Source organism: Klebsiella sp. Q2, assembly GCF_009900705.1.
Lineage (GTDB): Bacteria > Pseudomonadota > Gammaproteobacteria > Enterobacterales > Enterobacteriaceae > Klebsiella > Klebsiella quasipneumoniae.
On the sequence record NZ_JAAABE010000003.1, the window covers coordinates 563,191 to 758,163 of the forward strand.

The 194,973-nt window shown below is 58.6% G+C and carries 183 protein-coding genes, 5 tRNA genes, 1 other RNA gene, 5 pseudogenes and 1 other annotated feature (1 of these 195 only partly in view); of the genes and pseudogenes, 96 read left to right on the forward strand and 98 right to left on the reverse strand.

Annotated elements, in window-relative coordinates; translation table 11 throughout:
- The 6 genes from mutS to GT756_RS14495 form a co-directional block, all read right to left on the reverse strand.
- Positions 1–1,340, reverse strand: partial view of a DNA mismatch repair protein MutS gene (gene mutS, locus GT756_RS14470; RefSeq protein WP_023290813.1) — the 5' portion only. Its footprint begins 1,222 nt before the window's first position; 1,340 of the gene's 2,562 nt are visible here — the first part of the coding sequence; it begins with the start codon at positions 1,338–1,340; its stop codon lies off the left edge, out of view.
- Positions 1,341–1,493: 153 nt separating this feature from the next.
- Positions 1,494–2,273 (reverse strand): heme ABC transporter ATP-binding protein, encoded by a 780-nt coding sequence (locus GT756_RS14475; protein ID WP_160124859.1) that lies wholly within the window; start codon positions 2,271–2,273, stop codon positions 1,494–1,496.
- A complete protein-coding gene (locus GT756_RS14480; protein WP_160124860.1) occupies positions 2,266–3,198 on the reverse strand; it encodes an iron ABC transporter permease in 933 nt (310 codons plus the stop codon). Before GT756_RS14480 ends, GT756_RS14475 begins: the two co-directional genes overlap by 8 nt.
- Positions 3,198–4,016 carry a hemin ABC transporter substrate-binding protein gene (locus GT756_RS14485; RefSeq protein ID WP_080936008.1) on the reverse strand — a complete coding sequence of 273 codons (819 nt, stop codon included), beginning with the start codon at positions 4,014–4,016 and terminating at the stop codon, positions 3,198–3,200. The genes GT756_RS14480 and GT756_RS14485 overlap by 1 nt, the downstream gene beginning before the upstream one ends.
- A complete protein-coding gene (locus tag GT756_RS14490; protein ID WP_160124861.1) occupies positions 4,013–5,044 on the reverse strand; it encodes a hemin-degrading factor in 1,032 nt (343 codons plus the stop codon). Before GT756_RS14490 ends, GT756_RS14485 begins: the two co-directional genes overlap by 4 nt.
- A gap of 70 nt (positions 5,045–5,114) precedes the next feature.
- Complete coding sequence (locus GT756_RS14495; protein ID WP_160124862.1) at positions 5,115–7,478, reverse strand: TonB-dependent receptor; 2,364 nt, start codon at positions 7,476–7,478, stop codon at positions 5,115–5,117.
- A gap of 215 nt (positions 7,479–7,693) precedes the next feature.
- On the opposite strand from GT756_RS14495, the gene GT756_RS14500 reads away from it, so the two are divergent.
- Both GT756_RS14500 and GT756_RS14505 read left to right on the forward strand, forming a co-directional pair.
- Positions 7,694–7,987, forward strand: a complete 294-nt coding sequence (locus GT756_RS14500) for a SelT/SelW/SelH family protein (protein WP_048295863.1) — start codon at positions 7,694–7,696, stop codon at positions 7,985–7,987.
- Between the two features lie 77 nt (positions 7,988–8,064).
- Positions 8,065–8,406 carry a nitrous oxide-stimulated promoter family protein gene (locus GT756_RS14505; RefSeq protein ID WP_072500823.1) on the forward strand — a complete coding sequence of 114 codons (342 nt, stop codon included), beginning with the start codon at positions 8,065–8,067 and terminating at the stop codon, positions 8,404–8,406.
- Positions 8,407–8,475: 69 nt separating this feature from the next.
- Here GT756_RS14505 and GT756_RS14510 read toward each other — a convergent pair whose 3' ends face one another.
- The 9 genes from GT756_RS14510 to GT756_RS14550 form a co-directional block, all read right to left on the reverse strand.
- Positions 8,476–9,330, reverse strand: a complete 855-nt coding sequence (locus GT756_RS14510) for a metal ABC transporter permease (RefSeq protein ID WP_109938203.1) — start codon at positions 9,328–9,330, stop codon at positions 8,476–8,478.
- The gene (gene sitC / locus GT756_RS14515; protein ID WP_032456515.1) at positions 9,324–10,172 is read right to left on the reverse strand and encodes an iron/manganese ABC transporter permease subunit SitC; all 849 of its coding nucleotides are present in this window, start codon (positions 10,170–10,172) and stop codon (positions 9,324–9,326) included. The genes GT756_RS14510 and sitC overlap by 7 nt, the downstream gene beginning before the upstream one ends.
- On the reverse strand, positions 10,169–10,990 hold the full coding sequence (locus GT756_RS14520; RefSeq protein ID WP_023318999.1) for a manganese/iron ABC transporter ATP-binding protein: 822 nt from the start codon (positions 10,988–10,990) through the stop codon (positions 10,169–10,171). The genes sitC and GT756_RS14520 overlap by 4 nt, the downstream gene beginning before the upstream one ends.
- Positions 10,987–11,904 carry a metal ABC transporter substrate-binding protein gene (locus GT756_RS14525; protein WP_004205632.1) on the reverse strand — a complete coding sequence of 306 codons (918 nt, stop codon included), beginning with the start codon at positions 11,902–11,904 and terminating at the stop codon, positions 10,987–10,989. The genes GT756_RS14520 and GT756_RS14525 overlap by 4 nt, the downstream gene beginning before the upstream one ends.
- Positions 11,905–12,084: 180 nt before the next feature.
- A complete protein-coding gene (locus tag GT756_RS14530) occupies positions 12,085–13,047 on the reverse strand; it encodes a LacI family DNA-binding transcriptional regulator (protein ID WP_004205633.1) in 963 nt (320 codons plus the stop codon).
- Positions 13,048–13,103: 56 nt separating this feature from the next.
- Positions 13,104–14,018 (reverse strand): ROK family protein, encoded by a 915-nt coding sequence (locus tag GT756_RS14535; RefSeq protein WP_004205634.1) that lies wholly within the window; start codon positions 14,016–14,018, stop codon positions 13,104–13,106.
- Between the two features lie 50 nt (positions 14,019–14,068).
- Positions 14,069–14,383, reverse strand: a complete 315-nt coding sequence (locus GT756_RS14540) for a PTS lactose/cellobiose transporter subunit IIA (RefSeq protein WP_048325500.1) — start codon at positions 14,381–14,383, stop codon at positions 14,069–14,071.
- Between the two features lie 23 nt (positions 14,384–14,406).
- The gene (locus tag GT756_RS14545) at positions 14,407–15,729 is read right to left on the reverse strand and encodes a PTS sugar transporter subunit IIC (protein ID WP_004205635.1); all 1,323 of its coding nucleotides are present in this window, start codon (positions 15,727–15,729) and stop codon (positions 14,407–14,409) included.
- 9 nt (positions 15,730–15,738) lie between these two features.
- Positions 15,739–16,053: a PTS sugar transporter subunit IIB gene (locus tag GT756_RS14550; protein WP_002914979.1), complete on the reverse strand. Its 315-nt coding sequence runs from the start codon at positions 16,051–16,053 to the stop codon at positions 15,739–15,741.
- 177 nt (positions 16,054–16,230) lie between these two features.
- Here GT756_RS14550 and GT756_RS14555 point away from each other — a divergent pair, with 177 nt between their 5' ends.
- The 4 genes from GT756_RS14555 (at position 16,231) to GT756_RS14570 (ending at position 22,759) form a co-directional block, all read left to right on the forward strand.
- The gene (locus tag GT756_RS14555; protein ID WP_160124863.1) at positions 16,231–17,502 is read left to right on the forward strand and encodes a PTS sugar transporter subunit IIC; all 1,272 of its coding nucleotides are present in this window, start codon (positions 16,231–16,233) and stop codon (positions 17,500–17,502) included.
- A 262-nt stretch (positions 17,503–17,764) separates the two neighbouring features.
- Entirely contained in the window at positions 17,765–19,102 is a 1,338-nt protein-coding gene (locus GT756_RS14560) for a carbohydrate porin (protein WP_160124864.1), read from the forward strand.
- A 12-nt stretch (positions 19,103–19,114) separates the two neighbouring features.
- Positions 19,115–21,307: a CBM35 domain-containing protein gene (locus GT756_RS14565; RefSeq protein ID WP_043520719.1), complete on the forward strand. Its 2,193-nt coding sequence runs from the start codon at positions 19,115–19,117 to the stop codon at positions 21,305–21,307.
- Positions 21,308–21,358: 51 nt separating this feature from the next.
- Complete coding sequence (locus GT756_RS14570; RefSeq protein ID WP_048325496.1) at positions 21,359–22,759, forward strand: glycoside hydrolase family 1 protein; 1,401 nt, start codon at positions 21,359–21,361, stop codon at positions 22,757–22,759.
- Positions 22,760–22,812: 53 nt separating this feature from the next.
- On the opposite strand, the gene flhA is transcribed toward GT756_RS14570, so the two are convergent.
- The 6 genes from flhA to hypA all read right to left on the reverse strand — a co-directional run bounded on the left by flhA (position 22,813) and on the right by hypA (position 28,732).
- Positions 22,813–24,885: a formate hydrogenlyase transcriptional activator FlhA gene (flhA, locus tag GT756_RS14575; RefSeq protein WP_004205639.1), complete on the reverse strand. Its 2,073-nt coding sequence runs from the start codon at positions 24,883–24,885 to the stop codon at positions 22,813–22,815.
- Between the two features lie 235 nt (positions 24,886–25,120).
- The gene (hypE, locus tag GT756_RS14580; protein ID WP_043520715.1) at positions 25,121–26,131 is read right to left on the reverse strand and encodes a hydrogenase expression/formation protein HypE; all 1,011 of its coding nucleotides are present in this window, start codon (positions 26,129–26,131) and stop codon (positions 25,121–25,123) included.
- Entirely contained in the window at positions 26,128–27,249 is a 1,122-nt protein-coding gene (hypD, locus tag GT756_RS14585) for a hydrogenase formation protein HypD (RefSeq protein ID WP_023318991.1), read from the reverse strand. The genes hypE and hypD overlap by 4 nt, the downstream gene beginning before the upstream one ends.
- The gene (locus GT756_RS14590; RefSeq protein ID WP_062913540.1) at positions 27,249–27,521 is read right to left on the reverse strand and encodes a HypC/HybG/HupF family hydrogenase formation chaperone; all 273 of its coding nucleotides are present in this window, start codon (positions 27,519–27,521) and stop codon (positions 27,249–27,251) included. The genes hypD and GT756_RS14590 overlap by 1 nt, the downstream gene beginning before the upstream one ends.
- Entirely contained in the window at positions 27,512–28,384 is an 873-nt protein-coding gene (gene hypB, locus GT756_RS14595) for a hydrogenase nickel incorporation protein HypB (protein ID WP_065878711.1), read from the reverse strand. The genes GT756_RS14590 and hypB overlap by 10 nt, the downstream gene beginning before the upstream one ends.
- Positions 28,385–28,387: 3 nt before the next feature.
- Positions 28,388–28,732 (reverse strand): hydrogenase maturation nickel metallochaperone HypA, encoded by a 345-nt coding sequence (gene hypA / locus GT756_RS14600; RefSeq protein WP_004205644.1) that lies wholly within the window; start codon positions 28,730–28,732, stop codon positions 28,388–28,390.
- A gap of 210 nt (positions 28,733–28,942) precedes the next feature.
- Between hypA and hycA the strand changes: the two genes are divergently transcribed.
- The 9 genes from hycA (at position 28,943) to hycI (ending at position 36,908) form a co-directional block, all read left to right on the forward strand.
- A complete protein-coding gene (gene hycA, locus GT756_RS14605; RefSeq protein WP_004205645.1) occupies positions 28,943–29,392 on the forward strand; it encodes a formate hydrogenlyase regulator HycA in 450 nt (149 codons plus the stop codon).
- Between the two features lie 82 nt (positions 29,393–29,474).
- On the forward strand, positions 29,475–30,083 hold the full coding sequence (locus GT756_RS14610) for a 4Fe-4S dicluster domain-containing protein (protein ID WP_004205646.1): 609 nt from the start codon (positions 29,475–29,477) through the stop codon (positions 30,081–30,083).
- Positions 30,080–31,906 carry a formate hydrogenlyase subunit 3 gene (hycC, locus tag GT756_RS14615; RefSeq protein WP_004205647.1) on the forward strand — a complete coding sequence of 609 codons (1,827 nt, stop codon included), beginning with the start codon at positions 30,080–30,082 and terminating at the stop codon, positions 31,904–31,906. The genes GT756_RS14610 and hycC overlap by 4 nt, the downstream gene beginning before the upstream one ends.
- 2 nt (positions 31,907–31,908) lie before the next feature.
- Positions 31,909–32,832 (forward strand): respiratory chain complex I subunit 1 family protein, encoded by a 924-nt coding sequence (locus tag GT756_RS14620; RefSeq protein ID WP_096833459.1) that lies wholly within the window; start codon positions 31,909–31,911, stop codon positions 32,830–32,832.
- 17 nt (positions 32,833–32,849) lie between these two features.
- The gene (gene hycE, locus GT756_RS14625; RefSeq protein WP_004205649.1) at positions 32,850–34,559 is read left to right on the forward strand and encodes a formate hydrogenlyase subunit HycE; all 1,710 of its coding nucleotides are present in this window, start codon (positions 32,850–32,852) and stop codon (positions 34,557–34,559) included.
- Between the two features lie 169 nt (positions 34,560–34,728).
- A complete protein-coding gene (locus tag GT756_RS14630; protein ID WP_048325491.1) occupies positions 34,729–35,271 on the forward strand; it encodes a formate hydrogenlyase complex iron-sulfur subunit in 543 nt (180 codons plus the stop codon).
- A complete protein-coding gene (locus tag GT756_RS14635) occupies positions 35,271–36,038 on the forward strand; it encodes an NADH-quinone oxidoreductase subunit B family protein (RefSeq protein WP_002914891.1) in 768 nt (255 codons plus the stop codon). The genes GT756_RS14630 and GT756_RS14635 overlap by 1 nt, the downstream gene beginning before the upstream one ends.
- Complete coding sequence (locus GT756_RS14640; RefSeq protein ID WP_023318987.1) at positions 36,035–36,445, forward strand: formate hydrogenlyase maturation HycH family protein; 411 nt, start codon at positions 36,035–36,037, stop codon at positions 36,443–36,445. The genes GT756_RS14635 and GT756_RS14640 overlap by 4 nt, the downstream gene beginning before the upstream one ends.
- A complete protein-coding gene (gene hycI / locus GT756_RS14645) occupies positions 36,438–36,908 on the forward strand; it encodes a hydrogenase maturation peptidase HycI (RefSeq protein ID WP_023298125.1) in 471 nt (156 codons plus the stop codon). The genes GT756_RS14640 and hycI overlap by 8 nt, the downstream gene beginning before the upstream one ends.
- Positions 36,909–36,919: 11 nt before the next feature.
- Here hycI and GT756_RS14650 read toward each other — a convergent pair whose 3' ends face one another.
- From GT756_RS14650 to ascF, 3 genes are all read right to left on the reverse strand, one after another.
- Positions 36,920–37,213, reverse strand: coding sequence for a SymE family type I addiction module toxin (locus tag GT756_RS14650; RefSeq protein WP_065696872.1), 294 nt, complete (start codon positions 37,211–37,213; stop codon positions 36,920–36,922).
- A 181-nt stretch (positions 37,214–37,394) separates the two neighbouring features.
- The gene (locus GT756_RS14655; RefSeq protein ID WP_064178263.1) at positions 37,395–38,819 is read right to left on the reverse strand and encodes a 6-phospho-beta-glucosidase; all 1,425 of its coding nucleotides are present in this window, start codon (positions 38,817–38,819) and stop codon (positions 37,395–37,397) included.
- A 26-nt stretch (positions 38,820–38,845) separates the two neighbouring features.
- Positions 38,846–40,288 carry a PTS cellobiose/arbutin/salicin transporter subunit IIBC gene (ascF, locus tag GT756_RS14660; RefSeq protein WP_048295440.1) on the reverse strand — a complete coding sequence of 481 codons (1,443 nt, stop codon included), beginning with the start codon at positions 40,286–40,288 and terminating at the stop codon, positions 38,846–38,848.
- Between the two features lie 248 nt (positions 40,289–40,536).
- Here ascF and GT756_RS14665 point away from each other — a divergent pair, with 248 nt between their 5' ends.
- The 7 genes from GT756_RS14665 to GT756_RS14695 all read left to right on the forward strand — a co-directional run bounded on the left by GT756_RS14665 (position 40,537) and on the right by GT756_RS14695 (position 49,491).
- On the forward strand, positions 40,537–41,550 hold the full coding sequence (locus GT756_RS14665) for a LacI family DNA-binding transcriptional regulator (protein ID WP_135699174.1): 1,014 nt from the start codon (positions 40,537–40,539) through the stop codon (positions 41,548–41,550).
- 135 nt (positions 41,551–41,685) lie between these two features.
- The gene (gene hydN, locus GT756_RS14670; protein WP_004205658.1) at positions 41,686–42,213 is read left to right on the forward strand and encodes an electron transport protein HydN; all 528 of its coding nucleotides are present in this window, start codon (positions 41,686–41,688) and stop codon (positions 42,211–42,213) included.
- Between the two features lie 8 nt (positions 42,214–42,221).
- Positions 42,222–44,456 carry a carbamoyltransferase HypF gene (gene hypF, locus GT756_RS14675; protein ID WP_048295436.1) on the forward strand — a complete coding sequence of 745 codons (2,235 nt, stop codon included), beginning with the start codon at positions 42,222–42,224 and terminating at the stop codon, positions 44,454–44,456.
- On the forward strand, positions 44,453–45,466 hold the full coding sequence (locus GT756_RS14680) for a HoxN/HupN/NixA family nickel/cobalt transporter (protein ID WP_017899641.1): 1,014 nt from the start codon (positions 44,453–44,455) through the stop codon (positions 45,464–45,466). Before hypF ends, GT756_RS14680 begins: the two co-directional genes overlap by 4 nt.
- Positions 45,467–45,784: 318 nt before the next feature.
- A complete protein-coding gene (locus GT756_RS14685; protein WP_053810030.1) occupies positions 45,785–46,840 on the forward strand; it encodes an amidohydrolase in 1,056 nt (351 codons plus the stop codon).
- Positions 46,830–48,098, forward strand: coding sequence for an MFS transporter (locus GT756_RS14690; RefSeq protein ID WP_043520692.1), 1,269 nt, complete (start codon positions 46,830–46,832; stop codon positions 48,096–48,098). The genes GT756_RS14685 and GT756_RS14690 overlap by 11 nt, the downstream gene beginning before the upstream one ends.
- A gap of 58 nt (positions 48,099–48,156) precedes the next feature.
- Positions 48,157–49,491: an MFS transporter gene (locus GT756_RS14695; protein WP_032456500.1), complete on the forward strand. Its 1,335-nt coding sequence runs from the start codon at positions 48,157–48,159 to the stop codon at positions 49,489–49,491.
- A 38-nt stretch (positions 49,492–49,529) separates the two neighbouring features.
- On the opposite strand, the gene GT756_RS14700 is transcribed toward GT756_RS14695, so the two are convergent.
- The gene (locus GT756_RS14700) at positions 49,530–50,246 is read right to left on the reverse strand and encodes an IclR family transcriptional regulator (protein ID WP_135683273.1); all 717 of its coding nucleotides are present in this window, start codon (positions 50,244–50,246) and stop codon (positions 49,530–49,532) included.
- A gap of 166 nt (positions 50,247–50,412) precedes the next feature.
- Here GT756_RS14700 and GT756_RS14705 point away from each other — a divergent pair, with 166 nt between their 5' ends.
- Together GT756_RS14705 and GT756_RS14710 are read left to right on the forward strand one after the other, a co-directional pair.
- Positions 50,413–51,108 (forward strand): RraA family protein, encoded by a 696-nt coding sequence (locus tag GT756_RS14705; protein WP_117263531.1) that lies wholly within the window; start codon positions 50,413–50,415, stop codon positions 51,106–51,108.
- Positions 51,105–52,052: a hydroxyacid dehydrogenase gene (locus tag GT756_RS14710; protein ID WP_004205666.1), complete on the forward strand. Its 948-nt coding sequence runs from the start codon at positions 51,105–51,107 to the stop codon at positions 52,050–52,052. The genes GT756_RS14705 and GT756_RS14710 overlap by 4 nt, the downstream gene beginning before the upstream one ends.
- 842 nt (positions 52,053–52,894) lie before the next feature.
- On the opposite strand, the gene norW is transcribed toward GT756_RS14710, so the two are convergent.
- Both norW and norV read right to left on the reverse strand, forming a co-directional pair.
- Entirely contained in the window at positions 52,895–54,028 is a 1,134-nt protein-coding gene (gene norW / locus GT756_RS14715; RefSeq protein ID WP_064795130.1) for an NADH:flavorubredoxin reductase NorW, read from the reverse strand.
- Complete coding sequence (norV, locus tag GT756_RS14720; RefSeq protein ID WP_017901376.1) at positions 54,025–55,473, reverse strand: anaerobic nitric oxide reductase flavorubredoxin; 1,449 nt, start codon at positions 55,471–55,473, stop codon at positions 54,025–54,027. Before norV ends, norW begins: the two co-directional genes overlap by 4 nt.
- 187 nt (positions 55,474–55,660) lie before the next feature.
- On the opposite strand from norV, the gene norR reads away from it, so the two are divergent.
- On the forward strand, positions 55,661–57,211 hold the full coding sequence (norR, locus tag GT756_RS14725; protein WP_048295430.1) for a nitric oxide reductase transcriptional regulator NorR: 1,551 nt from the start codon (positions 55,661–55,663) through the stop codon (positions 57,209–57,211).
- Here the strand turns inward: norR and gutQ are convergent.
- From gutQ to GT756_RS14760, 7 genes are all read right to left on the reverse strand, one after another.
- Positions 57,174–58,139: an arabinose-5-phosphate isomerase GutQ gene (gene gutQ, locus GT756_RS14730; protein ID WP_048295428.1), complete on the reverse strand. Its 966-nt coding sequence runs from the start codon at positions 58,137–58,139 to the stop codon at positions 57,174–57,176. The genes norR and gutQ overlap by 38 nt on opposite strands.
- The gene (locus GT756_RS14735) at positions 58,132–58,905 is read right to left on the reverse strand and encodes a DNA-binding transcriptional repressor (protein WP_004205671.1); all 774 of its coding nucleotides are present in this window, start codon (positions 58,903–58,905) and stop codon (positions 58,132–58,134) included. The genes gutQ and GT756_RS14735 overlap by 8 nt, the downstream gene beginning before the upstream one ends.
- Before the next feature lie 66 nt (positions 58,906–58,971).
- Positions 58,972–59,331, reverse strand: coding sequence for a transcriptional regulator GutM (gutM, locus tag GT756_RS14740; RefSeq protein ID WP_048325461.1), 360 nt, complete (start codon positions 59,329–59,331; stop codon positions 58,972–58,974).
- A 154-nt stretch (positions 59,332–59,485) separates the two neighbouring features.
- Complete coding sequence (gene srlD, locus GT756_RS14745; RefSeq protein WP_002914815.1) at positions 59,486–60,265, reverse strand: sorbitol-6-phosphate dehydrogenase; 780 nt, start codon at positions 60,263–60,265, stop codon at positions 59,486–59,488.
- 12 nt (positions 60,266–60,277) lie between these two features.
- Positions 60,278–60,640 (reverse strand): PTS glucitol/sorbitol transporter subunit IIA, encoded by a 363-nt coding sequence (srlB, locus tag GT756_RS14750; RefSeq protein ID WP_004205674.1) that lies wholly within the window; start codon positions 60,638–60,640, stop codon positions 60,278–60,280.
- A gap of 13 nt (positions 60,641–60,653) precedes the next feature.
- Positions 60,654–61,634: a PTS glucitol/sorbitol transporter subunit IIB gene (locus GT756_RS14755; RefSeq protein WP_004205675.1), complete on the reverse strand. Its 981-nt coding sequence runs from the start codon at positions 61,632–61,634 to the stop codon at positions 60,654–60,656.
- Entirely contained in the window at positions 61,631–62,194 is a 564-nt protein-coding gene (locus GT756_RS14760; RefSeq protein ID WP_004205677.1) for a PTS glucitol/sorbitol transporter subunit IIC, read from the reverse strand. The genes GT756_RS14755 and GT756_RS14760 overlap by 4 nt, the downstream gene beginning before the upstream one ends.
- Before the next feature lie 277 nt (positions 62,195–62,471).
- On the opposite strand from GT756_RS14760, the gene mltB reads away from it, so the two are divergent.
- The 20 genes from mltB (at position 62,472) to GT756_RS14865 (ending at position 78,074) form a co-directional block, all read left to right on the forward strand.
- A complete protein-coding gene (mltB, locus tag GT756_RS14765) occupies positions 62,472–63,551 on the forward strand; it encodes a lytic murein transglycosylase B (RefSeq protein ID WP_135699172.1) in 1,080 nt (359 codons plus the stop codon).
- Positions 63,552–63,889: 338 nt separating this feature from the next.
- Entirely contained in the window at positions 63,890–64,600 is a 711-nt protein-coding gene (locus GT756_RS14775; protein ID WP_072140381.1) for a metal ABC transporter ATP-binding protein, read from the forward strand.
- Positions 64,597–65,460: a metal ABC transporter permease gene (locus tag GT756_RS14780; protein ID WP_004205682.1), complete on the forward strand. Its 864-nt coding sequence runs from the start codon at positions 64,597–64,599 to the stop codon at positions 65,458–65,460. The genes GT756_RS14775 and GT756_RS14780 overlap by 4 nt, the downstream gene beginning before the upstream one ends.
- Positions 65,461–65,467: 7 nt before the next feature.
- Positions 65,468–66,346, forward strand: a complete 879-nt coding sequence (locus tag GT756_RS14785; protein ID WP_004205683.1) for a metal ABC transporter substrate-binding protein — start codon at positions 65,468–65,470, stop codon at positions 66,344–66,346.
- A gap of 138 nt (positions 66,347–66,484) precedes the next feature.
- Positions 66,485–66,982: a nicotinamide-nucleotide amidase gene (pncC, locus tag GT756_RS14790; protein WP_160124865.1), complete on the forward strand. Its 498-nt coding sequence runs from the start codon at positions 66,485–66,487 to the stop codon at positions 66,980–66,982.
- A gap of 90 nt (positions 66,983–67,072) precedes the next feature.
- Positions 67,073–68,131, forward strand: a complete 1,059-nt coding sequence (gene recA, locus GT756_RS14795) for a recombinase RecA (RefSeq protein WP_004205686.1) — start codon at positions 67,073–67,075, stop codon at positions 68,129–68,131.
- 70 nt (positions 68,132–68,201) lie between these two features.
- Positions 68,202–68,702 carry a recombination regulator RecX gene (gene recX, locus GT756_RS14800; protein WP_004205687.1) on the forward strand — a complete coding sequence of 167 codons (501 nt, stop codon included), beginning with the start codon at positions 68,202–68,204 and terminating at the stop codon, positions 68,700–68,702.
- A 250-nt stretch (positions 68,703–68,952) separates the two neighbouring features.
- Positions 68,953–71,580 carry an alanine--tRNA ligase gene (gene alaS / locus GT756_RS14805; RefSeq protein WP_048325458.1) on the forward strand — a complete coding sequence of 876 codons (2,628 nt, stop codon included), beginning with the start codon at positions 68,953–68,955 and terminating at the stop codon, positions 71,578–71,580.
- Between the two features lie 363 nt (positions 71,581–71,943).
- Positions 71,944–72,129, forward strand: coding sequence for a carbon storage regulator CsrA (gene csrA, locus GT756_RS14810; protein WP_000906486.1), 186 nt, complete (start codon positions 71,944–71,946; stop codon positions 72,127–72,129).
- A gap of 322 nt (positions 72,130–72,451) precedes the next feature.
- Positions 72,452–72,544 (forward strand) — tRNA-Ser (locus GT756_RS14815).
- Between the two features lie 4 nt (positions 72,545–72,548).
- A tRNA-Arg gene (locus tag GT756_RS14820) sits at positions 72,549–72,625 on the forward strand.
- A 150-nt stretch (positions 72,626–72,775) separates the two neighbouring features.
- Positions 72,776–72,852 (forward strand) — tRNA-Arg (locus tag GT756_RS14825).
- Positions 72,853–72,913: 61 nt separating this feature from the next.
- Positions 72,914–72,990 (forward strand) — tRNA-Arg (locus GT756_RS14830).
- 96 nt (positions 72,991–73,086) lie between these two features.
- A tRNA-Arg gene (locus GT756_RS14835) sits at positions 73,087–73,163 on the forward strand.
- Between the two features lie 355 nt (positions 73,164–73,518).
- On the forward strand, positions 73,519–73,833 hold the full coding sequence (locus GT756_RS14840; RefSeq protein ID WP_004205689.1) for a BON domain-containing protein: 315 nt from the start codon (positions 73,519–73,521) through the stop codon (positions 73,831–73,833).
- Between the two features lie 125 nt (positions 73,834–73,958).
- Positions 73,959–74,525, forward strand: coding sequence for a fructose-1-phosphate/6-phosphogluconate phosphatase (yqaB, locus tag GT756_RS14845; RefSeq protein ID WP_004205690.1), 567 nt, complete (start codon positions 73,959–73,961; stop codon positions 74,523–74,525).
- The gene (locus tag GT756_RS14850) at positions 74,522–74,950 is read left to right on the forward strand and encodes a YqaA family protein (protein ID WP_023290761.1); all 429 of its coding nucleotides are present in this window, start codon (positions 74,522–74,524) and stop codon (positions 74,948–74,950) included. Before yqaB ends, GT756_RS14850 begins: the two co-directional genes overlap by 4 nt.
- Before the next feature lie 66 nt (positions 74,951–75,016).
- Positions 75,017–76,573 carry a glutamate--cysteine ligase gene (gene gshA / locus GT756_RS14855; RefSeq protein WP_004205693.1) on the forward strand — a complete coding sequence of 519 codons (1,557 nt, stop codon included), beginning with the start codon at positions 75,017–75,019 and terminating at the stop codon, positions 76,571–76,573.
- A 165-nt stretch (positions 76,574–76,738) separates the two neighbouring features.
- The gene (gene luxS, locus GT756_RS14860) at positions 76,739–77,254 is read left to right on the forward strand and encodes an S-ribosylhomocysteine lyase (RefSeq protein ID WP_004205694.1); all 516 of its coding nucleotides are present in this window, start codon (positions 76,739–76,741) and stop codon (positions 77,252–77,254) included.
- Positions 77,255–77,306: 52 nt separating this feature from the next.
- Positions 77,307–78,074, forward strand: coding sequence for a helix-turn-helix transcriptional regulator (locus GT756_RS14865; protein WP_109882480.1), 768 nt, complete (start codon positions 77,307–77,309; stop codon positions 78,072–78,074).
- Here GT756_RS14865 and leuA read toward each other — a convergent pair.
- From leuA to GT756_RS14935, 14 genes are all read right to left on the reverse strand, one after another.
- Positions 78,053–79,729 (reverse strand): 2-isopropylmalate synthase, encoded by a 1,677-nt coding sequence (gene leuA, locus GT756_RS14870; protein ID WP_160124866.1) that lies wholly within the window; start codon positions 79,727–79,729, stop codon positions 78,053–78,055. The two genes, GT756_RS14865 and leuA, sit on opposite strands and share 22 nt — an antisense overlap.
- 136 nt (positions 79,730–79,865) lie before the next feature.
- The gene (gene emrB, locus GT756_RS14875; RefSeq protein WP_002914342.1) at positions 79,866–81,404 is read right to left on the reverse strand and encodes a multidrug efflux MFS transporter permease subunit EmrB; all 1,539 of its coding nucleotides are present in this window, start codon (positions 81,402–81,404) and stop codon (positions 79,866–79,868) included.
- A 15-nt stretch (positions 81,405–81,419) separates the two neighbouring features.
- The gene (emrA, locus tag GT756_RS14880; protein WP_160124867.1) at positions 81,420–82,592 is read right to left on the reverse strand and encodes a multidrug efflux MFS transporter periplasmic adaptor subunit EmrA; all 1,173 of its coding nucleotides are present in this window, start codon (positions 82,590–82,592) and stop codon (positions 81,420–81,422) included.
- A gap of 125 nt (positions 82,593–82,717) precedes the next feature.
- Positions 82,718–83,248, reverse strand: a complete 531-nt coding sequence (mprA, locus tag GT756_RS14885; RefSeq protein WP_002914337.1) for a transcriptional repressor MprA — start codon at positions 83,246–83,248, stop codon at positions 82,718–82,720.
- 90 nt (positions 83,249–83,338) lie between these two features.
- Positions 83,339–83,674 (reverse strand): L-valine transporter subunit YgaH, encoded by a 336-nt coding sequence (ygaH, locus tag GT756_RS14890; RefSeq protein ID WP_004205699.1) that lies wholly within the window; start codon positions 83,672–83,674, stop codon positions 83,339–83,341.
- Positions 83,664–84,410, reverse strand: coding sequence for an AzlC family ABC transporter permease (locus tag GT756_RS14895; RefSeq protein ID WP_017900616.1), 747 nt, complete (start codon positions 84,408–84,410; stop codon positions 83,664–83,666). The genes ygaH and GT756_RS14895 overlap by 11 nt, the downstream gene beginning before the upstream one ends.
- Before the next feature lie 181 nt (positions 84,411–84,591).
- The gene (proX, locus tag GT756_RS14900) at positions 84,592–85,590 is read right to left on the reverse strand and encodes a glycine betaine/L-proline ABC transporter substrate-binding protein ProX (protein ID WP_017900617.1); all 999 of its coding nucleotides are present in this window, start codon (positions 85,588–85,590) and stop codon (positions 84,592–84,594) included.
- 78 nt (positions 85,591–85,668) lie between these two features.
- A complete protein-coding gene (gene proW, locus GT756_RS14905) occupies positions 85,669–86,736 on the reverse strand; it encodes a glycine betaine/L-proline ABC transporter permease ProW (RefSeq protein ID WP_004205702.1) in 1,068 nt (355 codons plus the stop codon).
- Complete coding sequence (gene proV / locus GT756_RS14910; RefSeq protein WP_080841364.1) at positions 86,729–87,931, reverse strand: glycine betaine/L-proline ABC transporter ATP-binding protein ProV; 1,203 nt, start codon at positions 87,929–87,931, stop codon at positions 86,729–86,731. The genes proW and proV overlap by 8 nt, the downstream gene beginning before the upstream one ends.
- 357 nt (positions 87,932–88,288) lie before the next feature.
- Positions 88,289–89,251, reverse strand: a complete 963-nt coding sequence (gene nrdF / locus GT756_RS14915) for a class 1b ribonucleoside-diphosphate reductase subunit beta (protein ID WP_004205704.1) — start codon at positions 89,249–89,251, stop codon at positions 88,289–88,291.
- Positions 89,252–89,261: 10 nt separating this feature from the next.
- Positions 89,262–91,403: a class 1b ribonucleoside-diphosphate reductase subunit alpha gene (nrdE, locus tag GT756_RS14920; RefSeq protein WP_080847586.1), complete on the reverse strand. Its 2,142-nt coding sequence runs from the start codon at positions 91,401–91,403 to the stop codon at positions 89,262–89,264.
- Positions 91,376–91,786, reverse strand: a complete 411-nt coding sequence (gene nrdI / locus GT756_RS14925) for a class Ib ribonucleoside-diphosphate reductase assembly flavoprotein NrdI (RefSeq protein ID WP_004205706.1) — start codon at positions 91,784–91,786, stop codon at positions 91,376–91,378. Before nrdI ends, nrdE begins: the two co-directional genes overlap by 28 nt.
- Positions 91,783–92,028, reverse strand: coding sequence for a glutaredoxin-like protein NrdH (gene nrdH / locus GT756_RS14930; RefSeq protein ID WP_004205709.1), 246 nt, complete (start codon positions 92,026–92,028; stop codon positions 91,783–91,785). The genes nrdI and nrdH overlap by 4 nt, the downstream gene beginning before the upstream one ends.
- Before the next feature lie 183 nt (positions 92,029–92,211).
- Complete coding sequence (locus tag GT756_RS14935) at positions 92,212–92,643, reverse strand: carboxymuconolactone decarboxylase family protein (protein WP_004205714.1); 432 nt, start codon at positions 92,641–92,643, stop codon at positions 92,212–92,214.
- 88 nt (positions 92,644–92,731) lie between these two features.
- On the opposite strand from GT756_RS14935, the gene GT756_RS14940 reads away from it, so the two are divergent.
- Entirely contained in the window at positions 92,732–94,105 is a 1,374-nt protein-coding gene (locus tag GT756_RS14940; RefSeq protein ID WP_004205715.1) for a PLP-dependent aminotransferase family protein, read from the forward strand.
- A gap of 119 nt (positions 94,106–94,224) precedes the next feature.
- On the opposite strand, the gene GT756_RS14945 is transcribed toward GT756_RS14940, so the two are convergent.
- Positions 94,225–94,572 (reverse strand): DUF883 family protein, encoded by a 348-nt coding sequence (locus GT756_RS14945; protein WP_080847587.1) that lies wholly within the window; start codon positions 94,570–94,572, stop codon positions 94,225–94,227.
- A 149-nt stretch (positions 94,573–94,721) separates the two neighbouring features.
- Here GT756_RS14945 and GT756_RS14950 point away from each other — a divergent pair, with 149 nt between their 5' ends.
- Complete coding sequence (locus tag GT756_RS14950) at positions 94,722–95,084, forward strand: DUF2002 family protein (RefSeq protein ID WP_002914291.1); 363 nt, start codon at positions 94,722–94,724, stop codon at positions 95,082–95,084.
- Between the two features lie 78 nt (positions 95,085–95,162).
- Here GT756_RS14950 and alaE read toward each other — a convergent pair whose 3' ends face one another.
- Complete coding sequence (gene alaE / locus GT756_RS14955; protein ID WP_004205719.1) at positions 95,163–95,612, reverse strand: L-alanine exporter AlaE; 450 nt, start codon at positions 95,610–95,612, stop codon at positions 95,163–95,165.
- A gap of 728 nt (positions 95,613–96,340) precedes the next feature.
- Between alaE and stpA the strand changes: the two genes are divergently transcribed.
- Complete coding sequence (gene stpA, locus GT756_RS14960) at positions 96,341–96,742, forward strand: DNA-binding protein StpA (RefSeq protein ID WP_023290746.1); 402 nt, start codon at positions 96,341–96,343, stop codon at positions 96,740–96,742.
- Between the two features lie 77 nt (positions 96,743–96,819).
- On the opposite strand, the gene GT756_RS14965 is transcribed toward stpA, so the two are convergent.
- Complete coding sequence (locus tag GT756_RS14965) at positions 96,820–96,999, reverse strand: hypothetical protein (protein ID WP_004205721.1); 180 nt, start codon at positions 96,997–96,999, stop codon at positions 96,820–96,822.
- Positions 97,000–97,204: 205 nt separating this feature from the next.
- Between GT756_RS14965 and lpxO the strand changes: the two genes are divergently transcribed.
- A complete protein-coding gene (gene lpxO / locus GT756_RS14970) occupies positions 97,205–98,107 on the forward strand; it encodes a lipid A hydroxylase LpxO (RefSeq protein WP_004205722.1) in 903 nt (300 codons plus the stop codon).
- Here lpxO and GT756_RS14975 read toward each other — a convergent pair.
- The 3 genes and pseudogenes from GT756_RS14975 to GT756_RS14985 all read right to left on the reverse strand — a co-directional run bounded on the left by GT756_RS14975 (position 98,088) and on the right by GT756_RS14985 (position 99,621).
- A pseudogene (locus GT756_RS14975) lies at positions 98,088–98,634 on the reverse strand (rhodanese family protein). The gene lpxO and the pseudogene GT756_RS14975 overlap by 20 nt on opposite strands.
- A 7-nt stretch (positions 98,635–98,641) precedes the next feature.
- Positions 98,642–98,941, reverse strand: coding sequence for a helix-turn-helix transcriptional regulator (locus tag GT756_RS14980; protein ID WP_049115872.1), 300 nt, complete (start codon positions 98,939–98,941; stop codon positions 98,642–98,644).
- A gap of 74 nt (positions 98,942–99,015) precedes the next feature.
- On the reverse strand, positions 99,016–99,621 hold the full coding sequence (locus GT756_RS14985; RefSeq protein ID WP_004205724.1) for an FMN-dependent NADH-azoreductase: 606 nt from the start codon (positions 99,619–99,621) through the stop codon (positions 99,016–99,018).
- Between the two features lie 103 nt (positions 99,622–99,724).
- On the opposite strand from GT756_RS14985, the gene GT756_RS14990 reads away from it, so the two are divergent.
- Complete coding sequence (locus GT756_RS14990) at positions 99,725–100,642, forward strand: LysR family transcriptional regulator (RefSeq protein ID WP_017900622.1); 918 nt, start codon at positions 99,725–99,727, stop codon at positions 100,640–100,642.
- Between the two features lie 59 nt (positions 100,643–100,701).
- Positions 100,702–101,298 (forward strand): undecaprenyl-diphosphatase, encoded by a 597-nt coding sequence (locus GT756_RS14995; RefSeq protein ID WP_004205726.1) that lies wholly within the window; start codon positions 100,702–100,704, stop codon positions 101,296–101,298.
- Between the two features lie 2 nt (positions 101,299–101,300).
- On the opposite strand, the gene GT756_RS15000 is transcribed toward GT756_RS14995, so the two are convergent.
- Complete coding sequence (locus GT756_RS15000; protein WP_004205727.1) at positions 101,301–103,088, reverse strand: sigma-54-dependent Fis family transcriptional regulator; 1,788 nt, start codon at positions 103,086–103,088, stop codon at positions 101,301–101,303.
- Between the two features lie 263 nt (positions 103,089–103,351).
- Here GT756_RS15000 and GT756_RS15005 point away from each other — a divergent pair, with 263 nt between their 5' ends.
- From GT756_RS15005 to GT756_RS15025, 5 genes are all read left to right on the forward strand, one after another.
- Positions 103,352–104,872, forward strand: coding sequence for an aldehyde dehydrogenase family protein (locus tag GT756_RS15005; protein ID WP_004205728.1), 1,521 nt, complete (start codon positions 103,352–103,354; stop codon positions 104,870–104,872).
- A 699-nt stretch (positions 104,873–105,571) separates the two neighbouring features.
- A complete protein-coding gene (locus GT756_RS15010; protein WP_160124868.1) occupies positions 105,572–106,156 on the forward strand; it encodes a fimbrial protein in 585 nt (194 codons plus the stop codon).
- Between the two features lie 194 nt (positions 106,157–106,350).
- A complete protein-coding gene (locus GT756_RS15015) occupies positions 106,351–107,013 on the forward strand; it encodes a molecular chaperone (RefSeq protein ID WP_160124869.1) in 663 nt (220 codons plus the stop codon).
- A gap of 36 nt (positions 107,014–107,049) precedes the next feature.
- Positions 107,050–109,605 (forward strand): fimbria/pilus outer membrane usher protein, encoded by a 2,556-nt coding sequence (locus tag GT756_RS15020; RefSeq protein ID WP_160124870.1) that lies wholly within the window; start codon positions 107,050–107,052, stop codon positions 109,603–109,605.
- 7 nt (positions 109,606–109,612) lie between these two features.
- Positions 109,613–110,707: a fimbrial protein gene (locus tag GT756_RS15025; protein WP_032456492.1), complete on the forward strand. Its 1,095-nt coding sequence runs from the start codon at positions 109,613–109,615 to the stop codon at positions 110,705–110,707.
- Here GT756_RS15025 and GT756_RS15030 read toward each other — a convergent pair.
- Positions 110,704–111,393, reverse strand: coding sequence for a molecular chaperone (locus tag GT756_RS15030; RefSeq protein ID WP_094311703.1), 690 nt, complete (start codon positions 111,391–111,393; stop codon positions 110,704–110,706). The two genes, GT756_RS15025 and GT756_RS15030, sit on opposite strands and share 4 nt — an antisense overlap.
- A gap of 42 nt (positions 111,394–111,435) precedes the next feature.
- Positions 111,436–111,987 (reverse strand): fimbrial protein, encoded by a 552-nt coding sequence (locus tag GT756_RS15035; RefSeq protein WP_048295413.1) that lies wholly within the window; start codon positions 111,985–111,987, stop codon positions 111,436–111,438.
- Positions 111,988–112,445: 458 nt separating this feature from the next.
- On the opposite strand from GT756_RS15035, the pseudogene GT756_RS15040 reads away from it, so the two are divergent.
- Positions 112,446–113,298: pseudogene (locus tag GT756_RS15040) on the forward strand (transporter substrate-binding domain-containing protein).
- A gap of 54 nt (positions 113,299–113,352) precedes the next feature.
- Here the strand turns inward: GT756_RS15040 and GT756_RS15045 are convergent.
- The 9 genes from GT756_RS15045 to speB all read right to left on the reverse strand — a co-directional run bounded on the left by GT756_RS15045 (position 113,353) and on the right by speB (position 121,912).
- Positions 113,353–113,973, reverse strand: a complete 621-nt coding sequence (locus tag GT756_RS15045; protein ID WP_064150744.1) for a hypothetical protein — start codon at positions 113,971–113,973, stop codon at positions 113,353–113,355.
- 155 nt (positions 113,974–114,128) lie between these two features.
- The gene (locus GT756_RS15050) at positions 114,129–114,923 is read right to left on the reverse strand and encodes an SDR family NAD(P)-dependent oxidoreductase (protein ID WP_043521343.1); all 795 of its coding nucleotides are present in this window, start codon (positions 114,921–114,923) and stop codon (positions 114,129–114,131) included.
- 60 nt (positions 114,924–114,983) lie between these two features.
- A complete protein-coding gene (locus GT756_RS15055) occupies positions 114,984–115,916 on the reverse strand; it encodes a glyoxylate/hydroxypyruvate reductase A (protein ID WP_064178270.1) in 933 nt (310 codons plus the stop codon).
- Positions 115,917–115,921: 5 nt separating this feature from the next.
- Positions 115,922–116,650 carry a class II aldolase/adducin family protein gene (locus GT756_RS15060; RefSeq protein ID WP_048264779.1) on the reverse strand — a complete coding sequence of 243 codons (729 nt, stop codon included), beginning with the start codon at positions 116,648–116,650 and terminating at the stop codon, positions 115,922–115,924.
- Positions 116,651–118,171 carry an amino acid ABC transporter permease/ATP-binding protein gene (locus GT756_RS15065; protein ID WP_023318955.1) on the reverse strand — a complete coding sequence of 507 codons (1,521 nt, stop codon included), beginning with the start codon at positions 118,169–118,171 and terminating at the stop codon, positions 116,651–116,653.
- A gap of 30 nt (positions 118,172–118,201) precedes the next feature.
- Positions 118,202–119,005, reverse strand: a complete 804-nt coding sequence (locus GT756_RS15070) for an ABC transporter substrate-binding protein (protein ID WP_064150742.1) — start codon at positions 119,003–119,005, stop codon at positions 118,202–118,204.
- Positions 119,006–119,014: 9 nt separating this feature from the next.
- Positions 119,015–120,091 (reverse strand): isopenicillin N synthase family oxygenase, encoded by a 1,077-nt coding sequence (locus GT756_RS15075; protein ID WP_135699167.1) that lies wholly within the window; start codon positions 120,089–120,091, stop codon positions 119,015–119,017.
- On the reverse strand, positions 120,088–120,951 hold the full coding sequence (locus GT756_RS15080; protein ID WP_160124871.1) for a sugar phosphate isomerase/epimerase: 864 nt from the start codon (positions 120,949–120,951) through the stop codon (positions 120,088–120,090). The genes GT756_RS15075 and GT756_RS15080 overlap by 4 nt, the downstream gene beginning before the upstream one ends.
- Positions 120,952–120,961: 10 nt before the next feature.
- Positions 120,962–121,912: an agmatinase gene (gene speB, locus GT756_RS15085; protein WP_004145693.1), complete on the reverse strand. Its 951-nt coding sequence runs from the start codon at positions 121,910–121,912 to the stop codon at positions 120,962–120,964.
- Positions 121,913–122,027: 115 nt separating this feature from the next.
- Between speB and GT756_RS15090 the strand changes: the two genes are divergently transcribed.
- The gene (locus GT756_RS15090; protein ID WP_004205760.1) at positions 122,028–122,939 is read left to right on the forward strand and encodes a LysR family transcriptional regulator; all 912 of its coding nucleotides are present in this window, start codon (positions 122,028–122,030) and stop codon (positions 122,937–122,939) included.
- 161 nt (positions 122,940–123,100) lie between these two features.
- Here the strand turns inward: GT756_RS15090 and GT756_RS15095 are convergent, their stop codons facing one another.
- Together GT756_RS15095 and GT756_RS15100 are read right to left on the reverse strand one after the other, a co-directional pair.
- The gene (locus GT756_RS15095) at positions 123,101–123,724 is read right to left on the reverse strand and encodes a hypothetical protein (RefSeq protein ID WP_108433322.1); all 624 of its coding nucleotides are present in this window, start codon (positions 123,722–123,724) and stop codon (positions 123,101–123,103) included.
- A gap of 198 nt (positions 123,725–123,922) precedes the next feature.
- A complete protein-coding gene (locus GT756_RS15100) occupies positions 123,923–125,044 on the reverse strand; it encodes an FAD-dependent oxidoreductase (protein WP_126494161.1) in 1,122 nt (373 codons plus the stop codon).
- A gap of 185 nt (positions 125,045–125,229) precedes the next feature.
- On the opposite strand from GT756_RS15100, the gene GT756_RS15105 reads away from it, so the two are divergent.
- From GT756_RS15105 to GT756_RS15140, 8 genes are all read left to right on the forward strand, one after another.
- Entirely contained in the window at positions 125,230–126,129 is a 900-nt protein-coding gene (locus GT756_RS15105) for a LysR family transcriptional regulator (RefSeq protein WP_043521365.1), read from the forward strand.
- A gap of 120 nt (positions 126,130–126,249) precedes the next feature.
- Positions 126,250–127,407, forward strand: coding sequence for a S9 family peptidase (locus GT756_RS15110; protein WP_043521368.1), 1,158 nt, complete (start codon positions 126,250–126,252; stop codon positions 127,405–127,407).
- A 22-nt stretch (positions 127,408–127,429) separates the two neighbouring features.
- Positions 127,430–128,350, forward strand: a complete 921-nt coding sequence (locus tag GT756_RS15115; protein WP_043521370.1) for a VOC family protein — start codon at positions 127,430–127,432, stop codon at positions 128,348–128,350.
- Positions 128,350–128,709 (forward strand): Rieske 2Fe-2S domain-containing protein, encoded by a 360-nt coding sequence (locus GT756_RS15120; protein WP_108433323.1) that lies wholly within the window; start codon positions 128,350–128,352, stop codon positions 128,707–128,709. The genes GT756_RS15115 and GT756_RS15120 overlap by 1 nt, the downstream gene beginning before the upstream one ends.
- Positions 128,687–129,670 (forward strand): fumarylacetoacetate hydrolase family protein, encoded by a 984-nt coding sequence (locus GT756_RS15125; protein ID WP_048325418.1) that lies wholly within the window; start codon positions 128,687–128,689, stop codon positions 129,668–129,670. Before GT756_RS15120 ends, GT756_RS15125 begins: the two co-directional genes overlap by 23 nt.
- 3 nt (positions 129,671–129,673) lie before the next feature.
- Complete coding sequence (locus tag GT756_RS15130) at positions 129,674–130,465, forward strand: cyclase family protein (RefSeq protein ID WP_043521374.1); 792 nt, start codon at positions 129,674–129,676, stop codon at positions 130,463–130,465.
- A 228-nt stretch (positions 130,466–130,693) separates the two neighbouring features.
- Entirely contained in the window at positions 130,694–131,896 is a 1,203-nt protein-coding gene (locus GT756_RS15135; RefSeq protein WP_224051453.1) for an MFS transporter, read from the forward strand.
- Between the two features lie 197 nt (positions 131,897–132,093).
- Positions 132,094–133,404, forward strand: coding sequence for a carbohydrate porin (locus tag GT756_RS15140; protein WP_043521376.1), 1,311 nt, complete (start codon positions 132,094–132,096; stop codon positions 133,402–133,404).
- A gap of 137 nt (positions 133,405–133,541) precedes the next feature.
- On the opposite strand, the gene GT756_RS15145 is transcribed toward GT756_RS15140, so the two are convergent.
- From GT756_RS15145 to GT756_RS15155, 3 genes are read right to left on the reverse strand one after another with little or no spacing between them, the layout of a single operon-like run.
- Entirely contained in the window at positions 133,542–135,986 is a 2,445-nt protein-coding gene (locus GT756_RS15145; protein WP_160124872.1) for a glycoside hydrolase family 3 protein, read from the reverse strand.
- Positions 135,961–136,584, reverse strand: a complete 624-nt coding sequence (locus GT756_RS15150; RefSeq protein ID WP_043521378.1) for an NADPH-dependent FMN reductase — start codon at positions 136,582–136,584, stop codon at positions 135,961–135,963. Before GT756_RS15150 ends, GT756_RS15145 begins: the two co-directional genes overlap by 26 nt.
- A 20-nt stretch (positions 136,585–136,604) precedes the next feature.
- Complete coding sequence (locus GT756_RS15155; protein WP_114465753.1) at positions 136,605–137,699, reverse strand: LLM class flavin-dependent oxidoreductase; 1,095 nt, start codon at positions 137,697–137,699, stop codon at positions 136,605–136,607.
- Positions 137,700–137,901: 202 nt separating this feature from the next.
- On the opposite strand from GT756_RS15155, the gene GT756_RS15160 reads away from it, so the two are divergent.
- Positions 137,902–138,546, forward strand: coding sequence for a TetR/AcrR family transcriptional regulator (locus tag GT756_RS15160; protein WP_048325409.1), 645 nt, complete (start codon positions 137,902–137,904; stop codon positions 138,544–138,546).
- A gap of 11 nt (positions 138,547–138,557) precedes the next feature.
- Here GT756_RS15160 and GT756_RS15165 read toward each other — a convergent pair whose 3' ends face one another.
- The 3 genes from GT756_RS15165 to GT756_RS15175 form a co-directional block, all read right to left on the reverse strand.
- Complete coding sequence (locus GT756_RS15165) at positions 138,558–139,805, reverse strand: MFS transporter (RefSeq protein WP_023290709.1); 1,248 nt, start codon at positions 139,803–139,805, stop codon at positions 138,558–138,560.
- 269 nt (positions 139,806–140,074) lie between these two features.
- Complete coding sequence (locus tag GT756_RS15170; RefSeq protein WP_114465750.1) at positions 140,075–141,574, reverse strand: GMC oxidoreductase; 1,500 nt, start codon at positions 141,572–141,574, stop codon at positions 140,075–140,077.
- 127 nt (positions 141,575–141,701) lie between these two features.
- On the reverse strand, positions 141,702–143,159 hold the full coding sequence (locus GT756_RS15175; RefSeq protein ID WP_160124873.1) for an MFS transporter: 1,458 nt from the start codon (positions 143,157–143,159) through the stop codon (positions 141,702–141,704).
- 220 nt (positions 143,160–143,379) lie between these two features.
- Here GT756_RS15175 and GT756_RS15180 point away from each other — a divergent pair, with 220 nt between their 5' ends.
- The 4 genes from GT756_RS15180 to GT756_RS15195 all read left to right on the forward strand — a co-directional run bounded on the left by GT756_RS15180 (position 143,380) and on the right by GT756_RS15195 (position 146,345).
- Positions 143,380–144,153 carry a TIM barrel protein gene (locus GT756_RS15180; RefSeq protein WP_049093560.1) on the forward strand — a complete coding sequence of 258 codons (774 nt, stop codon included), beginning with the start codon at positions 143,380–143,382 and terminating at the stop codon, positions 144,151–144,153.
- Between the two features lie 20 nt (positions 144,154–144,173).
- Positions 144,174–145,187, forward strand: a complete 1,014-nt coding sequence (locus tag GT756_RS15185; protein ID WP_023290705.1) for a sugar phosphate isomerase/epimerase — start codon at positions 144,174–144,176, stop codon at positions 145,185–145,187.
- An 11-nt stretch (positions 145,188–145,198) separates the two neighbouring features.
- The gene (locus tag GT756_RS15190; protein WP_048325404.1) at positions 145,199–145,591 is read left to right on the forward strand and encodes a DUF6379 domain-containing protein; all 393 of its coding nucleotides are present in this window, start codon (positions 145,199–145,201) and stop codon (positions 145,589–145,591) included.
- Between the two features lie 274 nt (positions 145,592–145,865).
- A complete protein-coding gene (locus GT756_RS15195) occupies positions 145,866–146,345 on the forward strand; it encodes an Rrf2 family transcriptional regulator (RefSeq protein ID WP_004205761.1) in 480 nt (159 codons plus the stop codon).
- A 68-nt stretch (positions 146,346–146,413) separates the two neighbouring features.
- On the opposite strand, the gene oqxB is transcribed toward GT756_RS15195, so the two are convergent.
- Positions 146,414–149,566, reverse strand: a complete 3,153-nt coding sequence (gene oqxB / locus GT756_RS15200; protein WP_004205762.1) for a multidrug efflux RND transporter permease subunit OqxB — start codon at positions 149,564–149,566, stop codon at positions 146,414–146,416.
- A 23-nt stretch (positions 149,567–149,589) separates the two neighbouring features.
- Entirely contained in the window at positions 149,590–150,765 is a 1,176-nt protein-coding gene (gene oqxA / locus GT756_RS15205) for a multidrug efflux RND transporter periplasmic adaptor subunit OqxA (RefSeq protein ID WP_053810055.1), read from the reverse strand.
- Between the two features lie 333 nt (positions 150,766–151,098).
- Between oqxA and GT756_RS15210 the strand changes: the two genes are divergently transcribed.
- Positions 151,099–151,452, forward strand: a complete 354-nt coding sequence (locus GT756_RS15210; protein ID WP_004205765.1) for a helix-turn-helix domain-containing protein — start codon at positions 151,099–151,101, stop codon at positions 151,450–151,452.
- Between the two features lie 19 nt (positions 151,453–151,471).
- Here GT756_RS15210 and GT756_RS15215 read toward each other — a convergent pair whose 3' ends face one another.
- Positions 151,472–152,044 carry a flavin reductase family protein gene (locus tag GT756_RS15215; RefSeq protein ID WP_100050923.1) on the reverse strand — a complete coding sequence of 191 codons (573 nt, stop codon included), beginning with the start codon at positions 152,042–152,044 and terminating at the stop codon, positions 151,472–151,474.
- Positions 152,045–152,255: 211 nt separating this feature from the next.
- On the opposite strand from GT756_RS15215, the gene GT756_RS15220 reads away from it, so the two are divergent.
- Together GT756_RS15220 and GT756_RS15225 are read left to right on the forward strand one after the other, a co-directional pair.
- Complete coding sequence (locus GT756_RS15220; protein WP_114465747.1) at positions 152,256–153,140, forward strand: LysR family transcriptional regulator; 885 nt, start codon at positions 152,256–152,258, stop codon at positions 153,138–153,140.
- A gap of 124 nt (positions 153,141–153,264) precedes the next feature.
- On the forward strand, positions 153,265–154,065 hold the full coding sequence (locus GT756_RS15225) for a hypothetical protein (RefSeq protein ID WP_004180956.1): 801 nt from the start codon (positions 153,265–153,267) through the stop codon (positions 154,063–154,065).
- A 187-nt stretch (positions 154,066–154,252) separates the two neighbouring features.
- Here the strand turns inward: GT756_RS15225 and GT756_RS26235 are convergent.
- From GT756_RS26235 to aroA, 6 genes and pseudogenes are all read right to left on the reverse strand, one after another.
- Positions 154,253–154,731 (reverse strand): annotated as a pseudogene (locus tag GT756_RS26235) (MFS transporter); the annotation flags it as partial.
- Between the two features lie 136 nt (positions 154,732–154,867).
- A complete protein-coding gene (locus tag GT756_RS15235) occupies positions 154,868–155,656 on the reverse strand; it encodes an SDR family oxidoreductase (protein WP_065800066.1) in 789 nt (262 codons plus the stop codon).
- A 12-nt stretch (positions 155,657–155,668) separates the two neighbouring features.
- Positions 155,669–156,874, reverse strand: a complete 1,206-nt coding sequence (locus tag GT756_RS15240; RefSeq protein ID WP_160124874.1) for a multidrug effflux MFS transporter — start codon at positions 156,872–156,874, stop codon at positions 155,669–155,671.
- Positions 156,875–156,887: 13 nt separating this feature from the next.
- Positions 156,888–158,618: a thiamine pyrophosphate-binding protein gene (locus GT756_RS15245; RefSeq protein WP_160124875.1), complete on the reverse strand. Its 1,731-nt coding sequence runs from the start codon at positions 158,616–158,618 to the stop codon at positions 156,888–156,890.
- 3 nt (positions 158,619–158,621) lie between these two features.
- On the reverse strand, positions 158,622–159,401 hold the full coding sequence (locus tag GT756_RS15250) for a phytanoyl-CoA dioxygenase family protein (RefSeq protein WP_101839409.1): 780 nt from the start codon (positions 159,399–159,401) through the stop codon (positions 158,622–158,624).
- 39 nt (positions 159,402–159,440) lie between these two features.
- Positions 159,441–160,790, reverse strand: a complete 1,350-nt coding sequence (gene aroA, locus GT756_RS15255) for a 3-phosphoshikimate 1-carboxyvinyltransferase (RefSeq protein WP_160124876.1) — start codon at positions 160,788–160,790, stop codon at positions 159,441–159,443.
- Positions 160,791–161,509: 719 nt separating this feature from the next.
- Between aroA and GT756_RS15260 the strand changes: the two genes are divergently transcribed.
- The 6 genes and pseudogenes from GT756_RS15260 to GT756_RS15285 all read left to right on the forward strand — a co-directional run.
- On the forward strand, positions 161,510–162,085 hold the full coding sequence (locus GT756_RS15260) for a TetR/AcrR family transcriptional regulator (protein ID WP_043521391.1): 576 nt from the start codon (positions 161,510–161,512) through the stop codon (positions 162,083–162,085).
- Positions 162,086–162,266: 181 nt separating this feature from the next.
- Complete coding sequence (locus tag GT756_RS15265) at positions 162,267–163,331, forward strand: iron-containing redox enzyme family protein (RefSeq protein WP_043521392.1); 1,065 nt, start codon at positions 162,267–162,269, stop codon at positions 163,329–163,331.
- A gap of 596 nt (positions 163,332–163,927) precedes the next feature.
- Positions 163,928–164,785: a phytanoyl-CoA dioxygenase family protein gene (locus tag GT756_RS15270; protein WP_043521393.1), complete on the forward strand. Its 858-nt coding sequence runs from the start codon at positions 163,928–163,930 to the stop codon at positions 164,783–164,785.
- A gap of 1 nt (position 164,786) precedes the next feature.
- Entirely contained in the window at positions 164,787–166,166 is a 1,380-nt protein-coding gene (locus GT756_RS15275) for an MFS transporter (RefSeq protein ID WP_069135458.1), read from the forward strand.
- A gap of 44 nt (positions 166,167–166,210) precedes the next feature.
- Positions 166,211–166,906: an alpha/beta fold hydrolase gene (locus tag GT756_RS15280; RefSeq protein WP_043521400.1), complete on the forward strand. Its 696-nt coding sequence runs from the start codon at positions 166,211–166,213 to the stop codon at positions 166,904–166,906.
- Positions 166,907–166,932: 26 nt separating this feature from the next.
- A pseudogene (locus GT756_RS15285) lies at positions 166,933–167,191 on the forward strand (transposase); the annotation flags it as partial.
- 123 nt (positions 167,192–167,314) lie between these two features.
- Here GT756_RS15285 and GT756_RS15290 read toward each other — a convergent pair.
- The 3 genes and pseudogenes from GT756_RS15290 to smpB form a co-directional block, all read right to left on the reverse strand.
- Positions 167,315–167,506: pseudogene (locus tag GT756_RS15290) on the reverse strand (integrase arm-type DNA-binding domain-containing protein); the annotation flags it as partial.
- Between the two features lie 203 nt (positions 167,507–167,709).
- Positions 167,710–168,072: a transfer-messenger RNA gene (gene ssrA / locus GT756_RS15295) on the reverse strand.
- A gap of 144 nt (positions 168,073–168,216) precedes the next feature.
- Entirely contained in the window at positions 168,217–168,699 is a 483-nt protein-coding gene (smpB, locus tag GT756_RS15300; protein ID WP_002914164.1) for an SsrA-binding protein SmpB, read from the reverse strand.
- Between the two features lie 149 nt (positions 168,700–168,848).
- On the opposite strand from smpB, the gene GT756_RS15305 reads away from it, so the two are divergent.
- Together GT756_RS15305 and GT756_RS15310 are read left to right on the forward strand one after the other, a co-directional pair.
- A complete protein-coding gene (locus tag GT756_RS15305; RefSeq protein WP_004174798.1) occupies positions 168,849–169,286 on the forward strand; it encodes a type II toxin-antitoxin system RatA family toxin in 438 nt (145 codons plus the stop codon).
- Complete coding sequence (locus tag GT756_RS15310; RefSeq protein WP_004206851.1) at positions 169,276–169,566, forward strand: RnfH family protein; 291 nt, start codon at positions 169,276–169,278, stop codon at positions 169,564–169,566. Before GT756_RS15305 ends, GT756_RS15310 begins: the two co-directional genes overlap by 11 nt.
- 69 nt (positions 169,567–169,635) lie before the next feature.
- Here the strand turns inward: GT756_RS15310 and bamE are convergent, their stop codons facing one another.
- From bamE to nadK, 3 genes are all read right to left on the reverse strand, one after another.
- The gene (gene bamE / locus GT756_RS15315) at positions 169,636–169,977 is read right to left on the reverse strand and encodes an outer membrane protein assembly factor BamE (RefSeq protein WP_135699155.1); all 342 of its coding nucleotides are present in this window, start codon (positions 169,975–169,977) and stop codon (positions 169,636–169,638) included.
- Positions 169,978–170,124: 147 nt separating this feature from the next.
- Positions 170,125–171,786, reverse strand: a complete 1,662-nt coding sequence (recN, locus tag GT756_RS15320) for a DNA repair protein RecN (RefSeq protein ID WP_004206849.1) — start codon at positions 171,784–171,786, stop codon at positions 170,125–170,127.
- 86 nt (positions 171,787–171,872) lie between these two features.
- Complete coding sequence (gene nadK / locus GT756_RS15325; RefSeq protein WP_002914158.1) at positions 171,873–172,751, reverse strand: NAD(+) kinase; 879 nt, start codon at positions 172,749–172,751, stop codon at positions 171,873–171,875.
- 124 nt (positions 172,752–172,875) lie between these two features.
- Between nadK and grpE the strand changes: the two genes are divergently transcribed.
- The gene (gene grpE, locus GT756_RS15330) at positions 172,876–173,466 is read left to right on the forward strand and encodes a nucleotide exchange factor GrpE (RefSeq protein WP_004174800.1); all 591 of its coding nucleotides are present in this window, start codon (positions 172,876–172,878) and stop codon (positions 173,464–173,466) included.
- A gap of 120 nt (positions 173,467–173,586) precedes the next feature.
- Here the strand turns inward: grpE and GT756_RS15335 are convergent, their stop codons facing one another.
- Both GT756_RS15335 and GT756_RS15340 read right to left on the reverse strand, forming a co-directional pair.
- Positions 173,587–174,873, reverse strand: coding sequence for an HlyC/CorC family transporter (locus GT756_RS15335; protein WP_023318900.1), 1,287 nt, complete (start codon positions 174,871–174,873; stop codon positions 173,587–173,589).
- A gap of 19 nt (positions 174,874–174,892) precedes the next feature.
- Positions 174,893–175,684, reverse strand: a complete 792-nt coding sequence (locus tag GT756_RS15340) for an inner membrane protein YpjD (protein ID WP_002914153.1) — start codon at positions 175,682–175,684, stop codon at positions 174,893–174,895.
- Between the two features lie 163 nt (positions 175,685–175,847).
- Between GT756_RS15340 and ffh the strand changes: the two genes are divergently transcribed.
- The 7 genes from ffh to GT756_RS15375 all read left to right on the forward strand — a co-directional run bounded on the left by ffh (position 175,848) and on the right by GT756_RS15375 (position 181,445).
- Positions 175,848–177,212, forward strand: a complete 1,365-nt coding sequence (gene ffh / locus GT756_RS15345) for a signal recognition particle protein (protein WP_002914152.1) — start codon at positions 175,848–175,850, stop codon at positions 177,210–177,212.
- 238 nt (positions 177,213–177,450) lie between these two features.
- Positions 177,451–177,699, forward strand: a complete 249-nt coding sequence (gene rpsP / locus GT756_RS15350) for a 30S ribosomal protein S16 (RefSeq protein ID WP_002914149.1) — start codon at positions 177,451–177,453, stop codon at positions 177,697–177,699.
- An 18-nt stretch (positions 177,700–177,717) separates the two neighbouring features.
- Positions 177,718–178,266, forward strand: a complete 549-nt coding sequence (gene rimM / locus GT756_RS15355; RefSeq protein WP_004150977.1) for a ribosome maturation factor RimM — start codon at positions 177,718–177,720, stop codon at positions 178,264–178,266.
- Positions 178,267–178,297: 31 nt separating this feature from the next.
- On the forward strand, positions 178,298–179,065 hold the full coding sequence (gene trmD / locus GT756_RS15360; protein WP_002914147.1) for a tRNA (guanosine(37)-N1)-methyltransferase TrmD: 768 nt from the start codon (positions 178,298–178,300) through the stop codon (positions 179,063–179,065).
- A 39-nt stretch (positions 179,066–179,104) separates the two neighbouring features.
- Positions 179,105–179,452, forward strand: a complete 348-nt coding sequence (gene rplS / locus GT756_RS15365; protein ID WP_002914145.1) for a 50S ribosomal protein L19 — start codon at positions 179,105–179,107, stop codon at positions 179,450–179,452.
- Between the two features lie 119 nt (positions 179,453–179,571).
- The gene (locus tag GT756_RS15370) at positions 179,572–180,033 is read left to right on the forward strand and encodes a DUF2946 domain-containing protein (protein WP_004206848.1); all 462 of its coding nucleotides are present in this window, start codon (positions 179,572–179,574) and stop codon (positions 180,031–180,033) included.
- Between the two features lie 53 nt (positions 180,034–180,086).
- Positions 180,087–181,445, forward strand: coding sequence for a PepSY domain-containing protein (locus GT756_RS15375; RefSeq protein ID WP_004206847.1), 1,359 nt, complete (start codon positions 180,087–180,089; stop codon positions 181,443–181,445).
- An 8-nt stretch (positions 181,446–181,453) separates the two neighbouring features.
- On the opposite strand, the gene GT756_RS15380 is transcribed toward GT756_RS15375, so the two are convergent.
- Genes GT756_RS15380 through GT756_RS15390 form a run of 3 tightly spaced genes read right to left on the reverse strand, consistent with a single transcriptional unit; the run spans position 181,454 to position 183,675 of the window.
- Positions 181,454–181,936, reverse strand: coding sequence for an OmpA family protein (locus GT756_RS15380; RefSeq protein ID WP_017900643.1), 483 nt, complete (start codon positions 181,934–181,936; stop codon positions 181,454–181,456).
- Positions 181,937–181,949: 13 nt separating this feature from the next.
- Positions 181,950–183,173 (reverse strand): diguanylate cyclase DgcN, encoded by a 1,224-nt coding sequence (gene dgcN, locus GT756_RS15385; protein ID WP_064183133.1) that lies wholly within the window; start codon positions 183,171–183,173, stop codon positions 181,950–181,952.
- The gene (locus GT756_RS15390) at positions 183,166–183,675 is read right to left on the reverse strand and encodes a YfiR family protein (RefSeq protein WP_017900644.1); all 510 of its coding nucleotides are present in this window, start codon (positions 183,673–183,675) and stop codon (positions 183,166–183,168) included. The genes dgcN and GT756_RS15390 overlap by 8 nt, the downstream gene beginning before the upstream one ends.
- Positions 183,676–184,017: 342 nt before the next feature.
- Here GT756_RS15390 and aroF point away from each other — a divergent pair, with 342 nt between their 5' ends.
- From aroF to GT756_RS15405, 3 genes are all read left to right on the forward strand, one after another.
- A complete protein-coding gene (gene aroF / locus GT756_RS15395; RefSeq protein WP_004206844.1) occupies positions 184,018–185,088 on the forward strand; it encodes a 3-deoxy-7-phosphoheptulonate synthase AroF in 1,071 nt (356 codons plus the stop codon).
- A 9-nt stretch (positions 185,089–185,097) separates the two neighbouring features.
- Positions 185,098–186,219: a bifunctional chorismate mutase/prephenate dehydrogenase gene (tyrA, locus tag GT756_RS15400; RefSeq protein WP_004206843.1), complete on the forward strand. Its 1,122-nt coding sequence runs from the start codon at positions 185,098–185,100 to the stop codon at positions 186,217–186,219.
- Positions 186,220–186,281: 62 nt separating this feature from the next.
- Positions 186,282–187,154 (forward strand): SMP-30/gluconolactonase/LRE family protein, encoded by an 873-nt coding sequence (locus tag GT756_RS15405; protein ID WP_048295345.1) that lies wholly within the window; start codon positions 186,282–186,284, stop codon positions 187,152–187,154.
- Here the strand turns inward: GT756_RS15405 and pheA are convergent.
- From pheA to bamD, 4 genes are all read right to left on the reverse strand, one after another.
- Positions 187,151–188,311, reverse strand: coding sequence for a bifunctional chorismate mutase/prephenate dehydratase (pheA, locus tag GT756_RS15410; RefSeq protein ID WP_023318895.1), 1,161 nt, complete (start codon positions 188,309–188,311; stop codon positions 187,151–187,153). The genes GT756_RS15405 and pheA overlap by 4 nt on opposite strands.
- A gap of 24 nt (positions 188,312–188,335) precedes the next feature.
- Positions 188,336–188,460, reverse strand: a sequence feature (Phe leader region).
- A complete protein-coding gene (gene pheL / locus GT756_RS15415; RefSeq protein ID WP_100250063.1) occupies positions 188,412–188,459 on the reverse strand; it encodes a pheA operon leader peptide PheL in 48 nt (15 codons plus the stop codon). Its footprint overlaps the feature before it by 48 nt.
- A 105-nt stretch (positions 188,461–188,565) precedes the next feature.
- Positions 188,566–188,901 carry a ribosome-associated translation inhibitor RaiA gene (raiA, locus tag GT756_RS15420; protein ID WP_002914111.1) on the reverse strand — a complete coding sequence of 112 codons (336 nt, stop codon included), beginning with the start codon at positions 188,899–188,901 and terminating at the stop codon, positions 188,566–188,568.
- A gap of 271 nt (positions 188,902–189,172) precedes the next feature.
- Complete coding sequence (bamD, locus tag GT756_RS15425; RefSeq protein ID WP_004145664.1) at positions 189,173–189,910, reverse strand: outer membrane protein assembly factor BamD; 738 nt, start codon at positions 189,908–189,910, stop codon at positions 189,173–189,175.
- Between the two features lie 131 nt (positions 189,911–190,041).
- On the opposite strand from bamD, the gene rluD reads away from it, so the two are divergent.
- From rluD to clpB, 3 genes are all read left to right on the forward strand, one after another.
- Positions 190,042–191,022, forward strand: coding sequence for a 23S rRNA pseudouridine(1911/1915/1917) synthase RluD (gene rluD / locus GT756_RS15430; RefSeq protein WP_004206840.1), 981 nt, complete (start codon positions 190,042–190,044; stop codon positions 191,020–191,022).
- Positions 191,019–191,750: a purine nucleoside phosphorylase YfiH gene (gene yfiH, locus GT756_RS15435; protein WP_160124877.1), complete on the forward strand. Its 732-nt coding sequence runs from the start codon at positions 191,019–191,021 to the stop codon at positions 191,748–191,750. The genes rluD and yfiH overlap by 4 nt, the downstream gene beginning before the upstream one ends.
- 128 nt (positions 191,751–191,878) lie before the next feature.
- Positions 191,879–194,452: an ATP-dependent chaperone ClpB gene (gene clpB, locus GT756_RS15440; RefSeq protein WP_004206837.1), complete on the forward strand. Its 2,574-nt coding sequence runs from the start codon at positions 191,879–191,881 to the stop codon at positions 194,450–194,452.
- The last annotated feature ends 521 nt before the right edge of the window (positions 194,453–194,973 follow it).

Consider the following 194,973-nt stretch of genomic DNA (forward strand, 5'->3'; position numbering starts at 1 on the left):
AGATAATCAGTGGCGCCATCGGCCAGCGCCCGCCACTCGTCCAGCTCTTCGCTGTAGCCCGGGGCGATAACCCCGCCGTCGCGGACCAGCACCGGCGGCGCGTCGATCACCGCGCGCTCCAGCAGTTCGCGCAGTTCGCTAAACTCGCCCATTTTCTCGCGCAATTTTTGCACCGGCTGACTGTCAACGTCAGCCAGCTGCTCGCGCAGCAGAGGCAACTGCTGCAGGGCATGACGCATACGGGCTAAATCGCGTGGTCGGGCGGTACGCAGCGCCAGACGCGCCAGAATACGTTCCAGATCGCCGACCTGGCGCAGCACCGGCTGCAGCTCGGTATAGCGCTCCTGCAGCGCGCCGATGGTCTGCTGGCGCTCCACCAGCACGGCGGTATCGCGGACCGGCATATGTAGCCAGCGCTTGAGCATCCGGCTGCCCATCGGCGTCACCGTGCAGTCGAGCACCGAGGCCAGCGTGTTATCGGTGCCGCCGGCGAGATTCTGGGTGATCTCCAGATTACGGCGGGTGGCGGCATCCATAATGATGCTGTCCTGCTGGCGCTCCATGGTGATGGAGCGAATATGCGGTAGCGAGGTGCGCTGGGTGTCTTTGACATACTGCAGCAGGCAGCCGGCGGCGCACAGGCCGCGGGGGGCGTTTTCCACGCCGAAGCCAACCAGATCGCGGGTGCCGAACTGCAGGTTAAGCTGCTGGCGCGCGGTGTCGATTTCAAATTCCCACAGCGGGCGACGGCGCAGACCGCGGCGGCCTTCGATCAGCGACGATTCGGCAAAATCTTCCGCATACAGCAGCTCCGCTGGATTAGTGCGCTGCAGCTCTGCCGCCATGGTTTCGCGGTCGGCCGGTTCGCTCAGGCGGAAGCGGCCGGAGCTGATGTCCAGCGTCGCGTAGCCAAAGCCTTTGCTGTCCTGCCAGATGGCGGCCAGCAGGTTGTCCTGGCGCTCCTGCAGCAGCGCTTCATCGCTGATGGTGCCCGGCGTGACGATACGCACCACTTTACGCTCGACCGGCCCTTTGGTGGTGGCCGGGTCGCCTATCTGCTCGCAAATGGCTACCGACTCGCCCTGATTAACCAGTTTCGCAAGATAGTTTTCCACCGCGTGGTGGGGGATGCCGGCCATGGGAATGGGTTCGCCCGCGGAGGCGCCGCGCTTGGTCAGCGAGATATCGAGCAGCTGCGACGCGCGTTTCGCATCGTCATAAAACAGCTCGTAAAAATCCCCCATCCGGTAAAACAGCAGAATGTCAGGATGTTGCGCCTTCAGCTTGAGATACTGCTGCATCATTGGGGTGTGGGCGTCGAGATTGTCAATTGTGCTCATGGGGTGTTATCCAGATCCCTGATTTGAAATGGCTGCGATTTTGTTGTTTTCGTCGTTATCACATGGATGAGACATGATAACGGAGATGGGCTGGCGAGGGAAACTGACGAACGCGCGCGGCGCGATCCGGATTCCGGTTGCGCCGCGCGGGGGTTACGGCGCCAGATAGACCTGGGGGGCCGCGTTGTCCGGATGCTGGCCGAGGCGGACATCCGCCCCGTACCAGCGATGGATAACTGGCTGCTGGATCACCTCCTGCGGCGTGCCCTGGGCGACCAGATGGCCCTGGTGAAGCAGCAGGATGCGGTCGGCCCACAGGGCGGCGAGGTTAAGGTCATGCAGCACCACGCACACGTGCAGTTGCCCGCCGGCGGTGAGCCGTTTGAGCAAGCGCAGCAGATGCTGTTGATAGTAAAGGTCCAGCGCCGAGGTGGGTTCATCAAGAAACAGCCAGCCCTGCGGCGCGCCGTCGCGCCACAGCTGCGCCAGACAGCGGGCGAGCTGTACCCGCTGCTGCTCGCCACCGGAGAGGCCGGGATAGCGGCGGCCGGCAAGTTCATCGCAGCCGGTGACGGCCATTACCGCCGCCAGCACCGCCGGGTCCGCGGTCGGACCCCACGGCGAGCGCCCCATGGCGATGACCGTTTCCACCGTCCAGTCAGCCTGCAGGGCCGTGCGCTGAAGCATGACCGCCCGCCGGCGCGCCAGCGCCTCGGGTGACCATTCCTCCAGCGGCGTGCCCGCCAGATGGCGAGTGCCGCTATCCGGAGTCAGGTACCCGGTAAGCAGCCGCAGCAGCGTGGATTTGCCTGCGCCGTTCGGTCCGATAAGCGCCGTCATCTCGCCGCCGCGCAGCGCGACGGAGACGTTGTCGATAATCTGTCGTTTACCAAGGCGAAGTGACAGACCCTGGGCGCAGTATGCATTAGCCATGTCTGGAGTTCTCCCGACGAAAGACCAGCCACAGAAACCAGGGGGCGCCCAGCAGGCTGGTGAGCAGACCGACCGGCATCTCCGCTGGCGCCGCTACGGTGCGGGCCAGGGTATCGGCCAGCAGAAGCAGGATGGCGCCGGCCAGCAGCGAGCCGGGGATCAGCCCGCGATGATCCGGCCCCAGCCACAGGCGCATCAGGTGCGGCACCACCAGGCCGATAAAGCCGATGACTCCGCTGATGGCCACCGCCGCGGCCACCAGCACCGCGCTGCACAGCAGCAGCAGATTCAGATGGGAGGCCATCCACCACACCTCCAGCGCCGCCGGGATGATCAGGGTCGTAGCCACCAGCAGGGTCGGCCACTCGGCCTGGCCCAGGCTGCCCATGCCCCACAGCGACAGCTGGCGCAGCTGGGCGTCGTTGCTCAGCCAGGCCAGCACGCCGACCAGCGCCCCGCACAGCGCGTTGATGGCGATCCCTACCAGCAGCAGGCGCGACAGCGAACCCTCCTCCGCCCGGCTGAGGATAAAAATCACCACCATCACTGCCAGGCTACCAATAAACGCCGCCAGCATCGGCATATACAGGGCGATCAGCCCCGATGCGGAAAGCGGGAGCACCAGCCAGCAGGCAACCGCCAGCGCGGCGCCGCTGCTGATGCCCAGCAGGCCCGGGTCGGCAAGCGGGTTGCGAAACAGCCCCTGCATCACGCAGCCGGAGAGGGCCAGCGCCGCGCCCACCAGCAGGGCCAGCAGCACCCGCGGCAGACGGATGGTCAGCCAGATGTGGCGCAGCATCTCATCCCCGGCGGGCAGCAGGCTGGCCAGCGGCAAACGCATCGCGCCAAGGGTGGTGGCGAACAGCGTCAGCGAAACCAGCAGTAGCGTCATCATCAGCAAACGGCGGGTGAGGGCAGGGCGCATCAGGGCAGTTGCTCCGCTTTTTCACGCAGCGCGATAATTGCCTGCGGGGTGCGCGGCCCAAAGCCGAGCAGGGCCATGTCGTCGATCGTCAGCAGCTGTTTATGGCGACCCGCCGGGGTCTGCGCCAGGCCGGGCAGGCTCCACAGCCCGGTTTCGCCGCCCATCCCTTTGAGACCATCGGCGGAGATCACCACCAGATCCGCCTGGCTGGCGGCCACTCCCTCCTGCGACATCGCCCGATAGTGGTCGAAGCCCTGCATCGCGTTCTGCAGACCGGCGGCGCGAATGGCGCCATCGGCCGCGGTGTGTTGCCCGGCCACCAGGGTATTCATTCCGCCGTGGCTGAGAATAAACAGCACCCGCCTGGCAATCGGCTGCGTTGGAATGGCGGCGATCTGCTGCTGAAGCTGCTGGCGCAGCGCGTCGCCTGCCGGGGTTTTGCCTAATGCTTCGGCAATGACGGCCACTTTTTTATCGATCGCGGCCAGGTTTTCGCCGCCAGGCACGTTAACCACCTTCACGCCGCTCGCCTGCACCTTGTGTAAGACCAGCGAGGGCTGCGCCTGGGCGCTCGCTAACACCAGCTGCGGACGTAATGCGAGGATCCCCTCAGCGTTCAGCTGCCGCAGGTAGCCGACATCCGGCAGTTTTTGCGCCGCCGGGGGCCAGCTGCTGGTGCTGTCCCGGGCGACCAGGCTCTGTTGCGCGCCAAGGGCATAGACGATCTCAGTGACATCTCCGCCGAGGGTGACGAGCCGCTCCACAGCGGCGTGGCTCAGCAGCGGGAAGGCGATGAGAAGCAGTAACCAGCGCATCATGCGGGCAGTCCTTCGCGGGTCAGACGATCCACCTGCTGGCGCCATTGCGCCTGCTCGGGGTGGCCCTCGCTGCGCTGGCCATAGAGCTGGGCAATCTGGGTGCCGTCTTTGGCGAACAGCTCGACGCTGGTGACGTGTCCGTCTGAGGTCGGCTTACGGGTCACCCACACTTCATCGATGCTCTCTTCGCGCAGATGGAGGGTAAAGGTGGGATTGAAGATATTCAGCCAGCCGCGCATCGGCGCCAGCTTTTCCAGGGCACCGGTGAAAATCTGCACGCAGCCGCGATTGCCGACGAAGATCATGATTTCATTGCCCTCCTGGCGCACCGTCTCCAGTAACGCTGGCAGCGCATGGCGATCAACGCGGCAGGCGAGGTCGTCGCTCACCAGACGGAAGGCCTGCTGGCGGGAAAGCTGATATTTACGCAGCAGACCGAAGAACTGGTGTACGTCGGTCATCGCGCGCCAGTCGTTCTCCAGCGCGGCTCCATCGGTGCTCTCGGCATATTTCACCGGCTCCAGCGGGCGCAGGGTCAGCGGTGCCGGGGCCGCCACCCGATACTCCGCGATCAGGGTGTCCCAGGCCGCCATGTCGGTCTGCGTGGTCGCATAGACTTTCAGCAGGGCGTCACCGTGGTGGTCGAAAAACTGAATGCTCTGGCGACCGTTATCGTTCAGATGGAAGGCGCTGGCCCACTGGCTGAGGAACAGACGCAGGTCGAGCGCGCGCGGGTTGAGCACCAGCCCGGCGTGGCCGCTGAGGTGCTGGTGCGTGAACTGGCCGACCTGCTCATGCACGGCATACTCGTTGCGGCAGATGCATTTGGTTTCACCGACGCGCTCCAGGGCGGCAATCAGCGCCCGGGCGTCATCGCTCAGGCGTACGGCATCATGGCCGAGGCGGGCGGCGGTCAGTTCGGCTTCGCTGATCCCCATTTCCGCGGCGATATCGCGGGCATATTTCGCGGCGCTGGCCGCTTTGGTGGCCTGGTAGCGCTGCCACAAATCGGGGTGGGCATTGGGCATAATTATATCCTTCTCGATGATCAATATCCCCGGCCGGTGGGCCGGGGCAGGTGAGTGGTTATTCGGGCAATCAGAAGTCGACGTTGACTCCGAGCTGCCAGGTGCGGCCCGGCATCACCGCCAGCGCTTTATCGTTGGCGTCCTGGTTGGTGCCGGTCTCGATATTGCGGCTGCTCAGGTAATCCCAGTATTTACGATCGGTGAGGTTGTAGACCCCGCCATTGAGGCGCACGTTTTTCGCTACCTGCCAGTACGCGGTCCAGTCCAGCATGCCGTAGCCCGGCACGCGCATATAGTCGCTGCTGGCATCGGTGATGGCGGATCCGCTGTTGCTGTAGCTTTCGCGATTGGTGGCGGTCGCCTGTTTCCCTTTGACGAAGGTCGCCGTCAGGGCGGTGCCGTAGCGTTTCGCCGGATCGTCCCACGCCACGCCGACGATGGCTTTCATCGGCGCTACGCTGTCGAGGTCGACGTATTTATCGCCGCTGTAGCTGGATTTCGATTTCCCTTCGCTATAGCCGAGGGCGAGGGTGGCGCTCAGGCCGTCCACCTGCTCATACCAGGTGCCAAAGTTAAATTTAGTGCTGATTTCGCCGCCGTAGATATAGGCTTTATCGCGGTTTTCCGCCTGATAAATGGTGTAGATATTCGACGGCACGTTGGTGAACTGGCCCGGATTATTCGCCCGGGTATAGCGGGTATAGGCGATAAAGTTTTTATAGCTGTTGTAGAACAGCGCCGTGCGCAGAGTGATGCCTTCGGTAACTTCCCCCTTCAGTCCCCACTCAAGATTATCGCTGGTTTCCGTCTTCAGATCGGTATTGCCGATCAGGGCATACTGCTGGCTGCCGGCGTAGCTGGAGCCAAGGTTCCAGGAGCCATACAGCTGGCTGGCGTTGGGGAACTGCGCCCCGCGCTGGTACTGCAGGTAGGTCATCAGACGCGGGGTGAGGTCGTACTGGAAGGTCAACGACGGCAGAACCTGGGTATCGCTGTTTTTACCATACAGCCTGGCCACTGACGATTCGGTCAGCGCGCTGCTGTTGGCAGCGAGGTCGGACAGATTTTCCGGCTTCGTCGATTGATGTACCACACGCACGCCGGGAATAATGGCGAAATTGTGGCTATCGAGATCGAAGTTGATCTTATCCTGAACAAAACCGCCGAGGGTGTAGCTGCGGCTATCCGCCTCCGGCTGCATGATCTCGCTGTAAACGCTGGGGATTGGCGACTGGCTGAACGGCCGCTGGGTTTTGCTGGTGCTGGCGTTAAAGCCGGCGCTCAGATCGTGGCGGCCCAGGGTTTTCGCCAGTGCGGTCTGCAGGCCCCAGGTGTCGGTGTCGTAGTTGGAGTTCACCGTCTGCATTCTGCGGGTGACGCTGTCCGGCATATACGTCCAGTCATGGGCTTCGGTATGCTGGTAATAGATTTTACTGGAGACGCTGTCGGGGTAGTCATTCATCGGCGTCCAGTCATCCTTCAGGCTCAGGCCCCAGCGCCGGGTCTGGCTGGTCTGGCTGGCGGTGCCGATGGTGCTGTTGCCGCTGGAGTCCCAGGTATCGTAGTGGGTGTGGTTGGTTTTATGGTAATAGTCGAAGGTGCTGGTTAGCTTGTGCTCGTCGTTGGGCTGCCAGATCCCGGAGGCCAGAAAGGCATCGGAGTGCCAGTTCGCCGGGTAGGCATCGACGGTGCCGCTGTAATTTTCGGTTTCCTGGCCGTCACGGCGGCTATAGACCAAAATCCCGCGCAGGAACTCATCGCCGCCGGCGACGGTCACCCCGTTGTGCCAGCTGCGATCCGCAGAGTCGTAACCGCTGCGGTAGCCGAAGGCGCTGGTCTTGCCCGGGCGCAGGTAATCATCCGCTGATTTCGGGCGGAAGGAGACATTCCCCCCGATAGCGCTGTTGGCCGTTTCCGTCGAGGTGGCGCCGGACTGGATATCCACGCTGCCGTACATATACGGGTCGATATAATCGCGGCCGATGCCGAAGGTGTTGAGCCCGGCGCGGCCGACGTAGCCGCGGCCGGTGGCGTTGGGTTGCGCGATACCGTCCACGTCGATGCCGACGCGGTTGCTCTCCATACCGCGAATGTTGTAGCCGGTGTAACCTCCGCGGTCGAAGCCGCTTTTGCCGTTGCCGGAGCCGCCGCTGGCCCCGGTGGCGCTGATGAGCGGCTCATAGCGCATGATTGAGCCGAAATCGTTAGCGCCTTTATTCTCCAGCTCCCGGGCGCTGATGCTGTGTTCGCTACCGGCTTTCTGCACCGGCGCGGGAGCGGTGACGGTCATTTGTTCCGAGGTGTCATCCACCGCCTCGCCGCTAACGGCGGAAGTGTCTGCTGCGATGGCAGAAGTCTGATAAATTGCTGCAAACAAAGAGGTCACCAGCAGGCGTTTTTTACACCCTGCTGCTGACGGAGTCGATTTGTACATAGTCGCCACGCCTTGATCGTTATTAGTATCGGCTCACGCGTTACTTCCAGAGTTGCAGGTTGCTCCGTCTTTTCCGTTGCGGATAGGGTCTAACTCCATTTGTTGATTGCGAATGGTAATGATAGGTATTATCGTTTGCAACAAAATATTGATGTATTCCTCATTTAAACTGCACTTTGTTTACACTGTGCCCTTTCAGCCTGAGCGAGATGACGATGAATTCAAAAGCGGCTATCACCATCACCTATTGTTCCCAGTGCAACTGGATGCTGCGCGCCAGCTGGATGGCGCAGGAGTTGTTACACACCTTCAGCACCGATATCGCCTCGGTGACGCTGGTGCCGGGCACCGGCGGGATCTTCACTATCGATATCGACGGCCAGCAGATCTGGGAGCGCAAGCAGGATGGCGGCTTTCCGGATGCGGCAGAGCTGAAACGCCGGGTGCGCGATCTCTGCTTCCCGGAAAAAGCATTGGGGCATGTTGATAAACCCGCTAACCCGACCTGATCGTTAGGAAAGCGGCTGCGTGGCCGGCTTAAAAGGTGTATTATTGATGCATCTTTTTGTGGGGAGGGAAATTGACGGTGGGCAAACGCATCGAACGTGAAAAGCAGACGATCGGTCGGATGATTGGGCTTTATCAGCGCCACTGTCCGGAGGCCCGCGACGACGCCGAACACTATCAGGCGCTGAACGCCTACGCCGATAAGCGCCTTGATAAGTGCGTGTTTGGCGACAATAAACCGGCCTGCAAGCAGTGTCCGGTGCATTGCTACCAGCCGGCGAAGCGCGAAGAGATGAAGCAGATTATGCGCTGGGCCGGGCCGCGAATGCTCTGGCGCCACCCGATCCTGACCCTTCGCCATCTGCTGGATGACAGGCGGCCGGTGCCGCCGCTGCCGGAAAAATACCGACCGAAAAAATAGCGGCCTTCCCCGGCCTGCGCGGCGCGCAGCCGGCGGACAACTCGCGTTTTTTGTAGCCCCGGTAAGGCGTTAGCCGCCGCCGGGGATGGTTGCTGAAGTTTTCTGTTTCCGGCTATCCCGGATCGTGCTTGCCACAAAGGCGACCACAAACAGCGCGGTGAACAGCACCACGATAGTCGGCGCCGGCGCGCTATCGAGATAAAACGCCAGCCACACCCCTCCCGCCGAGCAGCAGACCGCCACTGCCACCGCCAGCAGCAGGGCGTGGATAAAGCGCCGTACCAGCAGGAGCGCGATCGCCCCGGGGGCAATCAGCAGCGAAATCGACAGAATAATCCCTACCGACTGCAGCGTCGCGACGATGGTCAGGGCGATCATGCACAGCAGGCCGTAGTGCAGCAGCCCCACGCGCAGGCCGCTGGCTTTGGCCTGCGTCGGATCGAAGGCGTGTAGCAAAAAATCCCGCCATTTCAGCCCGATAATCAGCGCAATCACCAGCGCGATAGCCGCCGTTTGTCCAATATCGCTGAGGGAGATCCCCAGCATATCGCCGAACAGAATATGGTCGAGATGGACGTCGGACTGGATCGCTACGTACAGCACCAGCCCGGCGCCAAACATACCGGAGAAGACAATTCCCATAATGGTATCGCGTTTGAGGCGGCTGTTATCGTCAAGAAAACCGGTCGTTACGGCGCACAGCAGCCCGGCGATAAACGCGCCGATGGCGAAGGGGATGCCGATAATGTAGGCCAGCACCACGCCGGGAAAGACCGCGTGGCTCATGGCGTCGCCCATCAGCGCCCAGCCTTTAAGCACCAGAAAGACCGACAGCAGCGCGCAGGGCACGGCGACGACCATCGATACCGTTATCGCGTTGACCATAAATGGAAACTGAAACGGAGCCAGGAACAGATTCAGCATGCAGCCTCCCTGGCGCGGCGGCGGTTGGCCAGCAGGCCATGCTTCGGCGCAAAGATAAAGGTGATGAGGAACAGCAGCGTTTGCGCCACCACGATAATGCCGCCGGTGGCGCCGTCGAGATAGAAGCTGAGCCAGGCGCCGAAGAAGCTGGTCAGGCTGCCGATGGCGACGGCGATGGCCAGCAGGCGCGGGAAGCGGTCGGTTAACAGCCAGGCGGTGGCCCCGGGAGTGACCACCAGGCAGATGACCAGAAAGGCGCCGACGGTCTGCAGCGCCGCTACGGTGCAGGCCGCCAGCAGGGTAAAGAACAGCAGCTTCAGGCCGCGGGTGTTCAGACCAATCGAGCGGGCGTGGTTTTCATCGAAGAAGGTCACCATCAGATCTTTCCACTTCAGCAGCAGGATCGCCATCGAGATAAAGCCGATCGCCGCCAGCTGGATAATATCCTCCGGGGCGATGGCCAGAATATTGCCGAGGATAATGGTCTGGATATTCACCGACGTCGGGTTCAGCGACACCATAAACAGCCCGATACCGAAGAAGGAGGAGAAGATCAGGCCGATAATCGCATCCTCTTTTAGCCGCGATCGCTGCTGCAAAAACAGCATACTGCCCGCCGCCAGGCCGCCGGAGAGAAACGCGCCGAGGGCAAACGGCAGGCCGAGCATATAGGCCCCGGCGACGCCGGGCACAATCGAGTGGGAAAGGGCGTCGCCAATCAGCGACCAGCCTTTGAGCATCAGGTAGCAGGAGAGAAAGGCGCAGACGCCGCCCACCAGCGCCGATACCCACATCGCATTGAGCATATAGTGATAGCCAAACGGCTCCAGCAGCCAGCTCATCGTGGTCCTCCCGCCGCGCGCCGGCTGATAAACGGCCGCTCGTCATCGGTGATAATCTGCGCTTCCGCGCCGGTGAGGGCGACGTGGCGCAGCACGCCGCTGAAAGCCCGCTCCAGATTCTCGGCGGTGAAGGTGGTTTCTGTCGGGCCGCTGGCCAGCACGGTGCCTTTTACCATCACCGTATAATCGCAAAACTCACTTACGGACCCGAGGTTATGGGTGGAGACCAGCATGGTGCAGCCCTCATCGCGTAGCTCGCGCAGCAGGCTGATGATCCGCGCTTCGGTCTGCACATCGACGCCGGTAAAAGGCTCATCCAGCAGGATCACCTGACCCTGCTGAGCGATGGCGCGGGCAAGGAAGACGCGCTTTTTCTGCCCACCGGAGAGCTCGCCAATTTGCCGATGGCGGTACTCGCTCATGCCCACGCGGGCCAGCGCGGCATCGACGATTTCGCGATCGCGCGGCTTTGCCCGCCGCAGCCAGCCCATATGGCCGTAGCGGCCCATCATCACCACATCCTCCACCAGCACCGGGAAGGACCAGTCCACCTCTTCCGACTGCGGGACATAGGCGACCAGATTCTGGCGCAGCGCGCGATTGACCGGCTGGCCGAGTATGGCGATCTCGCCGTGACCGATGCGCACAAAGCCCATCAGCGCTTTAAACAGCGTGGATTTACCCGAGCCGTTAACCCCCACCAGCGCGGCAATGGCGCCGCGTGGTACGCTGAACGAGGCGTCGCGCAGGGCGGTGTGGCCGTTGCGCCAGGTAACGGTGAGCTGGTCGACATACAGACCCGCTTGCGCTGTATTCATGGCTGTTTCCTCATCCCGTCCTGGATACCGTTGACGATGGTTTCGGTGGTGACGCGCAGCAGGTCGAGCCAGGTCGGCACCGGGCCGTCGGCGGCGCTCAGCGAATCGACATACAGCACGCCGCCGTAGTGGGCGCCGGCTTCGCGCGCCACCTGACGCGCCGGTTTATCGGAGATGGTGCTTTCGCTGAAGATGGTCGGGATCTGTTCTCTCTTCATGGTGTCGATAACCTTGCGCACCTGTTGCGGGGTACCCTGCTGGTCGGCGTTAATCGGCCACAGATACAGTTCGCGCAGGCCATAGTCGCGGGCCAGATAGGAGAAGGCTCCCTCGCTGGTGACCAGCCAGCGCTTATCCTCCGGCAGCTGCGCCAGTCTGGCCTGCAGCGGCGCCATCGTCTGGCGGATCTTCTCTTTGTAGGCCTCGGCGTTGCGGCGATAGGTGTCGGCGTGAGGCGGATCGTATTTCACCAGCGCGTCGCGAATATTATCGACATAGATCAGGGCGTTATCTGCCGACATCCAGGCATGGGGATTGGGCTTCCCGCTATAGGGGCCCGCGCTGATGCCCATCGGCTGGATCCCCTCGCTGACCACCACCTCCGGGACGCCCTGCAAGTGCTGATAAAAGCGGGCAAACCACCGTTCGAGATTGAGACCATTGCTGAGGATCAGCTGCGCCCCCTGCGCGCGTTTGATATCGCCGGGGGTGGGCTGGTAGTCGTGGATCTCCGCGCCCGGTTTGGTGATGGAGCTGACGACGGCGGCATCGCCGGCCACGTTCTGCGCCATATCGGCGATAACCGTGAAGGTGGTGATAACCCTGAATTTCTCCTGCGCCGAGGCCGGCGCCGCGGCCAGCAGGGCCAGCGCGCTGGCCAGCAGCAATGATTTCAGCGGTGTCAGATGCAGCATAGGATCCCTCGCAATGGTGTGGTTAATTTCTCAGCGTTTATAGCCATTGCTATGTTATATAGCACAAGCTATTTATAAATGAAAATAATTCTTATTTGCGTGCGGGGGATAATAATGAGCCGGGAAACGAAAGCGCGAGAAAGGGGAGGCAAGGTTGGCCCGGCGCGAACCGGGCGGAGATCAAGAGATATCGGCGACCGACTGGCGCGGGATCAGGCGGCCGGCCAGCGAGCGGCCCTCGGCGGTGAACGTTGGCCGGTCGTCTATCAGGCTGCGAATACGCTGAATACAGTTATCCAGCAGCGCCTCCAGTGGCCATGAGATGCAGGTCAGCGGCGGATAGAGCAGCGAGGCGAGGGGGGAATCCTCAAGGCTCAGCAGGGAGACCTCCTGCGGGACGGCGATGGTGAATTCGCGCAGCAGGCGCATTGCTTCAGCCGCGTAGCGGTCGCGTTTAACGATAATGACTGAGTATTTACTGAAGCTGTTAATTAAGGTCAGCAGCGCCTGCTCGACATCATCGTTGGCCGTCAGCACCAGCTGGCGGTTAAAAGGAATGGAGTAGTTCTGCAGGACGTTGCGGTAGCCTTCCAGCATCTGTCGGCTGGCATCGTCGCTATCGCTGTCCACCAGCAGGGCGATGTTGCGGTGTCCCTTGCCAATCACATAGCGGCAGGCGCTTTCGGTGGCGAAGGCGAAGTCATAGCCCTGGCTGTTGCTTCCAGCGACGCCGAAGCGGTCAAAGGCGATAACGTTGCGCGGCGCGTCGGCGGCAACGGCGCCCAGCACCACCACCGCCACGCACTGGCGCTGCAGATCGTCGATCGCCGCCGCCTGCTCTACCGGGTCGCTGACGTACTGGACCAGCAGGCTTTTATTCAGCCCTTTCAGCGCCTGCGAGAGGAGCGGCAACAGACGCGCGCCGTGGCTCTCGTCCTGCGCGGAAATCACCAGGCCAACGTGGCTGGATGTCTGACTGGCGAGGTTTTGCGCGGCAAAGCTCGGGCGATAGTTGAGTTCTTCAACGGCCCGCAGCACAGCTTCCCGGCTCTCTTCGCGCACGCCCCGGGTGCCGGTCAGCACGCGGGAAACCGTCGCTCTTGAGACATTCGCTAATCTTGAAACATCATCAATCGTTGGCATGGCTTTTTCTGTCTGGACATTTTCGCCTAGCTTAACATACCTGCTGAAAAAAGTGTCTACCGAGGCCCGTCCGCGGCGCCGGGCAACCGGGGCAGCCAGGCCGCGCCGCGCACGCCGCTGGCGTCGCCGAAGCGGGCCGGTTTGATCTGCGTGCGGCAGCTGTCGGAGAAGATCCACGGCACGATGGCGGCAGGCAGATCGCGATAGATCTGGCTGACGTTGGACAAACCGCCGCCCAGCACAATCACCTGCGGGTCGAGAATGTTGATCACTGACGCCAGGCTGCGGGCAAAGGCGTCGATAAAATGACGCCAGTGGGCCAGCGCGTGCGGATCGCCGTTTTGCGCTGCGGCGACAATGGCTTCCGCACGCGCTTGTTCCCCGTAGCGGCGGGCGAAGCCGGTGCCGGAAACAAAGCTTTCGATGCAGTTCGTTTTGCCGCAGTAGCAGGGCTGCGGCGGGCCATCGCGCTCAGGAGTATAGCCCGGCAGCGGATTATGTCCCCACTCTCCGGCGATAGCGTTGGGGCCGCTGAGCAGCTGTTGATGAACGGCGATCCCGCCGCCGCAGCCGGTACCGATAATCACCCCGAAGACGGTGGTGGCGCCGGCGCCGGCGCCATCGACCGCCTCGGAAAGGGTGAAGCAGTCGGCATCGTTTGCCATCCACACCGGTTGGCCAAGCTGCTGCATGATATCCCGGCGCAGATCGTGGCCGTTGAGCACCAGGCAGTTGCAGTTTTTAATGCGTCCGCTTTGCGGATCGATAGCCCCGGGCAGGCCGATCCCCAGAGTGAACGGCTGCGGGCTGACCGCGCGCATATCGGCAATCAGGGTCAGCAGTTGACGCATAAAGGCGTCATAGCTCTCTTTGTGGGTTGGCCGACGCAGGCGCTGGACGCATTCGCCTGCGGGATCCAGCAGTACGGCCTCCATTTTGGTGCCGCCAATATCTATTCCAAGATGTAACATAGTGACCTCGGGGAATCAGACCCGGCCAGCACGTCTGGCCGGGCAAGGCGCTAGGCGTGAAGCGGTTGCGCGCGGTAAATCGCAATCAGTTCGGCAATCAGCTCTTTCGCCAGAATGGAGGTCATCAGGTGATCCTGAGCATGGACCATCACCAGCGTCATTTTGGTTTTTCCCTCGCCTTCGTCAGCTTCGATAAGCTGGGTCTGCACAAGGTGAGCTTCGCGGGAATAGTGCGTCGCTTCCTGCATTTTGGCGTCGGCGGTGGCGAAATCACCCGCTTTAGCGGCGTGCAGCGCTTCGTAACACAGGCTACGGGACTGGCCGGCGTTGATGATGATCCCCATCACCTGTTCTTCTAATTCCATGATTATCCTCTGAATCGTTAGCGTTAAGCGGTTTGCGCCGCGTTATCAGCCTGGTCGACGGCGTTTTCACGCTCCTGGGCCAGCAGCTGTTTTTCGTAAGCTTTGAGAAATGGCAGGTACATCACCATGGCGGTGGCCATACAAATAAGGCACAGGATCACCGGGCTAAAGCTCCAGTTCGCCGCCCACGAGGCGCCGATAGGGGCCGGCGTCGTCCACGGCGTCATCGACACTACGCGGCTGACCAGGTCCAGCTTCAGCGCAAAGTACGCCAGGGTCGCGTTGACCATCGGCACCAGCACGAACGGCAGGAAGAACAGCGGGTTCATGATGATCGGCGCGCCGAACAGAATCGGTTCGTTGATGTTAAATACGCCCGGCACCACGCCCATCCGGCCAATCGTCCGCAGATGCACGGCCTTGCTGCGCAGCAGCATCAGCGCCAGCGGCAGGGTTGAGCCGACGCCGCCGATCAGCAGATAGTGATCCCAGAAGCCCTGGACATAGATGTGCGGGATAGCGGTGCCAGCGGCCATCGCCGCCTGATTGACCGACAGGTTGGCCATCCAGAACGGGTTCATGATCCCGGTGACGATCAGCGCGCCGTGGATCCCGGCGAACCACAGTACCTGACAGACCAGCACTGACAGCAGGATCGCCGGCAGCGTATCGGAAGCTGCGACCAGCGGTTTCACCAGCGACATGATCGCTTCCGGAATGATCATCCCCAGCTGGGCCTCGATAAACAGGTTCAGCGGATGTAGCGTCAGAATGATCGCCAGCACCGGGATCAGGATCTCGAACGAGCGCGCTACCCCGGCAGGCACTTCCGGCGGCAGGCGAATGGTGATGTTATGTCGCTTGAGGAAGGCGTACAGCTCGGTGGAATAGATAGCCACCAGAATGGCGGTAAAGATCCCCTGGCCGGAGAAGTAGGCAGTAGAGATCTGGCCATCTTTCAGCGGCGCGGCGACCAGCAGAAACGACATCAGCGACAGCATCCCGGCGGTCAATGAGTCCAGGTGATGGTGCTTGGCGAGGCTGGCGGCGATCCCGACGGCGATAAACAGGGTCATCACCCCCATGCTGAAGTTGAACGGCAGCATCAGCGCCTCGCGATGATCGAGCGAAAATTGCAGCCAGGCGCGGGCAAAGCCCCACGTCGTATCCGGAGAAAACGGCGGGAAGATAAACACCAGCAAAAACGAGCCGACGATCATAAAGGGCAGGGCGGTAATAAAACCGTCGCGGATGGAGGTAACGTATTTTTGCTGGCCGATCGCCCCCGCCATAGGCGTGATCTGCCGTTCGATCACATCGATCAATTTAGCGTACAGAGAGCTCATGATCTTTCCTTAGTTCTTGTTTTCGATGAGGGAAAGGGCGAAATCAAGGACTGCGGCGCCTTTTTGCATGCCGTAGTCCATCATATTGATGGGTTCGACGCGGATACCGTATTTATCCGCCTGCTTTTGCAAATCCTGCTGCATGTATTTCACCTGCGGCCCCAGCAGCACCACCTGATAATGGCCAACCTGTTCGGCGAACTCTGCTACGCCATAGGCGTTGATCTCTACCGGCAGGCCCCGCTGTTCGGCTTCCGCAATCATTTTTTTCATCAGCAGGCTGGTGGACATGCCTGCCGAACAACACAACATAATTTTTTTCATAAGTACCGCTCCTGATGAGGTTGGATGTGCGGACTATAGTCAAAATGGATGCATTGCGGAAAGCGCTTTCCGTTTATGGATTTATTTATTGTGACCATGATCACCTATGGCAGGCTTTCACTTTCCGGTGTTGTGGGCGATCATCCCGGCGAGACAATCATTCGCAAAGGTAGGAGTATGAACATTCAGTTAATGAATGTGGCCGTGGACATCATCGAGCAGCGGCTGGCGCCGCTGGCGAATGTTCTGACGCGCAACAACCACATTACGGCGATGCGCGATAGCTTTGCGCTGGCGATGCCATTTGTGATTGTTGGCAGCCTGTTGGTTCCCATTTTGTTTCCGCCCGTTTCCATCGACGGCGCCTCGCGTTTCGGCCAGGTCTATTTGCTGCTGCGGCCTATCCTGCTGCCGACCTTTCAGCTAACCATTGGCCTGGTGGCGCTGATTGTCGCTTTCGGCGCCAGCGCCAGTCTCGCCAAGCAGTACCGTCTGCCGGAACGGCTCTGTGGTTTAACCGGGTGTCTGGCTTTTCTGCTGTTTATCGGCTTTCGCGAGACTGCGGTGAGCAACGTTTATCTCGGCGGCATGGGGATATTTACCGCCCTGATATCCAGTGCCTATTCCATTGAAATCATTCGTTTTTTCTACAAAAAAGGTTGGTGTATCCGCCTGCCTGATGAAGTGCCGCTGATGACTCGCAATGGCTTTCAACTGCTGATCCCGCTGCTGGTGGTGATGCTGTCGATAAGCGTGATGAATGCCATACTGCTGCAGACCACCGGGCGTATCGTACCGGAGCTAATCAGCGAAGCGGTGCGGCCGCTGGTGCTGGCGTCCGACACGTTGATGGCGGTACTTATCTCTTTGTTTATCTGTAACTTACTCTGGTTTATCGGTATCCACGGCGCGCTGATTATCACCGGGATTATGAACCCCTTCTGGATGACCTATCTGTTTGAAAATCAGCAGGCTTTGGCGGCGGGTTCGCCAACGCTGCCGCATATTTATCTGCAGGGATTCTGGGATTTTTACCTGCTGATCGGCGGTATCGGCTCCACTCTGCCGCTGGTATTGATGGCGATGCGCAGCCGCTCACGGCAGCTGAAAAGCGTGGCCAAAATTGGCCTGCTGCCGTCGCTGTTTAATATCAACGAGCCGATACTGTTTGGTTTTCCGGTGATCATGAACCCGGTTTTTTTACTGCCGTTTCTCTTTGTTCCGCTGATAAATGCCTGTATTGCATGGTATTTTACTCAGCTGGGCATCCTCGATCGCGCGGTGGCGATGCTACCCTGGTCGATGCCTTCTCCGCTGGGGGCGGCATGGTCGGCGAACGGCAGCTGGAAAAATTTGTGCATGAGCCTGTTCGCGATGTTTAACGCCTGGATGCTTTATCGCCCCTTCTTCAAAGTTTACGAACGCCAGCTCGCGGAAACCGAGCGCTGATCCCCTCGCCGTCGGCGGCTTCTCCCCCGACGGCACCTGTTCACTTTCTCTTTCTTCCGCTCTGCTGCCGGCTTCCGGCGGTATTCTTGTTATTTTATGTGATCAGTCTCACGAATATTTTCGTCGCAGAGCGAATTTTGTGAACCAGATAGGCAATTATGGAAAGCGCTTTCCATTGGTGGATGTACATTTCCATTTTTGATCCGTAAATTTCCCCTCCGTTATCGGTTCGTGTTAACAAACATAACGTGGGAAAAAAATAATGATAAAGCTGAAACACTCAATACCTCTGGCTCTCCTCTCGCTGGCCGGGACCAGCAGCCTGGCCTGCGCCGATCCGAAGTATGATTTTGCGCTGCATGGCTATATTCGCTCCGGGATCCTTGCCAATTCTGATGGCAACCGCGCGGACTCCGTCGGCCTGATGCCGGACGGCAAGTGGCGACTGGGCAACGAAGAAGACACCAAGATTGAATTGATCCCCACCGTAACGCTGACGGCGGACAGCGGCGTGGTGGCGAAAGTGCAGGCCAACCTCACTCACCAGTCGAAATGCACCTCCGACTGGAACTGTCAGGATGACGATGGCCATGATGTGCAGTTTCGTGAAGGGTTCGCCGAGCTGAGCAATCTGGATTTTGCGCCGGAGATGACCTTCTGGGCCGGTAAGCGCTACAGCAGCTCCAACACTTCCAGCCATCAGTTTGACTGGGAGTACATTCAATACAATGGCACCGGCGGCGGCTTCGATAACATGGATCTGGGCTTCGCCCGCTTCGACGCCGGGGTCTACGCCTTTTCGCCCACCGATGAAACCAAAGCCTACCCGGTGGATAAGGGAGATCAGGGCTACCCGGATGATTACTCCCTCAACCTGTGGCTGAAAAAGATCGCCGGGACAGGCTTCGATCTGGAGCTGATCGGCCACCACATGAACCGTAACGAAAAGCATCCGACTTCCGCCGAAAAGGGCTATGGCGTGACCGGTATTTATAACTTTGACGGTTTCTATGGCCTCACCGGGGGGTACTCCCGCCTCGCATTGCAGTACGGCAAAGGGCTGGCGGCGGGCGACTCGCTGGGTAAAAACGGCTGGGGCTGGGCCAATCTGGAAAACACCCAGTCCTGGCGGGTGGTGCTGGATAGCGTGGCCTCGATGGGCGATCTGGAAATCTCCACCTTCGCCTTCTGGCAGAAGGATAAAAACTACCGCTGGTGGACGGAAGATGACAATGGCTGGGGACGCTCGATGTGGGCCGCCGGTATCCGCCCCTATCATCAGATCACCCGCAACTTTGCCATGCAGTACGAGCTGGGCTACGAATACCTGGATGACAAAAACTACAAAGGGGTTAACGGCAAAGGCAAAGGCGGCCTGACCAAAGTCACCGTTGCGCCAACGCTGACCTTTGACTCCGGCTTCTGGGCGCGCCCGCAGCTGCGTTTCTTCGTCACCTACGCGAAGTGGGACAAAGGTGTCTCCGATGCGCTGGACGGCAACTACAACTGGGATACCAATACCATCACCGCCGGCGGTTATTCCCGCAGTGGCTCAACCGACACCGTTAACTTCGGCGTACAGGCCGAAGTCTGGTTCTAAGGAGAGACAGCGATGAAGCCGATGAAAAACCTGCTGCTAATGGGGCTGCTGTCCGCGCTGGGGGCCGGCGGGGCGCTGGCCGCCGAGCGCTCGCATTTTGAACACTTTATCACTCGCGACGGCGCCGCTCTCAAGGATGGCGATAAGGTGTTTCGCTTCGCCGGGATCCACGCGCCGGAGCTGCACCGCATTGAAGACGACGCCCGCGGCCCCTGCAGGGCAGACCCGCGCGGCTGGGGGCAATACTTTAAATGGCCGACGGCCCAGGAGCAGCAAAACTGGATCCAGGCGATGGTGCAAACCGGGGCAAAAGCCCAGCGCGTCTACGTGCTGTCGGTGCAGCAGGAGTTTGACAAGGCCTGCGGCCGCGAGACCCATATTCTCGCGCCGGAAACGGCGGACGGCATGCCGCGGCTGAATGAGAAAGCCATGCGGGTGTATGACAACATGATTGCCGAAGCGGATAAACAGGGATTGCGACTGATCCTGCCCTTTATCGACCACTGGTGGTGGTGGGGCGGGCGCGAGCAGCTGGCGGCGTTCTACCACGAAAAAGCGGAAGACTTTTATCGTACCGATAGCAAGACCTTCAAAGCCTATCTGGATGTGATCCGTCAGGTCATCACTCGGACAAATACCGTCACCGGCCGCGCCTATTTTGATGAGAAGGCGATCATGGCCTGGGAGACCGGTAACGAGCTGGAGGATACCAATGCCGATTTTCTGCAGCAGACCGCGGCGTGGATTAAAAAGTGGGCTCCCAACCAGCTGGTGATGGATGGCACCTATAAGAAAATCAATTCTTTTGCGTTGACTGACCCCAATGTGGATATCGTCAGCAATCACTATTACACCAACGCCGATAATAACCATCCCGGGCAGGTGACGCAGGATCTACGCGCCGTCGGCGGGCAAAAAGTCTATCTCGTCGGCGAGTTTGGCTTGCTGCCGGCGGATCAGCTGAACGCCATTATGCAGTCGATTGTTCACAGCGAGGTCAACGGGGCGCAAGCCGCCGGGGGGCTTATCTGGGGCTTCCGCGGCCATCGTCACGACGGCGGCTTCTACTGGCATAAGGAGTCGACCGGACACTACAGCTACCACCTGCCGGGGTTTGCAAAAGAAGGCGAAGCGAACCAGGAGCAGGCGGTGGTCGATCTGGTGCGCACCGCCGCAGCGCAGATGGCCGGACAGCAGAGGATGGCGCCGCTGCCGAAGCCGGACGCGCCTCTGCTGCGCGAGACCACCTCGCCCTTCGCGATCAACTGGATGGGTGCCGCGGTAGGACGTAGCTACGATGTCGAACGCGCTGGCTCGCCGACCGGGCCGTGGACGGTGGTGGGCCGGGATATATCCGATGGCGTTAACGAATGGAACCCGGAAACCATGGTTCTGTTCCGCGACGATTATCGTCAGCTTCAGCTCGGGCGGACGTACTACTACCGGGTGACGGCGAAAAACGAGAGCGGTCGTTCTGCCCCTTCCAATGTGATTAGCGTGAAGCATAGTGAGGTGAATCAGCCGCCGGCTATCACGCTGGAACCCGCCTTAACTACCACTCAGGATCAGGGCGTCGAGCTTACGGCCAACTGGCAGGACGATGGCCTGCCGTCGCGAGAGGTGAAAGTGGGCTGGCAGCACGCCGGCGACGGACAGGTACATTTCTGCCATGCCGATCGGCCGCAAACCCGGGCCTGGTTCACGGCGCCAGGCACCTATGCGCTGACGTTCACTGCCGACGATGGGCTGCTGAAAAGCAGCAAAACCGTGACCGTGACGGTGGGCGAGGCGACGGGGAAGGCGCCGGCGGATTTCTGTCGTTATCACGGCAAAGTCTATGGCGTGGCTGAGGGGCGCCTGACGGTAATGAAGAGTGATAAAGACGCGCTGGCAGTTGGCGAGGACGGTTTTCTCGGCCCATTTGCCAGCGAGGGGGATAAGATCAGCTGGCAGGTGCAGGCGCCGTGGAGCGGTCAGTTCCAGCTCAACGTAACCTTCAACGGCAAATGGGGCGGCAAGCAGAACTCCTTTGTCGTCAACGGGGGCGCTCCGCAGGCCGTGGCCTTCCCGCAGACGGATGAGCAGGGCCAGCAGCTGCGGATACCCGTAACGCTGAAAGCGGGGAGCAATCAGGTTGACTTCGGCCGCTTCGCCGGCGACTGGGGCTATATGTTTATTAAATCGATCGAAGTGGTCGCGGAGTAGTACGCTCAGGCTGCGCCAGACGGGCGCAGCCTTTTTTCGAAAGGAGAGGTTATGCAGCAGTATCAGTTTCCGCAAGGGTTTCTGTGGGGGGCGGCGGCGTCCGGCCCGCAAACGGAAGGGGTCACCAATAAGCGCCATCGTTCCATCTGGGACAGCTGGTTTGCTGAACAGCCGGAGCGATTTTATCAACAGGTAGGGCCGCAAACCGTGTGTGATACTTATCATCAGTATCCGCAGGACGTGGCGCTGATGAAACAGACCGGCTTCAACTCGTTTCGAACCTCGATTCAGTGGTCACGACTGATCGCGGATTTTGAAACCGGCGCGCCGGACCCGGACGCGGTGCGTTTTTATCACGCCTATCTTGATGAGATGATCGCCAACGGCATTGAGCCGATGATCAATCTCTACCATTTTGATATGCCGGAGGTGCTGCAGAAACAGTACGGTGGCTTTGAATCGGCGCACGTAGCAGAGCTGTTTGCCCGCTTTGCCCGCACCGCCTTTAACCTGTTTGGCCATAAGGTTAAATACTGGATAACCTTCAACGAGCCGATTGTACCGGTTGAGGGAGGCTACCTGTACGACTTCCACTATCCGTGTAAGAAAGATGGCCGTCTGGCGGCGCAGGTGGCGTTTAACATTATGCTGGCGCATGCCAAAGCGGTAACGGCTTATCGTGAACTGGCGCTGGCGGGCGAGATCGGCGTGGTGCTCAACCTGACTCCGAGCTATACGCTCACCGACAGCGACGCGGATAAAAAGGCCGCCTGGTATGCCGACCTGTTTTTTAACCGCAGCTTCCTTGACCCGCTGGTAAAACATGAATTCCCTAAAGCGCTGTGCGAGATCCTCGCCGCCCACGACTGCCTGCCGACGACCAGCAAAGACGACGTGGCGTTGATCCTCAGCGCGGAGATCGATTTTCTTGGGGTGAACTATTACGTGCCGCGGCGGGTAAAAGCGCGTGAGAGCGAATATGACCTCGATTATTTCACCCCGGAATACTATTTCGAAAACGCGGTGAACCCGCAGGGCCGCTTTAACCCCTATCGTGATAACAACGAGATCCTGCCGCAGGCTATTTACGACATTGCCGCCAATATTCGTGAAAACTACGGCAATATTAAGTGGTATCTCGCGGAAATCGGTATCGCGATGGATCGACAATCAGAGGGAGAGCCCGGGGCGGACGGGGTCATAGACGATACTTTCCGCATTCAACTGATGGAAGAGCATCTGGTGCAGCTGCACCGCGCTATTGCCGACGGCGCGAACTGCTTTGGCGTGCATCAGTGGACGTTTATCGACAACTGGTCGTGGATCAATGCCTTCAAACGGCGCTACGGCTTCTGGCGACTGGATCTGGATACCGGCGAGCGACAGATAAAACGCAATGCGCTGTGGTTTGCCGAACTGGCGACCAGCAACGGTTTTACCCGCGACAAATAGCGCGCTGCGCCAGCGCTCCCTCCTGGCGGCGCGCAAAGAGGGAGCGTGCGAGGCTACACCAGTTCGTCTTTATTAATGCCCAGCCGCTTCATGCGCGACAGGAGCGTGGTGCGCTTCAGCCCCAGCCGCTGGGCGGCGCCCTTCGGCCCGGCCACCACGCCGTTGCTCTCCTTCAGCACCCGGACAATCAGTTGATATTCATCTTCGCCTTCCTCAGGCAGGACCTCTGGCGACCGCGGAGGCTCGACGATATCCCGCTCCGGCAGGGAGAGCTGCAGCACGTTGCCGCGGGTCAGCAGGACCGCCCGTTCGATGACGTTTTCCAGCTCGCGCACGTTGCCCGGCCACTCCATGCGCGTCAGGGTGCGCAGGGTTTCCGCCGGGATGCTGTCGATATTGCGTCCCATGCGGCGGGCGATTTTGAAGGTAAACGCCTTCACCAGCAGCGGGATGTCGTCGGGACGCTCGCGCAGCGGCGGCAGGTGGATCGGGAACACGTTGAGCCGGTAGTAGAGATCGCTGCGGAATTCCCTGTCGATAACCATTTGCTTGAGATCGCGGTTGGTGGCGGCGATCAGTCGGACGTCGGTCTGGATCAGCTTGTTGCTCCCCAGGCGTTCGAACTCCTGCTCCTGGAGGACGCGCAGCAGCTTGGGCTGCAGCTCCAGCGGCATATCGCCCACTTCATCAAGGAACAGGGAGCTTTTGTCCGCCAGTTCGAAGCGGCCGATACGCTGGGCGCTGGCCCCGGTAAACGCGCCGCGTTCGTGGCCGAACAGATCGCTCTCCAGCAGCCCGGCGGGCATCGCGGCGCAGTTCATCTTCACCATCCGCCGACTGTTTCGTCCGCTGAGGTTATGAATGGCGCGGGCGATAAGCTCTTTACCGGTGCCGGTTTCGCCGAGGATCAGCACGGTGCTGTCGCTGTGGGCCACCATCTCGACCTGCTTGAGCACATTGTTCATCGCCTCGCTGCGGCCGATGATCTCCCCGAATTCGCTCTCGACATTGTTGAGCTGCTCGGTGAGGGCGAGGTTCTCATCCACCAGTCGCTCTTTCAGGCGCTGAATTTCGCGGTAGGCGAGGGCGTTATCGATAGCGATCGACACCCGCTCGGCGATCTGCCGCAGCAGCTTGAGATTGGTGGTGGTAAACACCTGTTCGTCGCACTGCGCCAGCTTCAGCACGCCGAGCAGGGTGTTGCCGGACATCAGCGGCAGCAGGCACAGGGTCTGGATCTTGTTGCCCCACATCTCGAAGAGCATTTTCTCGTACGGCGCGAGAGTGTCATGCTCGTGCAGGTTAAGCAGCAGCATCTCTTTGCTTTTGAACACCCGCTCGGTGAGGGTGCCGGCTTCATCCACCTCGCTCTGGTCGTGAACCGGATGGCTGGCGTCAAGATAGTGGGTGGAATAGATGTTGAGCTTCCCTTTGCGGTTGCTGCGCAGCACTACGCTGATGGCATCGATCCGGAAGTAGCGATGGATCTCTTTCGCCACCTCGCTGACCAGCTCGTCGATATCCAGACGCGAGAGGACCGCGTTGGTGATCGCCACCAGGATGCGAAAGTTGTCGCGCTCGTGGCACAGCAGATCGTAATCGACGTTGTTGCTGACCCGGTTCTGAATCTGCTCGGTGACCACGGCGACGATCTGCGCGAAGGTATGCAGCCGCTGGAACTCTTTCTCGCTCCATGGCCGGTTGTCACGACGCAGAAATTCGCAACCGCCGAAGATCCGCCCGTCGGCCGCCAGCGGCAGCAGCGAGTAGTACCCGAACGGGCGATAGATCCCGCTGCGGATAAGCTGCGGCCAGGTGTCGGCAAAGGTCTCATGATCGCAATGCAGGGCATCCGGCCGGGAGAGTAAGCGGCGTACAGGGCCGTGGGCGAGCACGGTTTCATCTTCGTAGCTCACCGGCTGGCCTGCCTCATCGCAGGCGTATCTGGCCGCGCGGTGGTTGCCTGCGTTCCACAGGATAATGGCCGCTTCGTCGGCCAGCGCGGACTGTTGCACCAGGCGGGTCAGGGTTTCGCTCAGCGCAGCCAGATCGGGCTGCTGTAATAAAAGCCGGGTGATATCAAACAGACCCTGCTGGCCGAGATCGCTCATCGGTGTATACGACATGGCTTACATCCAAAACGCGCCGGCAACGCGGCGCATAAGAAAATGATGGTACAAATAATAGTATGTTAATAAGGCGGTTGTGACCGCCGTTAACCCATCCGTGGGCGCCCGCTGGTTTGGGCGGGATACTCATGCTGGCTTTTCCCGGCTTACGCTGCGCTTAGCCGGGCTACAAGTGCGCGGAGTTTTGTAGCCGGATAAGGCGCCAGCCGCTATCCGGGCCCCGACGCCGTCGTTAACAAATTCTCGGCAGCGGCTCGGCGTGGGGAAGATCGAGCGTCCGCTTCACGCCGTACAGCCCGACGGAACGCACGCCCGGTCGGGCGACCACCTCGCCGATTATCGCCGCCTCGCATCCCAGGGCGTGAGACCGTAGATGCGTCAGCACATTTTCCGCTTCTTCGCGGGCGACGGCGATCACCAGCTTGCCTTCATTGGCGAAGTTCAGGGCGTCCAGCCCGAGCAGCTCGCAGACCCCGCGCACGGTGTCGTTGACCGGCAGCTTCGCCTCGTGCAGTTCAATGCCGCAGCCGCTGGCGACGGCGAACTCATGGGCGACGGCGTTGACGCCGCCGCGGGTGGCGTCGCGCAGGGCTTTTACGCCGCGCAGCGGCCGCAGGGTTTGGATCAGCGGCGTCAGCACCGCGCAGTCGCTGGACAGCGCGCCGTCGAGCCCCATCTGCTCACGCAGATTAAGGATGGTGGCGCCATGATCCCCCAGCGTGCCGCTGACCAGCAGCACATCGCCGGCGCTGATCTGCTGCGTCCCCCAGCGAACGTCCGCCGGGATGGCGCCGATGCCGGCGGTGTTGATAAACAGCTTATCCGCCGCGCCGCGCGGCACCACTTTGGTATCGCCGGTGACGATGGCGATCCCTGCCGCCCGAGCGGTATCGGCCATGCTGGCGACCACCGCTTCCAGGGTAGTCATCTCCAGCCCCTCTTCGAGAATAAACCCGCAGGAGAGATAGCGCGGGATGGCGCCGCTGACCGCCACGTCGTTGGCGGTACCGCAGACGGCCAGCTTGCCGATATTGCCGCCGGGAAAGAACAGTGGGTCAATTACATAGCTGTCGGTGGAGAAGGCGAGGCGATCCCCCTGAGCGGCAAGCGCCGCCAGATCGAGGCGCGCCTGATCCTCCTGCTCCGCCAGCCAGGGGTTGGCGAAAGCCTGCATAAACAGGTCGCCGATCAGCTGCTGCATTGCCTGACCGCCGCTACCGTGGGCTAACTGGACGCTTTTCATGCTTCATATTCCTGACTGCGATATTGATACCAGGCGGCGCAGGCCCCTTCCGAGGAGACCATCAGCGCGCCAAAGGCGCTTTGCGGATTGCAGGTGCTGGCGAAGAGCGGGCACTGGTGCGGTTTACAGCGACCGGTCAACACCTCGCCGCAGCGGGCGCGCGGGTCGTCGCACACGCGCTGCGGCGCCGGGCGGAAATGGGCCTCGGCATCGAAGCGCTGATAGGCCGGCGTGAGGTGCACGCCGGAGTCGCTGATGACCCCCAGACCGCGCCATTCGCTGTCGCCATCAAGGCAAAACACGTCGGCCATCGCCGCCTGCGCCAGCGGGTTGCCTGCATCCGGCACCACGCGACGGTACTGATTTTCCACTTCGCTACGCTGCGCTATTGTCTGCTCAACCAGCATCACCGCGCCTTGCAGTAGATCAAGCGGTTCGAAACCGGCGACCACTAACGGGCGATGATAGTCGCTGGCGATAAAGCCGTAGGCTTCGGTGCCGATCACCATACTGACGTGGCCGGGGGCGAGAAAGGCGTCGATACCGTTGTCCGGCTGATCCAGCAGACTGCGCAGGGTCGGCAGCAGGGTGATGTGCTGACAGAAAAAGAAGAAGTTTTCGACGTTGCGCTCCCGCGCCTGACGCAGGGTGAGGGCGGTGGCGGGCATGGTGGTTTCGAAACCGAGACCGAAAAAGACCACCTCACGCTGCGGGTTTTGCTGCGCCAGCCGCAGGGCGTCCATCGGCGAGTAAACGATGCGAACATCGGCGCCGCTGGCTTTCGCCTGCAGCAGTGAGCCGTTTTTGCCCGGCACGCGCATGGCGTCGCCGAAGGTACAGAAGATCACCCCCGGGCGGCTGGCAATCTCAATGCAGGCGTCGATGCGCCCCATCGGCAGGACGCATACCGGGCAGCCGGGCCCATGAATAAATTCAATATTCTCCGGCAACAGCTGGTCGAGACCGAACTTAAATATGGCATGGGTATGGCCGCCGCAGACCTCCATAATGCGCAGCGGACGCTGCGCGGTGTGCGGCAGCAGATGGGCACGCTGCTGAAGATGGGCCACCAGCTGCATGACCTGCTCGGGGGCGCGGTATTCGTCAACGTAACGCATTATCGCTCCTCGCCGTACAGCAGGGCGCCGACGTCCGGCTCCACGTCAAACATATTTTGCAGCGCCTCGAGCGTATCGAGCGCTTCGTCTTCATTAATCACGCTCATGGCGAACCCGACGTGCACCAGCACCCACTGGCCGAGACGCGGCTGACCCTGGTCGTCAACGGCGCCCACCAGCGTCAGGTCAACGTCGCGCTGAATGCCACAGACTTCCACCTTCGCCAGCACGCCGTCGATGGCGCAAATTTGTCCCGGAATGCCTATGCACATCGTTGCGTCTCCAGCCAGGTGAGCCACTGGTCCATGCCTTCGCCGCTGGTGGCGGAGAGGAGGATAATTTCAATATGCGGATTGACCTCGCGGGCGCAGGCCAGGCATTTATCCACGTCAAAGTTGAGATACGGCAGCAGGTCGACTTTGTTGAGCAGCATCAGGCTGGCGGCGGCGAACATATGCGGATACTTCAGCGGCTTGTCTTCGCCTTCGGTGACCGACAGCACCGCCACCTTATGGCGTTCGCCGAGATCAAAGCTCGCCGGGCAGACCAGGTTGCCGACGTTTTCAATAAACAGAATGCCGTGGTCAGCCAGCGGCAGGCGCGGGGCGGCGTCGGCGATCATCTGGGCGTCGAGATGGCAGCCTTTCCCGGTGTTGACCTGGATCGCCGGAGTGCCGGTGGCGCGAATGCGGGCGGCGTCATTGACCGTTTGCTGGTCCCCTTCGATCACCGCGCAGTCGGCACGCCCTTTCAGCCGGGTGAGGGTTTCGGTGAGCAGGGTGGTTTTGCCGGAGCCGGGGCTGGAAACCAGATTCAGCACCAGCTGACTTTTAGCGGCGAAGCGCGCGCGGTTGCGCGCCGCCAGGCGGTTGTTTTTATCCAGCACGTCGATTTCCACTTCCAGCATCCGCCGCTGGCTCTGGCCCGGGGCGTGAGTCCCCGCTTCGCCATGGCCGTAATGCAGATCGCCCTCTGTCGTGCGGGTGGGGGCGAAGTGGTCAGTTTTGACGCCGGTGATGGTCATCGTCTGGCGTGGGGCGGGCGCGAAGGGGGCGCTGCGGAACGCGGAATGCGGGTTTCGTTCGTCTCCTTCAATATAGAGGTTGCCTTCGCCACAGCCGCATGTCGTACACATAATTTACTCCAATTCTAAACGCTGAATCTGTAAGCCGTCATCCGCCACGATCTGTAGCTGGTCGTTATTGCAGTGCGGGCAGCGGCGGACGTGCTGCGAGACAAGATGGACGTACTGCTGACAGCGTTCGCACCAGCATTCAGCCTGTTGTTCGGCGATATGCAGTTCACACCCCTCCGCCAGCGTGCCGCGGCAGACCAGCTCAAAGCAGAAGGTCAGGGCGCTGGCTTCGACGCAGGAAAATGCCCCGACCTTAAGCCACACGCCGGTCACCCGTCGCGCGCCGGCCTGCTGCGCCTGTTGTTCAATAATTTCCAGCGCCCGCTGGCTGAGGGTGATTTCGTGCATAGTCGCCTCCGTATCGCGATGCGCCTTTTATGCAATAACGATGCCAGAACAGACTCATGGCGGTGGGAAATGTCGATGACGACGCGCCGGGGCTGTCATCGACATGTCGCGTCGGCAGGATATAAATATAAAAACATAATTAAATCAAATAAATAAAATGTGGCACGGAAAATGCTTAAACGGTGCATCTCATGCTACGGAGAAACCGATATGACTATTTGGGAAATAAGTGAAAAGGCGGATTACATCGCCGACCGTCACCGGCAGCAGCAGGAGCAGTGGCATATCTACTGTAACTCGCTGGTTCAGGGGATCACCCTGTCGAAAGCCCGCCTGCATCACGCGATGAGCTGCGCGCCGGACAAAGAGCTGTGCTTCGTGCTGTTCGGCCATTTTCAGGTGTTCGTCGCCCTGGCGGAAGGCTTCAACAGCCACACCATCGAATACTACGTCGAAAACAAAGGCGGCGGTGATAAGTATCTGATTGCTCAGGCCACGCTCGCCGCGGATGGCACGGTGGACGGGCGGATCAGCAACCGCTCCCGCGACCAGGTGCTGGAGCACTATCTGGCGATTATCGCCACCGTCTATGACCGTCTGTACGACGCCATGGAGCAAGACCAACCGGTGGACTTAAGCCATCTGGCTCTGACCCACTGATCGCAAGGTGTCGACATGTGTCGAAAATGACACCTGCGCAACCTGATTTCGTCAAAAGTGACTTTCACCCGAGGATGACCCGGTGAACCGTTTTGTAATTGCTGACTCCACTGTCTGTATCGGCTGCCGCACCTGCGAAGCCGCCTGCTCTGAGACGCATCGCCAACATGGCCTGCAGGCGATGCCGCGGCTGCAGGTGATGCGTAATGAAAAAGAATCGGCACCGCAGATGTGCCACCACTGCGAAGACGCCCCCTGCGCCGCTGTCTGTCCGGTTAACGCCATCCAGCGCGTCGATGGCGCTGTCCAGCTCAACGAGAGCCTGTGCGTAAGCTGCAAACTGTGCGGCATCGCCTGCCCGTTTGGCGCGATCGAATTTTCTGGCAGCCGTCCGCTGGATATTCCGGCCAATGCCAATACCCGACTGGCGCCCCCCGCGCCGCCGGCGCCGGCCCGCGTCAGCTCGCTGCTCGACTGGGTGCCTGGGGTGCGCGCCATTGCCGTGAAATGCGACCTCTGCCACTTCGATGACCAGGGTCCGGCCTGCGTGCGGACCTGTCCGACCAAAGCGCTGATGCTGGTGGATAGCCGTGATATCGCCCTGGCCAGCAAGCGTAAACGCCAGCTGACCTTTAATACCGACCTTGGCGACTTGTCGCTGTTCCAGGCGCAACAGGGGGAGAGGGAATGAGTGTAATTGGATTAGTCAATCAGGCGGTGACATGGTACGCCGCCAGCGCCGTGCTGGCCTTTGTGTTTGCCATGCGTAAACCGCTCAGCGGCGCCATTGCCGGGATCGGCGGCGCGGTGGCCAGCGCCATGCTGGTGGTTGCCGGCGGCGCCGCGCTGTTGATGCCGGATCGGATCCACGGCGGCATGCTGCAGTTTCTCCATCTGACGATGCGGGTGGGCGGCGTGAACGCCCTGTGGCTGCTGGCCATTGGCCTGTCGGCGCTGCCGGTGTCGCTGTTTAACATTAGCTGGCATCGCCACCCGCAGGTGAAGGCCAACGGCCTGCTGGTCAACCTGCTGCTGGCCGCCGCCACCTGTGCGGTGGTGGTGACCAATATCGGCTCGCTGGTGGTGATGGCGGAGATCATGGCGCTCTGCGCGGCGTTTCTCACGGGCTGCGCCGCCTCCGGCAAGCTGTGGTTTGCCCTGGGTCGTCTCGGCACGTTGCTGATGGCCTGGACCTGCTGGCTGGTGTGGTCGACCTACGGCACCCTCGAGCTGGCGCAGATCAATCTTCAGGCGGTGGATATGATGCAGAGCCCGCTGCTGTGGCTGCCGGGGCTGGCGGGGTTCGCCCTGCTGGCGGGGGCTATCCCGCTGCACGGCTGGGCGCCGCAGGCGCACGCCGGGGCCAGCGCGCCGGCCGCCGCGCTGTTTTCCACTGTGGTCATGAAGGTCGGTCTGTACGGCATGTTAACCGTTTCGCTGGCCGGCGGCGTGCCGCCGCTGTGGTGGGGCGTGATGCTGCTGGTGCTGGGGATGATCACCGCCTTTATCGGCGGGCTGTATGCGTTGATGGAACATAACATTCAGCGCCTGCTGGCCTATCACACCCTGGAGAACATCGGCATTATCCTGCTGGGGCTGGGCGCCTTCGTCACCGGCGTGGCCACCCGCAACAGCACGCTGATGGTGCTGGGTTTCATCGGTGGCATGTATCACCTGATTAACCACAGCCTGTTCAAAACTACGCTGTTCCTCGGCGCCGGGGCGGTGTGGTTCCGCACCGGCCATCGCGATATCGAGAAGCTGGGCGGCATCGGTAAAAAAATGCCGCTGATCTCCCTCGCCATGCTGGTGGGGCTGATGGCGATGGCGGCCCTGCCACCGCTGAACGGCTTCGCCGGCGAGTGGGTTATCTACCAGTCCTTCTTCAAAATGAGCACCAGCGACCTGTTTATTGGCCGTCTTCTGGGGCCGCTGCTGGCGGTCGGCCTGGCGATCACCGGCGCGCTGGCGGTGATGTGTATGGCCAAAGTCTATGGCGTCACCTTCCTCGGCGCGCCGCGGAGCAAAGAGGCGGAAAACGCCACCTGCGCCCCCTGGCTGATGACCCTGAGCGTGGTCATGGCGGCGGTCTTCTGCCTCGTTGGCGGCATCGCCGCGCCGTGGCTGCTGCCGCTGGTGAGCGGTGCCTTCCCGCTGCAGGCCCAGGTGTCGAGCGTGGTGTCGCAGCCGATGATCGCGCTGCTGCTTATCGCCTGCCCGCTGCTGCCGTTCTTGCTGATGATCTTCTTTAAAGGCGATCGCCTGGCGGCGCGCTCGCGCGGCGCGGCCTGGGTCTGCGGCTACGATCACGAACAGTCGATGGTGGTCACTGCCCACGGTTTCGCCATGCCGGTGAAAGAGGCCTTTGCGCCGCTGCTGAAGCTGCGTCACTGGCTGAATCCGGTGCGTCTGGTGCCGGGCTGGCAATCGGCCTCGGCGCCAGCGCTGCTGCGCGGAATGGCGCTGGTTGAGCTGGCGGTGCTGGTGGTGATTGTCATTTCGCGAGGAGCCTGAGAATGAGTTTGTTAATTGCATTGCTACAGGCGCTGGCGCTGTTTGCCGTCGCGCCGCTGTTATCCGGGATCGTTCGCGTCGCCCGCGCGCGGCTGCATAACCGCCGCGGTCCGGGCGTGCTGCAGGAGTATCGGGATATCCTGAAACTGCTGGGCCGCCAGAGCGTTGGTCCCGACGCCTCGGGCTGGGTGTTCCGCCTGACGCCGTACGTCATGGTGGGCGTGATGCTGACCATCGCCACCGCCTTGCCGGTGGTGACGGTGGACTCTCCGCTGCCGGTGCTTGGGGATCTCATCACCTTGATCTACCTGTTCGCCATCGCCCGTTTCTTCTTCGCGATTTCCGGTCTGGACACCGGCAGCCCATTTACCGCGCTGGGCAGCAGCCGCGAAGCGATGCTCGGCGTGCTGGTGGAGCCGATCCTCCTGCTGGGCCTGTGGGTCGCCGCGCAGGTCGCCGGCTCGACGCACATCAGCACCATTACCGATACCCTTTATCACTGGTCGGCAGCGCGCAGCATTCCCTTGATTCTGGCGCTGTGCGCCTGCGCCTTCGCCACCTTTATCGAGATGGGCAAACTGCCGTTCGATCTGGCGGAAGCGGAGCAGGAGCTGCAGGAGGGGCCGCTTTCCGAGTACAGCGGTAGCGGCTTTGGCATCCTGAAGTGGGGCATCAGTCTCAAACAGCTGGTGGTGCTGCAGATGTTTGTCGGGGTCTTTTTCCCGTGGGGCCAGATGACCAGCTTCAGCGTCGGCGGCCTGCTGCTGGCGCTGGTGGTGGCCGTCGTCAAGCTGGTGGTGGGCGTGCTGATCATCGCGCTGTTCGAGAACAGCATGGCGCGTCTGCGTTTTTGTGCCACCTCCCGCGTCACCTGGGCCGGGTTTGGTTTTGCCTTTTTAGCCTTCGTCTCCTTGCTGGTGGCGTGATTTAAGAGAGTTTGAGCATGTCTGAAGAAAAAATCGGTCAACACTATCTTGCGGCGCTGCACCAGGCCTTTCCGGGCGTGGTGCTGGACGAAGCCTGGCAGACCAAAGACCAGTTAACCATCACCGTGAAGGTCAATTACCTGCCGGAAGTGGTGGAGTTTCTCTACTACCAGCAGGGCGGCTGGCTGTCGGTGCTGTTCGGCAACGATGAACGTAAGCTGAACGGCCACTACGCGGTCTATTACGTACTGTCGATGGAGCAGGGCACCAAATGCTGGATCACCGTGCGCGTGGAAGTGGACGCCAACAAACCGGAATACCCGTCGGTGACGCCGCGCGTGCCGGCGGCGGTGTGGGGCGAGCGCGAAGTACGCGACATGTACGGCCTGGTGCCGGTCGGCCTGCCGGACGAACGCCGGCTGGTGCTGCCGGATGACTGGCCGGACGAACTCTATCCGCTGCGTAAAGACAGCATGGACTACCGCCAGCGTCCGGCGCCGACCACCGACGCCGAAACCTACGAGTTCATCAACGAGCTCGGCAGCAAGAAAAACAACGTGGTGCCGATCGGTCCGCTGCACGTCACTTCCGATGAGCCCGGCCACTTCCGCCTGTTCGTTGACGGTGAGAACATTATCGATGCCGATTACCGTCTGTTCTATGTCCACCGCGGCATGGAGAAACTGGCGGAAACCCGCATGGGTTATAACGAAGTGACTTTCCTGTCTGACCGCGTGTGCGGCATCTGCGGCTTCGCCCACAGTACCGCTTATACCACCTCGGTGGAGAATGCGATGGGCATCGTGGTGCCGGAGCGGGCGCAGATGATCCGCGCCATTCTGCTGGAGGTGGAACGCCTGCATTCGCACCTCCTGAACCTTGGTCTGGCCTGCCACTTCACCGGCTTCGACTCCGGCTTTATGCAGTTCTTCCGCGTGCGCGAAACCTCGATGAAGATGGCGGAGATCCTCACCGGCGCGCGTAAAACCTACGGTCTGAACCTGATCGGCGGGATCCGCCGCGACCTGCTGAAAGAGGACATGATCCAGACCCGTCAGCTTGCGCAGCAGATGCGTCGCGATGTGCAGGAGCTGGTGGATATGCTGCTCAGCACCCCGAACATGGAGCAGCGCACCGTCGGCATTGGCCGGCTGGACCCGGAAATCGCCCGCGACTTCAGTAACGTTGGCCCGATGGTGCGCGCCAGTGGCCACGCCCGCGATACCCGCGCCGACCATCCGTTCGTCGGTTACGGCCTGCTGCCGATGGAGGTTCACAGCGAGCAGGGCTGCGACGTGATATCCCGCCTCAAGGTGCGGATCAACGAGGTTTATACCGCGCTGAACATGATTGATTACGGTCTCGATAACCTGCCCGGCGGTCCGCTGATGGTGGAAGGGTTCACCTATATCCCGCACCGCTTCGCGCTGGGCTTCTCCGAGGCGCCGCGCGGCGACGATATCCACTGGAGCATGACCGGCGACAACCAAAAACTGTACCGCTGGCGCTGCCGGGCGGCGACCTACGCCAACTGGCCGACCCTCCGCTACATGCTGCGCGGCAACACCGTTTCCGATGCGCCGCTGATCATCGGCAGCCTCGACCCGTGCTACTCCTGTACCGACCGCATGACCGTGGTCGATGTACGCAAGAAGAAGAGCAAAGTGGTGCCGTACAAAGAGCTGGAGCGCTATAGCATCGAGCGTAAAAACTCGCCGCTGAAATAGAAATAATTGAGCCATTGCGTGGGGCCCCTCACCCCGACCCTCTCCCCACAGGGGAGAGGGGGAAGGGCAGACGAGTGCGAATTCACTGACCGTGCAGAACTGTCCCCTCTCCCTTTCAGGGAGAGGGCTAGGGTGAGGGTAAAAGGCCGTACACAACCTGGGAGCAATAATGTTTACCTTTATTAAAAAAGTCATTAAGACCGGCACCGCGACGCACGCCTACCCGCTGGAGCCGATGCCGGTAGATAAAAACTTCCGCGGCAAGCCGGAGCATAACCCGCAGCAGTGTATCGGCTGCGCGGCCTGCGTGAATGCCTGCCCATCGAACGCCCTGATGGTCGAGACCGATCTGGCCACTAACCAGCTGGCGTGGCAGTTCAACCTCGGGCGCTGCATCTTCTGCGGCCGCTGCGAAGAGGTCTGCCCGACGGCGGCGATTAAGCTGTCGCCGGAGTATGAGCTGGCGGTGTGGAAGAAAGAGGATTTCCTTCAGCAGTCGCGCTTCGCTATCTGCCACTGCCGGGAGTGCCAGCGGCCGTTCGCAGTGCAAAAGGAGATCGACTACGCCATCGCGCTGCTCAAGCATAACGGCGATACCCGCGCCGAGCTGCACCGCGAAAGCTTCGAAACCTGCCCGGAATGTAAGCGCCAGAAATGTCTGGTGCCGTCCGATCGTATTGAACTGACCCGCCACATAAGGGAGGCCAGCTGATGAGCACTTTACTTGGCCCGCGCGATGAAAACGGCATTCCGGTGCCGATGACGGTGGATGAATCCATCGCCAGCATGAAGGCCTCGCTGCTGAAGAAAATCAAACGTTCCGCCTACGTTTATCGCGTCGACTGCGGCGGCTGTAACGGCTGCGAAATCGAAATCTTCGCCACCCTTTCGCCGCTGTTCGACGCTGAACGCTTCGGGATTAAAGTGGTGCCTTCGCCGCGCCATGCCGATATCCTGCTGTTTACCGGGGCGGTGACCCGCGCGATGCGCTCCCCGGCGCTGCGCGCCTGGCAGTCGGCGCCGGATCCGAAGATCTGTATCTCCTACGGCGCCTGCGGCAACAGCGGCGGCATCTTCCACGACCTGTACTGCGTCTGGGGCGGTACCGATAAAATCGTACCGGTCGATGTCTATATTCCGGGCTGCCCGCCGACGCCCGCTGCTACCCTGTACGGCTTCGCCATGGCCCTCGGCCTGCTGGAGCAGAAAATTCACGCCCGCCTGCCGGGCGAGCTTGACGAACAGCCGACCGAGCTGCTGCACGCCGATATGGTACAACCCCTGCGGGTGCGTATCGATCGCGAAGCGCGGCGTCTGGCGGGCTATCGCTATGGCCGGCAGATTGCTGACGACTATATGCGTCTGCTCGGCCAGGGCGACAGCCAGGTGCTGCGCTGGCTGGAGGCGGAAAAAGATCCGCGTCTGACCGAGATCGTCACCCATCTCAACCAGGTGGTCGAGGGGGCGCGTATCCGATGAGCGAGACGGTGGTGTTCAGTCAGCTGAGCCGTAAATTTATTGATGAGAACGACGCCACGCCGGATCAGGCGCAGCAGGTGGTCTATTACAGCCTGGCGATTGGCCACCACCTCGGCGTTATCGACTGTCTTGAGGCGGCGCTGAGCTGCCCGTGGGAGGCGTATCTGGCGTGGATCGCCACCCTTGAGGCCGGCAGCGCCGCACGGCGCAAAATGGAGGGGGTGCCGAAGTATGGCGAGATCGTCATCGACAGCAGCCACGTGGCAATGCTGGCCAACGCCTTTGATAAAGCGCAGTCCGCGCAGACCCCGCAGCAGCAGGCGTGGAGCAAAGCGATGCTCAGCATGCTGCATGATATTCACCAGGAGAGCGCCATCTATCTGATGGTGAGGAGATTACGTGACTGACGTTTTACTCTGTGTTGGCAACAGTATGATGGGCGACGACGGCGCCGGACCGTTGCTGGCGGAGATGTGCGCGGCGAACCCGGCCGGCCAGTGGGTGGTCATCGACGGCGGCAGCGCGCCGGAAAACGACATCGTGGCGATCCGTGAATTACGCCCCGAACGCCTGCTGATTGTTGATGCCACCGACATGGGCCTTAACCCCGGCGACATTCGCGTCATCGACCCCGACGACATCGCCGAGATGTTTATGATGACCACCCATAACATGCCGCTCAACTATCTGGTCGATCAGCTGAAAGAGGACGTCGGCGAGGTGATCTTCCTCGGCATTCAGCCGGATATCGTCGGTTTTTATTATCCGATGACCCAGCCGGTGAAAGAGGCCGTTGCCCGGGTGTACCAGCAGCTGGCAGACTGGCAGGGCCAGGGCGGCTTTGCCCGGCTGGAGGCCGCAGACGATTAACCCTGCGGCGATCAGGGCTCCCCGACGGCGCGCGACTGGCCTGCCGGGAGCCCCGTTACCGGCGGCGCCAGCTCAAGATTCTCTATCACTAATTTACCGGGCGACACCGAGACTCTGACCTGCGTGCCGACCGGAAATCCCGCCTGCTCCAGCCAGTCGCCGTTCAGGCTCAGGGCCGCGTGGCGGGTGTAGCGCCGCGTCTCCCGCGTTTTGCGGTTCTCATGGCGTTTTCTGACATAACCCACGGTTAACTGGCGAATGGCCCTGACGATCCCTCTGGCTGCGGGGGGCTGCTGTACGTTCATGATCTGCTCCTTGCTGAAGATACCCCTGAAAATATACTGGATAAAATACCAGTTGTTGTGAACGGGAGGCAAACCAGAAACTGGAATCAGGCTCGAGAAAAAAACATGTAATGGATGCAACAGAAAGCAGACGCCCGTCCCCCGGTCAGCGCAGGGAGACGGGCGAGCGCCGGAGACGCGCTTAGTCGAGGTCGGCGCCGTTGCTGGCTATCACCTTCTGGTACCAGAAGAACGACTTTTTACGCTTGCGCGCCAGCGTGCCGTTGCCGGCGTCGTCGCGATCGACATAGACAAAGCCGTAGCGTTTGCTCATCTCGCCGGTTGACGCCGAGACCAGATCGATACAGCCCCAGCTGGTGTAACCCAGCACCGGAATACCGTCGCCGATGGCGTCGCGCATCGCCTTGATGTGCTCGCGCAGGTAGCTGATGCGATAGTCGTCATTGATCTCGCCCCTGGCGTCGATCTCGTCCCGGGCGCCGAGCCCGTTTTCCACCAGGAACAGCGGCTTCTGATAGCGGTCGTACATCATGTTCATGGTGATACGCAGACCCAGCGGGTCGATGCCCCAGCCCCATTCGCTGGCCGGAATGTGCGGGTTCTTCAGCGACTTGACGATATTGGCGGCATTGGTGTTGCTGGCGTTCATCTCCGCCGAGGCGCAGCGTGAGGCGTAGTAGCTAAAGGAGACGAAATCGACGGTGTTTTTGAGGATCTCGTCATCGCCCGGCTGCTTCGCAATGGTGACCCCCTTTTCCCGGAACACCCGCGCGGCCCACACCGGGTAGGCGCCGCGCGCCTGGACGTCAATAAAGAAAAGATTTTCGCGGTCCTTCTCCAGCGCCATCCAGACATCTTCCGGCTTGCAGGAGTAAGGGTAGAAATTACCGCCCGCCAGCATGCAGCCGACCTGATTTTGCGGGTTTATCTCGTGGGCGATTTTTGTCGCCAGCGCGCTGGCCACCAGCTCGTGATGCGCGGCCTGGTACTTCACCTGCTCCTGGTTTTCTCCCGCTTCAAACACCAGACCGGCGCCGGAGTAGGGGCTGTGCAGCATGATGTTGATTTCATTGAAGGTGAGCCAGTATTTCACCAGACCGTCAAAAGCTTCAAAGCAGGTGCGGGCGTAGTGGCTGAAGAAATCCACCATTTTGCGGTTGCGCCAGGAGCCGTACTCCATTACCAGGTGCATCGGCACGTCAAAATGGCACAGCGTGACCAGCGGCTCGATACCGTGCTTTTTGCACTCTTCGAACAGCGAGCGATAGAAGGCGATGCCCTGCGGATTCGGCTGCTGCTCGTCGCCGCGCGGGAACAGGCGGCTCCAGGCGATGGAGGTGCGAAAGACGCTGAACCCCATCTCCGCCATCAGGGCGATATCTTCCTTGTAGCGGTGGTAGAAATCGATCGCCTCGTGGCTGGGGTAGAATTCGTCTTCGCGAAGCGTGAAGCGCTTCTCCAGGCCTAATTTTACCGGCAGACGGTGGGCGCCGTGGGGGAGGGTATCCACGGTGGCCATCCCTTTCCCCCCTTCGCGCCATGCGCCTTCAGACTGGTTGGCGGCCAGTGCGCCGCCCCATAAAAATCCCTGTGGGAAACTCGCCATGCGTTACCTCGTTATCAATGATGTGTTCAGGCGTGGGTTGCCTGGGCCTGGGCCTGGCGCGCTCGGGCGTCGGCGGCGGCCTGTTCAACGGGAATATCTTCAAAGCCGAGGATCAGCGTCAGGGCAAACGACAGCACTACCGACAGCGCCATCACGCCAAACACCCAGACGATGGTCATTGGATTGGCTGGATCGAAAAACTGCACGCTGGTGAACAGCCCCGGCGCCGCCATCGAGTGGCTGGCCAGTCCGGCGATACCCGCCACCGCGCCGCAGATAAAGCCGCTGATCAAGCTGGCGATCAGCGGGCGTTTCAGGCGCACCGCCACGCCGTACAGCGCCGGTTCGGAAATCCCGGCCAGAATCGCCGATGCCGCGGCGGCCAGCGCCGTCTGGCGCAGTTCCGGGTTTTTGGTTTTCCACGCCACCGCCAGCGAAGAGCCGCCGAGCGACAGGTTAGCGCCGATCTCCGACGGCATTACCATGCCCTCTTTGCCGGTTTCGGCGATGGTCTGAATGATGGTCGGCGTAAAGACCCGGTGCATGCCGGTCATCACCAGCAGCGGCCACAGCCCGCCCATGATCGCCACCGACAGCCAGCCGAGATAGCTGTGGATCGTATAGACCAGCGCGGAAATGGCGCTACCGATCCAGATGCCGAGCGGGCCAATCAGCAGGATCGCCAGCGGGGCGGCGATCAGCACGATCAGCATTGGCTTAAGGAAGTTTTTCGTCACCGCCGGGGTAATGCGATCCACCCAGCGTTCGATATACGACAGGCACCAGGTCATCACCAGCGCCGGGATCACCGTGTAGGTGTATTTCACCGCGGTCACCGGGATAAAGGCAAATTCAACGTGTTCGCCCTGAGCGGCTTTGGCCATTAATTCGATAAACCCGGGATGCACCAGCACCCCGGCGATAGCGATGGCCAGCGACATATTGGTTTTGAATTTCACCGCCGCGGAGGCGGCCACCATCAGCGGCAGGAAGAAAAATGCGCCGTCGCCGATAAGCGTCAGGAGGGTCAGCGTCGGCGAGCCTTTCGGCAACGCGCCGCTCATCTCAAGGATCATCGCCAGCAACTTGACCATCGATCCGCCGATAATCGCCGGGATCAGCGGCGACATGGTGCCGATCAGCGCGTCAAGGATCCCGGCGCCGATGCGTTTCAGGGTGACCGGCGCTTTGCCCTGCGGCTCGACCGGGCGCAGGTCGCCGGGCAGCAGATTCACCACCTCGCGATAGGCCTGTGAGACCGTGTTGCCGATGATCACCTGGCACTGGTTATCGCTGCGCACGACGCCGAGCACCCCGGTCAGGCCTTTCAGTGTAGGGCTATCGACCTGTTCGTTGTCTTTGACCACGAAACGCAGACGAGTCATGCAGTGGGTCACGGCGACGACGTTATCGACTCCGCCTAATGCCGCGACTATCTGTTGCGCCAGGGCTGCATAATTTTTCGACATCGGATTTTATCCTGTTTATCAATAGGGTACTGATCTGTTACCGCGCCGCATCGCCGGGCGATACCATGCTTTATAGGAAACCGGTTCCACAAAATCATGGTTAGTTTCATTTGATTGCACAAGAAATAAAAAAATATGATCTCAGTTTTGTGATTTTGATCGCTAATCGTCGCGGTGAGCAGGGGAGTGCTGTAAAAGCGGGAAACGTGCAGTACACTGCCTGCAACTTTTGCAACAGGAAGAATCACATGGCAACGATGCTGGAGGTCGCTAAGCGCGCGGGGGTATCGAAGGCGACCGTGTCGCGGGTGCTGTCGGGCAACGGCTATGTCAGCCAGGAGACCAAAGACCGGGTGTTTAAGGCGGTGGCGGAGAGCGGCTACCGACCGAATCTGCTGGCGCGCAACCTGGCGACCAAAACCACGCAAACCCTCGGCCTGGTGGTGACCAATACCCTGTACCACGGCGTCTATTTCAGCGAGCTGCTGTATCAGGTGGCGCGGATGACCGAGGACCAGGGGCGGCAGCTGATCCTCGCGGATGGCAAGCACAGCGCGCAAGAGGAGCGGGAGGCGATCCAGTACCTGCTGGATCTGCGCTGCGATGCGATCATCATCTACCCGCGTTTTCTCACTGTCGACGAGATGGATGAGATCGTTGAGAACCACTCGCAGCCGATCATGGTGCTTAACCGCCGCCTGCGCCGCCACGCCAGCCACTGCGTCTGGTCCGATCAAAAAGCGTCGGCGATGCGGGTGGTGGAGCGGCTGATTGCCCTGGGCCACCGCGATATCGCTTTTATTACCGGCTCCCTTGACTCGCCCACCGGCGTTGAGCGTCTTGCCGGCTACAAAGACGCGCTGGCTGGCCACGGCGTTACCCTGAACGAGGCGCTCATCGCCGAAGGGCGCTGGACGCCGGAAACCGGCGCGGCGGCAGTGGAGAGCCTGCGTCAGCGCGGGGTGACCTACAGCGCGCTGGTGGCAAGCAATGACGATATGGCCATCGGGGCGATGAAGCAGCTTCACCAGCTGGGCATTAAGGTGCCGGAGCAGGTCTCGGTGGTGGGGTTTGACGATATTGTGCTGGCGCCGTACATGGTGCCGTCGCTCGCCAGCGTCCGGGTGCCGGTGACGGAGATGATTAAAGAGAGCATTAATCGCCTGATATTTATGCTCGATGGCGGGGAATTCAATGTTCAGCAGAGTTTCCCAGGGGCGCTGATCGAGCGTGAGTCGCTGGTGGCGGGTCCCTGCGCCTGACGTCGTCAGCTGTCATCGTCACTACTGACGATGACAGCGCATCACCGATTAAAATCTATTTATTATCAATAATATAAAAATTGGAACGTATTATGCATACTCCGGCGCCTAACCCTCTTACTGCTGGAGAAATGGATGAACCGTTTCATTATCGCCGATGCGAGCAAATGCATCGGCTGTCGCACTTGCGAAGTGGCCTGCGTGGTGTCCCATCAGGAACATCAGGACTGCGCCTCCCTGACGCCGCACACCTTTCAGCCGCGTATTCATGTGATAAAAGGGGTCAATGTCTCCACGGCCACCGCCTGCCGTCAGTGTGAGGACGCTCCCTGCGCCAACGTCTGCCCGAACGGCGCTATCAGTCGCGATAAAGGCTTTGTTCACGTGATGCAGGAGCGCTGCATCGGTTGCAAAACCTGCGTCGTCGCCTGCCCGTACGGGGCGATGGAGGTAGTGGTGCGGCCGGTGATCCGCCATAGCGGCGCCGGACTGAACGTCGTGGCGGAAAAAGCCGAAGCCAACAAGTGCGATCTCTGCTTCCACCGCGACAGCGGCCCGGCCTGCATGGAGGTCTGCCCGACGCACGCCCTGGTCTGCGTAGACCGCAACAAGCTGGAGCAGATGAACCAAGAGAAACGTCGCCGCACGGCGCTGGCCTGGTAACCTCTGGCATGAACGGGGTGCAAATCCGCATTCGCGGTAAGGTGCAGGGGGTGGGGTTCCGCCCCTTTGTCTGGCAGCTGGCTCAGAGGCAGGCTCGCTGCGGCGATGTCTGTAACGACGGCGAGGGCGTTCTGGTGCGGCTGGCCGGGGGCGATGACGGTTTTACTGCCGCCCTCGCTGCCCACTGCCCGCCGCTGGCGCGGGTCGACAGCGCCGACTGCGCCCCTTATCGCTGGGCGGCTCCGCCGCAGGGCTTCACCATCCGTGAGAGCGGGGCGGGGCGGATGCGCACCCAGATCGTGCCCGATGCCGCGACCTGCCCGGCGTGCCTCGCGGAGATGAATGATCCCCGGGCGCGCCGCTATCGCTACCCCTTTATCAACTGCACCCACTGCGGGCCGCGGTTGACCATCATTCGTGCCATGCCTTACGACCGGCCTCTTACCGCGATGGCGCCGTTTCCGCTCTGTCCGCCCTGCGAGGCGGAATACCGCGATCCCGCCGATCGCCGCTTTCACGCCCAGCCGGTGGCCTGCCCCGACTGCGGGCCGCGGCTGGAGTGGCGGGCCCAGGGTGAAGTGCGGCGCGGTGAGGCGGCGCTGCAGGCGGCTATCGCCCGGCTGGCGGCGGGCGACATCGTGGCGATAAAAGGCGTCGGCGGCTTTCATCTGGCCTGCGACGCCGGCAACCCCGCTGCTGTTGCCACGCTGCGGGCGAGGAAACACCGTCCGGCGAAACCGCTGGCGGTGATGCTGCCCTCTGCGGCGGGGTTACCTGCCGACGCCGTGGCGCTGATGGACTCCCCGGCGGCGCCCATCGTACTGATTAGCAAAGCGCAGGTCTCCGGCCTGTGCGACGAGATTGCGCCAGGGCTTGCGGAAGTTGGGGTGATGCTGCCGTCTAATCCGCTGCAGCATTTGCTTCTGCAGGCGCTGGCGCGCCCTATCGTGATGACCTCCGGCAACCTTAGCGGCCGCCCGCCGGCGTTAAGTAATACTGAAGCACTCAACGACTTAGCCGACATCGCCGACGGCTTTTTGCTCCATAACCGCGATATCGTGCAGCGGCTGGATGATTCTCTGGTGCGCTCGAGCGGAGAAATGCTGCGCCGCGCCCGGGGCTATGTCCCGGATGCGCTGCCGCTGCCGCCGGGTCTGGACAAGGTGCCGCCGCTGCTGGCGCTGGGCGCGGACATGAAAAACACCTTCTGCCTGGCGCGCGGGGGCGAAGCGGTTCTCAGCCAGCACTTCGGCGATCTTGGCGAGGAGGGCGTCGAGCAGCAGTGGCGCAGCGCGCTGCAGCTGATGCAGAACATCTTCGCCTTTGCGCCGCAGCGGGTGGTGGTTGACGCCCATCCTGGCTATCGATCGACGCAGTGGGGAGCGGCTCTGCCGCTGCCGGTGGAGACCGTGCTGCATCACCATGCTCACGCTGCGGCGTGCCTGGCAGAGCACCGCTGGCCGCTCGACGGCGGAGACGTTATCGCCCTGATCCTCGACGGAATCGGCATGGGGGAGAACGGCGCGCTATGGGGAGGGGAGTGCCTGCGGGTTAACTATCGCCAGTGCGAACATCTCGGCGGGCTGCCGGCTGTCGCCCTGCCGGGCGGCGACCTGGCGGCGCGTCAGCCGTGGCGTAATCTGCTGGCTCAGTGCCTGGCTTTTGTCCCTGACTGGCAGGATTACCCGCAGACCGGCACGCTGCGCCAGCGCAACTGGCCGCTGCTGGCGCAGGCCATCGACCGCGGTATTAACGCGCCGCGCGCCTCGTCCTGCGGACGGCTGTTTGATGCCGTCGCCTGCGCGCTGGACTGCGCCCCGGAGAGCCTGAGCTATGAGGGGGAGGCGGCCTGTCGGCTGGAGGCGCTGGCCGCCAGCTGCCCCGGCGTCAGCCATCCGGTCACGCTGCCGTGGCGCGGCAATGCGCTGGACCTGGCCACCTTCTGGCGGCAGTGGCTGCGCTGGCAGGCGAGCCCGGCGCAAAAAGCCTGGGCATTTCATGACGCCCTGGCCTGCGGACTGGCGGCGATGGCCCGCGACTGTGCGACTGCCCGCGGCATCGACACGATTGTCTGCAGCGGTGGGGTGCTGCATAACCGTCTGCTGGCGGCGCGATTGACCTTTTATCTGGCGGATTTTACTCTGCTGTTTGCGCAGCAGTTGCCGGCCGGCGACGGCGCAATCGCCTATGGTCAGGCGGTGATCGCCGCCGCTCGCGTTCAGGCTCAAGGAACACAACAATGATAATGACAGTTTTACGCCAGCAGCCGCGCGCCGCGGGCCTGGTGTTGGGGTTGATCGCGGCGAACTTACTGGCCTGGTGCTGGGCGCTGCAGGCCTTTGGCGACAGCGGCGCGCTAATGGCCGCCAGCCTGCTGGCCTGGGGCTACGGCCTGCGCCACGCAGTGGACGCCGATCATATCGCGGCGATTGATAACGTCACCCGCAAGATGATGCAGCAGGGGCGGCGGCCCTTCGCCGTCGGGGCCTGGTTCTCGCTGGGCCACTCGTCGATTGTGGTGCTGGCCTCGGCAGCGATTGCCGCTACCGCCACGGCCTTCAGCGCGCAGATGAACTGGCTGCACGACACCGGTAGCGTCATCGGCACCGCTGTGTCGGCGCTGTTTCTGCTGGCGATGGCCTTTATCAACCTGGTGATATTGCGCAGCGTCTGGCGTAGCTTTCGGGCGTGGAAGCGGGGTGAGCCGTTGAGCGACGAGATCGTCAGCGGCGGCGGGGTGATGAGCTGGCTGTTTGGCAAAACCTTTCGTCTGGTCAGCCGTAGCTGGCAGATGTACCTGGTCGGTTTCCTGTTCGGCCTCGGGTTTGATACCGCCACCGAAATCGGCGTGCTGGGCATCTCCGCCGCCGGCGCGTCGAGCGGGATTTCCGTCTGGTCGATTATGGTCTTCCCGGCGCTGTTCGCCAGCGGCATGGCGCTGGTGGACACCCTCGATAACGTGCTGATGGTCGGCGCCTACGGCTGGGCGTTCAGCAAGCCGCAGCGCAAGCTTTACTACAACATGACCATCACCGGCACTTCGGTGGTGGTGGCGCTGTTTATCGGCGGCCTGGAAGCGCTGGGTCTGCTGATGGATAAGTTTGCTCTCAGCGGCGGAATATGGCGCTGGGTAGGGGCGTTAAACGACAACCTCGGCGACGCCGGGTTTGTGGTGGTCGGGCTGTTTGTCGCCTGTTGGGCGCTGTCGGTGCTCAATTATCGCTGGCGCGGCTACGATAATCTGGCGCGTTAGGTTCAGCATTTTCCCGGCTTGCGCTGCGCTAAGCCGGGCGATCATCACTCTCTGGCGGCGCTTCTCTGCGCAGGTTCCCACCGGTCGTCACGAACCATCGCTCTACGTTAATCAGCTCACTTATTTAACTCATTGAAAAATTATTATTTTTATCAAATCTTCATTTCTCTTCGTTTTAACGACCCGCAGCATCTGTGATTCACCTCTTATTTACATCATTTAAACCATTCGTTAACTGGATAAAAACACGGCAGCCTCGTTATAGTAGTTTTGTAAAATAAAACACTGTTGTACAGGGTAAAACAAAACGAGGTATTCATGGAGATCGTTACCGCGCCGCACCTTGCGGTCAGAAACGAGTGGCTTGCGTTACATCGTGAAGCGCCATTACAACCCGAGCTGCCCATCATTGATGCGCATCATCATCTTTGGGATCGGCAAACCGGCCGCTATCTCACCCATGAGTTCAGCGACGATATCCAGACCTCAGGGCATCGCGTTGTCTCATCGGTCTACGTGCAATGCCGCTCCATGTTGCGTCGCGACGGGCCGGAGACGCTTAAACCGCTTGGTGAAATCGAGTTTGCCAGCGGTATCGCCGCGATGTTCGCCAGCGGACATTATGCAAACGCGCTCGGATGCGAAGCCGTCATCGGCGGCCTTAGCTTGCTGGCGGGCGATGCGATGCAGCCTGCCATCGAGAGCGCGATAGCGTTATCCGGCGGGCGGCTGCGTGGGATGCGCAATCCGTTGGCCTGGCATCCCGATCCGCGGGTCACGTCCAGCCCGGTTACGCCACCGCCAGGACTGGCGCTGAGCGATCCGTTCCATCGGGGCGCTCTCTGCCTTGCGAAAAATGGATTGTCGCTTGATGTGTGGGTTTACCACACGCAACTGGATGAAATTGCCGAGCTGGCGCGGCACATACCAACGCTTCAGATTGTGCTCGATCACTGTGGCGGGCCAGTCGGCGTTGGACCCTATTCAGAACGGGATCCAGACATGTTTCAGCAGTGGCGAAACAGTATGCGACATCTGGCGGAACTGCCGAACGTATGCGTAAAAATTAGCGGATTTGGTATGACGGTCAGGGGATTTCCCTTCGCAGCGGCAGAAACACCGCCGGATTCGCAAATGCTGGCACAGGCCTGGCAACCGTGGTTTGAGACCATCGTTTCGCTTTTCGGTGCGGAACGCTGCATGTTCGCCAGCAACTTTCCGGTCGATAAAGGCATGTTCAGCTACGGCGTTTTCTGGAACGCCTGCAAACGCCTGGCGCAACAGATGTCCCCTGGCGAACAGGCGCAGTTGTTCTGGCGCACTGCCGCAACCTGTTATCGGTTAACCTCTGTGGAGAAGATCAATGACCAGTAAAAGCGAGCTGAATCAATTTACTGCGACTAAAGCGACGCCTGACACATTGCCACAGCGCGTTGCTGAGAGGCGGACGCTGGCGCTGGGCGGCCTTGGCTGGACATTTGAAAGCTATGACTCCTTTCTGCTTTCATTGCTGTTGCCAGTACTGGGCGTGGTGTTCGGTATTAATAAAACCGAGCTTGGGCTGTTTATCAGCGTCACGGCCGGGGGGCAGATTATTGGCGGGATCCTGTTTGGTTTTATCGCCGACAAAATTGGCCGTGTAAAAACGGCGCTGACCTGTATCGCCATCTATTCACTCTTTTCCGGCCTGTTAGCCTTTACGCACGATCAACAACATTTCGCGCTGTTACGTTTTTGCGGCGCGCTGGGTATGGGCGGAATGTGGACATCGGGCGCGGCGCTGATTGCGGAAACCTGGCGGCCAGAGCGGCGCGCGCGCGGCGGCGCGCTGATGCAAATGGGGTTGCCCGTTGGCGCGATTCTGGCCATCAGCCTGACGGCAATCGTCAGCTCGGTTAATGGCGGCCTGGAGCAGGGGGCATGGCGCTATCTGTTTATGATCGGCGCGCTGCCGGTGTTCATTATGAGCGTGGTGGCCTGGTTCACACCGGAATCGCAGGTTTGGCTTGCTCGTCAACAGGCGAAGGCGACGAGTAGTCAACCTGCCGCGAAGCTGGGGAAACACAATCTGCGAGGTCTGCTGCTGGCCTTTGTCTTTATCTTTTTTATTCAGTATCTGTTCTGGGGCGTATTTACCTGGACACCCACCTATCTGCGAGAAGTCAAACACCTGGATTTTCTGCACAGTCTGAAATTTGTACTTGCGCTGCAGGCTGGGGCCATCGCGGGGTTTCTGGTGTTTTCGGTGCTGGCGGATAAGTGGGGACGCCGTCCAATGTTCCTGATTTATCTGTTAACGGGCGCCATTGCCGTCGCGCTTTACCTTGTGACCACTCAACCCATCATTCTGATGGTGGCGATTTTCATGGCCGGTTTCGGGGTTAACGGTATTTTTGCGGGCTCCGGACCCTTCCTGGCGGAAATCATCGGGGACACCTCTTCCCGGGGCTTCCTGATGGGGCTCGCCTATAACGGAGGCCGTCTGGGCGGATTTATTGCGCCGCTACTGATTGGCGCTGTCGCCAATGCCGGCGGTTTCACCGCGGGACTGGCGACGACCGTGGTTGCTTTCCTTGCGGCGATGCTGGTGGTGTGGCGAGCGCCGGAAACCAGAGGCATCAAGCTGAAGTAACGTATTTCATCTCTACATCGTTTTCCTGATAAACATAATGAAACCCTGCGAGGAAACCATGACCGATCAATTACCGAACCGCGCGACCGATAACGACGCGCTGGAAAAAGAGACCATGCGGCGGGTTATCTGGCGCATCCTTCCGTTCCTGGTGGTGAGCTACCTGGTGTCGATTATTGACCGGGGCAATATAGGTATGGCTGCGCTGCAGATGAATGAGGATCTGGGGCTAAGTAAGGCGGCTTTTGGTTTCGCCAGCAGTTTGTATTTTGTCGCCTACTTTATTTTTGAAGTACCCAGCAATCTGGCGATGCAGAAGGTGGGCGCACGCTTGTGGCTGCCGCGCATTATGATTAGCTGGGGAGTGGTATCGATGTGTATGGCGCTGGTGCAAAATACCACCTCACTCTATATCGTCCGTTTTTTACTGGGTGCCGCCGAAGCGGGTTTCTTCCCGGGCGTGGTGCTCTATCTTACCTGGTGGATCCCGTCGCGCTACCGTGCGCGCATCATTGCCTCTTTTATGGTGGCCATTCCGCTGGCTAACTTTATCGGTTCACCGCTTTCAGGGTTGATCCTGACCCTGGATGGCTGGTTAGGGCTGCGTGGTTGGCATCTGTTATTCATTATTGAAGGGCTGCCGGCGGTACTGCTGGGAATAGCCGCGTTTTTTATTCTGCGCGACCGCCCTCACCAGGCTGGCTGGTTAACCGAGCGGCAAAAAACGTGGCTGGAAAACACCCTTCAGGCAGAGCGGCAACAGCAGACACAGATCGGCCACACCACGACATGGCAACTGTTGAAGCATCGCCAGATCTGGCTTATGGCGCTGATTTACGCTGGCGCTTCTTCTGCCGGCACCACGCTAAGCGTCTGGTCTCCACAGCTGCTGAAGTCGTTCCATCTTGATAACCTGACCACCGGGCTGCTGAATGCCATCCCCTATGGCCTGGCCTCGGTGCTGATGATTGTATGGGGACGCAGTTCGGACCGGAATAATGAACGCCGCTGGCACACGGCCCTTGCCCTCTTTATGATTGCGGCTGGCGTGTTCGCGGCATTTATCAATCTATCGCTGCCGGCCACCATTATGATCCTCAGTACCATACTGATTGGAGCATATGCGGCGAAGGGCCCCTTCTGGGCGCTGGCATCGGGCTGGATGAGCAGCACGTCAGCTGCCGCCGGGCTGGCGGCCATCGGCGCGATCGCCAACCTGATTGGCGGCGCGGTGATGGTGAATGCCTATGGCATTATTAGCGAACGGACAGGAAGCTATACGCTGGCGATGCTGCCGCTGGCCGCCTTGTGTCTGGCAGGCGGCATTGCGGTGCTGGCGATGGGGCGCCGTTACTCGCAGTCTGCCAGGCAGGAAAAACAGGTGACCCATTAATAAGCAAAGGCGGGATTTTTCCCGCCTTCTCAGCAAAGCTACTCTTTCACACCGTAAAACGTTTCGCAGAAAGGCTTGCTGGCCCCTAGCTTGAGCGACAGGCGGTTGGCCGTCTCCTGCATGAGCTGGCTGATGCCGCTCGTTTTACGATCTTCCGTCAGACGCGATGCCGGCCCGGTCAGGGCCAGCGCCGCGATCAGTTTATCGTGGACGCCAAAAACAGGCATTGCGAAGGCCGCAGTGTGCGGGTCGCGCGCGCCGGAGGTATAGAACGGCAGCGTCGACTCGTCTTCCGGCAACGATTCACCCAATCCCCAGTGGCGTAAAACCTTGCTGATAGCGGAACCATCCAGCGGGAACTGGCTGCCAGGCAGGTTGCTGTGGCGTAATCCCTGGGAGGCTTCGGCGCGGAACAGGCACAGGCGTTGCCCACCCTCAATCACATACCAGCTTGCGCTTTCGCTGGAGGCCTGCGACAGCGCCTGTAATTCCGGCTGTACGACTCTGGCAAGTTCAAATGATTGCTCATAGAGCTTGCCGAGATAGAGCAAACGGTGGCCGAGCGTATAGGAGCCATCGTCGTGCCGGATGATGTAGTTCATTCGCTCAAGCGAATTCATCAGGCGATAAACGGTTGTTTTGTGATATCCCGAAAGCTGGGCCAGCTCGGTTAACGTCAGACTGTCATTACCGGGACGGAAGCAGTCAAGTAAAGCCAGCGCCTTTTCAACGGCAATTACGCCTTCATTCCCCATCATGTTCTCCTTTTTGCCGACCAAAATTGTACCTGAATTTTGTGAGTAACTTCGTGTTTACATCACAAACAACTTCGCAACACTGGCGAAAAGCGACGCAATGCTCGTATAGTTGTTTTATATAGTACACACAAGTTGTACCTGGTAAAACAAATGGAGAGTCACCATGCCTGCTTCACAACAGAAACTCATCAATCTTGATATTGCGCGTGTTGACGCGGAAGAGGTCCGTCAGGCTGCCGAATTTCAGGCCGCCATCCTGGCTGACGTAGCCGGACGCCGTGGCACATTACATGGCCGCATCAAGCCGCTGGCGCCGCATATGACGGTTGCCGGGCCGGCGATTACCGTAGAGGTACGCCCAGGGGATAATCTGGCTATTCACGCCGCAATGGCCGTCGCCAAACCTGGCGACGTGCTGGTCATCGACGGGAAGGGCGATCTCTCCTGCGCGCTGCTGGGAGAGATCATGGCAACGCAGGCGCAGGCCAGCGGTATCGCCGGGATCGTCATCGATGGCGCTGTTCGTGATGCGGAAACCTTAAGTAAACAACGCTTTCCGGTTTTCGCAGCCGGCCTGAATCCGTGCGGCCCCACCAAGTTCATTCCTGGCCGGGTCAATCATGCCATTTCGGTCGCTGGCGCCGCGGTGCAGGCAGGTGACTTAGTGGTAGGGGATATTGACGGCGTGGTTGTTATCCCGCGCGATGAAGTCCGCACTATCATCGAGCTGGCGAAAGGTAAACTGGAAATGGAATCAAAACGTCTGGTTGCTATCCGCGACGGCGACCTTCGTCCGCACTGGCTGGAGAGCGCTCTGCGTCAGGCGGGGATGCTGAGCGAAGGGGAGACACTGCCATGAGCGCTAAAAATGTCATACTGATTACCGGCAGCGATTTGGCTGACGCGGCGCTGGGGATGCTGGAAGATTACGAACTTGTCTTTGCCGGCCGCCAGCCTACAGAGGCCCAGCTGATCGCGCTGTGCCAGCAGCACAATCCCGTCGCCATCCTGGTGCGCTATGGCCACATCACTGCCGCCGTTATGGATGCCGCCCCTGCATTGAAGGTGATTGCCAAACATGGCAGTGGCATCGATGTCATTGACGTTGAGGCGGCTGCCGCGCGCGGCATTCTGGTTCGCGCGGCGACCGGGGCGAATGCCGCCGCGGTTTCCGAACACACCTGGGCGTTAATTCTGGCCTGTGCTAAGTCGGTCATTCCGCTTGATCGCCGCCTGCGCGAAGGGCACTGGGATAAATCAACGCATAAATCGCTTGAGCTTGAGGGCAGAACGCTGGGACTCATCGGCCTCGGCGCCATTGGCAGCCGGGTTGCGAAGATTGCCTGTGCCTTTGGCATGAAGGTTCTGGCTTACGATCCCTATGCGAAAGCGGTTCCGCCGGAATGTGAACGTGTTGCTGAACTTAGCGAGCTGCTCATGCAGGCCGATGTGCTGTCGCTTCATTGCCCTTTGACGCAACAAAACAGGGGAATGATCAATGCCGCCACGCTGGCGCAGTGTAAGCCGGGCGCCATCCTCGTGAATACCGCGCGCGGCGGGTTGATTGACGATGCGGCGCTGGCCGCGGCATTAAAAGCGGGGACCTTGCGCTGGGCGGCGCTTGACAGCTTTAATAGTGAACCATTAACCACGCCGCATATCTGGCAGGCGATCGATAATGTCATTCTCTCTCCGCATGTGGGCGGCGTTAGCGATGCCTCTTACGTGAAAATGGGGACCGCCGCCGCGGCCAACATTCTGCAGGTGCTGCAGGAGTTGGCTCAGACAGAAACAACGTATTAAGTGTTAACCGAACCTGCGCTCCCGGTTAATTATTCTGCCCTTATGCACTTACGGGCGGCGTCCGCAGGCCGGGTAAGCGTAGCGCCAGCCGGCGAAATTACCGCGCAACAGGCTGCGTGGGAGGTAATCAACGCTTGCCCGGCGGCGCTGCGCTTGCGCGGGCCTACAATGTTTGAGCTTACGGGTTACATCCGTAGGCCGGGTAAGCGTAGCGCCACCCGGCAAAATAACCGCGCAACAGGGCTGCGTGGGAGGTAATCAATGCTTGCCCGGCGGCGCTGCGTGTATTGCAGATACGGTTATCGGAATGCCACTTTGTCACTCCGGCAACAGCGTCTGTTGCCTGTAACTTCAGCGTACATTGCGCTCCCGGTTAATCTTCTGCGTTATGTCTTTCATGGCGCAGGGAGCGCACAGGGGGCGGCCAGTCGCCGCCGCCCCCTGTACCCCCGGGCTCCGGCCAGCAAAATCGCCGCTGCGCGGTCCCTTCGACTTATCCCTGCAGGCTTCGGGTCGGGCCGAGGCAGCGTCCGTGCAAAACACGGCCCTCAGCCCGCATCCATGCGGGCTGCCCCGGCCTTCCGGGAACGTCTCAGCGATTTTGAGGCCGTCAGCACCGGCAGTTTCAGCGACCCCAGCGCCAGCGGTGATTTGGGGCTGTAGGCCGGGTAAGGTGCAGCCGCCACCCGGCGAAATCAAGGATACCGTGCCTGATATCTTGCCCGGCGGCGCTGCGCTTGCGCGGGCCTACGGGGTGTGAGCCTGTGAGTGGATCCTGTAGGCCGGGTAAGCGTAGCGCCACCCGGCAAACTAACGGCGCAACAGGGCGGCCTGGAAGGTCATCAACTCACCAGCTGTTTGAGCAGGGCAAAGGCGTCTTTCATCTTGTCTTCGCTGACCACAAAGGCGCGCAGCTGCTTCTCACCATCCAGCCCTTTCGCCACCAGCCCCTCTTTGGCGGCCACGATGTTCCACGTCAGATCCTCGCGACGGGTATCGCCGGCCAGATGCAGCGGCAGATCCGGGGTCTTCACCTTCACCAGCATCGGCGGCAGTTTCAGTTCTCCCGTCTGCGCCAGCAGGTTTTTACTCAGGCACATGGCGCTGAGTAAAATCGGCTGCAGGAACGGCAGTACCGTACCGTTGATTTCCGCACAGTCGCCGAGGGCGTAAATCGCCGGGTCGCTGGTTTGCAGCTGGCTATTGACCACCACGCCGCGGTTAATCTGCAATCCGGCGTGGCGCGCCAGCGAGGTTTCCGGGCGCAGGCCTGCGGCGGCCACCACTGCATCGACGGTTATCACGCGCTGGCGATCGAGGCTAACGCGGATGCCGTCGGCGGTATGCTCAAGCCCTTCCAGCTGCGTTTTTAACATCAGATGGACGCCCATCCCGGTGAGGCGATGCTGCAGACGGCTGCTGACCTCCGGCGGCATCAGCGCCGCCAGTACGCTGGCGGCGTTATCAACCACCGTTACCGCTTTACCGGCGCGACAGAAATCCATTGCCAGCTCGCAGCCAATCAGGCCGCCGCCGACGATCAGCACCCGCCTGGCGTCGCGGAGCTGGCTCTGCGCGGCGCCATATTCGCGCTGGCTGTTCAGCGTCAGCATCAGCTCGCGGCCCGGCACCGGGGGGATAAACGGCGTGGCGCCGGTGGCCAGCACCAGTTTGTCGTAGCGCCACTGCTTATCCAGGCTTTTCACCCGATGGTTTTCAGCGTCGACATCGTTCACCCAGGTATGGGGAAACAGGCGCAGATTGTACTGCTCGGCGAACTCGCCGGCGCTTTGCAGGGTGAGATCGTCGGCGTGCTGTCCGCGGCTGATGACGTGGCTGAGATCGGGCTTGTTGTACTCATCCATGCTATCGGCGGCGATGAGGGTCAGCGGGATTTCGGCATCCTGCTTACGAATATTTTTCACCAGCTGGCGGGCCGCGAAGCCCGAGCCGATGATGACGATACCATCACTCATTTTGCCTCCATCGCCAGGACGTCAAAGACATCTTTGCCAAGAGAACACTCAGGACAAAGGAAATTGTCCGGCACTTCACTCCAGGGCGTACCCGGCTGGACATCCTGGTTAGGTTCGCCTTTCGCCGGGTCATACACCCACTGGCAGACGCTGCACTGCATCATGGGACCGAGATCGGCGGCCGTGGCGGCGGCACAGGCGCAGTCCTGTTGTTCCGGCGTGACTGTCGCTTCAGCAACCGGCAGCGGGGAGAGGGCCCACTGGCGGGCGATGTCGCGACCGTGTTGGCGGCACAGTTCGAGCGCGTCGATATCCGGGCGCCATTTGGCTTTCAGGCTCAGGGACATCTCAAACCCGGCATCCTGCAGGCGGGTGGACAGGCGGTCTACCGCGCCGCCGCTCCAGCCGTGGGAGCCAAAGGCGCTGGCGCGTTTGTTGCGAAAACGCAGCCCGGTCATCTCTTCCACCAGCCCGGCGATTTTCGGCATCATCACGTTGTTCATGGTAGAGGTGCCCACCAGCACGCCCTTCGAGCGGAAAACATTGGTGAGGATGTCGTTTTTGTCGCTGCGGGCGACGTTAAAGATTTTCACCGCCACCCGTGGGTCGACCTCAGTGATCCCCTGGGCAATGGCGTCCGCCATCATGCGGGTGTTGTTGGACATGGTGTCGTAGAAAATCGTGATGCGATCTTCCTGATAATCCGCCGCCCATTCGAGGTATTTCTCGACGATTTGCGTCGGGTTATCGCGCCAGACCACGCCGTGGGAGGTGGCAATCATCGCTACCGGCAGATTGAAGCCGAGGATTTCGTTAATTTTCGGCGTCACCAGGCGGCTGAAGGGCGTCAGGATGTTGGCGTAGTAGCGCTGGCACTGTTCGTACAGTTCACTCTGGTCCACTTCATCGTTGAACAGATGTTCGTCGCAGTAGTGCTGCCCGAAGGCGTCATTGCTGAACAGCACCGCGTCGCCGGTCAGGTAGGTCATCATGCTGTCCGGCCAGTGCAGCATTGGCGTTTCGACGAAGATCAGCTGCTTACCGTTGCCGATATCGAGAGTGTCGCCAGTTTTCACCACGTGGAAGTTCCACTCCGGATGGTGGTGATGACCGTTGATGGAGTCGATGGCGTTGGCGGTGCAGTAGATCGGCGTATCCGGGATCTGCATCATCAGCTCAGTCAACGCGCCGGCGTGGTCCTCTTCGGCGTGGTTAATAACGATGTAGTCGAGGTCGGCGAGGTCGATTTCGCGGCGCAGGTTCTGCACGAACTCGCGGCTGAATTTATGATCGACGGTATCGATCAGCACGTTTTTCTCTTCGCGGATGAGATAGCTGTTATAGCTGCTGCCGCGCAGCGTTTTATATTCGGTGCCGTGGAAATCACGCACTTCCCAGTCACGTTGGCCAACCCAAAGAATGTTATTTTTCACCACAATAGACATAGCAACCTCAATCAATACAGTGTGTTTAAACTCAGTTGCCTGGCGTATTACAAGTTGCGTGCCAGTTTTTTAAAGTATTGAATAAAAAGAATTTTTAAATTTTCATGATTTTCGTTGCTGTCAAAATGACAATGATTAAAATAGTCGATATGACTATTAAGGTTGTCAAAATGACAATGGAGCGATGATGAGTTTTTCCGTTGAGGCGCTGGCGAGAATCGCCATTGATTTACAAAGCGATATCGGTCACGTCGACCGCTTTTCGCGCCTGATCGCCACCCTGCGGCAGATCCTGGGCTGCGACGCCTCGGCGCTGCTGCGCTATGAGGCCCATCAGTTTGTGCCGCTGGCGATCGATGGCCTGGCGCAGGATGTGCTTGGCCGGCGCTTTGCGCTGGATGGGCATCCGCGGCTGGAGGCGATCGCCCGCGCCGGCGATGTGGTGCGCTTCCCGGCGGACAGCGACCTGCCGGACCCCTATGACGGCCTGATCCCCGGCCAGGAGAGCCTCAAGGTTCACGCCTGCGTGGGGCTGCCGCTGTTTGCCGGGCAAACGCTGATCGGCGCACTGACCCTTGACGGTATGGATGCCGACCGCTTCGACAGCTTCAGCGATGAAGAGCTGCGGCTGATCGCCGCCCTGGTGGCCGGGGCGCTGAATAACGCGCTGCTTATCGCCCGCCTTGAAGCGCAAAACGTCCTGCCGCCGCAGGTGGTGAATTACCCGCAGCCGGAGCGCCAGGAGCTCATCGGCCTGTCGGCGCCGATGCTGCAGCTGAAAAAAGAGATCGAGATTGTCGCTGCCTCGGATTTAAACGTGCTGATCAGCGGCGAAACGGGGACCGGCAAAGAGCTGGTGGCGAAGGCGGTGCATCAGGGTTCGCCGCGGGCGGCTAACCCGCTGGTGTACCTCAACTGCGCGGCGCTGCCGGAGAGCGTGGCGGAGAGCGAGCTGTTCGGTCACGTGAAAGGGGCGTTTACCGGGGCTATCAGCAACCGCAGCGGCAAATTTGAGATGGCCGATAACGGCACGCTGTTCCTCGACGAAATCGGCGAACTGTCGCTGGCGCTGCAGGCGAAGCTGCTGCGCGTCCTGCAGTATGGCGATATTCAGCGTGTCGGCGATGACCGCAGCCTGCGGGTCGATGTGCGGGTGCTGGCGGCGACCAACCGCGATCTGCGCCAGGAGGTGGTGGAAGGGCGCTTTCGCGCCGATCTCTATCACCGGCTGAGCGTTTTCCCGCTGTCGGTTCCGGCGCTGCGCGAGCGGGAAAATGACGTGGTGCTGCTGGCAGGCTATTTTTGCGAGCAGTGCCGCCTGCGGATGGGGCTGGCGCGGGTAATTTTAAGTGAGGCAACGCGTAACAGGCTGCAGCAGTGGTCGTGGCCGGGCAACGTGCGCGAACTGGAGCATGCCATTCACCGGGCGGTGGTGCTGGCGCGGGCTACCCAGGCTGGCGATGACGTAGTACTGGAGCCGCAGCATTTCCAGTTTACAGCGGCTGCGCCGACGTTGCCGACCGAGGAGATGGCAGCGGCGCCGGCGATGGGCAACGTCAATCTGCGCGAAGCCACGGATAACTTCCAGCGCGAGGCGATTTCCCGCACGCTGGCGGCGCATCAGGGCAACTGGGCGGCGACCGCCCGCGCGCTGGAACTGGACGTCGCCAACCTGCACCGGCTGGCGAAACGTCTGGGGCTTAAAGGATCCCGGCCTGGTAAATGTTCTGCAGGTTGATGGCGCCGACCAGCAGGCCGTTTTCATCCACTACCGGCGCGGCGCTGATTTTATGTTTCATCAGCCGCTCTTTGGCTTCCACCGCGCGGCTCTCCGCCTGCAGCGTCACGCCGTTGCGGGTCATCGCCTGCGTGACGCCGTCGTTTAAGGTGCCGCCGCCCACCAGCCAGCGGCGCAGGTCGCCGTCGGTGAAGACGCCCTGCACGCGGTTGGCCTCATCGCAGACCGCCACCAGGCCGAGCCCGGTGCGGCTCAGCTCGAGCATCGCGTCCATGACGTTGGCGTCTGTACCGACGCGCGGCACTTCGTCGTCGCGGCGCATCAGATGATGCACTTTGTTCAGCAGACGCGCGCCGAGCGCCCCCGCCGGATGGGAGCGAGCGAAATCCTCTTCACTGAAGCCGCGGGCTTGCATCACCGCCATCGCCAGCGCGTCGCCGAGCATCAGGGTGTTGACGGTGCTGGAGGTCGGTGCCAGATGCATCGGACAGGCTTCGCGCTCCACGGCGATATCCAGCACTGCTTTCGCCGCCAGCGCCAGCGGCGAGGTGGATTTGCCGGTCATCGCCAGCAGGGGTATCCCTTTTTCCTCCAGCCGCGGCACGATCAGATCCAGCTCTTTCGCGCTGCCGGAGTAGGAGATAAACAGCATCACATCGCGACCGTCGAGCATGCCGAGATCGCCGTGCAGGGCTTCCGCCGGGTGGACGAAAAAGGCCGGAGTGCCGGTGCTGGCGAAGGTCGCCGCCAGCTTTTTGCCGATATGACCGGATTTCCCGATACCGGAGACAATCAGTTTGCCCTCGCAGTGGATGATGGTCTCCGCCGCGCGGATGAAGTCATCGCCCAGGCGTTCCGGCAGGCGGCTCGCCTCCTGTAGCTCCAGCATCAGGGTCTGGCGTCCGGCCTCTAACAAAAAGTTACTCATGATGTTCTCCAGTAATGATGACTTCTATGCCTTTGGCTTCCAGCGCCCGCTGGAATGCAGGGTCAATATCGGCATCGGTAATCAGTTTATCCACGCGCTCCAGGCCGCAGACAATATTGGGGCTTTTACGGCCAAACTTTGACGAGTCGGCCATCAGGATCACTTCGCGGGCGGCGTTGCACATCGCCTTGCTGACGGTATACACCTCATTGAAGGTGGTGACGCCGGCGTTCAGATCGATGCCGTCGGTGCCCATAAACAGCTTGTCGAAACTGAACTGTTCGAAAGCGTTTTCCGCCAGCTGGCCGTGAAAGGAGGCCGATTTTTTGCGGAAGGTGCCGCCGGGCATCAGGATAGTCTGTTCATTATCCAGTTCGGCAAGGGCATTGACGATATGCAGGCTGTTGGTCATCACCGTGATGTTATTGAAGCGGCTGAGCAGTGGGACCATCTGCAGCACCGTGCTGCCGGCATCGAGGATGAGGGAGTCGCCATCATGAATAAAACGCACCGCCGCTTCGGCGATGCGCGCTTTCTTATGGGTGTTGATCAACGTCTTATGATCGATCGGCGGATCGGCTTCATCCTTGTTGAGTACCACGCCACCGTAGGTGCGAATGACGGTGCCGGCGTTTTCCAGCGTGACCAGATCCTTACGGATGGTGGTGCCGGTCGTATCGAAATGTTGCGCCAGCTCTTCGACCGAGCATTTTCCCTGCGACTGCAGGAACTCGAGAATGGCTGCCTGGCGCTGACGTGGTTTCATAGGCGTCTATCCTGCGTTTAAGTTTCGAAGTGATAATTTCGCAAGATATTTACTTTTACAACGAAATTATCCATGTTTCGGATTAAGCGCTAATGATAGTGCATTCTGACAGCGCGGATCATGGGGAAAGATCACATCAGGCTGCAATTCCGCGATATGTTTGCCGTCCAGCGCGGGGATTTTTTGCGGACGGGCGAAAATGGTGAAGCCTTTCATCAGCAGCGTGTCGCAAATGCGGTTGTCATCATCAACGGCGATAGCGACGATGGCGCGCGGTTGAAAGCGTCCGGCGGAGCGGCCGACCCCCACCCGACCCTGCTGGCACAGGCTGTCGAAAGCGCGATTGAAACGGCGGATCTGCCAGCCGCCAAAGGCCATTTGGGTAAGCCAGGCGATGGCGGCGACGGTGATTAATGCGGTAACCATAGGTATCTCCTTAAGGGGGGCGGGAACAACCCGGGTCGTGGCGCGAGCGCCTAACCCGAGCGATCCGCGGTGCCTTTTCGTCGGGTAGCGGCTAACGCCTTACCCGACCTACAGTTTTGTAGCCCGGATAAGCGCGGCGCCATCCGGGATCCCTTTAAAACATCACCTGACCGCCGGTAACGTTGATCGACTGACCGGTGCAGTACGACGCCTGCGGGCTGGCGTAAAACATTAATACGTTCAGCACATCCTGATATTCGCAACCGCGCTTCAGGGGCACCTTGTCGATGTAATACTGCTCGACCTCGCTCTCATCGATACCGAGCTTGGTGGCGTACTGCGGCAGCAGCGACTGGAACATCGGCGACTTCAGCAGATTGCCGAGCATCAGTGAGTGTACGGTAATGCCGTATTCCGCCAGATCCAGCGCCAGCGACTGGGTCAGTCCGACGCCGCCGAACTTCGCCGCGCTGTAGCCGGAGTTGTGCTTGCTGCCGACTTTGCCGGATTTCGAGTTGATCTGAATGATGCGTCCCTTAATGCCGTCGCGGATCATCAGCCGGGAGAATTCGCGGGCGCAGAGGAAGTAGCCCACCAGATTGACCTGTAGCGAGCGGTCGAAATCCCCCAGCGCAAAGTCGCTAATAAACGCCGCTTTGGCGATGCCGGCGCTGTACACCAGCAAGTCGACGCGCGAGAAAATCTCATCCACCCCATGGGCCAGCGCGGTGACGCTGGCCTCGCTGGTGGCGTCGGCGCCGAAGCCATACGCCATGCCTTCGCCATATTCAGCGTTAATCTCCTGGGCGACGCGGCTGGCTTTTTCGCTCTGAATATCGACCACCGCCACGCGGTAGCCCTCGGCGGCCAGCCCGCGGCACAGAAACTCTCCTAAGGTTTGTCCACCGCCAATGACAACAGCAACCTGATTCATCTTTCTCTCCTGTTAAGCAACAAATTTCAGTACGCAGCCGGGCGCAATGGCGTCCGGCACCGGGCCCGCCACGTGGACGGTCCCCGGAAACTCCGCGTCGCGATGGCCGTCAAAGCGCAGGGTGATATGGCCCAGCTCGCGCAGATTTTGCTCGGCAACGTCGCCGACGGCGGTCACCGGGTAGCGCAGCTCGCCAAGCTGCAGCTCTGCACCCGGCTGCAGCGAACCGGCAAGCTCGCCGTGGTTGTGAATAAAGCAATACGCTTCGATATCCGCCGGGGCGCCCTCGCGGAAGGTGATCAGCATTTGCTCTTCCAGCGCCATCGCCGCGCAGGCGCCGATGTGCGTAATGGTGGTCTGGTAAATCACGGTCATGTTCTGGCCCCTCTTACTGGTAAATAAATCCGGAAACGAACCACGCGATCAGCACCGTTGGCGCGCCGGTCAAAAAGCGGCTGACCAGCACCGACGGCACGCCGACGCGCACGGTATCCTGGCGAGCTTCGGCCAGCGACAGGCCAACCGGGATAAAATCGCAGGCGGCCTGGGCGTTAATGGCGAACAGCGCCGGCAGGGCGAGGTGCGGCGGAATATTGCCGAGGCCGATCTGCACGCCGATCAGTACGCCAATCACCTGGGCGATAACCGCGCCGGGGCCGAGAAACGGCGACAGCAGCGGGAAGGAGCAGATCAGCGCCAGGGTCACCAGACCCAGCGGATGGCTGGCGAGCGGCGCCAGGCCATGGGCGATCCAGTCGCCGATGCCGGAGGCCATGATGATGCCGATCAGCGCCGAGACGAAGGCCATAAACGGCAGGATGGTTTTCAGCACCGTATCGATGGTGTCGCGTCCGGCCTGGAACAGCACCGCCACCACCGAGCCCATCCCCATCCCGACCTTCGCCAGTAGGCCATCGCTCTGTTCAGTGATCTTTTTGCTGGCGTCGTAGTCGCGACCCGCGCGGTTGTTCTCCGCCGGTGGCTCGGGAGCTATCGTGCCGCCGGTCGCGATGCGCTGAATGTTCTCCTCCTTGACGCCGGAGACGTAGATATCTTCTGTGATGTACTGGGCCAGCGGCCCCGATTTGCCGGTGGCATGGATATTCACCGTCGGGATGCGGCGCTTGGGATAGAGCCCGCAGCGCAGGGTGCCTCCGCAGTCGATAATCGCCACGCCGATGTCGCTTTCCGCCGGTTCGCCCTCTTTAAAACCGTCCACCGCCTGCCAGCCGGTCAGGCTGGCGATGCGGTCAACGATCGCCGGGCGGGTGCCGGCGGTGATATAGACGATCTTTTTGCCCTCGACGACGTCGAGTTCAAGGGGGCCGCCCCAGCCGCCGGTGCCTTTCTCAATACGAATCCGGGTCATGATGTCGCTCCTGACAGATGCACTTTCTGAGCCAGCTGAATCGCCATTTTTCGCTCGAAAATCGAGGTGGTCAGGTCGGTAACCCAGCCGCGGAAGAAGTTGGTCACCAGCCCGACCAGCAGATAGCTCACCGCCAGCGGACCGAGCGGCAGGCCGAGGGTGGTGAGGCCGTTGGCGATGCCGAGATAGACGAACAGTTCGCCGGGGTTGATATGCGGAAACAGACCGTTCATTGAGTGGCAGCTATAGGACGCCGCCGCGTAATAGCTGGGCTTGTACTTCTCTGGCATAAAGCGGCCCAGGCTCAGGGTCATCGGGTTACAAAACACAAAGGTACCGATGCAGGGCAACAGCAGGTAGCGGGAGATCGGGTTCCCGGCGCAGCGCTGCGCCAGTTTTTCGATCCGCTGCTGGCCAATAAAGTTGATCAGCGCGTTCATGATCACCAGCAGACTGATCAGCAAGGGGAGGATCCCGGTCACCATGCCGGTAAACACCTCGCCGCCTTTCTGAAACAGGCCGATAAACCACTCCGCGCCGTGGGTCACGACGTCAATCATTGTTCTCTCCTTCAGCATGTTATTTTTCTTGCTAACTGCAGGCTGATTTTAATCATTTTGAAAGGTTTTAAAGTGTTAAATGGATCGCAAAATGAAAGATAAATATTTTATTTTGAAAGATTGGCGCTGAGAGGATGAAATAACGAGGGGCATGACAGCATGCAGGGAAGGGGTCGGTGAAGGACTATTTTGTCTACAAACGGATTGTCGCTTTCTTGTTGGTCGTCGCATGCTTTACCATAATTATCCCTTGCTGAATTTGTTAAACGGAATTCCCATGTTGAAGCGTCGCTCTCTGGCTTTATTTCCCCTTTGTGTGCTCCTCGCTGCCTGCAGCAGCAAACCCAAGACTCCCGCGGAAACGGAGATGGCGAGTGGAACCGGCGGCTTTTTGCTGGAACCGCAGCATAACGTGATGCAGATGGGCGGCGACTTCGCCAACAACCCGGCGGCGGCGCAGTTCATCGATAAGATGGTGGCGAAGCACGGCTTCGACAGGCAGCAGCTGCAGGAGATCCTGTCGCAGGCGAAGCGTCTGGACTACGTTCTGCGGCTGATGGATCGTCAGGCGCCGACCGGCTTGCCGCCGACCGGGCCAACCGGCGCCTGGCTGCGCTACAAGAAACAGTTTATTACCCCGGATAACGTGCAGAACGGCGTGGTGTTCTGGAATCAATATCAGGACGCGCTCAACCGCGCTTATCAGGTCTACGGCGTGCCGCCGGAAATCATTGTCGGTATTATCGGCGTGGAGACCCGTTGGGGACGGGTGATGGGCAAAACCCGCATCCTCGACGCGCTGGCGACCCTGTCGTTTAGCTATCCGCGCCGCGCCGAATACTTCTCCTCCGAGCTGGAAACCTTCCTGCTGATGGCGCGCAGCGAAAGCGACGACCCGCTGGATCTGAAAGGCTCTTTCGCCGGGGCGATGGGGTACGGCCAGTTTATGCCGTCGTCCTATAAGCAATACGCGGTGGACTTTAACGGCGACGGCCATATCAACCTGTGGGACCCGGTGGATGCTATCGGCAGCGTGGCCAACTACTTCAAACAGCACGGCTGGGTGAGCGGCGATCTGGTGGCGGTGCAGGCGCTGGGCCAGGCGCCGGGGCTGGAGAATGGTTTCAAAACCAAATACAGCGTGTCGCAGCTGTCGGCGGCGGGATTAACTCCGACCCAGCCGCTGGGCAACCATCAGCAGGCCAGTCTGCTGCGCCTGGACGTCGGCACCGGCTATGAGTACTGGTACGGGTTGCCGAACTTCTACACCATCACTCGCTACAATCACAGCACCCACTACGCCATGGCCGTCTGGCAGCTTGGCCTGGCGGTTTCTCAGGCCCGCGGCGGTTATTAATACTGTCATCGGCTGACAGTATCCGAGCCTCCCCGGATAACGGCGCGTAGCGCCTTATCCGGGCGACGGTCTGTTATCTGGTTGGTGGCCCCGTAAGCGCAGCGCGACCGGGGGGGGTCCCGGAAAGGCCGCGCTTATCCTGCTGTTTCTTCCCGTCGGCATGCTTCCTGTCTACCTTTGTTACATTTCCGCTCACCGACGCTGATTTACAATCTAATTTCGCCCCTGTATTGTTATGTTATAACATTTAATAAAAGGGGTAAGGATATGTTCGCATCGGTTTTTATGGCATCCGGCGCGGCGCGCCTGGCCATCGCTGGAACGCTGCTGGCGGCGCTATGGCTGGCGACCTGGTGGGCGGTGACGCTGCCATGATTGAACTGGAACAACTGGTAACCGGCTATGGCGGGGCGGCGATCACCCCTCCGCTGAGCGGGATGATATGTCCCGGCAGCCTGACGGCAATCGTTGGTCTCAATGGCTGCGGAAAATCGACCCTGCTGAAAACCCTCGCCGGGTTTCTTCCGCCGGTCAGCGGCCGCCTGCGCTGGCAGGGAAAGCGGCCGGTGATTGGCTGGCTGGCACAGCGCCATGCCCTCGAGTCACAGTTTCCTCTCAACGTGCAGGATGTGGTGAGTCAGGGCGCATGGCCCGGCGTGTCGCTGCTGCGCGGTCTGAGCGGCGATACCCGGCGACGCATCGGCGCGGTGCTGGAGCGGGTCGGGCTGGCGAGCCTGGCGAAAACCCCGATCGAAGCGCTCTCCGGCGGCCAGTTTCAGCGCATGCTGTTTGCCCGGGTGATGGTGCAGCGGGCGCCGCTGGTGATGCTCGACGAGCCCTTCACGGGTATCGATGAAGCGACCAGTCGCGAACTGATGGAGCTGATCCTCGACATGCACCGGCAGGGGCAAACCATCCTGGCGGTGCTGCATGATAACCAGCGGGTAGCCGACTTTTTTCCGGAGACGCTGCTTTTAACCCGCCAGCGCGCCTGCTGGGGTGCCACCCGGGCGGTTCTCCCGGCCTTCAGCCAGGCGAGGTCAGCATGATCTGGCACACCTTCTTTCAACCTTTTATTGAATTCGGCTTTATGCGCCGGGCGCTGGTGGTCTGCCTGGCGTTGTCGCTAAGCACCACCATGCTGGGCGTCTTCCTGTTGCTGCGGCGCATGAGCTTGATGGGCGACGCGCTGTCGCACGCCATTCTCCCCGGCGTGGCGGTGGGCTATCTGCTGAGCGGCATGTCGCTGCTGGCCATGACCGTGGGCGGCTTTGTCGCCGGCATCGCGGTCGCGCTGGTGGCGGGATGGGTGAGTCGGCGGACGCCGTTAAAAGAGGACGCCAGCTTTGCTGGATTTTATCTGGGATCGCTGGCGCTGGGCGTCACTCTGGTGTCGCTGCGCGGCTCCAGCGTCGACCTGCTGCATCTGCTGTTTGGCTCCATTCTGGCGGTGGATCGTGACGCGGCGCTGTTTGTCAGCGGCGTCGCCAGCCTGACGCTGTTGTGCATCGCGCTGTGCTACCGCGGTCTGGTCAGCGAGGCGTTCGACAGTGCCTGGCTGCAGGTGAATAACCGCCGGCTGCCCGCGGTGCTGCATGGGCTTTTTCTGGCGCTGCTGGTGCTTAACCTGGTGGCGGGATTTCAGGTGCTCGGCACGCTGATGGCGGTAGGGGTGATGATGCTTCCGGCGGTTGCCGCGCGCTGCTGGGCGCGAACGCTGCCGGGCATCCTGCTGCTGGCGGCGCTCTCCGGCGCGCTCTGCGCCTGGCTGGGTTTGAGTCTCTCCTGGGCGGCCAGTCTTCCCGCCGGGCCCGCCATCGTGCTGACCGCCAGCGCGCTGTTTTTTATTTCGCTGTTTTTTGGCACGCGCAGCCGACTGCTGGTCGGCTGGCGCAAATTGATGGGGTAAGGAAATGATGAAACGTAGTGCAATAGTGGTCGCGCTGGCCTTCGGCCTGATGGCGCAGGGGGCGATGGCGAAAACGCTGAATGTGGTAAGCAGTTTTTCAGTGCTGGGTGATATGGTGCAGCAGGTTGGCGGGGAGCATGTCCATGTGGATACCCTGGTCGGCCCGGATGGCGATCCGCACACCTTCGAGCCGTCGCCGAAGGATAGCGCGCTGCTCAGCAAGGCCGACGTGGTGGTGGTTAACGGCCTGGGACTGGAAGGCTGGCTGGATCGCCTGATTAAGGCCTCTGGTTTTAAGGGCGAGTTGGTGGTGGCGTCGAAGGGCGTCAAGACCCATACCCTCGATGAAGACGGCAAAACGGTGACCGATCCCCACGCCTGGAACAGCGCAGCGAACGGCGCATTGTATGCGCAGAATATCCTCGATGGTCTGGTGAAAGCCGACCCGGAAGATAAAGCGGCGTTGACCAGCAGCGGCAAGCGCTATATCGACCAGCTGACGGCCCTCGACGGCTGGGCGAAAGGGCAGTTCAGCGCCATTCCGCTGGCCAAGCGCAAGGTCCTGACCAGCCATGACGCTTTCGGCTATTTTGGCCGCGCTTATCACGTAACCTTCCTCGCGCCGCAGGGGCTCTCTTCAGAGAGCGAGGCCAGCGCGGCGCAGGTGGCGGCGCTGATTAAGCAAATCAACGCGGACGGCGTCCATACCTGGTTTATGGAGAACCAGCTTGACCCGCGGCTGGTGAAGCAGATTGCCAGCGCCACCGGCGCGCAGCCCGGCGGAGAACTCTATCCTGAGGCGCTCTCCGCCCCGGGGGGCGTCGCGGATAGCTATGTCAAAATGATGCGTCATAACGTGGCGCTGATCGCCGCCAGCATGAAGTAAGCGTGCGATTTCTCATCCCGGCGCCGCCGGGATGATTCATTTTGGATGTCCCCTCGTAAATTCCACACCTCGTCCCCATATCTCTGTGGAAAGTGCTATCTTTGATGGCCTCTTTATCCGGAGCAAAGCGGGGCGATAATGACCGATTCAGAATTAATGCAGCTAAGCGAGAAGGTCGGCCGGGCGCTGCAGGCGCAGGGCGCGACGGTGACCACGGCGGAATCCTGCACCGGTGGCTGGATAGCGAAAGCCATCACCGATATTGCCGGCAGCTCAGCGTGGTTTGAACGCGGTTTTGTGACTTACAGCAACGAGGCCAAATCGCAAATGATCGGCGTCAGCGAAGCGACGCTGCGGGACAACGGCGCGGTGAGCGAACCGGTGGTGGTGGAGATGGCGATCGGCGCGTTGCGCGCCGCGCGCGCGGACTATGCCATCTCGGTTAGCGGCGTCGCCGGGCCGGATGGCGGCAGCGACGAAAAGCCGGTCGGGACGGTGTGGTTTGGCATCGCCAGCGTTAGCGGGCAAGGGGTGACGCGGCGGGAATGCTTTGCCGGAGACCGCGAAGCGGTACGTCGTCAGGCGACGGCCTACGCGCTCAATCTGCTCTGGCAACAATTTCTACAAAAGACTTGATACTGTATGACTATACAGTATAATTGCCTCAACTGAACAAATATTAACGGCGAAGCGAACACGCTTCACCCTGCATGATTAGGAGTAACAATGGCGATCGACGAAAACAAACAGAAAGCGTTGGCGGCTGCACTGGGCCAGATCGAAAAGCAATTCGGTAAAGGCTCCATCATGCGCCTGGGTGAAGACCGTTCTATGGACGTAGAAACCATCTCCACCGGCTCGCTTTCTCTGGATATCGCGCTGGGCGCCGGCGGTCTGCCAATGGGCCGTATCGTCGAGATCTACGGGCCGGAATCCTCCGGTAAAACCACCCTGACGCTGCAGGTTATCGCCGCAGCGCAGCGCGAAGGTAAAACCTGTGCGTTCATCGATGCGGAACACGCGCTGGATCCGGTCTATGCGCGCAAGCTGGGCGTGGATATCGACAACCTGCTGTGTTCTCAGCCGGATACCGGCGAGCAGGCGCTGGAAATCTGTGACGCGCTGGCGCGCTCCGGCGCGGTTGACGTTATCGTCGTCGACTCCGTCGCGGCGCTGACGCCGAAAGCGGAAATCGAAGGCGAAATCGGCGACTCTCACATGGGCCTCGCGGCGCGTATGATGAGCCAGGCGATGCGTAAACTGGCGGGTAACCTGAAGCAGTCCAACACGCTGCTGATCTTTATCAACCAGATCCGTATGAAAATCGGCGTGATGTTCGGTAACCCGGAAACCACCACCGGCGGTAATGCGCTGAAGTTCTACGCCTCCGTGCGTCTGGATATCCGTCGCATCGGCGCGGTGAAAGAGGGCGACAACGTCGTCGGTAGCGAAACCCGCGTCAAAGTGGTGAAGAACAAGATTGCGGCGCCGTTCAAACAGGCTGAATTCCAGATCCTCTACGGCGAAGGCATCAACTTCTTCGGCGAGCTGGTTGACCTCGGCGTGAAAGAGAAGCTGATTGAGAAAGCGGGCGCCTGGTACAGCTACAACGGCGACAAAATTGGTCAGGGCAAAGCGAACGCTATCACCTGGCTGAAAGAGAACCCGGCGGCGGCGAAAGAGATTGAGAAGAAAGTGCGCGAACTGCTGCTCAACAACCAGGACTCTACGCCGGACTTCGCCGTTGACGGCAACGATGCAGAAGAAACGGAACAAGATTTCTGATATCGTCTAACAGAGTGATAAAGGGCTGCTTATGCGGCCCTTTTGCTTTTCTTAGATTATTGAGGTGCCTGTGACTGAACCTTCATCACGCCGCTCCGGCTACGCCCGCCTGCTGGACCGCGCTATCCGCATTCTGGCGATGCGCGACCACAGCGAACAGGAGCTGCGGCGCAAACTGGCTGCTCCGGTAATGAGCAAAAACGGCCCCGAGGCGCTGGACGTCACCCCTGAAGAGCTGGAGCAGGTGGTTGCCTGGTGTATCGAAAACCGTTATCTCGACGATAATCGTTTTGTCGGCCAGTTCATCGCCAGCCGGAGCCGCAAAGGCTATGGCCCCGCGCGCATTCGTCAGGAGCTCAGCCAGAAAGGCATTGCGCGCCAGGCCGTGGAGCAGGCGATGCGCGAATGCGATATCGACTGGGTGAGCCTTGCCAGGGCGCAGGCGCAGCGTAAATACGGTGAACCGTTACCCTCCGCCTTTGCTGAAAAAGTGAAAATCCAGAGATTCCTGCTGTACCGTGGCTACCTGATGGAAGATATCCAGGAAATCTGGCGAAATTTTGCAGATTGACCCATCCGGGATTTTACTTCGCCGTAAAGAAAACTTATCTTATTCCCACTTTATTCCGTCGGGCCGCTGGTTGTGACAGTGCAGGCAGCGTCCTGGGCGATTATTCCTTTACACAAAATCATTCAAGCTGCATCAGGGCGGCAAGAGAGACTATCTTCCGCAACGCACGTCAGTTCGGTGCCGGAAGAGCAAGCGCAGCCAGGACAGAGGCGACTTGAAGGATGACGTGTAGCTTGATTTCAGGATAATTATGAGCAAGAGCACCGCTGAGATCCGTCAGGCGTTTCTCGACTTTTTCCATAGCAAGGGACATCAGGTAGTTGCCAGCAGCTCCCTGGTGCCGCACAACGATCCGACCCTGCTGTTTACCAACGCAGGGATGAACCAGTTCAAGGATGTCTTCCTTGGTCTCGACAAACGTAATTATTCGCGTGCGACCACCGCGCAGCGTTGCGTGCGTGCGGGTGGTAAACACAACGATCTGGAAAACGTCGGTTACACCGCGCGTCACCACACCTTCTTTGAAATGCTGGGCAACTTTAGCTTCGGCGACTACTTCAAGCAGGATGCCATCAAATACGCGTGGGAGCTGCTGACCGGTGAGAACTGGTTCGCGCTGCCGAAAGAGAAGCTGTGGGTCACCGTTTACGAGACCGATGACGAAGCATACGACATCTGGGCCAATGAAGTAGGCGTCCCGCGCGAGCGAATCATCCGCATCGGCGACAACAAAGGCGCGCCGTTTGCTTCAGACAACTTCTGGCAGATGGGCGACACCGGTCCGTGCGGTCCGTGCACCGAGATTTTCTTCGACCATGGCGATCACATCTGGGGCGGCCCTCCGGGAAGTCCGGAAGAAGACGGCGACCGCTACATTGAGATCTGGAACATCGTCTTCATGCAGTTCAACCGTCAGGCTGACGGTACCATGGAGCCGCTGCCGAAGCCGTCCGTCGACACCGGTATGGGCCTGGAGCGTATTGCCGCGGTGCTGCAGCACGTTAACTCAAACTATGACATCGACCTGTTCCGCGATCTGATCGCCAGCGTGGCGAAAGTCACCGGCGCCACCGATCTGACGAACAAGTCGCTGCGCGTTATTGCCGACCACATTCGCTCCTGCGCCTTCCTGATCGCTGACGGCGTAATCCCGTCGAATGAAAACCGCGGCTATGTGCTGCGCCGCATCATTCGCCGCGCGATCCGTCACGGCAACATGCTGGGCGCGAAGGATACCTTCTTCTGGAAACTGGTTGCCCCGCTGATCGCCGTGATGGGCTCCGCCGGCGAAGAACTGAAGCAGCAGCAGGCTCAGGTTGAGCAGGTGCTGAAAACCGAAGAAGAGCAGTTCGCCCGTACTCTGGAGCGCGGACTGGCGCTGCTGGATGAAGAGCTGTCGAAGCTGAAAGGCGACACCCTGGATGGCGAAACCGCCTTCCGTCTGTACGACACCTACGGCTTCCCGGTCGACCTGACCGCGGACGTCTGCCGCGAGCGCAACATCAAGGTTGACGAAGCCGGCTTTGAGGCCGCCATGGAAGAGCAGCGCCGTCGCGCGCGCGAGTCCAGCGGTTTCGGCGCTGACTATAACGCGATGATCCGCGTTGACGGCGCCTCTGAATTTAAAGGTTACGATCATCTGGAGCTGAACGGCAAAGTGACTGCGCTGTTCATCGATGGCAAAGCGGTGGATAGCGTCAGCGCGGGTCAGGAAGCGGTAGTGATCCTCGACCAGACCCCGTTCTATGCGGAGTCCGGCGGCCAGGTGGGCGATAAAGGCGAACTGAAAGGCGCGGGCTTCTCCTTCGCGGTCAGCGACACGCAGAAGTACGGCCAGGCCATTGGTCATATCGGTAAAGTCGCCAGCGGCTCCCTGAAAGTGGGCGACGCGGTGCAGGCCGATGTGGACGAGGCTCGCCGTCAGCGTATCCGCCTGAACCACTCCGCGACGCACCTGATGCACGCGGCGCTGCGCCAGGTGCTCGGCACCCATGTGGCGCAGAAAGGCTCGCTGGTCAACGATAAAGCGCTGCGCTTTGACTTCTCGCATTTCGAAGCGATGAAGCCGGAAGAGATTCGTGCAGTGGAAGATCTGGTCAACGCGCAGATCCGTCGTAACCTGGCTATCGAAACCAACATTATGGATATCGATGCCGCGCGCGCATCCGGCGCGATGGCGCTGTTCGGCGAGAAATACGATGACCGCGTCCGCGTGCTGCGGATGGGCGACTTCTCCACCGAACTGTGCGGCGGGACTCACGCGGCGCGTACCGGTGATATCGGCCTGTTCCGTATCACGTCTGAGTCCGGTACCGCCGCTGGCGTGCGCCGTATCGAAGCGGTGACCGGTGAGGGCGCGATGGCCATGCTGCACGCGCAGAGCGATCAGCTCAGCGATATCGCACAGCTGCTGAAGGGCGACAGCCACAATCTCGGCGAGAAAGTTCGCGCCGCGCTGGAGCGTACCCGTCAGCTGGAAAAAGAGCTGCAGCAGCTGAAAGAGCAGGCTGCGGCGCAGGAGAGCGCAAACCTCTCCAGCAAAGCGGAAGAGATTAACGGCGTTAAGCTGCTGGTCAGCGAGCTGGCCGGCGTGGAGCCGAAGATGCTGCGCACCATGGTTGACGATCTGAAGAACCAGCTGGGTTCGACGGTTGTGGTGTTGGCTACGGTCGCAGACGGTAAAGTTTCCCTGATTGCCGGTGTGTCTAAGGATGTGACAGATCGCGTCAAGGCTGGGGAGCTGGTTGGTATGGTCGCTCAGCAGGTGGGCGGTAAAGGGGGCGGTCGTCCGGATATGGCGCAGGCCGGTGGTACCGATGCGTCTGCTCTCCCTGCAGCGTTAGCCAGTGTGAAAGGCTGGGTCAGCGCAAAACTGTAATAACTATAAACGCATATACCCTAAATAATTCGAGTTGCAGGAAGGCGGCGACACAGCGAATCCCCAGGAGCTTACTCAAGTAAGTGACTGGGGTGAGCGAGGAAAACCAACACACATGCAACTTGAAGTATGGCGGGTTTAGGTGCCGTAACCTCAGGGAAATGGCACCTTGCGCGAGAAACACCGATAACGATAAAGTCGGGTTGAAATTGTGTATATCGGCTAAACTTAGGTTTAACAGAATGTGATGCCATGACTGCTTATACCGTAAGGTATTTGTCATTGCTTACTTTTTGGCGTTATATGATGGATAATGCCGGGATACGAGAGACCCGACTCTTTTAATCTTTCAAGGAGCAAAGAATGCTGATTCTGACTCGTCGAGTTGGTGAGACCCTCATGATTGGAGATGAGGTCACTGTGACAGTTTTAGGGGTGAAGGGTAACCAGGTTCGTATTGGCGTAAACGCCCCTAAAGAAGTATCTGTACACCGTGAAGAGATCTACCAGCGTATTCAGGCTGAAAAATCCCAGCAGTCCAGTTACTAAGGTTTCCGCGCCTCGCTGTTCAGTGAGGCGCATCACTTATCGCCGCTTTTTCCCTTTTTCTGTTTCTTCCCCCTGCACCATACCGCTTTTCATTACCCTTTGCCGCTTTGGTTGTTTGACATTATGCCAGCGTCAGGGCTGATTTCCTGTTGATAAATTGCCCTTTTTGCCGTTTTTGCACGCGAATTGCGTGCGAAGTGTGCAAACGAAAAAAGGTCTCGAAAAAGTGTTTGACTTATAAGTACCAGAAAGTAATATGTGCGCCATCGCAGCGACGAAGAGCAGAAACAAGTTCTTCGAAGCACTCGAAAGAGGCGTGTGTGGTGAGGTGGCCGAGAGGCTGAAGGCGCTCCCCTGCTAAGGGAGTATGCGGTCAAAAGCTGCATCCGGGGTTCGAATCCCCGCCTCACCGCCATTTTGCATCCGTAGCTCAGCTGGATAGAGTACTCGGCTACGAACCGAGCGGTCGGAGGTTCGAATCCTCCCGGATGCACCATCTTCTTTCTGAATTAAGAGGGAAGCGCGCTGTGAAAGCAGCGGCCCGCAGTGCGAGGCATAATCGAGTCACTCTACCGATTAGGCCGTCATACTCAGTGTGGCATGTGTTAGTTGTGACACTGACGCGTAGTAAAGCAAGTTTCCCGATGCATCCGTAGCTCAGCTGGATAGAGTACTCGGCTACGAACCGAGCGGTCGGAGGTTCGAATCCTCCCGGATGCACCATTCTTTAATAAGAATGGCAAATCGCGAAATTTGATATCAGAATTACAGCAGTAATCCCGATGCATCCGTAGCTCAGCTGGATAGAGTACTCGGCTACGAACCGAGCGGTCGGAGGTTCGAATCCTCCCGGATGCACCATATTCTCCTTAGTAACAGCAACATTGTTGTTATCTGGTTTGCGAAACCATCGTAAGTGCCAGGAGAGTAACCCCGCAGTAAAATAGCTTTCCCGATGCATCCGTAGCTCAGCTGGATAGAGTACTCGGCTACGAACCGAGCGGTCGGAGGTTCGAATCCTCCCGGATGCACCATATTCTCCTTAATAACAGCGACGATGTTGTTTTATGGTCTGCGAAATCATCGCCAGCACCAGGGAGGATAACGTTGCGTAAGCAACGGCCCGAAGGGTGAGGCGAAGCCGAATCATCCTCCCGGATGTACCATATTCTCCTCAGTAACAACGACGATGTTGTTACATAGGCTGCGAAATTATCGCAGCACCCGTTCTGAATGCATCATCTTCACTCTTCTCTCACCATCCCGATAACCGCGTTTCCCATCGCCAGTTTCATCCTGACTTTTTTATTGGCAAGCCGCGCTTTCCACTATAATTTATCCTTGTATATCAGCGTTATCAGGCTGAGATAAATGCAAGGAGAGAAATCCATGAAATGGTTCAAAGCAATACCTGCTTTTTGCGCAACGCTGCTGGTGGCGACGGCCCTCGCTGGCTGTGCGGGATCGGCTACAAAGGAGAGTACGGGCGGCTATATTGACGATACCGTGGTGACCACCAAGGTAAAAACGGCGCTCTTTAACGATAAAGACATCAAGTCCTCTGAAATCAGCGTCCAGACCTTTAAAGGCCGCGTCCAACTGAGCGGATTTGTCTCCTCCGCGGAAAGCGCTAAACGGGCGGTGGAAGTCACCCGTCGGGTGCAGGGCGTGCGAATGGTCGAAAACGATCTGCGAATTAAATAAGGCCGCCTATCCGGTCTGATGCCTGAAGGCGCCTGTGGGCGCCTTTGTCGTCTGCGCCGCTGGCCGCGACAACGACCGGCTTTTGCGTTACAGTAACCATTCATTAACCGGTTGGTGAGAAGACGATGTACGAAGGTTACGCAGGACTGATCTTTGATATGGATGGCACTATCCTCGATACCGAGCCGACCCATCGTCAGGCATGGAATGAGGTGCTGGGCCGCTACGGTATGCGTTTCGACGAACAGGCGATGGTTGCCCTCAATGGCTCACCGACCTGGCGGATTGCCCAGGCGATTATTGAACTCAACCAGGCGGATCTCGATCCACATCGCCTGGCGCAGGAAAAAACCCTGGCCGTTAAGGCGATGCTGCTGGACAGCGTACGTCCATTGCCGCTGATCGAGGTGGTCAAGGCGTGGCACGGCCGTCGCCCGATGTCGGTCGGCACCGGTAGCGAAAGCGCCGTCGCCGAAGCGCTGCTGGCGCACCTGGGCCTGCGTCATTACTTCTCCGCGGTGGTGGCGGCCGATCATGTGGTCAACCATAAACCCGCGCCCGATACCTTCCTGCTGTGTGCCGAGCGCATGGGCGTCGCGCCGGAAAAATGCGTGGTCTTCGAAGATGCCGACTTTGGTCTGCAAGCGGCGAAGCGCGCGGGAATGGACGCTGTAGACGTGCGTTTGCTGTGAGCGACGCGCTGTCACTCCTCTCGCTGTTTGCCAGTAGCTTTTTAAGCGCCACGCTGCTTCCCGGCAATTCGGAGGTCGTGCTGGTTGCGATGCTTCTAACGGGGGTTAGTCATCCGTGGTGGTTAGTATTAATAGCAACAATCGGCAATAGCCTTGGAGGGGTAACTAACGTTATTCTGGGGCGCCTGTTTCCGCTGCGTAAAACCTCGCGCTGGCAGGAGCGGGCGGCCGGCTGGCTTAAGCGCTACGGCGCGGTTACGCTGTTGCTGAGCTGGGCGCCGGTTGTCGGCGATTTACTGTGTTTGCTGGCGGGATGGATGCGCATTTCCTGGGGACCGGTACTCTTTTTCTTATGCCTTGGAAAGGCGCTGCGCTATATCGTCATTGCAGCAGCGACGCTTCAGGGCATGACGTGGTGGCACTAATTGGACTGACAGTTCATCCATTACAATTATGCTTATTCAAACGATTTCGACAGGCGGGAGGTCAAATTGATCCCGGACGTATCACAGGCGCTGGCCTGGCTGGAAAAACATCCGCAGGCTCTGCAGGGTATTCAACGTGGTCTGGAGCGGGAAACGCTGCGCGTGAACGCAGACGGCACCCTTGCAACGACCGGTCACCCTCCGGCGTTAGGCTCAGCGCTGACGCATAAATGGATTACCACCGATTTTGCCGAAGCTTTACTCGAGTTTATTACGCCGGTGGACGGCGATATTGAGCATATGCTGACCTTTATGCGCGATGTCCATCGCTATACCGCGCGTCAGCTTGGCGACGAGCGGATGTGGCCGCTGAGTATGCCATGCTATATCGCCCCCGGTCAGGATATTGAGCTGGCGCAGTACGGCACCTCTAACGTGGGGCGCCTGAAAACGCTATATCGCGAGGGGCTGAAGAACCGCTATGGCGCGCTGATGCAGACTATCTCCGGCGTGCACTATAACTTCTCCCTACCGATGGCCTTCTGGCAGGCTAAATGTGGTGTGGAAGACGCTGAGAGTGGTAAAGAGGCCATTTCGGCGGGCTATTTCCGCTCAATTCGTAACTACTATCGCTTTGGCTGGGTGATCCCCTATCTGTTCGGCGCCTCGCCGGCGATTTGCGCTTCGTTCCTGCAAGGAAAGCCGACGACGCTGCCCTTTGAGGAGACGGGCAACGGCATGTATTACTTGCCGTACGCCACCTCGCTGCGCCTCAGCGACCTTGGTTATACCAATAAGTCGCAAAGCAATCTCGGAATTACGTTTAACGATCTGCACGAGTATGTGGCAGGATTGAAGCGCGCGATTAAAACGCCGTCGGAAGAGTACGCCAAAATCGGGCTGGAAAAAGACGGTAAGTATCTGCAGATCAACAGCAATATCCTGCAGATTGAAAACGAACTCTATGCGCCGATCCGCCCGAAACGCGTCACCCGTCGGGGCGAAACCCCGTCCGATGCGCTGTTGCGCGGTGGTATTGAGTATATCGAAGTGCGTTCGCTGGATATCAATCCGTTCTCGCCGATCGGCGTTGACGCCCAGCAGGTGCGTTTCCTCGACCTGTTTATGGTTTGGTGCGCGCTGGCCGACGCGCCGGAGATGAGCAGCGATGAGCTGCTGTGCACCCGCACCAACTGGAATCGGGTGATTCTGGAAGGGCGTAAGCCGGGCTTAACGTTGGGCATCGGCTGCGAAAGCGCGCAGTTCCCGCTGGCGCAGGTGGGTAAAGATCTGTTCCGCGATTTACGCCGTGTAGCGCAGACGCTGGACAGCATTCACGGCGGCGAGGCCTATCAACAGGTCTGCGATGAGCTGCTGGCCTGTTTTGACGATCCGGAATTAACCTTCTCAGCCCGCATTCTGCGTTCTATGATTGAAGAAGGGATTGGTGGAACCGGCCGTGCGCTGGCCGATCGTTACCGGACCCAGCTGCGTGAAGAGCCGCTGGAGATCCTGAGCGAAGAAGATTTCATCGCCGAGCGCGACGCGTCGGTGGCGCGACAGAAGAAAATAGAAGCGGAAGACAGCGAGCCGTTTGAGGCGCTGTTGGCGCGGCACGCGTAGCGGTCGAAGCGCTGGAAAAGAAAAAGGCCACATCACTGTGGCCAAACTTTCATCTCTGATTCAGGGATGATGATGATAATAAATGCGCGTCTTTCATATACTGAGACTCGCGGCTGAACAAAGAGTTCATTTTATTTTAAAAAAATTCACTCCCGGAGGTGACGAATGCCGTTGTTAGATAGTTTCACAGTCGACCATACCCGAATGGAAGCCCCAGCGGTGCGTGTCGCGAAGAAAATGAACACGCCGCATGGCGATGAAATCACCGTATTCGATCTGCGCTTCTGCGTGCCGAACCAGGAAGTGATGCCGGAGCGCGGTATCCACACCCTCGAGCACCTGTTCGCCGGCTTTATGCGCGATCACCTGAACGGGAATGGCGTGGAAATTATCGACATTTCGCCGATGGGCTGCCGCACCGGGTTCTATATGAGCCTGATTGGTACGCCGGACGAGCAGCGCGTCGCCGACGCCTGGAAAGCGGCGATGGCCGACGTGCTGAAGGTGAAAGATCAGAACCAGATCCCGGAGCTGAACGTCTACCAGTGCGGGACCTACACCATGCACTCGCTGGAAGAGGCGCAGGAGATCGCTCGTCATATCATCGAGCGCGATGTGCGCATCAACAGCAACGACGAACTGGCGTTGCCGAAAGAAAAACTGCAGGAACTGCACATCTAGTGCTTCCGCCGCGGCCCGACGCCTGTCGCCGGGCCGCTTTCCCGACGCCGCCATGACGACGACCACCACCTTCTCCTTTCAGCACCGCCCGCTGGTGCCCTTTGCCCATGATTATGCTCACGGTGACCAGGAAGACTGGCATCAGCATGACTGCGCCCAGCTGCTGCATATTTTAAGCGGCGTGGTGCGGGTGGCGACGCCGGCAGGCTACTGGGTGGTGCCGCCCGGACGCGGCGTCTGGCTGCCGGCGGGAACGCCGCACGCGCTGCGCATGACCGGCAACGTGGCGGCGCGAACGCTGTTTATCGATCCGCTGGCGCGCGCCGATCTTCCGGCGGGCTGCCAGATCGTACAGATCACGCCCCTGCTGCGGGAACTGATTGTCTCCTCCCTGGCGCTGGCCGAGCGTTATGCCCCCGCCAGCCGCGACGAACGGATTTATGAGCTGATCCTCGATGAGATCCGCGGGATGGCGATCCTGCCGTTTGGCCTGCCGGAGCCGCAAAGCGAAACGCTGCGCCGGCTGTGCCAGCAGGTGCGCGAGGCGCCGGGCGACGTCTGGAGCAGCAGCCAGGCGGCGAAGGCGTGCAGCATGAGCGAGCGAACCCTGAACCGCCATTTTCAGCGGCAGACTAGCCTGACGTGGCGCGAGTGGGTGCGCCGGGCGAAGCTAATGGAAGCGCTGATTCGCCTGGCGCAGGGCCACTCCGTGCTGCGGGTGGCGCTGGAGCTGGGCTACGGCAGCCACAGCGCCTTCAGCGCCATGTTTCGTCGGGTGATGGGCGTCGCCCCCAGCGACTATTTTCGTCCCCCGGCCTGATCGGCGGCGCTGAGCGCATTGCACAGCGCCTGCAGCGAGGCGCGCGCCACGTCATTATCGATACCCACGCCCCAGTAGCTTTCTCCTTGCGGAAAAACGCAGCGGATATAGGCCACCGACCGGCTGTCGCTGCGCGCGCCGAGGGTATGCTCATGATAGTCCTTGATCATAAACGGTTGCCGAAACAGCGCGCTGAGGCCGCTGGCTGCGGCGGAGAGCAGGCCGTTGCCCTGGCCCTGCAGGCGTCGGGTTTCGCCGTGGTGACGCAGCGTTGCCTGCAGGGAAAGCTGGCCATTCTGCTGGCTGGCGCTCTGATAATCGATCAGCGTCAGCGCAGACTGCGTCTGCAGCCCGTAGCGCGTGCGGAACAGCTGCCACAGCGCATGGTGGGTCATCTCTTTGCCGTCGCTATCGGTGGCCTGCTGAACGTGCTGGCTGAAGTCCTGCTGCAGCCCGCGGGGCAGCTTCAGGCCATGATTTTGTTCGATAAGCCAGGCGCTGCCGCTTTTCCCCGACTGGCTGTTGACACGGATCACCGCCTCATAGCTGCAGCCAATATCCTGCGGGTCAATCGGCAGATAGGGCATCCGCCACGGGTCGCCAGGCTGACGGGCATCAAATCCTTTTTTGATCGCATCCTGATGAGAGCCGGAGAAGGCGGTGTAAGCCAGACTTCCCGCCCACGGGTGGCGCGGGTGAACGGGGATCTGATTGCAGTTTTCCACCACTTCCACCACCCGGTTCATCTGCTCGAAGCGAAGCTCAGGGTCGATGCCCTGGCTGTAGAGATTCATCGCCAGCGTCACCAGACAGACATTGCCGGTGCGTTCGCCGTTGCCAAACAGGCAGCCTTCCACCCGGTCGGCACCGGCCATCACCGCCAGCTCGGCGCTGGCGACGCCGGTGCCGCGGTCATTGTGCGGATGCACGCTGATGCAGACTTCGCCGCGGCGGGAGAAGTGGCGGCAAAAATATTCGATCTGATCGGCATAGACATTCGGGGTGTTGACTTCCACCGTCGCCGGCAGATTGACGATCATCGGTCGCTCGGCGCAGGGCTGCCAGACATCCGCCACCGCTTCGCAAATCTCAAGCGCAAACTCGGGCTCGGTGAAGCAGAAGGTTTCAGGCGAATATTCATATTGCCAGCGGGTCTCTGGCTGCTGTTCGCACTGCTGACGGATAAGCCGGGTGGCGCGGGTCGCGAGGGCGATCACCTCGGCCTTGTCCATGCCGAAAACCAGCTCGCGGAACAGCGGCGCGGTGGCATTGTAGAGGTGGACGGTGGCCCGGCGGGCGCCGCGCAGCGCCTCAAAGGTGCGCAGGATCAGCGGGTCTCGCGCCTGGGTCAGCACCTGGATAGTGACATCCTCCGGGATGCGCTGTTCGTCAATCAGCTGGCGGACAAAGTTGAAGTCGGTTTGTGAAGCGGAAGGGAAGGCGACCTCAATCTCTTTAAAGCCGCACTCCAGCAGCAGATCCCAGAACTGCAGTTTGCGGGCGCTGTCCATGGGCTCGGCCAGCGCCTGGTTGCCGTCGCGCAGGTCAGTCGACAGCCAGCGTGGGGCGTGGCTGATTTGCCGGTCAGGCCAGCGGCGGTCGGGAAGAGCGATCGGCGGATAGGGTCGGTACTTTTCAGCAGGATGGCTCAGCATAGTGTTCTCCTTAATGGTCAGCCTTTATCCTGCCCGAGCGCCGGCGGGCGGGCTTTCGCAAACGAGACAGAAACTAGCGAGAACTGGACAACCTGAAGGCGTAAAAAAGGGACCCGCAGGTCCCTTAATGTGAGGCTTAGTGCGCGCCGCCGCCGCCGCCGCCGGCGCTGAACGGGGGTCTGGCGAACCACACCAGTCCCAACAGCAGGATGAAAATGGCCGCTGAGATCCAGAAGATTTCGTTGGCGGAGATAATCAGCCCCTGGTTGGTTATCTGCTGTGCTATCCAGCCGGACGCCTGTTGCTGCGTCATTCCCATCCCCTGCAGCTGATCGTAGATCTGCTGCGCGTTGGGGTTGAACGGCGTCACCGATTCGGTGAGCTGCGCATGGTGCAGCGCCTCGCGGTTGGTCCACAGGGTGGTGGTGATCGAGGTACCGATGGAGCCAGCAAGGGTACGGGTGAAGTTCGACAAGCTCGACGCCGCCGCCAGCCGCTCCGGCGGCAGGCCGGAAAGGGTGATGGTGGTCAACGGCATGAAGAAGCAGGCCACCGCGAAGCCCTGGATAAACTGCGGCCACGCCGAGGCGCCAAAGTCCATCCCCGGTTCGAAGGTCCAGGCGCGCCAGTAGAAGCAGACGGCGTACATGATAAAGCTGAAGGTGACCAGCCGCCGCATATCGAGCTTATGCGCAAAGCGGCCGATAATCGGCGACAGAATGACCGGGATCACCCCCACCGGCGCTGACGCCAGGCCGGCCCAGGTCGCAGTGTAGCCGTAGACCTCCTGCAACAGCTGCGGCAGCAGCACGATGGCCCCGAAGTAGAGCATGTAGGCCAGGCTGATGCAGAGGCAGCCGATGGTGAAGTTGCGCGACTTAAACAGCGACAGATCGACAATCGGGTTATCGTCGGTCAGCTCCCAGACGATCAGGAAGCTTATCGCCACCACCGCCACGATGGTCAGAATGATAATTTCATTGGAGGAGAACCAGTCCAGCTCTTTGCCCCGGTCCAGCATCACCTGCAGACTACCGATACCGATGATCAGCAGCGCCAGGCCGACGCCGTCGATACGCCGCTGTTCGGTTTTGGTTTCCCGGTTGCGCAGGGTCTGCAGGGTCATCAGCACCACCGCCACGCCAATGGGCACGTTGATAAAGAAGATCCATCCCCAGTGGTAGTTATCGCTGATATAGCCGCCGAGGATCGGGCCGCAGATGGGAGCGACGATCACCGTCATCGACCACAGCGCCAGGGCGATAGAGCGTTTCGCCGGCGGATAGTTGCTGAGCAACAGACTTTGCGACAGCGGGATCAGCGGCCCGGCAACAATCCCCTGAATGACGCGGAAGAAGATCAGCATCGTCAGGCTGTTGGAGACGCCGCAGGCCCAGGAGGCGATGGCGAAAGCGGTGGTGGACCACAGGAACAGCTTCACCTCGCCCACGCGCTTGGCCAGCCATCCGGTGATCGGAATGGAGATGGCGTTAGCGACCCCGAACGAAGTGATGACCCAGGTCCCCTGGCTCAGCGATGAGCCAAGGTTACCGGCGATGGTCGGGATCGCCACGTTGGCGATAGTGGAATCCAGCACCTGCATGAACGTCGCGAGCGACAGCGCAATGGTCATGATGACCAGCTGCGCGCCTTCCAGCGGTTTTTGCTGTTGCATTACACTCACCCCGAATTATCCGGCGTTGGCCTGAATGATCTCGTCTATCAGCTTATTGACCGGATCGAGAGCGATTTCGCGGGCGTTGCTCTCGTAGACCGGGGAGCTCCGCACCTGGCTTGCCAGCATTTCGCCATCGCGATCGGTGGTGTTAACTTCTACCAACGTCGAGAGGCCGATGCGCAGCGGGTGTTCCGCCAGCTGTTTTTCATCCAGTTCGATGCGGACCGGCAGACGCTGTACCACTTTGATCCAGTTACCGGTGGCGTTCTGCGCCGGCAGCAGGGAGAAGGCGCTCCCGGTCCCCATATCCAGACCAACCACCTTGCCGGTGTATTTCACGTCATCGCCATAGATGTCGCTGATCACCGTGGCCGGCTGGCCAATGCGCATATGCGCCAGCTGGGTCTCTTTAAAGTTAGCGTCGATCCACAGGTTAGTTGCCGGAACCACCGCCATCAGCGGCGTGGTGGTGCCGATCTGCGCGCCAGGCTGTACCGAGCGACGGGAAACGTAGCCGCTAATCGGGCTGACGATCTGCGTACGCTGCAGGGCCAGCCAGGCGTTACGCACTTCGGTCGCCGCCTGCAGCACCGCCGGCTGCTGTTCGAGTTTGGTACCCAGCACGATCGCCTGGTTGGCGTTGTACTGCTGGATGGCCACGTCAAGCTCGGCCTGCGTGCTGGCGACGGTGTCGCGGGCGTGCTGCAGCTCTTCGCGGCCGATGAGGTTCGCCGCGCCCAGCGGGATACGGCGGTTCAGGTCAGCCTGCGCCTGGGCGAGGGCGGTCTTTTTGACGTCAATATTCGCCTGCAGCTGCTTGCTGTTGATCATCTGCTGACGGGTTTGACGCACGCTGGCGGCCAGCTGCGTCTTGGCTTTCTCAAACGCCTGTTGGGCATCGGTCTGATCGAGGGTGACCAGCGGATCGCCTTTCTGCACGTAGTCCGTGTTGTCAGCCCAGACTTTGGTCACGCTGCCCGAGACCTGGGCCATAATTTGTACCTGGTTCCCTGCCACGTAGGCATCGTCGGTCTCTTCGTAGTGACGCAGTACCAGAAACCAGTAAATCCCATATGCCACGGCAATAATAATGAAGAGCAATGTCAGCAACAGAAGGGCGCCTTTACGCTTCCCTTTTTTGCTGCCTGGTTGCTGCGGGGTTTGGCTCTCCGCATTTGCGCTCATGTTATTCTCCACGATCTTATTATTTCACATCGGCTGAGCCGACCTGTTTATCAGAAAGGCCAGCAGAGATCTGCTGGCCTGGCTGTTTTCCTTGCAACGTAAAAATGGGCTGAGCGACGCCGCCCTTAGCGTAGAGAGTCCGCCAGCACGCCTTCTTCTTCCATCTGGTCAAGGCGGCTCAGGAGTTTGCGGGTAATATGTTCGAGCTGATCTTTTTCGCTGGTGCTGAGTGAAGACCACAGCTGATGCAGGCAGTTATGCTGAGGCGGCAGGACTTCACGCAAAAACTGATGGCCCTTTTCGGTCAGCTGCAGATGCAGACAGCGACGATCGTTATCGCTCTCGCGGCGTTCAATCCAGCCGCGTTTTTCCAGTTCATCAGCGATACGGGTGGCGTTGGTACGCGACGAGCCCAGCGCACAGCTCAGCTCGGACGGCTGAATGCTGTGGTTTTCCTGCGACTCCAGCGTAATCAGCGCCATAAATAATGTCTCGTTAATTCCCTGCGCTTTGAGCATTTTATTGCGATTTTCCAGCAGCTTACCTTGCATATGCATGCAAAGACGAGTTAACAGAATCTCCTGGAACGGGAAATCTTCATGGCGGCTGGCGCGGAACTTGAGCATTTGCTCAATGGGAGTAAACGAACTATCCATTTGGGTATGACCTCATTAATTACAGCCGATATAATAACTATTGTGACAAATAAATCAAATGAATTATTGACCAAAATTGATACGTAAAGCTTAGAGCCCGCTGGCGATTTTCCAGGCCAGACCGTAGGCCAACGCCGACAGGAGGGTCGGGATAATAATGCTGCGGGTTTTCCAGAAGGCGCCCCCCAGCACCAGGAAGCCGATCAGCGTCGGCGCCAGACGATGGGCATCGGCGAGGATCTCCGGCACGCTGGAGACCACCAGCAGCGCGCAAATCGAGGCGATGCCGATGGTATCCAGCAGCACGCTGACCGGGCCACGGCGGGCAGGCCGGGCATGGCCCGCGCGCAGACGCAGGGGAAGATAGCGAAACAGATAGTTCACGCCGCCGACAATCACCCCGAGCAGAAGGACCTCACTGTTCATCCGGCATCCCCTTCAGCATGGCCTGGACCAGCGCCGTCAGACACCCGCAAACAATCCCGGCAAGGATCGCCGCCGGAATGGAAAATAACAGAATGCCACCCAGGGCGCCCGCCAGCGCCGCGGTGACGCACAGGGATTGCTGGCGCTGGAAAGAGGCCAGCAGGAAGCTCATAAACAGCGCCGGCAGCATAAAGCCGAGCGCGGCTTCCACCGCCGGATAGTCCACCAGCAAACCGTTGCCGGACCAGGCGCCGGCCAGCGTGCCGCACACCCAGGATGCCCACGAGGTGAACGCGAGACCGAGCATCCAGTTTTCGCTCCAGCGGCGGTGGTCGCGAACCAGCCTGGCGGTGGCGGCGGCGAAAACCTCATCGGTCAGGCCGAAGGCCCAGAGGGCGGTTTTCTTTTTGTTCAGCGCGGTATGAATGCGGCTGCGCAGCGAGGGTCCATACAGCACGTGGCGTACGTCCATCGCCATCACCGTCAGGGCGGCGACCCACAGCGAACTGCCGGCGGCCAGCATGGCGGTGATCACAAACTGGCTGGCGCCGGCGTAAATGATGCAGGAGAAAAACAGGCTTTCCAGCGGGGTGAAACCCAGCCGGGTGGCATTGAGTCCGAAGGCGAATGCCACCGGAAGGTAGCTGATGACGATGGGGAGACTGTCTTTAATGCCTTCGCCGACGGTGGCGACACGTTCAGATAAGGCACAGGTTAAGGGCGCGGGGTTTTCCATATGAATAACTTATCGCTGGATCCATGTGAAGGTGGCAAATTGACCGATGTCCCCACCTTAACAGAGCGCGACGCGCCTTAACACTATGAAAATGCCCGCAATCCGCTTTTCCCTGACCCAGACGGGATGAAAGGCGGGGAAGGGGGCCCGGATAAGGCGTCGGGCCTTATCCGGGAGCGGGTTACTGCTGCGCGGCGAGGGCGGCTTTCACCCAGCTGTCGAACAGCGGCTGGTGGGCCTTGATCCAGCCATCAACATGACCGTTAATGTCGGCTTCAGAAGCATGGCCGTCGTGCATCATCGCATTCTCGGCATTGATGTCGGCGATCGGCAGCTTCATGACGCTAAACAGAGTGGCGGCGGCCGGGTTTTTCTCCGCCCAGGCTTTGTTGGCGACAATGTGCATGGTGTTGACCGGGAATCCATAGTTGGCGCCATTGGCCAGTTTGGTATCGATGTTTTTCTGCTCGCCCGGCAGGGAGGAGAACGGCACCTGCAGCCAGACGACGTCTTTGCCAGGCTTCAGCACGTCGCTAACCCAGTACGGCGTCCAGGTGTAGTAGAGCACCGGTTTACCCTCTTTATAACGGGCGATGGTGTCGGCCATCATCGCCGCGTAGTTGCCCTGGTTATGGGTGACGGTTTTGCTCAGGCCATAGGCGTCAATCTGGTGGTTAATCACCGCTTCGCAGCCCCAGCCAGGGGTGCAGCCGGTGAGGTCCGCTTTGCCGTCGTTGTTGGTATCAAACAGTTTGGCGATCTGCGGATCTTTGAGCTGATCGATGGAGGTGATGTGGTACTGCTCGGCGGTTTTTTTGTCGATCAGATAGCCCTGGGCGGCACCTGAGACGTATACCCCCTTGCGGTAAAATTTGTTATCACCGCCCGCCGCGGCGTACATGTCATCGTGCAGCGGCTGCCAGTTGGTGGCGATGAAGGTGGTATCCCCAGCGGCAATCGAGGTATAGGCAACGTTATAGTCCACTTCGCTCGGTTTCTCGACGGTGTAGCCAAGCTTCTCCAGCGCGCGGCTGACCAGCAGGGTCTGGAAGCTCTCTTCGGAGATGGTGCTCTGGGCCGGCTTGACGGTAATGCCTTTGCCCGGCAGGTCGGCGGCGAAGGCGCTGGTGGCGATCAGGGTGGCAAAGGCGGCGGTGGCCATCATCGTGCTATGTCGCATGGTGGTTCCTCTTATTGTTTAACGGGAAGGGCGGCCCCCCGGCATCGGCTGGTGCCGGGGAGCGGCGCTGTTATCGACTTATCGACAGAAAGGGCGAGTGAGAAGCCCCAGCGGGCCGGTGGTGTACCAGCGGCGGTTGCCGCGACTGCGGGCGTCGCGGCCGACGGCCTGGGTAAGGCGGTCAAGAATAATCGCCAGGATCACGATCCCCACGCCGCCGACGGTGGCCAGGCCCATATCCAGGCGACCAATGCCGCGCAGCACCATCTGGCCAAGACCGCCGACGGCGATCATCGAGGCGATCACCACCATCGACAGGGCCAGCATCAGCGTCTGGTTAACCCCGGCCATAATGGTGGGCATCGCCAGCGGCAGCTGAACTTTAAACAGCAGCTGTCGCGGGCTGGCGCCAAATGAGCGCGACGCTTCGATCAGATCCGCAGGCACCTGGTTTATCCCGAGGATGGTCAGACGGACGATGGGCGGCAGGGCGAAGATAATCGTCACCACCACGCCGGGCACGTTGCCGATGCCGAACAGCATTACGATCGGCACCAGGTAGACGAAGGCCGGCGTGGTCTGCATGGCATCCAGCAGTGGGCGGATAATTTTCGCCGCCCGCGGACTGCGCGCCAGCCAGATCCCCAGCGGCAGGCCGATGATCATGCAGAACAGCAGGGCGGTGAGGACCAGCGCCAGGGTGACCATCGCCTGCGACCACGCGCCGATGGCGCCAATGGCAATCAGCGATACCAGGGTGGCGACCCCCATGCCGAGGCTGGAGATCTGCCAGGCGATCAGCGCGAAGACGATAATCGCCACTGGCGCCGGCATTCCCAACAGCAGCTGCTGAAAGGCGCTGAGAATGTAGTCGATCGGCACGCGGATCCCCTGGAACAGCGGACGGAAGTGCAGCACGATCCAGTCGATGGCGTGGGTCACCCAGCTGTCGAGCGGGATCAGGGTCTTATGGAACGGATCCATGATATTGAACTGTTCCGGCTGCGGCGCCGGGGCGCTGTGCAGCCAGTCGGCGCCGCCGCCATTGGTCGGCGCGGCAGTAGAAGCGCCACCCCAGGCGTCTGCAGCCTGGGCGGCGTTGTCGGTTGCCGGGGCGCTGTCCCACGGATTGGTTTGATCAGCCATGATTCACCCCCTCGCGATCTAAAGCCTGGAGCAACATTCGTTTGGAAATGATGCCAATATATTGTTGTTCTTCATCCACCACCGGGACGGCGCACGGGGCGTGGCCGACGTGGGAGAGCAGATCGCTGAGCGGCGTTTGCGCCTCCACCGCCAGCGGGGCGTCAATCAGCGCCGCCTCGATCCCCTGGCCGGCGCTGAGCGCGGTTTTCAGAGAATCGATCGACACAATCCCGACAAAGCGATTACCACGCTCGATGACATAGCCATATTCCCGGTCTTCATCCTGTAATAATTTCAGCGCTGAGCGGGGGCCAAAACCTGGTGTTTTACGAATCAGGCCGACCGGACTACGACGGGCAATATCTTTGGCGCTGAAGACCTGGCTAATATCGACGCCGCGGAAGAAGGTGCGGACATAATCATTGGCCGGATTATTCAATATTTCATCCGGAGTACCGACTTGGACCACTTCGCCATTTTGCATAATGGCGATACGATCGCCAATTCGCATGGCTTCATCAAGGTCATGGGAAATAAAGACAATGGTACGCTGATGCTTAGCCTGTAATTTGATCAGCTCATCCTGCATTTCGGTGCGAATGAGCGGATCGAGCGCGGAGAAGGCTTCATCCATTAACAGAATTTCGGGATTAATCGCCAGAGCGCGGGCTAAACCGACGCGCTGACGCATCCCGCCAGAGAGTTCATCCGGCCAGGCGTGGGCGTAATTCTCCAGCCCCACCTGCCGCAGCGCTTCCCGCGCTTTTTGCTCTCGCTCAGCGGCCGGGACGCCGGCAAGCGCCATGCCAAACGCCGTGTTGTCGAGCACGCTCATGTGCGGCATCAGTGCAAAGGATTGAAAAACCATCGCAATTTTTTTACGACGCACCTCGCGCAGCTCGGCGTCCGACATTTTCGCGATATCGACCCCGTCAATCAGCACCTGGCCGCGGGTGGGTTCAATCAGGCGATTGAGAAGGCGAACCATGGTGGATTTCCCCGAACCGGAGAGCCCCATGATGACGAATATCTCGCCTTCTTCAATGGCCAGACTGGCGTTTTTGACGCCAAGCGACAGCCCCGTTTTTTCCAGTATTTGCGCTTTGTTGAGTCCTTTCTCAATATATTTGAAAGCACGGTGAGGGTGCTCGCCAAATATCTTATAAAGATTTTTAATTTCTAATTTAATTGCCATGCAATAGAGAAGTTCCTGTTATTTGTTTATTGCGATACGGTACCCAATGGTGATTATGATCTTTTTACACCCTAACATACTCAGATTCTGTGACAACCCTTAATGACAAACTCTCGGCAAAATGGAGTGAGGGACATGGCGGCGCAGCCCCCGTGATATAAGGGCTGAGCGGTAATTTGTTGTGGGTAATATTTTTTGATTATCTCTGGATAATTCGACTGAAATAGACCAGTTTTCTGCTAAATATGACGGGATGATGACGGTTAGGCCATGGAGAGAATATTTGACAGATGAACCCACTTTTCTGCGAAATAGATCACCAGGAATTCGGTCGCGATATTCCTGGTGAAAGTACGGTTAAAAGTCCCAGTCGTCGTCGGCGGTCTCTTCCATTTTTCCTATCACGTAGGAGGAGCCAGAACCGGAGAAAAAGTCGTGGTTTTCATCGGCGTTGGGCGACAGCGCCGCGAGGATCGCTGGATTAACCGCCGCCATCTCCGCCGGGAACAGCGCCTCGTAGCCGAGGTTCATCAGCGCTTTGTTGGCGTTGTAGCACAGGAAAGCGCTAACGTCGTCGAACCAGCCGCTCTCGCCGTACAGTTCCCGGCTGTAGGCCAGCTCGTTGTCGTAAAGATCCATCAGCAGATCGAGGGCGAAATTTTTCAATTCTTCGCGCTTGCCGGGGCTGACGATCTCCAGTCCTTTCTGATATTTGTAGCCGATGTAATAGCCATGCACCGCTTCATCGCGAATGATCAGGCGGATCAGATCCGCGGTGTTGGTCAGTTTTCCCCGGCTGGAGAAGTACATCGGCAGCCAGAAGCCGGAGTAGAAGAGAAAGGATTCGAGGAACACGCTGGCGATTTTTTTCTTCAGCGGCTCGTCGGCCTGATAGTAGCCCAGCATCAGCTGCGCCTTGCGCTGCAGGGGCTCACAGCTTTCGCTCCAGGCGAAGGCGGCATCCACCTCCTTGCTGTGGCACAGCGTGGAAAAGATGGAGCTGTAAGAGCGAGCATGAACCGCTTCCATAAAGCTGATGTTCGACAGCACCGCCTCCTCATGCGGGGTCAGGGCGTCCGCCATCAGCGCCGGCGCGCCGATGGTGTTCTGAATGGTGTCGAGCAGGGTCAGCCCGGTAAAAACGCGAATGGTCAACTGCTGCTCCGCCGCGCTGAGGGTTTGCCAGGCGGGAATGTCGTTCGACAGCGGCACTTTCTCCGGCAGCCAGAAGTTGCTGGTGAGACGGTTCCACACCTCCAGATCTTTATCGTCATCGATGCGGTTCCAGTTGATCGCGCTGACGCGCGTTAAATGAGTCATCCTGATCTCCTTACAGCGCGCAGGACACGCAGCCTTCAATTTCAGTGCCTTCCAGCGCCAGCTGGCGCAGTCGGATGTAGTAGAGCGTCTTAATGCCTTTCTTCCAGGCGTAGATCTGCGCCTTGTTGATATCGCGGGTGGTGGCGGTATCGGGGAAGAACAGGGTCAGCGACAGCCCCTGATCGACGTGGCGCGTCGCCTCGGCGTAGGTGTCGATGATTTTCTGGGGCCCTATCTCGTAGGCATCCTGATAGAGGGTCAGATTGTCGTTATTCATAAACGGCGCGGGGTAGTACACCCGTCCGGTTTTCCCCTCTTTGCGGATCTCAATCTTCGAGACGATCGGGTGAATGCTGGAGGTGGCATGGTTGATGTACGAGATCGAGCCGGTGGGCGGCACCGCCTGCAGATAGCGGTTGTAAATGCCATAGCGCATGACGTCGTCGCGCAGCTGGCGCCAGCTTTCCCGGTCGGGCAGGGAGATGCCGGCGCGGGCGAACAGCGCGCGGACCCGTGCGGTTTTCGGCTGCCACTCCTCATGCAGATATTTGTCGAAGTACTCCCCGCTGGCGTAGCGCGACTGCTCGAAGCCGGCGAAGCGCTGACCGCGCTCGCGAGCCAACAGCATCGAGGTGTGCAGCGCGTGCCAGGTCACGGTGTAAAAGTAGATATTGGTGAAGTCCAGCCCCTCCGGGCTGCCGTAGGCAATGCCTTCCCGCGCCAGGTAACCGTGCAGATTCATCTGCCCCAGGCCGATGGCGTGGGAGGCCGCGTTGCCGGCCGCCACGGAAGGGACCGACTGAATGTGGCTCATGTCGGACACGGCGGTCAGGGCGCGCACCGCGGTGGCGATTGTGCGGCCGAAATCCGGTGAGTCCATGGTATGGGCGATATTCAGCGAGCCGAGGTTGCAGGAGATATCTTCCCCGATATGGGCATAGCTGAGGTCTTCATTATAGGCGGACGGCGTACTGACCTGCAGGATCTCGGAACACAGATTGCTCATGGTGACCCGCCCGGCCACTGGACTGGCGCGGTTCACGGTGTCTTCAAACATGATGTACGGGTAGCCGGATTCAAACTGGATCTCCGCCAGGCGCTGGAACAGGTCGCGGGCGCGGATCCAGCGTTTGCCCACCCGCTCGTCGGCCACCAGCTGCGGATAGAGGTCGCCGATGGCGCAGTCGGCGAAGGGTTTGCCGTACAGCCGTTCGACATCATACGGCGAGAACAGCGCCATCTGCGCGTCTTCTTTCGCCAGCTGGAAAGTGATATCAGGGATCACCACCCCCAGCGACAAGGTTTTGATGCGGATTTTCTCATCGGCATTTTCACGCCGGGTATCAAGGAAGCGCAAAATATCCGGATGGTGCGCGTGCAGCCAGACCGCCCCCGCCCCCTGGCGGGCACCGAGCTGGTTGGCATAGGAGAAGGCATCCTCCAGCATCTTCATCACCGGCACCACGCCGGAGGACTGGTTTTCGATGCGCTTGATCGGCGCCCCGGCCTCGCGCAGGTTAGAGAGTAAAAAGGCCACGCCGCCGCCGCGCTTCGACAGCTGCAGCGCCGAGTTCACCGCCCGGCCGATGGACTCCATATTATCCTCAATGCGCAGCAGGAAGCAGGAGATCAGCTCTCCGCGCTGCTGTTTGCCGGCGTTGAGGAAGGTGGGGGTAGCCGGCTGGAAGCGGCCGCTGAGTATCTCCTCCGTCAGCTGCCGCGCCTGCTGTTCATCGCCCCGGGCCAGCGTCAGGGCCACCATTACGCTGCGTTCGGCGAAATCCTCGAGGTAATGTTTGCCATCAAAGCTCTTCAGCGCGTAGCTGGTGTAGAACTTCCAGGCCCCGAGGAAGGTCTGGAAGCGAAACGCGGCGCGCCGGGCATGGTCGAACAACGCCAACACAAACCCGCGGTCATAGCCGGCCAGCACCTGCGGATCGTAATAGCCCTCGCGGACGAGCCAGCTGAGTTTATCCTCCTGGCTGGCAAAGGCGAGGGTGTTGGGCTGAACCTGGGTCGCCATAAAGGCCTCAACCGCCTGGCGATCTTTCTCAAACGGGATGCGACCCTCGCTGTCGTATAAGTTCAGCATTGCATTGAGGGCGTGAAAATCCACGGCGGCGGTTATACGTTCTGCGGTTGTCGTTGCCAAAATTCGCTGACTCCTTTGCGTACGTTATCGATATCGTCGGGGGTTCCCATCAGCTCGAAGCGGTAGAGATAGGGCACGGCGCACTTCTGCGCGATGACATCCCCGGCGCGCCCCCAGGCGTCGCCAAAGTTGCGATTGCCGGCGGCAATCACCCCGCGGATCAGTCGACGGTTATGTACGTCGTTTAAAAAGCGGATCGCCTGACGCGGCACGGCGCCGGCGGTGCCGCCGCCGCCATAGCTGGGAACGATGAGAATGTAGGGCTCGTCTACCTGCAGATGTTCACGCTCGTTCAGAGGGATGCGCACCGCCGGCAGCCCCAGGCGCTGCACAAAGCGATGGGTGTTCTCCGAACGGCTGGAGAAGTAGACGATGAGGCTCATGCGCTGGCCGCCGCGACGGAGGGACGCAGGCGATTGATCATATCCGGGCGGAAGCCGCTCCAGCGCAGGTCGCCGGCGATCACCACCGGCAGCTGGCGAAATCCCTGCTCGCGCAGGATGTCGGCGGCATCCGGCTGTTGGTCGACGTTGACCATTTCAAAGGCCAGTCCCCGGCTCTCCATGGCTCGCCGGGTGGCATGGCACTGCACGCAGTCATTTCGAGTGTAAATAATAATGCGCATGATTCGTATTTCCATTTAAGATAACAGCACGGCGCTAAACGTAGCGTCGAACGTTGTGGGCCATTCAATAAGGAAATACTAGATGTAGTTATTTAAAACTTCAACCACTCAATATATAGCGTTTTTAGCAAAGAATTCCCCCTCCGGGATGGCCAGGCGGAGGAGGGGGAAGGTTGCGCGAAACTACAGACGCATGGCGACGGCGAGGCGGTTAAAGGCGTTCATCAGGCTGATAGCGAAGGTGAGATCGCTTATCTGACGCGGGGTAAAATGTTCGCGCAGCGGCAGGTAAACCTCATCTTCCGCATGGCTGGCGGCGATGTCGGTGACCGACTCGGCCCACGCCAGTGCCGCGCGTTCGGCAGGGGTAAAATGGTCGCTCACCCGCCAGCCGGCCAGGGCATCCAGTTTGCTCTGCGCCATGCCGCCCTTGCGCAGCGCCTGGCTGTGCTTCTCAAGGCAGAAGGCGCAGCCGTTGATCTGCGACACGCGTAAATAGACCAGCTCCACCAGGGCGCTGCCCAGTTCGCTTTTCTCCAGCGCGAGGCTGGCCTGCACCAGCCCTTTATAGACTTCCGGGCTTAGTTCACTGAATGGCTGACGTAATTGGCTCATGGTGTTCTCCTCTCTAAGACGGCAGCCAAAATAGCACTATAATGGACTGCAAAAGATAGCCATATTGTGATGAAAAAAGCAGACCATAATGGAAGCCAGCCACCTCCCTCTCTATCAGCGTATTGCCCGCCAGCTGAAATCCGCCATTGAACGGGGCGAACTGGCTCCGGGCAGCCGTCTGCCCGCCAGCCGGGTGTTTGCCCAGGAGCAGGGCGTCTCCCGGGCAACCATCGAAAACGCCTGGGGCGAACTGGTCGCTCAGGGCTGGCTCGAGCGACGCGGGCAGGCGGGAACCTTTGTCAGCGAACGGCTCAGTCCGCGCCAGCTGGCGCCGGTAATGCCAGCGCAACCTGCCGCGCCGGCGGAGCCGTTGCCGTTTCAGATGGGGCTCCCGGCGCTGGATCTCTTTCCGCGCGGGCTGTGGGCGCGGGTGATGGGGCGCCGGCTGCGCACGCAGTCGCGGTTCGATCTGGCGCCCGGCGATCCCGGCGGCGACCCGCTTCTGCGTCAGGCGATCGTCGACTATCTGCGCCTGTCGCGCAGTATCGACTGTCAGCCGGAGCAGGTGCTGATCGCCGGCAACTATGCCACCGCTATGAACCTGATCCTGCGTACTCTGGCACAGCCGGGGCAGCATATGTGGATGGAAGATCCGGGATATCCCTTTATCCGCCCGGTGGTCGAGGCCGGGCAACTGGTGGTGGATGCGATCCCGGTGGACGACGAGGGGATGGATATCGCCTGGGGCCAGCGCCATCATCCGCAGGCGCGGTTTGCCCTGCTCACCCCGGCGCATCAGAGTCCGCTGGGCGTGGCGCTGTCGCTGCCCCGGCGTCGCCAGCTGTTGGCATGGGCCGCGGAGCGTGACGCATGGATCATTGAGGACGATTACGATAGCGAGTTTCGCTATCGCGGCAAACCGCTGCCGCCGCTGAAAAGCCTTGATGCGCCCCAGCGGGTCATCTACGCGGGCACCTTCAGCAAGTCGATGTTTCCGGCGCTGCGCACCGCCTGGCTGGTGGTGCCGAGCGCGCTGGCGGCGCGCTTTCAGCAGACCGTGGAGCGCCAGCCCTGTACGGTTCCCACCCTGTGGCAGCAGACGCTGGCGGATTTTATCCAGCAGGGCCATTTCTGGCGTCATCTGAAAAAAATGCGCGCCAGCTACAGCCAGCGCAGGCAGTGGCTGGAGTCTGCTCTGCAGGCGCAGGGCTTTCAGGTTACGCCGCAGCAAGGGGGGATTCAGCTGGTCATGCCGGTTAGCGGCGACGATCGCCTGTTGGCCCAACGGGCGGTGGCGGCCGGGCTGGCGGTACAGGCGTTGAGCGACTGGCGGATGCGCCATACCGGCGAGGGGGGATTACTGATGAGTTTTACCAATATTCGCTCGCCGGCAATGGCTGGCGCGCTGGCCCGGCGGCTGGGGGAGGCGATCAGCGTCGGCGTCACACCCGATGGTGCGTAAAAAACCCCTGCGGCCAGAGGCGCGCAGGGGCTGACGCGTATTTGTTATCTTCATTGCTTTCCGTGAAGCTGGCGGGCTTCCGCACGCTGATCGCGCGGCGGCAGCAAACGCTATAGCTATTATCGACGTAAATTGAGCAATACGCCAATAAATACCCCGACGGCGGCGGCGGCGCCCACGCTGTGCCACGGTTTATTGCGCACGTAGGTATCGGCGCAGCCCAGCGCATCACATGCTGCCTGGCGCGCATCCAGCGCCGCCTGCTGCACCCGGTTGTGGCCATTAATGCGGGCGCGGGTCTCTTTTAACAGCGACTGCGCTTTGGCACGCGCCGCTTCCGCTTCCTCTTTCGCGTCACTGCCCCACGATTTCAGCACCTCTTCCAGCGTGTCCGCTAATTGGCTGACATCGTTATGAATATCTTCGGCGTTCTCGTCAAAATTGTTGCGGTTCACATGGTTAGCCATCGTTATCTCCCTTAATTCCATCGAGTGAGTAAGTGTAGGACAAGATTTTGAATTATGCTTACTGCTGTGGTTTCTGGAATATTCCGAAAGCACTGCCCTTAATGAATAAGGTAAGGTCAATGTGCGGTAAAAGATAACGAGGAATCAGTATGTATTTAAGACCCGATGAGGTGGCGCGTGTTCTTGAAAAAGCCGGCTTCACCATGGATGTTGTGACGCAAAAAGCGTACGGCTATCGCCGCGGCGATAATTATGTTTATGTGAACCGCGAAGCGCGCATGGGGCGAACAGCGTTAGTTATTCATCCGGCGTTAAAAGAGCGCAGCAATATGCTGGCTGAACCGGCTTCAGATATCAAAACCTGCGACCATTATGAACAGTTTCCGCTGTATTTAGCCGGGGATGCGCAGCAGCATTATGGAATTCCGCACGGATTTAGCTCACGCATGGCGCTTGAGCGTTTTCTGAATGGGCTATTTGGCGAAGCTCAGCCGGCCATGTCGACGAATTAATTCGCTGGATAAAGGCCCGGGCGAAGTCGGCTGGCGGGAGGAAGCGACTGGCAGAGCCAGTCGCTGTTAACGGGTCGGTCAGGCTTTTGCCTGCTGGTAGGGAGCCACGCGGAACAGGCGGCGGCAATAGTCGAGGAAGTAGCCGTAAGCGGCGCCCATCATCATCGATACCGCCAGGTTCGAGCTCACCGCAGCGACAATCTGGTGCCAGTCCGCACCCACGCTCCACAGAATGGCGACATATACCGGCGACTGAAAGGTCACGTAGGCCAGCACGTCGGCCATATTTTTCATCCAGCCGGCGGGAGTGATGCGCCGGGCCTGACGCATGGCGAAATCGCGATAAATCCCGTAAGGAACAGCAATAATAATGTTGACCGGGATCGCCACCAGGCGCGACGATAACGACTGCTCAAACGTCATACCAGAGAGAAAAATTTCGATCATCATGTTGACGACGGTGCAGTAAACCACCATCGCAAAGGTGTCTGCAACCGCATGCCGCAAGCGGGAGTGCGCAGAGAACATCGGAGTGCTCCTCGAAAATGAAGTCAAGAACGCCGAAAAATGCGCGTTGGTATAGCGTTTTTGGGCTGTCTGTTTTGATGTGCGTAGAGTATATCTCTGCATTAAAAGTGGCAACTAGCTATAAATTTTTATTTATTGCCTTTTTGTCGATAAAATACTCTGCGACGGTTGGTTTTCTGCCCGTTACGCTACTTTTATTGCTTATTTTGTTAAATGTGTTTTATTTCATATGGTTATGTTGTTTTTTGCCGTGATGTTTGACCCACGATTCGGCGTCTGAGCACTCGCCGTGGCGCAAAATCGCGTTAGCCTGTGATGAGTGTCTCGTTTAGATGTTTTTATGCCATTATGCCGGTTTTTGTGGTGGAAAATTCTAAAATGCCGAGTGGCGTTTTATTCTGAATGGCCGAGTAACTATTCATTAGGTTGGGCTGAGAGGGCCAGCGCATCCGCCGACGATAAGAGGATAAGCCGCTGACCATAAAGGTAATATCGCCTGCTGAATATATTTTCCTATCTCACTATCCGCCGCTTTTATTTATTCATGGTCTCGTTGGCCCGCGCTGGCGAAAAAGAATCGGGGATTTTCCGATATAGGGCAGGCGGAAGAGATTTACTCTCTGCATAATATATTTATCTGGACAACCGCAGGCTGGAAATAAATAAACGTTTCTATTACACTTGCCGCGTTGTGTCTTTTAATTTGCTATTTGGAATTTTTTAATTTTATGTCTTCAATGTTACACAAACTGAATAATATCCGTTCACTGCGCGCGCTGTCCCGTGAATTCTCCATTGACGTGCTTGAAGAGATGCTGGAAAAGCTCAGGATCGTCACTGAAGAAATACGTACGCAACAGCAGCTGGCGGCACAGCAGCAAGCGGAATATCAGGAAAAAGTGAATACCTGGCTTGAGCTGATGCGCGCCGACGGTATTTCTCCTGACGAGCTGGTGGCCGATATTCAGCCGCCGATGGCGGGCGGTAAAAAGCGGAAACCGCGCCCGGCGAAATATCGTTATACCGATCATACCGGCGCCGAGAAAACCTGGACCGGCCAGGGAAGAATGCCGAAGCCGATTGCCCAGGCGGTCGCCGAGGGGAAATCGCTGGACAGCTTTTTAATTTAAAACCGATTCGGCCAGCGCCACGACGGCGGGGAAGACCCACCGCCCGGCCTGGCCTTATGACCTGCAGCGAGGGAGCTTCAGCAGACGCCGAAGTCTCCCTCTTCCTGATATCGCGTCACCTCGTCTGACTTCAGCGTATAGCGTTCTCCCTGCTCCTGAGCGGCCTGAACCACCACCAGATCCTCGCCCTGCACTTCGATCACTTTCAGTTTTGGCCCGCCCGCACGCGGTTGCACCAGATCGCCGACAGAAAACATCATTCACTCCTCACTGTTAATACTACGTATGAACCTAAACCATAGCTCAACGCCCGTTCACTGAACACCGGGTGTGCTGTTTTTTGTTAAAACAATTTGGAGGTATATGTATTAGAGTTGTTAATGTTTTGCTGGCGCCATACCGCTGCTGAGAAGGGGGGACGGCGAGGGTAGGGTTACCACCAATCAGGTCAGGAAAGACACCATGAAGTATATCATTCTGTTGATCATTGTTATTGCTGTACTGTATGTCCATTACCGCGGACGGGTGCGCTATCGTTTCTGGCGACAGCTCTCCGACCATTCCACATTTACCGCGCCGCTGAATGGATTTATGTATTTATTTTCCCGCGTACCGAATACGCCTTATCTGCGCCCGGAGATGTTTCCCGAGCTGGCGATATTGCAGCAGAACTGGCTGGTTATTCGCGAAGAAGGGATCCGCCTCCAGCAACTGGAGCAGATTAAAGCGGCCGATAAATATAATGACGCCGGATTTAACTCATTTTTTAAAACCGGCTGGAAACGCTTTTATCTGAAATGGTATGAGGATGCCCATCCTTCCGCCAGCCAGCTTTGTCCGCAAACTACCGCGCTGCTGCGGGATATCCCGTCGGTAAAAGCGGCTATGTTTGCCACCCTGCCGGACGGCAGCCGTCTGCCGCGCCATCGCGACCCCTACGCCGGTTCCCTGCGCTTTCATCTTGGCCTGGCGACGCCGAACGATGACCGCTGCTTTATCGAGGTGGATGGTCAGCGCTACAGCTGGCGCGACGGGGAAGGCGTGCTGTTTGACGAGACCTATATCCACTATGCAGAAAATACCAGCGGTGAGAATCGACTGATTCTGTTCTGCGATATTGAACGGCCGATGCGCTACCGCTGGGCGCAGAAGGTCAACCACTGGCTGGGGCGCTATCTGATGAGCGCCGCCTCGGCGCCCAACGACGCCAGCGATCGCACCGGCGGAATTAACCGGGCATTTCGCTATATCTACCAGATCCGTATTGTCGGCAAGCGGCTGAAAAAATGGAATAAGACGGTCTATTACATCGTCAAATGGCTGCTTTTCGGCGGCATTGCCTGGCTTATCTGGAGTGCGTTTTAACTCCCCTGGCGCCGGTTCCACGGCATGATCGCCAGCAGGCGCGCCATGCCGCAAAAGCCGGTCACCCCGGCGAAAGTGAGCCCGGCGCCGACCGCGCCGCTGAGCAGGAAAAAGCCGCCGTTCACGGTATAGCCCAGCAGCACCCCCAGTAAAATCAGAACGCCAGCGGCAATTTGCACCTGACGCATCAGCGGCAGCGGTTGCGATTTATCTTCCTCAACCGGGAGCCCCGCTGCTTTCCACGCCTGAATCCCACCCGCCAGCAGGCTGACCTGCGCCGGCGCGGCAGCGGCGGCCAGACGAATGGCGTTATTCTGCGTCCGGGAGCCGGCCTGGCAATGAAAGATCACGCGCTCGCCGGCCCGGGCGTTTAGGGTCGCGCCGCCGTTCAGGGCGGCGAGCGGCACCAGCTCGGCATCGGGAATATGTTCGCGCGCGTATTCATCCGCATCGCGGATATCTATCAGTCTCGCGCCTTGGGCAATCTGCGCCCGGGCTTCGGCAGGGGTTAAGGTGGCGATGGTCATAGGCTCCTCACGGGCAATAGAGCGTTTTCAGCGTGTTGATCACCTGCTGTACTGCAGGATGGGTGATGAAATAGTGGATACGCTGAGCGTCGCGTTCGCTGTCGATCAGCCCCTCGTCACGCATCCGCGCGAGATGCTGCGAGGTGGCGGAAGGGCTCAGGCCGGTGGCGCGGGCGAGTTCACCGGCGCTGGCCCGCGGCGCGTCGCACAGCATGCACAGGATCAGCAATCGGTGAGGATTGCTCATCGCTTTCATTAGCGTGGCGGCTTCTCCGGCGCGGGCCTGCAGATCTTCAGGTGTGGTCATGTATTTTAGATTTTTCTAAATTTAGATAACTCTAAAATAAAAAGACCGCCAGCGCCAGCACATTTTCCCGTGACTCAGGCCGGAACGGCGAGATCGGCTATCTGCGCCCGGGCGCTGGCGATCCCGGCGTCGCGACCGTGCGGGCGGTTATCCAGCCCTTCGGCATAGATAAACTCCACCTCATGGATCCCCATCAGCCCCAGCACCGCGCGCAGATAGGGGGTGACGGCGTCGGTGCTTTCGCCCTGGTGAATACCGCCGCGGCTGCTGACGACCACCGCCCGGACGCCCTCGACCAGCCCCTGCGGCCAGCTGTCGGTGTAGCGAAAGGTTTCCCGCGCCCGCGCCACGAGGTCGAACCATTTCTTCAGGTCGGTCGGGACGTTGAGGTTATACATCGGGGCGCCGATCACCAGCAGGTCGCTGGCTTTTAACTCGGCGATAAGCTGGTCGGAGAGCGCAACCGCCGCGCGGATGGCCGGCTGCGGATCCGCCGCCCCGCGCAGGGCGGCGAACAGCGCGCCATCCAGCGTCGGCAGCGCCATGGCGCTGAGATCGTGTTCGCGGATCCGATCGGGGTGACCCGCCGCCTGGCGCGCCGCGAGAAATTCGTTAATCAGCTGATTGGTCAGGGACGTTTCGCCATTAATGCTGGATTTTAATACCAGAACGTTAGCCATGATAAGTGCCTCAGGTAAAGGGTAGAGGCAGAGACTAACACTGTCTTTTTTCTCTCTGGAGTGACATTATTTTCCGCTATTGTATCCCATAAGGAACCAATCTGTGCGCGACGATCTGAACGCGATCCCGGTGTTTGTCACGGTGGTCGAGAGCGGTAACTTTGCCAGCGCGGCGACGATCCTCCACGTCACGCGATCGGCGGTGGGGAAAACCATTGCCCGGCTGGAGGCGCGTCTCGGCGTGGCGCTATTCCAGCGCACCACCCGCAGGCAACTGCTGACGGAAGAGGGAGAGCAATTTTATCACCAGTGTCGGGAGGCGCTGGGTCGCATTCGCGAGGCCGAAGAAGCGCTGCAGCGCGGCAAAGGCGAGGTGCAGGGACGGCTGCGGATTTCGCTGCCGGTGCTGTTTGGCCAGCGCTGCGTGGCGCCGCTGCTGTTCCGCCTGAGTCAGCGCTATCCACTGCTGAAGCTCGAGCTCCACTACAGCGACCGGCAGGTCAATTTGCTGGAAGAGGGGTTTGATCTCGCGGTGCGTATCGGGAGCCTGGCCGATACCGGGTCGCTACGGGCGCGGGCGCTGGGGGAGCATGGCATGGTGCTGTGCGCGGCGGCGGAGTACCTGCGCCGCCAGCCGGCGCCGCAGACCATCGCCGGGCTGAGCGAGCACCGCACCCTCGGCTATCTGCATAACGGTCAGCTGCAAAAATGGCAACTTTACGACCCGCAGCAGGGCGAAGTGCGCTTCACCCCGGAGGCGTGGCTGGTGCAGGATGACTTTGCCGCCATCGCCGCCGCGGCGCAGCAGGGAATGGGCATCGCCTGGCTGCCGGACTGGCTGGTGGCGCAGGCGCTCGCCGACGGGACGCTGCAGCAGGTTCTGGCGCCCAGCGACCGTGTGCGTTTCGCTATCCACGCGGTGTGGCCGGAAGGGCCGTGGCTGCCGCAAAAAACGCGGGTGGCGATCGATGCCCTGCGGGAAGGACTGCGCCTTGCTAAAAGCACACCGCCCAGCGGTTAAGGGTATCTTAAGGCGTCCGGGCGATAATGACAGAAAGATGACGACTGAGAGCTATCGCCATGAACGCCCTGGAAACCCTGAATCAATCTGTTTTTTTCGCGCTTAACGCGCAGCCTGGCGCCGCGGATGGCCTGCTGTCGCTGGCCAGTTTTTGCGCCAATGGCATTGTGTTTATGATGCCGACGATCGCGCTCGGCCTGTGGTTTCTCGGTGGCCGTGAGGGACATCGTCAGGCGCTGTTTATGACCCTGGCCGTGATCATTTCCCTCGGGCTGGGGATGGTGTGCGGGACGCTCTGGTTCCATCCGCGGCCGTTTATGATCCCCCTCGGCCATACCTGGATAAGCCATCCGGCGGATAACAGCTTTCCCAGCGATCACGGTACGGTAATGTTCAGTGCTGCGTTTGCGCTGCTGTCTCTGCGCCTGCGGGCGCTTGGCCTGCTGATGCTGCTGGCCGCGCTGCCGGTGGCCTGGTCGCGGATCTATCTTGGGGTGCATTTTCCGCTGGATATGGTGGGCGCGGCCCTGGTCGCCGTCGGTGGGGTCATCGTGGCGAAGCGAGTCTGGCAGGCGGTCGGCCCACGACTGGTGCTGCTGTGCGAGGCCGTCAGCCGGCGGATGTTCTCCTGGCTGCCGGCGCGCTTTACGCCATAGTCTCAGCGGCGTGGCCGTCCGGCACGGGCGGCGCGACGGTATAACGTGCTGCGGGCGATACCCAACATCTGCGCCGCCCGGCTGACGTTGCCGTTGACTCTGGCGAGGGTATCGACAATCAACTGCTCGTCATGGGCCTGCAATCCCCCGCGCGGCAGCGGCGCAGGCGCGGTGCGATATGTCTCCGGCAGCGCATCGGGCGTTAATGTGTCGCCCTCATCGGCGAGGGCCAGCATCACCTTCAGGACGCTCTGCAGCTGGCGTACGTTTCCCGGCCACGGCAGCTGGCTGAGGTGGGTCAGCAGCGCGGTGGACAGCGTCACCCGGCGCGAAGCGCCGCCCAGGTCGCGCCACAGGGTGGCGATAAAGGTTTCCAGCGCTGGCCACTCGCGCAGCGGAGGCAGCGCCAGGGCATACTCCCGCAGGCGCCACAGTAGATCTTCGCGGAATTCGCCGGCACTGACCCGCTGGGTCAGGTTGCGGTGCGTGGCGCAGATCAAGGCGAAGTTCACCGGCACGCTGCGGCTGGCGCCCAGCGGCGCCACCTCTTTCTCCTGCAGTACCCGCAGAAGGCGGGTCTGCAGCGCCAGCGGCATATCGCCGATCTCATCAAGAAACAGCACCCCGCCCTCGGCTTCGCGGATTTTGCCGATATAGCCATTTTTACTGGCGCCGGTAAACGCCCCCGGCTGGTAGCCGAAAAGCTCGGACTCGATCAGCGATTCCGGGATGGCGGCGCAGTTAATGGCGACGAATTTACCGCTGCGCCAGCGGCTGTGCTGGTGCAGCGTGCGGCTGACATACTCTTTGCCGCTGCCGGTTTCCCCCTCAATACAGAGCGCGATGCCGGCGTTAAGCAGCCGGAGCAGCTTTTCGCCTTCCCGCGGGCTGGTGAAGGGGAGCTGCATGGCCGGCGGGGCGCTCACCGCCACCCGGCGGCGGGTGGGCTCGCGCAGGCGATAGTGATAGCGACCCTGCGGGGTGGTCAGCGGCAGGGGAACGCTGACCGCCGTTTGCGTCAGCGTCGGAAAAAGCGACGCAAAGGTGAGCTGGCCAAACTGCGCCGCGCTCAGGCCGAACTCGCGCATCGCCAGCCGGTTGCCGGCGGTGAGGACGTTATCGGAAAAGACCAGCAGCAGCTCCTCGACGCTGTCGAGCTTGTCCACCTGCCGGTGCAGGCTCATCAGCCACTGCTCAGGATGCAGGCTCTGCTTCACCCACAGATACTCAATCTGCTTTGCCGCTGCTTTCACCCAGCCAAAGGTATGCTGGTGGGGAAAATCCGCCGGGCCGGAGATATCCAGCACGCCGGCGATACTTCCGTCCGGCCGCTGGAGCGGCATCGCCGCGCAGTACAGATTCTGGTTGCGGGTGAGAAAGTGCTGACGGCCATCGATTTCGCAGCCGTCGTCAATCGCCAGCGCGGTGCCGATGGCGTTGGTCCCACGCCCGCTTTCGCTCCACAGATTGCCGGGCGCCAGCGCCACGCGCTGCGCCTTTTGCATCGCCTGGGTATCGCCGACGGTGTGCAGCACCAGACCGCCGGGGTCGGAGAGGATCACCACCGACTGCAGGTCCGCCACCTGGCGCGACAGGGCTTCCACCACCGGCTGCGCCAACTGCTGCAGGCTGCGGTGGCTGGCGAGTCGATCCGCCAGCTCGCCGGCGTCGAGGCGGGGAAAATCCTCGGTAGCGGGATCCAGACCGTAGCGCTGGCAGCGAGACCATGAATCGCTCAGCAGGGGATTGGCGTTAACCTCTGGTGCGAGAAGAAAGGGATTGCCTGGCACAGGGCACCTCTGGGTCGATGTTGCTGTGTTGCAATATTGTAGCTATTTGGTTTATTTGGTGTTGCGATTTGCAACACATAAGTGGAAACCCGTGCAACAGTGGCTGACCATCTGCCCAGTTAGTGAAGGCAACCTATTAATAAATAAAAAGATTTAAAGTAAATAAAAAACTGGCATAACCCCTGCAAAGTGAGAAGCGTTCGGCGGCAAGTTTAAAAAATCAATATGCCGCTGCGTCTCAACCCTACAGAAGGAGATTTGCGATGCGTTATGCACACCCTGGCCAGCCCGGCGCCCTGGTTTCATTTAAATCCGCTTACGGCAACTTTATTGACGGTAAATTTGTCGAGCCGCTGAGCGGTGAATTCTTTATGAATACCTCCCCGGTAGACGGCAGCAACATTGCGCAGTTTCCCCGGTCGGATGCCAGAGACATTGACTTCGCCCTCGACGCCGCCCACCGTGCGGCGCCGGCGTGGGGCAAAACCTCAGTGCAGCAGCGCTCCCGGCTGCTGCTGCAGGTCGCCGATCGTATTGAACAGCATCTGGAATATCTGGCGGTGGCGGAGAGCTGGGACAACGGGAAACCGATCCGCGAAACGCTGAACGCCGACCTGCCGCTGGCGGTGGATCATTTTCGCTACTTCGCCGGCTGCCTGCGCGCCCAGGAGGGGAGTACCGCCGAGATTGATGAAACCACGGTAGCTTACCATTTCCATGAACCGCTGGGGGTTGTCGGTCAGATTATCCCGTGGAACTTCCCGCTGCTGATGGCCGCGTGGAAGCTGGCCCCGGCCCTGGCGGCGGGTAACTGCGTGGTGCTCAAGCCGGCGGAACAGACGCCGCTGAGTATTACTCTGCTGCTGGAGCTGATAGGCGATCTGTTCCCGGCCGGGGTGCTGAACGTGGTGCAGGGTTTCGGCAAAGAGGCGGGCGAGGCGCTGGCCACCAGCAAACGTATCGCCAAGCTGGCATTTACTGGCTCCACGCCGGTCGGGCGGCATATTCTCGCCTGCGCGGCGGAGAATATTATCCCCTGCACCGTCGAGCTGGGGGGCAAATCGCCCAATATCTACTTCGCCGATGTGATGGAGGGAGAAGAGGAGTTTATTGAGAAGGCGGTGGAGGGGCTGGTGCTCGGCTTCTTCAACCAGGGTGAGGTTTGTACCTGCCCGTCGCGGGCGCTGATCCATGAATCCATCTATGAGCCCTTTATGGCGCGGGTCATGGAGAAGGTGGCGCAGATCCGCCGCGGCGATCCGTTAGATACCGACACCATGATCGGCGCCCAGGCTTCCCGCCAGCAGTTCGACAAGATCCTCTCCTATATTCAGATTGCCCGGGAAGAGGGCGGCCAAATCCTGACAGGCGGCGAGCGGGCGGCTATCGCGCCGGCGCTGGATAATGGTTTTTATATTCAGCCCACGCTAATTAAAGGCCGCAACGATATGCGCTCCTTCCAGGAGGAGATCTTTGGGCCGGTGATCGGGGTGACCACCTTTAAGGACGAAGCGGAAGCGCTGGCTATCGCCAATGAGACCCAGTTTGGCCTCGGCGCTGGGGTGTGGACGCGCGATACCAACCTCGCCTATCGCATGGGCCGCGGCATAAAAGCGGGTCGCGTATGGACCAACTGCTATCATGTCTATCCGGCGCACGCGGCGTTCGGCGGCTATAAACAGTCCGGCGTCGGGCGGGAAACGCACAAGATGGCGCTGGATGCCTACCAGCAAACCAAAAACCTGCTGGTGAGCTACGGCACCGCGCCGCTGGGCCTGTTCTGAACTCCATCTCATTTCTGATTGATCCCCAGTCCGCAATCCATTCGGGTTGCGGATTTTTTTTACTTCAAAATAACCCCATGCAAACGATGGGTTTGTATCGGCGGCAACGGCAATATATTCACATCACTGATATAACTACTTTCACTTGAAAATAAAAACACTTCCAGAACAAGAAATTATCGGATGGGGCTGACTGTCTTAGCGTCGTTTGTGTAGAAATGATGAATATTAATACCAGGAAAATTCCTAATTTTTTGGTGCTGCCCGGCAAGCGCACAATAAAACAAGACGACTTTTTGAACACTTATCTTTAAATTTGTTAATGGAATTGATCTGTTGTTGTTTAAAGGTATTTTAATTTCTTTTGTATAGATATGTAAATTAACATTGAAAAGCCATTTCAAAAATTAACTTTATGGCGAATACAGTTGTTAACCTACAATTAACATTTACTCAGGTTGCCTTTTGATACTTCGGGTAATATATTTATTTCGCACATCAAAATAACTCTTTTTTCTTCTGCTTGTCCTTCATGGCCATCTGTTGGCGAAATAAAGCAGAGTGGAGAGAACGTGTGCCTACTATCCTGCGGAAGGAACGCAATGAACATTTACAGGGAGGAGCTGACGAGCCGTTTCGCGATAGCTATGGAGCTATTGGCGATGATGGAAAATATATTCGTTAACGATGAGATAAATAATGAAAAAACAACCTCGCTTTATCACCATTCTCATAGGGGCGCTGCTTTCTGGCGTCGCCTTCCAGGCTACTGCGGCCAATACCATTAATCCAAACTCGGGCACCAGCGCGCAAGGCGCCGGCGGGCAGATCACCTTCAATGGGTCGATCACCGACAGCTCTTGCAACGTTGATAGTAATTCTTCCGGCCAGCCGGTGGATCTGGGCAAATGGGCCAGCAACTATTTTACCGGCACCGGCGCCGAAACCACGAAAACTCCTTTCCATATCAAAGTGAAAGATTGCCCGGCCAGCGTGACTACCGTCGCCGTGCTGTTTGACGGCGCGCGTGAACAGACGGATACCTCCCTGCTGGCCATCAACGGCGGCGGCGCCAAAGGCGTAGCCATTAAGCTGTATGAGCACGATCAGACGACGGCGGTCAGCCTCGGTAAAACGACCACAAAACAAACGGTCACTCCGGGTTCCAGCGGCGGCACCGGCACTGCCGACCTCGAGTTTTACGCCGACTATGTCTCCACCGCGGCGACCGTGACGGCAGGTAAAGCCGACGGTACGGCTAATTTCAATATGATTTATAACTAATCATATTGCACGTTATTCAGAGTCAGTTCATTGCGTCCTGATTAATTGCAGATAGCTAAAGAGATAATTGTCATGAAGTCATGAAATATATTCGTGACGGTATAGTTGTTTTTGCTAATTATCCCGACGGGTACTGGCTCTGTTATTTACTGCTTTATTTTATTGTCTGTTCAACCTTTGCCTGATGGTAAGTCATGATGAAGAAAATAATTGCCGTTGCGGCCTTTCTGCTGTGCTCCACGGCAGCGCAGGCCGGTATTGTCATGGGTGGAACCCGTGTGATTTATCAGGAAGGGAAGCGTGAAGCTGCTATTTCAGTCACTAATGCCGATACCCATACGCCCTATCTGGTGCAGTCATGGGTGGAAAATTACGCGGAAAACGATAAGGCCAGGGCGCCCTTCATTGTCACACCGCCCTTGTTCCGTCTCGATCCGGAGCAAAATAACGTCCTGCGCATTAACTTTATTGGCGCCTCGTTGCCCAGCGACCGTGAATCGGTCTACTGGCTGAACGTCAAAAGTATCGCCCCGACGCCCCAGGGCGAGGTGAACAAGCTGCAGGTCAATATTAAGTCGAAATTCAAAATCTTCTATCGCCCCAACGGCCTGGCTGGCGACCCGGCGAAAGCCTGGCAGCAGCTGAAGTTTAGCCAGTCCGGCGGTCATCTGACGGTGGCAAACCCCACTCCCTATTTTGTCTCTTTTTATTCCGTCGCGGTGGGCGGGCAGGCAATTGACGACCCTGGCATGGTGGCCCCCTTCGGTCAGAAAACGTGGTCGGTGAGCGGGCACGGCACCGTCAAATGGCAGGCGATTAACGACTACGGCGGCGTCAGCGATTTCGCCCAGCAGTAATTCCCCTTTGTAATGAGCTTACCGGACGGCGCCAGCATGAAAAGAATAACAACAGCCAGGGTGCGGGAGTATGCCGCGTTGCCCGTCACCGCCGGACGGGCGCTGGCGCTGGCGACGCTGCCGACGATGATCTGTTGTCTCAGCCCGCTGAGCCGGGCGCTGGCTGACGACTATTTTGACCCGGCGGCGCTGGAGTTTGCCGACCCGCAGCAGCAAACCTCCGATCTGCACTACTTTGCCAAACCCGGCGGACAGCAGCCGGGGACTTACCCTGTCACCGTGGTGGTTAACGACCAGGAGCTGGGCCAGGCCGATATTACGTTTGTTGACGATGGCGGGAAGCTGCAGCCGGTGCTGACGCCCGGGCAGCTGGCGGAGTATGGGGTTAACGTTAGCGCGTTTCCGGCTTTTCAAACGCTGCATGAGGGTGAGACCTTCACCCGGATCGAGAAGTTTATTCCCGACGCCAGCAGCCGCTTCACCTTCGCTAACCAGCGCCTGACGCTGAGTATTCCCCAGGCGGCGATGAACGTGCAAAGCCGCGGCTATGTCGATCCCTCGCGTTGGGACGATGGCGTGCCGGCCGCGTTTGTCGATTACTACTTTTCCGGCGCGCAAATCAAGAACGCCGATGACGGGGAGAGCAGCCGCTCAAACTATCTCAATTTACGCAGCGGCGTGAACCTGGGCGCCTGGCGGCTGCGCAACGTCTCCTCAATGCAGTACGACCAGCAGCGCCGACACTGGGATTCACAGAGTACCTGGCTGCAGCGCGACGTCCGCTCGCTGAAGAGTCTGCTGCGGATCGGCGATACTTACACCACCGGCGACGTGTTTGACAGCATCCCGTTTCGCGGCGTACAGCTGATGTCTGACGATGAGATGCTCCCGGACAGCCAGCGTGGCTTTGCCCCCACCATTCGCGGCGTGGCGCACAGCAATGCCAAAGTGACCGTCTCCCAGCACGGATATGTGATTTACGAAACCTTTGTATCGCCGGGGGCGTTCGCCATCAGCGATCTTTACCCCACCTCGCAGAGCGGCGATCTGGAGGTGAAGGTGACTGAGAGCAATGGTTCGGTGCGCACCTTTACCCAACCCTATTCCGCCGTGCCGTATATGCTGCGCGAAGGGCGAGGCAAATTCAGCCTCAGCGCCGGCCGCTACCACTCCGGGGCGGATTCGGTGCGCTCGCCGGAATTCCTGCAGGGCACCCTGTTCTATGGTTTGTCGGCGGGATTTACCCTCTACGGCGGCACGCAGCTGGCCCAGGACTATCAGTCATGGGCGCTGGGCCTGGGCCGCGGCTTCGGCGAATTCGGATCGCTGGGAGGCGACGTCACCCAGGCCGTCACCCGTACCCCGTCGGGTAAGCGCTATGCGGGCCATTCGCTGCGCGCTCAGTATCAGAAAAATTTTGTCAGCTCGGGCACCGCATTCAGCCTCGCCAGCTATCGCTACTCCTCCAGCGGCTATTACGATTTTGCCGAAGCCAGCGCCCTGGAAAGCGCGCAGGGGCAGGTGGACAACCGGCGCCGACGGGAAGAGATCTCGGTGTCACAAAGCCTTGGTGATCTGGGGAGTCTGGCGGTTTCCGCCTGGTCGCAGGAATACTGGCACCGGCAGAGCCGGGATGAGACGGTACATCTCGGGTTCTACAGCGCCTGGAAAGGGATCTCCTGGGGTGTGGGCTATTACTACACCCGCGCCAGCGGTCAGCAAAAAAAAGATCGCTCCTGGTCTTTCAATATCAATATTCCGCTGGGTGGTCCGCTGTCCGACAGCGCGGTGAGCTACAACACCACCTCGGACAGCAATGGCTATACCTCGCAGCAGGTGTCGCTGTATGGCGCGGTGCCGTCGCGGCCGAACCTGTTCTACTCGGTTCAGCAGGGCTATGGCAATCAGGGACGAGGCAGCAATAGCAGCGCTGCTCTCGACTACCACGGCGGCTTCGGCAACGCCCAGCTTGGCTATCGCCATGACGCCGCCAGCAACCAGCTGACCTGGGGAGGCGCCGGCTCGGTGGTCGCGCATCCGCACGGGGTCACTTTCGGCCAGACGGTGGGCGAGAGCTTCGCCATCGTCCGCGCGCCGGGGGCCGCCGGGGTGGCGGTACAAAACGGCAACAATGTGCACACCGACTGGCGCGGCTATGCCGTGGTGCCGTCCCTCACCGCCTATCGGAAAAATGTCATTACCCTCGACACGGAGTCGATGGCGGATGATACCGACGTCGACCAGCAGGGGCAGACGGTGATCCCCAGCGGCGGCGCGGTGGTGATGGCCAACTACCGGACCCACATTGGCAACCGGGTGCTGTTTACCCTGCGCAATGCCCAGGGGCCGTTACCGTTTGGCGCCAGCGCGCAATTGGTCACGGCGGAGGAGAGCGGCAATGCGCCGGGCGGCATGGTGGCTGACGGCGGCCAGGTGTACCTCAGCGGTGTACCGCAGGAGGGGACCCTGGCGGTGAGCTGGGTCGTGAACAACCAGTCGCAGAGCTGCAGGCTGCATTTTCATCTTCCGGATAACCCACAGCAGAGTCTGAACACGGTGAAAACCGTCTCCGGACTGTGCCAGACACGCTGAGGCGGCTATGAAATCTGTTTTTCGTCTACTTCCTTTCCTCTTTCTGCTGACGCTGAGCGGTTATCTTCCCGGTGTGCGGGCGGAAACCTGCCGCGCGAATATCGGTCAGACCACGGTCAATATTCCCAATATCAAGTATTTACCCACGCTGCCGATCAATACCCAGATGACCAGCGCGATGGCGGATAACGGCAGTGGGATCCCTTTTTCCTGCGACCTGCAGCTGCCGACGGCGAGCGCCAAACGCATCGTCTATAAGCAGCTGAAAACCGGCGGCGCGCCGGTGGTGATTAACGGACAGCACGTCTACCCCAGCGCCATCGACGGCATCGGGTACTCGCTCAGCTTTCAGTGCGCGGGCGGCCCGATGCGCGCTATCGACGGCAGCCACTCCGCGGGCGGCGAGTCGGTGGTGGTGTGCGACAGCGCGATGCTCCCGGCGCTGATGACGCAGCAGCAAACCACGGTCAGGATCGCGGTGACCTTCTATAAAACCGGGACGGTGCAGCTGGCGGACGGGACGCATACTAACTCGCCGTCGCTGCCGCAGGTAGGGGAGATGACCATTGAGCAGCAGGCCAGCGGCAGCGCCAGCTATGTCGCCAGCGCGCCGGTCAGTATCGATATGGCTGCCCTGAACGTGGACATCGGCAGCAGCGGTAGCTGTCAGGTGACGACGTCGTCGATCCAGGTCACTCTGGGCACGGTAAACCGGGCGGAGTTTCACGGTAAAGGGAGCACCGGCGGCCAGGCGAAGCGCTTTTCGATCCCGGTGTTCTGTCCGACGCCGACCGACGTGCGCATCGGCTTTTTCGGCGTGAGCGTGGAGAGCGATACCCTGGCGCTGAGCCAGGTCAGCAACAGCGCCAGCGGCGTCGGCGTGAAGCTGACCTACGGCAATAACCCCGGCGCGGCGGTGCCCGACGGCACCAGCGTTAAGATCAATGAGGCCAGCAATCTGCCGATCCTGAAAAGGGTAACTGGCGCCAGCGCCGGGACCGCCGAGGCTATCAATTTTAACGCGCAGTATGTGCAAACCGACGCCACCGTGGCGGCGGGCACGGCCAACAGCATGGTGACCTTCGCCCTGGAGTATAACTAGCCTGGCCCCGTGGGCAGACTGCCCTGCAGCGGGATCGGCACTACCGCGCCGTAGTCGTCGATATAGTTCAACTGGTACAGGCGAGCGCTGTCGGTGGTCATTACGGTATGGCTGCTGTAGGGCCGGAGCATCACGTTTCTCATCAGCGAGAGGTGGCCTTTATTATCGATCAGCGCCCCGTTGACCAGGGTGATATGCAGTGGGCCTGAGTTCGTCAAGCGCAGGTTATTGCCGCTCTGCTGCCACTGCAGCTTTTGCACCTCTTTGACGAGGGTGGTGGCGATGGTGGGTGGACGATAAAACAGCTTCAGACGGGTGCGGACGACAAATTGCAGCGTATGATTGCCGCCGGCGGTCGGCGGCGTCTCCTGGATATTGACCCAGAACAGGCTTTCCCGATCGTCGGGCAGCCCGCTGCCGAGATAGATAAAGCGTAGTTGGGCGGATTGCTGCGGCGATAAATAGACCAGCGGCGGCGTCGCCACCATCGGTAGGCCGACGCGCGAGGCATTGAGCCCGGCGTCCAGCCAGATCTGCACTTTATAGGGGGTGCTGCTGCGGTTATTGATATTCAGGCTGGCGACTTTGTCTTTTCCTGAATAGATCACCCGTGAGGCATTAATGGTTATCCCGGCGCAGGCCTGAAAGGCCAATGCGCTGAGCAAAACAGCCACCTGAGTTTTCATGATCGCTTCCTTTACGTCGACGTTTCATCCCTGACCGGAAAGCTATTCCTGCATAATGGTAAACCGGGCCGTCGCGTTGCCGTCGCCAGGATCCATGTGGGCTTTATCCCAGGTGTAGTAGAAAGCTTTGAGCCTGAAGGTGCCGGAGCCGCCGTCCACCGGGATCTCAATGCGGGGATCGTGTTGCGGATCGATGCGTTCATCGAGGCTGAGCGGAGTGCCTGTACGGTCGGTGAGCAGAATTCCTACGTTGCCGGCTGGCTTGCCGCGGCCGTCGAGGGCCAGTACGCGATGTTCAGGCATGCCGGTGGGGGTGGGGCCATCCACCACAATATAGTAGGTGCCTTTCTCACAATCTTTGACGCGAATATCGACACCTACCGCCGGCCCGGTGCCAGACTGACTGTTTTTCAGCCGCGACAGCGGAATGTCGCCCATGCTGACGTTGATGACCCCGTTGTCGCCCGCTCCCTCAAGCTTGCATGCCCCGTTCACAACCTTACCGATAAAGTTCAGCGTGCCGTCTGCCGCGCCAACCGGGCCGGCAACCAGTCCGGCAACCAATGTCGCCAGACACAGCGAGATTAATTTCATTTTCTTTCCTTCTGTATTGCCGATAAAACAGATCGCCAGAGCATGAATTCTGCCGCGTCAGGGGGGAATTATTTGCACTGGATATGTTTTTAATTAATTTATTTAACTTACCAATTTATTTACGTCTGGAAATAATCTGCGCATGTTATTTATTATCGCTTTACCGGGATATTAGCGTGGGAAAATAGCGGAGTAAATAAGACGGACAATGACCAGAGTGGAAGGGGGAATATCGCGAGATAAAATGTTTTGTTATTTTAATACAATGAGTTAGATTTTTCCTGCTGCTGTTTTTGAACCTAATTTCGACATCACGTCAGGCTGGAAAATACGATCGCTGGCGTAAGGCTACGCCCGGCGGATGAGAAATCATTCACCGGGCGTAGCCCTGTTTCGTTGTCAGATTTGCGATCGGCAACCGCCACGCCGGGTTGTATGTCCCGGAATTTAAAAATAGGATGAATTCCCTGTTACGCGCGGCGGAGGGTGCTGACTGAGAAGCGGCCCGCCACCCCGGCGCGCAAACCCGATAACAATAAGGATGGCGAGATGAAACTGACGGTGGGGCTGGCGCTGACGCTGGCGATAATGACCTGCGGCGCCCAGGCGCGCGATATGCAAACCATCGAGCGCAGCGGTGAACTGAAGGTCGGCGTGCCGGGCGACTACGCCCCGCTGGCGTTTCGCAATGCCGCCGGCGAGCTGCAGGGCTATGACGTCGACATGGCCCGCGATCTCGGGCGCACGCTGGGGCTGAAGGTGAGCTTCGTCTACACCAGCTGGCCCGCGCTCGCCGCCGATCTGCAGGCGGACAAATTCGATATTGCGATGGGCGGCGTGACGCAGACGCCGGCGCGGGCGAAGGACTTCGCCCTCAGCCACCCGGTGGTGGCGAACGGTAAAATCGCCTTAGCCAACTGTCAGGCTGCGCCACGGCTTGGATCGCTGGAGAAGATTGACCGTCCGGAGGTGAAGGTGGTCGTCAACCCTGGCGGCACAAACCAGAGCTTTGTCGATGAGCATATTAAGCAGGCGCAGATTATTCGCGTACAGAACAACGTCGATAATCTGGAGGCGCTGCGGCAGAAAACGGCCGATATGATGGTGACCGATCTGATCGAAGGCGACTATTACCAGAGCAAAGAACCCGGTGTGTTCTGCGTCGCCAACGAGACGCCGTTCGCCGGCACCGCCAGCGATAAGGTGTATATGATGAGTAAAGATAATCCGGCGCTGCTGGAGAAAGTGAACCAGTGGCTGGATAGCCAGGACAAAGAGGTTCTCAAACGGAAGTGGAAAATTCGCGGTTAACGCGGAGGCGCGTCACCGCCGGCGGGCGCGTCCGGCGGTGGTTATCGGCCGCAGTCAGCCCTGCGGCGACAGCGCCTGTCGCGCCAGACCGCGGAAGTAGCAGGCGTAGCCGAGGGTGGCGGTCAGGCACAGCATATAGCCAAACGACTCGCTGCCTTCCTCCACCGTATTTTTCACCACCCGGGCGAAGTTCTCATTCAGTACGGCGTACCACAGGCCGTGCATGCCGAACAGCCGCGAGAAGACCAGAATCGCCAGCAGGCCGCTGATCATCATGCCGTAATAGGGCGTGCGGGTATAAGCCGCCAGCTGCGACAGGGTCTGACGCAGATGGCGCAGCGGCGCCAGCAGCGACCCCGCGGTGGCCAGCAGGGCAAACCACACCCAGCTGCCATGGGAAAGTAAATCAAACAGGCCATCCAGCTCACGGATCAGCATGGCGAGGAAGAAGCCGCCGATGAGGATATTGCTGTAGCGTAAGTGGGGGGAGTTGCGCGCCAGCAGGAAGTGAACCAGTACGATGACGGCCAGCACGCTCTCCTGCACCACTTCAGTCAGCGACACCTCCGGGATGTCGTTCCCAAATACCCGAATATCCACCCACAGGCAGAGTACCGCGAGAGCGGCCGCGACCGCCGCGCCGAGAAAGAAAAGCAAGCTTCGTAACAGAGACATTAACACCACAACTTATAGTTAAAACAAATATCATAAGTTTTGGGAATGCATGTTCCTGTTCACTTTGTGCGACTTTGCGGCTGTTTTTTAACATTTTGCGCTTTTTAGCGCCGGGAAAGGCGACAGGGGAGGGGGACTCCCCTGAATGAGAGGCGTCAGAGAATATCATCCACCACGCCGCCGTCGACGCGCAGCGCGGCGCCGGAGGTGGCCGACGCCTGCGGCGAGCAGACGTAGACCACCATATTGGCGACCTCTTCCACCGAGGCCGCCCGCTGGATCACCGAACTCGGACGGTGGGTCATGACAAACGCTTTCGCCAGTTCCTCCAGCGACTGGCCGGTTCTCGCCACTTCGTCTTTCAGCATTTCGGCAAAGCCGTCGGAAATCGTCGGCCCCGGCAGAACGCTGTTAACGGTCACTCCACTGCCGGCGACATATTTCGCCAGGCCGCGGGCCAGCGACAACTGGGCGGTCTTGGTGACGCCATAGTGGATCATATCCGCCGGGATATTGCGCGCCGATTCCGAGGAGATAAACACCACCCGTCCCCAGCCTTTGCTGACCATCGCCGGCAGCAGCCCCCGCGACAGGCGTACGCCGGACATGACGTTGGTCTGCCAGTAGTTGTCCCATGTCGCGTCGTCGGTGGCGTAGAAATCCTGCGGGCCATAGATCCCGGCGTTATTGACCAGGATATCGACGCCGGTCACCGCCCGCAGCAGCTGGGCTGCGCCGTCGGCACCGCTGAGGTCGGCGATGGCGGGTCGCACCTTCGCGCCCGACACCTCATTTTGCAGACGAGCGATGGCGGCGTTCACGCTCTGCTCGCTGCGCCCGTTAATGATGATCTCTGCGCCGCTCTCCGCCAGGCCTTTGGCGATAGCAAAGCCAATACCCGCCGTGGAGGCGGTGACCAGCGCGACTTTCCCCGATAAATCAATCTTCATGTTCCTGCCTTCTGGTTGTGAATCACCCATTAAGCGTAGCAGCGACGGTATCGGTGGGGATCAGTAACCGGCGTGCTTATTGACCAGGTTTTTGAGCGGCAGCCCGCGACGCTGGCGCTGAATGTTCTCCAGCAGCTGGCGGGCGATCACCTCGGCAGGGGCAGCAGAGGCCATATGCGGGGTGATCACCACCTGCGGATGGCGCCACAGCGGATCGTCAGCCGGCAGTGGCTCCTGCGGGAAGACGTCGAGCACTGCGCCGGCGAGCTGGCCGCTCTCCAGCGCCGCCAGTACATCCTCATTGACCATATGCTCTCCGCGCCCGCAGTTGATTAATACCGCTCCGGCGGGAAGCCGGCTGAACAGCGGCGCGGCGAGGATACCCCGGGTCTGCGCGGTGAGCGGCAGGAGGTTAATCAGTCCGTCAAGCGACCCGAGGAAGCTGTCGAGCGCCTCCGCGCCGCGATAGCAGGTGACGCCAGCCAGCTGCTTTTCACTGCGCGACCAGCCGGAGACCCGATAGCCAAGGCGGGCCAGCTGGTCGGCGACATAGCCGCCAATTTCGCCGAGCCCCATAATGCCGATATGGAAGTCGGCGGCGGCGCGCTGGGGATAGAGCTTCCAGGTTTGGGTCCGCTGGTGGGCCAGCGCCCGGTCGAAATGGCGCTGAAACCACAGGACGCTCCACAGAGCATATTCGAACATGCCGTGGCGAAAATCTTCATCGATCACCCGGCACAGCGGGATCTCGCTGGCGAACAGCGCGGGCGGCAGATGATCGACCCCGGCGGACGCGGCCTGGATCAGCTTCAGCCCCGGCGAGCGGCTCAGCAGCTGCGGGTCCGGGAACCAGCAGCTGGCGTACTGGGCGTCGCGTGCCGCCTGGTGATGGGGCAGAAGCGCCGTGACGTCGGGAAACTGCTGCAGGGCGGCGCAAATATCGCGGGCGAAATCCGCGTCGTTACAATCCACAACGATAGTGATATCAGACATAGGCGTTAGTCTTTGTAAGAGGTATCGAGACGGTCAAGACGGCGCAGCCACGCCTGCCAGACCTGTTGACGTTCATGCTCCACGCCCATCAGCTGCTCGCAGGCGTGCTGGCTGAGGTGCGGAGCGATGGTGTGGATCGGGCTGAGGGCCGCCAGCTGGGCGGTGGCCATCTGGATCTCGCAGGCGCGGTTCAGGTAGTACATGATGTAAAACGCATCGGCCACGGTGCGGCCCACCGACAGCAGGCCGTGGCTCTGCAGGATCATGGCGATATTATTCCCCAGCGAGCGCTGGATGCGCGCCCGTTCGTCGAGGTCAAAGGCCACCCCTTCATAGGGATGGTAGCCGACGCGCTGGTAAAACTCGGTGCTGATCTGGTTAAGCTGCAGCAGGCCGTCCTCGCAGGCGGCCACCGCCATTCCCGGCAGCGTATGGGTGTGGATCACGCAGTGGGCGTCTTCCCGGGCCATATGCACCGCGCTGTGGATGGTAAAGCCCGCCGAGTTAGCTGGCGCGTCGCCCTCGACGACCTTGCCCTGCATATCCACCACGATCAGGTTGCTGGCGGTGACTTCGTCAAACATCATGCCGAAGGGGTTAATTAAAAAACGCGGCTCGCCATCGCCGGGCAGGCGCAGGGAGAAGTGGGTGTAGAGGGTATCCTCCCAGCCGAACAGCGCCGCCAGCCGGTAGGCGGCGGCCAACTGCTGGCGCAGGTGTTGCTCAGTTGCCATTTAGCGTACTCCCATAAATTCACGGATTCGTTGCAGAGAAGGGGCCTCCAGCGGGCTGCGGATCACCTGCGGGGCGATGTCGGCCTGCACCACGCCGTTCTCCATCAGCACCACGCGGTCGGAAATCGACAGGGCAAAATCCATCTCGTGGGTGACAATCAGCATGGTCATGCCTTCGCGGGCCAGCGACTGAATGACCTTCAGCACCTCGCCCACCAGCTCGGGATCCAGCGCTGAGGTCGGTTCGTCAAACAGCATGATGTCCGGCTTCAGCGCCAGCGCCCGGGCGATCGCCACGCGCTGCTGCTGGCCGCCGGAGAGCTGGCCGGGGTATTTGTGGGCGTGTGCCAGCAGACCGACGCGGTCGAGCAGCGCCAGGGCCTGCTCGCGGGCGACCGGCTGATCCAGCAGCTGGTGGTAGCGCGGAGCCAGCATCACGTTGTCGAGCACCGTGCGGTGGGGGAACAGGTTGAAGCTCTGGAAGACCATGCCGATACGCCGCACCCCGGCGCGCATCTGGCGTTTATCGACGATGGCTCCGCCTTTCAGGTAGTCCTCGCCGTAGAGAATGATCTCCCCGCCATCAATACTTTCGAGGGCGTTGATGGTGCGGATCAGGGTCGTTTTGCCTGAGCCGGACGGGCCGATGATGCTGATCACCTCCCCGTTCTCCACCTGCAGATCGATGCCTTTCAGCACCTCATGCTGACCCCAGGATTTGCGGATGCCCCGCAGATCCAGCGCCGGCGGCGCGCCGTTGACGGCCGGAGTTTTGATCTCCTCCGTCAGCGCCGGCAGGCTCTGGCGCAGCGCCTGGCATTCCGCCTCGCTGAGGGTTTGCGGACGCTTGCGCTGAATATCGAGGCTATTCTCCAGCCCCCGGAACAGCCAGGTGAAGACGGTAACCACCATGACGTAGTACACCGCCACCGCCAGCAGCGTCTCCATCACGAGGAAATTTTGCGCGTACAAGCGCTGGCCGGTGAGCAGCAGCTCGGGTAAGGAGACCACCGACAGAATCGAGCTCAGCTTAATGATGGTGATGTATTCATTGATCAGCGTCGGCAGCGAGATGCGAAACGCCTGAGGAATAATAATTAGCCGCTGGATGCCGATAAAGCTGAAGCTCAGCGCATGGCCCGCCTCGCTTTGCCCTTTGGCCACCGACAACAGCCCGCCGCGGTGGATCTCCGCCATATAGGCCGCTTCGGTGACGGTCATCGACACCAGCCCGGCGATAAACGGCACCCCGAGCAGCGGCTGGGTCACCGGAAACAGCTGCGGCAGGTTGTAGACAAACACCAGCAGCACCATCAGCGGCACGCTGCGGAAAAACCAAATATAGAGTTCGACGGGGATCTTGATCCAGCGCGGCGCCGAGAGCTTCGCGCAGGCTAGCAGAAAACCGACCACCAGGCCGATCCCCCAGGACAAGGTGCTGACCACGATCACGGTCACGCACGCCTGCCAGAATGCCCCAATGCTAAACAATGAAAAAAAGTATCCCCAATCGAACGCCATACCGACTCCTGTTGCGCAGTGCTTATTGTCTTAATCGATGCTTTCTAAGTTGTATTTTTTGATCAGCGCGGCATATTGGCCGTTGGCTTTCAGCGTGGCGAGGGTGGCCTTAATCGCCTCCGCCAGCTCCGTGTTGCCTTTGGCGACGTAGATCCCCAGCGGCAGCGGGTAGACCAGGCGCGTCGAGCTTATCGCCAGGCGACCGCGGCTCTTATCGACGATAATCTGCGCCGCCGGGGCGATCTCGAGCTGGGCGTCGATATTCTTCGACAGCAGCGCCTGGGAGGCTTCCGGCGCCGTCGGGAACTCCTGAATGGTGATGGCCGGTTTACCGTTTTTCAGGCACCACTCATCGGAGTGTTTTTTCAGGCTGGTCACCCAGGTGGTGCCTGCCTGCAGGCCGACCTTCACACCGCACAGCTCATCTTCGGTTTTCGGCTGCACCGCGCCGCCCTTCAGGGCGATGATCGACGCGCCGGAGAGGGCGTAAGGGATGGCGTCGGCCTGTTTCTGGCGTTCCGGCGTCACGTACATCCCGGAGATCACCGCATCATATTTCTTGCCGATGCCGAGGATCAGGCTGGTGAACTTGGTGTCGATCAGCTGCGGTTTGGCCTGCAGGTGTTGGGCGATCAGCGCGGCGAAATCCGGGTCGAGACCGACGATGTTGTTATTGCTGTCATAGGACTCAAACGGCGGGTAGGTGACCTCCATCCCCACCTTAAAGACGCCCTCGGTCAGCAGTTCCGCCGCCTGGGTGACAGGGGAAAAACAGGCGCTGACGGCGAGGGTAAGCGCGACACGGCGCGAGATTTTTTTCAGGGTGCTAGTCATCATGGATCCTCACGGGTGGTTAGGGGTTTTTTGCTGAGCCTGTTTTTTCAAATGGCCAAACGTATTGGTGCCGCGCGCGCGCTCCGGTAGCTGAAGTTCACCGCGATTGACCTTTTCGCGCAGGTAGCGATAGGTTTGCAGGGCCTGGCTCCACATATGCTCTCCGATGCTCAGCTCCTGATATTCGCTGGCTTCGCCGGCGGCGAGAAAAGTCGGCAGCGGACGGATCAGCGTGTGGTAATCGCAGGCGAAAAACAGCGGGAAGGAGTACCGCTCCTGCGGCACTTTGCGCACCCGGTGGGCTGTAGCAACAAATGTGCCAGCGCTGAGCACTTCCAGCATGTCGCCGATATTGATCACGAACGCCTCTTCTCCGGCGGCGTTCTTGACGGGAGGTGCATCGATCCACACGCTTTCTTCATTGAGGACTTCAAGGCCGGGCTGGTCGGCGAGCAGCAGGGTGAAGCACTCATAGTCGGTGTGTGCACCAATTCCGGGAACATCTTCGACGCTGGCGTCAAACGGGTAATGGATTAGCCGCAGCTTAGCCGGCGGGCAGGACACCATCGGTTTGAAATACCCTTCCGGCAGGCCGAGCGCGAGGGCGAAAGCGTCGAACAGGCGGTGGCCGAGGGCGAAGACCGCATCGTAGTAGGCCAGCACCCGCGCGCGGAAATCCGGCAGATCGGGCCACTCGTTGGCGCCGATCAGCGGCGTACCGGCGAGCACCAGCGGATGGTCATCCGCCGCCTGGAAGCCGATATCGAACGCCTCTTTATGGTCCGGCTTGCCAGCGCCGTAGATCTCTTCTCCTTCCGGGACGTAGCCCTTATGGCTTTTGGAGCGGCCGATGTAGTAGTTCATCTTCTCCTCCATCGGCAGGGCGAAGATCTGCTTCGCCGCCGCGCGGACGCCGGCGATCAGCGCCGGGTCGATGCCGTGGCCGGTGATGTAGAAAAAGCCCACCTCGCGCGCCGCGCGGCCGATGGCGTCGGCCACCGCCTGGCGCCTGGCGAGATCGTCGCCGGCCAGATCGCGGATATCGATGGTCGGGAGTTCAGTAAAAGCGTGCTTCACGGCGGTCATGGCTGCGGTTCCTGTTCAGTGAGCGTTAAAAACTGCTGAAAGTGGGCCTGCTGGCGCGCGGCCATCCAGGCGTTGAGCGACCAGAGATCGGCCACCGGAACGTTGGTGAACGGCAGGTGGTGCAGATAGCCGTCGGCGCCAAACTCCGGCGTCAGGGTAGTTTGCGGGTAGCCGCGCCGGCGCTGTGAATGCCAGATTTGCTCCCAGAAGCGCTCGGCAAAGGCCAGCGCCGGCTGATACTCCGGCGCCGCCGGGTGCGGCACCTGCGGCCCCTGGTCGTAGCCCACCCGGGCCTGCACGTGATGCACGCGGTCGATAAAGGCGCTGAAGTCATCGCAGGGGTCATCCAGCAAGCGCTCGCTAACCACCACCCAGTGGCTGATGTCGGCGGTAAAGCGCAACTGGGGGAGTTGCTGAACGAGCTCCAGGGTGAGCCACGGGCTGTACAGCGAGGTGGCGCGATGGGTTTCAAAGCTGCAGGTCAACCCAAACCCGGCGGCCAGCTCGTGCGCCTTGCCGAGAAAATCGACCTGCTGCGCCAGCGGCCAGCGATCGTTGCCCGCCAGCAGATTGACAAAGCGCGGGTTGAGGCCGCTGGCCTCGGCGAAGCGGGTCTGCAGGCGCGCCAGATGCTGCTCCGGCGTTTCATGCTGGGCGGGGAGCACTCCGCCGCCGCTGAAAAGAATGGCGATATACTCCAGCCCCGACGCCTGCAGGCGGTCGGCGAGCTGGCGCCGTTCGGCCACCGTCAACGGGACGCGGGCTTCGATACCGTAGCAGCCGACGCGCTGCAGTTCATCCAGCGTTTGCGGCCAGGGGGTCGTCACTCCCCAGAGGGTGCGAAAGCATTTCAGCTCCATGGCGGCTTCCTCAGGCGTACTTCACGCCGGGCAGGACGCAGAGCATCTCGTACAGCAGGTTGGCCGCCAGCTGGGAGGTATTACCGCTCACGTCGTAGGGGGGCGAGACCTCCACCAGATCGGCGCCAATCAGGTTCAGGCCGCGGCAGCCGCGGACGATCTCCAGCGCCTGAATGGAGGTCAGACCGCCAACTTCCGGCGTCCCGGTTCCCGGAGCCCAGATGGGATCGAGGCTGTCGATATCAAAACTGAGATACACCGGCCCGTCGCCCATCTGCTGGCGGACTTCGGCCATCAGCGGCGCCAGCGAGGTATGCCAGCACTGCTCCGCCTGCACCAGGCGAAAGCCCTGGTCAACTCCCCATTGGAAGTCGCCGGCGGCGTAGCCCTGGGCGCGCTGGCCAATCTGCACCACCCGTTTGAGGTCGAGCAGTCCCTCCTCAACGGCGCGGCGGAAGGTAGTGCCATGGGCGATTTTCTCACCGAACATCTCATCATTGGTGTCGGTATGGGCGTCGACATGGATGAGCCCCACCGGCCCATGTTTTTTGGTCAGCGCCCGCAGGATCGGCAGGGTAATGGTATGGTCCCCGCCGAGGGTGAGGGGGATCAGCGGATAACTATTCAAACCGGTGTAGTAATCTTCGATAATTTGCACCGATTTGAGCAAACTGTAGGTATTGATCGGCACATCGCCGATATCGGCCACCGACAGCGAGTCGAACGGCGCGGCGCCGGTCGCCATATTGTACGGACGGATCATCACCGATTCGGCGCGAATATAGCGTGGTCCGTAGCGCGTACCTGAGCGCTGCGAGGTGCCGATATCCAGCGGAATGCCGACAAACGCCGCATCAAGTCCCTGTAAATCTTCGATAAACGGCAGGCGCATCATCGTGGCGCGGCCGGCGAAGCGTGGCATCTCATTGCCACCCTGCGGTTGGTGAAAGAGGTTATCCATGTCTGCTCCTGAATCTGACGGATGAAACGTAACAGGAGAGATAGTGCGCAACCCGCGCTGGACTTTACATCGTCTGGCGTAAATACTCAGTTCATTTATTGGTGAACTAAATACGATGCATAATGACGCCAGCCTCAATATTCGCCAGCTGCAGGTTTTCGAGGCGGTGGCGCGCCTGGAGAGCTACAGCCGGGCCCAGCAGGAGCTGGGCATTTCGGTCTCCGCCATCAGCAATGCGATGTCGCAACTGGAGGGACAGCTCGGCTTCACCCTCTGTCAGCGCGGGCGCGGCGGCTTTTCCCTGACCGAGAAAGGTCAGCAGTTTTTACAGCAGGCGATCCGCGTGCTGAGCGAACTCAATGAGCTGGAGCGGCAGTCGGCCCTGCTTAAAGGGGAGCACAGCGGCACCCTGTGCATCTCGACGCTCGACTCCATCGAGACCGAAACGGCGCTCTCGCTGCCGGTGGTTCTGCGCAGCTTCAGCGACAAATTTCCCCATGTGCATATCAAACTGATTATTCGCACCCCGGCGGAGCAACTGAACGGGGTGCTGAACAACCATATCGACCTGGCCATCGGCAGCTACAACTCGCAGGTGCATAACATCATCAGCGAGCCGCTGTACCGCGAGCAGCACTGGCTCTACTGCAGCGATCTGCACCCGATGTTCTTCAGCCGCCAGCTCGATAAAGAGCAGATCAGCCAGTGCCCGCTGGTGACCCGCAGCTACTGGAACACCAGCGATCTCCGTCGCCGGGGCTTCAGCAAAGGCAGCGCCACCGTTGAGACCGTCGACGCCCAGCTGCTGCTGATCCTCTCGGGAAAATATATTGGCTATCTGCCGGAGCATTACGCCTGGCCGTGGATCAAAGAGAACCGCCTGCGGGTGCTGCTGCCCAACGAGTTTGGCTTTCAGTCGCCGTTCTCGGCTATCTGTAAGCGCGGGCGCAGCAATGAACCCTATCTGAAAGCGTTCCGCGATCTGCTGAAGAAAAACACGGTGGCGCGGCCGAAGTGGAATTATTAAGCGGGGCGGGTGCTTCCCTCCGCCGTGGTGGTGGTTTCCCTGTTCAAAAAACGAACGGCAGCCGGTAGCCCGCTTGTGCTGGGGCTGCCGGACAACTGCCTCCAGGTTATCCACAGGGTTAGGGGCCACTGATGTGGACAGGTCACTGGGCGGTGGGCGGGTTAGCGATTCGCTTTGATGGTTTTTTCCGCGATCGCGATGGTGGAGAGTTTATGCAGGCAGATCAGCGCCAGACAAACCCCACAGGCGAACAGATAACTTGCCATACAGAATTTTTGCAGACGGGATAAATGATTAATCCGCTCAATCACCGCCGGGCTGGCGAGGCCTTCATACAGGAAAGGCAGAGCCGTTAAGAAGCCGCCAATAAAATAGAACACCAGACTGAAGACTTCGACAGCCTTACGGTATAACCAGAAGCGGTAACCCCATTTCTTCCATTTGAATATGCGTTTCTCATCGTTGACCGAAATCAGATGCTGGCATTTGCTGTAGTTATCAATATCGCTGACCGGATTTTTGCATTTCAATAATATCTTTCTTTGCGCCATGGTCAGGTTTTTATCTTTGGTCAGCGCGGCGATACCATATTCGTATGCGATCCGTTGCAGCTCGGGGTCGTTACTATTTTTGTACAGCGCGGCGGCGAATTCACTGATATTTTTGCGCGAGGTGAATATCTTATCTTTGGGAAATACCCAACCTGAACGCACGGCGACAATCTGAATAATCAACGTGATAATCGCGATCGCGTATTTGAAAAACTCTGCCGAGAGAATATTCATATCCGTATATTCCTTTCCATGATGAAGGGGAGCGCTGAAATATACCTTAGCCATGGGAGCGCAGGGGTGTCAAATATGATACTGCGCGAGAAGAATATCGTCGTTGACAAGGGATTAGCGGCGGGTGAAAGGGGAGTGCCGGCCAATGAACCGGGGAATAATCCGCCAGCGTAGCCGGCGGAGGGCGCCGGGCAGGGCTTATATCGGCTTCGCCGTCAGGGTCATCATATCGCCGATCGCCCGCTGGCGGTCAAAATGGCGATCGCGGTGGATCTCGCTCTCGCCCACCTGCAGCGAGGCGGCCCAGATCTGCTGACAGCGCGGCCGGCGGCGGGCGTCAAAGTGCGCCAGCGCGGCCGCGACGCTGTCGGTCTGCTGCAGCGCTTCGCGCAGCACGATGGCATCCTCAATCGCCATGCCCGCCCCCTGACCGAGATGCGGAGTGGTAGCGTGAACCGCGTCGCCCACCAGCACGATGCGTCCCTGATACCAGGGATCGTCGACGAACAGCTCTTCCAGCGGCTTATAGACGACCTCGTCGTTGTTAACGATATGCGCGTGCAGGCTGCCCGGCAACCCCGCGCCGGGCGGCAGACGGCGGCGCATCTCCGCCGCCAGCTGATCGCGGGCGTAGCGGGGGTTATCCGCTTCGTGGGAGGTGATAAACAGATACATTAGATCGTCCCCCAGCGGCACCAGCCCGCAGTTGCAGCTCTCGCCCATAAAGCACATCAGATGGTCCACCTCCGGCGGTCGCGGAAAGTTGTAGCGCCATACGCCCTGACCGGTAAAGCGGGGGCGATAGCGCTCGCCGTATAGCATGCCGCGCACCCGGGAGTAGATCCCATCGGCGCCCACCAGCAGATCGTAGCGCCCCTGACCGCCACGGCTGAAGCTCACCTCAACCGCATCGTCAACCTGACGGAAGGCGTCAATGCTCTCGCCGGTGGTCAGTCGGACCCCTAACTCCCGGGCGGTGGAACAGAGTACGTTGTGCAGGGCCAGGCGGGAGATGCCGACGTTGGCCGGGAACTGTTCACCGGCCAGCCGCTGGCCGGGAAAGCTGGCTAGCTGCTGGCCGCTCAGGGTGTGCACCGAGACGCTGTCAAACGGCCAGGCGGCGTCCAGATAGCGTTCCAGCACCCCAAGCCGCTGCATTTCGCGCACGACATTGTTCTGCTGAATGATACCGACGCCGTAGACCCGCCACTGCGGCTGGATCTCTACGACATCGACGGCGACGCCGGCCTGGCGGAGGGCGATGGCGGTACACAGACCGCCGATGCCGCCGCCAACGATTAATACGTTATTGATGTTCATCGTAGCTGTTTTCTCCAGGGTACAGAGTAGAGGACGTTAACCAGGCCAGCGGCGCGCTGACTAATCGCGATAAAGAATGATCGCTATCGCAAAAAACGATATCGCCGTGGAAATTGAAAACAAAAAGTTGCAGAAAAGTTAAATTCAGCCACAGGATAAGCACGCCATTTCTCGCCGGGGGACCCATGCGTTACCAACATCTTGATCTGAACTTACTGGTGGCACTGGATGTGTTACTCGATGAACAGAACATCACCCGCGCCGCGGGCCGGTTGCATATGACCCAGTCTGCCACCAGCGGGGTGCTCAACCGGCTACGCACCTACTTTGAGGACGATCTGCTCACCCAGGTGGGCAGAAAGATGCGGCCCACGCCGCTGGCGGAAGAGCTGCGGGAGCCGGTCCGCGACGTGCTGATGAAAATTCAGACCTCCATTGCCCGCCGGCCGGTGGATGAGCCGGCAACCAGCAAGCGCCATTTCCGCATTATGGCCTCGGATTACGTGATCAACGTGATGCTGAAGGATGCGCTGCAAACGGTGCACCTGCAGGCGCCGAATATGACCTTTGAGTTTTTCTCGCCGGACGCCCAGTCCACCGGCATGCTCAACCGCGGCGAGCTGGATATCATCGTGGCGCCGGAGCGTTTTATGGCCGCCGACCATCCCGCCGAAGCGCTGTTTGACGAAGAGTTTGTCTGCCTGGCCTGGGCGGACAATCCCCACACCGGCGAGGCGCTGACCCTCGATGCCTGGCAACAGCTGGGGCACGTGTCGGTGGTCTTTGGCCGCGAGCGGCAGCCGGGGCTGGAGGGCAATCTGTTTGCCGAGTCGGGGCTCAGCCGCCGTATCGAGGTGGTGACCCACAGCTACCACTGCGTTCCGCAGCTGCTGATCGGCACCTCGCGGATCGCCACGCTGCACCGGCGGCTGGCGGAGCAGTACGCGGCGATGCTGCCGCTGCGTCTTTTCCCGGTCCCGGTGACGCTGCCGGTGATGCGCGAATTTATCGGCTGGCACCGCTCGCTGGATAACGATCCTATCTTCGGCTGGCTGAAAGCGAAAATCGTCGCCAGCGCACGCTAACCCACTGGTATTGTTCCCGTCGATACCTGACATCCTGAGACATGATTGGTCGCCCGCAGGTGCTTTATGTGACAGTGCCTGCGCTACAGCGATTGCGACTGAATGTTGAAGGATGACCCTATGTTTCGCTATTTCCCTAAAAACTATGTCTGGAACCTGTCGGTGGATCTCTCCATCGAGATGGGCGCCCGCATCGGTGAGATCGAAGAGATGTGCGCGCCGCTATTGGCCGCGTCCGAGCATCCCGACGCCGAAGGCACCCGCGCGTTCCGGGAAACCTGGTCCCGCATGGCCGATAAATTATGCGCGCTGGCCGGCGAAGATGAGGCGCGTGGACGGCGGCTGTCGGCAGGAGAGAAATATCTTCGGGCGGCCAACTATTACCTGACCTGCGAGCGCCTGCAGGCGCATGGCGCGCCGGACCGCGATGCGCTGTACTGCCGCTTTCTCGATGTCTTTGCCGCCGGGCTGCACCATACCCATGCCAACTGTCAGCGGGTGACTATCCCCTACGAGGGCAAAACCCTGTCGGCGCTTTACGTCCGCGCCGAAGGGGCGACCGGCCGCGCGCCGCTGCTGGTGCAGGTCAACGGTCTCGACTCCACCAAAGAGATGAAATATCTGGTGGGGCTGCCGCAGTGGCTGGCGCGGCGCGGGGTCTCCTCGCTGGTGGTCGACCAGCCGGGAACCGGCGAAGCGCTGCGTCTTCACGGCATGCAGGCCCGCTATGACAGCGAGCACTGGGCCAGCCGGATCGTTGACTGGCTGGAACAGCACCCGGAGGTGGATGCCGGGCGTATCGGCATGGAAGGGGTCTCGCTGGGCGGCTATTACTGCCCGCGGGCGGTGGCGTTTGAGCCGCGCTTCGCCTGCGGCGTGGTGTGGGGCGCCAATCACGACTGGCGGGAGGTGCAGCAGCGCCGCCGCGAACGCGAAGGGGATTTTCCGGTACCGCACTACTGGCAGCACGTGCGCTGGGTATGGGGCGGCGAGGATATCGACGCTTTTATGCGCATCGCGGAGAACGTCCATCTCGACGGCATTCTTGACCGTATACGGGTGCCTTTCCTCGTCACCCATGGTGAAAAGGACTCGCAGATCCCGGTGAAATGGGCGCAGCGCACCTACGACCAGCTGGTGAACAGCCCGCGCCGCGAGCTGAAAATTTTCACTGACCGCGAGGGCGGTGTGCAGCACTCCAGCTTCGACAACTCAATTAACGCCGGGCACTACATCGCTGACTGGGTGGCGGAAGCCCTCGGCGGCCGGGTGGCCTGAACACGCATAAGGAACAACCGCGATGAATATTCTTGGTCCGGATTATCTGGTATTTGGCGTCGATGACCTGGCGGGCTGTCGACAGTTTCTTATCGACTACGGTTTACGCGAGCAGGAGAACGGTTTCTTTAGCGCGCTGGATGGCACCGGGGTGCTGCTGCGGGGACGTGACGATCCGTCGCTGCCCGCGGCGCTGCCCAGCGGCAGCCAGCTGCGGGAAACCGTCTATGGCGTGGCGGATAGCGCCACGCTTGAGGCTATTGCCGAGACGCTGCGCCGCGATCGCGAGGTGAAACTTGGCGCCGACGGCGTGCTGCGCTGCGTCGATGATGCCGGCTTTGCCCTCGGGTTTCGCGTCAGCCAGCGTCAGCCGCTGCAGCGGGAAGGGGAGAAAATCAACGCCCCGGGGGATCGCGCCGGGCGGCCGGTCAACCAGACCGGGGCCAGCGCCGACATGGCGGCGGAGCCGCGCTCGCTCTCCCATGTGGTCTATTTTGTGCCGGACGCCGCGCGCGCGGAAGCCTTCTATCAACGGCTGGGCTTTGTCTGTACCGATCGCTTCACCCACGTCGGCCCTTTCCTGCGGCCCGCCGGCACCCAGGATCACCATACCCTGTTTCTGATCCAGGCCCCGCCGTTTATGACCGGTATTGAACACTTTACCTTTCATCTCGGCGGCCCCACCGAGCTGATGATGGCCGGCAGCCGCTTTCAGCAGAAGGGATATCAGACCTTCTGGGGGCCGGGGCGCCATCAGCTGGGATCGAACTGGTTCTGGTACTTCAACAGCCCGCTCGGGTGTCACATCGAATACGACGCCGATATGGATCAGCACGATGACCACTGGCAGCCGCGCGAAGCGCTGCCTGGGGCCGATAACTCGCAATATTTCCTGCTGGGGTATCGCGAGAAGTGGGCTCCCGGTCCGGATAACGCCCGCTGATGGTTCGCCTGTGCCGTGCCGACAGCCTGGCTGAGGGCGAGGCGCGGGGATTTGACCCCACGGGCAGCGGGCAGGCGACGGTGATTGCCTGCCGCTATCAGGGAACGCTCTATCTGTGGCGCAACCGCTGTCCGCATCTCGATACCCCGATGAACTGGCGGCAGGACGCTTTTCTTAACGCCCGGGGCGACCGGCTGGTCTGCTTCGCCCACGGGGCGATTTTTATGCCGGACAGCGGCCTCTGCGTGCAGGGCGCCTGCGCTGGCCAACGTCTGAGTCCGCTGGCTGGCGACGTGGACGCCGACGGCTGGCTATGTCTGCTGGAGGAGGCAGGTTATGAAACTGGCAACACGAGATAACGGTGAACGCGACGGCTGCCTGGTGGTGGTCTCGGGCGATTTGACGCTGATGGCCGATGCGGCGGACATCGCTCCGACGCTTCAGCTGGCGCTGGAGCAGGCCGCGCGGGTGTGGCCTGCGCTGCAGGCGCGCTATCAGGCGCTCAATGCGCGCCGCTATCCGGCGGCGCAGCCCTATGATCCCCGGCGCCTGCTGGCGCCGCTGCCCCGGGCGTGGCAGTGGCTGGACGGTTCGGCCTTCCTGAGCCATGGCGAGCGCATGCAGCGGGCCTTTCACCTGCCGCCGATTGCCGGCGCCGACCAGACGCCGCTGATGTATCAGGGCAGCGGGGACGACTTTCTTGCCCCCCACGCCGGGATAGTCTGCCGCCGGGTCGAGGATGGCCTCGACTTTGAGGGCGAGTTCGCGGTAGTCGTCGACGAGGTGCCGCAGGGCTGCTCGCCGCAACAGGCGCTGAGCTGTATCCGCCTGATCGTCTTGCTTAACGATATCAGTCTGCGGGCGCTGGCGCCGCGCGAGATGCAGACCGGGTTTGGTTTTATTCACGCCAAACCCGCCTCGGCCTTTGCACCGGTGGCCCTTACCCCGGATGAACTGGGGCAGGCCTGGCAGCACGGGCGGGCGGCGCTGACGCTGCAGGTGACCCGCAATGGCAAGCCGTTTGGCTGCCAGTCGGGTAGCGAGATGCATTTCCATTTTGGCGAACTGATTGCCCATGCGGCGCAGACCCGCCGTCTGCGCGCCGGGACGGTGGTGGGTTCCGGCACGGTGTCCGGGCCGGACGCCAGCCGCGGCGCCAGCTGTATCGCCGAGGTGCGGGCCATAGAGATGCTGGCCTTCGGCGAGCCGCGCACGCCGTTTTTATCCCCGGGGGAGCGGGTGACGATGGAAGCCCACGCCCCCGATGGCCGGCCGCTGTTTGGCGTACTGGATCAACACGTTGTGATGTTAACGGAGTAAACCATGATCAATCTTTTACAGGGGCGTCGGCTGGTCGACCTCTCCGTCACCCTGGACAACAATCCCTGGACCGATCCGCCGCCGCTGCTGCCGAGCATTGAGTATCAGGATCATCAGCAGGGATGGCCGGAAATGGCGGCGATGTTCCCGGGGCTGGAAAAAGCGCAGATGCCGGGAGAGGAGGCCTGGGCCTCGGAGCGCCTGACCGTGACGCCGCACAATGGCACCCATATGGATGCCCCCTGGCACTACAGCTCGACCACCAACGGCGGCGAACCTGCGTTTGGCATCGATGAGCTGCCGCTGGAGTGGTGCCTGCGCCCCGGCGTCCGGTTGGATTTTCGCCATGTCGCCGACGGGGCGATCCTGCAGCCGGAGGATCTGCAGCGCGAGCTGGCGCGAATAGACTATTGCCTGTCGCCGCTGGATATTGTGTTGATCAATACCGCGGCCGGCGCCCGCTACGGCCAGCCGGATTACCTGCAGCGCGGCTGCGGCATTGGCCGGGCGGCGACGCTGTGGCTGCTGGAGCAGGGGGTACGGGTGGTTGGCACCGACGCCTGGAGCTGGGATGCACCCTTCCACTTTACCCGCGAACGCTTTCAGGCCAGCGGCGACGCCGGGCTGATCTGGGAGGGGCATAAAGCCGGCAGGGAGATCGCCTATGGGCAAATGGAGAAGCTGAGTAACCTGGAGCAGCTTCCCGACCACGGCTTCTGGGTGAGCTGTTTTCCCTACAAGATCCGCCGCGGCTCGGCCGGGTTTATTCGCGCGGTGGCGATTGTCGACGCCTGAAGGCGTCGATGATTATGTTAATTTAATGTGAATGCATTGTATTAATTGTGATAGCAATCGCAGTCCATGCCACCTGCATCCGGTAGGGTAGAACGGTATATGTGCTGAGTTCGCTGATGCGTTTCCAGCCATTAAGCCGGGGCGTAAAACGCCTTTCTTTACCGATAAAAAATAGAACTGTAATTCATATTCTAAATAAAGAGCAGTGACGGAGAGCGGAAGATGGTGATGCACAAAGTTTCAGCAACCCCGCGCGAGGCGGGGGCCGTACAGGCGATGTTACTGATGTTGGCGGCACTGTTGCCGATCATGGGGACCTTGACCATGCTGCCGGTGATGCCGCTCCTGTTCAGTCATTTTGCCGCGCAGCCGCACGCCCAGCTGCTGGTGCCGATGATCATCACCATACCGGCGGCGAGCATGGCGCTGCTGGCTCCGCTGGCGGGGATGGTAGGCGATCGCCTGAGCCGTCGCCGCCTGCTGATTGCCGCCACCGCTCTGTACGCAGGGTTTGGCCTGCTGCCGGTGATGCTCGACGATCTGTATGCCATTTTGCTGGCGCGGCTGGTGATGGGTATTGCCGACGCCTTTATTCTTACCACCGCCAATGCGCTGATTGGCGACTACTTTACCGGTGAGGCGCGTAGCAAATGGCTGGCGGTGCAGAGCGGCATAGGGTCGATACTGTCGACGCTGATCGTGCTGGGGGCTGGCCTGCTGGGAACCCTGGGCTGGTATGGTCCGATCTACCTGTATGCTCTGGCGATCCCGGTCTTTATCGGCCTGTGTCTGTTCACCGCAGAGCCAGCGACGCGCCGTCGCGTGGACAGTGTCGCTGGCGAGGAGGCTGTCGCTTTTCCACGGCGCAAAATGGCGGCGATCGGCCTGATTACCCTCGCCAGCGCGATCCTCTATTTTCTCGAACCGCTGCAGATAAGCCAGGTGTTCAGTCAGCTCGGGCTGACCTCCAGCAGCCAGATTGGCATCGCTACCGCCGTTGCCGGCATTGGCGTGCCGCTGGGCGCCTGGCTGTATGGCCGCAACGCCAGGCAGCGCGTCGACAGGCAGTTTTTCCTTTTTTACGCCATTTTTGGCCTCGGGCTGCTGTTTATCGCCGTGGCCCACAATCCGCTGGCCGGCGTGGCGGCAGCGTTCGTCGCGCAGGTCGGTAACGGAATGCTGATCCCTCTGATGCTGGCCTGGATGATGAAAGCCTTGCCGGCGCCGCACCGGGCGACGGGGATCGGCATTTGGCACACCTTCTTTTTCCTCGGCATGTTCATCAGCCCGGTTCTGATGACCTTGCTGAATGGCATGACCGGCAGCATGCAGGACAGCCTGCTGCTGTTTGCGCTGCTGACGCTGGCTATCGCCGGCGCGACGGGTATCGCCAGCGCCCGGATGGGGGGCCGCCGCGCGCTGGCTCGTTAATTTCACCTGACGACATCATTACCACACGCCCGCCGGTCTTCCGGCGGGAAGGGGAGGCCATTATTTAGAAAAAGTGTACACCTTATTTAGCGTTAACTTTCAGCCTAATTAATCCCTGTTAATAAACATATTGTGACCAATTTATTTTTCACGATATGGCGCATCTTACCTGCAAAAAATAAAAATGAGGGTTTATTATGAGTCTCTGCTGTACCGACGTAAGTAAGAAAATAGTTTTTCCACTTTCGGCGCTGACGCTGGCGATATTCTCCAGCACCGCGCTGGCCGATACCTGGACCTGTGAGCAACTGGATAAACTGAATACCCGCTCAGCGCAGGTCGTCAGCCCTCCGTCGACCTGCGAATCGCTCATCGGCGATATTGGCGGCTTTCGCAGCGCGCTGGCCGACCGTGGCTGGGGTGTCCAGTTAAGCTGGAACCCGATGGTGATGTACGATCTGAAAGGCCAGTCCGCCGACCCGCAACAATATGCCGGGCAGAATTTTACCTGGTCACAAAATATGTCGCTGAACGTCACCTATGATTTAAGTCGAATTGGTTTTAGCAAAGACGCGCAATTTACTTTTTCTCCCCAGTGGGCGACCTCGAATTATCATGACAGCTATCCGGAACTGCATAATATTGCGGTGCTGGCGGTGAACCAGCCTTTATTAAACGGCCAGCTGGAGCTGCAGTATGGTTTTTATCCGTTAATTCGTCAGTTTTACGGCATGGTGCTGGGGGGCAACTCCTCCTCAGCCGCGCTGGGGCCGACCAGCGTGATACCGGTGCAGGTGGGGATCAGCCTCAATGCGCCGACGCCGACCTTCACCGCCATCGTCCGCGACAGCGATAAGAAATTCTATAACAACTTTGCCGTCAGCCGCAGTATGTCGCCTGCCGGACACCTCGACGACGTGGAGCAGAACCCCTCGGGGCTGAAATGGCACGTCGATGGCGCCAACCCGATCCTGGTAAACGAGTTTGGCTTTAAGCAGGCGGCGGGCGAGTCGCAGCGCTCGCTGTGGTTCCGCGCCGGGGCTATCTATAACACCTCGCACTACCAGTATTTTGACCAGCCCGGCGACAGCAGCAGTAACTATGCGTTCTACGTCGCCAACACCATGCAGCTGACCCAGCCGAAAAAGGGGCTTCCGCTGGGGCTGTATCTCGATGTGAAAGCGGACTATGCCCCGGACGATCGCAATGCTTACACCAGCGACTTCCAGGTGACCTTCTTTGATATCGGCCTGTTTCCCGGCCGAGAGCAGGATATGACCTCGCTGGGCTACACCCGCTCCTTTATCAGTAAGAAGTTCCGCGATTATGTCGGCGAGGCGGGAATGGAGGCGCCGCAGAGCATCAACGCCATCTCCCTGTCGCACGCCCTGCGCGTGACGAAAGGTATTTACTGGATCAACGGTATCACCTGGCAGGATAACCCGACGCTGGTGCCGAAGCATGAGTCGGCGGTCCTCTGGCAGTCCTCGATGTACTGGAACTTCTGACACAGACCGCCCGAGGATTTTAATCCCGCCCGTCGGTACGCTGCCGCCGGGCGGTTTTTTTTATCGCGAACCGGCTGGCGCAGGAACAAAAAAAGAGGGCCGGCACGTTGCCGACCCTCTTTGCCATCGGTCCGGGCTTAGCCCCGGTGGCTGATTTTCCCGTCGGGAGTTAGCACGAAGTCAAAGGTTGCCCGGATATCGTCGCTGGCGAAACCCACCGCCAGCTGCCAGGGGCCGCTGGCCAGGTGCCATTCCTGGGCAGGCACCTGCCAGCGCTGCAGCGCGTGACGCGGCAGGACAAGGGTCAGGGCGGCCTCGTCGTGCGCCGGGACGCTGACTGCCGCAAACTCCGCCAGCGCCGACCAGGCCGTCTCCGGCCCCCGCAGGTAGAGCTGGACCACTGCTTTCCCGGCGCGGGCGGCGCGGTTTTCCAACCGGCAGCGCAGCTGCAGAGCGTCCACCCCGTCGCCTGTCAGTGCAGCGGCGATCAGGGTGATATCAGCATACCCCAGACCGTGGCCGAAGGCCCAGGCGGCGGGGCGTTCGCGGGCGTTAAACCAGCGATAGCCTACCTGCTGGCGCTCGTGATACCAGAGATCCCCCGCGGCGTCCGGCGTCAGACTGCGTACCGGATAGTCGTCCAGGCGCTGGGCGAAGGTGACCGGCAGGCGACCGCCAGGCTCACGATCCCCGGCCAGCACCGAGGCCAGCGCCGGGCCAAACTCCTGGCCAGGATACCAGACGACCATCACCGCCGCCGCGTCAGCCAGACACCCGGTATCCACCGGATGGGCGACATTCAGTACCACCACCGTGCGTGGGTTCGCCGCGCAGACGGCGCGGATCAGGGCAACCTGATGCGCCGGCAGCGCGGTAGCGTCCCGGTCGATGCTCTCCAGACCGGCATCGGCCGTTTCGCCTATCACCAGCACCACGCTGTCGGCCGCCCGGGCATGGTCGACCGCCTGCTGCAGCAGGTCGATGGTTTGAGGGGGCTGGCAGCCGAACCAGATGCCGTGGGCGATACTGCTGCCCAGCGCCATCTCGGCCCGGAAGGTCAGGTTTTCCCCCGCCTGCAGCGGAAATTCAAGACGGGTATGCGGGGCTTGCATCAGCTTGCCCATGATATCCCCCTCCAGCGCCTCGCCGTTGAAGGTCGCCACGCGCTCGCCGTTCAGCTGGAGGGCGATCTCCCCGGTGCCGCCGATCCAGAAGCCGTAGCGGCCGCTCACCGGCGCGGTGAACTGGCAGCTTACCGTCACGGTGGCGCGTTCGGTCAGGCGCAGCATGTCGCCGACGCCCGGCATATCGCGGAACCAGATCAGCGAGGAGGCGTCGCGCACCTCCTGATGAACCACGCCCCCGTCAGCGGTGGCGTAGGCAACGTCCAGGCCGCGCTCGCCGGCGGCGGTGCGCAGCGGCAAATGATGCAGAGGTGGGATGCGGTAATCGCTCTCCACCCCCTGGGCATAGCTTATTTCGACCCCAGCGGCGGAAAAGCGCTGGCGAATGGCCTCCAGAGGAGAGATCAGTCCCGGCATCAGCGCCACTCTGGCAAAGGTCCCGCCCTGGAAGCAGGGCGTCATGGCGTTGGGGCCAATCACCGCCAGCCGCTGTCCCGCCTGCGCGGCGAGGGGCAGCAGCCGCTGGCGATTGTGCAGCAGGACAAAGCCCGCCGCCGCCGCCTCTTCGAGGGTGTGACGCCGCTGCGCCTGGGCGGCGGCAGAGCCATCCCAGGGCAGAGGATGGCTGACCCGTTCGGCCAGCCGCGCCAGCCGGGCGGCGGCATCGTCAAGACGCCGGGCGTCGCTGTCGGTATCCATCAGCGCGGGCAGCAGGCGCTCGCCCATATGGCGGGCCGGGCCCGGCATCTCCAGATCCAGCCCGGCGCGGAAGCTGGCCGGGCCGTTCTGGGTGCCGAACCAGTCGGACATCACCAGCCCGTCCCAGCCGAGATCGCGCTTCAGCCACTGGCTGATGGCCTGATGCTGCTCGGCGCAATAGATCCCGTTCACCCGGTTATAGGCGGTCAGCATGCCCCAGACGCCGCGGCTGGCCGCCACTTCGAACGGCCAGAAATAGACTTCGCGCAGGGTGGCTTCATCGACGACGACGTTCATGGTCCGCCGATCGGTTTCTGAATCGTTACAGACCATATGTTTGACGATGCAGCCCACCCCCTGGCGCTGGACGCCGTCGATCCACGCTGCGCCCAGCTCGGCGATATGCCGCGGGTCTTCGCCGAAAAGCTCAAACGCGCGGCCGGCAAGGGGGCTGCGCAACAGGTTCAGGTTAGGCGCCAGCAGCGCCTGCGTTCCGGTGCGCAGCGCCTCCTCGCCGATGACGCCGCCAACCCGGCTGACCAGCTGGCGGTCCCAGCTGGCGCCAAGCGCCAGTCCGCAGGGGCTGAGCAGGGCAATATCCCGCTCGTCCACCCGGCCGCCGGTGATCCCCATCGGGCCATCGGACAGGGTGACTGAACCCAGCGTGGAGCGGGGGATAGGGTGGGTGGACCACATCCCCATCCCGGCGGTGAGCCGCGCTTTTTCGGCAACGCTAAGCGACAGACTGAGCGCAGGCATCGGCTTGTCTCCGTAAGGGGGCGGCGGGGGCGAAGGCCAGCGCCTGTTCGGCTACGGTGGCCAGCGCGCGCTGGACCGCGTCGTCAGTGCAGCGGCCCTCACTGTCGAACAGCGACACGCCGGCGGTGTTGAGAGTGACCCCCAGCGGGGTCGGCCAGCCGCGCAGGGCATGAACGATCCCGCGCATGGCGCCGAGGGTGGTGTTGCAACCCTGCCAGCCGGCGGCGGTGACGATGCAGCCCACCGCCCGGCCATCAAGATAGACCCGGCTGTCGCCGCGCAAATCTTCCAGCAGGTCGATGGCGTTCTTCACCAGGCCAGACACCCCGCCGTGGTAGCCCGGCGAGGCCAGCAGAATGCCGTCGGCCTGGCGCACGGCTTCCACAAATGCCGTCTCCTGCGGCGTGCGGGTGGTCACTTCCGGATTAAACGGCGGCAGGGCCGCCAGTTCAGCGCCGCCGAACAGCTGGGTCTGCGCGCCGAGCGTGCGGGCGTGGGCCAGCGCGGCGGCGAGGGCGCGCTCGGTGCTGGAGCCCGGGCGGGTGGTGCCGCCGATGCCGATCAGCAGCGGCGGGCGTGAGAAAGCAGGTTTATTCATAGCAGGATCTCCCGGTCGGATTAGCGAAAGCGCGGCAGGATCTGGTCCGCAAACAACGAGATCGACTGCTGGCTCAGGCGCAGGCGTTCCTCGGTCAGCGGGCCGTTGGTGAAGCCGAGCAGCACGTTGCCGATGCCCAGCTGCTGATGGCGTTCCAGCTCCTCGGCGACGGTCTCCGGGCTGCCGTACAGGCACCAGGTTTTGATCCACTCTTCGCTGAAACAGTCCGGATGGCGGTGCAGCGTAACGCCGCTAAACTCTTCCGCCCGCTTGTTGTACTCATATTCCCGGTCGATGGCCTGCTGGTACCAGCCCATGATCTGCAGCATCTCCTCGCGGGCCTGCTCGTCGGTGGGGGCGATATGGACGCACTGCCAGGTGTGGGTGGTCCACGAGAGGCAGTGGTTCACCACCTCGTCGCTATGGCCGGCGTTGAGCAGGGCATCGCGGTAGCGGGTGAAATAGTGGGTCAGCTGGCCAAACGGATCGTTGCTGGCCGGGATCGGCGGCGTAAACGCGGGAATAAAGGCCGGCCAGCCGTTGTCGGCGGCGCGCTGCATGCTGGTTTCACGCAGCGCCACCGGCATAATGCGGTTGAAGGGTTTTTGCCAGGGGGCAGGAACGATGCGCTGGACTACCGCGCCCTTATAGTGGCCGGTTTCGAAGATGATCGGATCGTCTTCAATATTTTTCTCCCACAGCCGCTGGACCAGATCGAGGTTCTCCTGCAGCAGGCTGGAGGCGTCCTTATAGTTCACGCCAAAGCCGATCATCTCTTCCGGCGTGGTGCCGCTGCCGATGCCCACCAGCAGGCGGCCTTCGGTGAGTTGATCCAGCAGGTTAACGCGCTCGGCGAAGCGCACCGGGTGGTGCAGCGGGACGGTAGTCACCGACATGCCGAAATGGATCTTTTTCAGCTGGCCGGCCAGGTAGGCGGCGAAGACAAACGGATCGCTGGACATCGGCGCATAGCCGGTGAAGTGATGGTCTGGCATAAAGACCGCATCGAAGCCGCGATCTTCAGCCTGGTGCGCATGTTCGATCAGCGACTGCATGACAAAACGATCCTGCTCGGGGGCGGTGGAACGGCCGACGAGGAAAACAGAGAAACGCATAGCAACTCCTGGGTTGTGTGGTGGTTGTTATTATTAAATAGAACTAGAATTATGATTCTAGTTGTTTATCAAAGAATGAAAATGACCGCCATCACACTTTTGTCACATCGCCGACGGGGGAGTCGGGTGGGCAATTTGCAGCGCGGTCGCTAACTGCAATACACTGCGGGGGTTTTCTATGGATAAAGAGGTGAGAACTGCGATGACCGATCTTCCCGCGATGCGCCAGCCGAAACAGGACCGGAGCCGGGTGGCGCTGGAGCGGCTGATGGCCGCCAGCCGTGAAATCCTGCATGAAGGCACCTTTGAGCTGCTGACCATTGCTGAAATCAGTAAACGCTCGGGCGTTTCTGTCGGCTCGATCTATGCCCGCTTCGGCGGCAAAGAAGATCTGTTTATCGCCGTCATGATGGAGGTGATGCAGGAGCTGGACGCCGAATGGCAGCAGCTGATCCAGCAGCTGCACGCGCGCAATCTGCCGCTGCGCCAGCGGCTTCCGGCGCTGATGGATGTCCAGGCGGAGTATCTGCGTCGCCATGCCGGGATCCTGCGGCCGTTTATGGCGCGGGCGGATGATGAGCGCGTGGCGGGAATTGGGAAAGCCGCTTACCAGAAAAACGAGCAGACCTTTATCGACCAGCTGCTCGATGCCGCGGCGGAGATCCGCCACCCGGAGCCAGAGCAGGCCGCCCGCTTCTGCTTTACGGTTTCGTATGCCGCGCTGGCGCGCTTCCTCGGCCTGGGATCGGCGGCGGAAGCCGCCGGTGAGGGCGACTGGGAACAGCTCAAACGCCATCTGGGCATGATGTGTCTGAGCTATCTGATTACCCCCGTCGAGGCCGGCTAAGCCGCGGGATTTTACTTCGCTAACTGCCAGGCGCTGGCCTGCTTGTGCTGACGCAGGCGCTGGCTATGGCGGGAGAAAGTATAAAGAAATATCGCGGCGGCCAGCACCAGCGCCGCGATGCCGAGCGTCAGGAAGGCGCTCAGCACATCGTTCCCGGCCCGCAGGCGGATCGCGCCGACGATAATCGGGCTAACGAACATGCCCGCGAAGAAGGCCCCGGACCAGGCGCCCATCGCCCGGCCGCAGTAGGCGGGCGGAATCAACGATCCTACCCAGTAAATCATCGCATTAATCGCCATGCCGGCACCCAGCTGCTGGATGGCGGAGCCGATCCCCATGGCGATCAGCGTCCGCGATTCGCCCACCACCAGCATTCCGATCCCCATCAGGCAGAGCATGATGGCGAGCACGCGCTCCGGCGTATAGCGGCGGGAGACCAGACCGAACAGCAGCGAACCGACCGGCACGGCGAGGCTGACCAGCGACATAATCAGGCCGATACGCTGCGGGCTGGCGTTTTGCAGGGTATGAAAGGCGTTGGCGCCGTTGATGGTGTACACGTAATAAATGATGGCGCAGACAAAGGTAAGCACGCTGAGGGCGATCACTCGCGGCCACGGAAACGGATTATGCTGCGCCGCCTGGGCGGCGTGCTGCGGACGGGCCGCCTGAGCGGGTTCGAACATCCAGAAGTACATCGCCAGAAACAGCAGGATGGCGACAAAGTAGATCATAAAGGCGCCGTTCCAGCGCAGGGCGGTCAGATAGCCGGAGCTGGCCAGCACCAGCACCGCCAGCGCCGGGCCAATCACCCCCTGCACCGTCAGCCAGAAGCGGCGCTGTTTGTCGTCAAAGTAATCGATCAGCATGGTGTTAGCGATGGTCAATACCACCGCCTCCGCCAGCCCGACGCCGAGGCGGCTGCAAAAGATGCCGGTCAGGGAGGTGATGTACAGCGGCATAGTGCCGCAGATGCCATACAACAGCGTGGCGCTGAGCAGCAGTTTACGGCGGCCAAATTTATCCGCCAGCCAGCCGGTGCACGGCCCGGCGATGGCGATCACCAGTCCGGGCGCGGTCAGCATCAGCGGCACCAGGGTTTCGACATAAGGCACCCCGGCAAAGTGCTGGATCAGCGTCGGGACCGCCGGCGCCAGGGAAACGATCGCCAGGATGGGCAGAAAGGCGGTCAGGGCGATGATGATGCCCTGGATCGCGCCGGCTTGTGGCGCGTGGGGCGGATTCAGGCTATGGCTCACGACGTTCTCCTTTTATCGCGCGGGTCGCCTGTCGTTGGCGGCGGCGCGGTTTTTTAGTATGCAGGTCAGGGATACAGGTGGCGGCGGGAATAGCCGCGGATTTAAGAGTAGGAGCAGGAACGGCGCGGGGAAAAATTGTGATTACGTATGTGATCCATCACAAACAAAAATACCATTGGTTTTATGTGGGTTTTGCGGCAATAAAAAGGCGACCGATGTCGCCTTTCGCGAGGAGCCGGGGCCGCTTTTGCCCCGGTAAGCCAGAGGCGCTACAGCAGGCGCGCCACGATATCGTCAGCGGCGAGGATCGCCAGCGCGACGCTGGTCAGCGTCGGGTTGCAGGCGGTTGGGGTGGGGATCACGCCGTTGCCGCCGACGTACAGATTGTGAAAACCCCACACCCGCGAGCGGCGGTCGGCCACGCTGGTGCCGTCGTTCGCTTCTCCCAGGCGACAAGTTCCCTGGTAATGCAGCGAGGTGCCCGCCGGCAGGATAATGGCCTCACCGCCAGGCGCGACGCGGCCCAGCGCGGCGCCGACGCGTTCGGTCACCGCCACCGCCTGCTGTAAACGCCGGCGATCGCCGTCGGTTAACTGATAGTTAAGCTGCATTTTCGGCAGCCCTACGGCGTCGGTGTCATCACTGAAGACGATTCGATCCTCCTCGCGCAGCTCCTTGGCGAGAAACAGCCCCAGGCCCACCACCGGCTTCGTCGTAGTCCCCGGCGGCTGGGTAAAGGCGATCGGCGAAGTATCCATCTGCATCAGCTGACCGTGGAACGGGAAATCAGGCTCATGGAACGGCAGCCAGGTGACGCCGGAGACATTGTCCCGTCCGTCGCGCAGCGGGGAGGTCGGCGCGGCGGCGGCCGGCGGGGCGTCCACTTCAATCAGGGCGATCACCTGCGGCTGGTCGTTGAGCCAGCGCCCCAGCGCCCGCGGGCGGATGCCCGAGGCGTACAGCAGCTGAGGGGTACGCAGCGCATCGGCGGCGACCACTACCGCTTTGGCCGTCACCACGTACTGCTCGCCGGTACGCAGATCGCGCAGCTCCGCCCCGCAGGCGACGCCGTCCTCGCTGAGGATCCGGGTGCACAGGGTGGCGGTACGGATCTCCACCCCGCGCTGGCGGCGGGTCTCTTCCTCCGCCAGCTCGCCAAGCACCGCGTCGACGCCGGACCAGAGCGGCTTGCCCTCCGGCGTCGCGGCGCAGGCCAGCGGCATAGGCTGCGCCAGCCGCGCCGGCGGACGGTCGCTGGCGAAGTGCTGATTAAGGGCATCGACGATTTGCCGGCCGATGGCGGTGGCCGGAAATCCTTCGCGGGTCACCTGCAGATAATGCTCAGCCGACTCCCAGGCGTCGGCCATCTCCCGCGGATCGAGGAAGGGAATGACTTCGCTGCCGCCCGGTCGCGGACAGGCGCAGGTCCAGTGGACGCCCATGCCGCCGAGGTTAGTGGAGAGCGCGGCGGCCGGCATGCCGCTGTGGGGCGCCGCCGGGTCGAGAAGGTGGGTGCCGGGCCGTGCCTGCAGGGCGTCTGCCGGCAGGTTCTCCGGCAGGGCGGCCAGCGGAAACGCCCGGGCGCGGTCGTAGGCCGTTTCCCGCTGCGCTGGCGCCAGGTTGCGGATATTAACCCCGGTCGCGGACGTCAGCGCTTCGCCGGCTTCCACCACCAGGATCCGCGCGGCGCGGCGATCGGCAATCCGTCGCGCGAAAGTGGCGCCCACCGGGCCGCTGCCAATAATCAGTACATCGATGTTTTCATCCATATCAGTCCATGCCTTTGTTGTTCTCCGGGCGCATGCCCGTTGCAGGTGTACAGAAAATAGGTACTACAGCTTTGTGCGTCCTGATAAATGGTTCCTCATGATAGCAGCCATTGCCGGACGCGATAGGTCATGGCTTACCCGCCGGGGGAAGCACTGAGGCGGGCAGCAGGCGGCTGAGGGCGGCAATCGCCAGCAGGATCAGGGCGCCAAGGGTCAGCAGGGTGATAAAGGCCCCGCGCCAGGCATCCGGCGCGGAGGCGCTTTGCGCCAGATAGAATCCGCCGAGGGTCGCCATGCCGAGGGCGGCGCCAAACTGCTGGCCGGTGCGAAATAATCCCGACGCCGCGCCGGCGTGGGCCACCGGGATCGCCGCCATGGCAAAGGCCGGCAGTGGGGCGGAGATAAGCCCCATCCCACAGCCGCACAGGCCGAACCCTAGACCCAGCGCGGTCAGCGCCAGCGTTCCCGGCGCCGTGGCGATCCCGTAGCCCATCAGCAGCAGGCCGCTCATCTGCACGGCCACCCCGACCAGCGTCACGTTACGCCCAAGACGAGGCGATAGCCGGCGGCCGGCGACGGCGATGGAAAACATCGCCCCAAGGGCGAAGGGGATGTGCAGCAGGGCGGTATGGAACGGGCTGAAGCCCAGTCCGCTCTGCAGCACCAGCGCGGTGGCCAGCAGCAGCGAGGCGGTGGTCAGCTGATAGAGCAGGGTGATGACGATCCCGGCGCGAAAGAAGCGGTCGCGAAGCACCGCGGGGGGAAACAGCAGCGTGCCGCCCCGGCGTTCACGGCCCAGCAGATGACGCCAGAGGAGTGACACCGTGATGAGCGACAGCAGCGGCGGCAGCGCCATCCATAGCGGCCAGCGCAGGGCGGGGCCTTCGATCAAGGTGAGCAGCAGCGCGCCGCCGCCCACCACCGCCAGCAGGGTTCCCAGCGGATCGATACCTTTGGCCTCCGGGCTGCGCACCGCCGGCAGCGCCCGCCAGGCGAGAGCGACGGCGATAACGATCACCGGCACGTTGATCAAAAAGATCGGCCGCCAGCTGAGGCCGAACAGATTGCTTTCGATGATGATCCCGCCGAGCACCGGGCCGAGGATCCCGGCGGCGCCGCCGAGCAGGCCGAAAATACTCATCACCCGGAAACGCTCGTGCGGGCGATACAGCACCTGCATCAGGGAGAGAATTTGCGGGCCCATCATTGCCCCGCTGGCCCCCTGCGCAATACGCATCGCCACCAGCATCTCCGGGCTGGCGGCCAGTCCGCAGCCGGCCGATGCGGCACCAAACGCCAGCAGGCCGCTGATAAACAGCCGCCGGTAGCCATACAGATCGCCGAGCCGACCGCCAGTGAGCAGCAGAATGGAGAAAAAGAACAGGTAGCCGGTGACCACCCATTCAATTTGCCGCGGGCTGGCGAGCAGATCCCGCTGTACCACCGGGATGGCGACATTAATGATCGAGACGTCGATGATCTCCAGCACCAGCGCTATCGAAACCACCAGCGTGGCCAGCGTGCGCTGCCGCTCGCTGGTATAGGGAGGCGCCTGAACCGTGGCCGCCGAAGCGTTATTGAGCATGATGTACCTTCAGATTTGGTTAAAAACTTGTTAAATGATGTTGACAATTTATAGCAACCAGAGATTAGAATTAGAGCACTCATTCTGGTTATGCCGCGTCGGATCCTGCTGTTGACCGCGATGCCAGAAGGGAAGGCGTCACACTGCCGCTCCGAAACAGAATAAGAATTCTTATTCTAATTTTGTTTGTTTTGATCTGGCAAGTAGAGAAGGGGGTCGGATGTATTTGTCCGCATGTATTGAATGGCTGTTTCGTGAAGAGTATCCCGATTTCAGCGATCGGGTCCGGGCGGCGAAAGCGCAGGGATTCAGCCACGTTGAGTTTCATCTCTGGCGTGATAAACCGCTGGCGGCGCTGGCGCAGGCGCTGGAGGAGACCGGCGTGAGGCTGTCGAGCTTCGTGGTGGAGCCCCGGCGCAGCCTGGTGGATCCGGCGGAGCATGAGCAGTTTCTGGCGGCAGTGAGCGACAGCCTGGCGGTCTCGCGCCAGCTGGGGTCGCCGCCGCTGGTGGTGGCCTCCGGCTTCAGCCGCGAAGGGGTGGCGATCGCCGAACAGCAGGCGCAGGCGATCCACATCCTGCGCCAGGCGGCGACGCTGGCGGAAGCCGCCGGGGTCACTCTGCTGCTGGAGCCGCTCAACACCCGCATCGATCATCCGGGGATGTTCTTAAACAATACTCGGCTGGCGCTGGACATTATCGAGGCGGTCGACAGCCCGCGGCTGCAGCTACTGTTTGACGTCTATCACTCGATGGTGATGGAAGAGGAGATGGAGGAGGTGCTCGGCGGCAGAATGCATCGGGTGGGGCACGTGCAGATAGCGCAGGCGCCGGATCGTAACGAACCGGATCCGCGCAGCGGCGAGTGGCCCAATGTGATCGCCCGGCTGCAACGCCTGGGCTACAACGGGGCCATTGGCCTGGAGTATAAACCGTCGCTGCCCGCAGCGGCCTCGGTGGCCCGCGCCCGCGAAGCGACCGGCTTATCCTGTTAACCAACTTACCTGGTACTTTTATGACTCAGAAAATAAAACGCGGCGTCAGTCTGTACAGTTTTCAGAATGAGACCTATCTCGGCAAGATGTCCCTCGATCAGGCGATCGGTCACTGCGCGGCGTTCGGCGCCCGCGGGATTGAAGTCGTCGGCGAACAGACCTTCGCCGGCTGGCCGGAGTGCGGCATGCCGGAGGCGGCGATCGCCGACTGGCACCGTCTGATGCAGCGCCATGACACGGTGCCGGTGTGCCATGACTTTATGCTCGACTATAAGCGTTATAAAGACCGGCCGATGCCGTTTGACGAGCAGGTGCGCAGCGTGCAAAACGACATCGATTTTGCCGCCCGGCTGGGCATGCGCTTTATCCGCTCTCTGGTTTCCGTGGCGCCGGAGGTGCTGGTGGCGGCGGCGCCGTATGCGGAAGACAAAGGGATCACCATTCTGCTGGAAGTGCACGCCCCGCTGCATTTCGATCATCCGTGGATTATTCGTCATGCCGAAGCCTATGAAAAAGCCAATACCCGGGCGCTGGGCTTCCTGCCGGATATGGGAATGTTTTTAGCCCGCTTCCCGCGGGTGTGGAAAGAGCGCTTTATTCGTAACGGTTGCCCACAGGCGGCAGCGGATTTTATCGAGAAAGCCTATGAGGAGCGGACGCTCAGCGAATACGTGATCCTGGATGTGATGCAAAAATGGGGGCCGGGCCCGCAGCTGGCGATGGCGGAAACGCTGCGCCACAACGCGGCGTTCGAGCCGAAGCGGATGCTCGATTTTATGCCGCGGATCCACAACATTCATGCCAAATTCTATGAGATGACCGATGAGATAAGCGAGTGGTCGATTCCCTACGATGAGATCTTCCGCGTGCTGCAGAAGGGCGGCTATGAGGGGTATGTGTGCTCCGAGTATGAAGGCAACCGCTGGGTGGAAGACGCGCAGGAGGTGGACAGCCTGGAGCAGGTCCGCCGCCAGCAGCTGATGTTCTGTCGCCTGTTAGATGAAACCCCACCCCCGGCGCTGCTGGGCCAGTAAGGAGCATTATCATGTTTGATCAGCATATTATCTGCCGCGAAGGTTTCAGTAACGTCACCCGCGACGGAGAAGTTATCGGCGTGCGCTTTTTGGCCCGTCTGCCTTACTACCGCGGTCTGGGTCTGTCGATGGTGGAAGATATCGCCGTGACCCTCAACGGCGAAGCCATCCCGCGGCAGGCGATCCGCCTGGCGCTGCGCGGCCGGGAGTGGACGCTCGACGAGCTGGAGAGCGTCTACGACGACCGGTGGAACTTCGGTGAAAAGGCGACCATCACGGTGCTCAAACCCGGTGGCCTGCCGGCCGGCTGGCATCGCCTGAAGGTGGCCGAGAGGCTGCGGATCTCCTATCTGCCGTTTGTGCCGGTGACCACCTTTGAAACCGAGCTGGAATTAACGGCATAACACCCTGCAGGATCCGCTGCCGTTATGGCAGCGGATTTCTTTAACGCAGGGGGCAGTCACTGGGAAACGGTGAGGAGATTGCCGTTCAGTAAAACCGGTACGGAAGAGCGCGGTTTCTCAGCCCGTCTTTGCGGACGAAATCAGAAAATTTACTTCGCAGGCTAACCGCAGATTGCTTCAAAAAAATTCCCGTATTTGTTATATTGTTGTTCATTGATTACTCACCTCTGCGGTGCCAAAAAGAACAAGATTCACCGCAACCCAGGACAAAACCATGTTAGATTACCGCTTCCCGACAGCTTTGCAGATGGTTCTCAGCGTAGCAATGGCGGAGCAGATGGGTGAACGTTCAACGAGTGCGATTCTGGCCTACGGCCTGGAAGCCAACCCGAGCTTTATCCGCAAATTAATGGTTCCGCTCACCCGTGACGGCATCATTGTCTCCACGCTTGGCCGCAACGGCTCTATTCATCTTGGCCGCCCGGCGGACAAAATCACTCTGCGTGATATCTACCTTTCCGTTATCGAAGATAAAAAACTGTGGGCGTCGCGTCCTGAGGTCCCGGCCCGCTGCGTGGTCAGCGCCAACGCCTGCTGGTACTTCAAATCGGTCGCTGACGAAGCGGAGCAGGCTTCGCTGAACGTCCTCGCTCGCCATACCGTGGCCAGCGCGCTGGAGGCGCTCAAAAACGCCGATACCAGCGGCTGCGACCCGGTACCGGAAATGATCGCCCGCTTTAAAAAAGCGCATTAATCATTTTCTGGTGACGAAAAAAAACCGCCTTCAAATTGTGAAGGCGGTTTTTTGTTATCTGCTGCAGGCTAGGCGGGCAGATCCTCCTGGACCGGCTTACTGCGGGTCACCAGTTTCCGTAGCGTCACGTAAAACACCGGCGTCAGGAACAGACCGAACAGCGTCACCCCCAGCATCCCGGAGAACACCGTGATCCCGGTGACGCCGCGAACTTCCGCTCCTGCACCGTGGCCGAGGATCAGCGGAATGGTCCCGGCGATAAAGGCGATGGAGGTCATCACAATCGGGCGCAGACGCAGGCGGCACGCCTCCAGCGCGGCCTCCATGATGCCTTTGCCCTGAATCTCCAGCTCGCGGGCAAACTCGACGATCAGAATGGCGTTTTTACAGGCCAGGCCCATCAGGACCACCAGCCCCACCTGCACAAAGACGTTGTTATCGCCCCCGGTCAGCCAGACGCCAAATAGCGCGGAGAGCATCGTCATCGGCACGATAAGGATCACCGCCAGCGGCAGGGTCCAGCTTTCATACAGCGCCGCCAGCACGAGGAACGCCAGCAGCACCGCCACCGGGAAGACGATCAGCGCCGTGTTGCCCTGGGTGGCCTGCTGGAAGCTGAGATCCGTCCATTCAATATTCATCCCATTCGGCAGCACCTGTTTAGACATGGCGTCCAGCAGCGTCATCGCCTGCGAGGAGGAGAGAACGCGCGGATCGGCATCGCCAATCAGGTCCGCCGCCGGATAACCGTTGTAGCGGATCACCGGATCCGGCCCGTAGGTGGTACTGATATTCACCATACTGCCGATCGGCACCATTTCGCCCTGATTATTGCGGGTGCGCAGATTGGCGATATCTTCCACGCTCTCGCGGTACGGCCCGTCAGCCTGGGCCATCACGCGCCAGGTACGCCCGAACTGGTTAAAGTCATTGACATAAGACGAGCCGAGATAGGTCTGCAGCGTGCCGAACAGATCGGTCAGCGATACCCCCTGCGCTTTCGCCTTATCGCGATCGACCTGGACATCCAGCTGCGGCACGTTAGCCTGGTAGGTCGAGATCGGGAAGTGCATCCCCGGCGTCTGCATAATCGTCCCGGACATCGCATTCACCGCGCTTTGCAGCGCGCCATAGCCCAGCCCACCGCGATCCTGGATGTAAAGGGAGTAGCCGGATCCCTGACCCAGTCCTAAAATCGGCGGCGGCAGGATGGAGAAGCCAAATCCCTGCTGGATTTGCGCGATTTTGGCGTTAATCTCCGCGTTAATTTCCGCCGCCGAGTGTTTGCGCTGGTCGAACGGTTTCAGGCCAAAAAAGACCGTCCCGGTATTCGGCGTGTTGGTGAACTGCAGCGCGTTAAGACCGGGGAAGGCGACCGCATAATCGACCCCTTCGGTATTCATCCCGATCTCGCTCATTTTGCGGATCACCGCATCGGTGCGCGCCAGCGACGAACCTTCCGGCATCTTCACGCCGCCAATCAGGTACAGCTTGTCCTGGGTGGGAATAAACCCGCCGGGGACGACTTTAAACATCACCCCTGCGGCGCAGAGCAGCAGCAGGTACACCACAAACACCGCGCCACGGCGGCCGAGGGTTTTGCTCACCAGCCCCTGATAGCCGTTCGAACTGCGCAGGAAAAAGCGGTTAAACGGACGGAAAATCCAGCCGAACAGACGATCGATCAGCCGGGTAGGGAGGTCTTTTTTCGCGCCGTGCGGCTTTAACAGCAGGGCCGCCAGCGCCGGGGAGAGCGTCAGCGAGTTGATGGCCGAGATCACCGTGGAGATGGCGATGGTCACCGCAAACTGCTTGTAGAACTGACCGGTCACGCCCGAGAGAAACGCCATTGGCACGAACACCGCGCACAGCACCAGCGCAATAGCGATAATCGGCCCGGAGACCTCTCGCATCGCCTGATGCGCCGCGGCAAGCGGCGCAAGCCCCTCTTCGATATTGCGCTCGACGTTTTCCACCACCACGATGGCGTCATCCACCACGATACCAATCGCCAGTACCAGCCCGAACAGGCTCAGGGTATTCAGCGAGAAGCCCAGCAGATAGAGAATGCTGAAGGTACCGACCACCGATACCGGCACCGCGATCAGCGGGATAATCGATGCGCGCCAGGTCTGCAGGAACAGGATCACCACCAGTACCACCAGCACGACCGCCTCCAGCAGCGTCTGCACCACCGCGCGGATGGAGTCGCGGACGAAAACCGTCGGGTCGTACGGCGCCGCCCATTTCATATCTTCCGGGAAGCGGGTGGCCAGCTCGGCCATTTTGGCACGCACGGCGTTCGACAAATCGATGGCGTTAGCCCCAGGGGACTGGAAGATACCGATCCCGACCGCATCCTTATTGTTGAGCTGGGAGCGCAGCGCATAGCTACCGGAACCCATCTCGATGCGCGCCACGTCGCGCAGGCGGACCAGCGAGCCGTCCTGCGCCGTTTTCAGAATGATATTGCCAAACTCTTCTTCGGTATGCAGACGGCCCTGGGCGTTAATCGAGATCAGGAAATCGCTCTCCTGCGGCAGCGGCTCGGCGCCAAGCTGACCGGCGGAGACCTGGACGTTTTGCTCCTGCATCGCCGTCACCACATCCGAGGCCGTCAGACCGCGGGCGGCCACCTTGTTGGGATCCAGCCAGACGCGCATCGCGTATTCGCCGGAGCCAAATATCTGGATCTGGCCGACGCCGGGCAGGCGCGCCAGCTCATCCTTCACCTTCAGCGTGGCGTAGTTGCGCATATACAGCGAGTCGTACTTACCGTTTGGCGAAAACAGATGTACCACCAGGGTCAGCGTCGGGGACTGTTTCTGGGTGGTGATCCCCAGACGGCGCACGTCCTCCGGCAGACGCGCCTCGGCCTGCGCGACCCGGTTCTGCACCTGAACCTGCGCCTGATCCGGGTCGGTACCCGGGCGGAAGGTCACGGTGGTCACCAGCACGCCGTCGGAGCCGGCGACCGATTTCATGTACATCATGTTTTCAACGCCGTTGATCGCTTCCTCCAGCGGCGTCGCCACGGTCTCGGCGATCACTTTCGGGTTGGCGCCGGGATACTCCGCGCGCACCTGCACGCTGGGCGGCACGACGTCAGGATATTCGCTCACCGGCAGCAGCGGGATGGCGATTAACCCGGTGATAAAAATTAAAATCGACAGCACCGCGGCGAAAATGGGCCTGTCGATAAAAAAGCGGGAAAAGTCCATGTCTTGGATTCTCTGATAAGGGATCAGTTGAGGGCGGCGCTGGGGGTCATGGCAACGGTTTTGGCGTTAACCGCCATACCTGGCATAAACACTTTTTGTAAGCCGTCGACGATGACGCTATCCCCAGGCTTCAGACCCTGCTTCACGATGCGTAAACCGTCGACCAGCCGCCCCGGCGTGATATCACGTCGCTGCGCTTTGCCATCTTTATCAACGATATAGACATATTTACGATCCTGATCGGTGAGCACCGCTTTGTCGTCGATAAGCGTAGCCTGGAACGCCGCGCTGCCCGGCAGACGCACGCGGGCAAACAGCCCCGGCGTGAACAGCCGCTGCGAGTTATCCAGCAGGGCGCGCATGCGGATGGTGCCGGTGCTCGGCGTTAACTGATTATCGAGAAAATCCACTTTGCCCTGATGGGGGTAGCCCTCCTCGCCAACCAGGCCGATCTCCACCGGAAGCGCCTGGTTATCGCTGGAGGCGCTTTGCCCGCGGCGGGCGAGATTCTGATAGTGCAGGTAGGTTGACTCGTCGACGTCAAAGTAGACGTACACCGTCTTCTGCGAGACCAGGGTGGTGAGCACGCTGGCGGTGTCGCCCGCCGTGACCAGGTTGCCGCTGGTGATCAGCGCCCGGCTGGCGCGGCCGTCGATAGGGGCAGTCACTTTGGTGAAGTCGAGGTTAAGCTGCGCGGCATCCACCGCCGCCTGCGCGGCGCGAATATCGGCCTGGGCCTGAACCGCGGCTGACCGGCGCTGCTCCCACTCTTCACGGGAGACGAGGTTGGTATGAACTAATTTATCGGTGCGGTTCGCCTCGCTTTGCGCCAGACTGGCCTGCGTTTTGGCTCTCGCCAGCGTCGCCTGCGCCTGCTCCAGCGCGGCGCGATAGGTTCTGTCGTCTATCGTGAACAGCACCTGGCCCTTTTTCACCTCCTGGCCGTCGGTATAATTCACTTTATCAATATATCCCGAGACGCGGGGGCGGAGCTGAACGCTCTCCACCGCTTCAATGCGACCGTTAAAACTATCCCACTGACTGATCGACTTCACCAACACCTTAGCGGCGCTGACGGCAGGCGCGGGCGGCGCGGCGTTTTGCGCGACGCTGTCGTCGCAGCCGACGAGCAGAAAGGAGAGCATCATCGCGCCGAGCGCGGTCAGGTGAATGTTTCCCCAGGTTTTTTGCAGGCTCATTATTTTTATTCCAGTCATTGTAGCCGCCGGGCAAGACGCAGCCTGAGAGGCTGCGCCACTTCCTTTGTCCGGGCAGGCTTAAGGCCATTTGTGTCGATCATCGCCACAAAATTGTAACAATTTCGAATACACTATCGCGGCGATTGTAGGAAGGCGCTTAACTAAGTGCAAGAATAATTGTTGCACTTTATGTGCGATCCTCACCGGAGAAAAAAGGCGCGATCCTGGCAGGGTTTTAAATGCAACAATAAAACTTGCATTTTGTGTAAAACCAGGCCACCTTTTAATGCAACTGCTAAAGATGCTTTTAACCGGCCGCGAGGGGGAAATATGATGAACACTGGCGCCATCATTCAGGATCTGATCGACTGGATCGACAACCATCTTGATAGCCGTCTGGATATTGATACCGTTGCCCGGCGAGCCGGCTATTCGAAGTGGCACCTGCAGCGGATCTTCAAAGAACATACCGGGCACCCCCTCGGGGAGTATATCCGGGCGCAAAAGCTGCAAAAATCGGTTGAACGCTTAGCCCACAGCAACGAGCCGATCCTCAACGTGGCGATCGCCCTCGGCTTTGACTCCCAGCAGTCCTTCAACCGCAGCTTCAAGCGCCAGTATGGCCAGGCGCCCGGCGTCTGGCGCCGGAGTATCAGCCGCTCTGCCGCGCAGACATCTCGTCAGTGATCTTCATGACCGGGGAGGGTCAGTCCTTACCCGGTCCATGATCGAATTTGCTGCCTTTGCCGATGGCATAGAACTGCCCGCCAGCGACATAGTGAACGGTCCGCAGCTCGTCCGGCGCATCATCAAAAATCCAGTGCCCGTTACGGAATACCCGGTCATCGCTCCAGGCGGCGACGATGTCACCCATAAACAGATTGTGCTGTTGCTGGATGTCCGGGTAAGGCATCACTTTACACACCAGCCAGCCCGCGCAGCCTGCCACAAGGGGGAGATCGAACTCCGGCTGATAAAAGAAGGGGATGGTGTCATTTTTATCCGGCGCATCGGCATAGCTGCGCCCGCCAGCGTAGAGGACGGTTGCCATCTGGCTGACTACGGGGATCTGCACGACGAAATAGCCGCTCTTTTCCACCAGCTGACGAGTGAAGGCCTGGGTGCCGATATAGGCCACCACTTTTCGCTCGCCTGCCAGCCCAACCCAGGCGGCTGACATGACATTTTCGACGCCATCATATTTTGCGGAAATCATGGTGGTGGACCCGACCTGCAATAAACGATACGCCTTACGTAATTCGACAGGCTGAACGGACATTATTTTTCCTTTATGCGTGTTATTTAACGTGGTGATTCTCTGGATATTTATTGAGGGCATGATCATTTTTGGCCCCTCACGCGATATCCACAGCGCAACGATACGCCAGGCGATTAAGCGCAAAAAGATGCGTAAATTGTTTTCATTATTCATAATCAACGAATAATTATGCCATCTGTCGGTAAGCTGCTCGCTACAGGAGAGAAAGAAGGTGGATCGTATCCAGGCTATGCAGATGTTTGTGCGCGTCGCGGAGGCAGGGAGCTTCGTGCGTGCCGCGGAAACCCTTTCCCTACCAGCCTCTACTGTCACCAGTACCATTAAAAACCTTGAGAAATACCTCAAGGTGCGGCTGCTGAACCGGACCACAAGGCGGGTGAGCCTGACTCCGGAAGGGATGCAGTATCTGGCGCAGTGCCGGGAAATTCTCGCCCTCATCGAACATAGCGAATCCAGCCTGGGCGAGTCTGTGGCGCGGCCTCAGGGGCGTCTGCGGGTTGATATGCCCGCGGGCATCGCGCATTTGATCGTCATGCCCCATCTGCAAGACTTTTACCGACGCTACCCTGACATCTACCTGATGATCGGGGTCAGCGATCGGCCGGTCGATCTCATTCAGGAAGGCATCGACTGCGTGATACGCACGGGAGAGCTGAACAACTCCAGCCTGGTGGCCCGGCCTCTGGGCCGCTTTCGCTGGGTCACCTGCGCGTCACCGGACTATCTTCGGGAATATGGCGTGCCGCCGTCACCGGAGGCGCTCTCTCAGCACCGGGCGGTGCATTACTTCTCCGGCCAGGCGAGGCGGGCCGATGAGTTCCGCTTCGTTCGCCACGGCGAGACTTTTTCTGTACCCATCAGCGGCACCGCCGCGGTGAATGAAACGGGGCTCTATATAAAAATGTGCCTGGCAGGATTTGGACTGGCGCAGCTGGCGGAGAATATCGTTGCTGACCACCTGCGGGAGGGGAGACTGGTGGAAGTGCTGACGGACTGGCAGCCGCCCCCGGTACCCATCACTTTGCTCTATCCGCACCAGCGTTTTCTCTCTCCCGCCGTGCGGGCGTTTGCTGAGTGGATGAGCGAGGTGGTTTGAGGGGAGTATTGCTTGCATTTAGCGCTTCGCGATGGAGGGTAGGGTTCCAGCAGAAATATCTGGTCTGCCGATCAATCACTCGATATTCTGTAATGCTTTGTCTTTTTTGTGAATAGGAAAAAGTATGCTGAATACGCTACCCGACTTACACAGAAGTTTCGCAGAGCAACTGAAGCTTAAATTACAGTCCGATTCGCGGATCCACTCCCTTCTCGCCGGCGGCTCGTTTATCCATGGCGGGTTTGATCAATACTCCGATCTGGATTTCGTGGTGGTGATCGACCCTCTCTATTATGACGAAATCATGGCTCAGCGTATGGCGTTCGCCGGAACGCTCGGCCATCTGCTACATGCTTTCACCGGGGAACACGTCGGTGAGCCTCGCCTGCTGATCTGCCTGTTTGGCCCGGAACTTCTGCATGTCGATCTGAAATTTATCACCCTGGACATGCTCACTCAGCGCGTTGAGGAGCCTGCCGTGCTATTTACCCGTGATAACGATGCTCTCAAGCGACAGCTGGCAAAATTTAGCGCGCACTGGCCGAACATGACGCCGGAGTGGTTTGAGTCCCGGGCCTGGATCTGGCTGCATTATGCCGTGGTTAAACTGGGCAGGGGGGAACTCTTCGAAGCGCTGGGGATGCTGTCTTTCTTCCGGGAACAAGTGCTGGGACCGATGCTGTTTCGTCGCGCCAATCTACCGCAACGCGGCGTTCGTCGAATAGAAGCTCTCGGCATTGATCCCGATGGCCTGCTGACTTCCACTCTGGCAACACACGATCGTCACTCCGTCGGGATTGCCATTCGAAGGGCTGCTGACGCTTATGTCAACCTGCGGGCTGATGCGCTGCCTGACAATATCGCAGACGATGCGGCGCGTCGGGCGGTCCTTGCCATGCTGGACGCGTATTCTCACAAGGGGTAAATCTATCCCTCCGGCCGCGGACGCGGCCGGAGTGTATAAGGGTTGCGCGAGATGTTGTGGGTGGTCTTATCCTGAGAGGGGGGGCGGGTAATTGGTAACGCTAAAACGACCCCTGGCCCGGTTTGTTCCGCACAGCCAGACGATCAGAGTTTATCCAGTTCATGCACCGTACCTTTTGGGACTTAATCTATGATGAGTTATCCAGCAGCCTAATTGCAGGAACCATACTGGCAGCTATAGTGGCGATGACTACCGCCATCGCTGAAACTAAGAGTACATTGCTGCCCCCAAAATATATTGCTAGCGGTCCGGCGACCGTCTCACCGAAGGAAATAGCCACAAACGAACCCACTGCATCACAGGCCTATACGCGAGCCAATTTCTTCTATGGAATATGCGTATCTAGCGAATGAGCCCAGGACACGCCGAACAGGCCAAAAGCGACATCGGCAATAAAAAAGCGGCTGTAAGCCTCAATGCCGATGCAAGCTGGCTGAACAAAAAAATCGGCATTGCGCAAAGTGATATCAGCATGACGCCTATAAAGCGATCTCGCCGTGACGCCATCGCAGGGCAAGGAGCGTTCTGCAATCAGGCCAGCACTTAACGTGGCAACGATAATCCCCCAATGAGTTAGTCCAAAAAGCTATCAGCAATTACTGACCCTGGTGTCTTTTCCACACTCTGTCTGGAAAAAACGCTATGACTGGCACCTGGTCGCCGGATACCGGGTAAGCAGCCATTACCAACCAGGGCCTGACTGTCTCTAAGCCCACGGCGATTTACCAGAACGACTTCATATTCAAAACACCCCTGGATATGCCCCGCCATCAATCAAAATATTTTGCCCGGTTATATAGCCAGCATTCATGCTACAAAGAAAAGCACAGCAGGCTCCAAATTCATCTGGTATACCAAAACGTCCGGCAGGAATAAGTTTTTTGCGCTCAATCTCCATGCTCTCTGATGATTTTCCCCAGCGTTGTGCATCAGTTGCCAGGGTTTGCATTAATCGCGGTGTGGAAAATGCGCCAGGGAGGAGATTATTGATAGTCACATTTTGACTGGCAAGCTCACTACTTCTGGCAAGACCGGCAATATAAGTCGTTAAACCCCCACGTGACCCATTCGATAAACTTAATGTACCCCGCGGTGCTTTAACACTCCCGGACGTAATATTAACAATACGTCCAAAGCGACGGTTTCTCATTTCGCCGAGTACAGCCTGAATTAATGCAATGGGGGTGAGCATATTCGTTTCAATCGCCTGCAACCATATTTCACGGGGCCAGTCGTGACTGCCGCCGACTGGCGGCCCCCCCGCATTGGTTACTAAAATATCCACGGTGGGTGTCGCTGTCAGTACGGCATTTTGTACCTCGGGACACGTGATATCGCCTGCAATGCCTTGTATTCGTACTGCTGAGTTGATGGTCCTCAGCAAGTGCACGGCTTCATTAAGTCTATCGCTTTGCCTTGCGTTAATCGTTACATTGACGCCTTCTGACACCAACGCAGCGGCACAGGCAAAGCCTAACCCGCTGCTTGCGGCACACACCACCGCTTGTCGTCCTGTAATGCCAAGGTCCATGTTTTGCTCCTGCTAATCTCTGTCGGGGGATGATTGCTGATGGACTGACTGTGCAGTCCAGAATTGTGCGAATGCGATCAGAACAAGGCAAATCAGAGAGAGTAAGAATAAGCCCGATAAGAGACCTGAGGCTGTGCCCGTCCGCCCGCTGGCAAAAAACCACAGCACCAATGCGGCGCCAGCCATTTTGAGAGCCCCTTGCAACGCGCTTCCTGTACCGGCCAAGTCGGCATGGCCGTGTAAACTGATACCCAGCAGTAAAGGTGAGGAGAGACCACACCCCAGACCTACCGCAAAGCTGTAAATCACAATGAATCCGATGGATAGCACGCTGGTAAAGTGAACAGATAAAGAAGCCAGCAGCGTGAAAGCTACTAACAAGGGCAGCGAGACCATCAAAATTTTCTCCGGCGTTGCTCGTGACAAACATCGCTTAGTCAGCCAGGATCCAATGACAATTCCGGCAGAATAAATCATGAATAAATAGCCATTTTGTGAAGAAGTGAGGTGAAATTGTGTCTGAAAAACAAAGGGACTAGCAGTAAAATACCCAATCGTAATGGCGAATAATACGGCTGAAACCACGCTATATATCATGAAGTTTAAATCACTGAATAAGATCCTAAATCCAGCAATACGCCCGCCAGGTAATGCTTTTCTGGGTGAGGTTTCAGGCAGTGTTATTTTGACGAATATAAACCCGGCAAGCATCATCAACGCTAAGGCAATGAAGTTATATTTCCATGGAAAATATTCCGTAATGTATCCGCCAATCACTGGAGCAAAAGCGGGAGAGACTTGTGAGGCCATAGAGAAAACAGCCAGGGATTTTGACAGCTCTGATTTATCCCGAAATGTATCACTGAGAATGGCCCGACTGATTACCGGGCAGCCTCCGGCACCAATCCCGGTAAATAACCGGAAGAGGGATAACATCTGGTAGCTATCTGCCGTTGAGGTCAAATAGTTACCTACGGCAGAAAAGAGCAATGATAATAATATTACCGGGACGCGGCCGTATTTATCGGAAAGAGGGCCATAAACCAGTTGTGATACTGCAAAACCGCCCAGATACCAGACGACCAGACTCTGGGCCTGTGCGTTACTGATATTGAGAGCCGCCTTAATCGTAGGCAATGCGGGGTTATACAGGTCAATAGAGAATAAACCCAGAATAAGTATAATACAGGAGTTGGTTATAATTAATCGAGAAGCCATTTCCTCATACCTTCTAAATAAGTGGATGCGCTTTAACACGACGGTTATATTCAGTATTAGGTGTTGCATGATAATTATCGCATTTTACTTCAATCAAAAAAGGGGTCTGCTTGCGCATAATGTCCGCAATCATTCCTTCTAACTCTTCTGGAGATTGAACAGAAATTGCCTCGATACCAAAACTTTTGGCTAAAAGACACCAATCATAATCAGGAATATCGGTAAGATCTGCCTGGTTTTCTTTGTTATTAAAATAACTGGCGGCATAGGAGGCGTTATTGAAGACGACAAAAAGTACATTTCGCTGATACTTCGCGGCCGTCGCTAGCTCCATTCCTTGCATTAACATGCACCCGTCCCCGGTAATAACCATGCATTTTCGGTCGGGAGCGGCAAAACTGGCCCCGATGCCTGCTGGAATACTCCATCCCATTGGTCCCAGCGTTGTGGCAGAAAGGTAAGCATCAGGAGTACGAGAAACCCAGTAATGTCCAAAAAAAGAACGATGTGCGCCAGAGTCAACGCTGACGATGCCATTGTCAGGAAAATGAGTCTGCAGAAGGCCAACATAAGAAGCTGGGTGGCGGCTTTCGTCACCGATCGGCATGCAGCGTGAGGTCGTCATAAGCCGTTGCACCCAAGGTTCACGGACGTTGCGACCCTCTGCCAAAATAGGATGGTAATATTCGCTCAGCGCATCAAGAAATGCGCTACTGTCAGCGACAACGCCGCAAGTCACATCCATGAATTTGCCAAGGTAGTCTGCGTTGATATCAACTTGAATCACTCCCCCTGGGGGCTGGAGGTCGGGTGACCAGATCATCGTGCTCCACTGTGTCATATCCATACCGAGTAAAATAACGCCATCGAGTTCACCATCTTTTAAGGCTTCAATGGCGCGAAGATGGCCTGAATAACCATATACTCCCAGTGCAAGCGGATGATCTTCAGGAAAAAGCCCTTTTGCGCTCAGCGTAGTCGCGACGGGAAAACCGTAAGCTTCGGCAAAATCTATCAGCGCTTTGCTGGTTTCAGGTGTCTTGCCTCTCAGGCCCGCGAGAATGATGCAGCGTTGATTATTGGCGATAAAAGTTTCAAATGCCGAACTGCGCATTTTAATCAGATCCACTGGCTTTCTTTGCCAGCTATCACTGACGCTATCGGTAATCTCGCCGCGGCAGGCGTCAACGCTGGTGAGGACTTCTTTACTCACTCCAAGATAGACGGGGCCACGTTCCGCACCTTTCAACGCCCGTAACGACTCCCGAAGAAAGAGACTCAGCGGTTGCCCTTCTTTAACTTCGTAAGCAGCCCGGGTGACTGGCGCAAAAATATCACGTTGATTAATACCGGATTGTGTACTGTCCTGAAGAACGTTACGCATTTCCATCCCGGACGCAATTTGCCCGGCTAGCAGTAAAACTGGAAAATTATCCGTATAAGCTGAAGCGATACCGGTGAGGGTATTCGTGACCCCGGGACCACCGATGACCAGACAAACTCCAAAAGCACTGGAGACGCGAGCATAGCCTTCAGCCATATATGCGGCTCCTGTTTCACAGGCTGTCACGATAGGGACAGGGAATTCGTCAGGCCCGGCCTGGACATCCCGTGGGTAACACCGCATAAAGGCGTTGATCAATTTACCCGGCACCATAAAAAGGTGTGAGGCATCGAGCTGTTTCAATTGACGTAAAATCCATGCCGCTCCTGTTTCGTTCCTTTTAGAAATATGATTTGCCATACGTTATAAACCTATAAAGTGAATGTTTTGCCGCGTCATGCGAGACAGAGAATCCTGATGAAATGAGGTAGGGAATACCACGTTGGGCATATCCGCAAAATAGGGTTTAGGGCTTTTTGGAAGGTAATCGGAAACATGCATACTTCGTTCTGCACGCGCTCGAAGGTATTCAAGATAAGGGCCGTTATGATCTTGAGAAGCGCTGACAGTCCATTGTAAAGCGAGTTTAGTGCTGTCCGGTGCCTTATCCGGATAGGTGCTTCTATGGGTAATACGATTATCCCAAAGCACTAAGTCTCCGGCTTTGCTCATAACAATTTTTTCGTATTCCTGCGAATCTTTCAGCATATTTTCAATGACATCTTTATCAAGTCGATGGCTGGAGGGTATTAACGTTATGCCACCTCCCAGTTCAGGATCATTATCTTGTAAGTAAATGGCACATTGCATGAATTGTAAGGGAGATTCTGCGTTAATCACTTCCTGAGGAAGAAAGTAGGCGTCATTATGCCAGGGAATATACACGCTCTCGCGAATAGTAAAATTTGGGAAAAGCGAGAAGTTACGCCCAAAGAGTTCGCGAATTGCTGAAGTTATGTTTTCTTTCAATAACACATTGAAAATAGCAGGTTGATTTAAAATGTCCGTAGGCAACAACGTCGATAACCCTGAGCTTTCGGAGAGATGTTTATAACAGTCACGAATTGTTTGGATTTCATCGCTTCCAATTGCCTGCGGAATGACAACATAGCCGTGCTGATGCATCTGCGCAATCATATTCATATTTTCCTCTCGACTAAGGGGGTCCCTCCCCGAACTAAATTAAATGGCTTCTTCTTTTTGCGGGATTTTTTCTTCAAATCTGACGCCCAATTGCTGGAATTCTTTAAAGAAGTCAGGGAAGGAGCAATGAACGTCTTCATACCCGTCCAGGCGATTAGCCTGCTTACAACGCAATGAGGCGACAAACAGTGACATGAATATGCGATGATCTCCCCAGCTGGAGAGTGAGCAATCACCGTTATAGTTGGCTGCACCCTGAATATCAAACCCATCATAAATGTCATTTTTATACAGAGGACTGATATTTACTCCCAGCTTACTTAATTCACTCACCATCGCCTTAATACGTGGAGACTTATGCAGGCGAGTAATTGAACCACCTGTAATGCGGAAATTCCCATCGACAAAACTCCCGAGTGCAGCCAACGTCGGTACAATATTTGGGCAGTCACTCACATCGAACGCGAAGTTACCGCGTAAACGACCTGTCTTATTAATAAGACGTAATTCGTTTTGTTCATCATTTCGGATAACTTGCAGCCCCATTTTTTCGACAAAATTAAGGATTGCCTGCTCACCTTGTAAGCTGTGACTGTTGATATTTTTAAGTGTTAGGTCACACGGGAACAAGGTTGAAGCAGCCACTAAATAGGAACAAGAGGTATAGTCCCCGGTGATCGTATATTCAGCAGGACGATATTCACCGGGGAAAACTGTGATCTCGGAAAGGTCCGCATTATGTGAGAAATGAATTCCAGCAGCTTTTAGCGTTGCGAGTGTCTGACGGATATAAGACAGAGAAAGAATCTCGCCTGTGATACGTAGCGTGGTACTGTGTTGAGCCAGCGGAGCGGCGAACAGGATTGCGGTGATAAATTGTGAGCTGATATTGCCCGCGATTTCACATTCACCTCCTGCATAACCTCCCCAATTAACAAAGGGGGCTTTACCATTCATATTGATACTGGAAACATTTCCTCCCAGTATGTTAATGGCATCCAGCAATGGTTCCATCACACGCGTTCTAAGAATGGTGTCACCGGTAATAACAGCCGGTTTATTGCTAAAGCATGTCAGAGCAGTCAACACGCGGAATACCAAACCTGAGCCCAGTGCATCAATGACTTTTTCTTCCGGAGATATTTTACCACCGGTTCCATAAATAATAAGACGACCAGGCTCTTCGATAATTTTTGCACCGATACTTCGGCATGCATCTTTCATGGTACTGGTCTCCAGACAACGAAGATCGTTGTAGATTACAGACTTACCATTAGCCAATGTTGCAGCAAGTATTGCTCTCTGAGTCTCAGGTTTTGACGATGGTATCCAGGCTGAATGCAGAATATGGTTTGTCGGTTCCACCACCAGATAGTTAACTGACGACATGTTATCTCCTTGCATAGTAATATTGCTGACAAGCAAAATGCTCACCAGATTTTGTAAGATTAAGATAAGGACTGCGTCGATAGTGAATAGGGCTGTTTACTTACTCCTCTCTCATTTTTCAATGTCTATAGCATGCAGGCTTGTTGTTTAACCAGAGATTCGCTGTAAGCCTGCCCCAATGCATGTTTTTACCTGCCATTGATACTGGTATGAAAACATAACATCACTTTTTATATACTGTTTGGTATATCTGTGTAAATTTACATTTATTTAGCAATTTTTCTTTTAACTTGTTGATTTTAATGGTTGACTAATATGTGTTATTTTGTGTAAATTGTAAGTAAAATGTTAACGGCGATAAAAAGTATACTATAGAGTAAATGTATGAATGATCAGTTCATTGAGTATGATTTCATGGCTGCAGAAGGAGCCGAGACGGGGGAGTCATCGCCATTCTTATTCTGTTTGCACCCTGCAGGCGGGGTAGGCGTTGTGCTATATATGTGTCCTCCCCGTGAAAATGTCAGCAGTACCGGAACATATGTTTACTATTGAAATGATGACGTTGAAAATAGGAGGAAGAGTGTTAGTCCAGCTTGAAGAGTGGCATCACTGTGCGGGCCTGGCCCTTGCTTTACCTGTAAATTGGCATAGGTAACCTGTTTTCCTATATACTAATAATATCGCAATAATCACAGTAACCGTGCGGATATGCAGTAATGAAACCAAAATATCATGAAATTATTAATTTATCGTCTCAATTTTTTAATCGAGAAGGTTTCCTTAATCCTAGTATCGATCGTATTGCAGAAGCGGCTGGCATCTCAAAAATGACTTTTTATCGTTATTTTGAAGATAAAGAGGCACTGATTAAGGCTGTTCTCGAAGAGAAACATAATACGTTCATACTGGAGCTGAAATCTTTAATTGCGGAAAACGAAACAGCCAAAGATAAGCTATTCACAATATTTGATTTTTATCAAAATTGGTTTGCCAGAGAAAGTTTTCATGGTTGTATGTTCACTCGGGCAGTTGTTGAACTCGGTAATACAATGCCAGCCTTGAAGAGCATTACCTTTGATTTTAAGAGCGGTCTATATCGGCTAATACAGGAGATTTTACTGGATTATTTTAGCCCAATAAAATCTGAGAGAGTCGCTTTTGTCATTCTGATGTTGATTGATGGGGCGATATCCGTTAGTCAGACAATGGATAAAGAGATTCGCGAGTTCCCTCCGGCCATGTCTGCATGGGCAGCAGCCAAAACTATAATTGCTGCTGAAAAAGGGGATTAATAACAAAATGCTCCAGGTGGTATGCATACTTAAACGATGACTTATGGGCACAGCACAAGGATCCGTAGCGTAAGTTTATCCAAAAATTAACAATAATGATACTATCACGTAACATTTGTGTTGCGTGATGGAGGTAATGGCGATAGAGTGAAAATCCCATCACAACGAAGGTTTTGAAACGATGAGCCTGGATGAATATTTACCGACGATTAACAGCAAAGGTGCTGGACGAGAGGACAACGGTTGCCTCGATGAGCTTTTCTTTAGTCTGATTGAATCGACAGCGTTGCATCTGGATGTAGCAGGCAAAGAAGGACCATTTGAGCAGTTAGTTGCCTTAGCAAAAAAACGGTGCGATGAGGCGTTTATCTTCCGGTCAACTGAGGCATTACGTCAAATTCATCAGACGCTTTTTTACTCTTATCGGGCAAATTTGGCCGAGCCCCTCTCTAATCTTAGCCTGAATCAATACCATCCAGTATTGCTGCATGTACGTCACTTACTTGAATCACGTTGGCTTGATTCTGAAACAAAACGTTGCCCTCCATGTTTAAAAACTTTAACGCCTGATAATATCGGCGCTGAAATAAAAAACTTATGGAGCTGTCATAAGGTATCTGAACATCCTCTTTTTGATTTTCTTGAAAGTGAAGCGAATAATCAGCAGTTGTATTATTTTTTTAAAAGTGACAGTGCATTAAATCTTCTTTTTTTTGATTTAGTAGCGATGACTCTGGTTGGATCTGTTCCCGAAACGCGTGGTGAAATAAGTCAAAATTTGTGGGATGAAATTGGCCAGGGCAGTAATGACTTTACGCACGTCAATCTATATAAAGACCTCCTTAAAAGACGAGACATCGATTTACCTGAAGACCACTTCAGCCATCTCTATGACTGGCAAGGTTTGGCCGGACATAACCTCTTTATGATGGGAGGCGTCACTCGTCGTCATTATTATAAATTGGTTGGTATGATGGCTATGACAGAACTTCTCGACCCGTCACAATATAAAAAATTGGTCAATGGAAGTCACCGCCTGGGACTTTCTGAACGTGATGTCTATTATTACGCGGAACATATTAGAGTCGATATTGGTCATGCAGATGGCTGGCTTAATAAGGTCATCGAGCCTGTCGCTCGTCGTAACCCAGAGTCGCTCGAAGAAATCTACTTTGGCGCGCAGCTCCGTCTGCAAACGTGCCAGGATTACTACGATAATTTGCTGGATACGTTGCGCAGAATTTAAGTGCGTCTCTCCGGCAAGCTGCAGTATGCCGGAGTTAAATTTTCATACTCGTGATCTCCTCCGCCTTTAGCCTGTCGCGTAATGTGTTGATCTGCAATAGGTCGATGCTGCCAGGGGTTTCCATAGATCCAATTTCCTCAATTTGATACTGATGACGGTCATACATGTTACTGGTGAGTCCCTGATCTCTTTGCCATGTACACAGAAACGTCTGCCCAACGGGGGAATTGAAAGAACCGAAAACTGTACTGAGTGGTAAGATTTATGCTTTGTGATAGCGTGGATTGGCAGTTCATTTGGCATTAATTTTATCAGCAGTAACGATATTGCGTAAGGGTATTTGTTTATCCTATTGATTTTATTTGATATATTCATGTGTATTTTTGGTTAAAAAATTGTTGACCATTTGTTTTTGGTGGTGTAGGTTTTGTTACTAGTTGGTAACTTTTAGCTGTCGGATATACTGGTATTTTCCAATTGTTGGCTGAAGAGTAAAAGCTCAGTAATAGAAGTTGAGCGTTTACAAAAGAATTTATCTGCAATCAGCCTGGTTCAATGAAGGTTTAAACAAACAAATTTTAGCAAGGGGGAGTAGAATGATAGACGCTGCTGATATTAAATTTTACCATGACAATGGTTATATGCTGGTAAAAAAACTTTTTGGTCAAGATAAAATTACGAAGGGACTTATAGCAATTGATGAAATATTATTACGTAATGATGCCGATAAAAATTCTGAGAAAGAGCCAAAAGATAGCACCGTTGTGAGACGTATCTGGTCTCCGACACAAAAACATGAAACATTTGTGGAATTGGCAGAGGATAAACAGTTACTTGATGTCGTGCAGAGCTTAATTGGTGAAAATATCTTATTTCACTACAGCAAGCTGAATATGAAAGGCCCACGGGTTGGGAGTATAGTGGAATGGCACCAGGATTTTTCATATTACCCACACACCAATACTGACTTATTGACGGCCTTGATTTTTCTGGATGATGCAAATAAAGAGAACGGTTGCTTGCGGGTTATTCCTGGCTCTCATAGAAAAGGCCTTTTATCGCATAATATTGACGGGTTCTTTCGGGGAAAACTCTCTGATGTTGATGAAGAGGATGCAGTTTTTATAGAGGCGGAAGCGGGTGATGTGCTATTTCTTCACTGCCTCTGCATGCATGCCTCTGCGGTGAATAGCTCACCTGTTCCGCGGCGTACCTTTCTACCTGCATATCGTAGTGCTGATGCTTTTCCAATCTATTTCGGCCCCCACGCAGCACATAACGAGGCAGGAATAAAACTACTTCGTGGACAGGTATCGAGACAAGCTAGAGTTGATAGTGGCATTCACTACTTACCTATTGCCAAATCCGAATTTGGTTCTATTTACGAGGTGCAAGAAGGATCTCACGAAAGTAAATCTGTTGATGCAATGAAAAAATCAGGTTACGCCGTCTAACATGCAAAAAAACGCTGAGGTTACTTATAAATGGCGATTGTCATTAGTCGCCATTTCTATTGTTATCTGTATGGCGACAATAGATACCGCTATAGTCAATACGGCGCTTCCGGTTATTTCGCGGGAACTAGGTTCAAATCCTTCCAGCGCAGTATGGATTATTAATGCATATCAAATGATTATGATATCTATGCTACTGCCCTTAGCTTCGCTTGGCGAAGTTATTGGATATCGTAGAGTATATATAACTGGGCTTAGCGTCTTTCTTGTCTCATCATTAATGTGTGGCCTGTCAAATAGTCTGTTTTTTTTGATACTTTCACGTTCATTGCAAGGATTCGGCGCGGCAGCGATTATGAGTGTTAATACCGCACTTATTAAATTCATCTACCCCCCAAATAAACTGGGTCAAGGGTTAGGTTTTAATGCACTAATTGTTGCTGTTTCGTTCACTATCGCGCCATTGGTTTCTGCTGCGATTTTATCCATTGCTCGCTGGGAATGGCTGTTTTTTATTAATATCCCTGTTGGTTGTATGGCTCTGATACTCTCAGTCATTTATTTGCCTAAGGAGCAACACAACGACCATTTGCCAGTAACGAAATTTGATTGGTTCGCAGCAATGCTTTGCTTTCTGTTATTTTTATTCTTTATTCTGGGGTTTGGAGAGCTAACTCATCAAGGGTATTGGCCGGTGGTATTACTTGAGTGGTCAGTCACCCTTGTTTTTTCCATCCTACTCGCATACAAACAATCAACGCATCCCTCACCCATATTAGCTATCGACCTGCTGAAGTCTGCTAACCTTCTACTCTCTTCTCTTACTTCAATATGTGCTTTTACCGTCCAGGGATTAGCATTTGTTTCATTGCCATTTCTGTTTCTAACGGTATTACATAAAAATCAAATTGAGACAGGGTTACTTATCACCCCCTGGTCTGCGATGGTCGCGGTTATGGCACCAATTGCAGGGCGACTTTCTGACCGTTATAAAAGTGAAATTCTCAGCGGTGCCGGTCTACTTATTCTAATGGGAGGAATGGTCTCTCTCGCAATGGTATCAGACTCCTCCTTTATGTTTGGCACAGGAGTCAAAATGGCGATTTGTGGCATTGGATTCGGCTTGTTTCAGTCACCGAACCTGCGGGCTATAATGGGCTCCGTACCAGCCGCCAGAAGTGGAAGCGCAAGCGGTATTGTCGCTATATCCCGATTGCTTGGTCAAACGTTTGGCGCTGGGCTTGTCGCACTGTGCCTAAGTATATTTCCAGGCGAAAACATAACAATTGTACTCTGGATAGGCGGTGGTGTTGCAATGGGTGGGTTTATTATTTGTACTCTCCGCTGGGTGCTTAGCCTAAATCGTGAGGTGATAAAATAAAGCCAACAACTTTGATACTAAGCATGAAATTTTGGGGGGGCGGCATGAATTTTGTATTAATACCCGGGTTTATGACTGACCGGGCCTTATGGCGCGATATGGAAGAGAGTATTCGTTCTCTGGGAGAAATTATCTATGGTGATTTATCCTATGGACAGAGCCTACAAGAGATGGCGCTGAGTAATATTGCTGTATTACCAGATCGGTTTATTTTGGTTGGATTTTCTTTAGGCGGCTATGTTGCGCGCTGGATAGCATCGCTGGTCCCGGAAAGGATTGATGCAATGATATTGATTGCCTCTTCAAATAAACCCGATGACGTTAATCTCATGACTGCGAAACACCTAACAGCAAAAATGGTCAATACCGTATCTTTTGGCGGTCTGAGTACGGCGACGATACGCTCATCGCTGCATGATTCAAATAAAAAGAATACAACGCTAATTGAGTTTATACGTTCGATGAGCCTGCGATTAGGTCCGGATGTTTTTGTTCGACAATTGCAGTTACAGCGTAACAGCCCAGTCAGTTTGACAGGAACTGTTAATTTTCCCGTATTGATAGTGGCTTCTGCCAGTGACGAGCTCAGAACACTCTCTGAGGCTGAGGCGCTGCATTCTGACTATCCTGCATCAGTATTACATGTTATTGAGAATGCTGGCCATATGCTGCCTCTTGAGCAACCTGACAAACTAATGCAGGTAATAAAAGAGTGGCTTCACGATACGGGGATAATCTAACTGAGGCGTGCTTTGGATTTGCAGGAAAAATGCTGGACAAGTGGGGATATGAAAGGGGGGCCGTATAGACTTTCCCGGCCGGGATCTCCGACGGACAATGCCATAGTGGAGTCGTTCAATGGCAGGCTGCGACAGGAATGTCTGAACGAGAACGGGTTCATGTCTCTGGAGGAAGCACGGTGCAAAATCAAGGACTGGCGCATACACTATTATAACCAGAGGCGTCCCCATTCTGCACTGGGCTGGATGACGTCATCCGAATTCACTGAGAAGACTGCCGGTTAGCAGAATATACAGCCAACATGAAGCCGGTAATTCCTGATTACGACTGGATCATATTCGGGGTCAGGCTCATATGAAGACATAACTAATATCGATGTGCATTAATCAACGGGGTGCAGGTCAAAAAGGGTAAGCAGCGATACTTTGTTTAGTTCTCTGCTTTGTTAAAGGCCGATGATAACAAAACTGCCAGAGTTTGCTTCCACCGGACTTGATAAGCAACGTCAACCCTGCATCATCGTATATCTGGTAATCGGTATCTTTAGGTTTGGCGGCTTTGATCTCCGTATCGGTTAACGGCTTGGTTTATCTTGCCATGGGGAGTCTCCATGCGTTTAGGCCCAACGAAAACATTGGAGCTTTTCGTTGGGCCAATCAATAGGCCTAAAAGGTTCGGATTTAATGAGTTTTCTTCGGACTTCGCGGGACAAATTGCAGACACAAAAAAGCCCGCAGGGCTTACGCCGTGCGGGCTCTCAGGACTTCATCGGATGACTCTGGTAATCACCGATGGAGAATTTTGGTGGAGCTGGCGGGAGTTGAACCCGCGTCCGAAATTCCTACATCCTCGGCACTACATGCTTAGTCAGTCTTTACATTCGCTTGCCAGCTGCGGACAGACACGCCACTAACAAACTAGCCTGATTAGATTTAACGCTTCAACCCCAGGCAGGGCATCCACGCGATCTCTTTTGGGTTTGACCTCTCTTTGATCCCCGTCTTAAGAGCGGAAGCTAGGGAGAGAGGGCTCAGAGCAGGTTATTAAGCTGCTAAAGCGTAGTTTTCGTCGTTTGCGACTATTTTTTGCGGCTTTTTACGAGGCCAACCGCCCCTCGGCATGCACCTTGGGTTTCGCAAATCCCGTCGAATCCAGAATCAGCCCCAATGTGTAGGTCAAGTATAACAGATTTGTGAATGTCGTTACCAGCCCCATCACGCAGGATTATTTCAGCAGGGTGGACGAAAAATCAGCATCAACAAGGATATAGCGTAAGGGCCAGCGAGAGCTGGCCCTCGGGGAGGGGAAATTAACGTCCGGCGTGCTTCATAATACGCGCCTTATCCAGCGCCCATTCACGATCTTTCAGGTCGGTACGCTTGTCGTGCTGTTTCTTACCTTTGGCGACGCCGATTTTCACTTTGCACCAGGCGTTCTTCCAGTACAGCGACAGGGCGACGACGGTGTAACCTTCGCGGTTAATGCGGCCGTACAGCGTGTCCAGCTCACGCTGGTTGAGCAGCAGCTTACGGGTGCGCGTCGGGTCGCAGACATAGTGGGTGGAAGCCACGGCCATAGGCGTAAAGTTGGCGCCGAACAGGAAGGCTTCGCCATCCTTCAGGATGACATAGCTATCGCCGATGTTGGCTTTGCCTGCACGCAGGGATTTGACTTCCCAGCCCTGCAGGGCGAGACCAGCCTCGTATTCATCTTCGATAAAGTATTCGTGACGGGCGCGTTTATTCAGCGCAATGGTGGCTGATCCAGGTTTGTGGGCTTTTTTCTTAGTCATAATGTCCTGAAGTCATCGTCTTATACACAGTTACCTCGATCGCATCCTGCGAGGTGTACTGCGCATCTTAGCACGAGTTGCGGCACAGCGTTTTTTTTAGCAGCAGATAAATGATATTATTTGCACTGTGTTTAAATGTGGAACCTGCTATGCCTCAGATTAGCCGTACTGCGCTGGTGCCTTTCAGCGCGGAACAGATGTATCAACTGGTAAACGATGTGAAGTCCTATCCTGATTTTCTGCCAGGCTGCACCGGTAGCCGCGTGCTGGAATTGGGGCCGACGCAAATGACGGCGGCGGTTGATGTGTCCAAAGCCGGCATCAGTAAGACCTTCACCACACGCAATACACTGACCAGCAACCAGAGCATTTTGATGAGCCTGGTGGATGGCCCGTTCAAGAAGCTGATTGGCGGCTGGAAGTTTATTCCGCTGAGCCCCGAGGCCTGCAAAATAGAATTCCATCTCGATTTCGAGTTTACCAATAAACTGATTGAGATGGCTTTTGGCCGGATCTTCAAAGAGCTGGCCGCTAACATGGTGCAGGCGTTCACTTCGCGCGCCAAAGAGGTTTACAGTGCCGGCTAATATTCGTGTTGAAGTCGCCTACGCGCTGCCTGAAAAGCAGTATCTGCAGCGGGTCACCCTGGACGAGGGGGCGACGGTCGAGCAGGCGATTATCGCCAGCGGTCTGCTGGCGCTGCGTGATGACATTGATCTGGCGAAAAACAAGCTGGGTATCTACAGTCGTCCGGTAAAGCTGCATGACGAAGTTCACGACGGCGACCGGGTGGAAATCTATCGTCCGCTGATCGCAGACCCTAAAGAGCTGCGTCGCCAGCGGGCGGAGAAAAACGCCGCGAAGTAACCCGCAGCAGCAGACCGGCTATCAGCCATAAAAAAAGCGCTCACTGAGCGCTTTTTGCTTTTCCGGGCCTTACTGACTGGTTAGCGCGGGCTTGTTATCAATGTTGGTTAACACGCCGCCATTGTTGAAGGTCAGGGTCAGGGTCTGCTGAGTCACTTTCTGGTGGCCCGGCTCCTGACGGAAGACATAGAACCAGGTATTGGTGCCGAACGGATCCGTCATCATTGGCGTCCCCAGAGCATAAGCTACCTGCTGTTGCGTCATACCGACACGAATTTTTGCTACATCGTTTGGTGCCAGATAGTTACCCTGGTTGATGTCAGGACGGTAAACCACTCGTTCCAGAGTGGAACAGCCTGCGGTCAACATAAGAAGAACCGCTGCGGCAGCAGTCAGCGTTTTACAGCGCATAGTGATTTGATTCCTTTTTGGGCCCGAGCAGTACGTGGCTCATCTGTAATATGCCGATAATAATAGACCTTCGCGCCGTTGGAAACCTCCGGCTGCAGGTCAGCAGGCAATTTGCTGTTCACTATGACCCTGTGAAAATCAAAAAGTTTACGCCGCAAGCAACTCTTTCGCGTTCGCCAGGGTGTTGCGCGTGACTTCGCTGCCGCCCAGCAGACGGGCCAGCTCCTGCAAGCGAGCCCGTTTATCCAGCGGCTGCATATGGGTTTCGGTCATCTCGCCATCGGTCTCTTTGCAGACAAAGAAATGATGGTGGCCGCAGCCTGCGACCTGCGGCAGGTGGGTCACGCACATCACCTGCGTGGACTCGCCCAGCTGGCGCAGCAGCTTGCCGACCACGGCGGCGGTCGGGCCGCTGATACCGACGTCCACTTCGTCGAAAATCAGCGCTGGGGTTTCCATTTTACGCGCGGTGATCACCTGAATCGCCAGCGCAATGCGCGACAGTTCGCCGCCGGAGGCCACTTTGGCGATTGGCTGCAGCGGCTGACCGGGGTTAGTGGTGACGCGGAACTCAATATGGTCGGCGCCGTCGGCGGTGAGATGGCGTTCATCGAACGCGACCTCAATCGCGAAGACCCCGTGCGGCATCGAAAGTGAGTGCATACTTTCGGTGATAAGCTGGGTCAGCTCGTCGGCGCTGGCCTGGCGCAGGGCATGCAGCTGGCGCGCGGTCTCCAGCGCCAGCTGATGATGTTCGACCACCTGCTGGCTGAGGGATTCCAGCGAGCCGGCGCTGTCGTCCAGCAGGCGCTGCTCTTCCAGCATCGCCTGATAAACCGCCGGCAGCTCTTCCGGCATCACCTGATGTTTACGCGCCAGCGCGATTTGTCGGGAAATCCGTTGCTCAAGTTCAAACAGACGGTTCGGATCGAGATCCAGACGGTCATGGTAGTGGCGCAACTCGTCGCTGGCCTCGCTGAGCTGAATGGCCGCCTCTTCCAGCATATCCAGGACGCCGGAAAGCTTGCTGTCCATGCCCACCAGCTCGCTGACCAGCTGCTTCGCGGTATAAAGCTGGCTCTGCAGATTGGCCTCTTCGCCGTCCGCCAGAACCGTCAGGGCATGCTGGCAGGTGCTGAGCAGCTGGCCGCTGTTGGCCAGGCGCTTGTACTCTTCGTCAATCTGCTCAAACTCTCCCGCCAGCGGGTTAAATTCGTTCAGTTCTTTAAGCTGGTACTGCAGCAGATCGGCGCGGGCGGCACGCTCCTGGCTCTGCTGCTGATGCTGGGCCAGCTCGCGGCAGCTCTGGTGCCACTGGCGATAGTGCTCGGCCATACGCTGAGTGAGCGCATACTCACCGGTATAGCCGTCGAGCAGCGTTTTCTGGTGTTCGGGTTTGGTCAACAGCTGGTGCGCATGCTGGCCATGGATCTGGATCAGCAGCTGGCCCAGCTCGCGCAGCTGCGAGAGCGGGACGGCGGTGCCGTTGATGAAGCCGCGCGAGCGGCCGTCGGCGCTGATCACCCGGCGAAGTAAACACTCACGCCCGCTTTCCAGCTGGTTCTCTTCCAGCCAGCGCTGGGCGGCCGGGGTATCTTTCAGCGCGAAGCGCGCGCACAGGTCGGCACGGGTAGCGCCGCGACGCACCATGTCGGCTTCCGCTCTGCCGCCGAGGCACAGCCCCAGCGCGTCGATGGCAATGGATTTCCCGGCGCCGGTTTCCCCGGTGATGGCGGTCATACCGCTGTGGAAATCAATTTCCAGTTCACGAACGATAGCAAAATTACTGATGGTGAGTTGCGCCAACATAGCTGCCTTCCTGTATGAAAAACCAATACTGTGTTTTCGTACAGTATAGACTGGTTTTTTATCCAGTAAAGAGGCAGCGATGTAAATCAGAACAATTTTTTCGACCAGCCGAGCTTGGTGCTTAATGTATTGAAATAGCTGTAGTCTTTGGGATGAATCAGATTGAGGTGGTAATCGCAGCGGCGGATGAGGACATCTTCGCCATCCTGGATCGGCAGGGCAATCTGACTGTCGCAGCTGATCTCCAGATCGCTGCAGCGGTGAGAGAAGCGCAGGCGGATGGTGCTGTCGCCGTTGATCACCAGCGGTCGCGCCGAGAGGGTGTGCGGGAACATCGGCACCAGGGTGATGGCGTCCAGCGACGGGGTGAGGATCGGGCCGCCGGCCGACAGCGAATAGGCTGTGGAGCCGGTCGGGGTGGAGATTATCAGGCCATCGGAGCGCTGGGAGAAGGCGAAGACTTCATCGATATAGACTTCGAACTCAATCATATGCGCCACTTTGCCGGGGTGCAGCACCACTTCGTTGATGGCGGTGCTGATGCGTTTCTGGCAATCCTGCTGGCACACCTGGGCCTCCAGCAGAAAGCGTTTCTCGGCGATGTAGTGGCCTTCCAGCACGTCGGCGAGCTGCTGCAGGGCGTTGTCCGGGTCCAGGTCGGTGAGAAAGCCGAGGTTGCCGCGGTTAATGCCGATGACGTTAATGTCATAACGGGCCAGAGTCCGCGCCGCGCCGAGCATATTGCCGTCTCCGCCCACGACCACCGCGAGGTCGGCCTGTTGGCCAATCTCCGCCAGCGTGCCGGTTTTCACGTTGCTGAGCTGGAGTTCATGGGCGATCTGCTGTTCAACCAGCACTTCATACCCTTTGCTGCACAGCCAGCGCCAGAGCATTTCATGTGTGGTCAGGGCGGTGGGGTGACGAGGATGTCCCACAATGCCGATACACTTGAAATGGTTCTTCATGATCTGGATGTCCTTGCGTTAAATGAAATAGTGACAATCTGTCCGCTTCCCTTGAAACCCGGAAACTGATCCCCATAATAAGCGAAGTTAGCGAGATGAATGCGAAAAAAACGCGGAGAAATTCATGAGTAGTAAAGAACAGAAAACGCCTGAGGGGCAAGCCCCGGAAGAAATTATCACGGAGCAGCACGACGACGTTGAGGCGGTAGAGCCTGAAGTTTCGGCTGAGCAGGTGGATCCGCGCGATGAAAAAATTGCGAATCTGGAAGCCCAGCTTGCTGAAGCGCAGAAACGTGAACGTGAAGTGATGTTGCGTGCCAAAGCCGACGAAGATAACCTGCGTCGTCGTACCGAGCAGGATATCGAGAAAGCGCACAAATTCGCGCTGGAAAAATTCGTCAATGAACTGCTGCCGGTGATCGACAGCCTGGACCGCGCGCTGGAAGTGGCCGACAAGGCTAACCCGGAGCTGGCGCCGATGGTGGAAGGGATCGAACTGACCCTGAAATCTATGCTGGACGTAGTGCGTAAGTTCGGCGTGGAAGTGATCGCCGACACCAACGTTCCGCTGGATCCGAACGTCCACCAGGCCATTGCGATGGTCGAGTCTGAAGACGTGGCGGCGGGCAACGTGCTGGCCGTGATGCAGAAAGGTTACACCCTGAACGGCCGCACCATTCGCGCCGCGATGGTGACGGTAGCAAAAGCGAAATAACGTTTGCTGCCTTGCTCAACGGCTGCCCGCGGGCGGCCGTTTTTTATGTCATCGCTCCCCGGCGCGAGATAAAAAAACGGCGGGCCGCAGCCCACCGTGAGGTTAATTCCTTCGCTCGCGCTACTCCGCAACGCTCTCGCGTAATGATTTCACCGGCATCACTTTCACCTGTTTGATCATGTTGTCCTGCACGTCGAGGATATCAATATCATACTGCTCAATGCGCACGCGGGTGCCCGGGACCGGGATCTCTTCCAGCGCTTCAAGGATGATACCGTTGATGGTGCGCGCTTCATCTTCCGGCAGGTGCCAGTTGAACGCTTTGTTGATTTCGCGAACGTTGGCGCTGCCGTCGATTATCACGGTGCCGTCGTTGAGCGGGGTCACTTCCTCCGCCAGGGTGGGTGACATGGAGGTGGTGAAGTCGCCGACAATCTCTTCAAGAATATCTTCTACGGTGACCAGCCCCTGAATATCGCCGTATTCATCGACAACCAGACCGACTTTCTTTTTATTACGCTGGAATTTCACCAGTTGGGTGCTGAGCGGCGTCCCTTCAGGAACAAAGTAGATCTCATCTGCCGCCCGCAGCATGATCTCTTTTGTGAACTCTTTCTTCTCCGTCATCAGCCGGTAGGCTTCGCGGACGCGCAGCATGCTGATGGCATCGTCCAGCGAATCGCGGTAGAGCACAATGCGGCCGTGTGGGGAGTGGGTCAGCTGGCGGACGATAGATTTCCAGTCGTCATTGATGTCGATGCCGACAATCTCATTGCGCGGCACCATAATGTCGTTAACGCTGACCTTCTCAAGGTCCAGCACCGACAGCAGCATATCCTGATTGCGTCGTGAGATTTGTGAACGGGATTCATTCACAATCGTGCGCAGTTCATCTTTGCTCAGGGCGCTGCTGATGACGGTATCGGTGCGGATGCCCATCATGCGCATCAGTATGCGGGTGATGGTATTCAGCAGCCACACCAGCGGCATCATCAGCACCTGCAGGGGCGCCAACAGGAAGCTGCTGGGGTAGGCAACTTTTTCCGGGTAGAGGGCGGCGATGGTTTTCGGCAGGACTTCGGCAAATACCAGCACCACAAAGGTGAGTACGCCGGTGGCGATCGCGACGCCGGCATCGCCGTACAGGCGCATGCCGACGATGGTGCCCAGCGCCGAGGCGAGAATGTTGACGAGGTTATTACCGATGAGCACAAGGCTAATCAGGCGGTCCGGCTTGCGCAGCAGCTTCTCCACGCGCTTGGCGGGGCGGTTGCCTTGTTTCGCCATATGACGCAGCCGGTAGCGGTTCAGCGTCATCATGCCGGTTTCGGAGCCGGAGAAATAGGCAGAGATAATCACCATGACGATCAGCGTTATGATCAGCGTGGTGGTGGAGATATGTTCCACGTAGGATTCCTTAAAAGACTTAGCTCACGAACTGTTGCAGCACGCGGCTACCAAAATAGGCCAGCGTCAGCAGACCGGCGCCAGCGACGCTGAACCAGACCACGCGACGTCCGCGCCACCCTTCATGATAGTGGCCCCACAGCAGGACGATATAGACGAACCACGCAATAATCGACAGCACCGCTTTATCAATGTTTTCGCTGCTGAACAGATTGTGCATATAGAACAGGCCGCTGCACAGCGTCAGAGTCAGCAGCACTACGCCGACCTGAGTGATGTGGAACATTTTGCGCTCAATGCTCATCAGCGGCGGCATTTCGCTGCTGAAGGCCAGCTTTTTGTTCTTTAACTGGTAGTCGATCCACGCCAGCTGTAGCGCATACAGCGCGGCAATGATCAGCGTGGCGTACGAGAAGAGCGACAGGCCGATATGCACCAGCATCCCCGGAGTGGTTTCCAGGTGGGTGATATATTCGTTAGGCACGAAGGTGGCGAAGGCCAGGTTGATCAGCGCGAAGGCATAGACGATAGGCAGCAGCAGCCAGCCGCGATTGCGCGAGGCCACGATAGTCATCACCGTACAGATCATCAGGCTCACCAGCGACCCGACGTTCAGTAAGCTGAGGTTTTGCCCGCTCTCGCCGCCGGGGAATATCCGTGCTTCCAGCGCAAAAGCATGGCAGATCAACGCGATAGTCGCAGATAAAATCGCCATTCGCCGCCAGCTGCTGTTTTTTTGCAGCAAGCCGGGGATAATCAGCGCGAGGCTGACGGAGTAGGCGACAAGGGCGAGTAGAGCAAAAACAGGCATAGGTGTCGGCTGTTGGCTAAATAAGAAAGAGAAGCAGTATAACGTCAGCAGGCCTCTGCTCCAACCGTTGCAGCACATTCAGATTGATGTCGTGTTATACTCCGCCACATTCGTTTTGTGTGTCGCTGCGGCGACCAACCGTTTCCACCTCAGGCGAGAGACAATGTTTGATAATTTAACCGATCGTTTGTCGCGTACGCTGCGCAACATTAGCGGCCGCGGACGCCTTACAGAAGACAATATTAAAGACACCCTGCGCGAAGTGCGCATGGCGCTGCTGGAAGCGGACGTTGCGCTTCCGGTGGTACGGGACTTCATCAGCCGCGTCAAAGAGAGCGCGGTCGGCCATGAAGTCAATAAAAGCCTGACCCCGGGTCAGGAGTTCGTCAAAATCGTCCGCAACGAGCTGGTGGCGGCGATGGGCGAAGAGAACCAGACCCTCGACCTGGCGGCGCAGCCGCCGGCGGTGGTGCTGATGGCGGGCCTGCAGGGGGCTGGTAAAACCACCAGCGTCGGTAAGCTGGGGAAATTCCTGCGCGAGAAGCACAAGAAGAAAGTGCTGGTGGTCTCCGCGGACGTTTACCGCCCGGCGGCGATCAAACAGCTGGAGACCCTGGCCGAGCAGGTCGGCGTCGACTTCTTCCCGTCCGACGTCGGGCAGAAGCCGGTTGATATCGTCAACGCGGCGCTGAAAGAAGCGAAGCTCAAATTCTACGACGTGCTGCTGGTGGATACCGCCGGTCGTCTGCACGTTGACGAAGCGATGATGGACGAAATTAAGCACGTCCACGCCGCCATTAATCCGGTTGAAACCCTGTTCGTCGTCGATGCGATGACCGGCCAGGATGCGGCGAATACCGCCAAAGCCTTTAACGAAGCGCTGCCGCTGACCGGCGTGGTGCTGACCAAAGTGGACGGCGACGCCCGCGGCGGCGCGGCGCTGTCGATTCGCCATATTACCGGTAAGCCGATTAAATTCCTCGGCGTCGGCGAGAAAACCGAAGCGTTGGAACCGTTCCATCCGGACCGCGTCGCCTCCCGCATCCTCGGCATGGGCGACGTGCTGTCGCTGATCGAAGATATCGAGAGTAAAGTCGACCGCGCGCAGGCCGAGAAGCTGGCCTCCAAGCTGAAGAAAGGCGACGGCTTCGACCTCACCGACTTCCTGGAGCAGCTGCGCCAGATGAAAAACATGGGCGGCATGGCCAGCCTGATGGGCAAGCTGCCGGGTATGGGCCAGATCCCGGACAACGTCAAAGCGCAGATGGACGACAAAGTGCTGGTGCGTATGGAAGCGATCATCAACTCGATGACCCTGAAAGAGCGCGCTAAGCCGGAAATCATCAAAGGTTCACGTAAGCGCCGTATCGCCGCCGGCTGCGGGATGCAGGTGCAGGATGTGAACCGTCTGCTCAAGCAGTTCGACGACATGCAGCGCATGATGAAGAAGATGAAGTCGAAAGGCGGCATGATGAAGATGATGCGCGGGATGAAAGGGATGATGCCTCCAGGTTTCCCGGGCCGTTAATACGCGTCATAATTCAAGCCGCAGATGCGTTGGCTGCGTTCGTTCACCCCGGTCACGTACTTGTGTACGCTCCCGGGGATTTACTCACTTGCCGCCTTCCTGCAACTCGAATTATTTAGCGTATGTAGTTTTGAATTGATTTTTGCACAGAAATCAGTAAAATTTTCGGGCTTTTAATATGACACCGGGCTCCGTTCCTCGATGGGGCCCGGTTGTTTTATTCACACAAGAGGATGTTATGGTAACTATTCGTTTAGCACGTCACGGCGCTAAAAAGCGTCCGTTCTACCAGGTTGTTGTCACCGACAGCCGTAATGCACGCAACGGTCGCTTCATCGAGCGCGTTGGTTTCTTCAACCCGATCGCTAACGGTGCGGAAGAAGAAACTCGCCTGGATCTGGATCGTATCGCTCACTGGGTTGGCCAGGGCGCTACTGTTTCCGATCGCGTTGCCGCGCTGATCAAAGCCGCTAACAAAGCAGCTTAATCTGTCACGGTGGTCATGATGAGCAAGCAACACACCGCACAAGCACCTGTTGATCCGATCGTATTGGGGAAAATGGGTTCTTCCTACGGTATCCGTGGTTGGCTCAGAGTGTTTTCCTCCACCGAAGACGCCGAAAGCATTTTTGACTATCAGCCCTGGTTAATCCAGAAGGCGGGTCAGTGGCAGGTTGTTGAGCTGGAAAGCTGGCGCCACCACAATCAGGACATCATCATCAAGCTGAAAGGCGTTGACGATCGTGATGCCGCGAATCTACTGACTAATTGCGAAATTATCGTGGATTCATCGCAGTTGCCGGAGCTGGAAGAGGGTGACTACTACTGGAAAGACCTGATGGGCTGCCAGGTAGTGACGACGGAAGGCTATAGCCTCGGTAAAGTCATCGATATGATGGAAACCGGGTCTAATGACGTGCTCGTCATCAAGGCAAACCTGAAAGATGCATTTGGTATCAAGGAGCGGTTGGTTCCGTTCCTCGATGGGCAGGTTATCAAGAAAGTCGATCTCACTACGCGTACTATCGAAGTAGATTGGGATCCTGGTTTTTAAATTCTCCGGATAAACGGTAAAAGACGGCGCTATGTGGATTGGCATAATTAGCCTGTTTCCTGAAATGTTCCGCGCAATTACCGATTACGGGGTAACTGGCCGGGCAGTAAAAAATGGCCTGCTGAGCATCGAAAGCTGGAGTCCTCGCGACTTCACGCATGACCGGCACCGTACCGTGGACGATCGTCCTTACGGCGGCGGACCGGGGATGCTAATGATGGTGCAACCCTTACGGGATGCCATTCATGCAGCAAAAGCCGCGGCAGGTGAAGGCGCGAAGGTGATTTATCTGTCACCTCAGGGACGCAAGCTTGATCAAGCGGGCGTCAGCGAACTGGCAACGAATCAGAAACTGATTCTGGTGTGCGGTCGTTACGAAGGGATAGACGAGCGCGTAATCCAAACCGAAATTGACGAAGAATGGTCAATCGGCGATTACGTTCTCAGCGGTGGTGAGTTACCGGCAATGACGCTGATTGACTCCGTTTCCCGGTTCATTCCGGGAGTACTGGGCCATGAAGCATCGGCAACGGAAGATTCCTTTGCTGATGGGTTGCTGGATTGCCCCCACTATACCCGTCCTGAAGTGTTAGAAGAGATGGAAGTACCGCCAGTATTGCTGTCGGGAAACCATGCTGAGATACGTCGCTGGCGTCTGAAGCAGTCGCTGGGTCGCACCTGGCTTAGAAGACCTGAACTTCTGGAAAACCTGGCTCTGACTGAAGAGCAAGCAAAGCTGCTGGCGGAGTTCAAAACTGAACACGCGCAACAGCAGCATAAACATGATGGGCAGGCGTGAGCCCCCAATATCAGTTTACCCAGGATAAGAGATTAAATTATGAGCAACATTATTAAGCAACTTGAACAAGAACAGATGAAGCAGGACGTACCTTCCTTCCGTCCGGGTGATACCGTGGAAGTGAAAGTATGGGTTGTTGAAGGTTCCAAAAAACGTCTGCAGGCATTCGAGGGCGTGGTTATCGCTATTCGTAACCGCGGTCTGCACTCTGCATTCACTGTTCGCAAAATTTCCAACGGCGAAGGCGTTGAGCGTGTCTTCCAGACTCACTCTCCGGTAGTTGACAGCATTGCTGTTAAACGTCGTGGTGCTGTACGTAAAGCTAAACTGTACTACCTGCGTGAGCGCACTGGTAAGTCTGCTCGTATCAAAGAGCGTCTTAACTAAGATTCGCTTTCGCGACATCCTGACAAAAAGGGCTGGCCTCAGGGCCGGCCCTTTTTTTATCTTTGTTGTAACCATCGTGATTTAAATCATTTACAATACGCCCTCTATTCGGAGGGGCGGTGGTCAGTAACAGTTTTCAGCAAACGACACCTAAACGGCGAGCCGCCTGGCTGGCGCTGTTGGCGATCCTGCTGATCGTGGTGGCCCCCCTGATCTCCGTCTCCCTGCAAAAAGACCCTATGAGCGCCATGCCCGGCATGCACCACGCCATGATGATGGACAGCTCGCCAGCGAGTATGGCGCAGATGCCCGGCCACGATATGGCGATGATGCACAGCACAGACGGCGCTACGCCTACCGGACACGAACTGCCGCTGGACCATGCCGAAGCCTGTGGCTATTGCGTGCTGTTAGCCCATGTCCCAGGGCTGATTTTCGCGCTGGCGCTGTTCGTCGCCATGCTCCTGCGGCGCATTCGCCTGCCGGCTTCTCGCCCGGTATTAAAACACTGGCGCTACTTTCCCTGGCTCTACCCCGAAACCCGCGCCCCGCCGCGGCTGTCTGCTTTTTCCCTTTCATAAAAATCAATCTGCGCACCGCGCAACGACCTCTTTTGCTTTAAAAAAGGAAAAGTATGACAACCTGCACCTCGCGCGCGGCATGGCTGAACCTGCTGCGTCGCCTCCATTTCTATATCGGGCTGTTTATCGGACCGTTTATCTTTGTCGCAGCCCTGACCGGTACGCTTTATGTGGCGACGCCGCAACTGGAAAACTGGCTCTATCACGATGCGCTGTATGGCCTTCCCGAAGGCACCCCGCAACCGCTCAGCGCCCAGATTGCGCTGGCCGAGGAAGCGACCCAGGGTAATCTGCGGCTGCTGGCGGTGCGTCCGGCCCCCGCGGTGGGCGAGACCACCCGCATTATGTTTGCCGATCCGCGTCTCGGGGAGTCGGAATCCCGGGCCATTTTTGTCGATCCGATCGCGCTGCGGGTGAAGGGCGATATGACGGTCTACGGCACCAGCGGCATCCTGCCGCTGCGTCAGTGGATTGACTATGCGCATCGTTCGCTGCTGTTGGGCGACAGCGGGCGGCTCTACAGCGAACTGGCTGCCTCATGGATGTGGGTGGCCGCGCTGGGGGGCATTGCCCTGTGGGCGATGACGCGTCCAAAACGGCGGATCAGTAACGCCCTGCAGAATCATCGTCGGCTGCACGTGACGCTGGGCTGGAGTTTACTGCTGGGCATGCTGCTCTTCTCCGCCACCGGCCTGACCTGGTCGCAATGGGCCGGCGGCAATGTTGATAAAATGCGGGCGGCTTTCGGCTGGTGGACGCCGCAGGTCAATACCCTGCTGCACGGTGAGGCACCGATGGCACACGATCCCCATGCCGGGCATCACAGGGAGGCGATGGCCATGACCCAGCATCAGCCCGCGCAGTTTGACCGGGCACTGGCGGTGGCCCGTCAGGCGGGGCTGAACGCCAGCCGGCTGGAGATCCGTCCCCCGGTATCAGACGGACGCGCCTGGACGGTGAATGAGATCGACCGCCGCTGGCCGACGCAGGTGGATGCGGTAGCGATCGATGGCGCCACGATGGAGGTGGTGGATCGCACCCATTTTGCCGACTTTCCTCTGATGGCGAAACTTACCCGCTGGGGCGTCGATTTCCATATGGGGATCCTCTTCGGTCTGGCGAATCAACTGCTGCTGGTGGGGTTTGGCTGTGCGCTGTGCGTAACCATCGCCGTGGGGTACCGGCTGTGGTGGATGCGCCGTCCGCCTCAGGCCGTCTGGGATCCGGCGCATTCGCTGCTGCGGGCGTGGCTGTCGCTCGCCTGGCCTGCCCGTGGGCTGGTGCTGGGGATAGCGTTAGCCCTGGGTCTGGCCATGCCGTTGATGGGCATCAGCCTGGTGTTGTTCATTGCCGTTGACTACCTGCGCTGGCGCGCGGCAACGGCAATGAGGATGGCGAAGTCCAGCGATTAAGCGGACGTTTACGGCGTGCTGATGACCACCGTAACCCGGCGGTTTTCAGCGCGCCCGGCCGCGGTGTCGTTGCTGGCGATCGGGTATTTTTTGCCAAGGCCGCGGGTGACTAAATTACTGCGCGGGATATGGGCGCCTTCCGCCCAGGCATCGGCTACGCTGTTGGCCCGCTTAAGCGACAGGGCTTCGTTATAGCTATCCTCACCATAATTATCGGTGTGGCCTTCAAGGCGGCTATGCGTTATCCCAGTTGTCGCCAGCCGCGAGGCCATTTGGGTGATCTGCTGGCGGCTGTCGGGACGTAGTCGGTAGTCATTCTTGTCAAACAGGATGCTATCGGATAAGCCCAGGGACCAATCGCCGTTGCTTTCAGTGAAGCCGTAAGATTTCATCGCCGCCACCTGCTCGGGGGTAAATTTTCCCTGAGGAGCCTGGCAACCTGTCAAAAGCGCCGCCGCCATCAGGGCGGGGGCGAAATATTTCGTGATCATAATGCGTCCTTTATTATTTCAGCGTCTGCTGGATACGTTGGTTTTTCATCCGATACATATTCTGATCGGCAAGTTCTTGCAGTGATTCCGCAGTGGCGTGCTCCCACGCCAGGGCATAACCGACGCTCAGCGAGAGCGTGGCGCTATGGCCATTGTGCAGATTGAATGGCGGAAGAAATTGTTCCGACAGCGCCTGGCACAGGGCCTGGACTTCTGCTTCCGAGCGCACCTCGCGCAGCAGAACGGCAAACTCATCGCCGCCGAGACGCCACGCCAGATGGCGTTTACCGGCGAAAGTCATCAGGCGGCTGGCGACTTCCATCAGCACTTTATCGCCCGCCGCATGTCCCCAGTTGTCGTTGATCAATTTGAAGTTATCGCCATCGAGAAACAGTAACGCTGAGGTCTGGTGATCCACTTCATTTTTCATCAGCTCGGCAAGCGCGTTGCGAAAGGCGGCGCGGTTAGCCAGGCCGGTCAACGGATCGTGTAACGAGCTGCGCAACAGCTGAGCATTTTTGGCCTGCAGCTGGCGCTGCCAGTCCTCCATCTCCCCCAGCAGACTGTTAAAGTCCTGGGCAAACAGATGGAACTCCTCGATACGCTCCTCCGGCACCCGCCGGGAGAAGTGGCGGTTTTCGCGAATATCATGCACGACCTCGGTGATGCTCTGCAGGGCGGCGACGATCCCCCGGTGCAGAGAGTGGGTCAGCAGCAGGCCGATAAACGAGGCGAGCAGAATGCTGCCTGTCAGTACCAGAATCGAGATGCCGAGAAAGTGGCTAATTAGTTCATCAAGCGCGGTTAGTCGCAGCTCGCCGATTTGTTTGCCCTGGTGCCAGATGGGCTGCACCGTGGGCTCCGGAAACAGCCATTTACTGATAAGGCCGCTCACTTGTTCTTTGTTGGCCAGCGGTTCGTGGCGCCATGCGGAGAAGGGCTGCTTCTGGCCGTTGAGCACGATTGCCTGGGAAATCTGCCCTTGCTTCCCCAGCGAAGCGAGGGTCTCCTCTGCTGCCGCGCTGTCGCCAAACACCAGGGCGGCTTCGAGACTGCGGCCCATGGTCGCGGCAGTGAGCTCAAGGTTTTTCTGCGCGTACTGCTTGAGCGTGAAAATAGAGGCCGTGCTCAGCAGCAGCCAGACCAGCGTCATGGAAATCACCACGCTTATCACGCTAATGCGACGCAACGCGCGTTTGAACGTCGGGCGCGATGTCTGTGAAAAGTCCTTATTCATGTGGTTTCTTCCGGGCAAGCATCAGGACGTCCGGGTTAACCCGAACCCCGCTGTGCGTCAGAACGTCCAGATTAACGGAGAAGCGGACCCTGTCGTCGTTGATGATCAGGCAAAACGCGCTACCAATTGAGCAATCCGTATTTTGTTCTGCGATGAGTAACAGCGGCCTCGAGCCATAGCGGCGAGTTAATTCCGACTGTTGGGTCGGCGATTCGCTGCCAAAATAAAAACCATCGCAGGTTGTTTTTAACGCTTCTTCACTATTACGTACTATCACCGGTTGATAGGGCAACGCATCCGGATCTTCATGAGCCAGGCTATGGGTGAAGCGTGATGAGGCAAAAATGCACAGCTTCGGCGCCCCTGTTAATGACGGCCAACGGGTATAGGTCACGATCCCGGAAACAATCGCGCGAACATGTTCTGAAGGTCCGGCAGCAAAAACAGGAGATACCGCGATGAGAAAAAATACAGTCAATAAAAGACGGTGTAATACTGTCATTAACGCTTCCGTCAAATTCGCCCTGGCGCGGGAAAAGCCGCTGCCGATGCCCGGCGAAGAATATCACTGATAGCAAAACCCGTCATTAGATGCGCCCTTTGCTTTGGGACAAATCTCACCAGGATTTTTCGTAATGCCGATGGCTCTGATGAGCCATTTTGGCGCGATTTCGCTATGTGTAAATATTTTTGTACGTTTAATGTCGTGGTAAGTGCCAATTAATTTATTGGTGTAAAGTAAAATTTACGGAATATGGATTGAATTCTTTACTTTGTATGGTATCGTTACGTCATGCCCGCTGAGGCAACCCCTATCGCAAACGAGCTACACAGGATCGCAATCATGCAAAAAGACGCGCTGAATAACGTACATATTACCGACGAACATGTGTTAATGACCCCGGAGCAACTGAAGGCGGAATTCCCCCTGAGCGTTGAACAGGAAGCGCAGATCGCGCACGCCCGTGAAACCATCTCCGATATCATCGCCGGCCGCGATCCGCGCCTGCTGGTGGTCTGCGGTCCTTGCTCCATTCACGATCCGGAAGCTGCGATCGAATATGCTCGTCGGTTTAAAGCCCTTGCCGCAGAGGTCAGCGATAGCCTCTACCTGGTGATGCGCGTCTATTTTGAAAAACCCCGTACTACCGTCGGCTGGAAGGGGCTGATTAACGACCCGCATATGGATGGTTCGTTTGATGTTGAAGGCGGCCTGAAGATTGCGCGTCGTCTGCTGGTCGAGCTCGTGAATATGGGACTGCCGCTGGCGACGGAAGCGCTGGATCCCAACAGCCCGCAGTACCTTGGGGATCTGTTCAGCTGGTCCGCCATCGGCGCGCGAACCACGGAATCTCAGACGCACCGCGAAATGGCCTCTGGTCTTTCCATGCCGGTAGGCTTTAAAAATGGCACCGACGGCAGCCTGGCCACGGCCATCAACGCCATGCGCGCCGCGGCGATGCCGCACCGTTTCGTCGGTATCAACCAGGCCGGGCAGGTCTGCCTGCTGCAAACGCAGGGTAACCCGAACGGCCATGTGATCCTCCGCGGCGGTAAGGCGCCAAACTACGGTCCGGACGATGTGGCGAAATGCGAAAAAGAGATGGCGCAGGCGGGACTGAAGCCGTCGCTGATGGTAGATTGCAGTCATGGGAACTCCAATAAAGATTTCCGCCGCCAGCCGGCCGTGGCTGAATCCGTTGTCGCGCAGATTAAAGATGGCAATCGCTCCATTATCGGCCTGATGATTGAGAGTAATATCCACGAGGGCAATCAGTCCTCTGAACAGCCGCGTGAGGCGATGAAATACGGCGTTTCGGTAACGGATGCCTGCATCAGCTGGGAAACCACCGATGCGCTACTGCGTGAACTGGATAAGGATCTCCGCGGCCACCTGGCGGCCCGTTTGGTGTAAGAGGAAAGTATGGTTGCTGAACTGACCGCGTTACGCGATCAAATTGATGAAGTAGATAAAGCGTTGCTTAGCCTGCTGGCTAAGCGCCTGGAACTGGTGGCCGAAGTCGGCGAGGTGAAGAGCCAGTATGGCCTGCCGATTTACGTCCCGGAACGCGAGGCGGCGATGCTCGCCTCCCGGCGAGAAGAGGCGGCTGCGCTCGGCGTTCCGCCGGATCTGATCGAGGACGTTCTGCGTCGCGTGATGCGCGAATCCTATTCCAGCGAAAACGACAAAGGCTTCAAAACCCTTTACCCGAATCTGCGGCCGGTAGTGATCGTCGGCGGCGGCGGGCAGATGGGGCGTCTGTTTGAGAAGATGTTAACGCTGTCCGGCTACCAGGTGCGCATTCTGGAAAAAGAGGACTGGGCGCGGGCGACGGATATCGTCGCCGATGCCGGCATGGTCATTGTCAGCGTGCCGATTCACACCACCGTGGAGACGATCGCCAGGCTGCCGCCGCTGCCGGCGGATTGCATTCTGGTCGACCTTGCCTCGGTTAAAGCAGAGCCGCTGCAGGCGATGCTGGCGGCGCATCAGGGCCCGGTACTCGGCCTGCACCCGATGTTCGGTCCGGACAGCGGCAGCCTTGCCAAGCAGGTGGTAGTCTACTGCGATGGCCGCCAGCCAGAGGCCTATCAGTGGTTCCTCGAGCAAATTCAGGTCTGGGGCGCGCGCCTGCATCGCATCAGCGCGGTGGAGCACGATCAGAACATGGCCTTTATTCAGGCGTTGCGCCACTTTGCCACCTTCGCCTATGGGCTGCATCTGGCGGAAGAGAATGTGCGCCTTGAGCAGTTGCTGGCGCTCTCGTCACCCATTTACCGGCTGGAGCTGGCGATGGTGGGCCGTCTGTTTGCCCAGGATCCGCAGCTCTACGCCGACATTATTATGTCTTCGGAAAACAACCTGGCGCTGATTAAGCGCTACTACCAGCGGTTTGGCGAGGCGATCGGTCTGCTGGAGCAGGGCGATAAGCAGGCGTTTATCGATAGCTTCCGTAAAGTCGAACACTGGTTTGGCGATTACGCCCAGCGTTTCCAGAGCGAGAGCCGCACGCTGCTGCGTCAGGCGAACGATAATCGGCAGTAAAGCGAAAAAGGTGTATACAATAAAGCCAGCGACCGCTGGCTTTTTTTATAGGGATGACAACGATGGCTGAACCACAACCGCTGTTTGACTACACCGGATACCTGCCGGAATGCCCGACCTGGAGCGAGGCAGAGCAGGCCCTCTACTGGGCCGATATTATGGAATGTGAAATTCACCGCTACGATACCCGCAGCGGCGAACACCAGGTGCTGCAATTTCCGGAGGAGGTCGGCTGTTTTTCCTTGCGCGAGAAGGGCGGGTTTATCGTTGCATTGCGCAGCGGTATCTGGCTGACCGACGCCCACGGTCTGCTACGGCGTAAAGTCTGCGATAACCCGAGCAATCCGGAACTGGCGCGGTTTAACGATGGCGGGACCGATCGCGATGGGCGCTTTTATGCCGGCACCTTCTGGGGCCCGGGGGATTATAACGGCGCGCTGCTGATGCGGGTCGATAACGACCTGAAGCCGACGGTGATCCAGTGTGACATCCATGGCGCCAACGGTCTGGCGTTTAGCGCCGACCGGCGCTGGATGTATACCTCCGATACGCCGAACGCCGTGATCTACCGTACGCCGCTGGATGAGCAGGGTGAGCCTGGCCGGCGCGAAGTCTTTCGCCGTTTTCAGCCTGGCGAAGGGATACCGGACGGGGCGGCGATTGACGTGGAGGGGTGTTACTGGAGCGCAATGTTTGACGGCTGGCGGATCGCCCGTTTCTCTCCGCAGGGTGAGGAGCTGGAGTCCTACCCGATGCCGGTACGTTGCCCGACGATGGTCTGCTTTGGCGGGGCGGATATGCAAACGCTCTATATCACCACCACCCGGGAAAACATGGAGGACGATGAGCTGGCGCAGTATCCGCTGTCCGGCGCCATCTTCACCCTGCCGGTGGAGGTGGCAGGGATGAAGAAATTACCGTTCCGCGAACGTTAAACCGGATCCACCGGCACGACGTTTTCGCTGGGGTAGCAACCGAGAACCTTCATGGAGCGGGTGATCTCCGCCAGCTCCTTCAGCGCCTTGCGCATGGGCAGCGAGTCCAGGTTTGCCTGAATATCGAGATAAAACATCTCTTCCCACGGATTGCCATGGATGGGGCGAGATTCCAGTTTGGTCATGATCAGATTGTGATTGCGCAGCACCAGTAAGGCTTCCACCAGGGCACCCGCCTGCTGACCGGTCGCCATTAACAGCGTGGTCTTCGCCGGAACCTGATCGGAGACGTTTACCGCTTTGCGCGCCAGAACGAGGAAGCGCGTAATATTCTGCGTCTGGTTGGCCTGGCAGTGCTCCAGCACCTGCAGGCCGTACAGAGCGCCGCCCGCTTCGCTGCCCAGCGCCGCGACGGTCGGGGCGTTCGCCTGCGCGACTTTTTCCATCGCCGCTGAGGTGCTCTCGGTATATTCAATCTTCCAGTGCGGGTAGCGACTCAGATACTGGCTACACTGCTGGAACGGTTGCGGATGGCTGTAGACGGTCTGAATTTTATCGGCATCCGTCGAGGTGCTGACCAGTACGCAATGATCGATAGGGATCGTCAGCTCGCCTACGATCGACAGGCTGGTGTGCTGCAGCAGATCGTAGACATCGTTGATCCCGCCGGAGCTGGTGTTTTCAATCGGCACTACGGCGTAATCGGCCTGGCCGGTTTCCACCTGATTAAAAATATCGGCGAACTTCGCGCAGCCGCTTTCAATAAACTGCTCAAAGTGGCGAGCGGCGTACTGACGCGCCGCCAGATGCGAATAAGAGCCTTTGGGACCGAGGAACGCCACGCGAGCCGAATGCGGGTTAATTTTATTCAAATGCTGCTGCAGCAGGGTTTGCTGGGTCAGTACAGAGTCTTCGATAATCAGCTGGAACAGGCGGGTGATGTAATGAGCGTCCAGATTATGGCGCTTGCCGAGGGTCATCAGACGCTCCAGCAGATCGCGTTCGCGGTCAATATCACGCACCGGGCGATGGGAGGCCAGTTTGGCTTTACCAACCTCAACAGCCAGCCCGCGACGCTCCGCCAGCAGAGCAAGCAGTTTCTCATCCAGCGCGCTTATCTTGTCGCGCAGCGCCAGTAATGGGTTTTCCTCGGTCATAGATGTTGCCTTTGTTGTTATCCAATAAAAAAGGCCTCCCGGGTGGGAGGCCTTATTGTTCGTCTTCGCATTCTTTCTTATACGACGAATTGCCTCCCGGTCAGGGGAAGGTAAAAAAGAATGCGAAGAAGAACGGGACGAGTTTCATGATGAATTCCTTTAAGTAGTGGGGATTACAGTACCTGTACTGTTTTCACTCTGTCAATAAAAAACGCGCCCGAAGGCGCGTGGCATGACACAACTTAAGTTAAGGATTACTCTTCTTCTTCCACAAAGCCTGCCTCTTTCACCGACGTCGCGGCGCGGCGGGCTTCCCCTTTGTGTTGCACTTTATTGAGCTGCCGTTCCAGCTTGTTGATCAATTCGTTAATGGCGGCGTACATATCTTCATGACGCGCACTGGCAACCAGATGGCCGTTTGGCGTGTTGATGGTTGCATCGGCGATAAAACCCTGCGGCTCCTTAGACAGAATGATGTGCGGGTTAATTAAATGAGTTTGCCACTTATCCAGTTTGGCGAGACGGTCTGCGACATGCTGGCGGATTGCCGGAGTAATTTCCATTTGTTTACTGGTAATGTTCATTGTCATAAATTTTACCTCTTGTCTTTCCCGTCTTGGTGAATCCAGCATACCTTTCCTAATGTCAAAATGTGTGATCTAAATCACGTTTTATTGTCACTTTTTGTCAACGAATTCATTTTGTGAGACAGGGCAGGAAGAAGTGAGATTTTACTTGTCGAACCTGCCAAAGCAGGCCATATTTGATGAGTTAACTCGACGCTAAACCGCTTCAGCTAACCAGGATAACGAATAAAAAAACGGCAGCCAGTGGCTGCCGTTTGCGATCCATGAGTCAGGCTCAGGTGTTCTTACTGTTCGCGGCGATAATCTTCGCGACTTTGTCCGCCTGAGCATTCATCTGCATTTGACGATAGGCATTTTCCATCTTCGGCAGGGCATCGCGGGTGGCCTGGGTATCCGGATAGTTACGCATCATACCTTCCACGCGGTTAACGACGGCAACCCATGCGCCGCGGTCGGTGTAGTAATCCACTACCGACAGCTCATACTTCGCCAGGCGATCTTTCAGGAATACCATGCGCTTATAGGCGTCCGTGGCATACTGGCTGTTCGGGTAGCCGCGTACCAGTTTGGAGAAGTCATTGAAGGCATCGCGCGCGTGCTGCGGATCGCGGTCGGAACGATCGACGCCGAAGAAGCCCTGCAGGGCGCTGTCATCCAGAGCCATGTTGGTCAGGCCGCGCATATAGATGACGTAGTCGATGTTCGGATGGGTGGGATTCAAGCGCATGAAGCGATCGATGGCCGCTTGAGCCAGCGGCAGATCGGCGTTTTTGTAATACGCATAAATCAGATCCAGCTGTACCTGTTGGGAATAAGGGCCGAATGGATAACGGTTATCCAACGCTTCCAGTTGCGTTATCGCCTGTTTCCAGTTACCGTCCTGCAGTTTTTGCTGGGCGGTCGCGTAGATTTCATTCGGCGGATTATCAGGCACCTCTTCCTTAGAGCCGGAGCAACCCACCAAAGCCAGGCTCAGTGTGGCGGCTGCCACCAGGTATTTCATGCGCGTCATGACGTTTTGACTTCCTCAAAATGTTTATGCGGGAGAATCTCTGTTCCTGCTCCCGATTAAGACCAGCTACAATAGCACACTATATTAAACGGCAAAGCCGTAAAACCCAACGTTAAACGAAGAAGCTGTATATGGCACAACGAGTACAACTCACCGCAACGGTGACCGAAAATCAACTCGGTCAACGCTTAGATCAGGCTTTGGCCGAATTGTTCCCTGATTATTCGCGATCGCGGATAAAAGAATGGATCCTCGACCAACGCGTATTAGTCAATGGCACCATAGGCGATAAACCGAAAGAAAAAGTGCTGGGGGGAGAACGCATCGCTATCGATGTGGAAATCGAAGAAGAGGCGCGCTTCCAGCCGCAGGATATTCCGCTCAATATCGTTTACGAAGATGATGACATCATCGTGATCAACAAACCGCGCGATCTGGTTGTACATCCTGGCGCGGGCAACCCTGACGGTACTGTGCTGAATGCGCTGCTGCACTACTATCCGCCTATTGCCGATGTGCCGCGTGCGGGGATCGTCCATCGTCTGGATAAAGACACCACCGGTCTGATGGTGGTGGCGAAAACCATTCCAGCGCAAACCCGGCTGGTGGAGTCGCTGCAGTTGCGCGAGATCACCCGTGAATACGAAGCGGTGGCGATCGGTCATATGACCGCCGGCGGTACGGTTGAAGAACCGATCAGCCGTCATCCGACCAAGCGTACCCATATGGCGGTGCACCCGATGGGCAAACCGGCGGTGACCCACTACCGCATTATGGAACATTTCCGCATCCATACCCGCCTGCGCCTGCGTCTGGAAACCGGTCGTACGCATCAGATCCGCGTGCATATGTCGCATATCACCCATCCGCTGGTAGGCGACCAGGTGTATGGCGGCCGCCCGCGTCCGCCGAAGGGCGCGTCGGAGGAGTTCATCACCGCGCTGCGTAAATTCGACCGCCAGGCGCTGCACGCCACCATGCTACGTCTGTACCACCCGATTACCGGCATTGAAATGGAGTGGCACGCGCCCATCCCACAAGATATGGTCGAGCTCATCGAGGCGATGCGCGCCGATTTTGAAGCCCATAAGGACGATATTGACTGGTTATGACTAAACTGATTGTACCGCAGTGGCCAATGCCCGGCAGCGTGGCGGCCTGTAGTTCTACCCGCATCGGCGGCGTGAGTCTGCCGCCCTATGACTCGCTCAACCTGGGCGCCCATTGCGGCGACAATCTGCAGCATGTCGAAGAAAACCGGCGGAGGATGTTTGCCGCCGGCGGCTTACCGTCTTACCCGGTTTGGCTTGAGCAGGTTCATGGTACCGATGTGCTCACGCTGGACGGCGGACCCTATCCGTCGAAACGCGTGGATGCCTCTTATAGCCGTACGCCAGGGACTGTCTGCGCGGTGATGACCGCTGACTGCCTGCCGGTCCTGTTCTGTAACCGCGCCGGTACTGAAGTCGCCGCGGCGCATGCGGGATGGCGCGGCTTATGCGAAGGGGTTCTGGAAGAGACGGTCGCCCGTTTCGCCGATAAAGCCGAAAACATTATGGCGTGGCTGGGACCCGCCATCGGTCCGCAGGCGTTTGAGGTGGGCCCAGAAGTTCGCGACGCTTTTATGGCTAAGGATGAGAATGCGCATCAGGCTTTTCGTCCGGCAGGCGAAAAATATTTTGCTGATATCTACCAGCTGGCTCGGCAGCGCCTGGCAAACGTCGGCGTTGAGCAGATTTTCGGCGGCGATCGCTGCACGCTAAGCGAAAAGGATGATTTTTTCTCTTACCGGCGCGACAAGACCACCGGTCGTATGGCAAGTTTCATTTGGCTGATATAACCTAGAGAATCAAGACGATCCAGAAGGCAAACTTATTTTTCGCATAGTTCAGGTCTTTAACCTTGAATAATTGAGGGATGACCTCATTTAATCTCCAGTAGCAAATTTGACCTGTTATGGGAGGAGTTATGCGTCTGGATCGTCTTACCAATAAATTCCAGCTTGCTCTTGCCGATGCCCAGTCGCTTGCACTCGGGCACGACAACCAATTCATCGAACCTCTTCATTTAATGAGCGCCTTGCTGAATCAGGAAGGGGGATCGGTACGTCCTTTATTAACCTCGGCGGGCGTGAATGCCGGGAAACTGCGCACTGACATCGAACAGGCTCTGAGCCGTTTACCGCAGGTGGAAGGCACCGGCGGCGATGTGCAACCTTCTCAGGATTTAGTGCGGATCCTGAACCTTTGCGACAAGCTGGCGCAAAAGAAAAAGGACAACTTTATATCGTCAGAACTGTTTGTTCTGGCGGCGCTTGAATCACGCGGTACGCTGACCGACCTTTTAAAATCCGCCGGAGCAACAACCGCCAACGTGACTCAGGCGATTGAACAAATGCGCGGAGGTGAAAGCGTGAACGATCAGGGTGCCGAAGACCAACGTCAGGCATTGAAGAAATTTACCGTCGATCTCACCGAGCGTGCCGAACAGGGCAAACTGGACCCGGTTATCGGCCGTGATGAAGAGATCCGCCGTACCATTCAGGTACTGCAGCGCCGTACCAAAAACAATCCGGTGCTGATTGGTGAACCCGGGGTGGGTAAAACCGCTATCGTCGAAGGCCTGGCGCAGCGTATCGTCAACGGCGAAGTGCCGGAAGGGCTGAAAGGCCGCCGGGTACTGGCGCTGGATATGGGCGCGCTGGTGGCCGGGGCGAAATACCGCGGTGAGTTTGAAGAGCGTCTGAAAGGCGTGCTGACCGACCTGTCGAAACAGGAAGGCAACGTCATTCTGTTTATCGACGAACTGCATACCATGGTTGGCGCTGGTAAAGCCGACGGCGCGATGGACGCGGGCAACATGCTGAAGCCGGCGCTGGCGCGTGGTGAACTGCACTGCGTCGGGGCGACGACGCTCGACGAATACCGTCAGTACATTGAAAAAGACGCTGCGCTGGAGCGCCGCTTCCAGAAGGTGTTCGTCGCCGAGCCGTCGGTAGAAGATACCATCGCTATTCTGCGCGGTCTGAAAGAACGTTATGAACTGCACCACCATGTGCAGATCACCGACCCGGCTATCGTGGCGGCGGCGACCTTGTCGCATCGCTACATTGCCGACCGTCAGCTGCCGGATAAAGCCATCGACCTTATCGATGAGGCGGCGTCCAGCATCCGTATGCAGATCGACTCAAAGCCGGAAGAGCTGGACCGTCTCGATCGCCGTATCATCCAGTTGAAACTGGAGCAGCAGGCGCTGAAGAAAGAGTCTGATGAGGCGAGTCTGAAGCGTCTTGATATGCTCAACGAGGAGCTGGCGGATAAAGAACGGCAGTACTCGGTGCTGGAAGAAGAGTGGAAAGCGGAAAAAGCGTCCCTCTCCGGCACCCAGACCATCAAAGCCGAGCTGGAGCAGGCGAAAATCGCCATCGAACAGGCGCGTCGCGTCGGTGACCTGGCGCGGATGTCCGAGCTGCAGTACGGCAAAATTCCGGAACTGGAGAAACAGCTGGCGGCAGCCACTCAGTCCGAAGGAAAAACCATGCGTCTGCTGCGTAATAAAGTGACGGATGCTGAAATCGCCGAAGTGCTGGCCCGCTGGACCGGTATCCCGGTCTCCCGCATGATGGAAAGCGAGCGTGACAAACTGCTGCGTATGGAGCAGGAACTGCATCATCGGGTGATTGGTCAGGATGAGGCGGTTGAAGCAGTATCTAACGCTATTCGCCGTAGCCGTGCCGGGCTGTCCGATCCGAACCGGCCGATTGGTTCATTCCTGTTCCTCGGTCCGACCGGGGTCGGTAAAACCGAGCTGTGTAAAACGCTGGCTAACTTTATGTTCGACAGCGACGACGCAATGGTGCGTATCGATATGTCCGAGTTTATGGAGAAACACTCCGTCTCGCGTCTGGTCGGTGCGCCTCCGGGATACGTCGGTTATGAAGAGGGCGGTTACCTGACCGAGGCGGTGCGCCGTCGTCCTTATTCCGTCATCCTGCTGGATGAAGTGGAAAAAGCGCACCCGGATGTGTTCAACATTCTGCTGCAGGTACTCGACGACGGGCGCCTCACCGATGGCCAGGGGAGAACGGTCGACTTCCGTAACACGGTGGTCATCATGACCTCGAACCTCGGTTCCGATTTGATTCAGGAACGGTTCGGCGAGCTGGATTACGGACATATGAAGGACCTGGTGCTGGGGGTTGTCAGCCAGAACTTCCGTCCGGAGTTCATCAACCGTATCGATGAAGTGGTGGTCTTCCATCCGCTGGGTGAGAAACACATTGCTTCTATTGCCCAGATCCAGCTGCAGCGCCTGTATAAACGTCTGGAAGAGCGCGGATATGAAGTGCGGATGTCCGATGAGGCGCTGAAGTTGCTCAGCGCCAACGGATACGATCCGGTATACGGCGCGCGGCCACTGAAACGCGCTATTCAGCAGCAGATTGAGAACCCGTTAGCCCAGCAGATCCTTTCCGGTGAGCTGATTCCGGGTAAAACCGTCGAGCTAGTAGTGAAAGACGACCGTATCGTGGCAGTGCAGTAAGTCACAAAACGACAAAAACGGGCCCAGCGGGCTCGTTTTTGTTTAAAAACCAGGCAAAAATTAAAGCTCAATACCTGATTTGGTTGAAAAGTGAGCGATTGAATTCTTTTTTTGAATTTATCCTTGTCACTTCAGAATTACCCCCTATAATGCGCCTCCACTGACACGGAACAACGGCAAGCAAGCCGCCGGGGCAGCAGGATTCAACGGCGAAAGATAACGTTGAAGCCGACAGAGAAAAGCAAAATAAGCGCTTGACTCTGAATGAGGAAAACGTATTATACGGGACCTCGCGACAGAGCGCTAAAGCGCGTCGCAACCGCTCTTTAACAATTTATCAGACAATCTGTGTGGGCACTCAAAGTGACATGGATTCTTAATGTCTTCGGACAATAAATGAATACCAAGTCTCAAGAGTGAACACGTAATTCATTACGAAGTTTAATTCTTTGAGCATCAAACTTAAATTGAAGAGTTTGATCATGGCTCAGATTGAACGCTGGCGGCAGGCCTAACACATG

Coding starts and splice junctions, on each gene's coding strand:
- GT756_RS15270 (WP_043521393.1), top strand. CDS start 163,928: ATGATAGACGCTGCTGATATTAAATTTTACCATGACAATGGTTATATG.
- yqaB (WP_004205690.1), top strand. CDS start 73,959: ATGTACGAAGGTTACGCAGGACTGATCTTTGATATGGATGGCACTATC.
- GT756_RS14785 (WP_004205683.1), top strand. CDS start 65,468: ATGAAACGTAGTGCAATAGTGGTCGCGCTGGCCTTCGGCCTGATGGCG.
- GT756_RS15020 (WP_160124870.1), top strand. CDS start 107,050: ATGAAAAGAATAACAACAGCCAGGGTGCGGGAGTATGCCGCGTTGCCC.
- GT756_RS15035 (WP_048295413.1), bottom strand. CDS start 111,987: ATGAAATTAATCTCGCTGTGTCTGGCGACATTGGTTGCCGGACTGGTT.
- GT756_RS14480 (WP_160124860.1), bottom strand. CDS start 3,198: ATGCGCCCTGCCCTCACCCGCCGTTTGCTGATGATGACGCTACTGCTG.
- GT756_RS15110 (WP_043521368.1), top strand. CDS start 126,250: ATGTTTCGCTATTTCCCTAAAAACTATGTCTGGAACCTGTCGGTGGAT.
- GT756_RS14630 (WP_048325491.1), top strand. CDS start 34,729: ATGTTTACCTTTATTAAAAAAGTCATTAAGACCGGCACCGCGACGCAC.
- GT756_RS14510 (WP_109938203.1), bottom strand. CDS start 9,330: ATGCTGAATCTGTTCCTGGCTCCGTTTCAGTTTCCATTTATGGTCAAC.
- GT756_RS15375 (WP_004206847.1), top strand. CDS start 180,087: ATGACAACCTGCACCTCGCGCGCGGCATGGCTGAACCTGCTGCGTCGC.
- GT756_RS15140 (WP_043521376.1), top strand. CDS start 132,094: ATGAGTCTCTGCTGTACCGACGTAAGTAAGAAAATAGTTTTTCCACTT.
- GT756_RS14555 (WP_160124863.1), top strand. CDS start 16,231: ATGAACATTCAGTTAATGAATGTGGCCGTGGACATCATCGAGCAGCGG.
- stpA (WP_023290746.1), top strand. CDS start 96,341: ATGTCTTCAATGTTACACAAACTGAATAATATCCGTTCACTGCGCGCG.
- GT756_RS14690 (WP_043520692.1), top strand. CDS start 46,830: ATGACCAGTAAAAGCGAGCTGAATCAATTTACTGCGACTAAAGCGACG.
- sitC (WP_032456515.1), bottom strand. CDS start 10,172: ATGAGCTGGCTGCTGGAGCCGTTTGGCTATCACTATATGCTCAATGCG.
- hypD (WP_023318991.1), bottom strand. CDS start 27,249: ATGCGTTACGTTGACGAATACCGCGCCCCCGAGCAGGTCATGCAGCTG.
- GT756_RS15160 (WP_048325409.1), top strand. CDS start 137,902: ATGACCGATCTTCCCGCGATGCGCCAGCCGAAACAGGACCGGAGCCGG.
- GT756_RS15280 (WP_043521400.1), top strand. CDS start 166,211: ATGAATTTTGTATTAATACCCGGGTTTATGACTGACCGGGCCTTATGG.
- GT756_RS15005 (WP_004205728.1), top strand. CDS start 103,352: ATGCGTTATGCACACCCTGGCCAGCCCGGCGCCCTGGTTTCATTTAAA.
- GT756_RS14500 (WP_048295863.1), top strand. CDS start 7,694: ATGAATTCAAAAGCGGCTATCACCATCACCTATTGTTCCCAGTGCAAC.
- GT756_RS15070 (WP_064150742.1), bottom strand. CDS start 119,005: ATGACTAGCACCCTGAAAAAAATCTCGCGCCGTGTCGCGCTTACCCTC.
- trmD (WP_002914147.1), top strand. CDS start 178,298: ATGTGGATTGGCATAATTAGCCTGTTTCCTGAAATGTTCCGCGCAATT.
- leuA (WP_160124866.1), bottom strand. CDS start 79,729: ATGCTGAGCCATCCTGCTGAAAAGTACCGACCCTATCCGCCGATCGCT.
- GT756_RS15215 (WP_100050923.1), bottom strand. CDS start 152,044: ATGTCCGTTCAGCCTGTCGAATTACGTAAGGCGTATCGTTTATTGCAG.
- GT756_RS14485 (WP_080936008.1), bottom strand. CDS start 4,016: ATGATGCGCTGGTTACTGCTTCTCATCGCCTTCCCGCTGCTGAGCCAC.
- GT756_RS15155 (WP_114465753.1), bottom strand. CDS start 137,699: ATGCGTTTCTCTGTTTTCCTCGTCGGCCGTTCCACCGCCCCCGAGCAG.
- GT756_RS14780 (WP_004205682.1), top strand. CDS start 64,597: ATGATCTGGCACACCTTCTTTCAACCTTTTATTGAATTCGGCTTTATG.
- GT756_RS15240 (WP_160124874.1), bottom strand. CDS start 156,874: ATGGCTTCTCGATTAATTATAACCAACTCCTGTATTATACTTATTCTG.
- GT756_RS15025 (WP_032456492.1), top strand. CDS start 109,613: ATGAAATCTGTTTTTCGTCTACTTCCTTTCCTCTTTCTGCTGACGCTG.
- gutQ (WP_048295428.1), bottom strand. CDS start 58,139: ATGAGTAACTTTTTGTTAGAGGCCGGACGCCAGACCCTGATGCTGGAG.
- GT756_RS15055 (WP_064178270.1), bottom strand. CDS start 115,916: ATGTCTGATATCACTATCGTTGTGGATTGTAACGACGCGGATTTCGCC.
- pheA (WP_023318895.1), bottom strand. CDS start 188,311: ATGACCGAGGAAAACCCATTACTGGCGCTGCGCGACAAGATAAGCGCG.
- GT756_RS14635 (WP_002914891.1), top strand. CDS start 35,271: ATGAGCACTTTACTTGGCCCGCGCGATGAAAACGGCATTCCGGTGCCG.
- GT756_RS15225 (WP_004180956.1), top strand. CDS start 153,265: ATGCTGAATACGCTACCCGACTTACACAGAAGTTTCGCAGAGCAACTG.
- ascF (WP_048295440.1), bottom strand. CDS start 40,288: ATGTCGAAAAATTATGCAGCCCTGGCGCAACAGATAGTCGCGGCATTA.
- GT756_RS14980 (WP_049115872.1), bottom strand. CDS start 98,941: ATGACCACACCTGAAGATCTGCAGGCCCGCGCCGGAGAAGCCGCCACG.
- GT756_RS15030 (WP_094311703.1), bottom strand. CDS start 111,393: ATGAAAACTCAGGTGGCTGTTTTGCTCAGCGCATTGGCCTTTCAGGCC.
- GT756_RS14550 (WP_002914979.1), bottom strand. CDS start 16,053: ATGAAAAAAATTATGTTGTGTTGTTCGGCAGGCATGTCCACCAGCCTG.
- ffh (WP_002914152.1), top strand. CDS start 175,848: ATGTTTGATAATTTAACCGATCGTTTGTCGCGTACGCTGCGCAACATT.
- GT756_RS14530 (WP_004205633.1), bottom strand. CDS start 13,047: ATGCCAACGATTGATGATGTTTCAAGATTAGCGAATGTCTCAAGAGCG.
- GT756_RS15340 (WP_002914153.1), bottom strand. CDS start 175,684: ATGCCTGTTTTTGCTCTACTCGCCCTTGTCGCCTACTCCGTCAGCCTC.
- proW (WP_004205702.1), bottom strand. CDS start 86,736: ATGGCTGATCAAACCAATCCGTGGGACAGCGCCCCGGCAACCGACAAC.
- GT756_RS14705 (WP_117263531.1), top strand. CDS start 50,413: ATGCCTGCTTCACAACAGAAACTCATCAATCTTGATATTGCGCGTGTT.
- GT756_RS15125 (WP_048325418.1), top strand. CDS start 128,687: ATGAAACTGGCAACACGAGATAACGGTGAACGCGACGGCTGCCTGGTG.
- oqxB (WP_004205762.1), bottom strand. CDS start 149,566: ATGGACTTTTCCCGCTTTTTTATCGACAGGCCCATTTTCGCCGCGGTG.
- GT756_RS14560 (WP_160124864.1), top strand. CDS start 17,765: ATGATAAAGCTGAAACACTCAATACCTCTGGCTCTCCTCTCGCTGGCC.
- GT756_RS15095 (WP_108433322.1), bottom strand. CDS start 123,724: ATGAATATTCTCTCGGCAGAGTTTTTCAAATACGCGATCGCGATTATC.
- GT756_RS15185 (WP_023290705.1), top strand. CDS start 144,174: ATGACTCAGAAAATAAAACGCGGCGTCAGTCTGTACAGTTTTCAGAAT.
- GT756_RS15045 (WP_064150744.1), bottom strand. CDS start 113,973: ATGTCTCTGTTACGAAGCTTGCTTTTCTTTCTCGGCGCGGCGGTCGCG.
- GT756_RS14940 (WP_004205715.1), top strand. CDS start 92,732: ATGGAAGCCAGCCACCTCCCTCTCTATCAGCGTATTGCCCGCCAGCTG.
- GT756_RS14985 (WP_004205724.1), bottom strand. CDS start 99,621: ATGGCTAACGTTCTGGTATTAAAATCCAGCATTAATGGCGAAACGTCC.
- GT756_RS15150 (WP_043521378.1), bottom strand. CDS start 136,584: ATGAATAAACCTGCTTTCTCACGCCCGCCGCTGCTGATCGGCATCGGC.
- GT756_RS14520 (WP_023318999.1), bottom strand. CDS start 10,990: ATGAATACAGCGCAAGCGGGTCTGTATGTCGACCAGCTCACCGTTACC.
- hypF (WP_048295436.1), top strand. CDS start 42,222: ATGAACGGGGTGCAAATCCGCATTCGCGGTAAGGTGCAGGGGGTGGGG.
- GT756_RS15305 (WP_004174798.1), top strand. CDS start 168,849: ATGCCTCAGATTAGCCGTACTGCGCTGGTGCCTTTCAGCGCGGAACAG.
- GT756_RS14650 (WP_065696872.1), bottom strand. CDS start 37,213: ATGAACGTACAGCAGCCCCCCGCAGCCAGAGGGATCGTCAGGGCCATT.
- GT756_RS14945 (WP_080847587.1), bottom strand. CDS start 94,572: ATGGCTAACCATGTGAACCGCAACAATTTTGACGAGAACGCCGAAGAT.
- GT756_RS15065 (WP_023318955.1), bottom strand. CDS start 118,171: ATGGCGTTCGATTGGGGATACTTTTTTTCATTGTTTAGCATTGGGGCA.
- ygaH (WP_004205699.1), bottom strand. CDS start 83,674: ATGAACAGTGAGGTCCTTCTGCTCGGGGTGATTGTCGGCGGCGTGAAC.
- GT756_RS15075 (WP_135699167.1), bottom strand. CDS start 120,091: ATGACCGCCGTGAAGCACGCTTTTACTGAACTCCCGACCATCGATATC.
- hypE (WP_043520715.1), bottom strand. CDS start 26,131: ATGAAAAGCGTCCAGTTAGCCCACGGTAGCGGCGGTCAGGCAATGCAG.
- GT756_RS14680 (WP_017899641.1), top strand. CDS start 44,453: ATGATAATGACAGTTTTACGCCAGCAGCCGCGCGCCGCGGGCCTGGTG.
- GT756_RS15060 (WP_048264779.1), bottom strand. CDS start 116,650: ATGGCAACTGAGCAACACCTGCGCCAGCAGTTGGCCGCCGCCTACCGG.
- GT756_RS14965 (WP_004205721.1), bottom strand. CDS start 96,999: ATGTTTTCTGTCGGCGATCTGGTGCAACCGCGTGCGGGCGGGCCAAAA.
- GT756_RS14640 (WP_023318987.1), top strand. CDS start 36,035: ATGAGCGAGACGGTGGTGTTCAGTCAGCTGAGCCGTAAATTTATTGAT.
- GT756_RS14995 (WP_004205726.1), top strand. CDS start 100,702: ATGAACGCCCTGGAAACCCTGAATCAATCTGTTTTTTTCGCGCTTAAC.
- GT756_RS14620 (WP_096833459.1), top strand. CDS start 31,909: ATGAGTTTGTTAATTGCATTGCTACAGGCGCTGGCGCTGTTTGCCGTC.
- GT756_RS15405 (WP_048295345.1), top strand. CDS start 186,282: ATGGCTGAACCACAACCGCTGTTTGACTACACCGGATACCTGCCGGAA.
- gutM (WP_048325461.1), bottom strand. CDS start 59,331: ATGGTTACCGCATTAATCACCGTCGCCGCCATCGCCTGGCTTACCCAA.
- rluD (WP_004206840.1), top strand. CDS start 190,042: ATGGCACAACGAGTACAACTCACCGCAACGGTGACCGAAAATCAACTC.
- GT756_RS14665 (WP_135699174.1), top strand. CDS start 40,537: ATGGCAACGATGCTGGAGGTCGCTAAGCGCGCGGGGGTATCGAAGGCG.
- smpB (WP_002914164.1), bottom strand. CDS start 168,699: ATGACTAAGAAAAAAGCCCACAAACCTGGATCAGCCACCATTGCGCTG.
- lpxO (WP_004205722.1), top strand. CDS start 97,205: ATGAAGTATATCATTCTGTTGATCATTGTTATTGCTGTACTGTATGTC.
- hycE (WP_004205649.1), top strand. CDS start 32,850: ATGTCTGAAGAAAAAATCGGTCAACACTATCTTGCGGCGCTGCACCAG.
- GT756_RS15130 (WP_043521374.1), top strand. CDS start 129,674: ATGATCAATCTTTTACAGGGGCGTCGGCTGGTCGACCTCTCCGTCACC.
- proV (WP_080841364.1), bottom strand. CDS start 87,931: ATGGCAATTAAATTAGAAATTAAAAATCTTTATAAGATATTTGGCGAG.
- rimM (WP_004150977.1), top strand. CDS start 177,718: ATGAGCAAGCAACACACCGCACAAGCACCTGTTGATCCGATCGTATTG.
- GT756_RS15090 (WP_004205760.1), top strand. CDS start 122,028: ATGCATAATGACGCCAGCCTCAATATTCGCCAGCTGCAGGTTTTCGAG.
- GT756_RS15015 (WP_160124869.1), top strand. CDS start 106,351: ATGATGAAGAAAATAATTGCCGTTGCGGCCTTTCTGCTGTGCTCCACG.
- aroF (WP_004206844.1), top strand. CDS start 184,018: ATGCAAAAAGACGCGCTGAATAACGTACATATTACCGACGAACATGTG.
- srlD (WP_002914815.1), bottom strand. CDS start 60,265: ATGAATCAGGTTGCTGTTGTCATTGGCGGTGGACAAACCTTAGGAGAG.
- flhA (WP_004205639.1), bottom strand. CDS start 24,885: ATGTCGTATACACCGATGAGCGATCTCGGCCAGCAGGGTCTGTTTGAT.
- GT756_RS15010 (WP_160124868.1), top strand. CDS start 105,572: ATGAAAAAACAACCTCGCTTTATCACCATTCTCATAGGGGCGCTGCTT.
- GT756_RS15265 (WP_043521392.1), top strand. CDS start 162,267: ATGAGCCTGGATGAATATTTACCGACGATTAACAGCAAAGGTGCTGGA.
- rplS (WP_002914145.1), top strand. CDS start 179,105: ATGAGCAACATTATTAAGCAACTTGAACAAGAACAGATGAAGCAGGAC.
- clpB (WP_004206837.1), top strand. CDS start 191,879: ATGCGTCTGGATCGTCTTACCAATAAATTCCAGCTTGCTCTTGCCGAT.
- luxS (WP_004205694.1), top strand. CDS start 76,739: ATGCCGTTGTTAGATAGTTTCACAGTCGACCATACCCGAATGGAAGCC.
- nrdF (WP_004205704.1), bottom strand. CDS start 89,251: ATGACTCATTTAACGCGCGTCAGCGCGATCAACTGGAACCGCATCGAT.
- csrA (WP_000906486.1), top strand. CDS start 71,944: ATGCTGATTCTGACTCGTCGAGTTGGTGAGACCCTCATGATTGGAGAT.
- GT756_RS14935 (WP_004205714.1), bottom strand. CDS start 92,643: ATGAGCCAATTACGTCAGCCATTCAGTGAACTAAGCCCGGAAGTCTAT.
- GT756_RS14540 (WP_048325500.1), bottom strand. CDS start 14,383: ATGGAATTAGAAGAACAGGTGATGGGGATCATCATCAACGCCGGCCAG.
- GT756_RS14570 (WP_048325496.1), top strand. CDS start 21,359: ATGCAGCAGTATCAGTTTCCGCAAGGGTTTCTGTGGGGGGCGGCGGCG.
- emrB (WP_002914342.1), bottom strand. CDS start 81,404: ATGCAACAGCAAAAACCGCTGGAAGGCGCGCAGCTGGTCATCATGACC.
- speB (WP_004145693.1), bottom strand. CDS start 121,912: ATGGATAACCTCTTTCACCAACCGCAGGGTGGCAATGAGATGCCACGC.
- norW (WP_064795130.1), bottom strand. CDS start 54,028: ATGAGTGATGGTATCGTCATCATCGGCTCGGGCTTCGCGGCCCGCCAG.
- GT756_RS15050 (WP_043521343.1), bottom strand. CDS start 114,923: ATGAAGATTGATTTATCGGGGAAAGTCGCGCTGGTCACCGCCTCCACG.
- GT756_RS15235 (WP_065800066.1), bottom strand. CDS start 155,656: ATGGACCTTGGCATTACAGGACGACAAGCGGTGGTGTGTGCCGCAAGC.
- bamD (WP_004145664.1), bottom strand. CDS start 189,910: ATGACGCGCATGAAATACCTGGTGGCAGCCGCCACACTGAGCCTGGCT.
- GT756_RS15195 (WP_004205761.1), top strand. CDS start 145,866: ATGTTAGATTACCGCTTCCCGACAGCTTTGCAGATGGTTCTCAGCGTA.
- dgcN (WP_064183133.1), bottom strand. CDS start 183,173: ATGAATAAGGACTTTTCACAGACATCGCGCCCGACGTTCAAACGCGCG.
- tyrA (WP_004206843.1), top strand. CDS start 185,098: ATGGTTGCTGAACTGACCGCGTTACGCGATCAAATTGATGAAGTAGAT.
- GT756_RS15260 (WP_043521391.1), top strand. CDS start 161,510: ATGAAACCAAAATATCATGAAATTATTAATTTATCGTCTCAATTTTTT.
- GT756_RS14735 (WP_004205671.1), bottom strand. CDS start 58,905: ATGAAACCACGTCAGCGCCAGGCAGCCATTCTCGAGTTCCTGCAGTCG.
- bamE (WP_135699155.1), bottom strand. CDS start 169,977: ATGCGCTGTAAAACGCTGACTGCTGCCGCAGCGGTTCTTCTTATGTTG.
- GT756_RS15145 (WP_160124872.1), bottom strand. CDS start 135,986: ATGCCTGCGCTCAGTCTGTCGCTTAGCGTTGCCGAAAAAGCGCGGCTC.
- GT756_RS14565 (WP_043520719.1), top strand. CDS start 19,115: ATGAAGCCGATGAAAAACCTGCTGCTAATGGGGCTGCTGTCCGCGCTG.
- GT756_RS15245 (WP_160124875.1), bottom strand. CDS start 158,618: ATGGCAAATCATATTTCTAAAAGGAACGAAACAGGAGCGGCATGGATT.
- GT756_RS14590 (WP_062913540.1), bottom strand. CDS start 27,521: ATGTGCATAGGCATTCCGGGACAAATTTGCGCCATCGACGGCGTGCTG.
- aroA (WP_160124876.1), bottom strand. CDS start 160,790: ATGTCGTCAGTTAACTATCTGGTGGTGGAACCGACAAACCATATTCTG.
- oqxA (WP_053810055.1), bottom strand. CDS start 150,765: ATGAGCCTGCAAAAAACCTGGGGAAACATTCACCTGACCGCGCTCGGC.
- nrdI (WP_004205706.1), bottom strand. CDS start 91,786: ATGAGCCTCATCGTCTACTTCTCCAGCCGTTCGGAGAACACCCATCGC.
- GT756_RS15275 (WP_069135458.1), top strand. CDS start 164,787: ATGCAAAAAAACGCTGAGGTTACTTATAAATGGCGATTGTCATTAGTC.
- GT756_RS14775 (WP_072140381.1), top strand. CDS start 63,890: ATGGCTGGCGACCTGGTGGGCGGTGACGCTGCCATGATTGAACTGGAA.
- GT756_RS14710 (WP_004205666.1), top strand. CDS start 51,105: ATGAGCGCTAAAAATGTCATACTGATTACCGGCAGCGATTTGGCTGAC.
- GT756_RS15390 (WP_017900644.1), bottom strand. CDS start 183,675: ATGACAGTATTACACCGTCTTTTATTGACTGTATTTTTTCTCATCGCG.
- recN (WP_004206849.1), bottom strand. CDS start 171,786: ATGTTGGCGCAACTCACCATCAGTAATTTTGCTATCGTTCGTGAACTG.
- GT756_RS14475 (WP_160124859.1), bottom strand. CDS start 2,273: ATGGCTAATGCATACTGCGCCCAGGGTCTGTCACTTCGCCTTGGTAAA.
- hypA (WP_004205644.1), bottom strand. CDS start 28,732: ATGCACGAAATCACCCTCAGCCAGCGGGCGCTGGAAATTATTGAACAA.
- hypB (WP_065878711.1), bottom strand. CDS start 28,384: ATGTGTACGACATGCGGCTGTGGCGAAGGCAACCTCTATATTGAAGGA.
- GT756_RS14760 (WP_004205677.1), bottom strand. CDS start 62,194: ATGATTGACGTCGTGACCCACGGCGCGGAGTGGTTTATCGGCCTGTTT.
- srlB (WP_004205674.1), bottom strand. CDS start 60,640: ATGACCGTGATTTACCAGACCACCATTACGCACATCGGCGCCTGCGCG.
- GT756_RS14655 (WP_064178263.1), bottom strand. CDS start 38,819: ATGGCGAGTTTCCCACAGGGATTTTTATGGGGCGGCGCACTGGCCGCC.
- hycC (WP_004205647.1), top strand. CDS start 30,080: ATGAGTGTAATTGGATTAGTCAATCAGGCGGTGACATGGTACGCCGCC.
- raiA (WP_002914111.1), bottom strand. CDS start 188,901: ATGACAATGAACATTACCAGTAAACAAATGGAAATTACTCCGGCAATC.
- alaS (WP_048325458.1), top strand. CDS start 68,953: ATGAGCAAGAGCACCGCTGAGATCCGTCAGGCGTTTCTCGACTTTTTC.
- GT756_RS14535 (WP_004205634.1), bottom strand. CDS start 14,018: ATGTTACATCTTGGAATAGATATTGGCGGCACCAAAATGGAGGCCGTA.
- rpsP (WP_002914149.1), top strand. CDS start 177,451: ATGGTAACTATTCGTTTAGCACGTCACGGCGCTAAAAAGCGTCCGTTC.
- norV (WP_017901376.1), bottom strand. CDS start 55,473: ATGTCTATTGTGGTGAAAAATAACATTCTTTGGGTTGGCCAACGTGAC.
- GT756_RS15180 (WP_049093560.1), top strand. CDS start 143,380: ATGTATTTGTCCGCATGTATTGAATGGCTGTTTCGTGAAGAGTATCCC.
- grpE (WP_004174800.1), top strand. CDS start 172,876: ATGAGTAGTAAAGAACAGAAAACGCCTGAGGGGCAAGCCCCGGAAGAA.
- GT756_RS14755 (WP_004205675.1), bottom strand. CDS start 61,634: ATGACCCGGATTCGTATTGAGAAAGGCACCGGCGGCTGGGGCGGCCCC.
- pncC (WP_160124865.1), top strand. CDS start 66,485: ATGACCGATTCAGAATTAATGCAGCTAAGCGAGAAGGTCGGCCGGGCG.
- GT756_RS14685 (WP_053810030.1), top strand. CDS start 45,785: ATGGAGATCGTTACCGCGCCGCACCTTGCGGTCAGAAACGAGTGGCTT.
- GT756_RS15100 (WP_126494161.1), bottom strand. CDS start 125,044: ATGAACATCAATAACGTATTAATCGTTGGCGGCGGCATCGGCGGTCTG.
- GT756_RS15105 (WP_043521365.1), top strand. CDS start 125,230: ATGCGTTACCAACATCTTGATCTGAACTTACTGGTGGCACTGGATGTG.
- GT756_RS14950 (WP_002914291.1), top strand. CDS start 94,722: ATGTATTTAAGACCCGATGAGGTGGCGCGTGTTCTTGAAAAAGCCGGC.
- GT756_RS14495 (WP_160124862.1), bottom strand. CDS start 7,478: ATGTACAAATCGACTCCGTCAGCAGCAGGGTGTAAAAAACGCCTGCTG.
- GT756_RS14545 (WP_004205635.1), bottom strand. CDS start 15,729: ATGAGCTCTCTGTACGCTAAATTGATCGATGTGATCGAACGGCAGATC.
- GT756_RS15210 (WP_004205765.1), top strand. CDS start 151,099: ATGAACACTGGCGCCATCATTCAGGATCTGATCGACTGGATCGACAAC.
- GT756_RS14490 (WP_160124861.1), bottom strand. CDS start 5,044: ATGCCCAATGCCCACCCCGATTTGTGGCAGCGCTACCAGGCCACCAAA.
- recA (WP_004205686.1), top strand. CDS start 67,073: ATGGCGATCGACGAAAACAAACAGAAAGCGTTGGCGGCTGCACTGGGC.
- nadK (WP_002914158.1), bottom strand. CDS start 172,751: ATGAAGAACCATTTCAAGTGTATCGGCATTGTGGGACATCCTCGTCAC.
- GT756_RS14895 (WP_017900616.1), bottom strand. CDS start 84,410: ATGGAAAACCCCGCGCCCTTAACCTGTGCCTTATCTGAACGTGTCGCC.
- mprA (WP_002914337.1), bottom strand. CDS start 83,248: ATGGATAGTTCGTTTACTCCCATTGAGCAAATGCTCAAGTTCCGCGCC.
- proX (WP_017900617.1), bottom strand. CDS start 85,590: ATGCGACATAGCACGATGATGGCCACCGCCGCCTTTGCCACCCTGATC.
- GT756_RS14525 (WP_004205632.1), bottom strand. CDS start 11,904: ATGCTGCATCTGACACCGCTGAAATCATTGCTGCTGGCCAGCGCGCTG.
- alaE (WP_004205719.1), bottom strand. CDS start 95,612: ATGTTCTCTGCGCACTCCCGCTTGCGGCATGCGGTTGCAGACACCTTT.
- GT756_RS14865 (WP_109882480.1), top strand. CDS start 77,307: ATGACGACGACCACCACCTTCTCCTTTCAGCACCGCCCGCTGGTGCCC.
- GT756_RS15250 (WP_101839409.1), bottom strand. CDS start 159,401: ATGAATATGATTGCGCAGATGCATCAGCACGGCTATGTTGTCATTCCG.
- GT756_RS14700 (WP_135683273.1), bottom strand. CDS start 50,246: ATGGGGAATGAAGGCGTAATTGCCGTTGAAAAGGCGCTGGCTTTACTT.
- GT756_RS15175 (WP_160124873.1), bottom strand. CDS start 143,159: ATGCTCAATAACGCTTCGGCGGCCACGGTTCAGGCGCCTCCCTATACC.
- GT756_RS15135 (WP_224051453.1), top strand. CDS start 130,694: ATGCACAAAGTTTCAGCAACCCCGCGCGAGGCGGGGGCCGTACAGGCG.
- mltB (WP_135699172.1), top strand. CDS start 62,472: ATGTTGAAGCGTCGCTCTCTGGCTTTATTTCCCCTTTGTGTGCTCCTC.
- GT756_RS15120 (WP_108433323.1), top strand. CDS start 128,350: ATGGTTCGCCTGTGCCGTGCCGACAGCCTGGCTGAGGGCGAGGCGCGG.
- GT756_RS15380 (WP_017900643.1), bottom strand. CDS start 181,936: ATGATCACGAAATATTTCGCCCCCGCCCTGATGGCGGCGGCGCTTTTG.
- GT756_RS15170 (WP_114465750.1), bottom strand. CDS start 141,574: ATGGATGAAAACATCGATGTACTGATTATTGGCAGCGGCCCGGTGGGC.
- GT756_RS15190 (WP_048325404.1), top strand. CDS start 145,199: ATGTTTGATCAGCATATTATCTGCCGCGAAGGTTTCAGTAACGTCACC.
- norR (WP_048295430.1), top strand. CDS start 55,661: ATGAGTTTTTCCGTTGAGGCGCTGGCGAGAATCGCCATTGATTTACAA.
- GT756_RS14840 (WP_004205689.1), top strand. CDS start 73,519: ATGAAATGGTTCAAAGCAATACCTGCTTTTTGCGCAACGCTGCTGGTG.
- hydN (WP_004205658.1), top strand. CDS start 41,686: ATGAACCGTTTCATTATCGCCGATGCGAGCAAATGCATCGGCTGTCGC.
- nrdH (WP_004205709.1), bottom strand. CDS start 92,028: ATGCGCATTATTATTTACACTCGAAATGACTGCGTGCAGTGCCATGCC.
- GT756_RS15115 (WP_043521370.1), top strand. CDS start 127,430: ATGAATATTCTTGGTCCGGATTATCTGGTATTTGGCGTCGATGACCTG.
- hycA (WP_004205645.1), top strand. CDS start 28,943: ATGACTATTTGGGAAATAAGTGAAAAGGCGGATTACATCGCCGACCGT.
- yfiH (WP_160124877.1), top strand. CDS start 191,019: ATGACTAAACTGATTGTACCGCAGTGGCCAATGCCCGGCAGCGTGGCG.
- emrA (WP_160124867.1), bottom strand. CDS start 82,592: ATGAGCGCAAATGCGGAGAGCCAAACCCCGCAGCAACCAGGCAGCAAA.
- GT756_RS14695 (WP_032456500.1), top strand. CDS start 48,157: ATGACCGATCAATTACCGAACCGCGCGACCGATAACGACGCGCTGGAA.
- GT756_RS15080 (WP_160124871.1), bottom strand. CDS start 120,951: ATGGAGCTGAAATGCTTTCGCACCCTCTGGGGAGTGACGACCCCCTGG.